The sequence below is a fragment of the Curvibacter sp. GW821-FHT09D12 genome (assembly GCF_059416245.1).
The window spans coordinates 39,722-266,489 of sequence record NZ_JBWKOU010000007.1 but is presented as its reverse complement, the minus strand read 5'-3'; the positions used below and the strand labels follow the sequence as shown (position 1 = coordinate 266,489).

General features: G+C 66.3%; 197 protein-coding genes and 3 tRNA genes (1 of these 200 only partly in view). 103 read left to right on the top strand and 97 right to left on the bottom strand.

Annotated features, from left to right (window positions below; translation table 11 throughout):
- The 9 genes from fdnG to AC07PT_RS14070 form a co-directional block, all read left to right on the top strand.
- A protein-coding gene (gene fdnG, locus AC07PT_RS14110) for a formate dehydrogenase-N subunit alpha (RefSeq protein WP_494657005.1) crosses the window boundary here: on the top strand, positions 1-725 show its 3' end. Its footprint begins 2,344 nt before the window's first position; only the last 725 of its 3,069 coding nucleotides appear in the window; its start codon lies off the left edge, out of view; its stop codon occupies positions 723-725.
- A 10-nt stretch (positions 726-735) separates the two neighbouring features.
- Positions 736-1,680, top strand: a complete 945-nt coding sequence (gene fdxH / locus AC07PT_RS14105; RefSeq protein ID WP_492349856.1) for a formate dehydrogenase subunit beta — start codon at positions 736-738, stop codon at positions 1,678-1,680.
- Positions 1,677-2,303 (top strand): formate dehydrogenase subunit gamma, encoded by a 627-nt coding sequence (locus AC07PT_RS14100; protein ID WP_492349855.1) that lies wholly within the window; start codon positions 1,677-1,679, stop codon positions 2,301-2,303. The genes fdxH and AC07PT_RS14100 overlap by 4 nt, the downstream gene beginning before the upstream one ends.
- Before the next feature lie 93 nt (positions 2,304-2,396).
- Positions 2,397-3,359: a formate dehydrogenase accessory protein FdhE gene (gene fdhE / locus AC07PT_RS14095; RefSeq protein WP_494657004.1), complete on the top strand. Its 963-nt coding sequence runs from the start codon at positions 2,397-2,399 to the stop codon at positions 3,357-3,359.
- A gap of 22 nt (positions 3,360-3,381) precedes the next feature.
- Positions 3,382-4,830, top strand: coding sequence for an L-seryl-tRNA(Sec) selenium transferase (gene selA / locus AC07PT_RS14090; protein WP_494657003.1), 1,449 nt, complete (start codon positions 3,382-3,384; stop codon positions 4,828-4,830).
- A 7-nt stretch (positions 4,831-4,837) separates the two neighbouring features.
- On the top strand, positions 4,838-6,790 hold the full coding sequence (gene selB / locus AC07PT_RS14085; protein ID WP_494657002.1) for a selenocysteine-specific translation elongation factor: 1,953 nt from the start codon (positions 4,838-4,840) through the stop codon (positions 6,788-6,790).
- 106 nt (positions 6,791-6,896) lie between these two features.
- Positions 6,897-6,989, top strand: a tRNA-Sec gene (locus AC07PT_RS14080).
- 182 nt (positions 6,990-7,171) lie between these two features.
- On the top strand, positions 7,172-7,624 hold the full coding sequence (locus AC07PT_RS14075; RefSeq protein WP_494657001.1) for a (2Fe-2S)-binding protein: 453 nt from the start codon (positions 7,172-7,174) through the stop codon (positions 7,622-7,624).
- Positions 7,625-7,634: 10 nt separating this feature from the next.
- Entirely contained in the window at positions 7,635-9,827 is a 2,193-nt protein-coding gene (locus tag AC07PT_RS14070; protein ID WP_494657000.1) for a xanthine dehydrogenase family protein molybdopterin-binding subunit, read from the top strand.
- A gap of 113 nt (positions 9,828-9,940) precedes the next feature.
- Here the strand turns inward: AC07PT_RS14070 and AC07PT_RS14065 are convergent.
- Positions 9,941-10,028: transfer RNA gene (locus AC07PT_RS14065), tRNA-Ser, on the bottom strand.
- Positions 10,029-10,292: 264 nt separating this feature from the next.
- Here AC07PT_RS14065 and AC07PT_RS14060 point away from each other — a divergent pair.
- Both AC07PT_RS14060 and AC07PT_RS14055 read left to right on the top strand, forming a co-directional pair.
- Positions 10,293-11,018 (top strand): response regulator, encoded by a 726-nt coding sequence (locus AC07PT_RS14060; RefSeq protein WP_492349846.1) that lies wholly within the window; start codon positions 10,293-10,295, stop codon positions 11,016-11,018.
- A gap of 24 nt (positions 11,019-11,042) precedes the next feature.
- The gene (locus AC07PT_RS14055) at positions 11,043-12,140 is read left to right on the top strand and encodes an ATP-binding protein (protein WP_494656999.1); all 1,098 of its coding nucleotides are present in this window, start codon (positions 11,043-11,045) and stop codon (positions 12,138-12,140) included.
- A gap of 4 nt (positions 12,141-12,144) precedes the next feature.
- On the opposite strand, the gene AC07PT_RS14050 is transcribed toward AC07PT_RS14055, so the two are convergent.
- From AC07PT_RS14050 to ureA, 7 genes are all read right to left on the bottom strand, one after another.
- Complete coding sequence (locus AC07PT_RS14050; RefSeq protein WP_494656998.1) at positions 12,145-12,567, bottom strand: superinfection immunity protein; 423 nt, start codon at positions 12,565-12,567, stop codon at positions 12,145-12,147.
- Between the two features lie 164 nt (positions 12,568-12,731).
- Positions 12,732-13,379: an urease accessory protein UreG gene (gene ureG, locus AC07PT_RS14045; protein ID WP_019574817.1), complete on the bottom strand. Its 648-nt coding sequence runs from the start codon at positions 13,377-13,379 to the stop codon at positions 12,732-12,734.
- Between the two features lie 41 nt (positions 13,380-13,420).
- Entirely contained in the window at positions 13,421-14,131 is a 711-nt protein-coding gene (locus AC07PT_RS14040; RefSeq protein WP_492349900.1) for an urease accessory protein UreF, read from the bottom strand.
- Positions 14,115-14,834: an urease accessory protein UreE gene (ureE, locus tag AC07PT_RS14035; RefSeq protein WP_494656997.1), complete on the bottom strand. Its 720-nt coding sequence runs from the start codon at positions 14,832-14,834 to the stop codon at positions 14,115-14,117. The genes AC07PT_RS14040 and ureE overlap by 17 nt, the downstream gene beginning before the upstream one ends.
- Before the next feature lie 93 nt (positions 14,835-14,927).
- Positions 14,928-16,646 carry an urease subunit alpha gene (gene ureC, locus AC07PT_RS14030; protein WP_492349842.1) on the bottom strand — a complete coding sequence of 573 codons (1,719 nt, stop codon included), beginning with the start codon at positions 16,644-16,646 and terminating at the stop codon, positions 14,928-14,930.
- 23 nt (positions 16,647-16,669) lie between these two features.
- On the bottom strand, positions 16,670-16,975 hold the full coding sequence (locus tag AC07PT_RS14025; RefSeq protein ID WP_019574813.1) for an urease subunit beta: 306 nt from the start codon (positions 16,973-16,975) through the stop codon (positions 16,670-16,672).
- 25 nt (positions 16,976-17,000) lie between these two features.
- Positions 17,001-17,303 carry an urease subunit gamma gene (gene ureA, locus AC07PT_RS14020; protein WP_019574812.1) on the bottom strand — a complete coding sequence of 101 codons (303 nt, stop codon included), beginning with the start codon at positions 17,301-17,303 and terminating at the stop codon, positions 17,001-17,003.
- 190 nt (positions 17,304-17,493) lie between these two features.
- Here ureA and AC07PT_RS14015 point away from each other — a divergent pair, with 190 nt between their 5' ends.
- Both AC07PT_RS14015 and AC07PT_RS14010 read left to right on the top strand, forming a co-directional pair.
- Positions 17,494-18,969: a metallophosphoesterase gene (locus tag AC07PT_RS14015; protein WP_492349841.1), complete on the top strand. Its 1,476-nt coding sequence runs from the start codon at positions 17,494-17,496 to the stop codon at positions 18,967-18,969.
- Positions 18,966-20,288, top strand: coding sequence for a cytochrome-c peroxidase (locus AC07PT_RS14010; protein ID WP_494656996.1), 1,323 nt, complete (start codon positions 18,966-18,968; stop codon positions 20,286-20,288). The genes AC07PT_RS14015 and AC07PT_RS14010 overlap by 4 nt, the downstream gene beginning before the upstream one ends.
- 61 nt (positions 20,289-20,349) lie before the next feature.
- Here the strand turns inward: AC07PT_RS14010 and AC07PT_RS14005 are convergent, their stop codons facing one another.
- The 5 genes from AC07PT_RS14005 to AC07PT_RS13985 all read right to left on the bottom strand — a co-directional run bounded on the left by AC07PT_RS14005 (position 20,350) and on the right by AC07PT_RS13985 (position 26,905).
- The gene (locus tag AC07PT_RS14005) at positions 20,350-20,676 is read right to left on the bottom strand and encodes a P-II family nitrogen regulator (protein ID WP_019574809.1); all 327 of its coding nucleotides are present in this window, start codon (positions 20,674-20,676) and stop codon (positions 20,350-20,352) included.
- A gap of 11 nt (positions 20,677-20,687) precedes the next feature.
- Positions 20,688-23,777 (bottom strand): efflux RND transporter permease subunit, encoded by a 3,090-nt coding sequence (locus tag AC07PT_RS14000; protein ID WP_492349839.1) that lies wholly within the window; start codon positions 23,775-23,777, stop codon positions 20,688-20,690.
- A 3-nt stretch (positions 23,778-23,780) separates the two neighbouring features.
- Positions 23,781-24,953 (bottom strand): efflux RND transporter periplasmic adaptor subunit, encoded by a 1,173-nt coding sequence (locus tag AC07PT_RS13995; RefSeq protein ID WP_494656995.1) that lies wholly within the window; start codon positions 24,951-24,953, stop codon positions 23,781-23,783.
- A gap of 26 nt (positions 24,954-24,979) precedes the next feature.
- Positions 24,980-26,353 (bottom strand): TolC family protein, encoded by a 1,374-nt coding sequence (locus AC07PT_RS13990; protein ID WP_492349837.1) that lies wholly within the window; start codon positions 26,351-26,353, stop codon positions 24,980-24,982.
- A 195-nt stretch (positions 26,354-26,548) separates the two neighbouring features.
- Complete coding sequence (locus tag AC07PT_RS13985; protein ID WP_494656994.1) at positions 26,549-26,905, bottom strand: hypothetical protein; 357 nt, start codon at positions 26,903-26,905, stop codon at positions 26,549-26,551.
- Between the two features lie 220 nt (positions 26,906-27,125).
- Between AC07PT_RS13985 and AC07PT_RS13980 the strand changes: the two genes are divergently transcribed.
- Together AC07PT_RS13980 and AC07PT_RS13975 are read left to right on the top strand one after the other, a co-directional pair.
- On the top strand, positions 27,126-30,770 hold the full coding sequence (locus AC07PT_RS13980) for a hybrid sensor histidine kinase/response regulator (RefSeq protein WP_494656992.1): 3,645 nt from the start codon (positions 27,126-27,128) through the stop codon (positions 30,768-30,770).
- Positions 30,767-31,762, top strand: a complete 996-nt coding sequence (locus tag AC07PT_RS13975) for a response regulator transcription factor (protein WP_027478163.1) — start codon at positions 30,767-30,769, stop codon at positions 31,760-31,762. The genes AC07PT_RS13980 and AC07PT_RS13975 overlap by 4 nt, the downstream gene beginning before the upstream one ends.
- Before the next feature lie 33 nt (positions 31,763-31,795).
- Here the strand turns inward: AC07PT_RS13975 and AC07PT_RS13970 are convergent, their stop codons facing one another.
- The 4 genes from AC07PT_RS13970 to AC07PT_RS13955 all read right to left on the bottom strand — a co-directional run bounded on the left by AC07PT_RS13970 (position 31,796) and on the right by AC07PT_RS13955 (position 37,454).
- Positions 31,796-33,721 carry an alkyl/aryl-sulfatase gene (locus AC07PT_RS13970; protein ID WP_494656991.1) on the bottom strand — a complete coding sequence of 642 codons (1,926 nt, stop codon included), beginning with the start codon at positions 33,719-33,721 and terminating at the stop codon, positions 31,796-31,798.
- 117 nt (positions 33,722-33,838) lie between these two features.
- The gene (locus tag AC07PT_RS13965; protein ID WP_494656990.1) at positions 33,839-34,900 is read right to left on the bottom strand and encodes a Bug family tripartite tricarboxylate transporter substrate binding protein; all 1,062 of its coding nucleotides are present in this window, start codon (positions 34,898-34,900) and stop codon (positions 33,839-33,841) included.
- A gap of 38 nt (positions 34,901-34,938) precedes the next feature.
- The gene (locus AC07PT_RS13960; protein WP_494656989.1) at positions 34,939-36,297 is read right to left on the bottom strand and encodes a DUF1254 domain-containing protein; all 1,359 of its coding nucleotides are present in this window, start codon (positions 36,295-36,297) and stop codon (positions 34,939-34,941) included.
- A gap of 62 nt (positions 36,298-36,359) precedes the next feature.
- Positions 36,360-37,454 (bottom strand): porin, encoded by a 1,095-nt coding sequence (locus tag AC07PT_RS13955; protein ID WP_494656988.1) that lies wholly within the window; start codon positions 37,452-37,454, stop codon positions 36,360-36,362.
- A gap of 161 nt (positions 37,455-37,615) precedes the next feature.
- Here AC07PT_RS13955 and AC07PT_RS13950 point away from each other — a divergent pair, with 161 nt between their 5' ends.
- A complete protein-coding gene (locus AC07PT_RS13950) occupies positions 37,616-38,365 on the top strand; it encodes a Crp/Fnr family transcriptional regulator (RefSeq protein WP_494656987.1) in 750 nt (249 codons plus the stop codon).
- A gap of 75 nt (positions 38,366-38,440) precedes the next feature.
- Here AC07PT_RS13950 and AC07PT_RS13945 read toward each other — a convergent pair whose 3' ends face one another.
- The gene (locus AC07PT_RS13945) at positions 38,441-39,712 is read right to left on the bottom strand and encodes a Glu/Leu/Phe/Val family dehydrogenase (RefSeq protein ID WP_492349829.1); all 1,272 of its coding nucleotides are present in this window, start codon (positions 39,710-39,712) and stop codon (positions 38,441-38,443) included.
- Between the two features lie 295 nt (positions 39,713-40,007).
- Here AC07PT_RS13945 and AC07PT_RS13940 point away from each other — a divergent pair, with 295 nt between their 5' ends.
- Positions 40,008-40,808, top strand: a complete 801-nt coding sequence (locus AC07PT_RS13940) for an N-acyl amino acid synthase FeeM domain-containing protein (protein WP_492349828.1) — start codon at positions 40,008-40,010, stop codon at positions 40,806-40,808.
- Here AC07PT_RS13940 and AC07PT_RS13935 read toward each other — a convergent pair.
- Positions 40,776-43,376: an EAL domain-containing protein gene (locus AC07PT_RS13935; protein ID WP_494656986.1), complete on the bottom strand. Its 2,601-nt coding sequence runs from the start codon at positions 43,374-43,376 to the stop codon at positions 40,776-40,778. The genes AC07PT_RS13940 and AC07PT_RS13935 overlap by 33 nt on opposite strands.
- 738 nt (positions 43,377-44,114) lie before the next feature.
- Here AC07PT_RS13935 and urtA point away from each other — a divergent pair.
- From urtA to urtE, 5 genes are all read left to right on the top strand, one after another.
- Entirely contained in the window at positions 44,115-45,380 is a 1,266-nt protein-coding gene (gene urtA / locus AC07PT_RS13930) for an urea ABC transporter substrate-binding protein (RefSeq protein WP_492349826.1), read from the top strand.
- Between the two features lie 154 nt (positions 45,381-45,534).
- Entirely contained in the window at positions 45,535-47,121 is a 1,587-nt protein-coding gene (gene urtB, locus AC07PT_RS13925) for an urea ABC transporter permease subunit UrtB (RefSeq protein ID WP_494656985.1), read from the top strand.
- A 28-nt stretch (positions 47,122-47,149) separates the two neighbouring features.
- Positions 47,150-48,277 (top strand): urea ABC transporter permease subunit UrtC, encoded by a 1,128-nt coding sequence (gene urtC, locus AC07PT_RS13920; RefSeq protein WP_492349824.1) that lies wholly within the window; start codon positions 47,150-47,152, stop codon positions 48,275-48,277.
- Positions 48,274-49,155 (top strand): urea ABC transporter ATP-binding protein UrtD, encoded by an 882-nt coding sequence (urtD, locus tag AC07PT_RS13915; RefSeq protein ID WP_494656984.1) that lies wholly within the window; start codon positions 48,274-48,276, stop codon positions 49,153-49,155. The genes urtC and urtD overlap by 4 nt, the downstream gene beginning before the upstream one ends.
- A 783-nt stretch (positions 49,156-49,938) precedes the next feature.
- The gene (gene urtE, locus AC07PT_RS13910) at positions 49,939-50,631 is read left to right on the top strand and encodes an urea ABC transporter ATP-binding subunit UrtE (RefSeq protein ID WP_492347813.1); all 693 of its coding nucleotides are present in this window, start codon (positions 49,939-49,941) and stop codon (positions 50,629-50,631) included.
- A 26-nt stretch (positions 50,632-50,657) separates the two neighbouring features.
- Here urtE and AC07PT_RS13905 read toward each other — a convergent pair whose 3' ends face one another.
- The 5 genes from AC07PT_RS13905 to AC07PT_RS13885 form a co-directional block, all read right to left on the bottom strand.
- A complete protein-coding gene (locus tag AC07PT_RS13905) occupies positions 50,658-51,395 on the bottom strand; it encodes a haloacid dehalogenase type II (protein WP_494656983.1) in 738 nt (245 codons plus the stop codon).
- A gap of 53 nt (positions 51,396-51,448) precedes the next feature.
- A complete protein-coding gene (locus AC07PT_RS13900; RefSeq protein ID WP_494656982.1) occupies positions 51,449-52,315 on the bottom strand; it encodes an urease accessory protein UreD in 867 nt (288 codons plus the stop codon).
- Positions 52,316-52,431: 116 nt separating this feature from the next.
- A complete protein-coding gene (locus AC07PT_RS13895; RefSeq protein WP_494656981.1) occupies positions 52,432-52,866 on the bottom strand; it encodes a VOC family protein in 435 nt (144 codons plus the stop codon).
- A complete protein-coding gene (locus tag AC07PT_RS13890) occupies positions 52,863-53,855 on the bottom strand; it encodes an isopenicillin N synthase family dioxygenase (protein WP_494656979.1) in 993 nt (330 codons plus the stop codon). Before AC07PT_RS13890 ends, AC07PT_RS13895 begins: the two co-directional genes overlap by 4 nt.
- A gap of 34 nt (positions 53,856-53,889) precedes the next feature.
- A complete protein-coding gene (locus AC07PT_RS13885; RefSeq protein WP_494656978.1) occupies positions 53,890-54,927 on the bottom strand; it encodes an ABC transporter substrate-binding protein in 1,038 nt (345 codons plus the stop codon).
- A gap of 595 nt (positions 54,928-55,522) precedes the next feature.
- Between AC07PT_RS13885 and AC07PT_RS13880 the strand changes: the two genes are divergently transcribed.
- Positions 55,523-56,551 carry an isopenicillin N synthase family dioxygenase gene (locus AC07PT_RS13880; protein ID WP_492347819.1) on the top strand — a complete coding sequence of 343 codons (1,029 nt, stop codon included), beginning with the start codon at positions 55,523-55,525 and terminating at the stop codon, positions 56,549-56,551.
- Positions 56,552-56,578: 27 nt separating this feature from the next.
- Here the strand turns inward: AC07PT_RS13880 and AC07PT_RS13875 are convergent, their stop codons facing one another.
- The 15 genes from AC07PT_RS13875 to AC07PT_RS13805 form a co-directional block, all read right to left on the bottom strand.
- Positions 56,579-57,064 (bottom strand): nucleoside deaminase, encoded by a 486-nt coding sequence (locus AC07PT_RS13875; RefSeq protein ID WP_494657040.1) that lies wholly within the window; start codon positions 57,062-57,064, stop codon positions 56,579-56,581.
- A gap of 24 nt (positions 57,065-57,088) precedes the next feature.
- On the bottom strand, positions 57,089-57,862 hold the full coding sequence (locus tag AC07PT_RS13870; protein WP_492347820.1) for an ABC transporter permease: 774 nt from the start codon (positions 57,860-57,862) through the stop codon (positions 57,089-57,091).
- A 12-nt stretch (positions 57,863-57,874) separates the two neighbouring features.
- Positions 57,875-58,753 (bottom strand): ABC transporter ATP-binding protein, encoded by an 879-nt coding sequence (locus tag AC07PT_RS13865; RefSeq protein WP_492347821.1) that lies wholly within the window; start codon positions 58,751-58,753, stop codon positions 57,875-57,877.
- Positions 58,754-58,847: 94 nt separating this feature from the next.
- Entirely contained in the window at positions 58,848-59,876 is a 1,029-nt protein-coding gene (locus tag AC07PT_RS13860; RefSeq protein ID WP_492347822.1) for an ABC transporter substrate-binding protein, read from the bottom strand.
- Between the two features lie 133 nt (positions 59,877-60,009).
- Positions 60,010-62,322: an NADP-dependent malic enzyme gene (locus AC07PT_RS13855; protein ID WP_492347823.1), complete on the bottom strand. Its 2,313-nt coding sequence runs from the start codon at positions 62,320-62,322 to the stop codon at positions 60,010-60,012.
- 84 nt (positions 62,323-62,406) lie between these two features.
- Positions 62,407-63,894 (bottom strand): nucleobase:cation symporter-2 family protein, encoded by a 1,488-nt coding sequence (locus AC07PT_RS13850; RefSeq protein ID WP_492347824.1) that lies wholly within the window; start codon positions 63,892-63,894, stop codon positions 62,407-62,409.
- A 218-nt stretch (positions 63,895-64,112) separates the two neighbouring features.
- Positions 64,113-64,802, bottom strand: coding sequence for a GntR family transcriptional regulator (locus AC07PT_RS13845; protein WP_492347825.1), 690 nt, complete (start codon positions 64,800-64,802; stop codon positions 64,113-64,115).
- 21 nt (positions 64,803-64,823) lie between these two features.
- Positions 64,824-66,683: a methyl-accepting chemotaxis protein gene (locus AC07PT_RS13840; RefSeq protein ID WP_492347826.1), complete on the bottom strand. Its 1,860-nt coding sequence runs from the start codon at positions 66,681-66,683 to the stop codon at positions 64,824-64,826.
- Positions 66,684-66,804: 121 nt separating this feature from the next.
- Positions 66,805-68,085 carry a C4-dicarboxylate transporter DctA gene (locus AC07PT_RS13835; RefSeq protein ID WP_492347827.1) on the bottom strand — a complete coding sequence of 427 codons (1,281 nt, stop codon included), beginning with the start codon at positions 68,083-68,085 and terminating at the stop codon, positions 66,805-66,807.
- 290 nt (positions 68,086-68,375) lie between these two features.
- On the bottom strand, positions 68,376-69,116 hold the full coding sequence (locus AC07PT_RS13830) for a tyrosine-protein phosphatase (RefSeq protein WP_494656977.1): 741 nt from the start codon (positions 69,114-69,116) through the stop codon (positions 68,376-68,378).
- A gap of 67 nt (positions 69,117-69,183) precedes the next feature.
- Positions 69,184-70,044: a pseudouridine synthase gene (locus AC07PT_RS13825; protein ID WP_494656975.1), complete on the bottom strand. Its 861-nt coding sequence runs from the start codon at positions 70,042-70,044 to the stop codon at positions 69,184-69,186.
- On the bottom strand, positions 70,041-71,291 hold the full coding sequence (locus AC07PT_RS13820; protein WP_492347830.1) for a M20 family metallopeptidase: 1,251 nt from the start codon (positions 71,289-71,291) through the stop codon (positions 70,041-70,043). Before AC07PT_RS13820 ends, AC07PT_RS13825 begins: the two co-directional genes overlap by 4 nt.
- Before the next feature lie 10 nt (positions 71,292-71,301).
- A complete protein-coding gene (gene uraD / locus AC07PT_RS13815; RefSeq protein WP_494656974.1) occupies positions 71,302-73,083 on the bottom strand; it encodes a 2-oxo-4-hydroxy-4-carboxy-5-ureidoimidazoline decarboxylase in 1,782 nt (593 codons plus the stop codon).
- A gap of 2 nt (positions 73,084-73,085) precedes the next feature.
- Complete coding sequence (gene puuE, locus AC07PT_RS13810; RefSeq protein ID WP_492347832.1) at positions 73,086-74,048, bottom strand: allantoinase PuuE; 963 nt, start codon at positions 74,046-74,048, stop codon at positions 73,086-73,088.
- 37 nt (positions 74,049-74,085) lie between these two features.
- Positions 74,086-74,760, bottom strand: coding sequence for a GntR family transcriptional regulator (locus AC07PT_RS13805; RefSeq protein WP_494656973.1), 675 nt, complete (start codon positions 74,758-74,760; stop codon positions 74,086-74,088).
- A 131-nt stretch (positions 74,761-74,891) separates the two neighbouring features.
- On the opposite strand from AC07PT_RS13805, the gene uraH reads away from it, so the two are divergent.
- Positions 74,892-75,242 carry a hydroxyisourate hydrolase gene (gene uraH / locus AC07PT_RS13800; protein ID WP_492347834.1) on the top strand — a complete coding sequence of 117 codons (351 nt, stop codon included), beginning with the start codon at positions 74,892-74,894 and terminating at the stop codon, positions 75,240-75,242.
- Positions 75,243-75,255: 13 nt separating this feature from the next.
- On the opposite strand, the gene AC07PT_RS13795 is transcribed toward uraH, so the two are convergent.
- Positions 75,256-75,822: a hypothetical protein gene (locus AC07PT_RS13795; protein WP_492347835.1), complete on the bottom strand. Its 567-nt coding sequence runs from the start codon at positions 75,820-75,822 to the stop codon at positions 75,256-75,258.
- A gap of 105 nt (positions 75,823-75,927) precedes the next feature.
- Here AC07PT_RS13795 and xdhC point away from each other — a divergent pair, with 105 nt between their 5' ends.
- The 3 genes from xdhC to AC07PT_RS13780 all read left to right on the top strand — a co-directional run bounded on the left by xdhC (position 75,928) and on the right by AC07PT_RS13780 (position 79,597).
- Positions 75,928-76,761 carry a xanthine dehydrogenase accessory protein XdhC gene (gene xdhC / locus AC07PT_RS13790; RefSeq protein ID WP_492347836.1) on the top strand — a complete coding sequence of 278 codons (834 nt, stop codon included), beginning with the start codon at positions 75,928-75,930 and terminating at the stop codon, positions 76,759-76,761.
- Between the two features lie 216 nt (positions 76,762-76,977).
- Complete coding sequence (locus tag AC07PT_RS13785; RefSeq protein ID WP_492347837.1) at positions 76,978-78,180, top strand: urate hydroxylase PuuD; 1,203 nt, start codon at positions 76,978-76,980, stop codon at positions 78,178-78,180.
- A 16-nt stretch (positions 78,181-78,196) separates the two neighbouring features.
- Positions 78,197-79,597, top strand: coding sequence for an 8-oxoguanine deaminase (locus AC07PT_RS13780; RefSeq protein WP_494656972.1), 1,401 nt, complete (start codon positions 78,197-78,199; stop codon positions 79,595-79,597).
- 19 nt (positions 79,598-79,616) lie between these two features.
- Here the strand turns inward: AC07PT_RS13780 and AC07PT_RS13775 are convergent, their stop codons facing one another.
- Complete coding sequence (locus AC07PT_RS13775; protein WP_494657039.1) at positions 79,617-81,401, bottom strand: GGDEF domain-containing protein; 1,785 nt, start codon at positions 81,399-81,401, stop codon at positions 79,617-79,619.
- A 223-nt stretch (positions 81,402-81,624) separates the two neighbouring features.
- Here AC07PT_RS13775 and AC07PT_RS13770 point away from each other — a divergent pair, with 223 nt between their 5' ends.
- Positions 81,625-82,995 (top strand): glycerate kinase type-2 family protein, encoded by a 1,371-nt coding sequence (locus tag AC07PT_RS13770; RefSeq protein WP_492347839.1) that lies wholly within the window; start codon positions 81,625-81,627, stop codon positions 82,993-82,995.
- Positions 82,996-83,013: 18 nt separating this feature from the next.
- On the opposite strand, the gene AC07PT_RS13765 is transcribed toward AC07PT_RS13770, so the two are convergent.
- Positions 83,014-83,922 carry a LysR family transcriptional regulator gene (locus AC07PT_RS13765; RefSeq protein ID WP_492347840.1) on the bottom strand — a complete coding sequence of 303 codons (909 nt, stop codon included), beginning with the start codon at positions 83,920-83,922 and terminating at the stop codon, positions 83,014-83,016.
- Between the two features lie 161 nt (positions 83,923-84,083).
- Here AC07PT_RS13765 and gcl point away from each other — a divergent pair, with 161 nt between their 5' ends.
- The 3 genes from gcl to AC07PT_RS13750 are packed head-to-tail and all read left to right on the top strand — an operon-like array spanning position 84,084 to position 87,657.
- Positions 84,084-85,874 carry a glyoxylate carboligase gene (gene gcl, locus AC07PT_RS13760; protein ID WP_492347841.1) on the top strand — a complete coding sequence of 597 codons (1,791 nt, stop codon included), beginning with the start codon at positions 84,084-84,086 and terminating at the stop codon, positions 85,872-85,874.
- 53 nt (positions 85,875-85,927) lie between these two features.
- Positions 85,928-86,704 carry a hydroxypyruvate isomerase gene (hyi, locus tag AC07PT_RS13755; protein WP_494656971.1) on the top strand — a complete coding sequence of 259 codons (777 nt, stop codon included), beginning with the start codon at positions 85,928-85,930 and terminating at the stop codon, positions 86,702-86,704.
- Between the two features lie 41 nt (positions 86,705-86,745).
- Positions 86,746-87,657: a 2-hydroxy-3-oxopropionate reductase gene (locus AC07PT_RS13750; protein ID WP_492347843.1), complete on the top strand. Its 912-nt coding sequence runs from the start codon at positions 86,746-86,748 to the stop codon at positions 87,655-87,657.
- Here AC07PT_RS13750 and AC07PT_RS13745 read toward each other — a convergent pair whose 3' ends face one another.
- From AC07PT_RS13745 to AC07PT_RS13730, 4 genes are all read right to left on the bottom strand, one after another.
- Positions 87,658-89,319 (bottom strand): methyl-accepting chemotaxis protein, encoded by a 1,662-nt coding sequence (locus AC07PT_RS13745; RefSeq protein ID WP_494656970.1) that lies wholly within the window; start codon positions 89,317-89,319, stop codon positions 87,658-87,660.
- Positions 89,320-89,858: 539 nt separating this feature from the next.
- Complete coding sequence (locus AC07PT_RS13740; protein WP_494656969.1) at positions 89,859-90,914, bottom strand: Bug family tripartite tricarboxylate transporter substrate binding protein; 1,056 nt, start codon at positions 90,912-90,914, stop codon at positions 89,859-89,861.
- Between the two features lie 69 nt (positions 90,915-90,983).
- Positions 90,984-92,564, bottom strand: coding sequence for an indolepyruvate oxidoreductase subunit beta family protein (locus AC07PT_RS13735; RefSeq protein ID WP_494656968.1), 1,581 nt, complete (start codon positions 92,562-92,564; stop codon positions 90,984-90,986).
- A gap of 44 nt (positions 92,565-92,608) precedes the next feature.
- Positions 92,609-94,762 carry a thiamine pyrophosphate-dependent enzyme gene (locus tag AC07PT_RS13730; protein ID WP_492347847.1) on the bottom strand — a complete coding sequence of 718 codons (2,154 nt, stop codon included), beginning with the start codon at positions 94,760-94,762 and terminating at the stop codon, positions 92,609-92,611.
- 108 nt (positions 94,763-94,870) lie between these two features.
- On the opposite strand from AC07PT_RS13730, the gene AC07PT_RS13725 reads away from it, so the two are divergent.
- A complete protein-coding gene (locus tag AC07PT_RS13725; protein ID WP_492347848.1) occupies positions 94,871-95,821 on the top strand; it encodes a LysR family transcriptional regulator in 951 nt (316 codons plus the stop codon).
- On the opposite strand, the gene AC07PT_RS13720 is transcribed toward AC07PT_RS13725, so the two are convergent.
- A complete protein-coding gene (locus AC07PT_RS13720; RefSeq protein ID WP_494656967.1) occupies positions 95,755-95,994 on the bottom strand; it encodes an oxidoreductase-like domain-containing protein in 240 nt (79 codons plus the stop codon). The two genes, AC07PT_RS13725 and AC07PT_RS13720, sit on opposite strands and share 67 nt — an antisense overlap.
- A 230-nt stretch (positions 95,995-96,224) precedes the next feature.
- Here AC07PT_RS13720 and AC07PT_RS13715 point away from each other — a divergent pair, with 230 nt between their 5' ends.
- The 4 genes from AC07PT_RS13715 to AC07PT_RS13700 all read left to right on the top strand — a co-directional run bounded on the left by AC07PT_RS13715 (position 96,225) and on the right by AC07PT_RS13700 (position 102,789).
- Positions 96,225-97,166, top strand: coding sequence for a glycosyltransferase family 2 protein (locus AC07PT_RS13715; RefSeq protein WP_492347850.1), 942 nt, complete (start codon positions 96,225-96,227; stop codon positions 97,164-97,166).
- Positions 97,167-97,179: 13 nt separating this feature from the next.
- Positions 97,180-99,669: an aldo/keto reductase gene (locus tag AC07PT_RS13710; RefSeq protein WP_494656966.1), complete on the top strand. Its 2,490-nt coding sequence runs from the start codon at positions 97,180-97,182 to the stop codon at positions 99,667-99,669.
- Positions 99,670-99,855: 186 nt separating this feature from the next.
- Positions 99,856-100,479, top strand: coding sequence for a Crp/Fnr family transcriptional regulator (locus AC07PT_RS13705; protein WP_492347852.1), 624 nt, complete (start codon positions 99,856-99,858; stop codon positions 100,477-100,479).
- A gap of 186 nt (positions 100,480-100,665) precedes the next feature.
- A complete protein-coding gene (locus AC07PT_RS13700; RefSeq protein ID WP_494656965.1) occupies positions 100,666-102,789 on the top strand; it encodes a sensor domain-containing diguanylate cyclase in 2,124 nt (707 codons plus the stop codon).
- Between the two features lie 52 nt (positions 102,790-102,841).
- Here the strand turns inward: AC07PT_RS13700 and xdhB are convergent, their stop codons facing one another.
- Positions 102,842-105,169, bottom strand: a complete 2,328-nt coding sequence (xdhB, locus tag AC07PT_RS13695; protein ID WP_492347854.1) for a xanthine dehydrogenase molybdopterin binding subunit — start codon at positions 105,167-105,169, stop codon at positions 102,842-102,844.
- The gene (gene xdhA / locus AC07PT_RS13690) at positions 105,166-106,776 is read right to left on the bottom strand and encodes a xanthine dehydrogenase small subunit (protein WP_494656964.1); all 1,611 of its coding nucleotides are present in this window, start codon (positions 106,774-106,776) and stop codon (positions 105,166-105,168) included. The genes xdhB and xdhA overlap by 4 nt, the downstream gene beginning before the upstream one ends.
- A 137-nt stretch (positions 106,777-106,913) precedes the next feature.
- Between xdhA and AC07PT_RS13685 the strand changes: the two genes are divergently transcribed.
- The 7 genes from AC07PT_RS13685 (at position 106,914) to AC07PT_RS13655 (ending at position 114,960) form a co-directional block, all read left to right on the top strand.
- Positions 106,914-107,846, top strand: coding sequence for a LysR family transcriptional regulator (locus tag AC07PT_RS13685; protein WP_492347856.1), 933 nt, complete (start codon positions 106,914-106,916; stop codon positions 107,844-107,846).
- Positions 107,847-107,904: 58 nt separating this feature from the next.
- Positions 107,905-109,497 carry an ABC transporter ATP-binding protein gene (locus AC07PT_RS13680; protein WP_494656963.1) on the top strand — a complete coding sequence of 531 codons (1,593 nt, stop codon included), beginning with the start codon at positions 107,905-107,907 and terminating at the stop codon, positions 109,495-109,497.
- Positions 109,484-110,563: an ABC transporter permease gene (locus tag AC07PT_RS13675; RefSeq protein ID WP_494656962.1), complete on the top strand. Its 1,080-nt coding sequence runs from the start codon at positions 109,484-109,486 to the stop codon at positions 110,561-110,563. Before AC07PT_RS13680 ends, AC07PT_RS13675 begins: the two co-directional genes overlap by 14 nt.
- Positions 110,563-111,483, top strand: coding sequence for an ABC transporter permease (locus AC07PT_RS13670; RefSeq protein ID WP_494656961.1), 921 nt, complete (start codon positions 110,563-110,565; stop codon positions 111,481-111,483). Before AC07PT_RS13675 ends, AC07PT_RS13670 begins: the two co-directional genes overlap by 1 nt.
- Before the next feature lie 88 nt (positions 111,484-111,571).
- The gene (locus AC07PT_RS13665; protein WP_494656960.1) at positions 111,572-112,729 is read left to right on the top strand and encodes a BMP family ABC transporter substrate-binding protein; all 1,158 of its coding nucleotides are present in this window, start codon (positions 111,572-111,574) and stop codon (positions 112,727-112,729) included.
- 93 nt (positions 112,730-112,822) lie between these two features.
- A complete protein-coding gene (locus tag AC07PT_RS13660) occupies positions 112,823-113,803 on the top strand; it encodes an aromatic ring-hydroxylating dioxygenase subunit alpha (RefSeq protein WP_494656959.1) in 981 nt (326 codons plus the stop codon).
- Positions 113,804-113,907: 104 nt separating this feature from the next.
- Complete coding sequence (locus AC07PT_RS13655; protein WP_494656958.1) at positions 113,908-114,960, top strand: adenosine deaminase; 1,053 nt, start codon at positions 113,908-113,910, stop codon at positions 114,958-114,960.
- Here AC07PT_RS13655 and AC07PT_RS13650 read toward each other — a convergent pair.
- Positions 114,920-116,242, bottom strand: coding sequence for an MFS transporter (locus AC07PT_RS13650; protein ID WP_492347863.1), 1,323 nt, complete (start codon positions 116,240-116,242; stop codon positions 114,920-114,922). The genes AC07PT_RS13655 and AC07PT_RS13650 overlap by 41 nt on opposite strands.
- A gap of 80 nt (positions 116,243-116,322) precedes the next feature.
- Here AC07PT_RS13650 and AC07PT_RS13645 point away from each other — a divergent pair, with 80 nt between their 5' ends.
- Positions 116,323-117,237 carry a LysR substrate-binding domain-containing protein gene (locus tag AC07PT_RS13645; protein ID WP_494656957.1) on the top strand — a complete coding sequence of 305 codons (915 nt, stop codon included), beginning with the start codon at positions 116,323-116,325 and terminating at the stop codon, positions 117,235-117,237.
- Here the strand turns inward: AC07PT_RS13645 and AC07PT_RS13640 are convergent.
- The gene (locus AC07PT_RS13640) at positions 117,230-118,456 is read right to left on the bottom strand and encodes an MFS transporter (protein WP_492347865.1); all 1,227 of its coding nucleotides are present in this window, start codon (positions 118,454-118,456) and stop codon (positions 117,230-117,232) included. The two genes, AC07PT_RS13645 and AC07PT_RS13640, sit on opposite strands and share 8 nt — an antisense overlap.
- A gap of 160 nt (positions 118,457-118,616) precedes the next feature.
- Here AC07PT_RS13640 and AC07PT_RS13635 point away from each other — a divergent pair, with 160 nt between their 5' ends.
- Positions 118,617-119,726 carry a BMP family ABC transporter substrate-binding protein gene (locus AC07PT_RS13635; RefSeq protein ID WP_492347866.1) on the top strand — a complete coding sequence of 370 codons (1,110 nt, stop codon included), beginning with the start codon at positions 118,617-118,619 and terminating at the stop codon, positions 119,724-119,726.
- A 29-nt stretch (positions 119,727-119,755) separates the two neighbouring features.
- Here AC07PT_RS13635 and AC07PT_RS13630 read toward each other — a convergent pair whose 3' ends face one another.
- Positions 119,756-121,393, bottom strand: coding sequence for a phospholipase D family protein (locus AC07PT_RS13630; RefSeq protein ID WP_494656956.1), 1,638 nt, complete (start codon positions 121,391-121,393; stop codon positions 119,756-119,758).
- Between the two features lie 49 nt (positions 121,394-121,442).
- Positions 121,443-121,928 carry an Lrp/AsnC family transcriptional regulator gene (locus AC07PT_RS13625; protein WP_494656955.1) on the bottom strand — a complete coding sequence of 162 codons (486 nt, stop codon included), beginning with the start codon at positions 121,926-121,928 and terminating at the stop codon, positions 121,443-121,445.
- Positions 121,929-122,041: 113 nt separating this feature from the next.
- Between AC07PT_RS13625 and AC07PT_RS13620 the strand changes: the two genes are divergently transcribed.
- The 7 genes from AC07PT_RS13620 to AC07PT_RS13590 all read left to right on the top strand — a co-directional run bounded on the left by AC07PT_RS13620 (position 122,042) and on the right by AC07PT_RS13590 (position 129,142).
- Complete coding sequence (locus AC07PT_RS13620; protein ID WP_494656954.1) at positions 122,042-123,652, top strand: aminotransferase class V-fold PLP-dependent enzyme; 1,611 nt, start codon at positions 122,042-122,044, stop codon at positions 123,650-123,652.
- Positions 123,653-123,708: 56 nt separating this feature from the next.
- Positions 123,709-125,022, top strand: a complete 1,314-nt coding sequence (guaD, locus tag AC07PT_RS13615) for a guanine deaminase (protein ID WP_492347870.1) — start codon at positions 123,709-123,711, stop codon at positions 125,020-125,022.
- Between the two features lie 72 nt (positions 125,023-125,094).
- The gene (dcd, locus tag AC07PT_RS13610; RefSeq protein WP_027478110.1) at positions 125,095-125,661 is read left to right on the top strand and encodes a dCTP deaminase; all 567 of its coding nucleotides are present in this window, start codon (positions 125,095-125,097) and stop codon (positions 125,659-125,661) included.
- Positions 125,658-126,041 carry a cupin domain-containing protein gene (locus tag AC07PT_RS13605; protein WP_494656953.1) on the top strand — a complete coding sequence of 128 codons (384 nt, stop codon included), beginning with the start codon at positions 125,658-125,660 and terminating at the stop codon, positions 126,039-126,041. Before dcd ends, AC07PT_RS13605 begins: the two co-directional genes overlap by 4 nt.
- A gap of 173 nt (positions 126,042-126,214) precedes the next feature.
- The gene (locus AC07PT_RS13600) at positions 126,215-126,493 is read left to right on the top strand and encodes a hypothetical protein (protein ID WP_492347873.1); all 279 of its coding nucleotides are present in this window, start codon (positions 126,215-126,217) and stop codon (positions 126,491-126,493) included.
- 168 nt (positions 126,494-126,661) lie between these two features.
- Positions 126,662-127,540 (top strand): KPN_02809 family neutral zinc metallopeptidase, encoded by an 879-nt coding sequence (gene ypfJ / locus AC07PT_RS13595; protein ID WP_494656952.1) that lies wholly within the window; start codon positions 126,662-126,664, stop codon positions 127,538-127,540.
- A gap of 141 nt (positions 127,541-127,681) precedes the next feature.
- Positions 127,682-129,142 (top strand): DEAD/DEAH box helicase, encoded by a 1,461-nt coding sequence (locus AC07PT_RS13590; protein WP_492347875.1) that lies wholly within the window; start codon positions 127,682-127,684, stop codon positions 129,140-129,142.
- Positions 129,143-129,196: 54 nt separating this feature from the next.
- Here AC07PT_RS13590 and AC07PT_RS13585 read toward each other — a convergent pair whose 3' ends face one another.
- Complete coding sequence (locus AC07PT_RS13585) at positions 129,197-130,030, bottom strand: symmetrical bis(5'-nucleosyl)-tetraphosphatase (protein WP_492347876.1); 834 nt, start codon at positions 130,028-130,030, stop codon at positions 129,197-129,199.
- A gap of 24 nt (positions 130,031-130,054) precedes the next feature.
- Between AC07PT_RS13585 and AC07PT_RS13580 the strand changes: the two genes are divergently transcribed.
- The 4 genes from AC07PT_RS13580 (at position 130,055) to AC07PT_RS13565 (ending at position 137,467) form a co-directional block, all read left to right on the top strand.
- On the top strand, positions 130,055-131,353 hold the full coding sequence (locus AC07PT_RS13580) for a hemolysin family protein (protein ID WP_492347877.1): 1,299 nt from the start codon (positions 130,055-130,057) through the stop codon (positions 131,351-131,353).
- 163 nt (positions 131,354-131,516) lie between these two features.
- Positions 131,517-131,819 (top strand): H-NS histone family protein, encoded by a 303-nt coding sequence (locus tag AC07PT_RS13575; RefSeq protein WP_019574726.1) that lies wholly within the window; start codon positions 131,517-131,519, stop codon positions 131,817-131,819.
- Between the two features lie 843 nt (positions 131,820-132,662).
- Complete coding sequence (locus AC07PT_RS13570) at positions 132,663-136,256, top strand: bifunctional diguanylate cyclase/phosphodiesterase (RefSeq protein ID WP_492347878.1); 3,594 nt, start codon at positions 132,663-132,665, stop codon at positions 136,254-136,256.
- Positions 136,253-137,467: an FAD-dependent monooxygenase gene (locus AC07PT_RS13565; protein WP_494656951.1), complete on the top strand. Its 1,215-nt coding sequence runs from the start codon at positions 136,253-136,255 to the stop codon at positions 137,465-137,467. The genes AC07PT_RS13570 and AC07PT_RS13565 overlap by 4 nt, the downstream gene beginning before the upstream one ends.
- Positions 137,468-137,478: 11 nt before the next feature.
- On the opposite strand, the gene AC07PT_RS13560 is transcribed toward AC07PT_RS13565, so the two are convergent.
- Positions 137,479-137,934: an NINE protein gene (locus tag AC07PT_RS13560; RefSeq protein WP_492347880.1), complete on the bottom strand. Its 456-nt coding sequence runs from the start codon at positions 137,932-137,934 to the stop codon at positions 137,479-137,481.
- A gap of 9 nt (positions 137,935-137,943) precedes the next feature.
- Positions 137,944-138,465 carry a GNAT family N-acetyltransferase gene (locus AC07PT_RS13555; RefSeq protein WP_492347881.1) on the bottom strand — a complete coding sequence of 174 codons (522 nt, stop codon included), beginning with the start codon at positions 138,463-138,465 and terminating at the stop codon, positions 137,944-137,946.
- A gap of 119 nt (positions 138,466-138,584) precedes the next feature.
- On the opposite strand from AC07PT_RS13555, the gene rpsP reads away from it, so the two are divergent.
- The 7 genes from rpsP (at position 138,585) to hisC (ending at position 143,969) form a co-directional block, all read left to right on the top strand.
- Positions 138,585-138,836 carry a 30S ribosomal protein S16 gene (gene rpsP / locus AC07PT_RS13550; protein ID WP_019574721.1) on the top strand — a complete coding sequence of 84 codons (252 nt, stop codon included), beginning with the start codon at positions 138,585-138,587 and terminating at the stop codon, positions 138,834-138,836.
- Between the two features lie 121 nt (positions 138,837-138,957).
- A complete protein-coding gene (rimM, locus tag AC07PT_RS13545; protein ID WP_492347882.1) occupies positions 138,958-139,530 on the top strand; it encodes a ribosome maturation factor RimM in 573 nt (190 codons plus the stop codon).
- 19 nt (positions 139,531-139,549) lie between these two features.
- Entirely contained in the window at positions 139,550-140,329 is a 780-nt protein-coding gene (gene trmD, locus AC07PT_RS13540; protein ID WP_492347883.1) for a tRNA (guanosine(37)-N1)-methyltransferase TrmD, read from the top strand.
- 211 nt (positions 140,330-140,540) lie between these two features.
- Positions 140,541-140,924 (top strand): 50S ribosomal protein L19, encoded by a 384-nt coding sequence (gene rplS / locus AC07PT_RS13535; RefSeq protein WP_492347884.1) that lies wholly within the window; start codon positions 140,541-140,543, stop codon positions 140,922-140,924.
- Positions 140,925-141,039: 115 nt separating this feature from the next.
- Positions 141,040-141,744, top strand: coding sequence for a CoA pyrophosphatase (locus AC07PT_RS13530; protein ID WP_492347885.1), 705 nt, complete (start codon positions 141,040-141,042; stop codon positions 141,742-141,744).
- A 45-nt stretch (positions 141,745-141,789) separates the two neighbouring features.
- The gene (locus tag AC07PT_RS13525; protein WP_492347886.1) at positions 141,790-142,785 is read left to right on the top strand and encodes a CobD/CbiB family protein; all 996 of its coding nucleotides are present in this window, start codon (positions 141,790-141,792) and stop codon (positions 142,783-142,785) included.
- 104 nt (positions 142,786-142,889) lie between these two features.
- Entirely contained in the window at positions 142,890-143,969 is a 1,080-nt protein-coding gene (hisC, locus tag AC07PT_RS13520) for a histidinol-phosphate transaminase (RefSeq protein WP_494656950.1), read from the top strand.
- Between the two features lie 24 nt (positions 143,970-143,993).
- On the opposite strand, the gene rsgA is transcribed toward hisC, so the two are convergent.
- Genes rsgA through AC07PT_RS13505 form a run of 3 tightly spaced genes read right to left on the bottom strand, consistent with a single transcriptional unit; the run spans position 143,994 to position 146,590 of the window.
- Positions 143,994-144,962 carry a ribosome small subunit-dependent GTPase A gene (gene rsgA / locus AC07PT_RS13515; RefSeq protein WP_494657038.1) on the bottom strand — a complete coding sequence of 323 codons (969 nt, stop codon included), beginning with the start codon at positions 144,960-144,962 and terminating at the stop codon, positions 143,994-143,996.
- Entirely contained in the window at positions 144,919-145,278 is a 360-nt protein-coding gene (locus AC07PT_RS13510) for a 4a-hydroxytetrahydrobiopterin dehydratase (protein ID WP_494656948.1), read from the bottom strand. The genes rsgA and AC07PT_RS13510 overlap by 44 nt, the downstream gene beginning before the upstream one ends.
- Before the next feature lie 34 nt (positions 145,279-145,312).
- Positions 145,313-146,590 (bottom strand): M48 family metallopeptidase, encoded by a 1,278-nt coding sequence (locus AC07PT_RS13505; RefSeq protein ID WP_492347890.1) that lies wholly within the window; start codon positions 146,588-146,590, stop codon positions 145,313-145,315.
- Positions 146,591-146,626: 36 nt separating this feature from the next.
- Between AC07PT_RS13505 and orn the strand changes: the two genes are divergently transcribed.
- Positions 146,627-147,193, top strand: coding sequence for an oligoribonuclease (gene orn, locus AC07PT_RS13500; protein WP_492347891.1), 567 nt, complete (start codon positions 146,627-146,629; stop codon positions 147,191-147,193).
- A 351-nt stretch (positions 147,194-147,544) separates the two neighbouring features.
- Entirely contained in the window at positions 147,545-149,422 is a 1,878-nt protein-coding gene (locus AC07PT_RS13495) for a DEAD/DEAH box helicase (protein WP_492347892.1), read from the top strand.
- A 178-nt stretch (positions 149,423-149,600) separates the two neighbouring features.
- On the opposite strand, the gene AC07PT_RS13490 is transcribed toward AC07PT_RS13495, so the two are convergent.
- On the bottom strand, positions 149,601-151,403 hold the full coding sequence (locus tag AC07PT_RS13490) for a glycoside hydrolase family 15 protein (RefSeq protein WP_494656947.1): 1,803 nt from the start codon (positions 151,401-151,403) through the stop codon (positions 149,601-149,603).
- A gap of 186 nt (positions 151,404-151,589) precedes the next feature.
- Here AC07PT_RS13490 and AC07PT_RS13485 point away from each other — a divergent pair, with 186 nt between their 5' ends.
- Both AC07PT_RS13485 and otsB read left to right on the top strand, forming a co-directional pair.
- Positions 151,590-153,839, top strand: a complete 2,250-nt coding sequence (locus AC07PT_RS13485; RefSeq protein ID WP_494656946.1) for an alpha,alpha-trehalose-phosphate synthase (UDP-forming) — start codon at positions 151,590-151,592, stop codon at positions 153,837-153,839.
- 8 nt (positions 153,840-153,847) lie between these two features.
- The gene (otsB, locus tag AC07PT_RS13480; RefSeq protein ID WP_494656945.1) at positions 153,848-154,600 is read left to right on the top strand and encodes a trehalose-phosphatase; all 753 of its coding nucleotides are present in this window, start codon (positions 153,848-153,850) and stop codon (positions 154,598-154,600) included.
- A gap of 52 nt (positions 154,601-154,652) precedes the next feature.
- On the opposite strand, the gene AC07PT_RS13475 is transcribed toward otsB, so the two are convergent.
- Entirely contained in the window at positions 154,653-155,015 is a 363-nt protein-coding gene (locus AC07PT_RS13475; protein WP_492347896.1) for a hypothetical protein, read from the bottom strand.
- 191 nt (positions 155,016-155,206) lie between these two features.
- Between AC07PT_RS13475 and AC07PT_RS13470 the strand changes: the two genes are divergently transcribed.
- Positions 155,207-155,353, top strand: coding sequence for a hypothetical protein (locus AC07PT_RS13470; RefSeq protein ID WP_494656944.1), 147 nt, complete (start codon positions 155,207-155,209; stop codon positions 155,351-155,353).
- A 60-nt stretch (positions 155,354-155,413) separates the two neighbouring features.
- Here the strand turns inward: AC07PT_RS13470 and AC07PT_RS13465 are convergent, their stop codons facing one another.
- From AC07PT_RS13465 to AC07PT_RS13455, 3 genes are all read right to left on the bottom strand, one after another.
- On the bottom strand, positions 155,414-155,653 hold the full coding sequence (locus tag AC07PT_RS13465; RefSeq protein WP_494656943.1) for a hypothetical protein: 240 nt from the start codon (positions 155,651-155,653) through the stop codon (positions 155,414-155,416).
- 147 nt (positions 155,654-155,800) lie between these two features.
- Positions 155,801-155,877, bottom strand: a tRNA-Met gene (locus tag AC07PT_RS13460).
- Between the two features lie 88 nt (positions 155,878-155,965).
- Positions 155,966-156,745 carry an enoyl-CoA hydratase gene (locus tag AC07PT_RS13455; protein WP_494656942.1) on the bottom strand — a complete coding sequence of 260 codons (780 nt, stop codon included), beginning with the start codon at positions 156,743-156,745 and terminating at the stop codon, positions 155,966-155,968.
- Between the two features lie 143 nt (positions 156,746-156,888).
- Between AC07PT_RS13455 and AC07PT_RS13450 the strand changes: the two genes are divergently transcribed.
- Positions 156,889-157,704, top strand: coding sequence for an enoyl-CoA hydratase-related protein (locus tag AC07PT_RS13450; RefSeq protein WP_494656941.1), 816 nt, complete (start codon positions 156,889-156,891; stop codon positions 157,702-157,704).
- Here AC07PT_RS13450 and AC07PT_RS13445 read toward each other — a convergent pair.
- The 4 genes from AC07PT_RS13445 to AC07PT_RS13430 form a co-directional block, all read right to left on the bottom strand.
- The gene (locus AC07PT_RS13445; RefSeq protein WP_494656940.1) at positions 157,644-159,542 is read right to left on the bottom strand and encodes a M61 family metallopeptidase; all 1,899 of its coding nucleotides are present in this window, start codon (positions 159,540-159,542) and stop codon (positions 157,644-157,646) included. The two genes, AC07PT_RS13450 and AC07PT_RS13445, sit on opposite strands and share 61 nt — an antisense overlap.
- A gap of 32 nt (positions 159,543-159,574) precedes the next feature.
- The gene (locus AC07PT_RS13440; RefSeq protein WP_494656939.1) at positions 159,575-160,036 is read right to left on the bottom strand and encodes a DUF3429 domain-containing protein; all 462 of its coding nucleotides are present in this window, start codon (positions 160,034-160,036) and stop codon (positions 159,575-159,577) included.
- 108 nt (positions 160,037-160,144) lie between these two features.
- A complete protein-coding gene (locus AC07PT_RS13435) occupies positions 160,145-160,873 on the bottom strand; it encodes a DsbC family protein (RefSeq protein WP_492347902.1) in 729 nt (242 codons plus the stop codon).
- Positions 160,874-160,920: 47 nt separating this feature from the next.
- Entirely contained in the window at positions 160,921-162,066 is a 1,146-nt protein-coding gene (locus AC07PT_RS13430) for an FAD-dependent monooxygenase (protein WP_492347903.1), read from the bottom strand.
- 115 nt (positions 162,067-162,181) lie between these two features.
- On the opposite strand from AC07PT_RS13430, the gene AC07PT_RS13425 reads away from it, so the two are divergent.
- From AC07PT_RS13425 to AC07PT_RS13410, 4 genes are all read left to right on the top strand, one after another.
- Positions 162,182-163,057, top strand: coding sequence for an MOSC domain-containing protein (locus AC07PT_RS13425; RefSeq protein WP_494656938.1), 876 nt, complete (start codon positions 162,182-162,184; stop codon positions 163,055-163,057).
- Positions 163,058-163,201: 144 nt separating this feature from the next.
- Positions 163,202-164,296: a redox-regulated ATPase YchF gene (ychF, locus tag AC07PT_RS13420; protein ID WP_494656937.1), complete on the top strand. Its 1,095-nt coding sequence runs from the start codon at positions 163,202-163,204 to the stop codon at positions 164,294-164,296.
- 135 nt (positions 164,297-164,431) lie between these two features.
- Positions 164,432-165,226, top strand: coding sequence for a glycosyltransferase family 2 protein (locus AC07PT_RS13415; RefSeq protein WP_492347906.1), 795 nt, complete (start codon positions 164,432-164,434; stop codon positions 165,224-165,226).
- 119 nt (positions 165,227-165,345) lie between these two features.
- The gene (locus AC07PT_RS13410) at positions 165,346-166,158 is read left to right on the top strand and encodes a flagellin N-terminal helical domain-containing protein (RefSeq protein WP_494656936.1); all 813 of its coding nucleotides are present in this window, start codon (positions 165,346-165,348) and stop codon (positions 166,156-166,158) included.
- A 19-nt stretch (positions 166,159-166,177) separates the two neighbouring features.
- Here AC07PT_RS13410 and AC07PT_RS13405 read toward each other — a convergent pair whose 3' ends face one another.
- The 3 genes from AC07PT_RS13405 to AC07PT_RS13395 all read right to left on the bottom strand — a co-directional run bounded on the left by AC07PT_RS13405 (position 166,178) and on the right by AC07PT_RS13395 (position 167,875).
- On the bottom strand, positions 166,178-166,786 hold the full coding sequence (locus AC07PT_RS13405; RefSeq protein WP_492347908.1) for an exosortase H-associated membrane protein: 609 nt from the start codon (positions 166,784-166,786) through the stop codon (positions 166,178-166,180).
- The gene (xrtH, locus tag AC07PT_RS13400) at positions 166,783-167,319 is read right to left on the bottom strand and encodes an exosortase H (RefSeq protein ID WP_492347909.1); all 537 of its coding nucleotides are present in this window, start codon (positions 167,317-167,319) and stop codon (positions 166,783-166,785) included. Before xrtH ends, AC07PT_RS13405 begins: the two co-directional genes overlap by 4 nt.
- 85 nt (positions 167,320-167,404) lie before the next feature.
- Positions 167,405-167,875, bottom strand: a complete 471-nt coding sequence (locus AC07PT_RS13395) for a YqaA family protein (RefSeq protein ID WP_494656935.1) — start codon at positions 167,873-167,875, stop codon at positions 167,405-167,407.
- Positions 167,876-168,045: 170 nt separating this feature from the next.
- Between AC07PT_RS13395 and dusB the strand changes: the two genes are divergently transcribed.
- From dusB to purH, 3 genes are all read left to right on the top strand, one after another.
- Positions 168,046-169,098: a tRNA dihydrouridine synthase DusB gene (gene dusB / locus AC07PT_RS13390; RefSeq protein ID WP_492347911.1), complete on the top strand. Its 1,053-nt coding sequence runs from the start codon at positions 168,046-168,048 to the stop codon at positions 169,096-169,098.
- The gene (locus AC07PT_RS13385) at positions 169,095-169,331 is read left to right on the top strand and encodes a Fis family transcriptional regulator (RefSeq protein ID WP_492347912.1); all 237 of its coding nucleotides are present in this window, start codon (positions 169,095-169,097) and stop codon (positions 169,329-169,331) included. Before dusB ends, AC07PT_RS13385 begins: the two co-directional genes overlap by 4 nt.
- A gap of 69 nt (positions 169,332-169,400) precedes the next feature.
- On the top strand, positions 169,401-170,990 hold the full coding sequence (purH, locus tag AC07PT_RS13380) for a bifunctional phosphoribosylaminoimidazolecarboxamide formyltransferase/IMP cyclohydrolase (RefSeq protein WP_492347913.1): 1,590 nt from the start codon (positions 169,401-169,403) through the stop codon (positions 170,988-170,990).
- A 97-nt stretch (positions 170,991-171,087) separates the two neighbouring features.
- Here the strand turns inward: purH and AC07PT_RS13375 are convergent, their stop codons facing one another.
- Complete coding sequence (locus AC07PT_RS13375; protein WP_492347914.1) at positions 171,088-171,987, bottom strand: DMT family transporter; 900 nt, start codon at positions 171,985-171,987, stop codon at positions 171,088-171,090.
- A gap of 163 nt (positions 171,988-172,150) precedes the next feature.
- Between AC07PT_RS13375 and AC07PT_RS13370 the strand changes: the two genes are divergently transcribed.
- Together AC07PT_RS13370 and AC07PT_RS13365 are read left to right on the top strand one after the other, a co-directional pair.
- Positions 172,151-173,134 carry a quinone oxidoreductase family protein gene (locus tag AC07PT_RS13370; RefSeq protein WP_492347915.1) on the top strand — a complete coding sequence of 328 codons (984 nt, stop codon included), beginning with the start codon at positions 172,151-172,153 and terminating at the stop codon, positions 173,132-173,134.
- The gene (locus tag AC07PT_RS13365) at positions 173,131-173,952 is read left to right on the top strand and encodes an NUDIX hydrolase (RefSeq protein ID WP_492347916.1); all 822 of its coding nucleotides are present in this window, start codon (positions 173,131-173,133) and stop codon (positions 173,950-173,952) included. Before AC07PT_RS13370 ends, AC07PT_RS13365 begins: the two co-directional genes overlap by 4 nt.
- A 6-nt stretch (positions 173,953-173,958) precedes the next feature.
- Here AC07PT_RS13365 and pip read toward each other — a convergent pair whose 3' ends face one another.
- A complete protein-coding gene (pip, locus tag AC07PT_RS13360) occupies positions 173,959-174,915 on the bottom strand; it encodes a prolyl aminopeptidase (RefSeq protein ID WP_492347917.1) in 957 nt (318 codons plus the stop codon).
- Between the two features lie 949 nt (positions 174,916-175,864).
- Entirely contained in the window at positions 175,865-176,773 is a 909-nt protein-coding gene (locus AC07PT_RS13355; protein ID WP_492347918.1) for a LysR family transcriptional regulator, read from the bottom strand.
- 113 nt (positions 176,774-176,886) lie between these two features.
- Here AC07PT_RS13355 and AC07PT_RS13350 point away from each other — a divergent pair, with 113 nt between their 5' ends.
- Both AC07PT_RS13350 and AC07PT_RS13345 read left to right on the top strand, forming a co-directional pair.
- Positions 176,887-177,870: a bile acid:sodium symporter family protein gene (locus AC07PT_RS13350; RefSeq protein ID WP_492347919.1), complete on the top strand. Its 984-nt coding sequence runs from the start codon at positions 176,887-176,889 to the stop codon at positions 177,868-177,870.
- A gap of 124 nt (positions 177,871-177,994) precedes the next feature.
- Complete coding sequence (locus tag AC07PT_RS13345; RefSeq protein WP_494656934.1) at positions 177,995-178,915, top strand: SMP-30/gluconolactonase/LRE family protein; 921 nt, start codon at positions 177,995-177,997, stop codon at positions 178,913-178,915.
- 8 nt (positions 178,916-178,923) lie between these two features.
- On the opposite strand, the gene AC07PT_RS13340 is transcribed toward AC07PT_RS13345, so the two are convergent.
- The 9 genes from AC07PT_RS13340 to AC07PT_RS13300 all read right to left on the bottom strand — a co-directional run bounded on the left by AC07PT_RS13340 (position 178,924) and on the right by AC07PT_RS13300 (position 189,226).
- Complete coding sequence (locus AC07PT_RS13340; protein ID WP_494656933.1) at positions 178,924-179,748, bottom strand: phosphodiesterase; 825 nt, start codon at positions 179,746-179,748, stop codon at positions 178,924-178,926.
- A gap of 41 nt (positions 179,749-179,789) precedes the next feature.
- Complete coding sequence (locus tag AC07PT_RS13335; RefSeq protein ID WP_492347922.1) at positions 179,790-180,851, bottom strand: ABC transporter ATP-binding protein; 1,062 nt, start codon at positions 180,849-180,851, stop codon at positions 179,790-179,792.
- Positions 180,841-181,638, bottom strand: coding sequence for an ABC transporter permease (locus AC07PT_RS13330; protein ID WP_492347923.1), 798 nt, complete (start codon positions 181,636-181,638; stop codon positions 180,841-180,843). The genes AC07PT_RS13335 and AC07PT_RS13330 overlap by 11 nt, the downstream gene beginning before the upstream one ends.
- A 4-nt stretch (positions 181,639-181,642) precedes the next feature.
- Positions 181,643-182,479 carry an ABC transporter permease gene (locus AC07PT_RS13325; RefSeq protein ID WP_494656932.1) on the bottom strand — a complete coding sequence of 279 codons (837 nt, stop codon included), beginning with the start codon at positions 182,477-182,479 and terminating at the stop codon, positions 181,643-181,645.
- Between the two features lie 21 nt (positions 182,480-182,500).
- On the bottom strand, positions 182,501-183,514 hold the full coding sequence (locus tag AC07PT_RS13320; protein WP_492347925.1) for an ABC transporter substrate-binding protein: 1,014 nt from the start codon (positions 183,512-183,514) through the stop codon (positions 182,501-182,503).
- Positions 183,515-183,559: 45 nt separating this feature from the next.
- Positions 183,560-184,570 carry a LacI family DNA-binding transcriptional regulator gene (locus tag AC07PT_RS13315; protein ID WP_492347926.1) on the bottom strand — a complete coding sequence of 337 codons (1,011 nt, stop codon included), beginning with the start codon at positions 184,568-184,570 and terminating at the stop codon, positions 183,560-183,562.
- 118 nt (positions 184,571-184,688) lie between these two features.
- Entirely contained in the window at positions 184,689-185,207 is a 519-nt protein-coding gene (gene lspA, locus AC07PT_RS13310; RefSeq protein WP_492348123.1) for a signal peptidase II, read from the bottom strand.
- A 44-nt stretch (positions 185,208-185,251) separates the two neighbouring features.
- A complete protein-coding gene (ileS, locus tag AC07PT_RS13305) occupies positions 185,252-188,098 on the bottom strand; it encodes an isoleucine--tRNA ligase (RefSeq protein ID WP_494656931.1) in 2,847 nt (948 codons plus the stop codon).
- 117 nt (positions 188,099-188,215) lie between these two features.
- Positions 188,216-189,226, bottom strand: coding sequence for a bifunctional riboflavin kinase/FAD synthetase (locus tag AC07PT_RS13300; RefSeq protein ID WP_492347928.1), 1,011 nt, complete (start codon positions 189,224-189,226; stop codon positions 188,216-188,218).
- Positions 189,227-189,403: 177 nt separating this feature from the next.
- Between AC07PT_RS13300 and AC07PT_RS13295 the strand changes: the two genes are divergently transcribed.
- Complete coding sequence (locus AC07PT_RS13295) at positions 189,404-189,964, top strand: HNH endonuclease (RefSeq protein WP_494656930.1); 561 nt, start codon at positions 189,404-189,406, stop codon at positions 189,962-189,964.
- A gap of 70 nt (positions 189,965-190,034) precedes the next feature.
- Here the strand turns inward: AC07PT_RS13295 and AC07PT_RS13290 are convergent, their stop codons facing one another.
- The 4 genes from AC07PT_RS13290 to AC07PT_RS13275 form a co-directional block, all read right to left on the bottom strand.
- On the bottom strand, positions 190,035-191,459 hold the full coding sequence (locus tag AC07PT_RS13290; protein ID WP_494656929.1) for an alpha/beta fold hydrolase: 1,425 nt from the start codon (positions 191,457-191,459) through the stop codon (positions 190,035-190,037).
- 96 nt (positions 191,460-191,555) lie between these two features.
- Positions 191,556-192,671: an acyl-CoA dehydrogenase family protein gene (locus tag AC07PT_RS13285; protein ID WP_494656928.1), complete on the bottom strand. Its 1,116-nt coding sequence runs from the start codon at positions 192,669-192,671 to the stop codon at positions 191,556-191,558.
- 12 nt (positions 192,672-192,683) lie between these two features.
- Positions 192,684-193,862: an acyl-CoA dehydrogenase family protein gene (locus AC07PT_RS13280; RefSeq protein ID WP_494656927.1), complete on the bottom strand. Its 1,179-nt coding sequence runs from the start codon at positions 193,860-193,862 to the stop codon at positions 192,684-192,686.
- A gap of 81 nt (positions 193,863-193,943) precedes the next feature.
- A complete protein-coding gene (locus AC07PT_RS13275) occupies positions 193,944-194,612 on the bottom strand; it encodes a YceH family protein (RefSeq protein ID WP_494656926.1) in 669 nt (222 codons plus the stop codon).
- Between the two features lie 184 nt (positions 194,613-194,796).
- On the opposite strand from AC07PT_RS13275, the gene purN reads away from it, so the two are divergent.
- A complete protein-coding gene (purN, locus tag AC07PT_RS13270; RefSeq protein WP_492347934.1) occupies positions 194,797-195,399 on the top strand; it encodes a phosphoribosylglycinamide formyltransferase in 603 nt (200 codons plus the stop codon).
- On the opposite strand, the gene xopAW is transcribed toward purN, so the two are convergent.
- Positions 195,378-196,343 (bottom strand): XopAW family type III secretion system calcium-binding effector, encoded by a 966-nt coding sequence (gene xopAW, locus AC07PT_RS13265; RefSeq protein WP_494656925.1) that lies wholly within the window; start codon positions 196,341-196,343, stop codon positions 195,378-195,380. The genes purN and xopAW overlap by 22 nt on opposite strands.
- A 273-nt stretch (positions 196,344-196,616) precedes the next feature.
- Between xopAW and AC07PT_RS13260 the strand changes: the two genes are divergently transcribed.
- Entirely contained in the window at positions 196,617-197,351 is a 735-nt protein-coding gene (locus AC07PT_RS13260; protein ID WP_492347936.1) for a response regulator, read from the top strand.
- Positions 197,339-198,550, top strand: a complete 1,212-nt coding sequence (locus AC07PT_RS13255; RefSeq protein ID WP_492362982.1) for an ATP-binding protein — start codon at positions 197,339-197,341, stop codon at positions 198,548-198,550. The genes AC07PT_RS13260 and AC07PT_RS13255 overlap by 13 nt, the downstream gene beginning before the upstream one ends.
- 3 nt (positions 198,551-198,553) lie before the next feature.
- Here the strand turns inward: AC07PT_RS13255 and AC07PT_RS13250 are convergent, their stop codons facing one another.
- The gene (locus AC07PT_RS13250; RefSeq protein ID WP_492347938.1) at positions 198,554-198,817 is read right to left on the bottom strand and encodes a DUF1653 domain-containing protein; all 264 of its coding nucleotides are present in this window, start codon (positions 198,815-198,817) and stop codon (positions 198,554-198,556) included.
- 78 nt (positions 198,818-198,895) lie between these two features.
- On the opposite strand from AC07PT_RS13250, the gene AC07PT_RS13245 reads away from it, so the two are divergent.
- From AC07PT_RS13245 to AC07PT_RS13235, 3 genes are all read left to right on the top strand, one after another.
- Complete coding sequence (locus tag AC07PT_RS13245) at positions 198,896-200,164, top strand: RsmB/NOP family class I SAM-dependent RNA methyltransferase (protein ID WP_492347939.1); 1,269 nt, start codon at positions 198,896-198,898, stop codon at positions 200,162-200,164.
- Between the two features lie 172 nt (positions 200,165-200,336).
- Positions 200,337-201,539 (top strand): DesA family fatty acid desaturase, encoded by a 1,203-nt coding sequence (locus AC07PT_RS13240; RefSeq protein ID WP_492347940.1) that lies wholly within the window; start codon positions 200,337-200,339, stop codon positions 201,537-201,539.
- Positions 201,540-202,092: 553 nt separating this feature from the next.
- Complete coding sequence (locus AC07PT_RS13235; protein WP_494656924.1) at positions 202,093-203,598, top strand: aminotransferase-like domain-containing protein; 1,506 nt, start codon at positions 202,093-202,095, stop codon at positions 203,596-203,598.
- Positions 203,599-203,700: 102 nt separating this feature from the next.
- Here the strand turns inward: AC07PT_RS13235 and rpmG are convergent, their stop codons facing one another.
- The 3 genes from rpmG to trxB form a co-directional block, all read right to left on the bottom strand.
- The gene (gene rpmG / locus AC07PT_RS13230) at positions 203,701-203,871 is read right to left on the bottom strand and encodes a 50S ribosomal protein L33 (protein WP_019574658.1); all 171 of its coding nucleotides are present in this window, start codon (positions 203,869-203,871) and stop codon (positions 203,701-203,703) included.
- 11 nt (positions 203,872-203,882) lie between these two features.
- Positions 203,883-204,116, bottom strand: a complete 234-nt coding sequence (rpmB, locus tag AC07PT_RS13225; protein WP_019574657.1) for a 50S ribosomal protein L28 — start codon at positions 204,114-204,116, stop codon at positions 203,883-203,885.
- A 248-nt stretch (positions 204,117-204,364) separates the two neighbouring features.
- Positions 204,365-205,324, bottom strand: coding sequence for a thioredoxin-disulfide reductase (gene trxB / locus AC07PT_RS13220; RefSeq protein WP_027478048.1), 960 nt, complete (start codon positions 205,322-205,324; stop codon positions 204,365-204,367).
- 212 nt (positions 205,325-205,536) lie between these two features.
- On the opposite strand from trxB, the gene AC07PT_RS13215 reads away from it, so the two are divergent.
- From AC07PT_RS13215 to AC07PT_RS13195, 5 genes are all read left to right on the top strand, one after another.
- Positions 205,537-206,214 carry a Crp/Fnr family transcriptional regulator gene (locus tag AC07PT_RS13215; RefSeq protein ID WP_492347942.1) on the top strand — a complete coding sequence of 226 codons (678 nt, stop codon included), beginning with the start codon at positions 205,537-205,539 and terminating at the stop codon, positions 206,212-206,214.
- Positions 206,215-206,278: 64 nt separating this feature from the next.
- Positions 206,279-208,600, top strand: a complete 2,322-nt coding sequence (locus AC07PT_RS13210) for a DNA translocase FtsK (RefSeq protein ID WP_494656923.1) — start codon at positions 206,279-206,281, stop codon at positions 208,598-208,600.
- 10 nt (positions 208,601-208,610) lie between these two features.
- Positions 208,611-209,252: an outer membrane lipoprotein periplasmic chaperone LolA gene (gene lolA / locus AC07PT_RS13205; RefSeq protein ID WP_494656922.1), complete on the top strand. Its 642-nt coding sequence runs from the start codon at positions 208,611-208,613 to the stop codon at positions 209,250-209,252.
- A 148-nt stretch (positions 209,253-209,400) separates the two neighbouring features.
- On the top strand, positions 209,401-210,966 hold the full coding sequence (locus AC07PT_RS13200) for a DUF1800 domain-containing protein (RefSeq protein WP_494656921.1): 1,566 nt from the start codon (positions 209,401-209,403) through the stop codon (positions 210,964-210,966).
- Between the two features lie 18 nt (positions 210,967-210,984).
- On the top strand, positions 210,985-212,184 hold the full coding sequence (locus AC07PT_RS13195) for a DUF1501 domain-containing protein (protein WP_494656920.1): 1,200 nt from the start codon (positions 210,985-210,987) through the stop codon (positions 212,182-212,184).
- On the opposite strand, the gene AC07PT_RS13190 is transcribed toward AC07PT_RS13195, so the two are convergent.
- Complete coding sequence (locus AC07PT_RS13190; protein ID WP_494656919.1) at positions 212,181-213,047, bottom strand: dienelactone hydrolase family protein; 867 nt, start codon at positions 213,045-213,047, stop codon at positions 212,181-212,183. The genes AC07PT_RS13195 and AC07PT_RS13190 overlap by 4 nt on opposite strands.
- 341 nt (positions 213,048-213,388) lie before the next feature.
- On the opposite strand from AC07PT_RS13190, the gene AC07PT_RS13185 reads away from it, so the two are divergent.
- The 8 genes from AC07PT_RS13185 (at position 213,389) to AC07PT_RS13150 (ending at position 221,077) form a co-directional block, all read left to right on the top strand.
- Positions 213,389-214,693: a replication-associated recombination protein A gene (locus AC07PT_RS13185; protein WP_492347947.1), complete on the top strand. Its 1,305-nt coding sequence runs from the start codon at positions 213,389-213,391 to the stop codon at positions 214,691-214,693.
- A 499-nt stretch (positions 214,694-215,192) separates the two neighbouring features.
- Positions 215,193-216,122, top strand: a complete 930-nt coding sequence (locus AC07PT_RS13180; RefSeq protein WP_492347948.1) for a branched-chain amino acid ABC transporter permease — start codon at positions 215,193-215,195, stop codon at positions 216,120-216,122.
- Between the two features lie 14 nt (positions 216,123-216,136).
- Positions 216,137-217,219 (top strand): ABC transporter permease subunit, encoded by a 1,083-nt coding sequence (locus AC07PT_RS13175; protein ID WP_494656918.1) that lies wholly within the window; start codon positions 216,137-216,139, stop codon positions 217,217-217,219.
- A 12-nt stretch (positions 217,220-217,231) separates the two neighbouring features.
- Positions 217,232-218,002, top strand: coding sequence for an ABC transporter ATP-binding protein (locus AC07PT_RS13170; RefSeq protein ID WP_494656917.1), 771 nt, complete (start codon positions 217,232-217,234; stop codon positions 218,000-218,002).
- 17 nt (positions 218,003-218,019) lie between these two features.
- Complete coding sequence (locus AC07PT_RS13165) at positions 218,020-218,739, top strand: ABC transporter ATP-binding protein (RefSeq protein WP_492347951.1); 720 nt, start codon at positions 218,020-218,022, stop codon at positions 218,737-218,739.
- A 167-nt stretch (positions 218,740-218,906) separates the two neighbouring features.
- The gene (locus AC07PT_RS13160; RefSeq protein ID WP_492347952.1) at positions 218,907-219,281 is read left to right on the top strand and encodes a DMT family protein; all 375 of its coding nucleotides are present in this window, start codon (positions 218,907-218,909) and stop codon (positions 219,279-219,281) included.
- Between the two features lie 123 nt (positions 219,282-219,404).
- Entirely contained in the window at positions 219,405-220,052 is a 648-nt protein-coding gene (locus tag AC07PT_RS13155) for a DUF47 domain-containing protein (RefSeq protein WP_492347953.1), read from the top strand.
- Positions 220,053-220,066: 14 nt separating this feature from the next.
- Entirely contained in the window at positions 220,067-221,077 is a 1,011-nt protein-coding gene (locus AC07PT_RS13150; RefSeq protein ID WP_492347954.1) for an inorganic phosphate transporter, read from the top strand.
- Between the two features lie 72 nt (positions 221,078-221,149).
- On the opposite strand, the gene AC07PT_RS13145 is transcribed toward AC07PT_RS13150, so the two are convergent.
- The 3 genes from AC07PT_RS13145 to kynB all read right to left on the bottom strand — a co-directional run bounded on the left by AC07PT_RS13145 (position 221,150) and on the right by kynB (position 223,600).
- A complete protein-coding gene (locus AC07PT_RS13145) occupies positions 221,150-221,917 on the bottom strand; it encodes a ParA family protein (RefSeq protein ID WP_492347955.1) in 768 nt (255 codons plus the stop codon).
- Positions 221,918-222,018: 101 nt separating this feature from the next.
- On the bottom strand, positions 222,019-222,915 hold the full coding sequence (kynA, locus tag AC07PT_RS13140; protein ID WP_494656916.1) for a tryptophan 2,3-dioxygenase: 897 nt from the start codon (positions 222,913-222,915) through the stop codon (positions 222,019-222,021).
- 49 nt (positions 222,916-222,964) lie between these two features.
- Entirely contained in the window at positions 222,965-223,600 is a 636-nt protein-coding gene (gene kynB, locus AC07PT_RS13135) for an arylformamidase (RefSeq protein ID WP_494656915.1), read from the bottom strand.
- Positions 223,601-223,715: 115 nt separating this feature from the next.
- On the opposite strand from kynB, the gene AC07PT_RS13130 reads away from it, so the two are divergent.
- From AC07PT_RS13130 to AC07PT_RS13120, 3 genes are read left to right on the top strand one after another with little or no spacing between them, the layout of a single operon-like run.
- Positions 223,716-224,018: a FeoA family protein gene (locus AC07PT_RS13130; protein ID WP_494656914.1), complete on the top strand. Its 303-nt coding sequence runs from the start codon at positions 223,716-223,718 to the stop codon at positions 224,016-224,018.
- Entirely contained in the window at positions 224,018-225,895 is a 1,878-nt protein-coding gene (gene feoB, locus AC07PT_RS13125; protein WP_494656913.1) for a ferrous iron transporter B, read from the top strand. The genes AC07PT_RS13130 and feoB overlap by 1 nt, the downstream gene beginning before the upstream one ends.
- Positions 225,896-225,897: 2 nt before the next feature.
- Entirely contained in the window at positions 225,898-226,128 is a 231-nt protein-coding gene (locus AC07PT_RS13120) for a hypothetical protein (protein WP_492347960.1), read from the top strand.
- Positions 226,129-226,160: 32 nt separating this feature from the next.
- On the opposite strand, the gene AC07PT_RS13115 is transcribed toward AC07PT_RS13120, so the two are convergent.
- Complete coding sequence (locus AC07PT_RS13115) at positions 226,161-226,493, bottom strand: YkgJ family cysteine cluster protein (protein ID WP_492347961.1); 333 nt, start codon at positions 226,491-226,493, stop codon at positions 226,161-226,163.
- Between the last annotated feature and the right edge of the window lie 275 nt (positions 226,494-226,768).

The window sequence follows — 226,768 nt, the reverse complement described above, 5'->3', positions numbered from 1 at the left end:
ACAACCGCGCCTCGTGCGACGTGGCGGGCAAGCCTTTCAACCCGCACCGCAAGCTGATCGGCTGGAACGGCAGCGCCTGGACGGGGGCGGATGTGCCCGACATCGGACCCACCCTGGGCCCCGACACCGGCACGGGCCCCTTCATCATGAACCCTGAAGGCGTGGCACGTTTCTTCGCGCGCAAGGGCATGAACGAAGGGCCTTTCCCCACGCACTACGAACCCTTCGACACCCCGCTGGGCTACAACCCCATGCACCCGAAGAACCCCAAGGCCACCAGCAGCCCCGCCGCGCGCGTGCTGCCCGGCATCTGGGACACCTTCGGCAAGGCCGACGAGTTCCCGCACGTGGGCACCACCTACCGCCTCACCGAGCACTTCCACTACTGGACCAAGCACTCGCTGCTCAACGCGATCACGCAACCCGAGCAGTTCGTCGAGATCAGCGAGAGCCTGGCCGAGTCGGTGGGGGTGAAGAGCGGCGACATGGTCAAGGTCAGCTCCAAGCGCGGCTACATCAAGGCCGTGGCCCTGGTGACCAAGCGCATCAAGCCGATGCAGATCGAGGGCAAGACCGTGCAGCACGTGGGCATCCCGATCCACTGGGGCTTCAAGGGCGTGACCAAGCCGGGCTTCCTGGCCAACACGCTGACGCCTTTTGTGGGCGACGGCAACAGCAACACGCCTGAGTTCAAGACCTTCCTGGTCAAGGTCGAGAAGGTTTGAGGAGCCCCTGATGTCATCTCTGCAATCTCTCGATATCAAGCGCCGCTCCGCCACCACCACGCCTTCGCCCAGCGCGCGTTCGGCGCACGCGGGCGAGGTGGCCAAGCTGATCGATGTCTCCAAGTGCATCGGCTGCAAGGCCTGCCAGACCGCCTGCATGGAATGGAACGACCTGCGCGACGAGGTGGGCACGGCGGCGGCCGGGGTGTACGACAACCCGACCGACCTGAGCGCCCAATCCTGGACCGTGATGCGTTTCTCCGAGTACGAGAACGAGGCCAGCGGCAACCTGGAGTGGCTGATCCGCAAGGACGGCTGCATGCACTGCGAAGACCCGGGCTGCCTCAAGGCCTGCCCTTCGCCCGGTGCCATCGTCCAGTACGCCAACGGCATCGTCGACTTCCAGGAGGAAAACTGCATCGGCTGCGGCTACTGCGTGACGGGCTGCCCGTTCGATGTGCCGCGCATCTCCAAGAAGGACAACAAGGCCTACAAGTGCACCCTGTGCTCGGACCGCGTGGCGGTGGGCATGGAGCCGGCCTGCGTCAAGACCTGTCCCACCGGCGCCATCATGTTCGGCACCAAGGAGGCCATGAAGGATCAGGCCGAGGAACGCATCCTTGACCTGAAAGAGCGTGGTTTCGACCAGGCCGGTCTGTACGACCCGGCCGGGGTGGGGGGCACCCACGTGATGTATGTGCTGCACCACGCCGACAAGCCTTCGCTCTACCACGGCCTGCCCGACTCGCCCAAGATCAGCCCCTTCGTGGGCTTGTGGAAGGGCGTGGCCAAGCCGCTGGCCATGGCCGCCCTGGGCGCCGCCGCGGTGGGCAGCCTGTTTCACTACATCACCAAGGGCCCGAACGAGGTGTCCAAGGAACTGGAAGATGAAATGGAAGCCAAGGACCAAGCCGCCCAGGCGCAAGCCCAGGCCAACCAGGAGACCGCACCATGAGACGCAACCCTCGTGACCTGCAGCGCTACAACGCGTCCGAGCGTGCCAACCACTGGGTGGTGGGCATCTGCTTCATCCTGCTGGCCCTGTCGGGCCTGGCGTTCTTCCACCCGGCGTTCTTTCCCTTGACCCAGCTCTTCGGCGGCGGGCCCTGGACGCGCATCCTGCACCCCTACATCGGGGTGGTGATGATGGCGTTCTTTGTGATCATGGGCTTGCGCTTCTGGCGCCTGAACGTGGTCGAGCCGCGCGATGTCGAGTGGCTGAAGAACGTCAACAAGATGGTGGACGGCAACGACCACGACATGCCCGAACAAGGCAAGTACAACGGCGGCCAGAAGCTGCTGTTCTGGGGCCTGGTGGGCGGCATGGTGGTGTTGTTTCTGTCGGGCCTGCCGATGTGGCGCGCCTGGTGGAAGCTGCCCGCCGATGTGGTGCGCATCAGCTCGCTGCTGCATGCGGCGGCCGGGGTGTGGATGATCGGCCTGATCCTGATGCACATCTACGCCGCCATCTGGACCCGCGGTACCATCCGGGCCATGCTTTATGGCACCGTGACACGGGCCTGGGCCAAGCAGCACCACCGTGGCTGGTACCGCAAGATGACGGGCGACAACAGCTGATCTTCCTGCCTGTTCAACGCCCCTGATCGGGCTCACTGCCGCCGGGCGCCTGCTGTTGGCGCGCCGGCGGCTGCTTTTTTGGGACACTTTTCCATGCAACGCATTCTTCAACCCGGTGACATTGAAGCCCTGGACCACACCCGCTTCCCTCGGGTGCTGCCGCCCGCAGCGGGCTCGCTGTTTGCCGAACGCGCGGCCCGCCTGCGCCAGTTGGCCGATGGCAACCCGATTGCCGATTACCTGCTGTTCGTGGCCAAGATCATGGATGCCCAGCACCAGGCCGTGGCTCAGGTGCCGGTGCCCACCGTGGCCGAAGACATCAAGACCCGAGCCCAGCAGCACGGCATGCCCTTGATGCCCGCACTCGATCACCTGGATCCGGCCTGGCACGATGTGCTCGACAGCCTGATCGACACCCTGGCCCGCGAAGACGGTCTGCCAGAAGCCCTGCAACCCTTGCTCGGCGCCCTGCGCGAGCTCAGCCATGCCGAACGCGACGACATTGCCCGCAAGTTGCTGCAAGGCGAGGGCTCGGCCCGCGACGTGGGCCTCTCGCCCTTCATCATGGCGGCCCTGCAGGTCAGCTTCACCCGGCTGGCCAGCCAGCTCACCGAGGCCGACGTGCCCTACACCGACACCGCCAGCGTCTGCCCCGTGTGCGCCAGCGCCCCGGTGGCCAGCGTGCTGCGCATCGGGGGCCAGGCGGCGGGGCACCGCTACCTGCACTGCGGCACCTGCGCCACCGAATGGCACATGGTGCGCGTGAAGTGCTCGCACTGCGAATCCACCCAGGGCGTGGCGTACCAGGGCATCGAAAATGACAAAGGCGTGGTCACGGCCGAGACCTGCAGCGAATGCGGCACCTACCGCAAACTGGTCAACCAGGAGAAAGACCCTCTGGCCGAGCCCTTGGCCGACGATCTGGCCAGCCTGACCCTGGACCTGCTGATGGGTGAGACCCGCTTTCAGCGGGCCAGCCCCAATCCCTTGCTGTTCGTGGCCGTGGCCGAGCCGCAGCAGGGCGACGACGCCGCCTTGCCTCCTGATCTGTCCTGAGCTTTTTTTCACCCAGTCCGCCATGACCCAGCCCGAGGCCTCCCGTTCTTCTCCCGTCCCCGCCCTGGCCAGCCTGCCTTCGGTGGATCGGTTGCTGCAGCACCCCGAGCTGCAGCCGCTGCTGGCCCCCTATGGCAAAGAGGCGCTCACCGAGGCGGTGCGGCAGGTGCTGGCCCGGGCGCGCCAGGCCTGGCGCGAGCAGGCGGGCGACGCGCCCCTGCCCGATGAGGTCGCGTTGCGCCAGTCGGTGCAGCAGCACCTGACCCGGCGCTTTGCGCCCCGCTTGCGCTCGGTGTTCAACCTCACGGGCACGGTGCTGCACACCAACCTGGGCCGGGCCCTGCTGCCGCAAGAGGCCGTCGAGTCTGTGGTGCAGGCCCTGACGGCCCCGGCCAACCTCGAGTACGACCTGGCCACCGGCGGCCGGGGTGACCGCGACGACCTGGTCGAAGACCTGCTGTGCGAGCTGACCGGGGCCGAGGCCGCCACGGTGGTCAACAACAATGCGGCCGCCGTGCTGCTGACCCTGAGCGCGCTGGCCGCCGGCCGCGAGGTGATCGTCTCGCGCGGCGAGCTGGTCGAGATCGGCGGCGCCTTCCGCATCCCCGACATCATGGCCCGCGCCGGGGCCCGCCTGGTCGAGGTGGGCACCACCAACCGCACCCATGCGCGCGACTACGAAAACGCCGTGGGCGAGCAGACCGCGCTGCTGATGAAGGTGCATTGCAGCAACTACGAGGTGACCGGCTTCACCAAGAGCGTGCCCGAAACCGAGGTGGCTGCCATTGCCCATGCCCGCCAGCGCCCCCTGGTGGTGGACCTGGGCAGCGGCACCCTGGTCGACCTGCGCCCCTGGGGCCTGCCCCATGAGGTGACGGTGCGCGAAACCATCGCCGCCGGCGCCGACCTGGTCACCTTCAGCGGCGACAAATTGCTGGGCGGCCCGCAGGCCGGCCTGATCGTGGGCCGAAAAGACCTGATCGCCCAGATCAAGAAGAGCCCGCTCAAGCGCGCCCTGCGGGTGGGCAAGCTCACCCTGGCGGCCCTGGAACCGGTGCTGCGCCTGTACCTGTCGCCTGATCTGCTGGCCCAGCGCCTCACCACTTTGCGGCTGTTCACGCGCCCGGTGGCCGACATGCAGGCCCAGGCGCAGGCTTTGCTGCCCCTGGTGCAGGCCGCCGTGGGCCCGGGTTGGGTCGTGGAGGTGGCCGCCATGAGCAGCCAGATCGGCAGCGGCGCCTTGCCGGTGGATCTGCTGCCCAGCCAGGGCCTGCGCCTGAGCCCTGTGCAGGCGCGCCAGGCCGGTCGCCAGTTGCAGCAACTGGAAGCCGCGCTGCGCCAGTTGCCCCGGCCCGTGATCGGCCGCACACAAGACGACGCCCTGTGGTGGGATCTGCGCTGCCTGGAGGCCGCCGACCAGGCCGCCTTCGAGGCGCAGTTGCCGCAGCTCGGCGCCGCATTGAATCACTGAGCCGCCCATGATCATCGGTACCGCAGGCCACATCGACCACGGCAAGACCACCCTGGTGCGCGCCCTCACCGGCGTGGACACCGACCGGCTCAAGGAAGAAAAAGAGCGCGGCATCTCGATCGAACTCGGCTATGCCTACACCCCGCTGCCCAATGGTGAGGTGCTGGGCATCATCGATGTGCCCGGGCACGAGCGCTTTGTGCACACCATGGCCGCCGGTGCGGTGGGCATCGACCACGCCCTGCTGGTGGTGGCCGCCGACGATGGCCTGATGCCGCAGACCCGCGAGCACCTCGACATCGTGCTGCTGCTGGGGGTGCGCCAGGCCACCGTGGCCCTCAGCAAGGCCGACCGCGCCAGCCCCGAGCGCCGTGCCCAGGTGCGGGCCGACATCGCCGCGCTGCTGGCACCCACCCCGCTGGCCGGGGCCCCGGTGTTTGAAACGGCGGCCCAGCAGCCCGACGACCCTGGCGTGGCCGCCTTGCGCCAGCATCTGCACACGCTGGCCCAGGCGGCGCCCGATCGAGCGCGCGATGGCCTGTTCCGGCTGGCGGTGGACCGGGTCTTCACCCTGGCCGGCCAGGGCACCGTGGTCACCGGCACCGTGTTCGGCGGCCAGGTGCAGGTGGGCGACACCCTCCAGCACTCGGCCAGTGGCCTCAGCGTGCGCGTGCGCAGCCTGCATGCCCAGAACCAGAGCCGCCCCGAAGGCCATGCAGGCCAGCGCTGCGCCCTCAACCTGGTGGGCATCGACAAGGCCGAGATCCACCGCGGCGACTGGATCGCCGATGCCCGCGCCCTGCAGGCCAGCAAGCGCATCGACGTGCGCCTGCGCCTGCTGCCCGACGCCCCGGCCCTGGCCCAGTGGGCCCCCGTGCACCTGCACCTGGGCACCGCCCACCTCACGGCCCATGTGGCCCTGCTGCAGGGCGAGCGCATCGAGCCCGGTACCGAGGTGCGCGCCCAGCTGGTGCTCGATGCGCCGGTGTTTGCGCTGCCCGGTGACCGCCTGATCCTGCGCAATGCCCAGGCCAGCCGCACCATCGCGGGCGGCTGCGTGCTCGACCCCGAGGCCCCCGAGCGCAAGCGCCGCAGCCCCGAGCGCGTGGCCACCCTGGACGCCCTCGAAGCCCTGGTCACCACGGGCGATGCCCGCCCCCTGATCGCCAGCGCCCCGCTGGGCCTGGCGCGCTCGCAACTGCAGCGCCTGATGGGCCGAGCACTGACGCCCCCTGAATTGCCGGACATCGCCCTCGCCATCCCCCTGGGGGCCGATGACGCCTTGCTGATCGACCCGGCGCGCTGGCAGCCGCTGCGCGAGCAACTGCTGGCCCGGCTGGCCCAGTTTCACGACAAGAACCCCGACGAGCCGGGCCTGAACGCCGCGCGCCTGCGCCGCATGGCCCTGCCGGGCTTGGCGCAGTCCCAGCACGATGCCCTGTGGCGCGGTCTCATCGACACCTTGCTCGGCGAGCACCAGATCGAGCAGACGGGGGCCTGGCTGCATCGGCCCGGCCACCGGATGCAACTGAGCGCTGCCGAGCACACCTTGTGGCAACAAGTGCAGGGCCGCCTGCAGGCCGGCCGCTACGACCCGCCCTGGGTGCGTGACCTGGCCCGCGACCACCACGGCACCGAAGAGGGCGTGCGCCAGCTGCTGCGCAAACAGGCCCGCCAGGGGCTGGTGTTCCAGGTGGTGAAAGACCTGTTCTATGCCGCCAGCGCCATGGACGAGCTGGCCGCCCTGGTGGCCCGCCTGGCCGCCGAGCAGCCTCAGGGCCTGGTCGAAGCCGCCGGCTTTCGCGATGCCACCGGCCTGGGGCGCAAACGCGCCATCCAGATCCTGGAGTTCTTCGACCGCGTGGGCTACACCCGCCGCGTGCGCGACGCCCACCTGCTGCGCCCCGACGCGCATTGGCAGGGTAGCCCCCTGCCCACAACCTTAGCCCCGGTGGCCTGAAAGCAGGGCAGGGCACCGGTAGAATCCTGCCACCCTGCACCGGCCCCGCGCCGCTGCAGGGGCTTCATTTCTGACCCAGGTCGCCCACCCGGCGGCCTGCGGCACTGGAAGGCATACACACCCGGTGGTGTGCCCGGGCTTCAAACCCGGTCAGGGGCGTCAGCCGCTCCTGGGTAGGTTCGACTCCTGCTGCTTTCCGCCCCCAAGCCCACCCGCTGTTCCGTTCCGCCCATCGGGCCCTGAACCAGAGTGGGCCGCAGGGGGAATCCCCTCTCGCTCCCACACGCAAATCATGGCCTGATCACAATGCCCAGCGCAGGTCTGCCCGGCTGCTCACGCGCCGTGCCTGCCGCGCCCACACCCCCCACAGAAAGGCGTTCCATGCAGCTCAACTTGAATGGCAAAACCGTGTCACTCGACATCGAGACCGACATGCCCTTGTTATGGGCCATCCGCGATGAGGCCGGCCTCACCGGCACCAAGTTTGGCTGTGGCGTGGCCATGTGCGGTGCCTGCACCGTGCTGCTCGATGGTGAGCCGGTGCGCTCGTGCAGCCTGCCGTCCAGCGCGGCCGTGGGCCGCAAGATCACCACCATCGAGGGCCTGCGCGGCACCTCGGCGCTGCAAAAGGCCTGGATTGCCAAGCAGGTGCCGCAGTGCGGCTACTGCCAGTCGGGCATGCTGATGGCCGCCACGGCCTTGCTGGCGCGCAAGCCGCACCCCACCGATGCCGACATCGACGCCGCCATCACCAACCTGTGCCGCTGCGGCACCTACCCCCGCATCAAGGCGGCCATCCACGAGGCCGCCCAACTGGGCAAGGCCCGCGCTTGAGGAGGCCCGCATGAACACCCCCATCCTTCCCCTCATCCCCACGGGCACACGGCCCACCTCGCGCCGCAGCTTCCTGAAGGCCGGTGCCGCGGCTGCCACCGGCTTCACCCTGGGCTTTCACATGCCGGCCATGGCCCAGAAAGCCGGCTCTGCCCCCTCGGACGCTGTCGATATCAATGCCTGGATTCGCATCACGCCTGACAACCAGGTCGTCTGCGAGGTGGCCCGAGCCGAAATGGGCCAGGGCACCAGCACCAGCCTGCCGATGATGCTGGCCGAAGAGCTGGAATGCCAATGGGCCGATGTGCGCATGGAGTTCGCCTCGGTCAGCGAGCACATTGCCCGCAACAAGGTGTACGTGACTTTTGCCACCGGTGGCAGCCGTGGCACCCGCGATTCGCAGGCCGTGATGCGCAAGGCCGGCGCCGTGGCCCGCGAGATGCTCAAGGCCGCCGCCGCCCAGCAGTGGGGCGTGCCGATCGCCGAGGTGGTGGCCAAGGCGGGCCGCGTCAGTCACCCGGCCAGCCAGCGCAGCCTGAGCTACGGCGCACTGGCCGCCCAGGCAGCCCAGCAGCCGGTGCCCGAGTCGGTCAAGCTCAAGGCGCCCTCGGAGTGGAGCCTGATCGGCAAGCCCATCCCGCGCCTCGACATCCCCGCCAAGGTCAATGGCAGCGCGGTGTTCGGCATCGATGTGCGCCTGCCCGGCATGTTGTATGCCGCCATCGTGCAATGCCCGGTGTTTGGCGGCGCGCCCGCCAGCGTGGACGATGGCGCCGTGAAAAGCCGCCGTGGCGTGAAGAAGGTGGTCACCGGCCCCGACTTCGTGGCCGTGGTGGCCGACAACTGGTGGCGGGCCCAGCAGGCCGTCAAGGCCCTTAAGGTGAGCTGGGACTACAAGGGCCAGGACAAACTCGATGACGCCGCCGTGCGCAAGTTGCTGGAGGCCGGTACCCAGGCCGCACGGCCCCTGCGGCAAGAGGGCGACTTTGCCAAGACCCAGACCGAGGTGGGGGCCGGCAAGGTGGTCGAGGCCGAGTACTTCGTGCCCTACCTGAGCCACTTCACCCTGGAGCCGCAGAACTGCACCAGCCTGCTGCAGGGCGACACGCTGGAGGTCTGGGCCCCCACACAGAACGCCGAGGCCACGCTGGCGGTGGCGGCCAAGACCGCCGGCCTGCCGGTGCAGCAGGTGAAGGTGCACCGGCCCTACCTGGGCGGTGGCTTTGGCAGGCGCGGCGGTTTTCAGGACTTTGTGCGCCAGTCGGTGCAAATCGCCCAGGCCCTGCCGGGCGTGCCGGTCAAGCTGCTGTGGAGCCGTGAGGAGGACATGCAGCACGACTTCTACCGCCCCGCCGCCCTGTACCGCCAGCGAGCGGTGATCGACGCCAGCGGCCAGTTGGTGGCCTGGCAGGCGCTGCTGGCTTCGCAATCCATCGTGGCGGCCATCCGCCCCGAGGCCCTGAAAAACGGGCAAGACTTCCAGGCCGGCGAGTCCTTTCACGACATGCCCTACCAGGTGCCGGCCCTGGACGTGCGCCATGGCCTGTGCGACATCAACGTACCGGTGGGCTTTTGGCGCTCGGTCTTCCACTCCCAGAATCCGTTTGCCCGCGAATGCTTTCTCGACGAAGTGCTGGCCGCCGCCGGCAAAGACCCGCTGCAAGGCCGCCTGGACCTGCTGCCTGCCAACAGCCGTGACCGCCAGGTGCTGCAGGCTGTGGCCAGCGCGGCCCATTGGGGCAAGCCCCTGCCCAAGGGCCGGGTGCAGGGCCTGGCCGTGCAGGACGCCTACGGCAGCTACGCCGCAGCGGTGGTCGAGCTGTCGGTGTCGGCACAAAAAGCGGTCACGGTGCACAAGGTGTGGGTGGCGGTCGACCCCGGCCATGTCGCCAACATCGACTCGGCCCGGGCCCAGATCGAAGGCAATGTGATCTACGCGTTGACCACCATGTTCATGAGCGAGATCAACCTGCGCGACGGCCGGGTGCAGCAGAGCAACCTGCCCGACTACCCGCTGCTGCAACTGCGCCAGACCCCGCAGATCACCCCCATTCTCGTGCCCACGGGCGGCGAGGTCTGGGGCGGCATGGGCGAGCCGCCCTATGCGCCCATGACCGCGGCGGTGGCCAACGCCATTGCCAAGGCCACGGGCGAGCGCCTGCGCCAGACACCGTTCTCGCATGCGGGGTATGGCTTGGCCTGAGGGTCGGGACGCGGGTGGGGGGGAGGGCTCGAGCCGGCCTTTGCCTGCCAAAGCCCATTTCTCGAACCCCAAAAGAAAACGCCCAAGTTGTCGAAACAACTTGGGCGGATAACTGGCGGAAGCGGTGAGATTCGAACTCACGGACCCTTTCGGGCCGCCGGTTTTCAAGACCGGTGCAATCGACCACTCTGCCACACTTCCTTCGCCGCGCATTGTAGCCGGCCTTGGAGGCGTCTTTGGGCTTGGGAGCGGGTGAGGTGGGTTCGGTGAAGGGGTTGCAGGCCGGGTAGGTGGAGGTCCTTCAACTGTCGCTACCCCCCGTACTCAGGGTATGTCAGGACTGTAAGAAGATGCTTACAAACCACGTTTCTAAGCCTGGAACAGGCGGGTATTCAGGGTCTATTTGACTGGCTTGAAGGGGTGCGGCGGTGCGTAGACTTCGGCGTCTTTCGCTCTCGATTGCCCATGCAACACATCCTCGTGGTTGACGATGATGCAGACATCACCCAACTGCTAGCCCAATACCTGTCGCGCTTTGGTTTCACGGCTCACACGGCGCGTGATGCCGACACCATGCGCAGGGTGCTGGCAGCGCAGCCGGTCGATCTGGTGGTGCTGGACGTGATGCTGCCCGGCACCGATGGCCTGGCCCTGGCGCGTGAGCTGCGCTCGCGTTCGCGCATCCCGATCATCATGCTGACGGCCCGGGGCGATCCTTACGACCGGGTGATCGGGCTGGAGATGGGGGCCGACGACTACATGAGCAAGCCCTTTGAGCCACGTGAGCTGGTGGCGCGCATCCAGACGGTGTTGCGTCGCATCACGAGCGGGCAGGCGCCGCCGCCCGAGGAGTCCGAGGTGGTGCACTTTGATGGCTGGCAGCTGCACCGCATGGCGCGTCACCTGATCACCCCAGAGGGGGTGGTCACCCCCTTGTCGAATGCCGAATTCAGGCTGCTTTGCACCTTTTTGTCGATGCCGCGGCGCATCTGCAGCCGTGACCAGTTGATGGAGGATGCACGTGGCCGGTCGATGGAAGTGTTCGAGCGCAGCATCGACCTGCTGGTGTCGCGACTGCGCCAGAAGCTGGGGGACGATCCGCGCGAGCCCCGTTTCATCAAGACCGTGCGTGGGGCAGGCTACCTGTTCAATGTGCGCCACGTGCAGGGGCGCATGGGCTGGCAGCCCTGAGCCCGTACAACCGAGTTCAAAGCCATGTTCACCCTGGTGCTCCAGCCGCTGCTGCATCCCTCGCGCTGGCGCGCCTGCCTGGCGCGCGGCCTGGTGCGTTGCCTGCCGGCCTCGCTGTTTGGCCGCCTGGCCTGGGTGATGGTGGGGATGGCGGTGGTGGGCCAGTTGCTGTTGGGGCCCTTGCTGCTGTCTTTGCACGCCTGGGTGTTCGACCTGGAGGGGGCGGCCCAACGGGCCTCGTCGCCGTTGGCCTGGCAGGGTGCGCTGGAGTGGGCGCTGGGCCTGCTGGCTGCGGTGCTGGCGGCCTGGGTGGGTGCCCGCTGCTGTGCCGCACCGGTCGAGCGCCTGGTGCTGGCCGCACGGGCCATGGGTCAGGGCCTGGAGCGCCCCCCTTTGCCAGAGGAAGGCAGCGCCGAGTTCCGTGAAGTCAGCCGGGTCTTCAATCAGCTGCAGAGCACGCTCCAGCAACGCCTGCAGGAGCGCGACCGGGTGGTGGCCTCGGTTTCGCACGACTTGCGCACCCCACTGACCCGGCTGCGCCTGCGGGCCGAGCGCCTGCTCGACCCGGCCGACCGCAGCCTGTTCCGGCGCGACATTGCTGAGATGGATGCGCTGATCACCACCACGCTGGACCACTTGCGCGGTGTGGCCGCTCCCGAGCCACCGGTGTGGCTGGACATCAAGGCCCTGGTTGACAGCCTGGCCGATGACCAGCAGGCCTGCGGGCACTGGGTGCCGGTGCATGGGCGGGCCGGCGCCTTGCTGGTGCAGCCGCTGGCCTTGCGGCGCTGTCTGGGCAACCTGCTGACGAATGCGATCCGCTACGGTGTGCAGGCCGAGATTTTTCTTTGGGACGATGGCCGCGAGGTCGGGATCGAGGTGCGCGACCACGGCCCCGGGCTGCCCGAGGCCGAACTTGAGCGTGTGCTGCAGCCCTTTGTGCGCCTGGAGAGTACCGCCCAGCGGCACCGTGGCGGCATGGGGCTGGGCTTGTCGATTGCGCGAGACATCGCACTGCGCCACCAGGGCCTGCTGCAACTGCGCAACCGGCCGGATGGCGGGGGCTTGTTGGCTGTGGTGCGGCTGCCGCGGCAGGGCGTGCCCCCGGCCCGCGCGGCCTGACCGCTCACACAGCGGGCGTGAGGCTGGTGCCGCAGTGCCTGCACTTGATGGCGTCTTCTTTCACCTTTTCGCCGCATTTCGGGCAATTGAGGAGTGAGAAGCCTCGCACCAGCAATTCACTGTCGAAGTACCCGCTTTCCTCGCCGTCGGGCAAGGTCACCTCGGGTTTCTTGATGGCCATCACCAGGGCAGCCACCCAACCCAGCACGGTCCAGCCGAGAAACAGGTTCAACAGGGCGATGGTCAGGCGCTTGGGTTGCCGGCTTCTGAAGGCCTCGTAACTGGGCAACAGATAAAGCATGGGGCCGAACACGAGCAGCGAATAGGCCACCACGGTGTTGAACCCGTGGTTGCGGGTGTTCGGCGACACACCAGCGTAATAGCTGAACGCCACCAGAACCATCAGCACAAACAAGCGAATGTACATAGCCCCTCACGTCGTATCGGGTAATTAATGACTCGTTACGAACTTAACAGGAGAAGGGGGCAAAAACAAGCATTTGAAACGGATGCCGGCAGGCGCACCCGTGTGTTGTCGACGAACAAACCCGTTCCGGCAGGCCGTGTCAGGCCTGCCGCTGCAGCGGCGATTCAGGCCTTGAGCATGCCCTTGGTCTCGATGAACTCGACCACCTGGGTCAGACCGCTGAGGGTTTTCAGGTTGGTCATCACATAGGGCTTCTTGCCGCGCATGCGCTGGGTGTCGGCCTCCATCACGGCCAGGTCGGCACCCACATGGGGGGCCAGATCAGTCTTGTTGATCACGAAAAGATCGCTTTTGGTGATGCCAGGGCCCCCCTTGCGCGGGATTTTTTCGCCCGCAGCCACGTCGATCACATAGATCGTCAGGTCGCTCAGCTCGGGGCTGAACGTGGCGGCGAGGTTGTCTCCGCCCGACTCGACAAACACCACGTCGGCGTCAGGGAACTGCGCCAGCATGCGGTCGATGGCCTCCAGGTTGATCGAGGCGTCTTCACGAATGGCCGTGTGCGGACAGCCGCCGGTTTCCACCCCCAGGATGCGTTCGGCGGGCAGGGCGCCGCTCACGGTCAGCAGGCGCTGGTCTTCCTTGGTGTAGATGTCGTTGGTGATGGCGATCAGGTCGTACTGTGGGCTCATGGCCTTGCACAGCATTTCCAGCAAGGTGGTCTTGCCCGAGCCGACGGGGCCGCCGATGCCCACGCGCAGGGGCGGAAGTTTCTTGGTGCGGCCGGGGATGTGGTGCAGGGCGGTGCTCATGTGGGGTCTCGGTAAAAGGCAGGGCGTGGGCAGGGTGGGGCTCAACTTCTGAAAAGCCGGGAATACTGGGTTTCGTGGCGTGCCGAGAGCACGGCCAGCCGCGGCGTGAAGGCCTGGCGGTCGGCATCGTCCAGGGCCATGGCACCGGCCACGGCGGCCGGGATCTCGGCCGCCAGCCGGGCCAGGATGCGCTGGCCCGCACTTTGGCCCAGGGGCACGGCCTTGATGGCAGTCTGGCTCATGTTCTCGCACCAGCCAAAGGCAAAGGCGGCACAGATGTCGGCGGCGCTGGCAGGGCTTGCGGCGGCGGCCGCGGCAAAGGCCACCGGGTAGGTCAGGCCCAGGGCCTGCACGCGTTCTGCCTGGGCGGGCTGCAGGTTGCGCAGCCAGTCGATCAGCGAGCGGCCCATCTGCACGCTTTGCAGGCGCAGCTCGCTGGTCTCGCGGGTGTGCAACACCCATTGGTTGAGTTCGGCCAGGCGGTCCAGTCGGTCGGCACGCAAGGCCTCCACGCTGGCCGCCAACACGGCCAGATCGCCGCGGGCCAGGCCCAGGTGCAACTGGTCCAGCAGCCAGCCGGCCGCCTGGGCTTCGTTGTCGACCCCGGCCCATTCGACCGCAGCCTCCAGCCCTTCGGAATAGGAAAAGCCGCCCACCGGCAGGGCCGGCGAGGCCAGCCAGATCAGCGACAGCAGGCCGGCCGTGCCCGGGCTGGGCTGGGCCGGACCAGGGGCTTCAGTGACGGTGCCCATGGTCGTGATCGTGGTCGTGGTTGCAACCCGGGCCGTGTTCATGGCCGTGATCGTGGTCGTGGGTGTGTTGATGCCCGTGCTGATGCCCGTGCTGGTGGTCGTGCCCATGGTCATGGCCGCAATCCTGGGTGTGCTCGTGCGGGGCATCGGGGCCGGGTTCGTGGGCCGCGTGCTTGTGATCGTGGCCGTGGTGCTCATGGTCGTGGCCGTGGTCATGGTCGTGCCCATGGCCGTGGTGGTGCCCGCCGTGGTCGCCATAGGCACCCGACTCGGGTTCGAACGATTCGTCCACCGGGTTCACGATCAGGTGCATGCTGCGCAGCATGTCGGCCAGCACATGGTCGGGCTCGATCTTCAGGTGGTCGGGCTTGAGCTCGATCGGCACATGGCGGTTGCCCAGGTGGTAGGCGGCCCGCACCAGGTCGAAGGGGCTGCCATGGCTGCTGCAGGGCGTGATGCGCAGCACAGGCTGGGGGGCCGCGATCACGCGCACCAGCGAGCCATCCTCAGCCACCAGCACGTCGCCGCCGCGCACCGTGGTGCCGCGCGGCAGGAAAACGCCGAGGTGGCGACCACCCGAGTCGGTGGCATCGAAACGGCTTTTCTGGCGCACGTCCCAGTCCAGTTCGAGGGAGTGGGCGCGCTTGAGCAGCACGGGCGCCAGGCCCTGGCCACCGGGGATGATTTTGGAGATCTGCAGCATGGTCGGCAATCCAGACGGGAAAGTGAGAACGGGGGCCGAAACTTTAACGCTTCGGCCCCGACCCTGGCCGGGTCTCAGGGGATCGACCCGGTCTCAGAACAGGAAATAGCGCTGCGCCATCGGCAGGCTGGTGGCGGGCTCGCAGGTCAGCAACTGGCCGTCGGCCCGCACCTCGTAGGTCTGGGCGTCCACTTCCATGCGCGGCGCATAGTCGTTGAGCAGCATGTCCTTCTTGCCCACAGTGCGGATGTTCTTCACCTCGGCCAGGGTTTTGTGCAGTCCGTAGCGCTGGTCGATGCCTGCTGCCATGCCCGCTTGCGACACAAAGGTGAGCGAGCCCTTGGCAATGGCCCCGCCGAAGGCGCCGAACATGGGCCGGTAGTGCACTGGCTGGGGCGTGGGGATGCTGGCGTTGGGGTCGCCCATGGCGGCCATGGCAATGAAGCCGCCCTTGAGGATCAGCGAGGGCTTCACGCCAAAGAAGGCCGGGTTCCAGATCACCAGGTCGGCCCATTTGCCTTCCTCGATGCTGCCCACGATGTGGCCGATGCCGTGCGCGATGGCCGGGTTGATGGTGTATTTGGCGATGTAGCGCCGGGCCCGGTAGTTGTCGTTGCGTGCCGTGTCGGCGGGCAGCTTGCCGCGCTGCTGCTTCATCTTGTGGGCGGTCTGCCAGCAGCGCAGGATCACCTCGCCCACCCGGCCCATGGCCTGGCTGTCCGAGCTGAACATGCTGATGGCGCCCAGGTCGTGCAGGATGTCTTCGGCTGCGATGGTCTCCTTGCGGATGCGGCTCTCCGCAAAGGCCAGGTCCTCGGCGATGTTGGCGTGCAGGTGGTGGCACACCATCAACATGTCCACGTGCTCGTCCAGCGTGTTGATGGTGTAGGGCCGTGTCGGGTTGGTCGACGAGGGCAGCACATTGGCCTCGCCCACCACGCGCAGGATGTCGGGGGCATGGCCGCCGCCCGCGCCTTCGGTGTGGAAGGTGTGGATGGTGCGGCCCTTGAAGGCGGCCACCGTGTCCTCGACAAAGCCCGATTCATTGAGCGTGTCGGTGTGGATGGCCACCTGGGTGTCGGTCAGCTCGGCCACGTTCAGGCAGTTGTCGATGGCGGCGGGCGTGGTGCCCCAGTCTTCGTGCAGTTTCAGGCCGATGGCACCGGCGTCGATCTGCTCATGCAGCGCTGTGGGCAGGCTGGCGTTGCCTTTGCCCAGAAAACCCAGGTTCATCGGAAAGGCGTCGGCCGCCTGCATCATGCGTTCGATGTTCCAGGGACCGGGGGTGCAGGTGGTGGCAAAGGTGCCCGTGGCCGGGCCGGTACCGCCGCCGATCATGGTGGTGATGCCGCTGCACAAGGCCTCTTCGATCTGCTGCGGTGCGATGAAGTGGATGTGGGTGTCGATGCCCCCGGCGGTGACGATCTTGCCTTCGCAGCTGATCACCTCGGTGCCCGGGCCGATGATGATGTCCACGCCGGGCTGGGTGTCGGGGTTGCCGGCCTTGCCGATCTTCACGATGCGGCCGTTCTTCAGGCCGATGTCGGCCTTCACCACGCCCCAGTGGTCCAGGATGACGGCATTGGTCAGCACGGTGTCGACGGCGCCTTCGGCGCGGGCGCGCTGGCTTTGTGCCATGCCGTCGCGAATGGTCTTGCCACCGCCGAACTTCACCTCTTCGCCGTAACTGCCGGCGGCCAGGGTGTGGTCGTGTTCGATCTCAAGGATCAGGTCGGTGTCGGCCAGGCGGATGCGGTCGCCCGTGGTGGGGCCGAACATTTCCGCGTAGGCGCGGCGTGAAATGGAACTCATGGTGTGTCCTTTGCCTGCAGGCTTCAGAGGGCGCCCTGCACCAGGCCGCGAAAACCGTAGATGTGGCGGCTGCCTGACACGGCCACCAACTCGACCGTGCGCTCCTGCCCGGGCTCGAAGCGCACAGCGGTGCCCGAGGCAATGTTCAGCCGCATGCCGCGCGCCGCGGCGCGGTCAAAGCCGAGCGCCGCATTGGTTTCGGCAAAGTGGTAGTGCGAGCCCACCTGGATCGGGCGGTCGCCCGTGTTGCGCACCAGCAGGGTCACGGTGGGGCGGTCGGTGTTGAGGGCGTGCTCGCCCTCGTCAATGATCAGTTCGCCGGGAATCATGGTCGTTGTTCTCCTGTCGCGGATGTCATGGAATCGGCTGGTGGACGGTCACCAATTTGGTGCCGTCAGGGAAGGTGGCCTCGACCTGGATGTCGGGAATCATTTCGGGGATGCCCTCCATCACCTCGTCGCGGCTGAGCAGGGTGCGCCCTTCGCTCATCAACTGGGCCACGGTCTTGCCGTCCCGCGCGCCTTCCATCACGGCGGCACTGATGTAGGCCACAGCCTCGGGGTAGTTCAGCTTCAGGCCCCGCGCCTTGCGGCGCTCGGCCAGCAGGGCGGCGGTGAAGATGAGCAGCTTGTCTTTTTCCCGGGGGGTCAATTCCATGGGGATGCCTCGATAAGGGTCGGTCTGAATGTCTCCAAATGTTAAAGCAGGAACCTTGCCTGGTGGTGCACCATGCTGGTGCCCGCAACGCCAAAATTCAGTGCATGTCAAGGCCGTGTAGCGGTCTTGTCACGACGCTGAAACAGCCGCTCCGTACGGTGTGGGGTTTACCGAGGACGGAGAACCCACCATGAAAAAAATCCAACAGCACCCCCTGGTCTGGCTGGCCGGCTTGTCCACCCTGGGCGCGGCCCTGGTGCTGCCCGGCTGCAGCGGTGACAGCACCCCCGATGCCGCCAGCGGCGACGCCAACATCCAGGCGGCCTGGGTGGAAATGGGCGACAGCAACCAGGCCATCGCCCGTGTGGTCACCAGCTACACCCCGCCCACTGCGGCTGGCACCAGCGCCAATGCCGCCTGCCCACTGCTGGTGGTGGATGGCAACGCCACCCGCATGAACCTGCGCGTGGGCCCCGGTACGGCCGCACAGCGCACCACGGCCAGCGACCCGGTGGATTCCAAGCCCTCGGCCTTCCCGGTCTCGGTGTGCGAAGCCAACCTGCCGGGTGGGGCGCAGAAGGTGGCCGTGGCCAACCGTGTGCTGCCCGTGCCCAAGGCCAATCCCCAACGCGTGCTGGTGCTGGCCGACACCGGCTGCCGCATGAAGAAGGCCGGCGCCGCCTGGCAGGCCTGCAGCGACCCGGTGGCCTGGCCCTTTGCCAGCCTGTCCAAGGTCGCAGCCTCAATGACGCCTGACCTGGTGCTGCACATCGGCGATTACCACTACCGTGAAAACGCCTGCCCCAGCGACGTGGCCGGCTGCCAGGGCAGCCCCTGGGGTTACGGCTGGGACACCTGGCTGGCCGACCTGTTCCAGCCTGCCGCCCCGCTGCTGTCTGCCGCCCCCTGGGTGGTGGTGCGTGGCAACCACGAAGAATGCGCGCGCGCCGGCCAGGGCTGGTACCGCTTCATGGACGTGCGCAGCTACTCGGCCGCCCGCAACTGCGACGACCCGGTCAACGACGGCACGGCCAACTATGCCGACCCCTACGCGGTGGCTTTGGGCACCGACTCGCAGATCGTGGTGTTCGATTCGGCCAAGACTGGTTCCTCCGCCCTCAAGCCCACCGATGCCCAGTTCGCCATCTATCAGAAGCAGTTCCAGACCGTGGGCAGCCTGGCGGCCAAGACCGGCGTGGTCAACACCATCTTCACCAACCACCACCCGATCCTGGCCTTTGCCCCGGTGGCCGGCAGCACCCCGGCGCCCGGCAACCTGGCCCTGCAGTCGGCCATGAGCAGCCTGAACGCCCAGGCCTACTACCCGCCGGGCGTCAACGTGGCCCTGCATGGTCACGTGCATGACTTCCAGGCCATCAACTTCGCCTCGGGCCACCCGGCCACGCTGGTCACCGGCAACGGCGGCGACTCCCTGGATGTGGCGCTGCCTGACCCGCTGCCCGCGGGCCTGACGCCCGCCGTGGGGGCCACGATCGACCGCATCACGCACAGCGCCAGCTTCGGCTTCATGGTGATGGACCGCAACGCGGCCCCTGCCACGGGCTGGACCTTCAAGGCCTACAGCGCCGCCGGCAAGCTGATGGCTACCTGTGTGCAGTCGGGCAAGGCACTGAGCTGCGACAAGACCGGCTTCCTGACGCCGTGAGGTCGCTGTTGGCGGGCGCCTGGCGCCTTTTGGGCGGACTGCTCGCAGGCAGCCTGTGTGCCGGGGCGCTGGCCGCCCCTGAAAGCGTGGTCCTGGTCTCGGGCGGTGGGGCGCAGAAGGTGCTGGCCCCGATCGGCCGCAGCCCACTGGTGGCCGCCAAGTACGACGCCACCAGCGCCCGCTTTGCACCCGACCCGGCCCTGGTGGCGCTGGGCCGGCGCCTGTTTGTCGAGCCACGCCTGTCCGAGCCGGCGGGTGCCTCGTGCGCCAGCTGCCACGACCCGGCCCGGGCCTTCATGCCGGGGCCGCAGGCCGTGGCCGGCGGGCCCGGCACGCCACGTGGCAGCCGCGCCGGCGAGTTCAGCCTGCGCAACGCGCCCTCGCTGCTGTATGTGCGCTATGTGCCGCGCCGCCACTTCTACCAGGACGACGACGCGCCTTATCCGTCGCCCTTTGGCGGCCTGATGGCCGATGGCCGTGCCGACACCCTGGCCGAGCAGGCGCGGGGGCCCTTGTTCGACCCGCACGAGATGAACAACGGCAGCCCGCGTCAACTGCTGCAGCGCCTGCGCCGCAACGGGCTGGCCCAATCCCTGGCCGACAGCGGGGTGGCCCCCTTCGGCCCGGCCGTGATGCGTGACCCCGAGACCCTGGTGCGGGCCCTGGGTGCGGCCTTCGAGGCCTACCTGCAAAGCGATGAGATGGCGCCCTTCAGCTCGCGTTTCGATGCCTACCTGCGCGCGCGCCACCCCTTGAGCCCCACCGAGATGCGCGGTCTGGCCCTGTTCAAGAACCCAGACAAGGGCAACTGCGCCTCGTGTCACGCCCTGTCGGACACGGCTTCACGGCCCGAGCGTTCGCTGTTCACCGATTTCGGCTATGACGCGATTGCCGTGCCACGCAACCGGGCCCTGGCACCCAACCGCCGGGCCGGGCACTTCGATGAGGGCTTGTGCGCCACGGCGCGGGCCCAGCAGTGGCCCGAACCGCAGCAGTGGTGCGCCTACCTGCGCACCCCCGGGCTGCGCAACGTGGCGCTGCGCCAGAGCTTCATGCACAACGGTGTGCTGCACTCGCTGCGCGACGCGGTGGCCTTCTACAACACACGTTCGATCAAACCCGGTCAGTGGTATGCCTCGGGCAGTGTGTTCGAAGACGTGGCCCCGGCCCACCACGGCAACGTCAACGTCAACTCCCCGCCGCTGAACCGCCGCCCCGACCAGCCGCCCGCCTTGAGCGAGCAGGACATTGATGACCTGGTGGCCTTTTTGCGCACCCTGACCGATGCGCCCTACGTGGCGGCCATGCCGCCACCTTGAGCCTGTCTGGCGGCCATGCCACCCCCTGAGAAACCTCGCAGGTTCACAGGGGGGCAAAGGCTCATACCGCGCTGCCGTCGCGGATGCGGTGGGTCTCGTCGATGTCCACCACCCAGACCAGACCGTCCCCGATCTGGCCGGTCTGGCAGGCCTGGGTGATGGCCTGGCGGATGGTCTCCACCATCTCGGCCTGGGCCAGCACCGACACCATCAGCTTGGGGCTGAAGTCGGTCAGTTCTTCGCGCACGCTGCGTTTGTCCACCGCGGCCGGGGCGGTGAAGCCCTCGGCCCGGAAGATGGTCACCCCCGGAAAGTTGGGGATGGCGCGCAGCGCATCGCGCAGGCGGTTCAAGCGGCTGGGCCGCACGATGGCTCGGATTTCCTTCATGTCGGCCTCCTTCAGGCTTCGGTGGGTTTTTCGTCGAACCAGCGGTACAGCGTGGGCAGCACCACCAGGGTCAGCAGGGTGGAGGAGATCAAGCCCCCGATCACCACGATGGCCAGCGGGCGTTGCACCTCAGAGCCCGGGCCGGTGGCAAACAGAAACGGCACCAGACCCAGCAGGGCCACGGTGGCCGTCATCATCACGGGGCGAAAGCGCTGCACGCAGCCTTCGCGCACCGCGGCGGCCACCTCCAGCCCGTCTTCGCGCAGGCGCCGGATGCAGGTCACCAACACCACGCCATTGAGCACCGCAATGCCCCACAGCGCGATGAAGCCCACCGAGGCCGGCACGCTCAGGTACTCGCCCGTGACGAACAGGGCCACCAGGCCCCCGATCGAGGCAAAGGGCAACACCAGGATGATCAGGCTGGCCAGCCGCACCGAGTTGAACAGCAGGAACAGCAGGAAGAAGATGGCCGCGATGGTCAGCGGCACGATCACCGCCAGCGTGCCCATGGCGCGCTCCATGTTCTCGAACTGCCCGCCGAAGCGGAACTCATAGCCCTCGGGCAGGCGCACCTCCTGGGCCAGGCGTTGCTGCACCTCGGCCACGTAGCCGGCCAGGTCGCGCCCTTCCACGTTGGCGCCCACCACCACGCGGCGCTTGCCGCTTTCACGGCTGATCTGCGCCGGGCCGTCCACCAGTTCGATGCGCGCCACCGAGTACAGCGGCACCTGGGCGCCGTCAGTCGTGGTCAGCAAGGTGTTGCCGATGGCCTCGGCGCTCTGCCGCGCCGCGGCCGGGAAACGCACCACCACGTTGTAGCGGCGCTCGCCTTCGTACAGGGTGGTCACTTCCTTGCCTCCGATGGCGGTCTCGATCAGGCTGTGCACGTCGGCCACATTGATGCCGTGGCGGGCGATGGCCTTGCGGTCGATGTCCACCGTCAGTGCCTGCTGGCCTGACAGCCGCTCGATGCGGATGTCTCGGCTGCCGTCCACGCTTTTCAGCACCCGGGCCACCTGCTCGGACAGGCGTTTGAGTTCGCCCAGTTCATCCCCGAAGACCTTGATGGCCAGTTGCGAGCGCACCCCGGTCACCATCTCGTCGACCCGCTCCGAGATCGGCTGCGAGAGCACGATCTGCACCCCGGGGATGGTGGACAGGCGTTGTCGGATGTCTTCGTCGATCTCGTCCTGGGTGCGGTCCGATTTCGGGTCGAGCAGCACGATGGGGTCGGACTCGTTGGGGCCGGCGGGGTCGGCGGGCGACTCGCCCCGGCCCAGCTTGGACACCACCATGCGCACCCCGGGCACCTCGGCCACGGCCTTCATGGCGTCCATTTCCATGCGGATGGATTCGTCCAGCGAGATGCTGGGCACGCGGTTGATCTGTGGCGTCAGCGCGCCTTCCTTCATGGTGGGCATGAAGGACTTGCCCAGCAGCGGGAACAGCGCCAGCGATCCCAGCAGCAGGCCCACGGCCACCCCCAGCGTCAGGCGGCTGCGCAGCGTGGCACCGTCGAGCAGGCGCAGGTAATGGCGCTTCAGGAAGGCGATCAGCCGGGTGTCGTGGTCAGCCCCGCCCTTGAGGAAGTAGGCGCACAGCACCGGCGACAGGATCAGCGACACCACCAGCGACACGGCCAGGGCCATGGCGATGGTCAGGGCCAGCGGCGCGAACATCTTGCCCTCGATGCCTTGCAGCGTCATCAGCGGCAGGAACACCAGGATGATGATGGCCATGCCGAAGATGGTCGGGGTGGCCACCTCGGTGGTGGCGTCCAGGATGGCGCGCACCCGCGCGCCCATGCTTGCGCCGGCCTGACCCACGCGGTGGTACACGTTCTCGACCACCACCACCGTGGCGTCCACCATCAGGCCGATGGCAATCGCCAGCCCCCCCAGCGACATCAGGTTGGCCGAGATGCCATAGCGGTTCATCAGGATGAAGGTCGTCAGCGGAGCAATCACCAGGGTGGCCACCACGATCAGGCTGGATCGCACGTCGCCCAGGAAGATGAACAGGATCACCACCACCAGGAAGATGCCTTCGACCAGCACCTTGCCCACCGTGAACAGGGCCGAATCGACCAGCTCGGTTCGGTCGTAATAGGGCACGATCTGCAGCCCGTCGGGCAGCAGGCCCTGCCGGTTGATCTCGTCCACCCGATCCTTCACCCGGCCGACCACCTGCTTGGCGTTGCCGCCCCGCATCATCAGCACGATGCCCGACACCCCTTCGGTGTAGCCGCCCTTGATGATGGCGCCCTGGCGCACTTCACTGCCCAATTGGACCGTGGCCACGTCGCGCACGTACACCGGCACGCCGGCCTGTTCCTTCACCACGATGTTGGCTATGTCGTCCAGGGTGCGGATCAGCCCCAGGCCGCGGATCAGGTACTGCTCGGTGAGCTGCGGCAGGATGCCGCCGCTGGCATTGGCATTGTTGCTGGCAATCGCCTGCACCACCTGCTGCACCGACAGCCCGTAGTGGCGCAGCCGACCGGGGTCGACCAGGGCCTGGTACTGCTTGACATAGCCGCCCTGCGAGTTGATCTCGGCCACACCCGGGATCGAGCGCAGCATGGGGCGGAGCACCCAGTCCTGCACGGTGCGGCGTTCGGCCAACTCTTCGGGGGTCAGCGCACGCTGCCCGTCGTCGGGGCGCTCCAGCGTGTATTGATAGACCTCGCCCAGGCCGGTGGAGACCGGGCCCAGCACCGGCACGATGCCGGCGGGCATGCGTGGCGTCACCTCGATCAGGCGCTCAGTCACCAGCTGGCGCGCAAAGTACACGTCGGTGGTGTCTGTGAACACCAGGGTGATGATGGACAGGCCGCTTTTGTTGAGCGAGCGCATCTCGACCAGGCCGGGCAGCCCGGTCATGGCGATTTCCAGCGGCACGGTCACAAAGCGCTCGATCTCTTCGGGCGAGCGGCCGGGCGCTTCGGTGGCCACTTGCACCTGCACATTGGTCACGTCGGGGAACGCGTCCACCGACAGCCTGGTGGCTTCACGCACGCCGAAGGCACACAGCACCAGGGCCAGCACCACCACCACCAGGCGCTGGCTCAGCGCAGCACGGATCAGGGAGGCAACCATGGCTTACTCCAGTTCGGCGCGCTTGCGCTCGTTGTTCAGGTGGAAGGCCCCTTCGACCACCACCTCGCTGCCCTCGGGCAGGCCCTTGAGCAACGGGCGCTGGGCGCCGCTGGCGGCCCCCAGCTCGACCGGCATGAGGCGGTAGCGGCCCTCGGCCTGGCGCACGAACACGTGGTCGCGGTCGTTCTCGCGCACCACCGCGGCGGCGGGCACGGCCAGCACCTGCTGGGGTGCGGCGGCGATGCGCATGGTGGCCAGCATCTGTGGCTTGAGGTCGCGACGGGCGTTGTCGACCTGGGTGCGAATGGTGACGGTGCGGGTCTCCGGCGAGACGGTGTCGCCCACGTAGACGATCTTGCCCTGCAGGCGCTGCGCCCCCAGGGCCGGCACCTCGATCTCCACGGCCTGGCCCGGCTGCACCGAGCGTGCCGCCTGTTCGGGCAGGCCGCCCACCACCCAGACATTGCCCAGGTCGGCCACGGTGAACAGGGGGTCACCCGGCTGGGCCACCTGGCCTCGGCTCACCTGGCGTTCAATCACCACGCCCGACAGCGTGGCCACCACGGCCGTCTTGGCCGCCAGCGTGCCCTGGCTGCGCAATTGCTCGATGGCGCCCGCAGGCAGTCCCATCAATTGAAGTTGGTCGCCGGCGGCGCGCAATTCGGCGCGGGCGATGCTCAGCTCGGATTCGCGGCGCTGCAGTTCGGCCGAGCCGATCACGTCGGCCTGGATCAGCTGACGAGCGCGCTCCACAGCCCGTTCGGCCAATTGGCTGGCGGCGTGGGCGCGCAGATAGGCCAACTGGGCCGTGGTCAGCTCGGGGCTGGCCACGTGAGCCAGGGCCTGGCCGGTCTTGACGCGGTCGCCCACCTCGGCCAGCACATCGGTCACCCGGCCGGTGACCGAAGCCCCGATGCGGGTCACCAGGCGGTCATTGGCCTCGATGCGGCCGGCCACGTCCTGGGTGGGCACCAGGTCGACCGGGGCCAGTTTCTGCACCTTGAACTGGACCGCCATCTCGGGCTTGACGCGCACCTCCATCGGGTCGGTGGCGGGGGCCTCCGCGACAGGTGCGGGCTTGTCGGCCGGGCCGCAGGCGCTCAAGGTGAAGGCGCAGAGCAAGGCCAATGTCAGCGTGCTCAGGGTGGCCAGGGGAGGGAACGTGAATGCGTTCATGATGGGTTTCATGGAAAGAGGGGGCGTCAGGGCTGGTGGGAGGTGGCGGTCGGGCCGGCCGGCGTGGGGGGGGCGGTGGTGGCGGCGGGGAACTCGGGCTCGCCGTGGCGGCCGGCCAGCAGTTCGAGTTCGATGCGCGCCACTTGCTGTTGGTAGCGCGCATCCAGCAGGTCGGCGCGCACGCTGCGCAGCACGCGCTGAGCGTCCAGCACATCGAGGATGCCGCGCTCGCCATAGCGGTAGGCGGCCTGGGCCACGCGCAGCGCAGCCTCGGCTTCTCGCACGGCGCCCTGGCTCAGGGCCTCGGTGCGCCCGCGGGCCAGCTCCAGGGATTTCCAGGCCAGCAGCACCTGCTGGCCCAGTTCGGCGCGGCGCCCGTCCAGGCGGCCCTGCAGGCGCAACAGCTCGGATTCGGCCTCGGCACGGGGGCCGCTGCGCGTGTCCAGCAGCGGGATCTGCACACTCACCCCCAACTGGTTCTGGCGGATCTCGGGGTCACGGGTCTGGCTGTAGCGCAGTTCCAGCCCGGGCCAGCGGCTGGCCCTGGCCTCGGCCAGGCGGGCCTGGGCGCGCTCGATCTCGGCCTGCAGGGCGCGCAGTTCCGGGTTGCGCTCATGGGCCTGGGCGCGCAGCGCGCTCAGGCTGGGCAGCGTCGGTGCATCGTCCAGCGAGGCCTGCAGTCGCCAGCGCTCGGGCAACTGGCCGGCGGCCAGGCGGTTCAGACTCAGCAAGGCCTGTTCGGCCTGCAGGGCCGCGCTTTGCTGGCGCTGGCGGGCGTTGATGATTTCAGCGTCGGCCTTGATGATTTCGTAGCGCGGGGCCTCGCCGCTGTCCACCCGCAGGCGCACGCGTTCTCGCACCTGCTCCAGCAAGGCCAGCGATTCGCTGGCGCTGGCGGCTTCGGCCTGGCGCAGCAGGGCTTCGTAGGCGCGCAAATGCACCTGGGCGATCAGGGCCTGGCGCGTGATTTCGGCCTGTTCGGTGCTGCCCTTCACCCCGGCCCGGGCGGCGTCCTGGCGGGCGCTGCGCAGGGCCGGGTTTTCGATCAACTGCGACACCGCCCAGGTTTGCACTTGGCCCGGTGTGGCCGCGGGCAGGCGGGCACTGTTGTGGCCGCCGCTCACCTCCAGCCGTGGGTTGGGCAGGGCGGCGGCGCTGGTGACGCCGGCGGCGGCGGTCTGGCGCGCCTGCAGGGCGGCTAGCAGTTCGGGGTTGTGCTCCAGCACCCGTCGGGTGAGTTGTTCCAGGCTCATCACCGGCGTGGCGTCTGTGCGGTGGCTGGGCGTGGGCATTGTCTGGGCCTGGACCAGATGGGGGGCGATGCTGCCCAGCGACAGGGCTGCGGTGAGCAGCGCCAGTCTGGGCAGGCGCCGTGGCAGGGAAGAATCAAAAGCGTGCATGGCTTGGGCGGCACAGGGCCGTGAAGAAAAGCGGGTGGGCCGGCCCACAGGCGCCAAGCCTGGGGCCGTGCGTGCGCAACGCGCTCAGGCGTTGCGGGTCCGGCGCTCGCGTCAGCGGCGGCCGGATCGGCAGGCGATGTCAGTCGACAGGGAGGGGGGGGAGGGTGGCGCCGGGCCGTCAGGCGGGCGCGGGCCTCAGGCGGCCAGGCGTGGCGGGCGCAGCAGGGGCCGGGGGCAGACGCTGCTCAGCCGCACCGAGAAGAGCGCGGGGGCGCTGGTGTGGACAGGGGTGTCCAGGTGGGGCTCTTCGGGCGCCCAGAACATTTCGGTGCGGTCGTCGTTGGTGACCGGGGGTTGGTACAGGCGCACGGCCGTGCGCAGCTCTTCGTCCAGCGTGTCTGGCTCGTCGGCCATCACCTCGCAGGGCGAGGTCACCAGCAGCACATCCCCTTGCAGCAGCTCGGGCTCGCCTGCCCAGGCCGTGTTCTCGCTCTGCAGCAGGGTCGAGCCGAGCAGCAGCACTGAGAGCAGGCAAAGCAGAAGCAGACGCATGGTGAACGGGGAAGAGCCGGTTTTCTGGAGTGGGAACACGCTGGATTGTGTTCGCTGCAGCGCACAAGTTCCCGCTCGATGCAAAAAAACCTGGCAGATCGCAGGGATGCGAGCGTTTCGCGGCGCATGGCATGAATGCTGCACCGCTCTGGGGCATGGCAGGGGACCGGGGCGGTACCCGGGCGCCCGCGACAGGATCAGACCAAGGAGTTCAGCACGCATGAGGGCATCCGAAAGACCCATCGGGCAGAGCGGTTCAAGTGGCCCCAGCGGGCCAGGTGGCCCATTGGGCCAGCCCGCCTTGCTCTCGGCCGGGCCGGACGTCGACGCGCCCGTGAGCGCCGATGCCGGCGCGCCGCAGCAGGTGGTCAAGATCCGCCGCGATTACAACAGCTGGGTGGTGCGCGAGACGCTGGAGGACTACGCCTTGCGCTTTGCGCCGCAGCGCTTTCGGCGCTGGTCGATCTTCCGGGTGGCCAACACCGCCTTCGGGGCCGCCTCGTTCCTGATCCTGGAGGCCGTGGGCGCCACCTTGCTGGTTCAGTATGGCTTCGAGAACGCCCTGTGGGCCATTCTGGCCACCGGCCTGGTGATCTTTCTGGCCGGCCTGCCCATCAGCGTGTACGCGGCGCGCTACGGCGTGGACATGGACTTGCTGACCCGTGGCGCGGGATTTGGCTACATCGGGTCGACGCTGACCTCGCTGATCTATGCCTCGTTCACCTTCATCTTTTTTGCCCTGGAGGCGGCCGTCATGGCCTATGCGCTGGAGCTGGCGCTGGGCATCCCGCCGTCCTGGGGCTACCTGGTGTGTGCGCTGGTGGTGATTCCGCTGGTGACGCACGGGGTGTCGGTGATCAGCCGCCTTCAGGTCTGGACCCAACCGCTGTGGATCGTGATGCTGGTGGTGCCCTTTGTGGCGGTGCTGCTGCGCGATCCTGGTGCGCTTGTCGGCATCACGCACTACGGTGGTGAGGGGCGGGATTTTGCGGGCTTTGATTTGCACCTGTTTGGTGCGGCATCGACGGTGGGGATTGCGCTGATCACCCAGATGGGCGAGCAGGCCGACTACCTGCGCTTCATGCCCCGGCCCGACCCGGCGCACCCGGGGCGGTGGTGGGCGGGCGTGCTGGCCGGCGGGCCGGGCTGGGTCTTGGTGGGCGTGGCCAAGATGCTGGGCGGGGCCCTGCTGGCCTACCTGGCCATCACCCACATGGTGCCGCCCGACCGGGCGGTGGACCCCAACCAGATGTACCTGGCCGCCTATGAGTATGTGTTTCCGCGCTATGGCTGGGCGGTGGCGGCGACGGCCATCTTCGTGGTGCTGTCGCAGCTCAAGATCAACGTGACCAACGCCTATGCGGGGTCGCTGGCGTGGTCCAACTTCTTTTCGCGCGTCACCCACAGCCACCCGGGGCGGGTGGTGTGGGTGGTGTTCAACACCCTGATCGCCTTCATGCTGATGGAGATGAATGTGTTCGAGGCCCTGGGCGATGTGCTGGGGCTGTACTCGAACATCGCCATCGCCTGGATGATGACGGTGGTGGCCGATCTGGTGATCAACAAGCCCCTGGGCCTGAGCCCGCCGGGCATCGAGTTCAAGCGGGCGCATCTGTACGACATCAACCCGGTAGGGGTGGGGGCCATGGCCCTGGCCTCGGCCCTGTCGGTGAGCGCCCACCTGGGGCTGTTCGGGCCCTTGGCCCAGGCCTTCTCGGCCCTGATCGCCTTGGGCACGGCCCTGCTGACCTCGCCACTGCTGGCCTGGTTGACCGGGGGGCGCTACTACATCGCCCGCCACAGCGAGGCCCCCCCTGTGGCGGGGGCCGACCCCAGCACCGCCCTGCGCCGCTGCGTGATCTGCGAGAGCGAGTACGAGGCCCCCGACATGGCCCATTGCCCAGCCTACCGCGGGCCGATCTGCTCGCTGTGCTGCACGCTGGACGCGCGCTGTGGTGATCTGTGCAAGCCCCACGCCAGCCTGTCGGCCCAGTGGTCGGGGGCCTTGCGCTGGCTGCTGCCGCGCCGCATCTGGCCCTACCTGGACACCGGGCTGGGCCATTTTCTGTTGCTGATGCTGATCATCGTGCCGCTGCTGGCCACGGTGTTCGGCCTGCTCTACCACCAGGAGTTGCGCACCCTGGGCGACATGCTGCCGGCCGAGCCGCTGGGGCAGCTGTCGCTGCGCACCGGCTTTCTCAAGGCCTACATGGCCATGCTGGTGATTGCGGGCATCGTGGCCTGGTGGTTGGTGCTGGCGCACAAAAGCCGCCAGGTGGCGCAGGAGGAGTCGAACCGCCAGACCCGCCTGCTGATGCGCGAGATCGAGCTGCACCGCCAGACCGACGAGGCCCTGCAGACCGCACGCCAGGTGGCCGAGCGGGCGCGCCAGCAGGCCGACCAGGCCAATCAGGCCAAGAGCCGCTACATCAGCGCCATCAGCCATGAGCTGCGCACGCCACTCAACAGCATCCTGGGCTATGCCCAGCTGATGGGCGAGGACCCCGGCGTGCCGCCGCACCGCAGGCAGGCGGTGAACGTGATCCGGCGTGGCGGCGAACACCTGCTGACCCTGATCGAGGGCACGCTGGATGTGGCGCGCATCGAGTCCGGCAAGATGACGCTGGAGGTCCGCCCCATGCGCTTTGCCGACTTCGTGCACGACGTGGCGGGCCTGTTCGAGTTGCAGGCGGCGGCCAAGGGCCTGCGCTTCCAGTTCGAGGCCCAGGGCGAGTTGCCCGAGGTGGTGCGCGCCGACGAAAAGCGCCTGCGCCAGATCCTCATCAACCTGCTGGGCAATGCGATCAAGTTCACGGCCCGCGGTCAGGTCACGTTCCGGGTGCGCCACGGCCGCGAAATGGCCACGCTGGAGGTGCATGACACTGGACCGGGCATGAGCGCGGCCGAGTTGCAGCGCATCTTCGAGCCTTTTGCACGTGGCACCACGGCCAGTGCCGGCTCGGGCGGGGCCGGCCTGGGCCTGACCATCGCCAAGATGTTGACCGACCTCATGGGCGGCGAGTTGTCGGTGGACAGCACGCCCGGTCAGGGCTCGGTGTTCCGGGTACGGCTGTTTTTGCCCGAGGTGCACGACAGCGCCCTGCAGCACCCGCCGGCCCAGGCGCCAGCCGCAGCGCAGCGCTCCGGATACCTGGGGCCGCGCCGGCGCCTGCTGGTGGTGGACAACGAAGAGCCCGACCGCGAACTGCTGGTGCAACTGCTGCAGCCCCTGGGGTTTGAGTTGCGCACCGCCGCCAGCGGCCACGATGCGCTGGACCTGCTGGCCGCCGGCTACGCGCCCGATGCGGTGTTCATGGACCTGGCCATGCCCGGCATCGATGGTTGGGAGACCGTGCGCCGCCTGCGTGCCGCGGGCCATACCCGGGCCCAGGTGGCCATCGTGTCGGCCAATGCCTTCGACAAGGGCCTGGAGAACGACGTGGCCATTGCGCCTGAGGATTTTCTGGTCAAGCCTGTGCGCCACAGCGAGCTGCTCGACTGGCTGGAGCGGCGCCTGGGCCTGGTTTGGCAGGGGCCGGGCCAGGCCCAGGACGCTTCGGACGAGGCCAAGCCGGCCCGGATGGCCGTGGAGGCCGAGCCCCTCACGGAGCCCCCGCCCGACGCCGGTGCCCGTCCGAGCGAGCCTCGCCTGAAGGTGTTGCTGGAGGCCGTGACGCTGGGCTACTACCGCGGCGTGATGAACGCCCTGGCCGACATCGAACGCCACGAGCCCACCTGTGCGGCCTGGGTCGAGGGTTTGCGCCCGCTGGCGCGGGGCTTCCAGTTTGAAGCGCTGGCCGAGGCCATCACGGCACAATCGACCTCTTCTGCTTCAGAGCCCGCCCGCCCGACCCCGCCACCATGAACGCGCCCTCTTACGATCAGACCCTGGACCGTGCCAACAGCGATGTGGTGCTGGTGGTGGACGACGTGCCCGACAACCTGGCCATGCTGCACGACGCGCTGGACGAGTCGGGCTACACCGTGCTGGTGGCCACTTCGGGCGAGGCCGCGCTGCAACGCGCCAGCCAGGCCCTGCCGGATGTGGTGCTGCTGGACGCCATGATGCCGGGCATGGATGGCTTTGAAGTGGCCCGCCGCCTGAAGGCCGAGCCCCGCACGGCGCACATCCCCATCATTTTCATGACCGGGCTCACCGAGACCGAGCACCTGGTGGCGGCGCTGGAGAGCGGTGGGGTGGACTACGTGACCAAGCCCATCAAGCCCAAGGAGGTGCTGGCCCGCATGAGCGTGCACCTGCAGGGCGCTCGCCAGGCGCGGCAGGCGGCGCGGCAGGCAGGGCAGGCGCGCAATGCCCTCGATGCCTTTGGCTACGCCAGCATCACCGTGCGGGTGAGCGATGGGCGGCTGATGTGGCAGACCCCGTTGGCGCGTGATCTGCTGATGCGTTACTTTGGCACGGCGGCACCGGTCACGCCCGAGCCGGTGGTGAGCTGGCTGAGGCGCCACCTGCCTGACGCCCAGGCCAGCATCGAGCCGCCGCGCCTGAATCACGACCAGGGCCCGCGCCGGCTCACCTTCCGCCTGCACCAGCAGACCGGCGACAGCGAGGGCGGTGGTGACTGGCTGATCGTGATGCAGGAGGTGTCGGACGACGCGGTGATCGAGGCCATGAGCCTGAGCTTCAAGCTCACGGCGCGCGAGGCCGAGGTGCTTTACTGGGTGGTCAAGGGCAAGATCAACCGCGACATCGGCGACATCCTGGGGGCCAGCCCGGCCACCGTGAAAAAGCACCTGGAGCGGGTGTACGCCAAGCTCGGCGTCGAAACCCGCACCGCGGCGGCCGGCATGGCCATGAACCGCATCCGGCAGTTGCACCCCCAGTTTGAGGGGTAAGGGCCCCAGCCCCGCCTGACGAGGCCGGGGCCTTCAGGGCTCGGCCACGGCAAACGCCGGATCGAAGCGGTCCAGGTCGCCGAACAGCGCCCGCACCAGGGCCGCGTCGCCACTGACTTCGATGGATCCGTCGTCGATGGCGTCGGCCAGACCGTCGGCACTGGCCAGGGCCCGCGACAGGGCGGCCCGCCGGCAGCGCAGGGTGGCCGTGGCCGCCGCGCCATGGCGGCCCGGGCGATGGCTCAAGGCCCCGTGGCTGAGGGTCAGTCGGTGCTCGCTGCCTTCGTCCAGCAGCAGCCAGTCGATTCGGGCCTGCAGGTGCGCCACTGCCGGGCCCTTGATGCGGATGGCCAGCTGGTCCAGCACGTGGGTCATGGGCAGCAGCGCCACCACGCCCTGCTGTGCGCCGCTGACCCTGCTTTGGGCTTTCGGTTTGCCCTGGCGCAACTCCCGGGCGGCCAACAGGTAGCTGTTGCGCCAGGTGGCCGATTCGCTCTGGTAGCCCAGTTGTTCGAGCGCGTTGGCGGCCAGGGCCCGCGCCTCGGCGTGGCTGGGGTCGGCAAAGACAGCGTGGTTCATCACCTGCACCACCCATCGGAAGTGGCCTTGCTGGTAGTCGCTGCGGGCCCGCGCCAGCACGGCGTCCATGCCCCCCATGTACTCGATGTAACGGGCCCCGGCTTCGGTCGGGGGCAGTGGGTTCAGGTGGGCCGGGTTGCCGTCGTAGGGCCCCATGTAGTGGGCGTAAATGGCCTGCACGTTGTGCACCACGGCCCCGTAGTAGCCCCGGGTATGCCATTTTTTGTCCAGTCCCTGGGGCACCAGCAGTTGCTCTGCAATCTCGAGTGCGGTCAGGCCGTGTGCCATCAGGCGCAGGGTCTGGTCGTGCAGATAGCGGTACAGGTCGCGCTGCTCGGTCATGAAGGTGTTGACCCGCTCGGCGCCCCACACTGGCCAGTGGTGCTGGGCAAACACCACGTCCACCTGGCCGGCATAGCGGTCGAGGGCCTCGTCAAGGTAGCGCGCCCAGGCCAGGGCGTCGCGGGTCTTGGCGCCGCGCAAGGGGCACAGGTTGTGCAGCGTGTGGCAGGCGTTCTCGGCGGTGTTGAGGGCGCGCAGACCCGGAAAATACAGGTTCATCTCGGCCGGGGCCTCGGTGCCCGGCGTGAGCTGAAACTCGATCTCGATGCCGTCAATGAGCTGTCGCTGGCCCGAGGTGCTGATGCTGAGGGTGGGCGGAATCAGGCCGGTCGTGCCTTGGCCCACGGCCTTGCCCAGGCCACTGTCCACGTGCGACCGCACACCGGGGGGCAGTGTGGTGCCAAATTGGAACTGCGCGCGTCGTCGCATGGGCACGCCTGCCAGGATGTTCTCGGACACCACTTCTTCCATGAACTTGTCGGGGGCAATCACCGGCACCCTGCCGGCCAGCACTTCGGCCTCATCGAGCACGCCGCGCACCCCGCCGTAGTGGTCGATGTGGCTGTGGCTGTAGATCACGGCGCGCACCGGTCGGGCGCCGCGGTGCTGGCGGTACAGGGCCAGTGCGGCCCGTGCGGATTCTTCAAAGGTCAGGGGGTCGATCACGATCAGGCCGGTGTCGCTCTCGATGAAGGTGATGTTGGCCAGGTCGAAACCCCGCACCTGGTAGATGCGGGGGGCGACCTCGAACAAGCCGTGCAGGTGGTTCAGCCGGGCCTGGCGCCACAGACTGGGGTTGACGCTGGGGGGCGCGCTGGCCTGGTCGAGGAAGGCATAGGGGGCGAGGTTCCAGACCGGCGCCCCCTTGGCGCGCGGCACCAGCGCGTGCTCGACCGTGCCGATGAAGCCGCGCCGGGCATCGTCGAAATCGCCTTGGTCACCGAAATCGAGTTGGCTTTGCACCTGACGCTGGCGGGCTTCGGTGTGCGGGTGGGCTGGCTGGGCACCCAGGTCGGGTGCAGGGAGGGCCTGGGGCATCGAAAGCCTTTCAAAACAGGCAGGTTACGAGGAGCCATCCGGCCGCAGTGTGCAGTTGGGCCCTTGGCTCTGACCTCTGGTGCGGCTGCGTGGGCAGGTCGTGCCTTGTGGCCTGATTCACTCGGCCTTCAGACCGAGTTTGAGCACCAGTCGGCGCCACTCGGCCATGTCTTGCGTCAGGGTGGTGCGGAACTCGGCGGGGGTGATGGGGGGCAGCTCGGTCAGTTGCAGTTGGGCCAGGCGCTGGCGCACGGCGGGGTTCTGGAAGGCCTGGTTCAGGCTGCTGTTGAGCTGGTTGATGATGGCCGCCGGCGTGCCGGCCGGTGCAAACAGGCCCAGCCACGAATAGGCCGTGAAGGGGTAGCCCGATTCGGTCAGCGTGGGGACCTGGGGCAGGGTGGGCATGCGGGCTTCGGCGCTCAGGGCCAGGGCCCGCAGGCGGCCCTGGCGCACCAGTTCGAGCGCCAGCGAAGCGTCGGCGAAGGCTGCGCTCACCTGGCCGGCGAGCAGATCGTTGACACAGGCCGCACTGCCTTTGTAGGGCACGTGCACCAGGTCGAGCCCGGTGTCTTGCATCAGGCTGGCCATGGCCAGGTGACCGCCCGAACCCTGGCCCCATGAGCAGTAGCTCAGCTGTTGGGGGTGGGCCCGTGCATAGGCCAGGAACTCGGCCACCGTGTGCACGGGCAGGCGGGCAGACACCACCAGCAAGGTGCCACCCCGGCCGATCTGCATCACGGGCTCGAAGTCGCGCAAGGGGTCGTAGCCGGGCTTTTTGTACAGCAAGGGGTTGACCACCATGGTGGCCGCGTAGGTGAACAGCAGGTGGTAGCCGTCGGGCGCCGCACGGGCCGCCAGGGCGTTGCCCAGCAGGCCGTTGGCCCCGGGGCGGTTGTCGACCACAAAGGCTTGGTGCAGTGCCTGGCCCAGCGCGTCGGCCAGCACCCGGGCCACGGCATCGGTGCCACCGCCCGCGCTGGTGGGCACGATCAGGGTCACGGGCCGTTGCGGGTAGCTCGGGCTGGCATCAGCGGCCACTGCCTGGGTTGCCAGCCCCAGCAGGGTGAGCGCGCCGACGGCACAGCTGCGCAGCCGTGCGGCCCAGGTTGCCGAGGCAGGGGGCTGTGAAAGAGGGGGTGAAAGAGGGGGTGAAAGGCTGCGTTGGATCAGGCGGGTCATGGTGATCTCCGGCACAAGATAGGGGCATCAAGAGGATGTCAGTCGGGCAGGGCCTGCAGCGCCGGAGCGATCCAGTGCCTGGCTTCTGGGCGGGGGTGGTACAGGCGCATGACCAGGTAGAACGGGCCGGCGGGGGTGGGCAACCAGTGGGACGTTCCGGCAGGAGGCTGGTGTGCAAAGTGGATCAGCAGGCTGCCGTCGGGTTCGGGTCGCAGCCAGGGGCTGCGGTCACCGGCAGCATGGCGCCCCAAGGGGTTGTCGTACAGAAAACGGTCAGCGTCGTACAGCGTGACCGACCAGAACGCATCCGCCGGTGGCCAGTGACCGGGCTCGAAACGCAGGGTGTAGCGGCGCTGGCCATGAAGCGGGCGCAGGTCGCTGCTGAAATGGCTCGTGGCATAGACCGCCTCGTCGGGGCTGAGGGCCCCCAGGCCCATGCAGGCGGTGAGGGCGCGAGCCAGGTAATCGCTGCCATAGCGACCGATCACCGTGCTGGTACGCCAGGGCTGGGTGCCGTGGCTTTGAGGCATGCCGTCCAGCAATCGGATGGCTTCGGCAAAGCCCTGGGCCAGGCCTTCGCGGCACCAGGGGGCCAGGGTATTCCAGTCGAACCGGGGGTTGGCGCGCAAACCGGCCTGGGTGATCCAGCGCAGCAGATTCTGGTCTTGTGGCCGGCCCGGGGCCTCGTGCAGGGCTTGGCAGAAATGGGTGAAGAAGCCTGGAGCCAGGTCTTCACCCCGTACCGAAGGCTTGCGCAGGGCGTGCATCACGCCGGTGGTCGGGCCTTGCCAGCGGGCCACCGCCCAGGGCATGTGGGCCAGTGGGCTGTCGGTGTGCAGACGGATGTCCGATTGCAAGGCCTGGGCCGCCGGCAGGTCTTCACTGTCGCGCACCAGCACTCGGGCGATCAGCCACACCAGCCGGGTGGGGCAGGGCACGGTGCGGGCGCCGTCCGGCACCGCCCCGCCGTCGGGCCCCAGCAGCCAGACGGTTTCGCCTTCAGGGGCGCAGTTGAGCGGGCCCAGGTTCATGAAGTTCTCGGTGTAGGCGTCGTACAGCGCCAGCACGAAGTAGCGGCCCGGGTGGGCCGCCGAAGCCGGCACGCTGAGGCCCAGCGGGCCATCGGTCAGCGACAGCCAGGCATTGGTGTAGAGCAGGTCATGGGCCGGCGTCACCACGTCGCGCTGTTGTGCCGTGGCGGGGTGGTTGATGTGGATCAGTGTGTTGATGTCACGCCGGGTGGGCGACGGGACCTGGGTCTGCAGCGTGCAGGTACGGTAGATTTCTACCAGGGGGTAGGCAAACAGGGTGGCTCCCAGGCCGATGGCCCGGGCCAGGCTGACTTGCGGGGTGACGGCTTCGGGGGGCGCCAGGGAGAAGTCGAAGTTCAGGGGCATGGGGGCTTTCGGTGAGGGGCGGGGCGCGGCGCCGAGGGTTGGTGAGGATGCGGGGGGCGGGTTCAAAAGTCTTGCCGCAGGCCCAGCCCCAGCAGCCGCAGGTCGTGGCCGCTGTCGAGCGGGATGCTGACCCCGCCCAGGGTGGTCGAGGCATCGGCGCGGTTGTTCAAAACCATCCAGCGGGCGTACAGGCGGGTGCGCGGTGCCAGGTGGTAGTCCAGGCCCAGGCTCAGGGCCTGCTGGGTGCGCGGGCTGTGCTCGACCCGGCGCCAGACCGCTTCGATCAAGGCGGTGCTGTGGGGCCCCAGGCCCTGCTGCAGCCCCAGCGCGAGCAGGCGCGCCGAGGCCTGCCCGGGCTGGCTGTTGCCCAGGTGCATGAGGTGGGCGTGCAGGCTGCGCCCGGGCTGTCGCCAGGAGGCGCTCAGGGCCTGATGCTGGCTGTGGCCGCCAAGCGGGGCTGGGTTGGCGGCCTGCTGCCGCGCATAGGACAGCGACACCGGGCCTGGCTGCCACGACAGGGCGGCGCCACGCAGGCCGCTGCCGGCACCCGAGCTGGCGCCGGCGCCCGAGGCCCAGGCCAGGTCAAGCGCCCAGGGCTGGCCGGTCACGCTGGGGCTTCGGTAGCGCAGAAGGCCGTTGCCGCGGGCCGCAAAGGCTTGTTGGCCGGCTTGCGCATCGAGGCTGCCCATCAGGTGCAGGGGCGAAAACACGGCATTGAGCCCGAAGGGGTCGTGCCCGAACACGGCCAGGAACATGGGGGTGTATTGGCGGCCCATGTCGATCTGGCCCCAGGGGCCGGTCAGGCCCAGAGATGCCACCCGGTTGAACTGCAGCCCCCCGCCTGGTGCAGCCCCGGCGCCTGAGGTGGGCGACAGGCCTGTCTCGAGTTGAAATCGGCTGCTCAGCCCCCCACCCAGCGGCTCCGCGCCCCGCAGGGCGATCAGCGAGGCGTTGTGTCCGCCCTCCGCCAGGGCGGTGCCGGACATCGGCCCGGCCTGGACCCGCGCCAGGTAGGCGTCCAGCACCACGTTCAGGCTGAGCGCTGCGGCGCTGCTTTCGGTCTGGCCCCAGGCGCAGGCAGAGGCCGCCCAAAGCAGGGGCAGCAGGCCTGCGCACATGGCGGCCCTGGGGCATGGCAAGTCGAGCAGAGGGCGCATCTGTTCTGTCCATAGAGAGCTACCGTCAATGAAGCTGTCTGCGCCGGGGCGATCGAGCGCAGAAGGGGTAGACCTATGATGAAAAGTTCGATGCTGCAAATCTGTCAGTGCGCCGACAGAGACCCTCACATGGCGCCGGGATGGGCGCCGGAAAGCCCCCCATGACTCTCGAACCGATGCCCTTGCTGCCCCTCGCCAGGCAGTCAGCGCCAGGCAGTGAGCTTGAACTGATCGAACGATCTCTGCGCTGGAACGAGCTGTTCAGCCCTTGGCCTGACGAGGCCAGGCGCCGTCTCGCCAAAGAGGCCCGTCTGCGCACCTACCATCGGCGTACCCAGGTGCTGGCGCATGACCGCCACGCCCGGGATCTGCTGGCCGTGGTGTCAGGCTGTCTGGAGGTAGGTTGCGTGGATGCCGAGGGCCGCAAGTATGTGCATGGGCTGCTGGGGCCTGGCCATCTGGCCCCCTTGGTGCGTCTGCTCGAGGACGAACCCCTGCCGTACGACTACCACGCCCATGAGGATTCGTTGATCGTTCACCTGGCTTGCGACGCGGTGCTGTCGGTGCTGGCCGAGCAGCCCCAGTTGTGGCGCGAGGTGGCCCGGCTGGGCCTGCAGCGCCAGCGTTACAGCTTGCAGGCGCTGCACGAACAGGTCTTGAGTGGTATCCCGCAGCGCTTGGTGGTGACCCTGCTGCGCCTGGTGGACTTTTATGGCGTGGCCGAGCCTGAAGGCCTGGCCCTGCGGGTGCGCTTGTCGCAGCATGACCTGGCGGCCATGCTGGGGGTGTCGCGCCAGACTATCAACCGCGAATTGGGCCTCTTGATCGAGCAAGGCATTCTGGACGCCACCTACAACCGCATCATCATCAAAGACCTGGCGCGGCTGAAGGATCGAGTCCAGTTGCCCTGAACCCGCCCCATGGCCCTGAATGCCCCGTGCGCTGGCGCTGCCGCCAGGGCGTGGCAGCGTGGGGGCCGCGTGGGCTCAGGGGTAGAGGCCGCGTTCCTGACGGGCGGTCAAGATGCGTTCGCAGGCCACGGCAAAGGTGGCGGTGCGCAGCGTGATCTTGTGGCGGTCGGCCGTGTCCCAGATCTGCTGCAGGGCATTGCCCATGATGCGGTCCAGGCGCTGGTTGATCTCGTCCTCGTCCCAGAAGAAGCTGGAGAAATCCTGCACCCACTCGAAGTAACTCACGGTGACGCCGCCGGCATTGCAGATCACGTCGGGCACCACCAGCACGCCCCGGCTGGCCAGGATGTCGTCCGCTTCGGGCACGGTGGGCCCGTTGGCGCCTTCGAGCACCAGGCGGGCCTTGAGGCGCTGGGCCCGGGCTGCGGTGATCTGGCCCTCCAGGGCCGCCGGGATCAGGATGTCCACCGGCAGATCCCAGAACTCTTCGTCGGCAATCGCCTCGCCGCCAGCAAAGCCGGCCACGCCGCGGGTACGGGACTGTGGCAGCAACTGACTCAGATCGAAGCCGTTGGGGTTGTAGATGGTGCCGGTGTGATCTTGCACCGCCACGATCTTGGCGCCAGCCTCGGCAAACAGTTCAGCGGCCACCGAGCCCACGTTGCCAAAGCCTTGCACCGCGATGCGTGCCCCCTGCAGGTTCAGTCCCAGGCGGCGGGCGGCTTCGCGACCCGTCACGAACACGCCACGGCCGGTGGCCTTGACCCGGCCCAGCGAGCCACCCAGGTGGATGGGCTTGCCCGTGACCACGCCGGTGGCAGTGGTGCCGGTGTTCATCGAGTAGGTGTCCATCATCCAGGCCATGATCTGGGCGTTGGTGTTGACGTCGGGGGCCGGGATGTCTTGTTGCGGGCCGATGATCACGCCGATCTCGCTGGTGTAGCGGCGGGTGACCTTTTCAAGCTCTTGCTGCGACAGCTGCTTGGGGTCGACGCGGATGCCGCCCTTGGCGCCGCCGTAGGGCAGGTTGACGGCCGCGCACTTCACGGTCATCCAGGCCGACAGGGCCATCACTTCTTCCAGTGTCACATCGGGGTGGAAACGCACGCCCCCTTTGCCCGGGCCACGCGACAGGTTGTGCTGCACGCGATAGCCCTCGAAATGGGCGATGCGGCCGTCATCCATCTCGATGGGCACGTCCACGATCAGAGCGCGCTTGGGGCGCTTCAAGGTTTCCGACCAGCGAGCCAGGGGGCCGAGATAAGGCAGCACGCGGTCGACTTGAGACAGGTAGGTTCCCCAGGGGCTGTTGGCGGTGGGGTGGACATAGGAGAGGGGCTGATTCATGCGGATCTCGCTTGGGTGAACAGAGCCTCTACGGTACGCCCGGTGTTGATCAGTCGCCAAGGGTTATGCACGCCGTGAGGCGGGTTATGCCGTGCCGTTCATGCCGGATATGCAGAGGGTTATGCGCGAGACGCCATGACGCCGGCATTTTGATTTATGTCAATTTTGTTCTTCCAGTGAATAAGCGCGGTTTCCTAGCCGTTTTCGGGGGCTTGCGGATAGAGGTTCCACTCTAGAGTGGATGCGAGCGTTTTAACTCCCAACCCCACCCCACCCGTTACCACAGGAGGCCTACATGGCTGCAGTGATGAGCTCGTTTCCCGTTTCAGACATCATCGTTCCCGACCCCAGGGTTGCCGGCATCGATCCGGTGCCCGAAGGCGCGACTGCGACGACGGTGCAACATCTGCCCTTCACGGTGCGGCTGGTGCGCACGGAAGACGAGCTGGCCAAAGCCGTGGCTGTGCGTCACGCCGCCTATGCACGGCACCTGCCGGTGTTTGCCGAGCAACTGAGGCAGCCTGAGTTGTCCGATTTCAACTCGGACGCCGTGGTCCTGCTGGCCGAGTCACGGCTTGATGGCTCACCTTTGGGCACCATGCGCATCCAGACCAACCGGAACGATGCGCTGCCGCTGGAGCAGTCGGTGCGTTTGCCTGAATGGCTGCACCGGCGTCGCCTGGCTGAGGCCGTGCGCCTGGGCATCAAGGATGGGGTGGCCGGCCACCTGGTCAAGACCGTCCTGTTCAAGGCCTTCTATCTGTATTGTGTGCAGTCTCAGGTGGACTGCATGGTGATTGCCGGACGCCCGCCAATTGATCGCCAGTACAAGCGCCTGCTGTTTTCCGATGTCTTTCCTGAGTTGGGTTGTGTGCCGCTGAAACATGCGGGCAATCTGCCCCACCGGGTGATGTCCCTGAAAGTGGCGGACGTGGAGCCCCTGTGGCGTGCTTCACAGCACCCGCTGTACGATTTCTTCTTTCATACCTGTCACCCGGACATTGAGATTGAACAGGAAGCGGCTGTTGTGAGGCCGGCGCTGCAGCCCATGTCAGTGCGGCGCTCAACTGCCGAGGTTCATCTTGCGGCCCAGTGAGCCGGGTGGGATCAGGTCGGATGGCAGTTTGCGCTGCTCTTCCAGGCCGGCGACCATGGCCTTCAAGCCCTCGTCCTGAATGAAGTCGGCCGAGGCATCTCCTTGCAACATGTCGTTCGGATCGCGCGATTTCGAGATGATGAAGCCTTGCACGTAATCCACCCCGATGTCGGCCAGCGTTTGCACTGTGGCCGGGTCTTCGGCCCACTCGGCGATGGTCTTCATCCCGAGGTTGCGCGCCAGGCTGACGATGGCCTCGACGATGGCCACATTGGCCGGGTGCTGGTTCATGTTGACGATGAAATTGCCGTCGATCTTGAGCAGATCGGCCGGCAGATCTCGCAAGTACGAGAACGAGGTGTAGCCGGCCCCGAAGTCGTCCAGCGCCACCTTGGCGCCCAGGCTGCGCACCCGGTCGACAAAGCGCCGGGTGTTCTCCAGGTCGTGCAGGGCGACGCTTTCGGTGATCTCCAGGCACAGGCTATTGACGATGGTCGCATGGCGCTGGAGCATCTGGAAGACCTCCTGCACAAAGCGCTCGTCATTGAGCGAAGCGCCGCTGAGGTTCATGCAGACGAACAGGGTCTGCTTCAGCCGACTCTGGTTGGCCTCGATCCAGCTCAGCGTCTGCGAGAGCACCCAACGATCGATCACGCCCATGCGGCCGCTGAACTCGGCCGCTGCAATCAAGCGCGAGGTCGGTGTGAGCTGTCCCTTGCTGTCGCGCATCCTGAGCAGAACTTCAAAATTCAGCGATTTGAACGGGGCATCCAGCGACATGATGGGCTGCATTTCCAGGAACAGCCCCTCGGGCGCTTCACCGGTGGCCGAGAGCTGCTCCACCAGGCGCATCTCTGCCTGGTGTTCCTGGAACAGGGGCGAGTTCTTTTCAAAAACCACCAGGTGATTGCCATGGCTTGCCTTGGCGTCACGACAGGCCCGGTCGGCGGTGGAGATCGCGTCCTTTGATTCGGTACCGAGCTGTACCTCGATCAGGCCGATGGAGCCGCGCACGTGAAAACTGCGGTCGCCCACCTTGTAGGGGCGGCTGCTGATGCTGTTGATGATGCCCTGGCACAGCAGAGTGGCGTGTGCAATGCGTGTCTGAGGCATGGTGACCAGGAACTCGTCACCGCCGACCCGGCCGATCGACATCTCGTTGGACAGCAGGTGGGTGACTCGGCTCACGACCTGGCGCAGCACCTCGTCGCCAGCAGCGTGCCCATACAAGTGGTTGATCAGCTTGAATCGGTCCAGATCCAGGTAGGCCAGTGCCAGCGATGCGCCTGGCCGGGTGTTCCAGACGGCTTCTTCCAACACATCCTGGATGGCAGTTCGGTTCAAGGCCTTGGTCAGTGCGTCGTGATGCGCCAGGAACTGAAGGTGGGCGGTGGCCCGCGAGCGCTCGGTGATGTCTTCCAGCGAACCTTCGATGTGCTCGCCCGCCAGGGTCGCCTTGACCAAAAATTTGCTGGCGTTGTCACTGCGCCGGTCGCGGGTGCTCTGGACCTCGATTTCGGCATTCACCCGGGCGTTGAGCATGTGCTGCAGGCGCAGCCAGGAGTCCGGGCCGAAATACTGGTCCCAGCGGTTGCTGCCAGGGGCCAGCACCGCGGGGCCCAGGGCCGAGATCAACGTCGGATTGGCACTCAGAAACGCGCCGTGGCTGTCCAGCGTGAACAGGCCGATGGGTAGTGCCTCATAGGTCTGTTGCAGTTTGGCCTGAGCCTGCAGTCGACGGGTGTGCTCATCACGCATCTGGGCTGCGATGGCCAGAGAGGCCAGCAGGCTGGACGACAGCGCTGCCGTGACGCTGTTGACCGAGCCGATCAGGGACTTGTAGCCCAAGGCTGCGGCGATGACTTCATACAGGCTGGATGCCAGCATCACTGCAATGGAGGCTCCGTACCAGGCGGCTACCGTGGACCTCGTGGACAGCAGGATCCTGAGCAAGTAGAACACCAGCGTCGCACAAGTGATGGTGGCGCAGACCCAGAGCATGGGTAGAAAGGTTGGGAAGCCCAGAAACAACGAGCACGCCAGGACAGGGGGACACGACCATTGCGTAAATCGCATCAGCCACGACCCATCGACCTCCTTCAGATGTTCCTTGAACAGACTCTTGTACAGCGTGACGGTGACCACATAGATCAGGGCCACCGTGATCAGCCTGACACGCTGGATCCATTCCGCCGGGATGGTCATGTCCAGCCATTGGGTGTCCCAGCCCGCTGACAAGGCCGCCATGCGAAGGTTGATGGTCAGCCAGATGGCGAACAGCAGGTAGGTGCTGTTGCGATTGATCAAGGCCGTGATCAGGACGAACACGGACAGCACGATCAGGCCTCCGTCGAGCAGGCCTGAGTTGCGTTCGTAGGATCGGGCCGCGATGGCCAGATCGGCGTTCTTCCACAGCTCCACCGTGAGCCGGGCAGGGCCGATGAACTGGGCCTGGCAGGTCAGTTCGAGATCGGCTCGCCCCTCGGGCACGGGGTAGGCAAAGGCCCTGCGGGAGGCGATCAGATCACCTTGAAGTTGTTCACGTGTGGCCTGTCCGACGGATCGCATGTCAAGGCGGTCCCAACATGCCAGGCTTATCAAATGGCGAGATGGAAACTCAACAGTTTCATTTCTCTCATTTTCTTTTCGATGCAGGCTGAACTGGAACCAGACCGGATTTTCGGACAGTCGGGTATCGAAGAATTCGAAGCTGGGGGCCTTTGCCAGTTGGCGATCTGCCTTCAGAGGGTCTGAAGTCGCGGGCTCTTGAAGTTGGGCCTTGAAGTTCAGCCGGTGGCTCTCCACCTCAGGGTGCGCTGAAGGCCAGACCCACATCGCCCAGAGAGAAAACAGGGCAATCGCGACCGGCAACAGATAGGCCGAGAAGCCAAACAGGCCCCGGTAGATCCACCGATCGAGTCGCTGGAATGCAGTGGTGGTCACGGTTGCTGGCAGCGCATGGATCGCTTGAGAAGTGGTGGGGCGACGGGGTTGGCTCGGGACAAGCTTTACTGATGAATCTGGCAAAAACGGCTTCAAACATTATGAAGTGTTTGGGCCTCATCAGTTCGACAGACGGTTGCTTTGATGTAGCTCACGGAGTGATTTCAGGGTGGAAGCTGTTGGGCTGACGCCACGTTGCATCCAGGTGGCCCGGGCAGATCCGGTTCGACCTTGTAGCGCCGCATACGCCACCCGGCGTATTTCCGCATCGCGCCCCGGTTCCTACGATCACTTCCGTCGTCACTGATTTCCCAGGCACCCGCCGCAGTGACGCAACGATCCAACCTCAACCGGAGTCCCCTCATGCAACGTCGCTTCACCCTCAAGGCCCTCACCGCCGCCGTCGCGCTGGCGGGCATCAGCGCCATCCCGGCCCACGCCGCCGAAGACACCATCAAGGTCGGCGTGCTGCACAGCCTGTCGGGCACCATGGCCATTTCTGAAACCGTGTTGAAAGACACCGTGCTGATGGCGATTGAAGAAATCAACGCCAAGGGTGGTGTGATGGGCAAGAAGCTTGAGCCCGTGGTGGTGGACCCGGCCTCCAACTGGCCGCTGTTTGCCGAGAAGACCAAGCAGCTGCTGACCCAGGACAAGGTGGCTGTGATCTTCGGCTGCTGGACCTCGGTGAGCCGCAAGTCGGTGCTGCCGGTGGTGGAAGAACTCAACGGCCTGCTGTTCTACCCCGTGCAATATGAAGGTGAGGAACTGAGCAAGAACGTGTTCTACACCGGTGCTGCGCCCAACCAGCAAGCCATTCCTGCGGTCGACTACCTGATGAGCAAGGATGGCGGTGCGGCCAAGCGTTGGGTGCTGCTGGGCACCGACTATGTGTACCCCCGTACCACCAACAAGATCCTGCGCGCCTACCTGAAGAGCAAGGGCGTGAAGGAATCCGACATCGACGAGAAGTACACCCCCTTCGGCCACTCTGACTACCAGACCATCGTGGCCGACATCAAGAAGTTCAGCCAGGGCGGCAAGACGGCCGTGGTGTCCACCATCAATGGCGACTCGAACGTGCCTTTCTACAAGGAACTGGGCAACGCCGGCCTGAAGGCCAAGGACGTGCCGGTGGTGGCCTTCTCGGTGGGTGAAGAAGAGCTGCGCGGCGTGGACACCAAGCCGCTGGTGGGCCACCTGGCCGCCTGGAACTACTTCATGTCGATCAAGAACCCGACCAACGACGAGTTCATCAAGAAGTGGAGCGCCTACGCCAAGGCCCACAACGTGGCTGGCCACAAGGACAAGCCGCTGACCAACGACCCGATGGAAGCCACCTACATCGGCATCAACATGTGGAAGCAGGCCGTCGAAAAGGCCAAGAGCACCGATGTTGACAAGGTGATTGCCGCCATGGCCGGCCAGACCTTCAAGGCCCCGAGCGGCATCGTGTCCAAGATGGATGAGAAGAACCACCACCTGCACAAGTCGGTGTTCATCGGCGAAGTGAAGGCTGACGGCCAGTTCAACGTGGTCTGGAAGACCCCGGGCCCGGTCAAGGCCAAGCCCTGGAGCCCCTACATCGAAGGCAACGACAAGAAGGCCGACGAGCCTGAAAAGAAGTAAGGACCTGACGAGGCCTGATGCAGGGTTGACCACCGACCCTGCTCAGCGCGTGTTCAAGGTCTTAGACCGACCTGCAACCCGCCTTGCAGGTCCCCGGGGCGCCGCGCCGGCCATGCGGCCGGGTGCGGCGCCCGAACCTGATTGCCGAGGCGCCATGCTGACCCGATTTCTCCTCTTACTTGCTGCCGTGCTGACCAGCCTGCAGGCCCATGCCCTGGAGCCCGCACTGGCCCAGGCGCTGGCCGCTGGCGACACCGACGCCCGCATCGAAGCCCTGGCCAAGGCCACGGCCAACCCCGACGAAAAAACCGTGGCCCTGATCCAGGCCCTGGCCGACGACGCCGTCAAGATCAAGGCGGGCGACAAGTCCGTGCAGGTCTGGCTGGTCCGCGATGGCAAGGCCATCGACCCCGCCACCGGCGCTGAAAGCGCCGTGCCCGACGATGCCGAAGACGTCATCAACAACAACCGCATGCGCGCTGAGCTCGATGCCGCGCTGGCCGGCCTCAAGCTGCTCTCGCCCGACGAGAAACTGCGCCGCGAGGCCCTCAAGACCCTGGAGGCGGAAACCGACGAAGCCCGCCTGCCCCTGATTGAAAAAGCACTGGCCGCCGAAAGCGTGGCCAGCCTGAAAGAGCAGCTGACCCTGGTGCGCGCCCGCATCCTGCTGGGCAGCGCCGACCGGGCCAGGCGCCTGGAGGCGGCCCGCCTGCTGGGCGACAGCCACAACGCCAGCACCAAGACCGTGCTGGTGGAGCGTCTGAAAGACGAGGCCGACCCCGAGGTCAAGGGCGTGATCCAGGTTTCGCTGCAGAAGATCGAGGCCTCGCTGGTCTGGAGTGACCGCCTGGGCGCGCTGTTTTCGGGCATCAGCCTGGGCTCCATCCTGCTGCTGGTGGCCCTGGGGCTGGCCATCACCTACGGGCTGATGGGCGTCATCAACATGGCGCATGGCGAGCTGATGATGATTGGTGCCTACGCCACCTATGTGGTGCAGGGCCTGTTCCAGAAGTACCTGCCTGGCGCCTTCGATTGGTACCTGCTGGCTGCGGTGCCGGTCTCTTTTGCTGCCTCGGCCCTGATGGGCGCCGCGCTGGAGCGCAGCGTGCTGCGTTTCCTGTACGGTCGCCCGCTCGAAACCCTGCTGGCCACCTGGGGCATCAGCCTGATGCTGATGCAGTTGGTGCGTTCGGTCTTCGGTGCCCAGAACGTGGGCGTGGAAAACCCCAGCTGGATGAGTGGTGGCGTGGTGCTCATGGGCAATCTGCAACTGCCCTGGAACCGCATCATCATCATCGCCTTTGCCGCCGCCGTGCTGCTGGCCATGGCCTTCCTGATCGGCAAGACCCGCCTGGGCCTGTTTGTGCGCGGCGTCACGCAGAACCGCCCGATCGCCTCATGCATGGGCGTCAACACGGCCCGCATCGACACCTATGCCTTCGCACTGGGCTCGGGCATTGCCGGTCTGGCCGGCTGTGCGCTCAGCCAGGTGGGCAATGTGGGGCCTGACCTGGGCCAGGGCTACATCGTGGACTCGTTCATGGTGGTGGTGCTGGGCGGGGTGGGCCAATTGGCCGGCACCGTTTACGCCGCGCTGGGCCTGGGCATCCTGAACAAATTCCTCGAAGGCATCGCCGGGGCCGTGCTGGCCAAGATCGCGGTGCTGGTGTTCATCATCGTCTTCATCCAGAAGCGCCCGCAAGGCATCTTCGCGATGAAGGGCCGCTCCGCCGAAGCCTGAACCAGGAGCGAACTCCATGACCATGAGCATGACCCCCTCTTCACGCACCTCCTCATCCTTCACCCTGCCGGCGCCAGCGCCTTTGCTGACCGGCGCCGGTTGGGGCGCCTTCCTGCTGGCCCTGATCGTGGTCTGCGCCGTGGCGCCCGCTCTGAATCTGCTGGTGCCGGTCGACAGTGCCCTGCACCTCAGCGACTACGCCGTGGCGCTGGTCGGCAAGATCATGTGCTACGCCATCGTGGCCCTGGCCATGGACCTGATCTGGGGCTACACCGGCATCCTGAGCCTGGGTCACGGCCTGTTCTTTGCACTGGGCGGCTATGTGATGGGCATGTACCTGATGCGCCAGATCGGCCGCGACGGCAACTACAAGAGCGACCTGCCCGACTTCATGGTGTTCCTTGACTGGAAGGCCCTGCCCTGGCATTGGGCGCTGTCCGACAGCTTTGTGGCCACCCTGCTGCTGATCGTGCTGGTGCCCGGCCTGGTGGCGTTGGTGTTCGGCTTCTTCGCCTTCCGCTCGCGCATCAAGGGGGTGTACTTCTCGATCATCACCCAGGCCCTGACCTTTGCGGCCATGCTGCTGTTCTTCCGCAACGAAACCGGCTTTGGCGGCAACAACGGCTTCACCGATTTCAAGCGCATCCTCGGCCTGCCGATCGCCACCCCCAGCATGCGCATGACGCTGTTCGTGCTGACCGGGCTCACGCTGCTGGGCTTCTTCCTGATGGCGCGCTGGCTGATTCGCAGCAAGTTCGGCCGTGTGCTGCAGGCCATCCGCGACGCCGAGAGCCGGGTCATGTTCTCGGGCTACAACCCGCTGCCCTACAAGCTGACCATCTGGACGCTGTCGGCCGTGATGTGCGGTGTGGCCGGGGCCCTGTATGTGCCCCAGGTGGGCATCATCAACCCCAGCGAGATGAGCACCGCCGCCTCGATCGAGATGGCCGTGTGGGCTGCGGTGGGAGGGCGTGCCACCCTGATCGGGCCGGTGATCGGGGCCTTCATCGTCAATGGTGCCAAAAGCTGGCTGACCGTGACGGCGCCCGAGTTCTGGCTGTATTTCCTGGGGGCGCTGTTCATTGCGGTGACCCTGTACCTGCCGCATGGGGTGGTGGGCCTGGTGAAGAAGATTCGTGAAGGGGGCGCCAAATGACGCCAGATCTGTTGGAACAGGGCGCTCGCCGCGTCGAAGCCCGCATGGCCGCCCTGGAAAGCGGCAAGAACAACACCGAATCGGGGGGCCGCACGGCCGGCTTTGGCCGCGTCATGGTGCCCGGTGAGGTGGACGTGAGCCACGGCCGCATCCTGTACCTGGAGGATGTGAGTGTGAGCTTTGATGGCTTCAAGGCCATCAACAAGCTGTCGCTGGACATCGCTCCCGGCGAGTTGCGCTGCATCATCGGGCCCAATGGCGCCGGCAAGACCACGATGATGGACATCATCACCGGCAAGACCCGGCCCGATGAGGGCAAGGTGTTTTTCGGCAGCACCATCGACCTGCTGCGCTACCGCGAAGCCGAGATCGCCCAGTTGGGCATCGGGCGCAAGTTCCAGAAGCCCACGGTGTTCGAGCACCTGACGGTGTTCGAGAACCTGGAGCTGGCGCTCAAGACCCACAAGGGCGTGCGGGCCTCGATGTTCTTCAAGCTCGACTCGGCCCAGAAAGACCGCCTGGCCGAAGTGCTTCACACCATCCACCTGGCCGATTCGGTGAGCCGGCTCTCGGGCAACCTGAGCCACGGCCAGAAGCAATGGCTTGAGATTGGCATGTTGCTGATGCAAGACCCCAAGCTGCTGCTGCTCGACGAACCCGTGGCCGGCATGACCGACGAAGAGACCGCCCGCACGGCCGAGCTGTTCCTGACCTTGAAGGGCAAGCATTCGCTGATGGTGGTGGAGCACGACATGAGCTTCATCCGGACCATCTCTGACATCGTCACGGTGCTGTGCGATGGGTCGGTGTTGGCGCAGGGCACGCTGGATCAGGTGCAGGCGGATGAGCGGGTGATTGAGGTTTATCTTGGAAGGTGAGGGTTTGTTGATGTTTGGCATCTGCCCTTCGGTGCGCTTTCTTCCTTCTGCTCTTTGTTTGAGGGCGGAGGCCGGGGGTTCGTCCCGGCGGCCGAGGCACTTTTCTTTGCTTCGCCAAAGCAAAGTACCCCAAAGAAAGGCGACCCGAAGTCAGGGCCACTTCGTGGTTCCCTGCGCTGCTCGCGCCAGGGGGGTCCCCGCTAAACTCGCTGCGCTCAAACAGACGCGGGGCCTGATCCCCCTGTCGCTGCGCTGCTCGGCCCTGCCCCACGGGGCAAGCGGGTACGGGTGCGGGCGAGCTTGCGAGCGCACTGATGAAGTCGGCAGTGCCGGTGCATCCAGCGGCGCTGGTATATCTGCGTTGGTTGTTCTGGGCAGAGCGCTGGCGCCCATCCGCGCTGCGAAGCAGCCGCGCCCTCCGAGTGAAACAAACAGGCGCCGCTGCGCAGCAGCAGCCGTTGGTTCCCGCTCCCACCCTCCCGTCGGGCACGGCGAGCAGCGCAGACTTGGGCGGAAAAAGGGCTCGCGTCTGTTTGAGCGCAGCGAGTTTAGCGAGACCCCGCCCAAGTTGAGCAGCGCAGCGCACCCTGCGCAGCAGGGCGTGCACGTCGGGTCGCCTTTCTTTGCTTACTTTCTTTGGCGAGACAAAGAAAGTGAGGCGCCCGCCGGGGCGCAATCCCGGCCTCCGACCCAAAACAAGGCATGCGCCCAAAAGAGAGCAGCGACGCAGCAGACGCCGCAGACCGCTCGACCCCTTAACCCGGTAACACCGGAGATCCCACCATGCTGACCGTCAAGAACATCAACCAGTACTACGGCGGCTCCCACATCCTGCGTGACGTGAGCCTGCAAACCACCCTCGGCAAAGTCACCGTGCTGCTGGGCCGCAACGGCGTCGGCAAGACCACCCTGCTGAAAAGCCTGATGGGCCTGGTGCCCATCAAGACCGGCAGCATCGAGTTCGACGGCCGGGCCATCGAAAAGGCCACGCCTTACGAGCGGGCCCGGGCCGGCATCGGCTTTGTGCCCCAGGGGCGCGAGATCTTTGCCCGCCTCACGGTCGAAGAGAACCTGCGCATGGGGCTGGCCTACAAGCCGGGCAGCACCCCGGTGCCAGCCGAGCTGTATGAGCTGTTTCCGGTGCTCAAGCAGATGCTGCACCGGCGTGGCGGTGACCTGTCGGGCGGGCAGCAGCAGCAGCTCGCCATCGCCCGGGCCCTGGCCGCCGGGCCGCGCCTGCTGATCCTGGATGAGCCCACCGAAGGCATCCAGCCCAGCATCATCAAGGACATCGGCCGCGTCATCCGCATGCTGGCCGACCGGGGCGACATGGCCATCCTGCTGTGCGAGCAGTATTACGATTTTGCCGAGGAGCTGGCCGACGACTACCTGGTCATGGAGCGCGGTGAGGTGATCGCCCGGGGCCCGGGAAGCGAGATGGCTGACAAGGGCATCCGGCAGCTGGTGGCGATCTGATCAGGTCGGGCCCTGTGGCAGGGCCTTCAGCAACCGAGCTGCTCGGCCAGGTGCAGCAGGCTGGTGCCGTGCAGCTCATTGCCGGGCTGGGGTGAGCTGTCCTTGGGGTGAGCCGCGCCATGCTCCAGCGGGCGCTCGATGTAGGCCGTGCGCAGGCCGCACTGGCGCGCCGCGGCCAGGTCGTCGTGGTGGGTGGCCACCAGCATCACCTGATGGGGCGCCACATCGAACACCTGGGCCACGCCCAGGTAGGTGGCCGGGTCGGGTTTGTAGGCCCGGAACACCTCGGCACTCAGAATGCAGTCCCAGGGCAGGCCGGCGCGTTTGGCCATGTTGGTCAGCAGGCCCAGATTGCCGTTGGACAAGGTGCACAGGGTGTAGCGCTGCTTCAGTCGGTGCAGGCCGGCCACGCTGTCGGGCCAGGGGTTCAGGCGGTGCCAGGCGCGGTTCAGGTGCTGGCGCGCCGCCTCGTCGAGGTGGTCCAGGCCGAAGCGGGGCAGCAGCTCGTACAGGATCATCCGGTGCAGCTCGTCGATGCGCGTCCAGCCCAGTTCGCCGCTCATGACCCGTGCCATGGCGGGTTTGTAGCCGGCACGCCAGGCGTTGGCGAAGGCGTCGCCATCGATGCCGGGGGCCAGGGCTTCGACTTCGGCGCGGATGCTGCCGTGCCAGTCAACCACGGTGCCGAAGATGTCAAAGGCCAGCACCTGAAGCCCGGCGGTGACGGGGTTGGCTGGGCGCTCAGTGGCAGGGTTGGGGGTCATGCGGGGCCTCCGGGTTGGTTGCACACTTTAAGCCCGTCGCGGCTCGGCCACCCCTACATGGCCCAGATGCGCGGCGGGGTGCTGCCCAGTTGCCACAGCTGGCTGCGCCAACTCGCCCAGACGGCGCGCAGCAACTGCATCACCGGTTCGACCTGCGGGCCCAGCACGCGCACCACCACCACCTGCTCGTTGGGGCAGGTGGCGCCGCTCCAGTCGGCCAGGGTGTGGCCGCTGCTGGCTTCGCGGGCCAGGGCCAGGGCCTGTTCGCTGCGTTGGCGGCCCAGGGCGCTGCCGGCCACCAGGAACAGCGAGCCTACGCAGCGCTGGCCGGCCAGGCCCAGCGGGCTTTGCAGCAGCCGGGTGTCGCTGGCCGCGATGCGGCCGCGTTCCAGCCACACGCCGGGCAGCTCGATGTGCTGCGCAAAGCTGCCCTGCGCGAAGGGTTGGTCGGCATGGGGCAGGCCCAGGGCGGTGATGTCCCAGCCCATCAGCTCGGCCCCGGGGGCCAGGTGCATGCGCAGTTCGTTGCGGGCTTCGCAGGCGTTGTAGGCCAGGGCTTCCAGCGGCAACCACTCCAGGCGCGCGCCCTCGGCCAGGTGCAGGCTGCTGCGCTGCAGGGCAGGCTCACCCAGGGATCGGTAGAAACGGGTGGCACCCGGTGTCGTCACCAGACCGTGCGCGCCAGGTTCGACCTGAACGCGGATGTCCAGCGTGTCGCCCCCCACCAGGCCGCCGGGCGGGTGCACCAGCACGTTGTGGCAGATCGGGCCTTCGGGGTAGAGGCTTTTGAGGATGCGCAGCGGCCCATCATGCTGGTGGTGGGCCACGGTGCGGCGGGCAGGGGCTTCGGCGTCGGCCCCGGATCCGGCGGGGCTGGCTTGCAGGCGGTATTGGAGATCGAGTCGGGCGTGCCAGGACATGCGTTGGAGTGTAGGGGAGCCGAAGAGGCCTCAGAGGGTCAGGGACCACATGGCGCACGATTGCGCAGGATTGCGGCGGTTTCCTCAGGGCCACTGGTGAAGGGTGCCAGGGGGCTTCAATCCGACAGCGGAAACGCCGGTCTGGCCACCCCGGGTGGCAGGCCTATGGCGCTGAGCCTGAACACGTTGTGCTGCGGGTCGGCCAGCACCGCCTGCCATTGCCCGTAGTACGTGGCGTAGGGGGGCTTGATCAGACGCCCGCCCAGGTTGGTCACGCACTCGGCGCCGTGGCTGACCGCCTCGGCGGTGTCGAGCATGAAGGTGCAGTAGGCGCTCACTGGCGGCACGCTGCCCGGGGCCGGGGCCCGCTCGGGCAGGCCCAGCAGTTCGTAGGCCGGGTGGGCGTTGAAGCCCAGTTGGAAGTCGGCCGTCTCCAGCGCCCGGTAGATGGGCGAGCGGCTGGCCACGGACTCGGGCAGGCCCAGCAGGGCCTGGTAGAAATCCAGCAGGGCCTGCGGGTCGGGGGTGAACAGGTTGAACCAGAGTTTCATGGGTTGGCCGGGGTGGTGTCCGCGGTGGGCAAGGCCGCGGGCGCGTAGGTCTTGAGGTACATCTGGCGCAGGTGCTCGCCCGCCGTGCAGGGGCTGTAGCGCGGCGTTTCGCCCGGGGCCACGGTGCCCGGCACGGGCTCGATCGGGGCCAGGTAGTCGGGCTCGTAGAAGAAGGGGATCGAGTAGCGCGCCTGGCCGCCCGAGTGGCGGTTGCGCACGCGGTGCGGGTTGGAGTGGTAGAGGCCGTTGGTCCAGCGCGGAATCATGTCGCCCAGGTTGACCACCAGGGTGCCGGGCAGGGGCGTGGCGTCGATCCACTGGCCCGACGGGGTGCACACCTCCAGGCCGCCATGGCTGTCCTGGGCCAGCAGGGTCAGCGCGCCCCAGTCGGTGTGGGCGCCGGCCCCGAAGGTGCGCTCGTCAGCACTGTCGGGGTGGGGCGGATAGCGCACCATGCGCAGGGTCACCATGGGGCTGCCGTTGCTGGGGTCGAAGTAGGTTTCGGCCAGACCCAGTGACAGCGCCATCAGTTGCATCAGCCGCCTGGCCAGGGCCAGCATGGCCTGCTGGTAGGCCTCGCAGCGGGCCGGGGCCTCGGGCAGCTGCGGCGGCCACTGGTTGTGGCCATAGGTCTGGTAGCCCGCGCGCACATAGGGGTGGTCGTCGGGGTAGGCCAGACCGCAGTAGAAGCTTTCCTTGAGGTCGGGGTGGGCCTGGGCGTCCAGGGTCTGGGCGCCCAGGGCCTCGTAGCCCCGAGAGGACGGCGAGTGGCGGATCGACAGGGCGTCGCGCACGCCGGCCGGCAGGGTCAGCAGTTGTTCGGCCAAGGCGAATTGCTGCGCGATCAAGGCTTCGGGCACGCCGTGGTGGCGCACGTAGAAGAAGCCTGAGTCGCGGGCGGCGGCGCCGAACTGGCGTGCCACTTCAGCGCTGCGTGCCGCGCCCGGCAGCAGGGCGTCGGTCAGGTCCAGGATGGGCAGTTGCGGCATGGGGTGGACTCGGTTGGCAGGTGAGCAGGCGGGTTCAGGCCTTCAGCTTGCGATCGGCCGCGGTGGGCAGGAAGCGGTCGGTCCAGAACTCGGCCAGCGTGGGCGAGCCCTTGAGGCCGAAGGCGGTCACGGTCTCGTCTATGGTGGCCTGCAGCCGGGCCGGGGTGGCGGCCCCCCAGCCATTGGCGCGGGTGTCGGCGGTCTTCATGGTGCCGTCCACGATCAACTTGAGGCGTTCGTATTCCAGTTCTTCGTTGGCCAGGGGCTCGCGGGTCTTGATGGCGGCGGCTCCGGCGCGCGGGTCGGCCATCACTTCGATCCAGCCTCGGGTCGTGGCCTTCACGAAGGCTTTCATGGCGTCGGGGCGCTCCTGCAGGCTTTTGGGGTTGGCCACCAGGCCGTTGCCATAAGACTTCATGCCCAGGTCGGAAAACCGGAACACCGTGAGTTGCTCAGGGCCCATGCCGCGCGCCTTGAGGTTGAGCAGGCCGGTGAAGAAGAAGTAGGCCGCGCCGTCGAAGTCGCCCTTCACAAAGCGGGTGTCGCCGATGTCGGGCGAAACGTTTTCCCACTTCACGCCCGACGGGTCGAAGCCCTGGGCCTTGGCAAAGGCCGGGAACAGCTTGCGCGAGGCGTTGAAAGGCTGGCCCAGCAAGGTTTTGCCGGCGAGGTCGGCCGGCTTCTTGATGGGGCCGTCCTTGCGCACGATGATCGAGTTGGGGTTCAGGTCGTACTGGATGGCCACGGCCAGCAACTGCGCCGTGGGGTTGGCCAGGTTGAATTCGATCATCGTCGACAGGTCGGCCGACGCCACGTCGTAGGCGCCGCTGCCCACCAGGCTGATGGCTGCGGCCGAACCGTTGCCGGTGTCGATGCTCACGTCCAACCCGGCGTCCTTGTAGTAGCCGCGTTGCTGGGCCAGCAGAAAGCCGGCACCCGAGGCTTCGATCTTCCAGCCCAGGTTGAACTTGAATTTCTGCAGCGAGCCCTGGGCGCGCACCCAGGGGGTGGCGAGAGCGGTGGTGGCGAGTGTGGCGGCGGCGCTGGCGCGCAGCAGGGAACGGCGTTGCATGGAAAAAGCACTCCTCGGTTGGCGTGTGGGGCACGTTGGGCTGGAGGCGCGGGCCGGCGCTGTCTCGGGATGCCACCCGTGCGGCCAGCCCCTGAAGACAACGCTGCTCCGGGAAGAACCCGGTGGCCTGCGCCTGACTTCAAGAGCAATTTCCGAGCGGCTGGGCCGCTGAACGCTTCTACTCTTGCCGGACACCGGCTGCAGTTTTCATGCCACCCCCAGAGGGTTGCCACAGTGCGGTACTGGCTGGGGGCGGTGCGGCTGAGCTGGACCTGGCAGCACCGGGCTGAGGCGTTTTGCGCCACGATGGTGCGTTTGATGCGAGCCAGGCCTGGCCTGAAACCTGCTTGAACCTTGGCAAGAGTAGAAGCGTTCAGCTGCCCGAGCCGGTCCATGTGCCAGGCCTGGGGCAGACCGGGAATTGCTCTTGAGGCCCGGCGGGGCCAGCCTGACAGCAGGCCGGTGCCCGCATGTGCCTCAGGGGCCAGCCCGGCCGGTTGGATCGAACTGGATTGACGCCAGGCGATTGATCAGGGGCAGTCTCTGGGGTACGGGCTGTGTTGCCACCCCCTGATCCCGCTTGAAGGAGCCCTGAATGAGCACTGCCACCCTCTTGTCCCCCGCCGCCCCCTTGCCACCCACCGCCTCGGCCCAGTCTGAACTGGCCAAGGAATCGCGCATGGGCGCCATGGGGTCTGAAACCGGCCAGCGTGAGATCCGCCGCATCTCGCTGGCCGACTATGAAACCCGCAAGGCCCAGATTGCCGACGAGCTGTGGTCGGCTGCCGTGGATGTGGGCTTCTTCCAGATCATCGACCACGGCATCGACCTGGCGGCGGTGCGCGAGGCCTTTGCCACCTCGGAGCGCTTCTTTGCCCTGCCCGATGCGGTCAAGGCCCAGTGGCCGCACCAGAAGGCCAACAACGTGGGCTGGGAAACCAAGGCCCAGGTGAGGCCCAGCACAGGGACCCCGGACCAGAAGGAGTCCTACCAGATCACGCGCCCCCACATGGCAGGCCTGTGGCCCACCGAGTCGGAGTTGCCGGGTTTCCAGTCCACCATGCTGGCTTTCGAGGCCGACTGCTGGGCCTTGGGCATGAAGGTGCTGTCGTGCTTTGCGGACAAGCTGGGCTTTGCCAGCGATTTCTTCACCGGCGCACACGACCCTGCCAGCCCCGAGTACCAGAGCACGCTGCGACTGCTGCACTACTACGCCATCCCGCCTGAAGCCCAGGCCCATCTGGACCTGTGGCGTGCCGGCGCGCACACCGATTTCGATTGCCTGACGCTGCTGTTCCAGCGCCCGGGCCAGGGCGGGCTGCAGGTGTGCCCGGGCAAAGAGATGGATTCCCAGGCCTGGACTTCGGTGGAGCCCGATGAGGCGGCCATCACTTGCAACATCGGCGACATGCTGATGCGCTGGAGCGATGATCTGCTGCCCTCCAACTTCCATCGTGTGAAGAACCCACAACCCGGCGAATCCATGGGCCCCCGCTACAGCGTGGCCTTTTTCTGCCAGGCCAACCGTGACGCGGTGATCGAAGGCCCCCACAAGAAGTACCCGGCCATCACCGCGGGCGACTACCTGCGCCAGCGTGTGGCGGCGAACTTCAAGCCGTATTGAATCGGGCCGGGCTGGGGCCGGGCGCGATCAGCGCGTGGCCCAGAAGCCCTGGTGCGGAGCCAGCAGCTCCTCGCGCAGGGTGGCGAACGGTCCCAGCACCTGCACGGCACGTTGACCGCACGAGAACACCTCGCGGCAGGGCAGGTCCAAGGTCGGGTTCTCCGGGTGATCGCCGGTCAGGCTCAGCAGGTCGGTCTCTGAGGCCCCATAGACCACACGCCCGATGCCGGCCCAATAGATCGTCCCGGCGCACATGGCGCAGGGTTCGAAGGTGGTGACCAGGCTGCACTGTGCCAGCTCTTCAGCCGACCAGCGCGACGCGGCTTCCCGGGCCAGTGTGGATTCCGCATGGTTGACCGTGTCGATGTTGCCTTGTTCAGCCAGCACCGTCACACCATCCGGGGCCAGCAGCACGGCCCCGAAAGGGTGGCGGCCCAGGGTCATGGCCTGCAGGGCCACCCGGTTGGCATGGTGCAGGGCTTGCAGGCATTGCTCATGGCTCAGGGGTGACATGGGTGACATGGGCATCCCCCTGGCTTACTCGCCGTGCGAGCCCCGGTGGGCCCAGCCGGTGGTGCGCTTCTCGATCAGGCTGAACAGCTCGTACATGGCCATGGCCATGGCGCCGACCACCAGCAGGCCGGCAAAGGCCAGGCCCATCTGCATGGCCGAGCCAGCGCTGATCAGCAGGTAGCCGATGCCTTCATTGGCCGCGGTCATCTCGGACACGGTGGTGCCCACAAAGGCCAGGGTGATGGCCACCTTGAGCGAGCCATAGAAGTAGGGCATGGAGCGCGGCAGCCCGACCTTCATCAGCACATCCCAGCGGCGCGCACCCAGCACGCGCAGCACGTCCTCCAGCTCGGGCTCCAGCGTGGCCAGGCCGGTGGCGATGTTGACCATGATGGGGAAGAAGCTGATCAGGAAGGCGGTCAGGATGGCCGGCCCCACGCCGATGCCGAACCACACCACCAGGATGGGCACGAAGGCCGCCTTGGGCAGGGCATTGAAGGCGGTCATCAGCGGGTAGACCGCGGCATAGGCCAGGCGTGAGCTGCCGATCACAAAGCCCAGCAGCACGCCCACCACGATGGCCAGGCCGAAGCCCGCCATCGTCACCCAGAAAGTGCGCCAGGCGTGGCCCGCGATGATCCACTTGAACTCCATGAACTGGCTGCCGATGCGCGCCGGGCTGGGAAAGATGAACTCGGACACATTGAAGGCCGAGCACAGCACCTGCCAGGTCACCAGCACCGCCACCAGCAGCAGCCAGGGCGACCAGCGTTCGATCATTTTCTTGTTGTTGGCCATGAATTGCCTGCCTTACTGGTGGATGGCCGCGCCGGTCTTGCGCAGGGCGCCGATGTGCCCGCGCAGCTCGTGCACGATGTCGGTGAATTCTTTGGTGTAGGTCAGCTCCAGCTCGCGCGGACGCGGCAGCTCGATCTCGCGCTTGACCACGAAACGGCCCGGGCTCTTGCTCATCACGTACACGGTGTCGGCCAGAAAGACCGATTCGCGCAGGTCGTGGGTGACCAGGATCACGTTGAATTTCTGCTCGGTCCAGAGATCGCGCAGGATGCACCACAACTCTTCGCGGGTGAAGGCGTCCAGGGCCCCGAAGGGCTCGTCGAGCAACAGCATCTTGGGCTCATGGATCAGGGCGCGGCAGATGCTGGCGCGCTGTTGCATGCCGCCCGAGAGCTGCCAGGGAAACTTGTCCTCGTAGCCGGCCAGGCCCACCTTCTGCAGCAGGGCGCGGGCGCGGGCCTCGTACTCCTTGCGCTTTCGCTTGAAGCTGGAGCGGTAGGGCTCGACGATCTCCAGCGGCAGCAGCACGTTGTCGACCGTGGTGCGCCAGGGCAGCAGTGAAGGTGCCTGGAAGGCCATGCCCGAAATCTTCAGCGGCCCGGTCACGGCTTGACCGTCGATCAGGATGCGGCCCATCGAGGGCATCTTGAGCCCGGTGGTGAGCTTCATGAAGGTTGATTTGCCACAGCCCGAGGGCCCGACGATGGCGATGAACTCGCCCTGACGGACCTGCAGGTCGATGCCTTCAACGGCGAAATGGTTCTGGGCCAGCAACTCGTCGTTGTAGGCCAGCCAGACATCCCGGAAATCGACGAAGTAGGGGGCTTCGCTGGCGCCGCTCAGGGCGGCTTGGGCCGCAGCGGAATCGGGGGGGGCGAGGGGGGCGGACATGCGAAACTCTCCGGACGCGGGTTGGCAGCAGTGCACAAGCTCGAAAGGCGCGGCATGGCCGCCCGTCACCGCGGGTCGGCCGGGCGCCTTCCTTTTACTTGCGCGGCAGGATGTTGAGCTCGGCGGCCGACGGCAAGTAGGCGCCGGTCCAGGCGGTGTCGGGGTTGGCCCGGGTCTTGGTGGCATAGGCATCGGAGACCTGTGAGGCCATCAGCGACAGGCGAGCCGCGTTGACCTGGCCAAAGCCCTCGGCGCGGGCATCGGGGCTGTTGATCACGGTGTCGATGGCCAGCTTCAGGCGGCGGGCTTCCAGCTCGGTGTTGATGATGCCGTCGCGTTGCTTCACGTACTCGATCGCGGCCTCAGGCTTGGCAATGACCTCCTTGGCGCCTTTGGTGAAAGCCAGCAGGAAGGCCTTCACGGCGGCGGGGTTCTCCTTGAGCAACTTGGGCGAGGCGATGATGGCGTTGCCGTACAGCTTCACCCCAAGTTCCGAGTAAGGCATCACCACCACGTCGCTGGCCTTGGCGCCGCGCGCCTCCAGGTTGAGCAGCGAAGTGAAGGTGAACCCGGTGATGGCGTCGATGTCGCCACGCACCAGCATGGTCTCGCGCAGTGGGGGGTCCATCGCGGTCCATTGCACCGCGCCCACCTGGTTGGCCTTGGCAAAGATCGGGAAGGCCCGGCGGCCGGCGTCGAACACCGGTGCACCCAGCTTCTTGCCATTCAGGTCCGCCGGTTTGGTGATACCGCTCTTCTTGAGCGCCATGACCGAGGCCGGCGTGTTGTTGTAGACCATCATGATGGCCACCGGCTTGTTGGGGGCGTCGGGGTTGTTGGCCTGGAATTCCATCAGGGCGGCCAGATCGGCAAAGCCCATGTCGTAGCTGCCCGAGGCCACGCGTTGCACAGCGCCGCCCGAGCCATTGCCGGCATCCACCGTCACGTCGAGCTTGGCGTCCTTGAAGTAGCCCTTGGCGGCCGGCAGCAGGAACAGAGCGGCCGGGCCTTCAAAGCGCCAGTCGAGCTGGAACTTGATCGGGGTGTTCTGGGCTTGGGCGCTGCCCAGCGCCAAGGCCAGGCTCAGGGCCAGACCCGCTTGGAAGAAGGCACGTTTTTTCATCAACACAGGCTCCGTTGGTTGGAAGGCATCAAAGCAAAAACGATGCCCAACCCTTGGGCTCTTCTGGCGGCGCATGAAAAAACCCCCGGAACGGCGGGCGCCGTGCCGGGGGCTGTGGCCAGGTTCAGCGCGCTCAGGCCGGGCGTGTCACGCCAGCGTTGGCGGCGGCCAGGGCCGTCATGTTGACCACACGCCGCATGGTGGACGAGGGGGTCATGATGTGGGCCGAGGCGGCCGCACCCAGCAAGATGGGGCCAATGGTCACACCGTGTCCGCCCGTGGTCTTGAGCACGTTGAACAGGATGTTGGCCGCGTCCAGGTTGGGGCAGATCAGCACGTTGGCCTCGCCGCTCAGGCTGCTGTCCATCAGCGAGTGGTTGCGCACATCTTCGGACAGGGCCGCGTCGCCATGCATCTCGCCATCGCACTCCACATCAGGGGCCAGGCGCGCGAAGATCTCGCGCGCTTCGCGCATCTTCAAGGCCGAGGCCCGCTTGGACGAGCCGAAGTTCGAATGCGACAGGAAGGCCACCTTGGGCGGCAGACCGAAGCGCTTCACTTCTTCCACCGCCGCCAGGGCGATCTCGGCCAGTTGCTGGGCGTCGGGGTTCTCGTTGATGTAGGTGTCAGCGATGAACAGGGTGTGCTTGTCGAGCATCAGCGCGTTGAGCGCGGCAAAGCCCGAGGCACCTTCGCGCAGGCCCAGGATGTCGCGCACGTGCTCCAGGTGGCTGTCGTAGCGGCCCACCAGGCCGCACAACATGGCGTCGGCGTCGCCAAGCTTGACCATCAGCGCTGCGATCAGGGTGTTGGAGCGGCGCACCGCGGCCTTGGCGGCCTCGGGCGTGACGCCCTGGCGGCCCATCAGGCGGTGGTAGGTTTCCCAGTACTGGCGGAAGCGCGGGTCGTCTTCGGGGTCGCAGATCTCCACATCCTTGCCAGGGTGCAGGCGCAGGCCGGCCTTGGCGATGCGCGCGGCAATCACGGCCGGGCGGCCGATCAGGATGGGGCGGGCCAGCCCGTCATCAACTGCCAGCTGGGCGGCGCGCAGCACGCGTTCGTCTTCGCCTTCGGCATAGGCCACACGCTTGTTGGCGGCCTTGGCTGCGGCAAACACCGGGCGCATGAACATGCCGGTGGCATACACGAAGCGCGACAGGCTTTCGCGGTAGGCCTCGATGTCTTCGATGGGGCGGGTGGCCACACCGGACTCCTGGGCGGCCTTGGCCACGGCCGGTGCGATGCGCAGGATCAGGCGGGCATCGAAGGGGGTGGGAATCAGGTAGTCGGGGCCGAAGCTCAGTTCCTGGCCCGCGTAGGCGGCCGCCACCTCGTCGCTCATCTCGGCCTTGGCCAGGTCGGCGATCTCGCGCACGCAGGCGCGCTTCATCTCGGCCGTGATCTTGGTGGCCCCGCAGTCCAGGGCGCCCCGGAAGATGTACGGGAAGCACAGCACGTTGTTGACCTGGTTGGGGTAGTCCGAGCGGCCGGTGGCAATGATGCAATCGGGGCGCACGGCCTTGGCCAGTTCGGGGCGGATCTCGGGTTCGGGGTTGGCCAGGGCCAGGATGATGGGCTGACGCGCCATGGTCTTGACCATCTCGGCGCTCAGCACGCCAGGGGCCGAGCAGCCGAGGAACACATCGGCGCCGTTGACCACGTCGGCCAGGGTGCGGGCCGAGGTGGTCTGGCAGTAGCGGCGCTTGGACTCATCGAGGCGGCCACTCTTGGCATCGTCGCGCTCGCTCTGGATCAGGCCCTTGGAGTCGCACACATAGACGTTCTCGCGCTTGACGCCCAGGCCGACCATCACGTCCAGGCAGGCGATGGCGGCGGCGCCGGCGCCCGACACGGCCACCTTGACACTGCCGATGTCCTTGCCCACCAGCTCCAGGCCGTTGAGCAGGGCGGCCGACGAAATGATGGCGGTGCCGTGCTGGTCGTCGTGGAAGACGGGGATGTTGAGGCGGTCGGAGAGCTGCTTCTCGATGTAGAAGCACTCGGGGGCCTTGATGTCTTCGAGGTTGATGCCGCCCAGGGTGGGCTCCAGGGCCGCGATGATCTCGACGAGCTTGTCGGGGTCGCGCTCGGCCAGTTCGATGTCGAACACGTCGACACCGGCGAACTTCTTGAACAGGCAGCCCTTGCCTTCCATCACGGGTTTGCCGGCCAGCGGGCCGATGTCGCCCAGGCCGAGCACGGCCGTGCCGTTGGTGATCACGCCCACCAGGTTGCCACGCGAGGTGTACTCAAAGGCCAGCGAGGGATCGGCCTGGATGTCCAGGCAGGGGTAGGCGACGCCGGGCGAGTAGGCCAGCGACAGGTCGCGCTGGTTGGACAGGGGCTTGGTCGCCGTGACCGAGATCTTGCCCCGCACCGGCTTGCGGTGGTATTCAAGGGCGGCTTCGCGCAAGGCTTGCTCGGCGGCAGACAGGGAAGAAGACATGAATTGGGTTCCTACGGATGCGTACGCGGGCCAAGAGCTTACCCCATCCTGACGGCATGCTGACGGTCAGGCGGGGCGGGAGGCTCAATGGCTGTCGGCTTGGCGAGCAGCGGCTCGGATCGCTTCTTCATCGTGGCGTGCCCCGTTGAAGAAAAGGTTCAACACCACGGCGCTGAGGGTGGCCAGCAGAATGCCGGATTCGATCAGCGGGTGGATGGCATGCGGCATCCACTGGCGGAAATTGGGGGCCAGCAGCGGGATCATGCCCACGCCGATGGAGATGGCGACGATCAGTGCATTGTGGCGGTTGTCCTTGAAGTCGACCCCGCCCAGGATGCGGATGCCGGTGGTGGCCACCATGCCGAACATCACCAGACCGGCCCCCCCCAGCACCACGGTGGGCAGGGACTCGACCAGGGCCGCCATCTTGGGCAGCAGGCCCAGCACGATCAGGATGACGCCGCCGGCCACGCACACAAAGCGGCTGCGCACGCCGGTCACCGCCACCAGACCCACGTTTTGCGAAAAGCTGGTGTAGGGGAAGGTGTTGAACAGGCCCCCGATCAGGGTGCCCAGGCCGTCGGTGCGCAGGCCTGCCGTCAGGGCCTGGTTGTCGATCTTGCGCTCGGTCATCTCGCCCAGGGCCAGGAACATGCCGGTCGACTCGATCATCACCACCAGCATGACCACGCTCATGGTCAGGATCAGCAGCGGGTCGAACACAGGGGTGGCGATCTCGAAAGGCAGGACGATGTCGAACCAGTGGGCCTTGCCAACCTTTTCGAAGGTCATCAGACCCAGGGCGACCGAGACCACGCCGCCGATCACGATGCCCAGCAACACCGAGATGTTGGCGGCAAAGCCGCGCGAAAAGCGGTTGATGGCCAGGATGGAGCTCAGCACCAGGGCGGCCACCCCCACGCCCAACAGGTCGGCGTACTTGGGGTTGGGCACCGTGGGCAGGATGGTCAGGCCCTTGGGGATGGCGGGCAGGGCCGAGCCTGGGGCCGCGGCCAGTTTGCCGGCCTCGGCCAGCCAGCGCAGGTGTTCGGGGTCCGGGACGCTGGGGGCTGTGGGCCCGACGGGGTTGCCGAAGATCCAGTTGATGCCCACCCGCATCAGGCTGACACCGATCACCAGAATCAGCGTACCGGTGACCACGGGCGGGAAGAAGCGCAGCAGGCGGCTGACCACCGGCGCGATCAGGATGGAGATGACGCCCGCGCCGATGATGGCACCGAAGATCAGCTGGGCGCCGGCCACACCGGGGTTGCTGTTGGCGATGGCCACCATCGGGCCGACCGAGGCGAAGGTCACGCCCATCATCACCGGCAGCCGGATGCCGAACCATCGCGTGGCCCCCAGGGCCTGGATCAGGGTGACCAGGCCGCAGCAGAACAGGTCGGCCGAGATCAGCATGGCCACCTGCTCGGGGTCGAGCTTGAGGGCCCGGCCGATGATCAGGGGCACGGCAATGGCACCTGCATACATGACCAGCACGTGCTGCAGGCCCAGGGCGGCCAATCGGTTGATGGGAAGGCGTTCGTCGACGGGATGGACCGCTGGATTCATGCTGATTTCCTTGAGGACTGGAGAAGGCGGAACGTGGGAGAACTGAGGCCGCCGCGCGAGGGATCTGCACACTTGGTGCACATGGGTGTATGTGAAAAGTGTATACAGACCGACCCGTGCGGAGCTCAGTGAAAACCCGAGCGCCTGCAGCCAGCAAGAAGCAGGCCAGTACCTATGGGCCGCCCTCGATCAGATGATGGGCGGCCTGTCTAAGGGGATCAGCCCGACGTGCGTTGCACCGGGCTCAGCGAATCGCGCAATCTGTCGTGGGTGCGCGGTGTGTCTGGGCGCAAGGCTTCTTCCACATGGCCGATGTGGGCCAACAGGCGGTCACGGGCCAGGGGCAGATCACCGGCTTCAAGCGCTTCGACAATGGCTTCATGCTCCTGGCACGACTGGCTGGCTTCATGGCGTGATTGGTACAGCGAGGCGGCCAGCGTGGTGCGGGCGGTCAGGTCGCGCAGCACATCGGTGAGGCTGCGGTGCCCCATGCTTTCAGCCAGGCAGACGTGGAAGTCCGCCAGCAGAAAGGCACGGGCGGCTGCGTCGGCGCCCTCGATGGCACTTTGCTCGTCGGCGATGTGTTGGCGCAGGCGCCGGGTCACGGCCTGCAGGGGCCGGCCCTCGTCGCCCGCGCTGGCCAGGATGCCGGCCTCCACGATGCGCCGGGCCGAGAACGCATCGCGGGCGTCCTCTACCGAGGGCTCCACCACATACCAGCCGCGTCGCGATCGCACCTCGACAAAGCCGCGCGCCTGCAACTGCATCAGCGCCTCGCGCACCAGGGTGCGGCTGACGCCGAAAAGATCGGCCAGATCCTGTTCACCCAGGCGTTCGCCGGGGGCCAGTTTCTGGGCCAGGATGGACTCCACCACCTGTTGTGCGATTTCGGTCTGGGAACTGCTCATGGGGGTCTTGGGGCTCCGGGGTCAGTGCAGGCGGGCTTGGCCCGCCGGGTTGGGCCGTGCAAGGGCCGTGCCTTGGGGGGCTGCGTCGCCCAGCTTGAAGGCGCCAACGGCCTGGGCCAGGTGGTGGGCCTGGTCGTTGAGCACCGATGCCGCTGCGGCCGATTCTTCGACCAAGGCTGCATTTTGCTGGGTGGAGCGGTCCATTTCGGCCACGGCCTGGCTGATCTGGCCAATGCCATTGCTTTGCTCGTGCATGGCGCCGTTGATTTCCCCAATCAATTGGCTGACTCGGCGGATGCTGCCCATGATGGCGTCCATGGTCTGGCCCACGGCCTGCACACGCTGGGTGCCGACGCTGACGCGCTCTTCCGAGGTGCTGATCAAGCCCTTGATCTCCTTGGCTGCGGTGGCACTGCGTTGGGCCAGGCTGCGCACCTCGGCCGCCACCACCGCAAAACCACGGCCGTTTTCGCCCGCGCGTGCGGCTTCGACGGCCGCGTTGAGGGCCAGGATGTTGGTCTGGAAGGCAATGCCGTCGATCACGCCGATGATGTCGCTGATGCGTGCGGAGGACTGGTTGATCTCGTCCATGGTGCTCACGGCGCCTGCCACCACTTCTCCTCCTTTGGCAGCGGCCTGGCTGGCCTCGCCGGCCAGCTGGGTGGCGCGCACCGTGGCTTCCGCCGATTGCTGAACACTGGCCGTCAGTTGCACCAGGGCGGCCGAGGTCTGTTCCAGGCTGCTGGCGGCGCCTTCGGTGCGACTGGACAGGTCATGGTTGCCGTTGCGGATCTCGTCGCTGGCCAGGCGAACCGATTCGGCCCCCTGGCGGATGTCGCGCAGCACGATGGCCATCTTGTCAACGAAGGTGTTGAAAGAACCGGCCACCTGGGCCACCTCGTCCTGCCCCGAGATCGGCAGGCGCTGGGTCAGGTCGCCCCCGCCGGAGCTGATGTCGGCCATGGCGTCGCGCACCTGGGCCAGCCGGCGGAAGGCGCGAGCCGTGAAGACCGAGCTCAGCGCGGCAGCCAGCAGCGCCAGCACCACGGTGGCCAGCAGCACGCCGCGCGACACCTCGCCCAGGGCCTGGGTGGCGTCGGCCTTGTCCAGTGCCACGATCAGGTACCAGTCGGTGCCCTGGATGGCGCGGGCCTGCAGCAGCTTGGGGACACCGCCGAGCTCAAGCTCCTGCGGGGTGGTGGCGCTGAGCAACTGGTTCAGCGAGTCGCCAGCCAGCGCTGGAGACAGCGTGGAGGCCGGCTTGAGGGTCAGCTTGGCGTCGGCGTGGGCCAGCAACTGTCCGCTGCGGGTGACCAGGATCGCCAGGCTGTTGGGGGTCGGGTGCACGCCGTTCACGACCTGGCGAACGCCGTCCAGAGGCACGGCCCCGCTGACCACGCCGGCCAGGCTGCCATCGCGCAGCATGGGGGCGGCAAAGGACACGAAGGCCACCCCGGTCGAGGCGTCGGCATAGGGCGGCGTGACCACCAGCTTGCCGGCCTCGGCGGCGGCCTTGTACCAGGGGCGAACGGTGGGGTCGTAGTTGGCGGGGGTGGTGGAGCTGCTGGAGACGTAGCTCTTGTCGGTCCAGCCCACGGTGGTCACCGGAAAGCCACCTGCCTTGTTCATGTGCAGCACGATGCCCTGGGGGTCGCCATGCTGCACGGCATGGGCCGCGGCCTGCACCGCGGTGGCCTTGGCGGCCACCCACAGGTCGAGGGCCATGCCATTGCCCTCGCGGGCCGCGCTCAGCTGCTGGGCTGCGGTCTCGGTGATGCTGGCGCGCAGCAGGACGTAGGTGATGGCGCCGGTGAGGCTCAGCGCCACGACGACCGAGAGGGTCGTGATCAGCAGCAGTTTGGTACGCAGTGAACTCAGCATGGGTAGGTCTTGGGTGTTGGGAGGGGGCCGACTTTACTGGAGCTGTGTGACGGTCCGCAGCCCTCCGGATCCGGCCGGGGCACCCGCCCCTCGCCGGTCGAAGGCAGGCGCAGCGGCCGCGTCAGTCGATCAACGCTTTCGGGGTACGGCCATCGAGCACCGCATGGGCCCGCTCGCGATCAATGTCGCCTTCCCAGGCGGCAATGGCCACGGTGGCCACACAGTTGCCGATCAGATTGCCCAGGGCCCGGGCGATGCCCATGAACCAGTCCACCGACAGCACCAGCACCAGGCCGATGGCGGGGATGGCCGGAATGGCCTGCAGGGTGGCGGCCAGCACCACGATGGCCGAGCCTGGCACACCGTGTGCGCCCTTGGAGGTGACCAGCGAGATGGCCAGGATGGCCAGCAGATCGGCGGTGGAGACAGGGGTGTTGGTGGCCTGGGCAATGAAGACGGCGGCCAGCGTGATGTAGATCGAGAAGGCGTCCAGGTTGAAGGAGTAGCCGGTGGGGATCACCAGGCCCACGGTCGAGTCACGGATGCCCATGGCCTTGAGCTTGGCCATGATCTGGGGCAGCACGCTGTCCGACGAGGTGGTGGCGAACACCACCATCAGCTCTTCGCGCAGGTAGCGCAGCAGCTTGAACAGGCTGAAGCCCGACACCCGCATGATCAGGCCCAGCACCACCGTCACAAAGAAAATGGTGGCGCCGAAGAACAAAGCCACCAGCATGCCCAGTTGCTTGAGCGAGCCGATGCCGTACTTGCCCACGGTGAAGGCAATCGCGCCCAGCACGCCCAGCGGGGCCAGGCGGATCAGCAGGCCCATGGTCTTGAACAGGGCGTGCGACAGGTCGTCGATCAGCGAGGTGATGCGTTCCCCCTTGGGGCCCAGCAGGGCCAGGGCACAGCCGAACAGGATGGAGATCAGCAGCACCTGCATCACGTCGCCGCTCACAAAGCCGCTGAGGGCGGTGGTCGGGATCAGTCGCAGGGCAAACTCGGTGAAGCCGCCGCCGGTGAGCTTGCCAGCGTTCTCTTTGTAGGCCGCGAGCGCCGAGCCATCAAGGGTGCTGGGGTCGATGTTCATGCCCGCGCCGGGCTGGAACACCCAGGCCAGCACCAGGCCCAGCACCAGAGCGATGGCCGTGACCACCTCGAAATAGATCAGGGCCTTGATGCCCACCCGGCCCACCCGCTTGAGGTCGCCCGTGCCGGCGATGCCGTGCACCACCACGCCGAAGACGATGAAGGGGATGAGCATTTTGATCAGCTTGATGAAGCCGTCGCCCAGGGGTTTGAGTTTGACGGCCTGTTCAGGCCAGACCAGGCCGACGATGACGCCGACCACCAGGGCCAGGACCACCTGGCCGAACAGGGATTTGTAGATGCGTGACATGGCTGCTCCAAGGTTGGAAAGAGATGTGGTTTGCAAGTCTTGTATGCAAGCAATGTAGGCAAAAGTCGTGCCCATGAATACAGGGTTTTCACGTGGGAACGGGCGGCCTTGAGGCACCGGAATGGTGAGCCTTGGGGCGGTGTGCACTGTTTTGAGGCCATCGGCCCGACGGGCTGGGCCGTGATGGTGCAGGCCGGTCGGCCCAGGTGGCGGACAGCCGGAAAGAGCGCAATGCGTGGCGAGGGACTCAGGTGAGGGCGGTGCCACACCGGCCCATCAGCATCGCTGACTTAAATCAGGTAGAGCGATTCGAGTTGGCGCACTTCGGCGGGCCCCACGCCTAGCACGTCCTGCAGGTAGGGTGTCAGGCCGCCGTGGTGCTGCTGCACGGTGTCCAGGGCTGCGTCGAGAAAGCTGGGCTGCACGCGCCAGATGACGCGCATCACCTCTTCGGGGCCCTGCCCGATCAAACCCGTGGGGCGCTGGTACAACTCATTGGTCAGCAGGTAGTCGTGCAGAACGACGGGCTGCTCCACGCCCAGCGCATGCAGGATCAGGGCGGCGGCAAAGCCGGTGCGGTCCTTGCCGGCGGTGCAGTGGAAGACCAGGGGCTGGTCGTTTTCCAGCAGCAGTCGGAACAGTTCTGCAAAGCGGGGTGAGTTGTGCAGCACGAAGTCGCGGTAGGTCTGCTCCATCAGTTCGGCGGCATGTTCCGGTGTGAGGCGCTCCCCCCGGTCCTGCAAAGCCTTGGCGCGTTGTACCACCGTGGGCTCGATCGACAGCGCGTGCTGCTGCACGCCGGGCAGGTCGTAGGCCTGCGCGGCGCGTTCGCCCTGGCCTCTGAAGTCGACCGTGCGCGTGACCCCCAGCGCCTGCAATCGGGCCTGATCCGCGGGCGTGAGGTGGGCCAGGTGATCCGAGCGGTAGATGCGGCCCGGGCGCATGGCCCGGCCACCCCGGGCGGGGTAGCGCCCCAGGTCACGGAAGTTGCTGGCGCCGCTCAGGCGCTGGGACAGGGGGGCGTAGGTCATGAAGCGGTGTGGGCAGGTCAGTGAATGTCAATCGTCCTGCATGTTATCGCCCCGCACGATCCCTTGGTCAGGTCCTTGTCTCACAGGTGTCCAGACCCGGGCGGGCTGGCTCATCGGCCTGCCAGGCCGGGTGTTGCCGCAAGGCTTGCCAGGCCAGAAGGTCGGGGGGCACGGGCTGATCGGTGGGTGAGCCGGTGTCCAGCAGCCCGCTTGAGAAGTGCAGCCACTCGCCGCTGATGGGGTGGGGGATGTCGAGGGTGGCCGCATGCAGCCACAGGCGTTGCAGGCCCAAACGCTCGGCCCACCAGCGGTTGACGGCCCCCTTGCCGTGGGTGGCGTCGCCGATGATGGGGTGGGCCAGGTGCTTGAGGTGACGGCGGATCTGGTGGCGTCGCCCGGTGCTGGGCCAGGCCTGGACCATCGACAGGCGGCTGGCTGGGTAGCGCGGGTCGGCCGGTGCCTGGCCGGGCTCGGGCGGCAAGGCCAGCGTGGCCAGGCGCTCGAAACGGGTGTGGGCCTCTTGCACGGGGGCATCGGGCGGGGCGTCGTCGGGGCGCAGGGCGTGGTCGACCTCGATCGCCCGGGGGGCCCAGCCCCGCACCACGGCCAGGTAGTGCTTGCGGGTGCGGTGCGCCTCGAAAGACTGCGACAGGGCGCGCGCGGCCTCGCTGTGCAGCGCCATCACCAGCACGCCGCAGGTGCCCTTGTCGAGCCGGTGCACCGGAAACACGTGCTGGCCCAGTTGGTCGCGCAGGGCCTGCATCACAAAGCGGGTTTCGCCTGCGTCCAGCCCGGTGCGGTGCACCAGCCAGCCCGCCGGCTTGTAGACGGCCACCAGGTGCTCATCGCGCCACAGCACGGTGAGCGGGGGTGGGGTGTCCACGGGCACGATCAGCCCGGTCGTGGCCGTGGCGGTGGTGCCGCTCAAGCCAGCAGGTCGCTCAGGGCCCGGGCCATCACCTTGGTGGCGGCGCGCAGGTCGTTCAGGTCAAGGCGTTCGTCGGCGCGCTTGGCATGTGATTCGAGCACGGTGCGCGGGCCGGCGCCGTAGATCACGCCGGGGATGCCGCGCTCCACGTACAGGCGCACGTCGGTGTACAGCGGGGTGCCCACGGCGGGCACGTCTTCGCCCAGCACTGCCTTGGCGTGTTGCTGAATGGCGTCCACCAGGGGTTTGTTGCCGGCCAGCGGGGTCATCGAGCGGGCCAGCAGCAGGCGCTTGATCTCGACGCTGATGCCGGGGCGCTGCGCGGCGGCCTGTTCGATCACCTCGCGGATGCGGGCTTCCACCTCGACCGGGTTCTCTTCGGGGATCATGCGGCGGTCCAGCTTGAACATCACCTTGCCCGGCACCACGTTGGTGTTGGTGCCGCCTTCGATGCGGCCCACATTGAGGTAAGGGTGGTTGATGCCGGCCACCTGCGAGCTCACCTGCAGGTACTCGGTGTTCTGGGCGTACAGCGCGTTCAGGATGTGCACGGCGCCTTGCAGGGCATCGACGCCGGTGTGGGGCACGGCCGCATGGGCCATCTTGCCGTGCACGGTCACTTCCATCTGCAGGCAGCCGTTGTGCGCGGTGACCACCTCGTGCGAGAAGCCGGCGGCCACCATCAGGTCGGGCTGGGTCAGCTGGTTCTTCAGCAGCCAGCCCGGGCCCAGTTCGCCGCCAAATTCTTCGTCGTAGGTGAAGTGCAGCTCCACCGCCCCCTGGGTGGGGCGGGCCACGGCCTCCAGGGCGCGCAAGGCAAAGGTGAAGCTGGCGAAGTCGCTCTTGCTGACCGCGGTAGCGCGGCCGTACATCTTGCCGTCCACGATCTCGGCCCCGTAGGGGTCGTGGGTCCAGCCCTCGCCCGGGGGCACCACGTCGCCGTGGGCGTTCAGGGCAATGGTGCGGCCGCTGCCCGCCGGGCCGAAGGGGCGGCGCACGATCAGGTTGGTGATGCTTTGCATGCCGTAGGCCTGCACCTCGGCGGCGGGCACAGGGTGCTTCTCGGCCTCATAGCCGAAGGCCTGCAGCAGTTCGGCGGTGCGTTCTGCGTGCGGGGCGTTGTTGCCGGGCGGTGTGTCGGTGGGCACCTGCACCAGCGCTTGCAGAAAGCGCACTTCATCGTCGAAGTGGGCATCGATCCAGGCGTCGAGGGCGGCGTAGCGGGGGGTGTTTTGAACGTCGGTCATGGTGTCGGGCTCAGGCGGGGGTGGCTTGCGGTGCGAAGTGGTTCAGGACATGGGCAAAGGCGTCGACGGCCAGTTGCATGTCTTCGTTGGTGCTCGATTCGAGCGGGTTGTGGCTGATGCCCGAGTTGAGTCCGCGCACGAACAGCATGGCCTGGGGCATCACCTCGTGCAGCTTCATGGCGTCGTGGCCGGCGCCGCTGGGCATGCGGAACACCGGCAGGCCCAGGGCGCTGACGGCCGCCTCCCAGTGCTGCTGCAGGGCCGGGGCGCTGGGGGCTGCGGCGGCCCGCATGGTCTCTTCCAGGGTGTGGCGCAGGCCGCGGCGTTCGCAGATGGCGGCCAACTCGGCCAGCACATCGTGCGCCAGGGCGTCGCGCTGGGTATCGTTGGGCGCGCGCAGGTCGAGTGAGAACTTGCAGCGCCCCGGCACCACGTTGATCGACCCGTTGGGCACTTGCAACTGGCCGATGGTGCCTACCGAGTCGCCGTCCTGGGCCGCCCGCTTTTCAACGTACAGCGCGAGTTCGGCCACCGCGGTGGCGGCGTCGCGGCGGCGGTCCATGGGGGTGGTGCCCGCGTGGCTGGCCATGCCGATCACCTCACCGAGGTAGCGCACGCTGCCGTTGATGGAGGTGACCACGCCCAGGGGCAGGTCTTTCTCATTCAGGACCGGGCCCTGTTCAATGTGTACCTCGATGAAGCCCAGGTAATCGGCCGGTTGGCGCTTGAGTTTGGCGATGTCATCGATGCACAGGCCGGCGTGCCGCATGGCCTCGCGCATCGTGATGCCGTCGGCGTCCTGCTGGTCCAGCCACTCAGGCTTGAAGTCGCCGATCAGCGCGCCTGAACCCAGGAAGGTGGCCTTGTAGCGCTGGCCTTCCTCTTCGGCGAAGCCGATCACCTCCAGGCCAAAGGGCAGGCGTCGGCCCTGCGCCTTGAGCTGCTGCACGCAGGCCATGGGCACGAAGATGCCCAGCCGCCCGTCGTACTTGCCGCCATTGCGCACGGTGTCGTAATGCGAGCCGGTCATCAGATAGGGGGCGCCGGCCGTGGCGGGGTGGTAACGGCCCACCACGTTGCCCACGGCATCGATCCCGACTTCGTCAAAGCCGGCTTCGCGCATCCAGTGGGCAATGCGCTGGGCGCAGGCGCGGTGGGCGTCGGTGAGGTAGGTGACGGTGAGCTGGCCCAACTCGGCAAAGCCGGGGTCTGAGTGCTGGGCTAGCTTTTCCTGCCAGTCCCACACCAGATTGCCTTGTACCGGCTCGACACCGAACTTGTCGTTGAGGCGGATTTCGGCGATGCGGTGGATGTTGCGCAGGCATTCGGCCAGCTCGAAGTCGGGGTGGTTGTGCAGTCGCCGCTCGAAGGTCTCGATGATCTCGTGCCGGCCCAGGCCCAGGCCGCGGGGGCCCCGCACGGCCAGGATGAAGGGGAAGCCGAAGCGCGCGTTGTAGTCGGCATTGAGCTGCTGGATGCGGGCAAACTCTTCAGGGGTGCAGTCGGTCAGGCCGGCCTTGCCCTGCTCGTGGGTCGATTCGGCGGTCAGGCTCTTGCTGACCATGGCCTTGCCTGCCAGCTCGGGGTGGGCCCGGATCAGGCCCAGTTGGGCCTCGCGTCCGGCCTGGCTGACGACCTGGGTCAGCGCGTGCTTGAGTTGGGCCAGCGATTGGAAGGGGCGCTGCGGCAGCACGCGTTCGACGATCCAGGGCGAGTGCTCGTACAGGCCGTCCAGCCATTGCAGGGCCTGTTCGGGGCTGGCGGTGTTGAATTCGGCAAGGGTGAGGGCCATGGTCAGCCTGCTTTCTGTTCGCTAAAGGGATGCACCTGCTGCCAGTGGCGGGCAATGTCGATGCGGCGGCACACCCAGACCTTGTCGTGGCGCTGGATGTGGTCGAGAAATTTTTGCAGCGCCACCATGCGCCCAGGGCGGCCCAGCAGGCGGCAGTGCATGCCGATGCTCAGCATCTTGGGGCGGTTCTCGCCGGCGGGGTCGCCTTCGGCGTACAGGCAGTCAAAGCTGTCGCGCAGGTAGGTGAAGAAGTCGTCGCCCTGCGAAAAGCCCTGTGGCAGCGAAAAACGCATGTCGTTGGTGTCCAGGGTGTAGGGCACGACCAGGTGCGGCACCACGGCGCCGTCGCTGCGTTCGACCTTCATCCAGAACGGCAGGTCGTCGCCGTAGTAGTCGCTGTCGTAGTCAAGCCGGCCGTCGTCCACCACCAGGCGGCGCGTGCGCGGGCTGTCGCGGCCGGTGTACCAGCCGGTGGGGCGCTGTCCGGTGAGCTTCTCGATGGCGTCCAGCGCCACGCGCATGTGTTCGCGCTCGGTGGCCTCGTCGATGTTCTGGTAGTGGATCCAGCGCCAGCCGTGGCAGGCGATCTCGTGGCCCAGGTCGACAAAGGCCTGGGTCAACTCGGGGTGGCGCTGCAGCGCCATGCCGACACCGAAGATGGTCATGGGCAGGCCGCGCTTCTCGAACTCGCGCAGGATGCGCCACACCCCCGCCCGCGAGCCATACTCGTAGATGCCTTCCATGCTCATGTGGCGGTCGGGGTAGCTGGCCGGGTTGAACATCTCGGACAGGAACTGCTCCGAGCCGGCGTCGCCGTGCAAGGTGGCGTTCTCGCCGCCTTCCTCGTAATTCAGCACGAACTGGACCGCAATGCGGGCCTGGCCCGGCCACTGGGCGTGGGGCACATCGCGGCCGTAGCCGATCAGGTCGCGGGGGTAGGGCTGGGTGGTGTCGTAAGGCTTCATGGGCGGGCTTGGGGAGGGCTGACGGGTGGGGTGAAGTTCAGGACAGGGCCATGGACAGGTCGCTGGTGGGCAGCTTGCGGTCGAAGGTGAGGCTTTCCTCGACATGGGTCAGGTGATCGTTCATGAGTTGCACCGCCAGGGCTTCGTCGCGCGCAGCCAGCGCCTTGACGATCTCGCCGTGCTCCTCGTGGGAGTGTTCGGCCGCACTGGCCGACTGGTACATCAACGTGATCAGGGCGCAGCGCGAAATCAGTTCACCCAGCAATTGGGCCAGTACCTCGTTGCCCATCAGCTCGGCCATGCGCACATGGAAGTCGCCCAGCAGTTCGGTGCGACCGGAGGCGTCGCCCTCTTGCACAGCGGCTTTTTCGCGGGCCACATGCTCGCGCAAGGCCTTGATCTTGCTAGGGGTGACCTCACGCACAAAGGCGCGTGTCATTTCAGCCTCCAGCATGCGCCGTACAGCGAAAACCTGCCGGGCCTCGGTGACTGAGGGCGCTGCGACAAAAGCGCCGCGTGCCGGCTCCAGCCGGATCAGGCGGTTCTGCGACAACTGGAACAGGGCCTGCCGGACCAGCGTGCGAGACACGCCGAAGTGATCCGCCAGCTTCTGTTCCGCCAGCTTGGTGCCCGGCAGCAGCCGGTGTTCGACGATGGCCCGGGTCAGGCTCTCGACGATGACGTGGGTGGTCGATGGGTTGGAGGCGTCCATGACTTCATGATAGCTGCCAATTCAAAAAGTGTATACACTTTTAGTTCACGATTGCTGCCAAGGATTGATGGCATCAACCGTCCGGTCGCCCCGGTGGCCGTCTCTTGTCTTGTCACCCGAAAGGATCACCCATGGGCCTCAGTACCCACGTTCTCGACACCATGCACGGCAGCCCGGCTGCCGGCATGGGGGTTTCGCTGTTCACCACCCAGGGCGACGACGCCACACTGGTGCGCCGCTTTGTGTTGAACGCCGACGGCCGCTCCGACGGCCCGCTGTATGACAACAACAGCCTGCGCCCGGGCACCTACCGCCTGGTGTTCGAGGTGGCCGATTACTTCCGTTCCCGTGGCGTCGACCTGCCCGAACCCCCGTTCCTGAACAAGGTCACGCTCGACTTTGGCATCGCCCATGCCGATCAGCACTACCACGTGCCCTTGTTGGTCAGCCCCTGGAGCCACTCGACCTACCGCGGCTCTTGAAGCGGATCCGGGTTCAACCGCCGCTCTGACCTTCTGTCAGGGTGTCGAGCTGGAACCGGCCGCTCTGGTCCCACAACCAGGTGTCGGTGTAGACCACCTTGCCCAGACGGGCGGGCACCGGGTAGGGGGCGGCCGCGCGCGCCGTGCGCTCGATTTCGGTGACCACCTCGGGGGCATGGCGCGGCGCGCGCATCCAGTGCAGCTGCGTGACCTGCCCCCGGCTGTCGATGCTGACCTGCAGCACCCCCACCGCGTACAACATGGGCGGCAGCTTGCCGGCGTAGATGCGCTCTGCATTGAGTTTGTAGAGGTGCTGGGCAGCGTCCACCCGATAAGCCTTGGGGGTGCTGGCCGCCGAGGCCGGGCTGATCGTGTGGACACTGCCGGTGCCTGAGGGCGTGCTGGCCGGGCCGGGCGTTTCCGCGGCGGGCGTGTTCTCGTTCAGTGGCGGCGTCGGGCCGCTGCCGCAGGCCGCCAGCAAGGCGGCCCAGGCCGTGGCCATCAGCCACAGGGGGCGGCGGATCAGGGCCGTTACGGGGTGGCTGGGCTGGTCGGTTGAGCGTGGGGCGGGTCCGTTCATGCGCGCATTGTGCCTTCGGCACTGCGCCCTGATTGTTGCCAGTCGTATCTGCCGTAAGGCCATTTTTTCTGGATGGAGGGTTTTATGACCGCAGAATCGGGGCCCATGAGCGCTCTGTCCCAACTGCTGCAAGGCCTGACTGATGAACCTGCCTGCCTGGTGCGCGTGGTGCGTACCCAGGGCTCGGTGCCCCGTGAGGTGGGTGCCTGGATGGCGGTGTGGCCCGCGACCGTGCTCGGCACCATTGGCGGTGGTCACCTGGAACTGGTGGCCACATTGGCTGCCCGAGAGGGCCTGCGCGACCCCGCGACCGCCTGGCCGCTGCAGCAGCGCCACGCCCTGGGCCCCAGTCTGGGGCAATGCTGCGGTGGGGTGGTGCACCTGAGCCTGGAGCGGGTTACTGCGGCCGATCGCGAGCGGCTGCGCACCGAACTGGCGCAAGGCGGCCAGCCCTTGGCCCTGTTTGGTGGCGGGCATGTGGGGCACGCATTGGTGCGGGTGCTGGCGCCACTGCCGTTTCGCCTGCGTTGGATCGACAGCCGGGACGGTATCTTTCCGGCCGATCTGCCCGAAAACGCGGAGGCCGAGCACTCCGATCCGGTGCAGGGGGCCGTGGCCGACCTGGTGCCCGGCTCGCAGGTGCTGGTGATGAGTTTCAGCCATGCCGAAGACCTGGACATCGTGGCCGCCTGCCTGCGTCGACAGCGTGAGCATGGTGACCTGCCATTTGTCGGGCTGATTGGCAGCCAGACCAAATGGGCCACCTTTCAGCGACGCCTTCAGGAGCGTGGCTTCACCGCCGATGAGTTGAATCACGTCACCTGTCCTATCGGTGTGCCAGGCATCAGCGGCAAGCAACCGGAGGTCATTGCCGTGGCGGTGGCGGCACAGTTATTGCAAAAGCTTCCGGGCCCTGTGGGGGCCTCGGGAAAGCCCTGACTCGGGGCCAGACGATACGTCGCCATGGTGCTCAAAAACTGTATACACTTTATCGCCTGGGGGCCGTGAAAGCGGTTCTCTTCCTGCATCCGGTCGCAGCGGAGCTGGGGTTCTTCCAACCCATGGCCGCGGCCCCAACTTCTGTTCACAGCGCCCGCAGTGGTGAGCAGACCATCAAAGTGCCGACCTGTTGGTTCAGGGGCACTGGAGTTGAGAATGGAAAGCTATTTTCTCGACTGGGCCAACCTGCTGCTGCGCTGGGTCCATGTCATCACCGCCATCGCCTGGGTGGGGTCCTCGTTCTATTTCGTCTTTCTGGACAGCAGCCTCACGCCGCCCGAAGACCCTGAATTGAAACGCCAGGGTGTCAGTGGTGAGTTGTGGGCTGTGCACGGCGGCGGCTTTTACCACCCCGTCAAGTTCGCTGTGTCGCCACCCAAGCTGCCCGGGCACCTGCACTGGTTCTACTGGGAAAGCTACAGCACCTGGTTGACCGGCTTTTCGCTGTTCACCGTTTCGTACCTCTGGAGCGCCAGCACCTACCTGATCGACAAGTCGCGCATGGATTGGGCACCCGCCGAGGCCATCGCCGTCGCCCTGGGCTTTCTGGTGGTGTTCTGGCTGTTGTACGACGGCATCTGCCGGGTGTTCGGGCAGCGCAAGAATGGCGACGCGATCGTCGGCGCTTTGGTGCTAGTGCTGGTCTGCGTGGCCTCATGGCTGGCCTGCCACTGGTTTGCCGGCCGCGCCGCCTTCTTGTTGATGGGCGCCATGATCGCCACCTCGATGAGTGCCAACGTCTTCTTCTGGATCATCCCGGGCCAGCGCACCGTGGTGCAGCAGATCAAGGATGGCCTGCCGGTCGACCCGATCCACGGCAAGCGCGGCAAGCAGCGCAGTGTTCACAACACTTATTTCACGCTGCCGGTGCTGTTTGCCATGCTGTCCAACCATTACAGCTTCACCTACACCCACCCGCAGAACTGGCTGGTGTTGATCGGCATGATGTTCGCCGGCGCGGCCATCCGCCAGTTCTTCGTGATGCGCCATGGGTACAAGCTGGGCCGCAACGCCCATCCCTGGCCGTATGCCGCCGCCGGTGTGGTGGTCCTGCTGGCGCTGATCGCCTGGCTGCGCCCGGCGCCGATGGCACCGGCCGCCGCAGCGCCGACAGCCGTGAGTTACGCTGAGGTGCAGAAGGTGTTGTCCGCCCGCTGCTACATGTGCCACGGCGAAGCCGTGCAGATGAAGAACGTGCGCCTGGATTCACCTGAGCAGGTCAAGGCCCATGCCCAGGCGGTCTACCAGCAGGCCGTGGTCACCAAGATCATGCCCATGAACAATGCCACCGGCATCACCGACGAAGAGCGCGCCTTGATCGGCGCCTGGTTCCAGGCCGGTGCTCCCACGGCCCCCTGAACCCTGCACGGCCCCCATGAGCAAAACCCTGCTGCTGCGCAACGCCCGTTGCGTGGCCACTTTTGACGAGCAGCGCCGTGAGTTGAGCGATGCTTCGGTGTTCATCCGCGGCCACCGCATCGAGGCCATCGGCCCCGCTGCCGATCTGCCCGACCAGGCCGACGAGGTGCTGGACCTGCGTGGCTGCCTGGTCACGCCCGGTCTGGTCAACACCCACCACCACATGTATCAGTCGCTCACCCGGGCGATTCCTGAGGTGCAGGACGCCGAGCTGTTTTCGTGGCTGCGCGGCCTGTACCCCATCTGGGCCGGGCTCACGCCCGAGATGGTTCAGGTGTCGACCCAGGTGGCCATGGCCGAGCTGCTGCTCAGCGGCTGCACCACCAGCAGTGACCACCTCTACATCTACCCCAATGGCGTGCGCCTGGACGACAGCATCGAGGCCGCGCAGGCCATCGGCATGCGCTTTGTCGCCACCCGCGGCAGCATGAGCGTGGGCCGCTCGCAGGGCGGCCTGCCACCCGATGAGGTGGTGGAGCGCGAGGATGCCATCCTGCGCGACACCCAGCGCCTGATCGAGCGCTGGCACGATGCCCGCCATGGTGCGATGGTGCAGGTGGCGGTGGCCCCGTGTTCGCCCTTCAGCGTCAGCCGCGACCTCATGCGCGAATCGGCCCTGCTGGCCCGGGCGCACGGCGTGCGCCTGCACACCCACCTGGCCGAGAACGACCACGACATTGCCTACAGCCGCGAAAAGTTTGGCTGCACCCCGGCCGAATACGCCGAGCAACTGGGCTGGGTGGGGCATGACGTGTGGCACGCCCACTGTGTCAAGCTGGATTCGGCCGGCCTGTCGCTGTTTGCCCGCACCCGCACCGGGGTGGCGCATTGCCCCTGCAGCAACATGCGCCTCGCCTCGGGCATCGCCCCGATCCGCCGCATGATCGACGCGGGCGTGCCTGTCGGGCTGGGGGTGGACGGCAGCGCCAGCAACGACGGCGCCCACATGCTCGGTGAGGCGCGCCAGGCCATGCTGCTGGCCCGGGTCGGGCGGGCCCTGGAGCCCTTTGGTTGCGATACCGGCCCGGCCGAGATGAAGGCCCGCGACGCGCTGGCGCTGGCCACCCGGGGCGGGGCCGAGGTGCTGGGCCGTGCCGACATCGGTTCGCTGGCGGTGGGCCAATGCGCCGACCTGGCGGTGTTCGACCTGGGCAGTCTCGACTTTGCAGGCGGCGCCGTGCACGACCCCGTGGGCGCGCTACTGCTGTGCGCCCCGGCCAAAGCCCGTCACACCGTGGTCAACGGGCGGGTGGTGGTGCGCGACGGACAGCTCACCACACTGGATCTGCCGCCGTTGATCGAACGCCATAACCGGCTGGCCCTGCAACTGGCCGTGGCGGCCTTGGGCCGGCGCTGAGCCTGCCGGCTGCGGACGCTCAGGCCGCCTGTTGCACGCCCAAGGGCCGCAAGGGTGCCGACAGCAACGGTGGCGGCAACTGGGGGCCGCGCACATGCAGGCCGCTTTGGCTCTGCTTGGCATCGTGCTTGGCCAGCGCCGCTTCGTTGGCCACCTGTTCGGCGGATTCGTACTGACCGCGCAGCACCCGCACCGCCCCGATCGACAGCGTGGTGCACGGAAAGAAGCGCTTCACGCCGTGCCGGTCTTCGGCTTCAATGCCGCCGGCCTGCCGTGCGATGTCGTCAAACAAGGCCAATGCCTCGCGCGCAAACTCCTGGATGATGGCCTCGCAGCGCTGCTGCCAGTTGTTGCTCTGGAACAGGATCATGAAGTCATCGCCGCCCACATGGCCTACAAAATCGCGCCGGGCATCGCAGTGGCTCACGCACAGCCGGGCCACCAGGCGGATCATCTCGTCGCCACGCCAGTAGCCATATTGATCGTTGAAGGGCTTGAAATGGTTCAGGTCGGCATAGCAGGCCACGAACTCGCTGCCGCTGGCCAGCAGCCGGTCGATGTGCATGCTGATGGGGATGTTGCCGGGCAGAAAGGTCAGGGGGTTGGCGTGGCGCGCGGCTTCGATCCGGGCCTCGGTCACGGAGCGGACCAACTGGTCGCCCGTTCCCAGGCCCACATAGCGGCCGTTGTCGGTGACGATGAAGCCGTCGTTCAGGTAACGCTGGTCCTGCGAGGTCAGAATGCCCACCAGTTCGTCCACGTCGTAGTCCAGCTCCACCACCCGCGGTGAATGGTTGGCATAGGCCAGGCAAGGCTTGCGCCCATGCACCTCCCGAAAGTACAGGGTGGCGTAGTGGTTCATGAACTGCTGGCGGTTGATGAGGCCCACCGGCCGTTCGCCGTCCACCACGGCCAGCGCGTGCAGTTCGGGCCGGGCCTTGAACACTTCGGCCAGCTCATTGTTGGTGCAGCTCATGGCCACGGCCGGCGCCTGGATCACGGGCAGGTGGCGCAACACCCCGGGGCGCGCGGTCTGCTGCAATTGCGGCAGCACGGATACGCGGCGGTCGTGCATCACGGTCAGCGCGGCGTCGATCACCTGCTGCGCCACCTCGCGGGCGGGGCGGCCCAGCAGGTAACCCTGGCCGTAAGCAATGCCCAGATCGCGCAGCACGCGCAGGTCATCGGTGGTCTCGATGCCTTCGGCGATCAGCACCGAGCCAAACACTTCTGAAATCCCCTTCAAGGCATTGACCACCTGCAGGCATTCGGTGCGCTGGTCCAGGGCCCGGGTGAAGTATTTGTCGATCTTCACGTAGGCCGGCTTCACCTCTGACCACAGGCGCAGGCTCGAGCGTCCGTCGCCAAAATCGTCCAGCGCCAGGGTGATGCCAGCCGCGTGCAGGTGTTGCACCGCGGCATGCAATTGCGCCATGTCTCCGACCCGCTCGTGTTCGGTGATCTCCATCACCAACATGCGGGGGGATACCCCACAGCGCCTTGCAGCCCCGATCAGCGATTCGGTCTCCTCCAGTTGCATGGCCTCGACCAGCGCGTCGGCACTGATGTTGACGAACAAGCGCCCGGGTTCGCCCGCCTGTCCCCATTGCACCAGGGCCGTGTGGACGCAGAACACCTCGAATTCGAACAGCAGGTCCTCCTGCTGGGCCAGGGCCAGCAGCACGTCCGGGCGCTCCCATTCGGTGCCGGCCGGGCCACGGATCAGGGCCTCATGGCCAAAGATCGAGCCGCTGCGCAGGTCGGCAATCGGTTGAAATACACAGTGCAGTGCCTGCTGTTCCATCAGGGTGGCCAGGCGCCCAGGTGCCAGGGTCAGGCCGTGTTCCGGCGTCGCTGCGCGGGCCACTGCCTGGGCTTCGCATGAGGATCGGTTCAAGAGCACTCCTGGGGATGGACGAAGACGGGGGATTCTGAACCGGGCCTGTGACCGGTGCATGACGCGAGGTAAAGCAGTTTTGACCCGACCAGGGGCCAAGCCGCTGCACGAGGCTTGGCACAATCGGGCCATGACCACACCCCAAGCCCCCCAACATCGCGTCGCCCTCGATCTGCAGGGCGCTGTCTGCCCCAGCCCCAGCGCTGATCCGCAGGCTTTTTTGCAGCACCTGTATGCGCAGGCCGTCTGGCGGGCGCAGCCCCTGCAAGGCTTGGCGCGCCACCTGCCCCAGCCGCCCAAGGGGCGCACCCTGGTGCTGGGGGCGGGCAAGGCCGGGGCCTCGATGGCCCAGGCGGTCGAGGCCTTGTGGCCGGCCGATGCGCCGCTGTCGGGCCTGGTGGTCACGCGCTACCACCACATCCCGCCGCGACCGGCCGGCCTGCCCGAGCGCATCGAAGTGGTCGAGGCCTCGCACCCCGTGCCCGACGCGGCCGGCCTGGCCGCGGCCCAACGCATCCTGCAACTGACCGAAGGCCTGACCGAGGACGACCTGGTGCTGTGCCTGATCTCGGGCGGCGGCTCCGCCCTGCTGACCCTGCCCGCCGAAGGGCTGAGCCTGGAGGACAAGCAGCGCATCAACCGCGAATTGCTCCACAGCGGCGCCAGCATTGGCGAGATGAACTGCGTGCGCAAGCACCTGTCGCGCATCAAGGGGGGGCGCCTGGCGGCGGCCTGCTCGCCGGCGCGGGTGCTCACGCTCACCATCAGCGATGTGCCTGGCGATGACCCTTCGGTGATTGCCAGCGGCCCCACCGTGCCGGATGCCAGCCACTGCGCCGAGGCACTGGCCATTCTGGCCCGCTACGGCATTTCGGTGCCCGCGGCGGTGCACCAGCAGTTGCAGGCCGGTGCACTTGAAACCCCCAAGCCCGGCGATGCCGTGTTCGCAGGGCACGAGGTTCAGTTGATTGCCACCCCGCGCCAGTCGCTGGAGGCCGCCGCCGAGGTGGCCCGTGCCGCCGGCATCGCGGCCTATGTGCTGTCCGACGAAATCGAGGGCGAATCGCGCGAGGTGGGCAAGGTGCACGCCGCGCTGGCACGCTCGGTGGCCCAGCATGGCCAGCCTTTTGCACGCCCCTGCGTCATCCTGTCGGGCGGTGAGACCACGGTGACAATCCGCCCGCAGCCCGCTGGCAGCCCGCGCGGGCGCGGCGGCCGTGCGGGTGAGTTCTGCCTGGGCCTGGCCCAGGCCCTGCAGGGCCAGCCACGGGTCTGGGCCTTGGCGGCGGATACCGATGGCATCGACGGTGTTGAAGACAACGCCGGTGCCTGCGTGGGCCCCGACACGCTGGCACGGGCCCAGGCCCAGGGCCTGAAAGTGGAGCAGTTTCTGGACCGCAACGACGCCTATGGTTACTTCGAGGCCCTGGGCGATCTGGTCATCACCGGCCCCACCCACACCAATGTGAACGATTTCCGGGCGCTTCTGATCCTCGATTGAGGCGCCGGCCCGGCAGGGTCATTTCAACTGCTCCCACCAGCGCGCCTCAAACCGCCCCTGCATGAAGGCCACGAAGGACGACACCTTTTGCGGCAGCAGGCGGGGCGAGGGGAACACGGCGTGGATCTCCTGCTCGGGCAACTGGCAGGTCTTGAGCACCTCCAGCACCCGGCCACTGGCCAGCGATTCGGCGGCCACATAGCGGGGCAGGGCGGCGACGCCCAGGTGGGCCCGTGCAGCGGCCAGCAGGGCCGACAGGTTGTTGGAGCGCATGCGCCCGCTCACCGGCACGTTCACCAACTCGCCCGCTGGCGTGCGCAGACGCCAGAAGTCGTCCCCCTGCACGCTGCTGTAGATCAAGGCGTCATGCCCACGCAGCTCGCTGGGCTTGCGCGGTGTGCCGTGCCGCCGCAGGTAGGTGGGCGAGGCCACCAAGGCCCAGGGGTTCTGCCCCAGGCTGCGTGCACCCAGGCCCGAGTCGGCCAGCTTGCCCAGGCGGATCGCCACGTCGATGCCCTGGGCCACCAGGTCGGTGTAGCGGTCGTCAAAGCTCAGGTCCACCTTCACCTGCGGGTGCCGGGCCATGAATTCCAGCACCAGGGGCACCACCACCCGTCTGCCGAAAGCCACCGAACTGCCCACGCGCAGCAGACCGTTCACCTGGGTCTGGCGCACCTGGACCACCTCTTCGGCCTCGCTCACCTGGCCCAGGATGGCCTTGCAACGTTCGTAGTACAGCGCACCGGGTTCGGTCAGGCTGACCCCGCGGGTGTTGCGGTTGAGCAGGCGCACCTTGAGCTGGGCCTCCAGGGCCGCCACCTGCTTGGTGACGGTGGGCTGGGTGGTGGCGAACTCTTTCGCCACCTTGGTGAAGCTGCCGGATTCCACCACCCGGACAAACAGGTTCATGGCGTCGAAACGGTCCATCGGGTTCTCCTTGCGCTCGTGCGGGGTGCCAGTGTCCGCTGCCGTCGATCCGACAGTCATTCCACCAGCGAATAAATTTTATGGTCTGCCCGGGCGTTCCGGCTCAAGCCTGCGCCGCCTAAATTTCGGCCACCCCCAGTGGGTTCACCCAAGGAGATGACATGGCAAGAATGAAGGCAATCGAGGCGGCAGTCTGCATCCTCGAGAAAGAAGGCGTGAGTGTGGCGTTCGGCGTGCCCGGCGCTGCCATCAACCCGCTGTATGCAGCGCTCAAGGCGCACGGCGGCATCGGCCACATCCTGGCGCGCCACGTCGAGGCGGCCTCGCACATGGCCGAGGGCTACACCCGGGCCGTGGCCGGCAACATCGGCGTGTGCATCGGCACCAGCGGCCCGGCCGGCACCGACATGGTCACCGGCCTGTACTCGGCCAGTGCCGATTCCATCCCCATCCTGTGCATCACCGGGCAGGCTCCGCGCGCACGCCTGCACAAGGAGGATTTTCAGGCTGTCGACATCAGTGCCATCGCCCGCCCCGTGACCAAATGGGCCACCACCGTGATGGAGCCGGCCCAGGTGCCCGGGGTGTTCCAACAGGCATTTCACCTGATGCGCTCGGGCCGACCGGGGCCGGTGCTGATCGACCTGCCCATCGATGTGCAGTTGGCCGAGATCGATTTCGACCCCGCCACCTACGCCCCCTTGCCGGCCTGGAAGCCGCAGGCCACCCGGGCCCAGGTGGAGCATGCCCTGCACCTGCTGAGCCAGGCCGAGCGGCCCTTGCTGGTGGCCGGTGGCGGCATCATCAACGCCGATGCCTGCGGCCTGCTGGTCGAGTTGGCCGAGCTGCTGCAACTGCCCGTGATCCCCACCCTGATGGGCTGGGGCAGCATCCCCGACGACCACCCGCTGATGGTGGGCATGTGTGGTCTGCAGACCAGCCACCGCTACGGCAACGCCAACCTGCTGGCCAGCGACTTCGTGCTGGGCATCGGCAACCGCTGGGCGAACCGCCACACCGGCTCGGTCGAGGTCTACACCCGAGGCCGCAAGTTTGTGCACATCGACATCGAGCCGACCCAGATCGGCCGCGTGTTTGCGCCCGACTATGGCATCGTGTCCGACGCGGGCGCCGCGCTGGCCCTGATGGTCGAGGTGGCCCGCGAATGGCGATCCGAAGGCCGCCTGTCGCCGCGCCTGGCCTGGGTGGCCGAGTGCCAGGGGCGCAAGCAGAGCGTCGACTACCTGCGCAAGACCCACTTCGACCAGGTGCCCATGAAGCCGCAGCGGGTCTACCAATGCATGAACAATGCCTTCGGTCGCGACGCCTGCTATGTGTCCACCATCGGCCTGTCGCAGATCGCGGCGGCGCAGTTCCTGCACATCTACCACCCGCGCCACTGGATCAACTGCGGCCAGGCCGGCCCGCTGGGATGGACCCTGCCGGCCGCGCTGGGGGTGCGCGTGGCCGACCCGGCCCGCCGGATCGTGGCCCTGTCGGGCGACTATGACTTCCAGTTCATGCTCGAAGAGCTGGCGGTGGGCGCGCAGTTCAAGTTGCCCTACATCCATGTGCTGGTCAACAACAGTTACCTCGGACTGATCCGCCAGGCGCAGCGCAGCTTCTCGATGGATTACTGCGTGCAACTGGCCTTCGACAACCTCAACACCGACGCTGACGAGCCCGCGCGCAGCTATGGCGTGGACCACGTCAAGGTGGTCGAGGGCCTGGGCTGCAAAGCCATCCGTGTGCACCGGCCCGAAGAGTTCGCGCCAGCGGTGCAACAGGCCGATGCCTGGATGGCCGAGCACCGCACCCCCGTGGTGATCGAGCTGCTGCTGGAGCGCGTGACCAACATCGCCATGGGCACTGAGATCGACCAGATCAACGAGTTCGAAGACCTGGCGGCCAGCGCGGCCGACGCGCCCACCGCCATCGCCATGCTGGATTGATGCCCGTCCGCCCCGCAGCCCCTCCTGCCCTGACCCAAGAGAGAACCAAACACATGCCTCGCTTTGCTGCCAACCTCACCATGCTGTTCACGGAACGGCCTTTCCTGGACCGCTTTGAAGCCGCTGCGCAAGCGGGCTTCGAGGCCGTCGAATTTCTGTTCCCCTACGCCTACGAGGCCGGCGAGATCCGTTCACGTCTGGACCGGCACCGCCTGCAACTGGTGCTGCACAACCTGCCTGCGGGCGACTGGGAGGCCGGCGAGCGTGGCATCGCCTGCGACCCGACCCGGGTGGCCGAATTCCGCGCCGGGGTCGCTCAGGCCCTGGCCTATGCCCAGGCGCTGGGGGTGCGCCAACTCAACTGCCTGGCTGGCAAGGCACCGGCCGGCGTGGCCGAACCGCTGCTGCGCCAGACCCTGGTGAGCAACCTGCGCTTTGCGGCTGGCGCGCTGCGCCAGGCCGGGCTGCGCCTGTTGATCGAGCCCATCAATCCCTTCGACATCCCGGGCTTCTACCTCACTCGCACCGACCAGGCCTTGGCCCTGCTCGACGAGGTGGGGGCCGACAACGCCTTTGTGCAATACGACATCTACCACGCCCAGCGTGTGGAGGGCGAGTTGGCCGCCACGCTGCAGCGGGCCCTGCCACGCATCGGCCACATCCAGTTGGCCGACAACCCGGGTCGGCATGAGCCTGGCACGGGCGAGATCAACTACCCCTGGTTGCTGCGCCACATCGACCACCTGGGCTATGCCGGCTGGATCGGCTGCGAATACAAGCCCGCCGCCGACACCCTGGCCGGCCTGGGCTGGCGCCGCGCCATGGCCTGAACCGAGCGCTTTCATCCCTGACCTGACAACGGAGACCTCTCATGACTCAAAAACCGCTTCAACTCGGCTTCATCGGCCTGGGCATCATGGGCACGCCCATGTGCCTCAACCTGATCCGTGGTGGCCATCAGCTGTTTGTGCACACCCGCGGCAAGGTGCCGGCGGCGCTGGCCGACACCCCGGCCACCCAATGCCTCAGCGCACGCGGCGTGGCCGAGCGGGCCGACATCGTCTTCACCATGCTGCCCGACACCCCCGATGTCGAGCAGGTGCTGTTTGGCGACGACGGGTTGGCTCTGGGCCTGAGCCCAGGCAAGCTGGTGATCGACATGAGCTCGATTGCCCCTCTGCCCACGCAGGACTTTGCCCGGCGCATCGAGCAGCTCGGCTGCCAGTACCTCGACGCCCCGGTGTCCGGCGGCGAAGTGGGCGCGCAAAAGGGCAGCTTGTCGATCATGGTCGGCGGGCCCGAAGCCGCCTTTGCCAGGGCTCAGCCGCTGTTCGAGCTGCTGGGGCAGAACATCACGCTGGTGGGGCCCAATGGTGCCGGGCAGACCACCAAGGTGGCCAATCAGATCGTGGTGGCGCTCAACATCGAGGCCGTGGCCGAGGCCCTGTTGTTTGCTTCACGTGCTGGCGCCGACCCGGCCAAGGTGCGCCAGGCCTTGATGGGCGGCTTTGCCGCCTCGCGCATTCTGGAGGTTCATGGCGAGCGCATGATCCGCCGCAGCTTCGAACCGGGTTTTCGCATTGCCCTGCACCAGAAGGACCTGCGCCTGGCACTGGACAGCGCCCGCGCCCTCGGGCTGGCCCTGCCCGCCACGGCACAGGCTCAACAATTGTTCAGCGCCTGTGTGGCGCAGGGCGGTGCGGCCTGGGACCACTCGGGCATGGTGAAGGCCCTGGAGCGGCTGTCGAACTTCGAGGTGGGCCAGAAAGCGGCCTCGGCCTGATCAGCCCAGCCGCAGCGGCTGCGGGGCACGCGCCAGGGCCGGGGTGGGGGCCGGCCGGTTTGCTGCGGCCGGTGTTGGCGCGGCGACCGGTGTGTCGCGGCTGAGGCGGAAGGTGTGCACGATGTCCGTGAGTCGGTGGGCCTGATCGCGCAGGCTGTCGGCTGCCGCCGCGCTTTCCTCGACCAGTGCCGCGTTTTGCTGGGTCACCTCATCGAGCTTGCCCACGGTCGAGCTGATGTCGGCGATGCGGCCACTCTGCTCATCGGCTGCGGCCGCCACCTCGGACATGATCGAGGACACGTTTTGTACCGAGCTCACCAGCTCGTTGATCGTCTCGCCGGCACGGCGCACCAGGTCTTCGCCCACGGCCACGCGCTCTACGCTGTCGGTGATCAGGCCCTTGATCTCCTTGGACGAACTGGTGGCGTGGCCGGCCAGGCGCCGCACCTCGCTGGCCACCACGGCAAAGCCGCGCCCCTGTTCGCCGGCGCGTGCGGCTTCCACCGCCGCGTTCAGGGCCAGGATGTTGGTCTGGAAGGCGATGCCGTCAATCACGCCCACAATGTCGGCGATCTTGCGGGAGCTCACGCTGATCCCTTCCATGGTCTGCACCACCTCGGACACCATCTGCCCGCCGCTGATCGCGTGGGTCGAGGCGGTGGCCGCCAGGCGGTTCACCTCGCGGGCCGAGGCCGTGCTGTGGCCCACCATCTGGGTCAGGTCGGTCAGTGTGTGGGCCGCCGTCTGCAGGTTGTGCGACGCCTCTTCGGTGCGCTGGCTCAGGTCCAGGTTGCCGGCGGCCACTTCGGCGCTGGCGTCCTTGATCGATTCGGCAGTGCCGCCGATTTCGCCCACCAGCTCACGCAGGCGCTGCTGCATGGCGGCAATGGCCTCCAACAGGCGGCCGGTTTCGTCGTGGATGCGCACCTCCACTTGAGAGGTCAGGTCGCCCGCGGCAATGCGTTCGGCCACCACCACGGCCCGCCCGATCGGCGCCGTCACGCTCTGGGTGATGCGCCAGGCCACCAGCACGCCGACCGTGATCGAGATCAACACCAGCAAGCCGGCGGTGATCTGGGCCCGGGCCATGCTGTCTTCGGCCCCTTGGGCCTCGGCCTGGTTCAGGCGGTTCTGGTACTCGATCAGATCGCTCAAGCGGGCCCGCCACTTGACCTCGCTGGGTTCCACCCGGTTCATCATGGCGATCGAGGCACCCACGTTGTCGCCCTCCAGCGCCGTCTTCACCGACTGCTGAAGCTCGGGCAGCGTCGCTTCGGCGATGGCCTTGATGTCGTCCAGCAGCTTCAACTCGTCGGCTTGGGCCCCATTGGCCTGGGCCAGGGCGGCCAGTTCGGTCTGCTGCTTGAGGTATTGGTCTTGTGTGGCCTTGAGCTTGTCGGCCTGCTCGGTCGAGCGTTTGGTGTCGCTTTCAGACAGCATCACCGCCGAGCGGCCCCTCAGGCCCAGCGAGTCCACGTCCTGCAGCATGTTGTTCATCAGGCGGGTTTTTTCGGCGTTGGTGCTGGTGATGCGCTGCAGCCTTCCGTGCAGATCCCTGGCTGACCATTGGTCCACCGCCACCACCAGCAGCAGCAAGGCCAGCACACTGCCGAAACCCAGGCTGAGCCGATGGCTGAGGGACAAAGACTTGAGAGCGCTCATGTGAAAAACCTTGAAAAGAAAACAAGTCCCTGATGCCTGGCTTTCAGCATGTGTGGCGCGCGCCGCCCTGCCGTTTGCAATGCCAATGTTCTGCCACCCGCGCCCGCCCCGGACCCAGGAAAACCCCAGCCCAGCGCCCAATCACGCCCGTGACCCCTCAGAGAGCACGTGCGGCTTCTGTGGCGCGGTGGGCGGTATTGTTGTTGTAAGCGTCATGCAAGAGAAATGCCAAGTCCGGCTGAGCCCATGCCGCCAATGCATAACCCTGACCCGACACCCGCATCCCTGTCAGACCTTGAACTCCAACGTGGTCAGAACACCAGATTGAGGCCTGCCAGCGGTCCCCGGGCATGCAGCCGACGCGCTCCAAAGGGAGCTGGGACGCGTGAAGTGCGTCCGCCCCTCGCGGCCACACGTGGGAGTGACACGAAGTGCGCGACCGTGGGGGCTACATCAGCCCGCCGCCGGGCCGCCCCAAGGCGGGCTGGGCCCCCTTGGGGGGCAGCGACCACACGAAGTGAGGGAGCGTGGGGGCCATTTCATTCAGCCTTGATCCCCAGCCCCTTGATCAAGCCCGGAAACACCTTCATCTCCCGCTGCGCCGTGGCCTTGAAATCCGCGGGTGTGCCTGGCGTGGCCTCGCCACCCAGTTCGCGAAAGCGCTCCTGCACCGAGGCTTGGGACAAGGCCTTGTTCAACTCCTGGTTCAGGCGGGCCACCACCTCGGGCGGCGTGCCGGCCGGTGCGTACAGGCCGAACCAGGTGTCGTAGTCCACCCCCTTGATGCCCGACTCTTCCAGCGTGGGCACGTTGGGGAACAGGGGCGAGCGCCGGGCGCTGGCCACGGCCAGCATCTTCAGCTTGCCCGCGCGCACATTGGCAAACGAAATACCGGGGTCCATGAAGAAATCCAGTTGGCTGGCCAGCAGATCCTGCAAAGCCGGTGCCGCGCCACGGTAGGGCACGTGCACCGCCTCGAAGCCCGCACTCTGCTTGAGCAACTCGCCCACCAGATGTGGCGTGCTGCCGGCCCCGGCCGAGCCAAAGGACAGGCGCGGCTGGCTGTTCTTGGCGAGGCTCACGAAGTCTTTCACATTGTCGGGCGCCAGGCTGGCGCGGGTGGTCAGGAACAGCAGCACGCGTCCGGTGGCACCCACGGGCTGCAAGTCTTTCTGCGCATCGAAGGGCACTTTGCCAAACAGCCAGGGGTTGACCGATTCGATGCCCGTGGTCACCAGGGCCAGGGTGCTGCCGTCCGGCGCAGCCTTGGCCGTGGCGTCGGCCGCGATGTTGCCGTTGGCACCGGCCCGGTTGTCCACCAGCACGGGTTGCTTCAGGCCCTCGGCCATGATCGGCGCAATGGCACGCGCCATGATGTCGGCCACGCCACCGGGTGGGTAGCCCACCAGCAGGCGCACCGGTTTGCTCGGAAAGCCCGCGGCATCGCCGCCGGCTGCCGCCAGGGCGGGGCGTGAGGGCAGGGCCATGCCCAGGCCAAGGCTCAGGCTGACCATCCAGGCGAGCAGGCTGGCGCGCCTGAGCGAGGTGGCAGAGCCCCGGACCGGGCTGCGCGTGGGGTGGTTTGTCGAGGTCATTGTTTTGTCTCCGTGGTGTTGTGTTTTTCGTTCAATGAGCGCGGGGGGAGGCTGGTGGCCTGTGTCGGCTCAGGGCCGGGCCGCGGTCGGCGGCCGCCTCATCCAGCGGATGGGCACCTCTTTCAGTGGGCGCGCCGGTGCGCCGTGGGCCTGCAGGGTGGCGTCCAGTGCCTGGCCGGCTTCGTCTTTCAGGGCGGCCTGTCGTGCTGCTGAAAGGGTGGCGGCCGGCGCCGTGATCAAGTGGCGCAGGATGTGCATCAGGTTCTCCTGGCCACGTTCATGGGTGCTGCCGTAGCCTTTGATCAGGCGCCCGCACTGCGCCAGCTCGTGGCCGTTGGCCCAGCTGTGTTGCAGTCCGGCATGGATGCCCTGCAGCCATTGATCGATCAGCGCCTGTTCGGTGGCAAAGCGGCTGCCGTGCGCGCGCAGCGGCTTGAGCTTTGCCATCACGCGCAAGGCCAGCAGCCCGGTGACCGTGTGGGTGCCCAGCTTGAGGGCCAGCGACCAGGGTTGGGCGCGGCGCCGGTCCCAGGCCAGCAGGCGGGCCGCCAGCGGCGCCGGCAGCAGGCCGGCGATTTCGGGTACCCCGGGCTTGAAGTGCTCGTACACCTTGAGCAACTCGTCTTCGCCGGCCTGCACCTCGGCGCGCACGCGCTGCCATCGGCTGGCGCGGCTTTTCAGGTCGGCGACGCGAATCAGATCGTCAAACGCCATCCACAAGGCGAGCCAGCGGGCGGCCTCCCGGGTGACGGCAAAGCTGTGCCGGGCGTGGGGATCGGCGGCGCGTTCTGCGGCCAGCAGCCCCCGCAGGCGCTGCAGGTAGCGCTCGCCATAGGCCGCGCTCTGGTAGTCGCAGACCCGGGCGTGGCCCAGCGTCAGCAGGGGGTGCAGCGCGGTCGGGAAATCCTGCAGCGCAGGCGGCGCGGCGCGGCTGATCGCCTCGGCGTCGGCCTCGGCCTGGGGGTCCGTGGCCGGGGCGTTGGGTAGCCAGGCGTCGAGCAGGCCCTGCTGTTGGCGTTGCCGCTGCACTTCGTCGCAAGCCAGCGCAAAGCCCCGCAGGCTGGCCTCGGCGGGCCCACCGCCGGCCCGCACCGTGGCCTCGTAGTCGGCTCGCTGAAAAGGCAGCAGGCCGCTGCCGGCCAGGGCGCCCAACATCACGGCGCTCACCACCGTGCGCGACTGGCGGGCCAGCCCCGACATGTCCAGCACATGGTGGGCCCGGCTGTGTTCGCGCAGCAGGGCCAGCAGTTCGTCGCTGTCGCGGCGGCCGTCGCCCGGCTGCATGCGCTCCAGCGTGGTCAGGGTGCGGCCGCTGGCGCTGATCACCAGGGTGCGTTCGGCACTGACCAGCCCGTTGGCGATCTGGCGTGAGGTCTCCAGCAGCTCGGACGACACCAGGCCGTCCAGCCGGCCTGGCAGCGGGTTCAGGCTGAAGATGGGGCGTTGGCCGCCCAGTTGGGCCAGGGGTACCGGGAACACCTCCAGGTAATAGGTGGTGGCGCCGGTGCGTTGGGCCACGCCGGGGATGGAGGTGCTTTGCGCGGCGTAGCCGGCGCGGCGGGCGGTGTCGACCAGCCATTCGGTCAGCACGCCGCCACCTTCGCCGCCCAGGGCGCAGATCAGCAGGGTGATGGGTTCTTGTCGTCGCATGTCGGGATCCGGTCGGTGAAAGGAGTGGGGGGCAAGGGGGGCACTCAGGCCCGTTGCAGCCGGCGCGTGAACAGGCCGCGCCACTGGTGCAGCAAGCGTTCGTGCCAGCGCGGGTTGCGCACCAGCTCGGCGCGGTAGAACGAGGGGCACAGCGTGGCCGCATGGGCGTTGGCACCGCACAGGCCGCAGCCCACGCAGCCGTCGATGACCGTGGCCACGGGGTCTACTTTCAGCGGGTCGGGGTTGTTCTTGAGGGTGAGCGTGGGGCAGCCCGACAGGCGGATGCAGGCGTGGTCGCCGGTGCACACGTCTTCGTCCACCCCGTACTTCACGCGCTGCACCCGTTGGCCGCGCTGCAGCAGGCTGGCGATCCAGGGTTTGATGCGGCGTTGGCGTTCCAGCTGGCACTCGCCTTCGGCCACGATCACCTTCAGGCCTTCGAAGGGGCTGGTCAGCGCCTCCACCAAGGTGTCGCGCATGGTCGACACCTCGTAGCTGGGCACGCTGCGCAGCCACTTCACGCCCAGGCCGCGCAAGGTGTTCTCGATGGTCTGGTCGGTGTGCACCAGGCTCTGCTGCTTGTCGCTGGCGGCCTCCTTGGCGGTTTCGCCGGGGGTGGAGATGATGTCCTGCGTGCCGGTGGCCGAGGTGTAGCCGTTCTTGAAGATCAGCAGCACGGCGTCGTCCCCATTGAACAGCGCGCTCTGCACCCCGGTGAGCAGGCCGTTGTGCCAGAAGCCGCCGTCACCCATGATGGCCAGCGAGCGGCGCTGCATCAGGGGCGACACGCCAGCCCGGCTGGCCAGGCTCATGCCATAGCCCAGGATCGAGTGACCCATCGAAAACGGCTCGAAGGTGGCAAATGCGTGGCAACCGATGTCGGCCGCCACATGCACGGCGCCGGTCTGCTGCTGGGCCAGCTTGAGGGCCGAGAACACCGGTCGCTCCGGGCAGCCGATGCAAAAGCCCGGCGGTCGGTTGGGCAGCGGGGCCTGCAGGCGCGCGGCCACGGCCGCTCGCCGCGCCGCGTTGTCGGCCAGCCAGCGTTCGGCCTCGCCGGCATCGTGCTGCGGCAGGTAGCGCGCCACAAAGGGGCGCAGGCCCGTGGCCATGGCCTCGGTGGTGTATTCGCCGGCCATGGGCAGCCAGTCCTTGCCGTGCAGCGGGGTGCTCACGCCGTGGCGGCGCAGCAGGGTGGCCAGTTCCTGCTCGATGTATTCGGGTTGGCCTTCTTCGAACAGCAGCACGGCGCGCTTGTCGCTGCAAAAGGCGATCAACTGCTCGGGCACCAGGGGGCTCACCACATTGAGGACCAGCAGCGGGAGCTCGCTGTGCCCCAGGGCGTCGGCCAGTCCGAACTGCTGCAGGGTGCGGATCAGCGTGTTGTACAGGCCGCCCTGCACGATCAGGCCCAGGTCGGCGTGCAGGCCGTCGTGCCGCTCGTTGAGGCCGTGCTCGACGATGTAGCGGCGGGCCGCCGGCACGCGCTCCTCGTTCTTGAGCTTTTCGTGTCGGAAGGTCACGGGTGGGTGGGCCAGCTTCATGTAGTCGAAGCCGGCCGGGTCGCTCATCAGGGCCCGGGTCGACACCGGTGGCGCCTGGTTGTCGCGTGCCGTGAAGCTGCCCTTGACGTGGCAGGCCCGGATGCGCAGCTCCATCAGGGCCGGCATGTTCGAGGCTTCCGACAGGCAGAAGGCTTGCTCGACCAGGTGCACCATGTGGCCCAGCTCGGGCCGCGGATCGAGCAGCAGCAGGCCCGATTTGAGGGCAAAGGCGTGGCTGCGCTCCTGGATCACGCTGGCACCTTCGCCGTAGTCTTCGCCCACCACCACCAGCACGCCACCGGTCACCCCGGGCGAGGCCAGATTGGACAGCGCGTCGGCGGCGACGTTGGTGCCGACGATTGATTTCCAGGTCACCGCACCGCGCAGCGGGTAGTGAATGGAGGCCCCCAGCATGGCGGCGGCCGACGCCTCGTTGGCGCAGGCCTCGACGTGCACGCCCAGTTCGTCCAGGTAGGGCCGGGCCTGCACCATCACGTCCAGCAGGTGCGACACCGGCGCGCCCTGGTAGCCCCCGATGTAGGCCACCCCCGACTGCAACAGCCCCTTGGTGATGGCCAGGATGCCCTCGCCATGGAACTCGGCCCCGGCGCCCAGGCGCAACTGCTCTACCTCTTTGCTGAATGAAACTTCCACCGTGCTGTCTCCTTGATGGGCGCCATCATCGGCAGGCTGGCAATATCCATCAATAAAATGAGCCAACTAAGTGGTATGCATTGAATGCATGAAAGGCGGGCCCTACCCATGCTCAAGCTGCACGACATCGACCTCAACCTGCTGCGCCTGTTCGACGCCATCTACCGGGCTCGCAGCGTGAGCCGGGCGGCCGAAGCCCTGGGGCTGACCCAGCCCGCCGCCAGCCAGGGCCTGACCCGCCTGCGCCTGCTGCTGAAGGATGCCCTGTTTGTGCGGGCCCCGGGCGGCGTGGCGCCCACGCCGCGTGCCGAGCGCCTGGCGCGCGCGGTGCAGGCGGCCTTGAGCCTGATGGAGGCCGCCCTCAATGAAAGCGAGCGCTTCGACCCCGCCGAGTCACAGCGCAGCTTCCGCATCCACATGAGCGACATCGGTGAGGCGCGCTTTCTGCCCGAGCTGATGGCGGCAGTGCAGGCGCGGGCCCCGGGCATCCGCCTCGAGACCCGGCCGCTGCCCCCCGACACCATTGCCCAGGCCCTGGACGAGGGCCGCATCGACGTGGCATTCGGCTTTCTGCCCAGCGTGAAGGACACGCGCCAGGCCGTCATGCTGAGCGATCGCTACATCGTGCTGCTGCGTGCCGGCCACCCTTTCACGCGGCGCAAGCGCAGCCCGCAGGCCCTGCTGGACGAGTTGCAGCAACTGGAGTTTGTCGCGGTGCGCACGCACACCAATCCCTTGCGCATCCTGCAATTGCTCAAGCTTGAGGCACGGGTGCGCCTGACGACCGAGCATTTCATGGTGCTGCCAGCCATCGTGCGCTCCACCGATCTGGCCGTGTTGATGCCGCGCAGCATCGCGCTGGGCTTTGCCGGGCAGGGGGGCTATGCGGTGGTCGAGCCGGCGTTTGCGCTGCGCGACTTCGATGTGGCACTGCACTGGAGCGCCCGCTTCGAAGCCGATCCGGGTCTGGCCTGGCTGCGCGGCCTGATCCTTCAGCTGTTTTCCGAGCCCGACAGCAAGGCCTCGGCATCCTCGCGCCAGAACGCCAGCGCGGCATAAAAACCTTCCCACACGCAGCCGTTGCAGCCGCGTCCGCAACAGGTCTGTGGTTCGGGCGGCGGTGGGCGCAGGCCCAGGCCGGCCTGGGCCAGGGCGGCCTGCAGCCGGGCGATCTGCTGGCGGCCTTGCAGCAGTGCCGGCAGCGCGGTGGTGGATTCTGGGTTGACGGGCATGGCGGGGGGCAAGGGACAGGATGGATCAGTTTTGTCAGTGCATGGGGCACCGATCCCGGGTTTCGTGATTTGCTTCCTCTCCTGGTCGGTCACTTTGGCGGCCCATATTGTTGCAAACTGTAAAATGCAGGGCCGTCAGCGTGTCGGGTGGCCCCGACCTCGACAAGCCTTCGGGCGCCGATGGACCGCCCGCGTCTGACCTCTGCCTCACTCAACTCAAGCATTCCGAGATGACATCCGATTTCAAGTTGGAGCCCGTGGAGGCACCCCCCGCCCTCAACCCCCGTGTGGTCCCGATGGTGGTCATCTCGCCGGTGCGTGACGAGGCCCAGTACCTGCGCCTGACCATGGATGCCATGGTGGCCCAGACCTGCCGCCCCGTGGAGTGGATCCTGGTCGACGACGGCTCCTCCGACGAAACCCCCGACATCGTGCGCGAGTACGCCGAACGCTATCCCTTCATCCGGCTGGTGCCGCGTCAGAACCGGGGCTTTCGCAAGCTCGGCGGCGGTGTGGTGGCGGCTTTCAACTTTGGCATGGAGCACATCCAGCATCTGGATTACGCCTTCATCGTGAAGCTGGACGGCGACATGTCCTTTGGCCCGCACTACATCGAACACATGCTGCAGCGGCTCGAGGCCAACCCACGCCTGGCGGCGGTGTCGGGCAAGGTGTTTCGTTTCGAGCAGGGCCGCTACATCGAGGAAAGTCACATTGCCGAGCAGGTGGCAGGCCAGTTCAAGCTGTACCGCCGCGAGGCCTTCGAGGCCATCGGGGGGTTTGTGCAGCACCTGTCCTGGGATGGCATCGATGTGCACATGGCCTGGATGAAAGGCTGGGAGACCGAGTCCTTCTACGACCCCCAGGCCTGGCTGTGGCACCACCGCATCATGGGCTCGTCGGACAAACACATCTACGAAGGGCGCCTGCGCTGGGGCCGGGGCAACTGGTACATGGGCTATCACCCGCTGTATGCGATCGCGGCCGGCCTGAACCGCATGCGCGAGAAGCCGGTGGTGATCGGTGGCCTGCTGATGATCTTCAGCTACTTCTGGTCCGCGCTGAAGGGCCTGCCGCGCTACGAGAACCCCGAATTCCGCCGCTACCTGCGGGAGTGGCAGATGCAGCGCCTCAAGCGCTTCGTGCTGCGTCAGCCCGACACCCGTCACTGAGCCCGGGGCGATCATGAGCGTGCTGCAACAGCCCCCGAGTGAGGCCGATGCCTATGACCTGTGTGTGGTGGGGGCCGGGCCTGTGGGGCTGTCGCTGGCCCTGGCTGCCCAGGCGCGCGGCCTGCGTGTGCTGGTGCTTGAGGCCGGCCGTCAGGACCCTGCCCAGTCGGCGCCCGACTGGAGCGGCTCCAGCCTGGTGCGGCCGCAGCACCATGCCCCGCTGGCGCTGGCCACCCACACCGGCCTGGCCGGCACCACCTGGCTTTGGGGCGGCCGCTGCGTGCCCTTCGAGGCCCATGACTTCGAACCGCGTGCCCAGGTACCCGGGGTGGCCTGGCCTTTGAGCTGGGCGGACGTCCAGCCCTGGTACGAGGCGGCGGCGCGTTGTGTGGATTGCGGCTCGTCGGAGTTTCGACGCCCTTTGCCACCCGAGGCCCAGGGCCCGGTGCGTCAGCTGTCCCGCTTCGAGTTGACCCAGTTGGAGCGCTGGTCCCATCAACCGCGCCTGATCGGCAGCCTGGGCCAGCAGGCCCTCGCGGTGCCCGGTCTGGACCTGCTGTTCGACGCCCGGGTGGAGGCGCTGGGCTTCAGCCCCTGCGGTGAGCACCTCGAGAGCATTCGGGCCAGCCACCAGGGGCAGGCCCTCTGCGTGCGCGCCCGCCGTTTTGTGCTGGCGGGCGGGGCGCTGGGGGTGACCCGCCTGCTGCTGCAGGCGCAGCGCCAGCAGCCGGCGCTGTTTGGCGGGCCCGAAGGGCCGCTTGGGCGGTATTACATGGGGCACATCATGGGCAGCATTGCCCGCCTGGTCCTGACGCGGCCGCAAGATGTGCGCTGGCTGGACTTCAGCCGCGATGCCTGCGGCACCTATGTGCGCCGGCGCCTGACCCCCAGCGCCGCCACCCAGCGCGAACAAGGCCTGCTCAACACCTCGTTCTACATCGACAACCCGCCGTTCTACGACGCGAGCCACCGCAACCCCACGCTGTCGGCGGTGTTCATGGGGCTGGCAATCGCGCCCATCGGCCGCCGTCTGGTGGCCGAGGCCATGCGCCTCAAGCACATCGGTCCTCCGCCCTACCGCTGGCTGGCCCACGGCCTGAACATCGCGCGCCGGCCCTGGCGGGCCGCCCTGGACGTGATCGACATCCTGCGCCACCGCTACCTGTCTGCGGTGCGCAAGCCGGGGTTTGTGTTGCGCAACGCCGGCGGTACCTACGCCCTGGATTACCACGCCGAGCAGGTGCCCCATGCCGACAGCCGTGTCACGTTGCAAAACGACCAGGGCGATCTCAAGATCGATTTCCGCTACCAACCGCAAGACATCGACTCCGTGCTGCACGCCCATGCCTTGCTCGACCAGGATTTGCGGGCGGCCGGCCTGGGGCATCTGGCCTACGAACGCCCCGAGGCTGAGCGTGCGGCCCATGTGTTCGAGCAGGCGTCCGATGGCTTCCACCAGATCGGGTCTACCCGCATGAGCGCCGATCCCGCCCAGGGCGTGGTGGACGGCAATGCCCGGGTGCACGGGGTGGACAACCTGTACATCGCCTCCAGCAGCGTGTTCTCCACCTCGGGCGAAGCCAATCCCACCTTGCTGGCGGTGGCCCTGGGCCTGCGCCTGGCCAGCCACCTGGGCGACCTGCAGCAAGCCCCTGCCGCGACCTCACCGACCTTCTCCGCCCAGGCGGTTTCAGACAGGACAGCACCCATGCGCCAGATCACCTTGCCCGGCACCCCTCTGCGGCTCAGCCGCCTGGTGTTCGGAACGGCCAGCCTGCACCATCGGGCCCGTGAAGCCGACCGGCAGGCCTTGCTGCGGGCGGCCATCGAGGCGGGCTTCAGCCATTTCGACACCTCGCCGATGTACGGCAATGGCGTGGCCGAGGCGTCGCTGGGCGCCTTGCCTGGCGAGCTGGCGCGACGCATCACGCTGACCACCAAGGTGGGCCTGTACGCGCCGGCCGGCGCCCGGGCCACCGTTCCCGACCTGTATGCCCGCAAGTTGCTGGGCAAGGTGTTGCCCGTGCTGAACCGCGCCGTGGTCGACGGCTCGGTACAGCGGGCCCGGCGCAGCTTTGAAGCCAGCCTGCGCCGCTTGCGCCGTGAGCGGGTCGAATTGCTGTTGCTGCACGAACCGGTGGCTGGCCAGATCGCCTGCGATGAATGGCTGAAGTTCTTGCAAGGCCTGCAGTCCCAAGGGCAGATCGGCGCCTGGGGCGTGGCGGGTGAGGCGCCGGCCGTCGCCGCCATGTTGGCCACCCATGGGGTCTTGTGCCCGGTGGTTCAGGTGCGCGACAGCCTGTCGCAGCACCAGGCCGATACGGTGCTGGCGGCGGGGCGCCCCCTGCAGCTCACCTATGGCTACCTGGCCGATCCTGGCGCGGCAGGCCTGTCTGTGGCACAGCGCCTGGGGCAGGCGATGTTGCGCAACCCGGAGGGGGCCATCCTGGTCTCCACCCGCCAGGTGGAGCGCGTGGCGGCGCTGGCCCGGTTGGGGGGCTGAGCGCCTGTTCACGATCTCCCAGGGGCCCGTGCGAGATCATGAGCAGGCTCTGCCGCTTCAGCGCGTGCTGAGCCCCTGGCCAGGCACGGAGTCTGATCAAGCCCGTGCGACGGCGGGCTGTGGCGCAGTCAGCCCCTTTGACATGCCTCAATATCGGGCGCAGGCGGCTCGGGCAAAGTCGTCCCCATGTTGCCCTCTGAGTATTTCGGTTTGTCCCTCGAACACGAGGTTGTCCCTCCGGGTCAGGTCTTGCTCGCACGCCAGACCACCTCACCCTGGGTGCACTTTGTTGATTCAGGTCGCGTGGTGCTCGGCCTGTACGACGGCACTGAAATGAGCCATCAACTGGGCGTGGTCGAAGGGCCGTTCTGGCTGGAGGCCGCTTCGGCCGTGCTGGGGCTGCCCGAGGTGGTGGACGCCATGAGCGACACACCGGTCATCGTTCGCCGCATGCCGCTGCCGGCCTTTCAACGCACCTTGGCCACCTTGGCCCCGCCCGCCCGCAAGCTGCTGCAGGATGTGTCGCGCTCCCAGCGCCAGCAGACTGAACTGGCGGTGAGCCGCCTGGCCATGGACGCCGAAGCGCGTTGTGCGCGCTGGTTGCTCAACCATGCCGAGCAGGCCAGCCAGGGCGTGGTGAACGTGCTGTTGAACCAGCGCAAGCGCCTGATCGCGGCCGAACTGGGCATTGCCCCTGAAACCTTGTCGCGGGTGCTGCGCCACCTGCGCGAGCGCAGCCTGATCGCCGGTTCCGGGCGCAACCTGACCTTGCTGGATCCCGGCGGTCTGCAAAGCCTGGCGGGCGGTTGAGTGCTCGCCGGCTGCGGGCCGGTGGATCGCTAGGGGTTGTCCCTAGACTGTCTGGTCGTGTTGCGCACAACTCCGTATAGTTGACGCTTTGTTACAAATGCGGAAGCTCTTCTTGCTGGTGTCTTGTCCCGATCGCTGTTGGATGTGTGTCAAGACAGTCGCTGTGGTGGACCGGAGCGTGCGGTCGTGACCTGGACACGCTGGGCACGGCGCCTGGGCACGGGGCTGCATCGGGCCACCGACACACTCAAGCTGCGCGTGGTGGTGGTGGCCGTGCTGTCGGGCTGGCTGGCCAGCGCGGTGTCCGTTTTCTTCATCCTTCAGGCCAGCGAACACGAGGCCTTGGGCAGCGCCGGCCGCCAGCAGGCGCAGGAAGTGCAATTGCAGGCGGCCCTGCTCGATGCCCGTTTGCAGCACATCGAGGCCTTGCTGCTGCAACTCGGCCAAGACGTTAGCCCTGAGCGCCTGCAGCACCCCGGCAGCCTGCCCACGGCCTGGGCACAACAGCGCCAGGCCTTTTCTGTGTTCGATTTTCTGGACCTCGCCCGTGCCGATGGGGTGCCGCTGCTGCGCCATGCGCAGGCCCCGTCGCTGCCCCGGTTGCTGGACTCTGCGGTCGAGCAGGTCCGCCTGCAAGCCCTGGCAGACGGGCAGGCCCATGTGTGGGCCCCCGTGGGGCGCTGGCCTGAAGAGAAGCCGTTGGTGTTGCTGGCCCAGCCCTTGAAGAATGGCGCGGGCCAGATCCAGTCGGTGCTGGTGGGCGGGGTGTCGCTGTATTCCTCCCAGCTCTTGCCGCCCCAACTCACCCGGGCCTCGCTGGCGGGCATGTCGGTGATGGTCTTCAACGCGCAAGGGGTGCTGCTGTCCCATCCCAGCCCGTCACGCCTGCTGGGCCAGGCCCATGATGAACCGGGTTTGGAGGCGCTGTTGCCGCGCTGGGAAACGCAGGGCAGCGGGATGGCGCCCGAAGCCTTGAGCCAGCGCGATGCCCAGCACCTGAGCAGCCTGGCCGGCCTGTCGGTGGCCCCGTGGGCCGTGGCCCGTGTCACGCCCCTGCAGCAGGCGCTGGCCCCTTACCAGGAGGTGGGGCGCTGGGCCTGGTGGCTGACGGCGGGCGTGGCCCTGGCATGCGCTGCCCTGGGCGGCTGGCTGATCCTGTGGCTGACGCGACCCATCAGTGAGGTGTTGCAGCGCATGCACCAGGTGCTGGACCGCTCGGTGCCGGCCAAGAGCAATTGGCCCCAAGTGGGTGGCGAGTTGGGCGAGCTGGTGTCCATGTTGCGCCAGGTGGCCATGGCGCAAGAGCGTGAACAACAAAGCCTGCGGGTGATGGTGGGGCAGTTGGAGGCCATCCTGGAGCATGCCTCGGTGGGCATCGTGGTGACCCGTCATCGCACGCTGGAGCTGTTGAGTCATCGGGCCAGCGCCATGATGGGCTATGCACCGGGCGAGCTGCATGGCCAGCCGGCCCGGGTGCTGTACCCCACCGAAGCGGCTTACGAGGAACTGGGCCGCCAGGTGCGCGAGCAATTTGGTGGCCAGGGCTTTTTTGATGGTGAGCTGATGTTCCGACGCAAGGACGGGCATGACTTCTGGGTGCACATGCTGGGCCGTGGCGTGGTGCCGGGCGACCCCGAGGGCGGCACGATCTGGATCTTTGACGACATCACCGCCGAACGCGAGGCGCGGCGTGCCCTGTCCTGGAGCGCCAGCCACGACAGCCTGACCGGTCTGGTGAACCGGCGGGAACTGGAGCACCGGCTGCAATTGCAATTGCAATTGCAATTGCAATTGCAGCGCCCGGCGCAGGCCGGGTCGGCGGCCCCCTCGCGAGACGACGCGGGTGAGACCGGTGGCTGCGTGCTGTTTGTCGACCTGGACCATTTCAAGGCCGTCAACGACCAGGCCGGTCACGCGGCTGGCGACCAGGTGCTGCGCCAGGTGGCCCGGACCATGGAAGGCCTGGTGCGCCAGACCGACACGGTGGGGCGCCTGGGCGGAGACGAATTTGCCTTGCTGCTGCCGGGCTGCACACTGGAGCGCGCCAGCCAGATTGCGGAGGCCTTGCGCAGCCACATCGAGGCCTTGCCGATTGAGCTGTCTGTCAACCTGCCTGCTGATCTGCCCATCGACCAGGGCCCCCAGGCCCACGCGATCGGCTGCAGTGTCGGCCTGATCGAATTGGGCCCGCAGTACCCCGATGTGGCCGCCGTGCTGCACGCCGCCGACATGGCCTGTTACCAGGCCAAGCGCGCCGGGCGCAACCAGGTGGTGATCACCCGGGCGAGTCAGTCGGTGGTGAGCGGCTGAGTCTCTGCATGGCCTGACAGGCCCATGCCTGTGTCGATCTCACCTGGCATTTTCAAGGCAGGTTCAGCGCCTGCAACACATGCTCTGCCGTGGCCGGGGCCTCCAGTTGCACCGGGCCCGGGCGCCCCGCCAGGCTGCGCGCCTGGGCCAGGGCGTCCTTCAGCGCCTCGAACACACTGACGGCCAGCATGAACGGGGGCTCGCCCACGGCCTTGCTGCCCAGCACGTTGTCTTCGCGGTTGGGTTCGGGCCACAGGTCCACCTTGAAGTGCGCCGGGATGTCGCCGGTGGCCGGGATCTTGTAGGTGCTGGGGGCGTGGGTGGCCAGGTGGCCCTTGTCGTTCCAGACCAGTTCCTCGGTGGTCAGCCAGCCCATGCCCTGCACAAAGCCGCCCTCGATCTGGCCGATGTCGATGGCCGGGTTGATGCTGTGGCCCACGTCGTGCAGGATGTCCACCTTCAGCACCCGGCTTTCGCCGGTCAGGGTGTCGATGGCCACCTCGGTGCAAGCCGCGCCATAGCTGAAGTAATAGAAGGGCCGCCCGGTGAGCGTGGTCTTGTCGTAGTGGATCTTGGGGGTGCGGTAGAAACCGTCGCTCCACAGCTGGATGCGGTTGGCATAGGCCATCTGCACCACATCCTCGAAACGCCGGGTGGCCACGGGCGAGATCACCTGCCCGTCGATGAAGCGGATGGCCCCGGCGCCACAGCCGTCCAGCCCGCAGACGAAGCTGGCCAGGTTGTCGCGCACGTGGCGGGCCGCGAACTGGGCCGCCCGACCATTCAGGTCAGTCCCGCTGCTGGCCGCGGTGGCGCTGGCGTTGGGCACCTTGGCGGTGTCGCTGGCGCTCACCCGCACCGTCTCGAAGCGCACCCCCAGTTCATCGGCCACGATCTGCGCCACTTTGGTGTGCAGTCCTTGCCCCATTTCGGTGCCGCCGTGGTTCACCAGCACGCTGCCGTCGGTGTACACGTGCACCAGGGCTCCGGCCTGGTTGAACAGGGTGGCGGTGAAGGAGATGCCGAACTTCACCGGCGTGATGGCCAGCCCACGCTTGAGCACCGGCTCGCGGGCGTTCCAGGCGGCGATCGCCTGGCGGCGCTCGCGGTACCGGGCGGTCTGTTCCAGGCGGCTCATCAGCGGGTCAAGGATGTTGTCCTCGACCGTCATCTGGTAGTGGGTGACGTTGCGTTCGTCGATGCCGTAAAGATTGGCGCGCCGCACATCGAGCGGGTCCAGCCCCAGGTGGCGCGCGATGTCGCCCAGGATGCTCTCGATCACGATCACGCCCTGCGGGCCGCCGAAGCCGCGGAACGCGGTGTGGCTTTGGGTGTTGGTCTTGCAACGGTACGAGACGATCTCGACGTCCTCGAGAAAGTAGGCGTTGTCGGCATGGAAGATGGCGCGGTCAGCCACCGGCCCGCTGAGGTCGGCGCTGAAGCCGCAGTTGGCCAGCATCTGCAGCTGGAGGCCGCACAGGCGGCCGCGCTCGTCAAAGCCCACCGTGTAGTCGTAGGCAAAGGGGTGGCGCTTGCCGGTGACCATGAAGTCGTCATCGCGGTCCAGGCGCAGCTTGACCGGGCGCTTGAGCTTGTTGGCGGCCACCGCGGCCCACACCGCCAGATGGCCGGCCTGGGTCTCTTTGCCGCCAAAGCCCCCGCCCATGCGCCGGCATTCGACCCGCACATCGTGGTTGGCCAGGCCCAGGGCGTGGGCCACCCAGTGTTGCACCTCGCCGGGGTGCTGGGTGCTGGAGTAGATCCACCACTGGTGCTGTTCCAGCGGCAGGGCGTAGGCGATCTGGCCTTCCAGGTAGAAGTGCTCTTGCCCGCCCACTTCGAGGCTGCCGCTCAGGGTGTGCAGGGCGCCTTGCAGGGCCGCCTCGGGCTCGCCGCGGCGCACCGTGACCGGGGGCAACACATAGCGCTTGGCCGCGTGCGCGGCGCGCGGCGTCAGCACTGCGGGCAGGGCCTCGATGTCGGCCTTCACCAGGCGGGCGGCGCGGCGGGCCGCCATCACGCTGTCGGCCACCACCAGACCGATCACCTGGCCCACGTGCTGCACGGTGTCGAAGGCGAACACCGGCTCGTCGTGGGCAAAGGCCGCCAGCAGCTTGTCGCCGGGCACATCGGCCGACACGATCACGTCGTGCACGCCGGGCACGGCCAGGGCGGCGCGGGTGTCCAGCCCGCGCAGGCGGCCATGGGCCACGGGCGACAGGATGGGCGCGGCGTGCAGGGTGCCGCGCACCTCGGGCAGGTCGTCGATGTAGGTGGCGGCACCGGCCACTTGGGCGGCAGCGCTTTCGTGTTGCTGGGATCGGCCGGCGGCCAGTGTCTGGGGCGCTGTGTGGGGGGGGACGTGGGGGCGGGCGTTCATGCGGCCTCCTTCGGGGTCACGGAATCAGGCAGGGGGGGCAGGGAGTCTAGGGCGGCCGGGTCCAGGCGCTGCAGCTCCACGGTCTGCAGGCCCTGGCTGTCCAGCCACAGGCGGCGCAGCAGGTTGCCCAGCACCTCGCGGCGGTAGGCACTGCTGGCGCGCATGTCGGAGATGGGCGAGAACTCGCCGCGCAGCACCTCGGTGGCCGCGGCCACGGTGGCTTCGGTCCAGGGCTGGCCGTTCAGCGCGGCCTCGGTGGCGCTTGCCCGCATCGGGGTGGCGGCCACGCCGCCCACGCCGACAGAGGCACTTTGCACCACGCTACCGGCCTCACCATGGGCCAGGTGCAGCCGCAGCACGAGGCAGACGGCCGAGATGTCATCGTCCTGCCGTTTGGAGATCTTGTAGGCGCGCAGCAACTCGCCGGGTCGGGGCCGGGGCACCTTGATCCAGGCCAGCAGTTCGTCGGGGCGCATCACGTTCTGGCGGTAGCCGGTGTAGAGCGATTCGAGCGGCATTTCGCGGTGCACGATGCGGCCCGGGCGCCTGCCCTGGGCCGGCTCCCAGCGCATCAGCACCACGTTGGCGCCCAGGGCGATCAGCAGCGGCATCGAGTCGCCGATGGGCGAGCCGTTGGCCACATTACCGCCCAGGGTGCCCGAGTTGCGCACCGGCAGGCCGGCGAAGCGGGCGGCAAAGCCATGCAGGCCGGGGCGGTCGGCCTCCAGCGCGGCAAAGGCATCGGCCAGCGGCACGGCCGCACCGATGGCGATGTGGTGTGGGTAGGGCTCGACGCGTCGCAGCTCGGCCGCGCGGGTCACGTCCAGCACCTGCTCGAACAGGCGGTGCTGTTTGGTCACCCACAGCCCCACATCGGTGCAGCCGGCCACCACCTGGGCCTGCGGGTGCGCCTGGCGCGCTTGCAACAAGGCCTGCAATGACGTGGGGGCCAGGTAGGTGGGGGCGTCGTCGCCGCGGGTCGGTTCTGCTTGCAGCGCGCGCAACTGGCGTGCCAGCGCCGCCTCATCCACGCGCCGGCGCGGCAGGTCGGCCATGCTCTCGGCGGCATCGAAGATCGGGCGGTAGCCGGTGCAGCGGCACAGATTGCCCGACAGCGCCTCCACGGCCTGGGCCCGGCTGACGGGCTGGCCCTGCTGGCAGACCTGGTTCTGGTACAGGCCGAACAGGCTCATCACGAAGCCTGGGGTGCAGAAGCCGCATTGCGAGCCGTGGCACTGCACCAGGGCCTGCTGCACCGGATGCAAGGCGTTGTCGGTGGGGGGCTCATCGCCGGCCGGGGCCTCGGGCTGGATCAGTGGGTCCTGTGCCAGGTCCTCGGCGGTCCAGAGCGCCATGCCGTCGATCGAGTGGGCCAGGCGGATGCAGCTGTTGATGGCACGGTATTTGATTGCATCAGGGCCTTGCGCTGGGTCCAGCTCGCCCAGCACCACGGTGCAGGCGCCGCAATCGCCTTCGCCGCAGCCTTCCTTGGTGCCCGTGCAGTGCAGGTCTTCCCTGAGCAGTTCCAGCAGGGTGTGAGTGGGTGTTACATTGCCCAGCGAGACAAGCTGGCCACGGCGCAGAAAGCGAATCGGTCTGTGTTGCATGGGTGGTGTGTGATCCCTGGAGTGGTGTTTGGCGGCCTGGGGAAATCCCCTGGGTGACTGCCGTCTGGTTCAGAGGGTAGGGCGAGCCACGGTCGCCAGCATAAGCGTTGACGTATGACAAGAATGCAGCCCCTGCTATGAGAGACCAAGCCCTTTTCGACAAGATAGACCTCCACTTGATAAGGGTCTTGCACACCGTGTTAACCGAACGCAGCGTTTCTCGCGCCGCCATCCGTCTGGGCATGCACCAGCCCGCCGTCTCGGCGGCGCTGAAGCGCCTGCGTGATCTGGCCGATGATCCGCTGCTGGTGCGCTCGGGTTCGGGCATGACACCCACCGACGCCGGCCTGCGCATGGTGGAGCCGGCTGCCAGCATCCTGCGGGCGGCCGAGGTGCTGTTCACCGATGTGCGTGGCTTTGACCCGCGCACGGCGAGCAACACCTTCCGGGTGGCCGCGAGCGATTACCTCGATCCGCTGTTCCTGCCTCAGTTGGTGTCGCAGATCAAGGTGCAGGCGCCGTTCTGCCAGATCGAGATCCATCCGCTGTCGGCCGATACCCACTACCACGCCCACCTGGCCCAGGGCCAGCTCGATGTGGTGATCGGCAACTGGCCCAAACCGCCCGACGACCTGCACATGGGCCGCCTGTTCGGCGACGAGGTGGTGTGCCTGGTGGCGGCCGAGCACCCGGCGGTGCGCCGGGGTTGGGACCAGGCGGCCTGGCTGGCCTCTGAACACATTGCCCCCACGCCCACCCACCCCGGTGCGCGGGGCGTGATCGACGATCACCTCGACACCCTGGGCATCCAGCGCCAGATCACGGCGCGCTGTGCGCATTTCAGCCTGATCCCGGCCATGGTGGCCTCGAGCCTGCTGGTGCTGACCACGGGCCGCCAATTCTGCGAGCGCTTTGTGGACCGCTACCCGCTGCGCATCCTGCCCTGCCCGGTGTCTTTTCCGCGGCTGATGTATTACCAGCTCTGGCACGAACGCACGCACACCTCGGTGGCGGCGGCCTGGCTGCGCGACCGGGTCAAGTCAGTGGCCGCCTCGCTTCGAAAAGAATAGCAACCCATCCCCCACAGGAGCCCCTTGTGACCCGCCAAACTTTGAGAAAATCCGCGGCATGAACACGCACGCTTCCCCCCCGCCCAGCGCCCGTCTGGTGCTGCAGGGCATCACCAAGCGCTACCCCTCGGTGGTGGCCAACAGCGGGGTCTCGTTGACCGTGCTGCCTGGCGAAACCCATGCCGTGCTGGGTGAGAACGGGGCCGGCAAGTCGACCCTGATGAAAATCATCTACGGCTCGGTCAAGCCCGATGAGGGCTCGGTGCTGTTCAATGGGCAGCCCGTGAACGTGCGCAACCCGCAGGAGGCTCGGGCCCTGGGCATCAGCATGGTGTTCCAGCATTTCAGCCTGTTCGACACCCTGACCGTGGCCGAAAACGTGTGGCTGGGCCTGGACAAGCACTTCAAGCTGGCTGAAGTGACGCGCCGCATCACCCAGAAGGCCTCTGAATACGGGCTGGACATCGACCCCAGCCGCCCGGTGCACACCCTGTCGGTGGGCGAGATGCAGCGGGTGGAGATCATCCGCGCCCTGCTGACCGACCCCAAACTGCTGATCCTGGACGAACCCACCTCGGTGCTGACCCCGCAAGCGGTCGAGAAGCTGTTTGTGGTGCTCAAGAAACTGGCGGCCGAAGGCTGCAGCATCCTCTACATCAGCCACAAGCTGCATGAGATCCGTGAACTCTGCACGGCCTGCACCGTGCTGCGTGGCGGCAAGGTGACCGGGGTTTGCAAGCCGGCGGAAGAGTCGAACGCCTCGCTGTCGCGCCTGATGATCGGGGCCGAGCCACCGGCCCTGGAGCACCGTCCCGCCAAGCTGGGGGCCACGGTGCTGGGGGTGTCGGGCCTGTCGCTGCCGCGCCAGGACCAGTTTGGGGTCGACCTGATCGACGTGAACCTCGACGTGCGTGCGGGTGAGGTGGTGGGCATTGCCGGCGTCTCGGGCAATGGCCAACAGGAGTTGCTGTACGCCCTTTCGGGCGAAGACACGCGCGCCGCGCCGGCCTCCATCACCGTCGCCGGCCAGGCGGCCGGCCAGTTGCCGCCCCAGCGCCGTCGCGCGCTGGGCCTGCATTTTGTGCCCGAGGAGCGCCTGGGCCGCGGGGCCGTGCCCACCATGGGCCTGGCGCACAACCTGCTGCTGACCCGCAACGATGCCGTGGGCCGTGGCGGCTGGCTGAAGCTGGGGGCGCTGGAGGCGCAGGCGGCCGACATCATCCGTCGCTTCAACGTCAAGGCCGGTGGGCCCCAGGCGGCGGCCAAGTCGCTGTCGGGCGGCAATCTGCAGAAGTTCATCGTGGGGCGCGAGATCGACGCCAAGCCCCGGCTGCTGATCGTCTCGCAACCCACCTGGGGGGTGGATGTGGGGGCTGCGGCCCAGATCCGTGGCGAGATCCTGGCCCTGCGCGATGCCGGCTGCGCGGTGCTGGTGGTGAGCGAAGAGCTGGACGAGTTGTTTGAGATCAGTGACCGCCTGCATGTGATCGCCAAGGGCCGTCTGTCGCCCTCGGTGGCGCGCACCCAGGCCACAGTGGAAAAGATAGGCGAATGGATGAGCGGACTCTGGAATGAAGACGTGCAGGCCCACCTGGCCGAACTGGACCAGGCCGACGGCGCCGCAGCGGAGGTGAGCCATGTTCAAGCTTGAACCCCGGCCGCAGGCCTCGCGCTGGTGGGGCCTGGGCTCGCCCTTGTTGGCCCTGGCCATCACCGTGCTGATCGGCGTGGCTTTGTTCATGCTGCTGGGCAAAGACCCGCTGCGTGGGCTGCAGGTGTTCTTCTGGGAGCCGCTGAAAAGCGCCTATGCCATCGGCGAGCTGATGGTCAAGGCCACGCCGCTGCTGCTGATCGCCCTGGGCCTGGCGGTGTGCTACCGCTCCAACGTCTGGAACATCGGGGCCGAGGGCCAGTTTGTGATCGGGGCCCTGGCCGCGGGCGGCGTCGCGCTGCTGGCCGACAAGGGCACGGGCAGCTGGATCATCGTCCCCATCCTGCTGGCCGGCGTGGTGGGCGGCATGGTGTGGGCCGGCATCACGGCCCTGCTGCGTGACCGCTTCAATGCCAGCGAGATCCTGGTCAGCCTGATGCTGGTGTACGTGGCGGTGCAACTGCTCAGTTACCTCGTGTTTGGCCCCTGGAAAGACCCGGCAGGCTACAACTTTCCGCAGACCCGCATGTTTGACGCGGCGACCCAGATCCCGCGCCTCATGAAAGGCTCACGCGTCAGCGTGGGGCTGCTGATCGCCTTGGCCGGCTCGGCGGCGCTGTGGGTGTTTCTGTTCCGCACCAAGGCGGGCTTTGCCCAGCAGGTGGGCGGCTTGGCCCCGGCCGCGGCGCGCTACGCGGGTTTTTCGTCCCGCAAGGCCCTGTGGCTGGCGTTGCTGGTGTCGGGTGGCGCGGCCGGCCTAGCCGGAGCCCTGGAAGTGGCGGGCCCGATCGGTCAGCTCACGCCCTATGTGCCGGCGGGCTACGGCTTTGCCGCCATCATCGTGGCCTATGTGGGGCGCCTGCACCCGGTGGGCATGGTGTTCTCGGCCATCTTGATGAGCATGTTCTACATCGGTGGCGAGCTGGCGCAGTCGCGCCTGGGCCTGCCCAAGTCGCTCACCGGCGTGTTCCAGGGTTTGCTGCTGTTCTCTTTGCTGGCTTGTGACACGCTGATTGCGTACCGGGTCCGTTTTGTCACCACGCGTTCCACAGGAGGGGCCCGCTGATGGAGTCCTATGCATTGCTTCTGGGGGCCACGCTGAATGCGGGCACCGTGCTGGCCATTGCGGCCCTGGGCCTGCTGATCAACGAAAAGGCCGGCATCGTCAACCTGGGCGCCGAGGGCCTGATGCTGTGCGCGGCCATCGCCGGTTTTGCCACCGTGTCGCACACCGGCAGCGACTGGCTGGGCTTTGCCGCCGGCATGGGCGCAGGGGCCTTGCTGGCGGCGCTGTTCGGTGTGCTGGTGATCTGGCTCAACACCAATCAATATGCCACCGGCCTGGCCCTGAGCCTGTTCGGCGTGGGCTTTTCGGCTTTTGCCGGCATCAACTACGTGCAGGCCAAGCTGCCCGAGCGGCCGCAGTTCTCGATTCCGCTGCTGGGTGACATCCCGCTGCTGGGCCAGGCCCTGTTCCGTCAGCACCCGCTGGTTTATGGGGCCATCGCAATGATGCTGGCCCTGAGCTGGTTCCTGTACCGCTCGCGCGCCGGCCTGGTGTTGCGCTCGGTGGGCGAGTCGCCCGAGTCAGCCCACGCGCTGGGTTACCCGGTGCGGCGCATCCGGCTGGGCGCGGTGGTGGTGGGCGGGGCGCTGTGCGGTCTGGCCGGCGCCTTCATCTCGATCTCCTACACCCCGCTGTGGGTGGAGGGCATGGTGGCCGGCCGCGGCTGGATCGCCCTGGCCCTGACCACCTTCGCCACCTGGCGCCCGGCACGGGTGTTGCTTGGGGCTTATCTGTTCGGTGGCGTCACCATGCTGCAGTTTCATCTGCAGGGGGTGGGGGTCAACGTGCCCAGCCAGATCCTGAGCATGCTGCCCTATCTCGCCACCGTGGTGGTGCTGGCCCTGATCTCGCGCAACCCGGTCTGGATCCGCGTGAACATGCCGGCATCGCTGGGCAAACCTTTTTATCCCGGTGCTTGAGGCCGGGACAAAGGTCTTGCTGTTTTGTTTTTCCTGACTGGATAATCAATTTTTCAACCCTCGTCACCGACCTCAACAAGGATTAGACATGACTGACCTGAACAAACGCTCCCTGCTCAAGGTAGCCGCCCTGTCTGCGGTTGCCGCAGCGGCCCTGGTGGGTTGCGGCAAGAAGGAAGAACCGGCACCGGCGCCCGCACCGGCTCCGGCCGCAGCACCGGCTCCCAAGCCCGAGCCGCTGAAGATCGCCTTCGCCTACGTCGGCCCGGTGGGTGACGGCGGCTGGTCCTTTGCCCATGACAACGGCCGCAAGGCGCTCGAAAAAGAATTCGGTGACAAGGTCCAGACCTCGTTCGTGGAAAGCGTGCCTGAATCGGCCGACGCCGAGCGCGTGTTGCGCGACATGGCCGGCCAGGGCAACAAGCTGATCTTCGGCACCACCTTTGGCTACATGGAAACCATGCTCAAGGTGGCCGCCGATACCCCGGACGTCAAGTTTGAACATGCCACCGGCTACAAGACCGCGCCCAACATGCGCACCTACGACAGCCGCACCTACGAAGGCGCCTACATGGCTGGCGTGATCGCCGGCGCCATGACCAAGACCAACACGCTGGGCGTGGTGGGCTCGGTGCCGATCCCTGAAGTGATCCGCAACATCAACAGCTTCACCCTGGGTGCCCAGAGCGTGAACCCGAAGATCAAGACCAAGGTGGTGTGGGTCAACGAGTGGTTCAGCCCGCCCAAGGAAACCGAAGCCGCCACCGCCCTGATCAACGGCGGCGCCGACATCCTGTTCCAGAACACCGACTCGCCGGCCGTGCTCAAGACCGCCGAAGAAAAAGGCAAGCGCGCCTTCGGCTGGGATTCCGACATGACCGCCTACGGCCCCAAGGCCCACCTGGCTTCGTCGATCATCAACTGGGGCCCGTACTACATCAAGGCCACCAAGGACGTGCTCGAAGGCAAGTGGGAAACCGGTCAGAGCTGGTGGGGTGTGAAGGAAGGCGCGATCGACCTGGTGTCGATTGCCGAAGACGTGCCCGCTGAAACCAAGGCCAAGATCGAAGAGATCAAGAAGGGCCTGACCGACGGCAGCTTCGCGATCTGGAAGGGCCCGATCAAGGACCAGGCCGGCAAGGAACTGCTGAAGAAGGACGAAGTGGCCGACGACAAGTTCCTCGGTGGCATCAACTTCTACGTCAAGGGCGTGGAAGGCAAGGTGCCCGGCGGCGACAAGAAGTAAGCCCAAGCCTCCCGGGGTGAGCGCCCCGGGGTCTCAAGAGCTGCCCCTGGGCAGCTCTTTTTGATTGGGGCGTTGAAAAGTTCTGGAGTTGCAATGGAAAAGACACTTTGGCACCCGGTGGCACTGACCAGCGTGGTGCAGGCCGGCCCGGTGGCGGTGACGCTGTTGGAGCAATCGCTGGTGTTGTGGCGGGCCGCTGATGGCACGCTGCAGGCCTGGACGGATCGCTGTCCGCATCGGGGGGCCCGCTTGTCGCTCGGGCAGGTGCGCGATGGTCGGCTGGAATGCCCCTACCACGGCTGGCAGTTCGAGTCAGGCGGGCGCTGTGTGCAAGTGCCGGCCCTGCCTGAGTTCACCCCGCCGGCCTCGCACTGCGCCACCATCCATGCCTGCCGCGAAGCCCATGGCCTGGTCTGGGTGCGGCTTGACAGCTCGGGAGACGACCCAGGCCTGCCCCCGTTCGAGGCCGAAGCCGATGCGGGCCTGCGCAAGATGAACTGCGGGCCCTACGACGTGGCGGCCAGCGCCCCACGCATCGTCGAGAACTTCCTGGACATGGCGCATTTCTCATTTGTGCACGAGGGCTGGCTGGGCCTGCGCGCACGGCCCGAGATCGATGCCTACGAGGTGCACGACACCGACCGCGGCCTGCGTGCCACGGGCTGCAAAGCCTGGCAGCCCCAGTCCAACCTGCATTCCACCGCGCCGGCTCAGGTGGAATACAGCTACGAGGTGACCGACCCCTATTGCGCGTTGCTGACCAAGGTGCCCGAGGCCGGGACCACGACAGTGGCCGGGTGGCGTGAGTCGATTGCGCTCTACATCTGCCCCGTCACGCCTGAGTCCAGCCGGGTCTGGTTCCGTCTGGCGGTGGCCGACTTCGATTCGCCCGATGAGAAGCTGGCGGCTTTTCAGCACACCATCTTCACCCAGGATCAGCCGGTGCTCGAATCGCAGACCCCCAAGCGGCTGCCGCTGGACCTGCAGGCTGAGCGCCATGCCGCCACTGACCGCGTGTCGGTGGCCTATCGCCGCATGCTGGCCCGCCGTGGGGTGCGCTTCGGCGTGATCTGACCCAGCGCAAAGCCAGCGCAGGTGCCTGGGTGGCAGGGCGGGAAAACGCTCTGTTGCCGCCTGGGCGCTGTGGTAAAAAACTTCAAACTTCCCGGAAGGCCCCCATGTTCAAGATTCCCCACATCGCGCCGGCTCGCTTACCCGAGCTGCTGCGTCGCATGCCCAAGGCCGAGCTGCACATCCACATCGAGGGCTCGCTCGAGCCTGAGCTGATCTTCGCCCTGGCCCAGCGCAATGGCGTGAGCCTGCCCTATGCCGATGTCGAAAGCCTGCGCCGGGCTTATGCCTTCACCAACCTGCAGAGCTTTCTCGACATCTACTACGCTGGCGCCAGCGTGCTGCTGCAAGAGCAGGATTTCTACGACATGGCCTGGGCTTACCTGCAACGGGCCGCCGCCGACCACGTCGTGCATGCCGAGCTGTTCTTTGACCCGCAGACCCACACGGCCCGCGGCGTGCCCATGGCCACCGTGATCGGCGGTCTGCACCGGGCCTGCGCCGATGCGGCCAGCCAGCTGGGGGTGGATGCCTCGCTGATTCTGTGCTTTCTGCGCCACCTCAGCGAGGACGACGCCCTGGCCACGCTGGAGCAGGCCTTGCCCTGGCGCGACCGTTTCATCGGCGTGGGCCTCGATTCGAGCGAGCTTGGGCACCCGCCCGAAAAGTTTGCCCGCGTGTTTGCGCGCTGCCGCGAACTGGGCCTGCGCCTGGTCGCCCATGCCGGCGAGGAAGGCCCGCCGGCCTACATCTGGAGCGCCCTCGATGTGCTCAAGGTCGAACGCATCGACCATGGTGTACAGGCCTTGCAAGACCCGGCCCTGATGCAGCGCCTGGCCCAGGACCGGATCCCGCTGACCGTGTGCCCCTTCTCCAACGTCAAGCTGTGCGTGTTCCCGGACCTGGCCAGTTCCAACCTGCGCCAACTGCTCGATGCGGGTCTGGTGGCCACCGTCAATTCGGACGACCCGGCCTACTTTGGCGGTTACCTGAACGACAACTTCGTGCAGACCTTCGCCGCCACCGGGCTGGACGCCCACCATGCCTACACGCTGGCACGCAACAGTTTCGAGGCCAGCTTTGTCACCGAAGCCCAGCGCCATGCCTGGGAGCATCAGCTCAAGGACGTGTTTCTGAGCTTCTCGGAAAACGATTACTGAACCTCGCCCCGGGCCGCAACAGCAAGGGGCCGGCCAAGGCCGCGCAGATGCTGGCGGCCAGCCACACTGCAGGCCAGCCCTGCCACTGCAGCAGGCCCGGCAGCACGCTGGGCGTGACAAAGCACACGACAAACACCCAGGTGTTGGCCAGGCCGAGTGCCGTGCCCGACTGGCGGGCCCCGGCCAGGGTGGCCAGTTCGGCATAGGCCACCCCGTGCCAGGCCGACACCACCAGGCCGGCCAACACCAGCCAGGCGGCCAGCAGCGGTTGAAGCGCCAGGGCCGGCAGCCCCCAGCCGGCGCCCGGCGAGGCCGGTTGCAGCGCACTCAGCAGCGCCAGACCCAGGAACACCGCGATCACCGCGCCGACGCAGGCACGCAGGTAGGCCGGGCGGTTGCCCTGTCGATCGGTCCAGCGGCCGCTCCACACCCGCAAGCCCATGGCGCCCACCTGCACCAGGGCCATGGCCCCGGTGCAGGCCGGCAGGCTGAGGCCGCCAAAGTCGTGCAGGAAGACGGTACCGAAAGAGATCACGGCAAACTGCGGTGCGCACAGCAGGCCGATGCCCGTGGCCAGGCGCCACACCCGGTGGTCGTGCAGGGCGCCCGGGGGCGCTGTACAGGGGGTTGCGCCGGCGCTGGCAGGGGCTGGCGCGGAGCCGGCCGACCCAGGGGCGGGCTCGTGCACCCAGGCCGCACACAACAGGGCCGCGGCGCCACACAGGCCGGCCAGCACCCCGAACAGGCAGGCAAATCCGCCATGCCAGGCCAGCCAGGGCAGCAGCAAGGCCCCCACGCCGCCGCCCAGGGGCACAGCGGTCTGGCGGAGGCTCATGGCCAGGCCACGCTCGGTGGCCGGAAACCAGCCCATCACGGCCCGGCCGCTGGCGCCGTTGACGCTGCCCCCCAGCAAACCCACGACCAGCAGACCGCCACCCAGCCCCCATAAAGGGGCACCCGGTGTGGCCCAGCCGGCCAAAGCGAGCAAGGCCAACGCCGTGCTGCCCAGGCCTGCCAGCAGCACCGGGCGGTCGCCCAGCCGGTCGGTCAGCAGGCCCCAGGGCAGTTCGCTGAGCGCAATGCCCAGGCCCATCAAGCCCAGCATCAGCCCCAGCAAGGCGTTGTCGAGCTGGTAGGCCTGGCGCAGCAGCACGGCGGTCATGGGCAAGCCGCTGAAGGCCACTGAAAAGGCCGCATTGGCCGCCACCCCGGCGGCAAGCACCTTCCATCGGTGTTTTGGCGGGCGGTGGGCTTGTTGGGGCAGGGGAAGGAGGTAGGACATGGCCGGCAGTGTGGGCTGGCACAATGATTTTGAAAATCAGAAAATTCAGGATCAATTGTTTTGAAAAATGGGACGATCAAATGCCTCAAGCCTTGTTTGACCTGGACGTGCTGCGCACCTTCGTGACGGGCGTGCGCCTGGGCAGCTATGCCAAGGCCGCCGACCGCCTGGGCCGCTCGACGTCGGCGGTGAGTGCGCAACTCAAGAAGCTGGAGTCGCAGGCCGAGGCCGTGCTGTTTCGCAAGGCCGGTCGCGGCCTGGCCCTGACGGAGGCGGGCGAGACCTTGCTGGCCTATGCACAGCGCCTGATCGACCTGAACGACGAAGCTGGCGCAGCCTTGCGGGGCTTGAACCTGCAGGGCCAGGTGCGTCTGGGCCTGCAGGAGGAGTTTGGTGAGGTGCTGCTGCCCCAGGTGCTGGGGCGCTTTGCGCGGGCGCACCCACAGGTGCGCATCGAGGCCAGCATGATGCGTTGCGCTGGCTTGCGCGAGCGGCTGAGCCAGGGCCTGCTGGACCTGGCCCTGGTCTGGGAGACCGGGGATCAGCCCTGGTTGCCAGGGGCCGAGCGCTGGCTGGAGACGCCGCTGCTCTGGATTGGCCCGGTCGATGCCCATGGGGCCGAGCGCCCCGCCTGGTGGGGCGCCGATGCGGCTGGCTGGGGCAGTGATGAGCCCTTGCCCCTGGTGCTGCTGGACGAACCCTGCCCGGTGCGGCGCATGGCCATGGCGGCCCTGGATGCCCAAGGCACGGCCTGGCGTCATGCCTTTACCAGCGCCAGCCTGTCGGCCCTGTGGGCGGCCAGTTCGGCGGGGCTCGGGTTGACGGTGCGCACAGCCCTGGGTTGCCCGCCCGGTGTGCAAAGACTGGACGCAGCGGCTTGCGGCCTGCCCGCCTTGCCCCACATCAGCCTGGTGCTTTACCGGGGTGAGGCCCCGGTTTCGCCGGTGGTGGAGCAACTGGCGCGCTTGCTGCGCGAGGCCCTGCCGATCACTTGACGGGTGGGCGGACCTGGCCTTGGGTGCGCCAGTTCCACACCGCCCCCCATGCCAACAGCACGCTGGTGCCCAGGAACACCCAGCGCATGCCCAGGTGGCCGCCGATCAAGCCGCCCAACATGGGGCCGGTGACCTGTCCCGTGTACTGGGCCGAGGTGGAGTAACCCAGCATCTGGCCGGCCGTGCCTTCGGGCACGTTGTGCCGGATCACCGCGGCGATGCAGGGCAGCAGGCCGCCCAGTGACAGGCCCATGAGAAAGCGCAGCCCCACCAGTTGCCACGTGGCCGTGACGAAGGCCTGGGGCAGCAGCAGCAGGGCCGCCACCACCAGGCAGGCGATGACCACATTCCAGTGGCCCACCCGGTCGGCCAGGCGCCCCAGGTGCGAGGCGGACAGGATGCTGCCCAGGGCGGCGGCTGACATCACCAGGCCCGCGTGCAGGGTGACTTGGGCCGGGTCGGGCACCAGGGTGGCCACGTAGACGGTGATGATGGGCTCGATCGACATGTTGGCCAGCATCAGCAGCATGCCGGTGAACAGCATGGCCAGCAGCGGGCGCCGATCCGGAATGGCCTGCCAGCGGCTGGGGGCGCCGGCGGCGGGCCGAGCCGCTGGGCGCACGTCTTCGCGGATCAGGGTGCAGGTGGCGATGAAGGCCACGAAGATCACGGCCCCGGCGGCAAAGAAGGTCCAGCGGATGCCGATCCACTGGGGCAGCACGCCGCCCACCAGCGGGCCGACCAGGCTGCCTGCCATCACGGCCGATGACAGCGTGCCCAGGGCCCAGCCCGACTGGGCCTTGGGGGTCTGGGTGGCCACCATGACGGTCGAACCCGAGGCGTAGCCGCCCAGAAAGCCGGCCAGCAGGCGCAGCAGCACCAGTTGCCAGACGTTGCTGGCCAGCCCGATCAGGGCCATGGCCACGGCCATGCCCAGGCTGGCGCGGATCAGCATCAGTTTGCGGCCGTAGCGGTCGGCCAGCCGGCCCCAAAGCGGCGCCACCAGGGCGGCCGATAGAAACGAGGCCGCATAGGCCGCCCCCGACCACTGCACGATGGCGGCCGGGTCATGCACGCCCAGTTGCTCCACATACAGGGGCAGAAAGGGCAGCAGCAAGGTCATGGCCACGATGGTGGTGAAAGAGCCGAACATGCAGACCCAGAGGTTGCGTTTCCAGTGGGCTGAACCGGCCTGGGCCGATGGGGGTGGTGTGTTCATGCGGGCATTGTTCATGGCGGCGGCCCCCTTGTCTCTTGCCGCTTTGCGGGCTCAGCCATCGTGATCAGGGCGGACTTCCGGCGGGCCTTAGAATCACAGCCCCCAGCGGGTGTCCCGGCAGCTGGGGCTTTTGCATTCCGGGGCCATGTCGAGGAACACCATGTACAAAAACCTCGCCGCCAGGGGGCGCAGTGCGCTCCTGGCCGCCTGTTTTTCCATTCCCTTTGTCGTTCACCCGGCTGCTCAGGTGGCCCCCGCAGCGCCCCCTGTCAAGGCCGCCTTCGTCTATGTGACCCCCATCACCGAGGCCGGCTGGGTGCGCCAGCACGAGCAGGGGCGCCTGGCGGTTGAGGCCGCCCTGGGCGATCGTGTGAAGACCACTTTTGTGCAGGATGTGCCCGAGGGTGCGGATGCCGAGCGCGTGATCCGCGATCTGGCCCAGCAGGGAAACCAGATCATCTTCACGCCCAGCTTCGGCTACATGGAGCCCACGCTCAAGGTGGCTGCCGAGTTTCCACAGGTGAAGTTCGAATCCATCACGGGCTACAAGACGGCGGCCAATGTGGCGGTAGCCAATGCCCGCTACTACGAGGGCCGCTACCTGGCCGGCATCGCGGCCGGCCGCATGAGCAAGAGCCATGTGGCGGGCTATGTGGCGGGTTTCCCCATCCCCGAGGTCTTGCAGGGGCTGAACGCGTTCACGCTGGGCATGCGCTCGGTCGATCCGCAGGCCCGTGTCAAGGTGGTCTGGCTCAACGCCTGGTTCGACCCGCCGCGCGAGCGCGATGCGGCCATGACCTTGATGAACCAGGGCGCCGATGTGCTGGCTTTCCACACCGGCTCGACCGCGGTGATGGCGGCGGCTCAGGAGCGCGGCAAGCTGGCGGTGGCCTACCACTCGGACATGCGCAAGGTGGCGCCGCAGGCGCAGATCCTTGCCGTGACCCACGAATGGGGGGCTTACTACACCGCCCGGGTGAAGGCGGTGGCCGATGGCCGCTGGAAGCCCGCGGCCCTGTGGGGCGGGGTGCGCGAAGGCATGATCCGGGTCGGCGACTTTGGGCCCCAGGTGCCCGTGGCGGTGCAAAACGAGGTGCTGGCGCGCCAGAAGGACATGGCGGCTGGCCGGCTGCAGCCCTTCAAGGCCGGTGCCCAGCCGGTGCGCGACAACCAGGGGCACACCGTGATCGAGCCCGGCCAGGCCTTGAGCGATGAACAGATCCTGAATCTGAACTGGCTGGTCGAGGGCGTGCAGGGCAGCCTGCGCTGAGGATCAAGCGGGGGGTATCCACCCGACCTTCAGAGTTCGCCCAGGGGCACCAGCGGCCCGAGCAGCCAGAGCTTGAAGCGCAGCCAGGGGCTGGTTTCGGGCTCTTCGGAGTGCACCGTCTCCTGGCCCTCGCCATTGCGTTCGATCCATTCGATGCTTTGTCCATCGGCCGCCAGACGCAGCTGGTAGACGCTGGCGAGGTCGCTCATGGCCTCCAACTGGGCGGCCATCTCGGGGCTGTCGATGATCAGGCCCAGTTCGGTGTTCAGGCGCACCGAGCGCGGATCCAGGTTCATCGAGCCGAGGAACACCTGGCGGTGGTCGAGGATGGCGCTCTTCATGTGCAGGGCGCTCAGGCTCTTGCCGATCACGCCCAGGCGCCGGCGCTTGGCGCTCAGGCTGGGGCTGATCTCGAAGATCTCGACGCCCATCTTGAGCAAGGCCTGGCGCTGGCGCGAGTAGCCCACATGCACCCAGGGCTCGTCGGTGGCCGCCAGCGCGTTGGTCACCAGTTGCAGTCGCACCCCCTGCTGGCGTGCGTGGGCCAGGGATTGCAGGGCCGTGTCGTCGGGCACGAAGTAGGGCGAGGTCATCCTGAGCAACTGGCGGCTGGTGGTGAACCACTGGTAAGTGCCCTCGAACACCGTGCCGGTGATGGAGTGCTCGTGCTCGTTCACGCCGTCGGTCTTGCTCAGCGGGTCGACCAGCACCCGTGCCTGGGCCTGGAGCAGGGGCCCTAGCCGGCCGTCGGCCAGCTCGTAGGGCAGGTTGAGCATGTGGACCAGGGCCGGTGGCAGGTGGTCAAAAGGCAGGTCCAGGCCCGAGCCCTCGACCTGACCGTTGTCCGGCACCCGTCCCGTATCGGTGGGCGGGTGGGTCTTGGCGGTCAGGCGTTCGAATTGGGCACGGCGTTGCTCAGGGCTCAGTGGGCTGAAGGCGATCTGGTCCACGGGGTAGACGTGCTCGCTGTTCCAGTACAGGTCAAAGGCGCGCGAGAGTTCGCGCACCGCCGGGCCCGCCACAAAGGTGTCCATGTCGATGAAGTTGCTGCCCTCGGCATTGACCATGTACTCGTCGGCGATGTTGCGCCCGCCCGCCACCGCCGCCACGTTGTCGGCCACGAACAGCTTGTTGTGCATGCGCCGGTCCACGCGACCGATGTCCAGCCCCGAACTGATGAAGCGCGTCAGCAGGTGGCCGCGCCCGCTGGGGAAGGGGTTGAACAGCCTCAGCTCCACGTTGGGGTGGGCCGCCAGGCCCAGCAGCAACTCGTCGGAACCTGCCGTGTGCAGGTCGTCCACCAGCACGCGCACGCGCACCCCGCGTGCGGCTGCGTCGCGCAGGGCGCGCATCAGGGTGCGGCCCGTGTGGTCGGATTGCAGCAGGTAATACTGAACATCCAGGCTGCGCGTGGCCAGCCGGCACAGGGCCAGCCGGGTGGCGAAGGAGTTGGGCCCGTAGGGCTGAAGCAGGAAGCCAGAACGTCCGTCATCGGGCAACTGCGCCTGGGTGATGCGGGCCAGCGGTGTGTCCTCGAACCCCTTGATGGCGTGGGTGGGTGGGGCTGGCGGCGGCTTGGGCAGGCTGGAGCAGGCGGACAACGCCGCCAGCACCAGCACAGGGCTCAGGATGCGCAGCAGCCAAAGGGTCAAAGGTCGGGTCGGCATGAAGAATGTTCTTGTTGAGCGTGGACTTTGCAGCAAGGAGGGCGCGCCATCAAGCACTGTCCTGGCGACCCGGCAGGGCCAGCGGCAAGGCGGTACTGCTTTTGATCTGCTCCATCGAAAACGCCGAGGAAACCCCGCTGAGCTCACCCACCCGGATCAGCTTCTTGTAGAAGGCGTCGTAGCCCTCGATGCTGGTGGTCACCACCTTCAGCAGGTAGTCGACGTCGCCACTCATGCGGTGGAACTCCTGCACCTCAGGCAGGGCGGTGATGGCGGCGGCAAACTGCGCCAGCCAGCGTTCATCGTGCCGGGCAATGCGCAGGCTGACGAAGACCGTGATCGGCAGGCCCACCTTTTTGCGGTTGACGATGGCCACGCGGCGCTCCAGGTAGCCCTCGTCCTCCAGCCGCTTGACCCGCTTCCAGCACGGCGTGGAGGACAGGCCCACCTGCTCTCCGAGTTGGGCGATGGACAGGCTGCCGTCGTGTTGCAAGGCGTCCAGCAGTTGAAGGTCGATGCGGTTCAGTGGGTTCATCTTGTTTTTTGGTTTGAAATTAGGAAAATTTTCTATCAAAACCCAATTCTTGGGGGATTTTTGGAATGTTTTTCAAAGAGCGAATCTCTAGACTTTCAGCCTTCAGTCACCTCTTGCAACCCCGCTCCCGCCCCATGAATCTGGACCTGCCCGCCGAGCTCTACCTTGATTTCAACGCCACCAGCGCCGTGCTGCCCGAGGCCGCCGCTGCCGCCCAGGCCACCATGCTGAGCGCCTACGGAAACCCCAGCAGCACCCATGCCCTGGGCTTGAGGGCGCAGACCCTGCTCAGCCAGGCCCGGCAACGGGCGCGCGAGGTGTTGGGAGCGACTACAGGGCACTTGCTGTTCACCAGCGGCGCCACTGAAGGCATCCAGACCGCGGTGCTGTCGGCCCTGTGCGGCCTGCGTGACCGACTTCGCCAGGGCCTGCCGGCGGGTCGGGTGCTGTTGTATGGCGCCACCGAGCACAAGGCCGTGCCCGAGGCCCTGGCGCATTGGAACCAGGTGCTGGGTCTGGGTTTTGAAGTGTGCGCCTTGCCCGTGGATGCGCGTGGGCGGCACGATCTGGCGGCCTTGCGTGTCGCCTTGCCCCAGGTGGGGCTGCTGTGCACCATGGCGGCCAACAACGAGACCGGCGTAGTGAGTGACCTGGCCGGCATCGAGGCGGTATTGGAGGAGGCCGGCAGCCCTGCGCTGTGGCTGGTCGATGGGGTGCAGGCGCTGGGCAAGCTGCAGCTGAACCTGGCCGCCAGCCGCATCGACTACGCCCCGTTTTCTGGCCACAAATTGCATGCGCCCAAGGGGGTGGGCCTGCTGTACGTGCGTGAGGGCAGCCCTTTCACCCCCCTGATCGCCGGGGGTGGCCAGGAGGGCGGCGCCCGGTCGGGTACCGAGAACATGCCCGGCATCGCCGCCCTGGGGGTTGTGCTGGCGGCCTTGCAGCGGGGGAACACCTTTTGCCCGCCCGCGCGCTTGAAGGCCTACCGTGAACGCGTGTGGCAGGCCCTGCAGGCGGCATTCCCGGGCGTGGTCCTGAATGCCGCCCTAGAAGACAGCCTGCCCACCACGCTCAATTTCTCCTGGCCCGGTGTGCCGGCACAGCGCTTGATGAGTGCCCTGGAAGCCGCGGGCCTGATGGTGAGTGCCGGCAGCGCCTGCTCGGCGGCCCAGGCCAAGCCCAGTGCCGTGCTGGCGGCCATGGGCTGGCCGGCATCGCGTAGCACGGCGTCGGTGCGCCTGTCGCTGGGGCTGTTGGTGGACGAGGTCTTTGTGAATCAGGTTTGTGAGCGCCTGCTCGCCTGCGGCGCCGCTCTGCAAGGGGCAGGGCTGCCAGACGACGATCAGACTGCACCTGCTCCTGCAGGTCTTGCCGAGGCCTTGTGCGTGGCACCTGAAGCCCTGGCGGATTGGCTGGCCCGCCATCCACAAGCCCGCCTGGTGGATGTGCGCGACCCCCACGAGCACCAGGCCAGCGGCCTGACCCGCATGGCCGGCCGGCCAGTGCAGTCGGTGCCCTTGAGTCAACTGGCACAGGTGCTGCCGGGGTGGCTGGAGGCGTCGCCGCCGCTGTTGTTTCTGTGCCGCAGCGGGGCTCGCAGTCAGCGGGCCGCCGCACAAGCATTGGCCTGTGGCCATGTCGAGGTCGGCCAACTGGCGGGTGGCCTGGTTGCCCTGGCGGGCCTGGCGCAACAGCGTTCTGCGGGCATGCCGCTGTCGCGATAGCGGTTATGGCGCCTGCCATATGGGCGCCCCGGGGCCTGCGGGTATGCTGCGGCCCCATGAAAGCACACCGCGCCGCCATCCTCCGCTTTGCCGATGACCGTTCTGCCGTCTATGAAGAAGACGGCCTGCTGGTGATCGGCCCCGATGCCCAGGGCCGCCCCGTGGTACGGGCCGTGGGCTCGTACCGCGAGCTGATCGACCGTTACCCGGGCGTGGTGGTGACCCACCACCCGGGCCGCATCCTGGCGCCGGGTTTTGTCGACCTGCACATCCACTGCCCCCAGACCGACGTGATCGGCTCGCCCGCCGAGGGTCTGCTGCCCTGGCTGGAGAACTACACCTTTCCTCACGAATCGCGCTTTCACGACGGCGACTACGCCACCGAGGTGGCGGGCTTCTTCCTCGACGAGTTGCTGCGCCATGGGGTGACGACGGCACTGGCCTTTGCCACCTCGCACCCGACCTCGGTCGATGCCCTGTTCGAGCAGGCCCGCCAGCGGCAGATGCGCTTCATCACCGGCAAGGTGTTGCAAGATCGCTTCTCGCCCGATGGCGTGCGCGATCAGACCGAACAGAGCCTGATCGATACCGAAGACCTGATCCGCCGCTGGCATGGCGTGGACCGGTTGGGCTATGCCATCACGCCGCGCTTTGCCCCGACCAGCACGCCCGCCCAACTGCGGGGCGCCGGCGAGCTGGCCGCCCGCTATCCGGAGGTCTGGGTGCAGTCCCATGTGGCCGAAAACAAGGCCGAGATCGCCTGGGCCCGCGAGCTGTTTCCCGAGTCGCGCAGCTACCTGGGCACCTATGCCGATTTCGGCCTGATGCGGGAGCGTGCCATCTACGCCCATTGCATCCACTTTGATGACGATGACCGTGCCTTGATGCGCGAAACCGGGGCGGCCGCCGCCATCAGCCCGACCAGCAACCTGTTCCTGGGCAGCGGATTCTTCGACTACGAAGGCGCCGATCGGGTCGGTTACCGATATGGCCTGGCCAGTGATGTGGGCGGAGGCACCTCGTTCAGCCCGTTCCACACCATGCTGGCGGCCTATTACGTGGGCCGCGAGGGGCAGACCAAGCCCGGGCTGTCGCTCAGCCCGCAGCAGTTGTGGTGGCAGCACACGGCCGGTGCGGCCCAGGCGCTGGGCCTGGGCGGGGTGGCCGGGGCACCTGCCATCGGCAACCTGCAGCCCGGCAGCGACGCCGATTTCGTGCTGTTGAACCCCCGGGCCACCCCGCTGCTGGCGCGCAAGACGGCCCAGGCGCGCAACCTGGATGAACTGCTGTTTGCCCTGATCGTGCTGGGTGACGACCGCCTCATCGAGCAGACCTTCGTGGCCGGCCAGGCGGCCCTGGCCCAGGCGTGATCCCCCACGGGCTGCCCTACAATGGGCCGCCCAACGCCTGGCTTGCGCCAGGGCGGGCAACGGAGCATTCCCATGAGCATCAAGAGCGATAAATGGATTCGGCGCATGGCCGAGCAGCACGGCATGATCGACCCCTTCGAGCCGGGTCAGATCCGTGAGCAGGAGGGTCGCAAGATCATCAGCTACGGCACCAGCAGTTATGGCTACGACATCCGCTGCGCCCCTGAATTCAAGGTGTTCACCAACATCCACAGCACGGTCGTCGACCCGAAAAACTTCGATGAAAAGAGCTTTGTCGATTTCGAGGGTGACTCGTGCATCATCCCGCCCAACAGTTTTGCCCTGGCCCGCACGGTCGAGTACTTCCGCATCCCGCGCAATGTGCTGACCATCTGCCTGGGCAAAAGCACCTATGCCCGCTGCGGCATCATCGTCAACGTGACCCCCTTCGAGCCCGAATGGGAGGGCTATGTGACGCTGGAGTTCTCCAACACCACACCGCTGCCCGCCCGCATCTACGCCGGTGAGGGTTGCGCCCAGGTGCTGTTCTTCGAGAGCGACGAGGTCTGCGAGGTCAGCTACAAGGACCGTGGCGGCAAGTACCAGGGTCAGCATGGCGTGACCCTGCCACGCGCTTGAGCGGCTTGCTGTCGCCGTTGCAGACCACCGGCTACATGCTGGAGTCGGCCGGGGCGCCCGAACTTTCCCGGCCCCGACCCGAGCGCCTGGAGGAGGGCAACCCTCTGCGCGAAACCTGGACGGCCGTGACCGCCCCGGTGGGCCAGGCCAGTGCCCTGAGCAGCGGGCTCTGGCGTTGCGAGCCGGGCCGTTGGCGCATCGAGTTCGGCGCGCACCAGCAGGAGGTCTTCACCGTGCTGTCGGGGCGCTGCCGTGTGCATGATCGCCTGGGCACCTGGCGCGAGGCCGGTCCCGGGGACAGCCTGCACATTCCGGCGGGTTTTCAGGGGGCTTTCGAAGTCCTGGAGACGGTCACCAAGGCCTGGGTGATCCTCGACTGATTCTGGGCGGGCACCAGGCCAGACGAGCCGGGATTTGGACGGTTTCCATGTTGGTGCCAGCGGCGTTTGTGTCATCTGCTGGACATTTCGCACGGGGGGATGGGCTTCCGTCCTACAGCCCGGAAATATCTGCTTACCTACGATTTCCTGTCACCCAACAGGAGCGCAGTGTCATGAAAAATTCTTCCAGTCCCACGATCCGCTGGACTCAATGGCTGGACCTGCCCATCCTGATTGCCGTTGGGGGCGTGCTGGCTGTCCTGGTCATGATCGAGGTGCTGAGTCGCGGTGGCTTGCTGTACAGCGCCAGCCCGCAAGAGGACGATGCCTTTGCCCCGGCACCGGCCGCCTGGGTGCAGCAGCGAGAACTGTCGGCCATGTGCGGCAGCGTGCCGGGGCGCCCCGTGCACCCGGCCTGCGAGAGCCCGAGCACCCCGCGCCGCAATCCCTGACGCCGGACGCCCTGATACCGGGGCTGTGGCCTTGGCGCCCGCCCGATCGCCGAGTGCTCCGCAGGCGGGCCCCATGCCGTGCCATTTTTCACGCTACCTCATCCCTTTTGAGGACGGCTCCCAGGTAGCATCCGTCCTGACTGCCGTTGATCGGCTTGGGAGTGCCGCATGAAATGGGAAGACCAGAGAAGTTCCAGCAACGTTGAAGACCGCCGTGACGAGCCTGCCTCGGGTGGGGGCGGCTTTTCTTTAGGGGGCGGACGCCTGGGTCTGGGCACCGTGCTGGTGGTGCTGGCCGTGGGCTGGTTCATGGGCATCAACCCGCTCACTCTGCTGGGTCTGCTCGAGGGCGGTGCACCCAGCCAGAGCGCGGCCCCCGCCGCCAGCCATGCCCCACCTGCTGACGACCGCTTGGCCCGTTTCGTCTCCGTGGTGCTGGCCGATACCGAAGACGTGTGGAAAGACATCTTCCAGCACTCTGGCGGCCAGTACCGAGAGCCTCGGCTGGTGCTCTTCCGGGGCAGCACGCCGACATCGTGTGGCCAAGGGCAGGCAGCCATGGGGCCGTTTTATTGCGCGGCAGACCAGAAGGTCTACATCGATCTCGATTTTTATGAGGTTTTGCGTACCCGCCTGGGCTCGCCAGGCGATTTTGCCCAGGCCTATGTGATCGCCCACGAGGTGGGGCATCACGTGCAGCACCTGTTGGGCATCAGCCAGAAGCTCGACGAGGCCCGTGGCCGTGTCAGCCCGGAGCGTTACAACGCGTTGAGCGTGCGGTTGGAGCTGCAGGCGGATTGTCTGGCCGGGGTGTGGGCTCAGCATGCCGATCAAAGCCGACACATTCTGGAGGCTGGCGACATCGAGTCGGCGATGAACGCCGCGGCACACATCGGCGACGATGCCTTGCAAAAGGCGGCAGGCCGTGCGGTGGTGCCGGAAAGCTTCACGCACGGCAGCAGTGCCCAGCGTCAGCGCTGGTTTGCCACAGGGCTGCGCGAGGGCACGGTGCGCGCCTGCGACACCTTCAGTGCCCGTAACCTCTAGACCACAGGCCGATGAGCCTTGACCTGACTCAGCAGGCCGCTATCAATTTCATGGCATTCAAGGTGGCGAAACCACTTTTTGGGCCGCAAAAATACGCCGCATTACCGGGTTTTCCCCGCCGGTGCGACAATACAAGGCTTCATGACGACATCATTCTCACATTTATCGCTCGCTGAGCCCCTGGCTCGCGCCGTGGCCGAGATGGGCTACGAGTCCATGACCCCCATCCAGGCTCAGGCCATTCCGGTGGTGCTCACGGGCAAAGACGTGATGGGGGCCGCACAGACTGGCACCGGCAAGACGGCGGCGTTCTCCCTGCCTTTGCTGCAGCGACTGCTCAAGCACGAAAACAGTTCGACGTCTCCTGCCCGCCACCCCGTGCGTGCCCTGGTGCTTTTGCCCACGCGCGAATTGGCCGATCAGGTGGCCCAGCAGGTCAAGCTCTATGCCAAGTACACCCAGTTGCGCAGCGCGGTGGTGTTTGGCGGCATGGACATGAAACCCCAGACGGCAGAGCTCAAGCGCGGTGTCGAAGTTCTGGTGGCCACGCCAGGGCGTCTGCTTGATCACATCGAGGCCAAGAACGCGGTGCTGAACCAGGTCGAGTACGTGGTGCTGGACGAGGCGGACCGGATGCTGGACATCGGTTTCCTGCCTGACCTGCAGCGCATCCTGAGCTACCTGCCCAAGCAACGCACCACCTTGCTGTTCTCGGCCACCTTCTCGCCTGAGATCAAGCGGTTGGCCAGCAGCTACCTGCAAGACCCGGTCACGATCGAGGTGGCTCGCTCGAACGCCACGGCATCGACCGTGGAGCAGCATTTTTATGGCGTGAACGACGACGACAAGCGCCGTGCCCTGCACCAGGTGCTGCGTCGGCAAGGCATCAAGCAAGCCTTTGTTTTCGTGAACAGCAAGCTGGGTTGTGCCAGGTTGGCCCGTTCGCTGGACCGAGATGGTCTGAAGACGGCCGCGTTGCACGGTGACAAAAGCCAGGACGAGCGCTTGAAGGCCCTTGACGCCTTCAAGAAGGGTGAAGTCGATTTGCTGGTGTGCACGGACGTGGCGGCCCGAGGCCTCGACATCAAGGACGTGCCGGCGGTGTTCAACATGGACATCCCTTTCAACGCCGAAGACTACGTGCACCGCATCGGCCGGACCGGTCGGGCGGGTGCTTCGGGTCTGGCCGTGAGCTTTGTGGGCGGCAACAACGATGCCCGTCTGGTGGCTGACATCGAGAAGCTGATCAAAAAGAAGATCGAAGTCGAGGCCCTGGAATACGACGAAGACCGTCCTCGCGAGCGCATCAACGAAGGGCGCCGCATGTACCAGCAAGGCGAAGGTCGTCCTGCTCCGCGTGAACGTGAACGCGAGCGCACCGAGGCAACGGCCGAAGGCTATGGCCGTGAGCGCCGTTCCTATCGCACCCATTCTGCGCCGCGGGATCCGTTTTTTGACCAGCCTTATCAGGCCCCGGTGGTCGATGCAGCACCTGCCTGGGAGGCCGCTGCCAAGGCGCCTGCCAGGGCGATTTCGTCGAACATCAAGCCCAAGCGCAAGGTGGCTGCGTTGTTCAAGGCGGCTGATCCGGTGGTTTCCTGATCTCAGCGCCGGGCTTCTGGCCTTTGGCGAGGCTCAAGCCCGGTAGGAATGCCCTCAACGCCCGGGTTTCTGAGCGGGCGGGCATTTCACCTGGATCAATTCCCGATCTTCTGGTCGCTTGCCCAGGCGCACAGCGCTCAGGCAGCCACCCCAGACGCAGCCCGTGTCCAGTGACAGCAGATGGGGGCGATTCTGCCAACCCAGGGTGGACCAATGGCCGAAGGCCACCAAGGTGTCTGCAGTAGCCCTTCCCGGCACGTCGAACCAAGGCAGGTAGCCGGGTGGCCCTCCCTCCGCACTTTCGGTGCTGGCGAATTCCATTTCTCCCTGAGGTGTGCAAAAACGCAGTCGAGTGAGCGCGTTGACGATGATGCGCAGGCGGTCGTGACCGCGCAGGCCATCACGCCATCCCAGGGGCAGGTTGCCGTACATGTTCTGCAGAAAATCAAGCCAGTCCGGGCCGCTCAGCATTTGCTGAACCTCAGCGGCCAGGGCCATGACCTGGGTCGGTGTCCAACTGGGCAGCACCCCGGCGTGGAACATCAGCACCCCGTTCTCATGGCGCGCCAGGGGCTGGCGGCGCACCCAGTCGATCAGGGTGGCACGGTCGTCGGCCTGGAGGAGGGTCTGGAGGGTGTCTTTGCGACCGGGCGGGCGAAGACCCTGCGCTGCAGCCAGCAAGTGCAGGTCGTGGTTGCCCAGCAGGCAACGGGCAGCGTCGTCCAGTTTCATCAGGCGCCGCAGCACCCCGGCCGAGTCGGGACCCCGGTTGACCAGGTCGCCCAACAGATAAATCGTGTCACGGCTGGGTGAGAAACCCAGCGTGTCCAGCAGACGTCCCAGGGCATCGTTGCAGCCCTGGACATCACCAATCAAGTACATTGCCATGGTGTTGATTCTCCACTCCCCTGCATGGATTTCCTGCTGATTGCCCTGCTGACCCTGCTCAATGCAGTGTTCGCCATGTCCGAGATGTCCCTGGCATCGAGTCGCAAAGCCCGTTTGACCGCCATGGCCGAGGCGGGCGACAAGGGGGCCGCCACGGCACTCGCCTTGCTTGACAATCCGACCCAGTTTCTGTCGTCGGTCCAGGTCGGCATCACCTCGATCGGGATGCTCAACGGCATTTTGGGCGAGGCCGCTTTCAGCGATCGTCTGGCCCATTGGCTGGTGAGCTGGAACATGCCTGAGGGCGTGGCCGGTGTCACGGCGACCGCGGTGGTGGTGACCGTGATCACCTTCATCACCATCGTGTTTGGTGAACTGGTGCCCAAGCGCATCGGCCAGCTGTATCCGGAGACGGTGGCCCGTTGGATTTCGCGCCCCATGTCCTGGGTGGCGGTCGGGGCCAAGCCCTTTGTGCGTCTTCTGTCGCTCAGTACCCATGCGGTGTTGCGCTTGCTGCGGGTCGATGATTCGGGAGGGCGCTCTGTCACCGAAGAGGAAATCGTGGCCAGCCTCGAAGAAGGGCTGGACGCCGGGGTCATTGAAGAGCACGAGCATCAGATGGTGCAGAACGTGTTTCGCCTGGATGACCGGCCCCTGACGTCGATGATGTTGCCCCGGGCCGAGATCGACTGGTTGGAGGCCCAAGATACGGTGGCACAGTGCCTGCAAAGGATTCGCGGTGCAGGCGCGCTGAGCAGTCACTCCTGGTACCCCGTCTGCCGTGGTTCGCTGGACGACGTGGTGGGGCTGATCAGCGTGGCGTCGTTGCTGGAACTGGGGCCGGACCACGTCGGCCCCATCGAGGCCCATGCCTTGCCGGCGGCCTTTCTGCCCGAAACCCTCAGCGGCATGGAATTGCTTGAGCAGTTCCGGGCCCGCGCGGCCCGCATGGTGCTGGTGGTGGACGAATATGGGGTGGTACAAGGCTTGATGACTCCGCACGATGTGCTCGAAGCCATCACCGGCGAACTGCAACCCTTGGCCCAGGCCGATGCCTGGGCCGTGCGCCGCGAGGGAGGATCGTGGCTGTTGGATGGCCTGATGCCCGTGGATGAATTGCGGGCTCGATTGGATATTCGCGAATTGCCCGATGAAGAGCGCGGCCGCTACAACACTCTGGCAGGCCTGCTGATGTTTGAATCCGGTCATTTGCCTGCGACGGGTGAACGGATCGAGTGTGCTGGCTGGATTTTTGAAGTCGTCGATCTTGATGGCCGAAGAATTGACAAAGTTCTGGCCTGGCCCCTGGGTACCAGCCCCTGAGTGCCTGGGCATTTGGCCGCGTTGTCGGCGCTTCAATAATCAGGTGCCTGTGTCTGCTTCGTGAAGATAATCCTCAAATTGCAGAAGGGCTCAGCCCTGATCTTTGTACGGCTTGAATTTATTTCTATAATGGGGTTTTAAACACGAATGGGTTGATCAAATCATGAGCACCACTTACAAGGATCTACTGAAGCAACGCGAAGCCCTTGAGCAGCAAATTCAAGAAGCCCGCAAGCGTGAAACCGCTGACGCGGTGGCGCAAGTGCGTACTTTGGTGGCTGATTTTGGTCTGACGGCCGAAGATATTTTCCAGGCACCGCGCGCCCGCAGCAGTTCTGCTGCCAAGGGTGGCAAAGTGGCTGCCAAATACCGCAATCCCGCCACAGGCGAAACCTGGACTGGCCGCGGCAAGGCCCCTAAGTGGATTCAAGATCAGGACCGTGCTCAATTTCTGATTGCCGCGTGATCCCCTGATGATTGATTGAATCCCGTTCTGCGCTTCAGGCGCATGACAACAAAAAGCCCGTGCAGAAACACTTCTGCACGGGCTTTTTGTTGTCTCGTTGGTCAAGAACATTGGGGTTCTCGCGCGTGGTAGCCGAACTTGTGTCTAAATGTGTTTGAGACCCTGCCTTCCGGTGGGCTCATGGATCGGCGGGTTTGATGATGTGAATTGATATAGTGAAAATCATGTGTTTTTGATTTTCATTTTGGGTGCGTGAAGGTATTTGAGATTGGCGTGTTGGCTATCTCCTTGAATTGTCAGTGTCGGCAGAGCGCTTTGTCATTCAAGCAAGGTGCGCCGCAAGGCGGACCCCATATCAGGCCGCAGCGTTGCGCGGATGAAATGAACGGCTGAACCCGTCTGTTCGGCTGGTGCTCAGGATTTCGTCATCCGCAGGAAGACCGGTGCTTTTTGGGAGCGCCATGCCCTGCCGCCTCGATTTTTCCATGGCGGTTCTCCGTTCGTTTTCGCATCGTCGCTGACAAGTCCTTCATGCACCGAACCGGGGCAGGCGGTGCGGCCTCGGCCCGGGATGGGCCTGCCGTGTCATCGGTCATGGGGTGAGTCCAATGATCAGACCTTGCTGCGGGCTGACGAAGACCGTTCTCTAGCAGCCGACCGACGGGATTGAGGTATTTAGGCCGCAATGCTCCACATTCTTATTGTCGATCGGTCGTTTTTGCCTGATAAAGGATGTAACGAAATCGATAGGCTGTCAGCATGAAGGACCAAGACGCCAGTCTTCAGGCGCGAAAAATAACGACCCGACTGGGGATGGCTGCCGGGGTGCTTCTTTCATTGTTGATGTTGTCACCCCCGGTGCGGCTGTTTGAGCGGGGTGAGGGTTTGTGGCTGGGTTTGCACCTTCTGCTGGAGTTGTCGGCCGTGGTGGTGGCCTCTTTGGTGGTGGCCGTGTCCTGGTACTCGCTGGACCGGGTGCAGCGGAGGCAGTCCAATGCCCTGATTTTCGGCTTCACGGTGACGGCTGTCTGCGATTTGTTGCACGCGCTGTCCTACGCCGGGATGCCGCCTTTGTTGTCCACATCGAGTACCTCCAAGGCGATTTACTTCTGGTTGGCCGCTCGGATTTTCGAAACCCTGGCGTTGACGCTGCTGGCGATCAACCTTCGCCTGCCGGGTGCGGCCGGACGCTGGTTCGGAGCCGCCGTGGCGGTTTCGCTGGGCTTGTTCGGGCTGTTCACCTGGCCGCCAGCGGGTTTGCCTGCGGTCTATGTGCCGGAATACGGCCTGACGACATTCAAGGTGTTTGTCGAATACCTGCTGTGTCTGGTCAACCTGGCGATTGCGGTCACTTTCTGGGGCTCGGCACAGCGCACCGGCCGATCGCGTGGGTATTGGCTGGCGGGGGCCTGTTTCGTGATGGCCTTGGGCGAGGTCGTGTTTGCCAGCTACCACGCGCCAGAAGATTCACTCAATGTGCTGGGGCATGTCTTCAAGGTGCTGGCGGATTGGCTTATCTTCCGGGCCGTGTTTGGCATCAACATTCGCCAGCCCTATGAACTGGTGAGGCGGACCGAGGCCTCGTTGCGTGATCGGGAGGCCCAACTGGCCGCCCTGGCCAGGAATATTCCCAACGGACTGCTTTTTCAGGCCGAACGTGACCTGCAGGGCCACAACAGATTTGTGTATGTGAGCGATGCGGTGCAGCGTGTGGGCGGCATGAACATGGCCGATGTTGTGCGCGATCCGATGTTGTTGTACGGGCGCCTGCTACCCGAGGACCTGGACTTGCTACGCGCGGCAGAGGCCGAATCAGCGCGTTCGATGTCCGTGTTGGATGTGGTGGTGCGCATGCCTGGCAAAAATGGGGTCATGCGGTGGCTGCGTGTCTGCTCGGCGCCCAGGCCTTTGGACGATGGTCGCGTCATGTGGGACGGGCTGGTGTTGGACATCACCCGTGAAAAGTTGGATGAGCAATTGCAACGCAGCAATGAGGCCGTCTTGCGCACCATGGTCGACAACATGCCATTTGAGGCCTGGGTGCGGGACGAGCAGGAACGCCTGGTGCTCGAGAACCCGGCACGGGTGGCCCATTTCGGCACCCAACTGGGCCTGACACCGGCTCAGTGCACCGACCAGGTGGAAGAGCAGGCACGCTGGGCACGCTACAACGCCCGAGCCTGGCAAGGCGAAGTGATCGAATACGAGATGGACACCCCGGTGCAGGGCCGGATGCGCTCGTTCCTGTGCATCGTGGCGCCTCTTTGGCAGGGCGAATCGGTGCGGGGACTGGTGGGCTTCAACATTGATGTCACCCCCCGCAAAGAGGCTGAGCGACGGGCCCATGAGAAGGATGCGCAACTGGCCAGCATTCTCATGCAGATGCCCGGTGGGGTGTCGCGGCTGGATCGCGACCTCAGGTTTCAGTTTGTCAACCAGGCCCACGCCTCCTGGTTCGGTCATTCGGTCGAGGCCATGCGCGGGCAGCCCTTGTCGGCCATCGTTTCACCGGACCGGCTGCAGCGCATGCTGCCCTTTGTGGAGCGTACCTTGGCCGGGGAGCTGGTCGTTTTCGAGAACCGGGTGGAACTGCCCTCGGGGCAGGTGCGCTACCGCCACACCACATTGGCGCCCGAGCGTGGGGCGGACGGCGCGATCGTCGGCTTCATTGCCTTTGCCATCGACACCACCGAACGCAAGACCATGGAACTGGCCCTGGAGCAGAACCAGACCCGCCTGCGAGCCCTGGTCAATGCACTGCCTGACATGGTGTTCCTGAAGGACATCGAAGGCCGTTACCAATATTGCAATCCGGTTTTCGAGCGATTTGCCGGGCACGGCGAGGCCGCCATCATGGGGTGCACCGACGAGCAACTGTTCTCGGTGGAGGCCGCCCGGCATTACCGTGCCCGGGACCTGGAAATGCTGAAATTGAAGCAGGCGATGATCTACGAAGAGGACATGGTGTTCTCGGATGGTCACCATGGCTTGTTCGAAACCATCAAGACACCCATTCGGGACAATGAAGGCCAAATCACGGGCATTCTGGGGGTGGCGCGTGACATCACGGATCGCAAGCGAGCCGAGCGCGAAATCGAGCGCCTGGCTTTCTACGATGCACTGACCGAACTGCCCAATCGTCGCCTGCTGATCGATCGCCTGCATCAAGCCTGCCTGTCCAGCGAGCGCATGGGGCATCACGGGGCCCTGTTGTTCCTGGACCTGGACAACTTCAAGGATCTGAACGACACCTTGGGCCACGCCAAGGGCGATCAACTGCTGGTGCAGGTCGGGCGCCGGCTCGTCAAGTGCGTGCGGCAGTGCGATACGGTCGCGCGCTTCGGAGGCGACGAGTTTGTGTTGATGCTGGAAGACCTGGCCCATGACCGGGCTGCGGCCGCGGAGCAGACCGAACGTGTGGCTGAAAAGCTGCTGGCCAGCATGAACAAGCCTTTTGACCTCAACGGCCTGGAGTACTACAGCACACCCAGCATCGGCATCACTCTGTTCCAGGGCGACGAAACCCCGATTGATGAGTTGCTCAAGCGTGCCGACCTGGCCATGTATCAGGCCAAGGCGAACGGGCGCAACACGCTGCGCTTCTTTGACCCGCAGATGCAGGCCGCCGTCACCGCACGTTCGGTGCTGGAGGGCGACCTGCGGCAGGGCCTGCTGCGCCATGAACTGCTGCTGTACTACCAACCCGTGGTGGACGACGCGCGTCGCATCACCGGTGCCGAGGCCTTGGTGCGCTGGGCGCATCCGCAGCGCGGCATGGTCTCGCCGGGGGAATTCATCCCCTTGGCCGAGCAGACGGGACTGATCCTGCCCCTGGGTCTGTGGGTGCTCGACCAGGCCTGTGCCCAGCTCGTGAGGTGGTCAGAGCAGGAGGCCACGCGTGACCTGACCATTTCTGTCAATGTGAGCGCCCGGCAATTCAGGCACCCTGATTTCGTGTCCTGGGTACGCCAGAGCCTGTCGCGCTCCGGGGCTCGGGCGCGATGTCTGCAACTGGAGTTGACGGAGAGCCTTCTGCTCACCGATGTGGAGGACATGATTGCCAAGATGACCGAATTGCGCATGGAAGGCGTGCGCTTTTCGTTGGACGACTTTGGCACCGGGTACTCCAGCCTGAGCTATCTGAAGCGTCTGCCGCTGGATCAGTTGAAAATCGATCAGTCCTTTGTGCGTGATGTCCTGGTTGATCCCAACGACGCCGCCATCGTCCGCACCATTCTGGCTTTGGCCGGCAGCCTGGACCTGGCCGTGGTGGCCGAAGGGGTCGAGACGCTGGGACAGCTCGAATTTTTGTTTCAAAGTGGGTGCCGAGCCTTTCAGGGCTACCTCTTCGGGCGGCCGTCGCCAGTCGATGTGCTTGAGCGAGCGCAAGGCTTGGTCGAAAACGAGCGCCAGGAGCGCGGCACAATCCTCGGATGAGTCAGCAGATCGAAGTTTTGGTGGCCGGTGGTGGGATTGGCGGCTTGGCCGCCGCCCTGGCCTGTGCGCAAGCCGGTTGGGTGGTGCGCCTGTTTGAGCGCGCCCCTGTTTTCAGCGAGGTGGGGGCAGGGATCCAGATCAGCCCGAACGTGGTCCGTGTGCTCCATCACTGGGGGCTGGAGGCCGCGCTCAAAGAGGTGGCTGCCTTTCCGGATCGGCTGCAGGTGCGGTCTGCGTTGTCTGGGGCCGTGCTGGGCGGGCTGGCGTTGCGTGGCCGCGCCGAGGCGCGCTACGGCGCACCCTATGCCACCATCCACCGCGCCGACCTGCACCACGTGCTGTTGGAGGCCGTCCGTGCCCATGGGCAGGTGGCGCTGCACCAGGCCTCGTCCGTACTGGGCGTGCATGGGGCGGCCGCTGGGGAGGGGGTGTCACTGGAGCTGGAGGGTCGAAAGCGCATTGAAGGTGATGTATTGGTCGGTGCCGACGGCCTGTGGAGCCAGGTGCGGCGTGAGGTGTGGGGCGACAGCCAGCCGCGTGCCACCGGCCATCTGGCCTTTCGTGCCATGTTGCCGCAATCGTCTTTGCCTGCGGCCTTGAGAACCCAATCTGTCACGGCCTGGCTGGGGCCGCGTCTGCATGTGGTGGCCTACCCGGTGCGGGGGGGCGACTGGCAGAACGTGGTGGCCATCGTGCACGGCGAGGTCGAGGGCGATCTCAGCCATTGGGACCACAGCACCAATGCGCAGCAGTTGCAAATCGCCATGGCCGGGACCTGCTCGGGCTTGCGGGCGCTGATCGGAGCCGTGCCTGAATGGCGCCTCTGGGCCTTGTGCGACCGGCCGCCCGTGGCGGGCGCCGACCAGATGGCTCGCGGGCGTGTGGCCCTGCTGGGCGATGCAGCGCACCCCATGCGCCCCTACCTCGCCCAGGGTGCAGGCATGGCCATCGAGGACGCCCACGCCTTGGCGCAGTCCCTGGCCATGTTCGAGATCGATCTACCCACCCGGCTGCAGCGCTACGCACTGAACCGTTGGCAACGTTGCGCCCGCGTGCAGGCCCGGGCCGAGCGCAACGGGCGCATCTTCCACTCCAGTGGTTTGCTGCGTTGGGGCCGAGACCTGGGCATGCAGCTCCTGGGTGACCGGCTCCTGGACGTCCCCTGGCTCTACGGTGGCGATCCGCTCAACTCTTTGCCGGCGCGCGGCTGAGGCCCTGAGCCTCAGTCGGCAGGCTGGGAGATCTTGCGGGCTTCGTCGATCTGGTATTCAAAGTAGCGCTGAAAACTGTAGACCAGGCTGGCCATCAGCACGCCGGTGCCGATCAACAAGGCGGCTGCCAGCACCGCAACTGTGCCCCAGTGGGTGCGCCCCGGGGGCGCATCACCCGCTGCGCCGGGGTTGTAGCGGCTGTTCCATTTCTCGGGTGTCATCAGTCCGTAGACGATGGCACACAGGGCACAGCCTGCGATGTTGAAACCCATCACGGGCAGCAGCACCCAACTCAAGGTGTCGTCCAGGCCCAGAGCCTGCACCCGCTCAAGACCCCACAGGCCGAGCAGGGTCGGAACCCAAAGCGCCCAGCCCAGCCAGTCACCCCAACCCTTCAGGTAAAAACGATGCAAGCCCAGCGGGCCGCCCAGAAAGGCCAGCCACGCCGCGAGAGTTTTGTTTTTCATGGCCCGACTTTACTCGGGTGAACTGCGGTCGCCCTGACCCAGGCTTTTTTCCATCAGCACGATGTCGAGCCATCGATTGAACTTCCAGCCGCAGGCCTTGAGTACACCGGCCGGAGTGAAGCCGACACTGCGGTGCACGCCGATCGAACCGGCGTTGGCCGAGTCACCGATCACGGCGATCAACTTGCGCACGCCCACGGCCTCGGCCCTGGCGGCCAGTTCGGCCAGCAAGGCGCGCCCCCAGCCCTGGCCCTTGGCCTCCGGGGCCATGTAGATCGAGTCTTCTGCGGAAAAACGATAGGCGGGCCGAGGCTTGAACCAGTTGCAATACGAGAAGCCCACCACCCGGCCCTCGTGCTCCATGACCAGGTAGGGCAGGCCTTTGGCCAGCACGTCAGTGCGCCTTGCGGCCATGTCGGTTTCATTGGGCGGATCGACCTCAAAAGTACCGGTGCCATGCAGCACATGGTGGGCATAGAGGGCGGTGATGGCGGGTACGTCGGCTTCGGTGCTGGGGCGGATGATCGGCATAAAAACGTGAAGGGGTTATAATCGAGAGCTATTCAGCGTGTCGCTGGCCGGGTGGCTATGTCGCGTGTCTCAACGCTGGAAGAAATTTCGGAAGAAATTCCACCACCCAAGGATAAATCATGGTCGTCATTCGACTCTCCCGCGGCGGCTCCAAGGCCCGTCCGTTCTACAACATCGTCGTCGCAGACAAGCGCGAACGTCGCGATGGCCGCTTCATTGAGCGTCTGGGTTTTTACAACCCCAGCGCCAAGGAATCGGAAGAAGGTCTGCGCATTGCGCAAGACCGTCTGACCTACTGGAAGGGCGTTGGCGCCCAGGCTTCCGACACCGTGGAACGCCTGATCAAGCAACTGGCCAAGAAGGCTGCCTGATCGCGCCACGCGTTCAATCCGCACGCTCTTCGCTTGACTGATTGAGCGCATTGACTGAGCGCATCAACAGGCCGGCAGTGTTCGCACCGCCGGCCTGAATTTTTTTGGGGCCTGCATTTTCATGTCACAGAACTTTCCCCCTCTCGAAGCCGCTGAGCTTCCGGTCGATGCCATCGAGGTGGGTCGCATTGCCGATGCCTGGGGCATCAAAGGCTGGTTCCGGGTGTTGCCTTACAGCGCCTCGCCTGAGGCCCTGTTTTCGTCCAAGCGCTGGTACCTGCAACCGGCTGAAAAAGGGGCCAAGACCTTCACAGGGACCGTGCGCCTGGTGATCAAGGAGGCCAAGGACCATTCGGACTCTGTCGTGGCCACCTCTCTTGACGTGCCTGATCGCAATGCGGCCGAAGCCCTGAAAGGTGCGCGGATTTTTGTGCCGCGCTCCAGCTTCCCGACTGCTGGCGCCGATGAGTACTACTGGGTGGACCTGCTCGGTCTGAATGTGGTGAACCGCGAAGGCCTGGCGCTGGGTGTGGTGCGCGACCTGATGCACACCGGGCCTCAGACGGTGCTGGTCATCGCCTATGAGCAAGACGGCAAGACCCTGGAGCGCATGGTGCCCTTTGTGGCGGCTTATGTGGACAAGGTGGACCTGGCGGGCCGATGCATCACCGTCGATTGGCAGCCTGATTACTGAGCCTGGCCGGCATCAACCCATGCGATTTGACGTCATCACCCTGTTCCCTGAGTTGTTCGAGCCGTTTCTGGCGGCGGGCGTGACGCGCCGGGCCTATGCCTCAGGCCAGGTGAGCGTTCGTCTCTGGAATCCGCGCGATTTTGCCCAAGGCAACTACCGGCGCGTGGATGACCGGCCTTTTGGTGGTGGTCCAGGCATGGTCATGATGATCGAACCTCTGGAGCGTTGCCTGCAGGCCCTGCGTGCCGATCGTGCCAGCCTGGCCGAGGATGAGCGGGCGCCGGTGGTGCTGTTTTCGCCCATCGGGCGGGTGCTCAACCATCCTGGCGTTGAGCGGTGGGCGCAAGGTCCAGGTGCGATCTTGCTGTGCGGTCGTTACGAGGGCATCGATCAGCGCTTCATTGATGCCCATGTCGATGCGCAGATCAGCCTGGGTGATTTCGTGCTGTCGGGGGGCGAGATTGCTGCCATGGCCCTGATCGATGCCGTCACACGTCTGCAGCCCGGCGTGCTCAATGACGAGGGCAGCCACCAGTTCGACAGCTTCAATCCGGCCCTCGATGGGCTGCTGGACTGTCCGCACTACACCCGGCCCGAAGTCTGGCAGCCCGGTGAGGGCGCCGCGCCGGTACCTGTGCCTGAGGTGCTGCTGTCGGGGCACCATGCCCACATCGAGCGATGGCGTCGGGACGAGCGCCTTCGCATCACGGCGCAACACCGGCCTGAACTGATCGTGGCGGCGCGTGAATCCGGTCTGCTGAGTGCCAAGGATGAAGCCGCCTTGGCCAGAAATTCCTGATTGGTTATAATCAAAGGCTTTTCGATCCTCTGGCCGGCCGCTTGATCCGTCATTTTGCGGACAAGCCACCTTGCAAATTCTTCTGAATTGTCCCCAGGGTTGAAGCAGTGTGTCGTGCGCCAGCACGGCGTTTTGCTTCAGTCCTGTGCAGCACGGTGCACGTCATTCCGACACTGCCATCCTGGCGCGGGCAAGATCGTATGAGGTCCTCATGAATCTGATCCAAACTCTTGAGCAAGAAGAAATTGCTCGCCTGAACAAGACCATTCCCGAGTTCGCCCCTGGCGACACCGTGATCGTCAGCGTGAACGTGGTTGAAGGCACCCGCAAGCGCGTTCAGGCTTTCGAAGGCGTCGTGATCGCCAAGCGCAACCGTGGCCTCAACAGTGGCTTCATCGTGCGCAAGATCTCCAGCGGCGAAGGCGTGGAACGTACGTTCCAAACCTACAGCCCGCTGATCGCCAGCATCGAAGTCAAGCGTCGTGGTGATGTCCGCCGTGCCAAGCTGTACTACCTGCGTTCGCGCAGCGGCAAGTCGGCTCGCATCAAGGAAAAGCTGCCGTCGCGTGTCAACAAGGTGGCTGCTGCCGCCTGAGCTTGATAGCTTCTTCCGGGAAAGCCGCTGCAGCCCATGCTGTCAGCGGCTTTTTTGTTTTTGCGGCACACCATCCGGTCTGCCAGGCCATTGCTTTCACCCCAGGGGCCTTTCCTTGAGCACTGAACCCTCCGCCCTCACGCCCTTGTCGCGCCTGCCGAACTTTGACCCCCGTGCGGTGCCGGTGCTGCGCACGGATGCTGATTTGCCGGCCGTCAGTGCGGAGCGAATGCGCCCCGAGGCCATGGCCAAGCGGTTTGCCCTGCCGCCGACCTGGCAGCCCGAAGTGACGATGGAGCGCCGCTTCGCCAATCGGCAACCCGCTCAGGCTTCGGTGCTGGTGCCCATCGTGCTGCGTGACGAGCCTACGGTGCTGCTCACCCAGCGCACTGAGCATCTGTCGACGCACTCCGGCCAGGTCGCCTTTCCAGGGGGGCGCATGGACGACACCGATGCCTCGCCTGCGGCCACGGCCTTGCGCGAAGCCCAGGAAGAGGTGGGGCTGGCGCCAGAGCACGTTCAGGTGCTGGGCAGCCTGCCCATTTACACCACCGGCACCGCTTACATCGTCACCCCGGTGGTGGGCTTGGTCAGTCCGGGTTTCAGCCTGCAGCTCAACCCTGACGAGGTGGCCTCGGCCTTTGAGGTGCCGCTGGCCTTTCTGATGAACCCTGCGAACCACCGGCGCCATGCCTATGAGGCCGAAGGGGTGCGGCGCGAATGGTTTTCGATGCCGTGGATGGACGGTGAGCAGGAGCGTTTCATCTGGGGTGCCACGGCCGGCATGTTGCGCAATTTCTACCGATTTCTGGTCGCCTGAGGGCTGCGACGCTGAAGCGGCAAGAGCCCCCGGTATCATCGCGACATGAGTTTTTTCGCCATTCTTTTGGCTTTGTTGATCGAGCAGGCCCGGCCGTTGGGGCGCAGCAATCCGATTCATGCGGGATTGCGGGCCTGGGCGCGCACGGCCAGCCGCAATTTTGATGCCGGCAAACCTCAGCATGGCTGGATCACCTGGGGCCTCGCTGTGCTGTTTCCGGCGCTGATGGCGCTGGCCATCCACTGGTTGCTGTGGGTGTTTGTGGGCTGGCCAGTGGCCATGCTCTGGAACGTGGCTGTGCTGTACGTCACCCTGGGATTCCGGCAGTTCAGCCACCATTTCACCGACATCCGCGATGCCCTGGAAGATGGGGACGAGGCGCGAGCCCGTGAGCTGTTGGCCCAGTGGCAGCAGGTGGATGCCAGCGAGTTGCCGCGCAGTGAGATCGTGCGCCATGTGATCGAGTACTCGGTGCTGGCGGCCCACCGGCACGTGTTTGGCGTGCTGGCCTGGTACTCCGTGCTCGCGGCGGTCGGCCTGGGGCCCGCAGGGGCGGTGATCTACCGCTTGTCCGAGTTTGTGTCGCGTTATTGGCGTTACCGCAATCGCGTGGGGCAGCAGGCAGTGAGCGATGCCCTTCAACGTGCTGCCGCCCAGTCCTGGACTGTGATCGATTGGCTGCCCGCGCGCCTGACGGCGCTGGTCTTCGCGGTGGTTGGTAACTTCGAGGAGGCCATCGATGGCTGGCGCTACCATGCCCAGCGGTTTCCCAATGACAACGACGGTGTGGTGCTGGCCGCGACGGCAGGGGCGATCAATGTGCGTCTGGGTGGCGAGGCCTTGAAAGTCACCGCCTTGCCTTCTCAACTGCCCGAATTTTCGGCAGGCGAGGCCGATGCCGAGTCGGCAGACAGCGACAGCACGCCGGGCCGAGAGCCGGAGGTCGCTCACCTGGCCCAGATCGTGGGCTTGGTGTGGCGCTCTGTCGTGGTGTGGATGGTTTTGTTGGCCCTGCTGACGCTGGCCCGTCTGCTGGGTTGATCACAGCTGTCAGGACGCTGCGCCTGACAGCCCCGGGCCCGTCCAAGGCCCCGTCTTGATTCTGCCCTGCACCCTGGGGCCCTCATGCAAGCGAGAGATCCGACATGAATCCAAGTTTCTGGAGCCCCCTGGTGGGCACGCTCAAGCCCTATGTGCCCGGTGAGCAGCCGCGCATGGCCGGCCTGGTCAAGCTCAACACCAACGAGAACCCTTACCCGCCATCGCCTCGGGTGCTGGCCGCGATCCATGCCGCTACCCTTGCGGGCCTGGAGCGCTACCCTGATCCGGAGTCCCTCGAATTGCGTCGCACCATCGCGGCCCACCATGGTTTGCAGTGGGGTGAGGTGTTCGTGGGCAACGGGTCGGATGAGGTCTTGGCCCACGCCTTCCAGGCCTTTTTCCAGCACGGTGGCGCCCCGCTGCTGATGCCGGACATCACCTACAGCTTCTACAGTGTTTATTGCGATCTGTATGGCATCCCTGCGCTGAAAATCCCTTTGCGTGAAGGGCTTCGGCTGGAGGTTGCTGATCTGGTCGCGCCGGCGGGTTCCGTGACCGCAGGTGTGGTGGTGGCCAATCCCAATGCCCCTACCGGTATCGGCTTGCCCTTGGCTGAGATCCAGCGCCTGCTGCGCCAGCACCCCGACAAGGTGGTGTTGGTGGACGAGGCCTATGTTGACTTTGGCGGCCAGAGCGCGGTGTCCTTGATTGAGCAGCACCCGAACCTGCTGGTGGTGCACACCTTGTCCAAGTCCCGCTCGCTGGCGGGATTGCGGGTGGGGGTGGCGATGGGGCAGCGCCACCTGATCGACGCCCTGGAGCGGGTCAAGAACAGCTTCAACTCCTACCCCCTAGACAAGCTGGCCCAAGCGGGCGCGCAGGCGGCCTACGAGGATCAAGCCTATTTTGACAAGACGCGCCAAGCGGTGATGCACAGCCGCGAAGGCCTGGCCCTGCAGCTTGAGGATCTGGGTTTCGAGGTTCTGCCCTCGCAGACCAATTTTCTGTTCGCTCGCCACCCGGCATGTGATGCGGGCTTGCTGGCTGCGGGGCTGCGTGAGCGCGCGGTGCTGGTGCGGCACTTCCGTTTGCCGCGCATTGACCAGTACCTGCGCATCACGGTGGGTACGCCGGACCAGTGCCATGCCCTGGTCGAGGCCTTGCGGCCCCTCTTGCCCGCTTGAGCGGGTGGCAAGGCCGTCAAGGCTTCAATAGCGGCTTTGACTCAGTTCCGCGAACAGGTCGGCATAGATGCGGTAGCGTTGTTCGCTGATGGCGTCCGGCCGGTCTTCGGCGCTCACTGCGGCCATCACGCCGCAGCCTGGCTCGTGCAAGTGGGTGCAGTTGTAGAACTTGCAGTTCGCCACATGGGGCTTGAGGTCGGGCATGTAAGCCGCCAATTGGGCCGGGTCGATGTGATGCAGTCCGAACTCCTGGAAGCCGGGGGAATCGATCAGGCCGGTCTGGCGCTCTGCGTCCACCCAGTACCACGAAGTGCTGGTGGTCGTGTGCTTGCCTGAGTTCAGGGCCTGCGAAATCTCCTGGGTCTCGGCCAGAGCCCCAGGCACCAGCAGGTTGATCAGCGTGCTTTTGCCGGAGCCCGAGGGCCCCAGCACCAGGGTGTTCTTGTGGCTCAGAAGCCGCAAAAGGTGCTCGCGATCGACTTCTCCCGACTGTTTGAGCGACAAGGGCAGTACACCGTAATGCATGTGCCGGTAGGGGGCCAGTCGGGCCCAGGCGCGGGCAAAGGGCTCGACGAGATCGCTCTTGTTAAGACCGATGATCGGCGTGATGTGTTCGGCTTCGGCCGCGATCAGGGCACGCGAAAGCTGGTGGGCCGAGAACTCGGGCTCGGCCGCCACCAGGATCAGCACCTGATCGAGGTTGGCGGCAAAGGATTTGGTGCGTATTTCGTCTTGCCGGTAGAACAGGTTCTTGCGGGGCAGCACCTTCTCGATGGTGCCTTCCTCGCCTTGGCCCGGCGTGGCCGACAGCCAGCTCACCCGGTCACCCACCACTGCCTGACTCTTCTTGCCGCGAGGGTGGCAGATCCGCCGCACGCCATCTGAACTCTCGACGACGCAGTGGCGCCCGTGGCTGGCGACCACCAGGCCTTCGTGCAAGGTGCGGCGATCACTCACGGGGGCTGCCTGCGGGGTCGGTGTTGAGCAGTCCATCCACCTGGGTGGCGGCATCGAAGTCGCGCTCGGACAGGCCCTTCACATCATGGGTATTGAAGCGCACCACGCAACTGTGCGGCCGCACCGTCATTTCCGGGTGATGATCGCGTCGACGAGCAACGAAGGCCACTGCATTGACGAAGGCCATGGTGTCCGCGTAGCTGTCGAATTCAAAGGCCTTCTCGATGCAGACGTCGGCGCCATCGCCGTTGAGTCGCCAGCCTGGGTGGCGCGCCAGTCGGGTCACGATCTCGGTCGGGCTCAGGGCGCGCATGGTGCGCTCGGGCTTCGCGGGGGATTGCGGGGCGTTCATGGTGGGATGCGTGTGGGCCAAAGACAAAACCGTTTCAAGTGCCCAGGCGAACCAGCCGTTCGGAGGCCGGGGGATGGGAGTAGTAAAAATTGGCAAACACCGGGTCCGGCGTCAGCGTGGAGGCATTGTCCTCGTAAAGCTTGAGCAGGGCGCTGGCCAGGGCCTGCCCATCGGTCTGGGCCACCGCGTAGGCATCGGCCTCGAACTCGTGGCGTCGCGACATGCGTGCCATCAGGGGCGACACAAAAAAGCTGAACACCGGCACCACCAGCATGAACAGCAGCAAAGCCAGGGCGTCATTGGCGCCTGTCAGCGAGGGCTGCACCCCCAGCCCGGCAAAGAACCACACCTGCCCACTGACCCAGCCCAGCAAGGCAAAGCCAGCCAGGCTGAACGCAAACACGCCAAGCAAGCGCTTCAGGATGTGCTTGTGCTTGAAGTGCCCCAGTTCATGGGCCAGCACGGCATCCACTTCGGCGGGTGAGAGCTTGCTGAGCAGGGTGTCGAAAAACACCACCCGCTTGGCTGCGCCAAAGCCCGTGAAATAGGCATTGCCATGGGCGCTGCGCCGGCTGCCATCCATCACGAAAAGACCTTTGGCCGAGAAGCCGCAGCGTTGCATCAGGGCCGTGACCCGCGACTTGAGCGTCTCATCTTCCAGCGGTTGGAACTTGTTGAACAGCGGTGCAATGAAGGTCGGGAAGATCACCATCATCAGCAGGCTGAAGGCCATCCAGGTGCTCCAGGCCCAAAGCCACCAGAAGCGCCCGGTGCTGCCCATCAGCCAAAGGATCAGGCTGGCCAGCGGCAGACCGATCAGCGCACCGAGCAGGCTGGATTTCACAAGATCACCCAGCCACAGGCGCCAGGTGATCTTGTTGAAACCGAAGCGCTCTTCGATCACAAAGGTCTGGTAAAGCGAAAACGGCAGGTCCAGCAGCCCGCCGATGAGCACGAAGCTGCCCAGCAAGGCCATCTGTTGCACCATGCCCGCGCCCAGCCAGCCAAGCAGGGCCTGGTTCAGGGCGTCCAGGCCGCCCAGCAGCGTCCAGGCCATCAGCGTGGCCGTGCTCCAGGCCAGCTCCAGCATGCCCAGCTGACTTTTGGCAATGGTGTAGTCGGCCGCCTTCTGATGCGCGGCCAGGGAGATGCTCTGCGAGAAAGGCGTCGGCACGTTGGCGCGGTGCCGGGCCACATGGCGGATCTGGCGCGACGAAAGCCAAAGGCGCAGCAACACGCTGGCCACCAGGGCCAGTGCAAAAACGCTGGTGAGCAACAGCGCAGGGTTCAGGGTGGAAGAGGCTTCAGGCATGGTGGCGGAGTTTAGGTCATCAGCGACAATCGGCCCATGTCAGAAACCATATCTCCCCTGAGCAAATCCGACCTCAACCTGGTGTGGCTGGATTGCGAAATGACCGGACTGGACCCCGAGGTAGACCGCTTGATCGAGATCGCCGTGGTCGTGACCGGACCGAACCTGGAGCCCCGCGTCGAGGGGCCTGTTTTTGTGATTCACCAGAGCGATGCGCAACTGGACAAGATGGATGCCTGGAACAAGGGCACCCACGGCCGCAGCGGCCTGATCGACAAGGTCAAGGCATCCACCACCACCGAGGCCGAGGCCGAAGCGGGCTTGATCGAGTTCATCCGCCAGTACGTGCCCAAGGGCAAGGCCCCCATGTGTGGCAACTCCATCGGGCAGGACAGGCGCTTTCTGGTCAAGTACATGCCCAAGCTGGAGGCGTTCTTTCACTACCGAAACCTGGACGTCAGCACGCTCAAGGAGCTTTCCAGGCGCTGGAAGCCCGAGGTCTATGCCAGCTTCAAGAAGGCGCAGAAGCACACGGCCTTGGCGGATGTGCATGAATCGATCGACGAGCTGGCGCATTACCGTCAGCACTTCCTCAAGTCATAAATTCGCTGGTTCCGCCATCACCGGCGGCGCCTGACGGTCATTTTTGGTCTTTCTCTTGCGGGAAAACCCTGAACCTGTCACAATCGCAGGCTGCACTCGGAAACGGGTGCTTCTTGTGCATCTCCCTTCACTCCCGGGCTTGCGGCTGTGGACGGTGACCCAGAGCTTTCCAGAAAAGCAGGTCTCGTCCGGATCGATGAATGTCGGTCTTCCAGATTCGCTGAAACGCCCACCCGCACCATCGTCTCCCAGACACCAGATGGTTCAGGCTTCGTTTGATGGTTGATGTTGTTTAACCATTGACGAAGCGTCCGCTGGCTACGCCGGCGGCGCATTTCGTGTGAGAAAACCATGACCGACACTCTTGCAGTGCAGGGCGACATCGCGCCTGCCGAATCCTTTGTTTCCACCGCCGCCGTGGTGGCCCAAGTTGCCGCCCAGGTGCTGGGTACCGAATCTGATGCTGCCAGCCAGCCCGCAGAACCCGCTCTCCCCAATGGCTTCGTGAAGCTGGGCCTGGCGCCCGAACTGGTCCAGGCCGTGGCCGACCTGGGCTACACCGAACCCACCTCCGTGCAGTTGAAGGCCATTCCGCTGGCCTTGCCCGCCGATGTGCAAGCCGGCGAAGCCGCCCGCTACATCGACTTGATGGTCTCCAGCCAGACGGGCAGCGGCAAGACCGCCGCCTTCCTGCTGCCGGTGCTGCACACGCTGATCCAGCAGCAGGCCCAGGCCGAGGCTGATGCCCGTGCCGAGTTCGACCGTGCCGTGGCTGAGGCCGCCGCCCGCGGTGAGCCCGCCCCCAAGCGCCCCAAGCGCAAAGACCCCACCAACGCCCGCAATTTCAAGGCCGCCGTTCCCGGCGCCCTGATCCTGTGCCCGACCCGCGAACTGGCACAGCAGGTGGCCCATGACGCCATCGACCTGGTCAAGCATTGCCGTGGCCTGCGCGTTGCCAACGTGGTGGGCGGCATGCCCTACCAAGTGCAGATCGCCAAGCTGCAAAACGCCAATCTGGTGGTGGCCACGCCGGGTCGACTGCTTGACCTGCAGCGCTCGCAGCAGATCAAGCTGGACCAGGTTCAGTTCCTGGTGGTCGACGAAGCCGACCGCATGCTCGATCTGGGTTTCTCGGACGACCTGGCTGAAATCAACCAGCTCACGATCCAGCGTCAGCAGACCATGATGTTCAGCGCCACCTTCGCGCCGCGCATTCAGCAACTGGCTGCCCGCGTGATGCGCGAGCCGCAACGCATCCAGATCGATTCCCCGCAGGAAAAGCACGCCAACATCAAGCAGGTGCTGTTCTGGGCTGACAACGCTCAGCACAAGCGCAAGATGCTCGACCATTGGCTGCGCGACACCAGCATCGACCAAGCCATTGTGTTCGCCAGCACCCAGGTGGAATGCGACGGCCTGGCCACCGACCTGCAGCAAGAAGGCTTTTCGGCTGTGGCCCTGCACGGGGCCTTGAGCCAAGGCCTGCGCAATCGCCGCCTGATGGCACTGCGCAATGGTCAGGTGCAGATCCTGGTGGCCACCGACGTGGCTGCGCGTGGCATCGACGTTCCCACCATCACCCACGTGTTCAACTTTGGCCTGCCGATGAAGGCTGAAGACTACACCCACCGCATTGGCCGTACTGGCCGTGCAGGTCGCGATGGTCTGGCCATTACCTTTGCCGAGTTCCGCGATCGTCGCAAGATCTTCGACATCGAGGGTTACAGCAAGCAGACTTTCAAGGCCGAAGTCATCCCCGGCATGGAGCCGCAACAGCGCTTCGATGCGCGTCCGCGTGGCGACTTCGGTGGCCGTGGCCGTGGCAGCGAAGGCCGTGACTACGGTCCGCGTGACCGCAAGTTCGGCGGCGGTGGCCGTGGCGGTTTTGCCGGTGGCGATCGCGGCGGTTTTGGTGGCGGTGACCGTGGCGGCTTCGGCGGCGGTGACCGGGGTGGTTTCGGTGGTGGCTTTGGCGGTCAGGGCGACCGTGGCCAGCGCCCGGCCCGCGGCGAAGGTTTCCAAGGGGCTGACAGCTTCGGCGGTGGCCGTCGTGAGCCGCAGCGCGATGGCCAAGGTTACGGCCGCAAGACGGGCTTTGGTGATTTCGGCGGCGCTGCTCCCCGCGGTGATTTTGCTGCCCGCAAGCCGGGTGGCGCGCCGCGCCATGCCGGCCCCGGCCCGGCCCGGCCTTTCGTTCCGCACGATGCGCGCAAGCGTCCCGTTCGTTGAGCTTGCTGTCCAGTCAAGGGCCGGTTCGGCCGCTTGACTGACACGGTTGCCGCTTTGAAAGCGCTGACACCGCAAGGTGCCGGCGCTTTTTTGCGTCTGGCGAGGGGGGCAGCAGCCACAAAACCACGGCATGGCGTGGCATGGCAAGCGACCAGAGCCTGGTGCCGGCTTGATCCTCTTACACCACCTGATCCCAGGGGCGGGACAGGCGCATGGCACCGTGGATGATCCCGACCATTGAGTAGGTCTGAGGGAAGTTGCCCCAGAGTTCGCCTGTCTTGGGTGCCAAATCCTCCGAGAGCAACCCCACATGATTGCGATGGCTGAGCAGGCGCTCGAAGCTGGCGCGTGCTTCGTCCAGGCGTCCCACTCGGGCCAGGGCATCCACCCGCCAGAATGAGCACACATTGAAGGCTGTTTCAGGCAGGCCAAAATCATCAGGCGCCTCATAACGACGCATGAAGGGGCCGTCGCACAGTTCGTTGTCCAGAACCCGGACCGTGCTCACGAAACGGGGGTCGAGTGCATCAATGAAGCCCACTTCGCACATCAGCAGCACGCTGGCGTCCAGGTGCTCGCCTTCAAAGCTTTCAACAAAGGCCTGGCGTTTGTCGCTCCATGCTCGCTCGAGGATCTTTTGCCGGATCAGCGTGGCTCGTTCAGCCCAGAGAGCTTCACGCTCGGGCAAGATCAGCTTGCGGGCGATCTTGGCCAGGCGGTCGCAGGCGGCCCAGCACATCAGGGATGAGGAGGTGTGCACCCTGGCCCGGGTGCGCAACTCCCACATCCCGGCGTCGGGGGCGTCATGCAAGAGCCAGGCTTGTTCGCCCATGCGTTCAAGCAGTCTGAAGTCTTCGGCATCGGCCCGCCTCTGCAGGCGGTGATCGTGGAAGGATTGGGCCGCGCCCAGCACAATGTTGCCGTACACATCGTGCTGGAAATGCTCGTAGGCCTGATTGCCGACCCGCACCGGCCCCATCCCCCGGTATCCGGCGGGGCCGGCTTGCAGGCGTTCGGGTAGTTGTGACTCCAGGCCTACACCGTACAAAGGTTGCACGTGACCGGGGCTGGCGCGCACCACATCGTGCAACCAACGCAGGTAGTCTTCCATGGTGCCCACCTCGGCCAGGCTGTTGAGTGCCCGGACCACAAAAAAGGCATCGCGCAGCCAGCAATAGCGGTAGTCCCAGTTGCGCTGGCTGTGTGGCGCCTCCGGCAGGCTGGTGGTCACGGCGGCGAGGATGGCGCCGGTCTCTTCGAACTGGCACAGCTTGAGGGTGATGGCCGCGCGGATCACGGCGTCCTGCCATTCCAGCGGCAGGGCCAGGCGCGAGGTCCAATGACGCCAATAGGCGTGGGTTTCTTCTTCAAAAAGGCGCGCCGTTTCTTCGATGCCCCCGTTGAGCGATTCGTCAGGGCCCAGCAACAGGCTCACCGGCCCGGACAACGAAAACCAGGTCTCCTCCACCAGGTAGGTGATCGGGACATTGGTGTTGACCCGCCAGGTCCCGTCCGGCATCACATAACGCACATGGTTGCTCCCGCGGGTCAACTCAGGCCGGGTGTTGCCCCAATCTGCACGGGGTCTCAGCACGAAGCGCACCCTGGGATGGCCCGCCAGCGGGCGGACCCGGCGTACCAACTGAGCTGGTCTGAACATGCGATCGCGGCTGCGGTAACGCGGTGCGAAATCAAGCACCTCGATACCCGCACCGGCTGTGTTGAAAAGACGCGTTCGCACAATGGCTGTGCTTTCATCGTAGGCCTGCTCTGTCCGGCACAGACCCTCCAACTCGACGGCCAGTGTTCCATCGAGGCCTATGCCGTCGGCTGAATCGAGCAGCGCATGAAACAAAGGATCGGCATCGGGGCGCGGCATGCAGCACCACACGATGCGGGCCTGGCGATCGATGAGTGCGTTGATGGCGCAATTGCCGATCAGGGCCAACTCGAGGTTGGCGTTGGGCTGTAACTGGGGCACGGCACACCTCCTGGATACGGGTTGTCAAATGCAGTCATGTATATTTGTGCAAATGTATTTTGACGGCCCAGTGGGTTGAAGTCCACCCGACGCATGATCTGGCAAATCGGGTTTTCCATGAAGTCCGGACCCGGATGGCGGCAGGGGGAAGGAGATGGGGAGGGGCAAGAAGGGAAGGGTAGAACCATGATTTTGAATACCTTGCGATTGCAGTTCCGATTTTTGTTGCCATTGGTGTTGACCTTGGTGGCAGCTGCCTACCTGGCGCTGCCTTTGATGGACAAGCTCACGCTGCGCTGGTCGTCACGGGACCTGTCGCTGCGGGGCGAGTTGGTGACCCGTGCGCTGACCGAGCCCATTGCCGAAGCCCTGCCTGAGCCCGCGCGCCTGCGCACTGCGCGACTGCAGGCGCTGTTCAATCGGGCGGTGCAGGACGAACGGCTGTTTGCGGTGGCCTTGTGTGGTTCTGACGACACCATCGTCCACAAGACCGGAACCTACCCGCCCGATCTCGGGTGTGCTCAGGCGCGCAGCCTGGCGGCCCAAACCCTGGCCCAGCTGCCTTTGGCCAGCGGCGCGGTGCATGTGGGCATGCATCCGGTGGTGGTCGATGGCGAGCGGGTGGGCAATCTGGTGCTGCTGCACGACCTCAGCTTTGTGGAGCGGCGCAGCCAGGACACGCAGAAATACCTCATCGCCTTCATGGCAGGTCTGGGGCTGGTCATCTCGGTGATCACGGTGGTGGTCGCGCAGCTGAGCTGGCGCGGATGGGTCTCCGGCGCGCGGGCGCTGTTGCGTGGCGAGGGCTTGTTGAGCCCGCTGATCAGCACGCGTGGTGAATTGGCGCCTCTGGCGGCTGATTTTCGCGAGCGCCTGCGTGACCTGGAGGACAGCTACCGGCGATCGCTCGATCGCGATGACCACTGGGGGCCCGAGCGCCTGCGCGCCTTGCTGCGCTCGCAGTTGCGCGGTGACGAGTTGATGGTGGTGTCCAACCGCGAGCCCTACATCCATGAGCATCGCGGTGACAGCATCGTGTGCAAACGACCGGCCAGTGGCCTGGTCACGGCCGTTGAGCCAGTGATGCGTGCATGCTCAGGCACCTGGATTGCCCACGGTGGGGGCAGTGCCGACCGCAGCGTTGTCGATGCGCACGACCGGGTGATGGTGCCGCCAGGCAGTGCCGACTACACCCTGCGACGCCTTTGGCTCAGTGCCGACGAGGAGCGGGGCTATTACAGCGGTTTCTCCAATGAAGGTCTGTGGCCGCTGTGCCATGTGGCCCATGTGCGCCCTGTGTTCCGCGAGTCCGATTGGGTGGCCTACCGCGCCGTGAACGAGCGCTTTGCAGACGCTGTGGTGGCCGAGGCACGCAGCGCAGATCCGGTGGTGTTGGTACAGGACTATCACCTGGCCTTGCTGCCCGCCTTGATCCGTCAGCGCTTGCCGCGGGCCACCATTCTCACGTTTTGGCACATCCCCTGGCCCAACCCGGAGTCCTTTGGCATCTGCCCCTGGCGCGAGGAGCTGCTGCAAGGCCTGTTGGGCAGCACGATCATCGGCTTTCATACGCGCTTCCACTGCAAGAACTTCATGGAAACCGTTGACCGTCACCTGGAGGCTCGCATCGAGCACGAGCATTCGACCATCACCGTCAACAAGCAGACCACGCTGATCGAGAGCTACCCGATTTCAATCGCCTGGCCCGATGAGCAGGAGCGACAACGTTGGCCAGCCATCGCGGCCTGTCGCGAGGCGGTGCGCCAGCGCCTGGGGCTGCCTGCGGGGCACAAGCTGGCCGTGGGGGTGGATCGCTTCGACTACACCAAGGGCATTCTGGAGCGGCTACATGCGGTCGAGCGCTTGCTCGAAAAGTACCCGCAGTGGGTGGGGCAGTTCAGTCTGGTCCAGGTGGCTGCACCCTCGCGCAGCGCGCTGGATGAGTACCAGGCCTTTCAGCAGCGCATCCATCAGGCCACTGAACGACTCAATGCGCGGTTTGGCCGGCCGGACTGCCTGCCGGTCTACCTGTTGGCCGAGCACCACGAATTCGACGCTGTGAACGAGCTCTATCGTGCCAGCGAGATCTGCCTGGTCACCAGCTTGCACGACGGCATGAACCTGGTTTGCAAAGAGTTCGTGGCTGCGCGCGACGACGAGCAGGGCGTGCTGGTGCTGAGCCGTTTTGCTGGCGCCGCGGCCGAGCTGAACGAGGCCTTGATCATCAACCCCTACCATGTGGAAGAAGGCGCCGATACCTTGCACCGTGCCCTGACCATGCCTGAGGCCGAGCAACGTGAGCGCATGGGCAATCTGCGCACCACGGTGCGTGACGACAATGTGTACCGCTGGGCGGGCCGCATGCTCGCCGATGCCGCGCGTTGGCGCCTGCGGGAGCGCATTGAAGCCCGCATGCAACGCCACAACGGAGCTTGAGAGCTGCCATGCAACATCTTTTGACTGCCCAGGGGCTGCAGGCGCTGTCCCGTTTGATGTGTCGGCGAGTCTTGTTCGCTTTTGACCTCGACGGTACCTTGGCCCCGATCGTCGAACACCCGGCCGATGCCCGTGTGCCGGATGCCTTGGCCAATCGCCTTCGGCAGCTGGCGATGCTGGCGCCGGTGGCGGTGGTCACCGGTCGCAGTGTGGCGGACGCCCGGCCGAGGCTGGGTTTCCGTCCGCACTACCTGATTGGCAACCACGGTGCCGAAGGCTTGGGCCATGTGGCCGAGCCCACTGGATTGGCAAGTCTGCGTGCCCGATGGCTTGAGCGTGGTGGTGTACCGCAGGCGGCCGGCGTTGCGTTCGAGGACAAGCGGTTCTCGCTCGCCCTGCACTACCGCCAGGCACCTGACCCGCAACACGCGTTGCAGGCCATCCAGGACTGGTTGCATCCGCTGCCTGCCGACCTGTCCACGCTGGGGGGGAAAGCCGTCGTCAATGTGTTGCAACGTTCGGCCCCTGACAAGGCCGATGCGGTGCTGCGACTTCTGGCGCTCAGCGCCTGCGACACCCTTTTGTTTGCCGGTGACGACGTGAACGACGAGCCCGTCTTTGAACGCGCACGGCCTGATTGGGTGACGGTGCGCATCGGCTCGCCGGAGGCCGTCAGCCGGGCCCTGTATTGCCTGGAAGATCCTGCGGCCATGGCGCAATTGCTGGACCTGATCCTGCCGCAGCTGATGGCGCGGCCCTAGAGGCCGTGCGCGTGGGGGCACACTTGGGTCCGGTTTTTGGCCGGGTCGACATTCAAGGCAGGTTCAAATCGGCCTTGATCCTGGCCACTTGCTGCTGGATGGCTTCCTTGAGCGCATAGCGGTCGACCATGGTCAGGCCTGGGAAGCCGTTCCTGAGCAACTGTTCCAGGGGTTCGAATGATCGGAGGTACTCCACAGAGCGCCTGTAAAACGCCAGCAGCAGCGTCGATCGCCTCGCATCCAGGGCATGGCGCAAGGGCCGTGGTACTTCCGCCGGGCCCATTTGTTGAAACGCTGAATCCAGAAACTCAAGTGCCAGCAGGTTGTCGTGCTCTTCAATGAGATCGATGGCCTTGTTCAGATCGCTTGCTGGCCCCCCGGCTCGTTTGAGTACGCTGTTGACAAAGACTTCCATGACGCAGGCAGGCTTGACGGAGTCTGGATTGTCAATCGTGCCCGCCCCTGGATGCCTTGATCTGAGTGGTGTGTCCGCCAGATTCCGGACCTATTTCACGCCGCGCATCCATCCTGGCCAGCCTGGGCTGCAAGAATCGATCGAGGCCGGTGTTCTGTTCCAATGAGGGCAGTTTCAAACCGGAGAACAATGTGATTGATCGTGCCCTCAGGATTGCCCAGGTGCTCGCCTTGCTGTGGATCGGCTACGAGCTGCATGCTTTGGCCAACCCTGACGCAGAGAGTCCGGACCTCGAGAGCGCGGTTGATTCTGCGGCCGTGGTGGCACCTCGGTTGTGAGGGCGGTGCCTGCCTGCGCGGGCCTTGGCCTGGGTGCGGGTGTGGCTCGGTACTTGGGCCTCAGTCGTTCCACTGAATCCAAAGCCATGCGCAAAGAATCGTGCCCAGTGCCCAGAGCATCCAGGTTTCTGTGATGGCATAGGGGTAGAGCATCAGAACAAGCCCGCTCCATCTGACGACAGGGCGTTGGGTGTGTTTGCCATGGCGCCAGGCCACCATGCCCACCAGTCCGAACAGCACCGCACCGATGAGGTAGGCCGCGCTGGGCAGCTCAATGCCGAGTTGGGAAAGTGGGTCCATGAGGGCGGTGAGTGAGGGGGGTGGGGCGACGCCGATTTCAGTAATCTACTTGCATCCGCCATGACATCGGATGGAGTGGCCCGGAAACGAAAAAGCCACCCGAAGGTGGCTTTCTTGTCCAAGTGCTTGTCGCACATAGAGAAATTTTGGTGGCGCTTCACGGATTCGAACCGCGGACCTGTGGATTATGATTCCATCGCTCTAACCGACTGAGCTAAAGCGCCAACTTTTCAAAAGCCTTGCGATTGAGGCTTTTGTTTCAGACTCATTTCGTCTGAGCCCTCAATTATAGACACAAAATTTGAGGCGAAATCACTGGTGGGTGAAATTTGGGCTGCGTTTGTTCAAAAATGCGTCCATGCCTTCCTTCTGGTCCTGTGTCGCGAACAGCGAGTGGAACAGGCGGCGTTCGAACGTCACGCCATCCGACAGCGTGCCCTCGAAGGCGCGGTTGACCGACTCCTTGGCAGCCATCACAGCAATCTGCGAGTAGGAGCAGATCACCAGGGCGGCCCCCAAGGCTTCTTCCATCAATTTGTCCAACGGCACCACCCGACTGACCAGTCCCGATCGTTCGGCTTCGGCCACGTCCATCATGCGAGCCGTGAGGGCCATGTCCATGGCCTTGGATTTGCCGACAGCCCTTGGCAGCCGCTGCGTGCCACCAGCACCCGGGATCACGCCGATCTTGATCTCGGGCTGACCAAACTTGGCGTTGTCGGCCGCGATGATGAAGTCGCACATCATGGCCAGCTCGCAGCCGCCTCCGAGGGCAAAGCCTGCCACGGCCGCAATCACGGGTTTGCGGATGCTGCGGATGGTTTCCCAGTTGCGCGTGATGAAGTCGCCCTTGTAGACATCCTGGAAGCTGAACTTGGCCATGGCGGCAATGTCGGCCCCTGCGGCAAAGGCGCGCTCGCTGCCCGTGACGATGATGCAGCCGATCTTGGCGTCTGCATCGAACTCGCGCAGGGCGGCGCCCAGTTCGGTCATCAGCTGGTCGTTCAGGGCGTTGAGCTGTTTGGGGCGGTTCAGGGTGATGATGCCGACCTGATCAGCCTCGACGCGCACTTCGATGGTTTCGTAAGCCATAAACCTATATCTCCGTCAGTAGGGGTTGCCGGGACTATACCCAAGCCATTTGTCGCCAGGCTGTCAAACGGGTTGCAATGCGTGCTGAAGGCTTTGGGCAGAATGATCGATCCAGATTCAAAACACCCAGCAGGAGACTTGGCATGACCGATGAAGCTCAGCCCGCAGTTTTGTATGCCACCGACGACGCCAGTGCTGGCGCAGTGGCCTTGATCACCTTCAACCGGTCCCAGACGCTCAACAGTTTTGACCTGACGATGCACCGCGCCTTGTGGGCGGCCCTGGATGCGGCCGAGGCCGACGAGAACGTGCGGGCCGTGGTGCTGACGGGCGCGGGCCGGGGCTTTTGTGCAGGGGCCGATCTGTCGGCCTTCGACTTTGCCCCGGGGCCCGATCGGGTGCGACGGGCCGACCCGGGGCCGGTGATCGATCAGGCCTTCAACCCCACCGCCCGGCGCCTGCAGGCCTTGCGCATGCCGGTGCTGGCTGCCGTGAATGGGGTGGCCGCGGGGGCCGGCATGTCGTTGGTGATGAGTTGTGACCTGGCGATCGCCTCGCCTCAGGCCAGCTTCATCCAGGCTTTCAGCAAGATCGGGCTGGTGCCAGATGCCGGCAGCACCTGGTTGCTGCCGCGTCGCGTGGGCTTGACCCGCGCGCTGGGCCTGGCGCTGACGGGCGACAAGCTGGGCGCTCAGCAGGCCCGGGAGTGGGGCTTGATCTGGGATGTGGCGGACGACTGCCTGGACACCACCTTGACGCTGGCCCGCCGCCTGGCGGCCATGCCCACGGCGGCCTTGGTGGCCACCCGCCGGCTGTTGCGCGAATCGACCACGCGTGAGCTGGACGCCCAGTTGCTGGCCGAGCGCGACGCCCAGTCAGCCATGGGCCGCACCCACGATTACTTTGAGGGGGTCGAGGCCTTTTTGGCCAAGCGAGCCCCGGTCTTCCGGGGCGATTGAGGCGCTCGGGCCTTGGTTTCAGTGGCGGCGGCCGGTGCACTGGCAGGCACATCGGCTGACGCAGGGGCTGGCATTGGGTCCCCACCCAGCCAGGCCTTGACCCAGGCCGCCTGCTCGATGGCCAGGCGCACCGTGGTGGCCTGGGCGGGCAGCTTCAACGCCAGTCGCAGCAGGCGCCGGTCGCGCGCAACCAAGGCGGTGGCGCGCTTGGCCGGCCCCGCGTACAGCGCCAGGTCGTCCAGCTTGGACAGGCGCCAGCCTTGCGGGCCCACCTCCAGGCCAAGCCATTCATCACCGGCCGCCATGCCGGCTTTCTCGGCCAGGCCACCGCGCAACACCGCCTTGATCTGGACGCTGCCGTTTTCCGTCACGCGCAGGCCCAGGGCTTGCGCGGGTTGGGCTGGGTCATCGTGCCAACGCACACCGGCCTTCGCCAGCAAGGGCTGCACCGGCAGGTCGGCCACGCCGTGCACCCAGGTCTTGAGTTCGGGGCCGAAGTCGCGGCCCGAAACCTCTTTGAGCACCTGGGCAAAGTCGTCTTCGCACATGGGGCCGCCGCTGCAACGCTGCCATACCGCACGCATGGCCTGGTCCAGGCTCTGTCCCTGGGCGCGCAGCGTCAGGTCCAGGCACAGGGCCACCAGCGAGCCCTTGGTGTAGTAGCTGATGGTGGCATTGGCCGTGTTTTCATCCTGCCGGTAGTACTTCACCCAGGCGTCGAAGCTGGCTTCGGCCACGCTCTGCACCAGGCGCCCCGGGGCCTGCAGCACCTGGTTCAGGGCCTTGTTGAGCAGGCGAAGGTAGGCGGCATCGTCGATCAGGCCGGCGCGACGCAGCAGCAGGTCGTCGTAGTAGCTGGTGAAGCCCTCGAAGAACCAGAGCAACGGGGTGTAGTTCTCCTGGGTGTAGTCGTAGCGGGCCAGTTCTGCAGGGCGCAGCCGCTTCACGTTCCAGGTGTGGAAGTACTCGTGGCAGATCAGGCCCAGCAAGGTGGTGTAACCCTCGGGCGTGCGGGCTTCGCCCAGGCGCGGCAGATCGCGGCGGCCGCAGATCAGCGCGGTGCTGGCCCGGTGCTCCAGCCCGCCGTAGTTGTCATCCACCACATTGAGCATGAAGACGTAGCGCGAGTGCGGCACGCCGCTGGCCGCCGGCTGGGCGGCGTCGACCTCGGGGTGCCAGAAACGGATGGCGGTTTCGCAGATCTGCTGGGTGTCGCGCAGCAACCGGGCCGAGTCAAAAGACGCCGTTGCGCCCGCCACCACGATCTGGTGTGCCACGCCGCAGGCGGTGAAGCTGGCCTGCCAGAAGTCGCCCAGTTCGAAGGGGCTGTCCACCAGCTCGTCGTAGTCGGCCGCCTGGTACAGACCAAAACCGCGACGGTCGACCTTCAGCGCCGTCAGCGCCGTGGCTGCGCTCCAGCCTTCAGCCGGGGATTCCACCGTGATCTGGTGGGGCAGGCTTTCCTGGCCGTGCACTCGCAGGCACAGGCTGGTGCCGTTGAAAAAGCCACGCTGGCTGTCCAGCCACGCGGTGCGCACCGAGTTGTCAAAGGCATAGACCTGGTAGCGCAGTTCCAGCGGGCTGCCGGCCTGGCTCGCCACTTGCCAGCGGCATTTGTCCAGTTGCTGCAGCGCCACGCGCCGGCCTTTCTGCCGGGCTTGCAGCTGTTGCAGGTTCTTGGAGAACTCCCGCACCAGGTAACTGCCCGGAATCCACACCGGCAGGGAGACCTCCTGCTGTGCCGTGGGGGCGGGAATGGTCAGGGTCACCTCATACAGGTGGGCGTGCCGTTGACGGGCGTCGATGCGGTAGTGCGGTGCGCTGGGGTGTTGTTTCATACGGGCCTGAGGCGGGGCGGTCGGCAGTGGGGTCAGGTATTGGCAGCGCCCAGCAGGCAGCTCAGGGTGGCCACCACGGTCAGCCTGAAGCGCAGGGTGAGCCAGGGCCTCAGTTGGGGCGAAGTCCAGGTCTTGCGATCCACCAGGTAGCACACCACCAGCAGCAGGCCCAGCAAGGGCAGCCCAGCATAGATCGGCATCACCACGGCGACCCAGGCCACGATGGGCGGGATCACGCCCCACACCAGATGGATGCGCGGCGCTGCTTCACCCTGTTGAAAGGCGATACCCCAATGGATGCCGCCCAGAAACGAGGCCACGGTGGCCGCATAGGCCATCAGCGCCAGGGCCACAAAGGGCATCAGGTCGGGTGTGACCAGCCACATCAGCAGGGCCAGCAACACGAAAGGCGCCAGGCCGGCATAACCCAGGCGTTCGATCACGAGGGACAGGGGAGCCCCAGCCGGATGGGGAGTCGGGACAGAGGTGTTCATGCCCCGGATTGTGGCCGGGTTTGCGTGCCCCAGCCGCAGGCCAGGGCAATCCTGTGGGGCGAGTGTGGCGTGAACGACGCACTCAGGCGGTACCGGTCCGTGGCCCGGTCACTCCTTGCTGGGGCTGGCCGCCTGGGCAATGCGCTGCTCGATCTGCTGCGTGTTCAGCGCGCCGGGCACCCGGCTGCCATCCGAGAAGATGATGGTGGGCGTGCCGGTGATCTTGTACTTGCGCCCGAATTCCACGTTGCGCGCAATGGCGGCCACGTCGCAGCTGCCATTGGGGGCGGCCTTCTCGCGCACCATCCAGTCAAGCCAGGCGCCGCTCTTGTCCTTGGCGCACCAGTGGTTGCGCGCCTTGTCGGCCGAGTCGGGGCCCAGGATGGGGTACAGGAACATGTAGACCGTCACGTTGTCCACCTTGGACAGGTCTTTTTCGAAGCGTTTGCAGTAGCCGCAGTTGGGGTCTTCAAACACCGCGATCTTGCGCTGGCCATTGCCGCGCACGATCGTGAATGCGTCGCCCATGGGGAGGGTGCTGAAGTCGACCGCGGTGATCTTGGCCACGCGCTCTTCCGTCAGGTTTCGTTGCTGGGCGGTGTCGATCAGCTCGCCCTGGATCAGGTAGTTGCCCTTGGCGTCGGTGTAGAACAGGTCATTGCCCACGCGCACCTCGTAGAGGCCGTTCATGGGGGTCTTGCGCACCTCATCAATGTTCTGCAGTTGGGGAAGGCGTGCCGCCAGGGCTTTCTTGATCACCGCCTCCTGGGCCAAGGCGCCCAGGCTGAGCAGGGGCAGGGCTGCCAGCAGCAGGCGGGGGATGAGGGCTGTTTTCATGGTGTGGTGTGGGGCAAAAGGAGTAAAAGACCGGGGGCAGGCCTGGATCAGGCCAGGCCCATGGCCAGGCGGGTCACCCAGTTCTTGAGTGGGCCGCTGCGGTTGAATTGGTTCATGCCCCAGTTGCGGGCGTTCTGTACGCTGGGCAGCGTGTGGTCAAACAGGCGCTGCAGCCCGTCGCTGGCCAAGCCCAGGGCCCAAATCCCAGCCTTGCGTTCGCGTTCGTAGCGGCGCAGCAGCTTGGGGTCGCCCACGCTGCGCCAGTAGTCACGTTCGCGCAGCACCCGGGCCAGGGCTTCAACGTCGCCCAGGCCCAGGTTCAGGCCCTGGCCGGCCAGCGGGTGCACGGCATGGGCGGCGTCGCCTGCCAAGGCAAAGCTGCGCACCGGGCCCTGGGCGGGCTGGCCGGGCAGGGGGCCCACCCAGCGGTCGGCACGCGACTGCTGCAGCGACCAACTGGCCCGCTCGCTGCTGAGGCTCAGCGAGCCCGCAGGCCAGCCGGCCTGAGCGGCCACGCGATCGGCAAAGTCTTGGGGGGGCAGGGACATCAGTTCGGCAACCTCGGCATGAGGCACTGACCAAACCAGAGCGATGGAGTTCCCTTGATCGCCACCCAAAGGCAAAAAAGCCATCACCTGAGCCGGTAAAAACCACTGGCGAGCCAGTTGCCCATGGGGCTCCGCGGCCTCCAGTCGGGCCGCAATGGCGGTGTGCGGGTAGGGCGTGGTCTCGTATTGCACGCCAAACTCTTCGCGGGTGCGGCTGGCGCGCCCCTCGCAGACCACCGTCAGGGCGGCATCGCGCGGGCTGTCAACGCGTTCGATCTGGGGTTGGTAGCGCACGGCCTCGGTCAGCCGGGCCTCCAGGGCAGGCACGTCGACGATCCAGGTCAGTGCCGGGGTGTTCTGCTCGCGGGCCGAGAACACCACCTCGCCGCCCTGGTCGCCCAGCACCTGCATGCCAGTGACGGCGGTGACGGCTTCGCCCTCGGGCCAGCAGCGCAGCGAATCCAGCAACTGCTGCGACGCGTTATTCAACGCGTAGGCGCGCACATCCTGGGCCGGGGGGGCGGGCTGGGTCGGGCGGGGCGGGCTCACCAGGGCCACCCGCAGGCGTTCTCGGGCCAGCAGCAGGGCCAGGGTCTGGCCGACCACGCCGGCACCACGGATACACACATCAAAGGCTTGCGTCATGGGCCGTGATTGTAGGAGGCAGGCACAATCGCGACCTGACCTTGCGCAAGCGGCATTCGCCCTTGCAGGGGTGTTTGGCCGACATGAATGGATGTAAAGCAGGAGTGAGCAGGACATGACATGGGACGCAGAGGCTGATTTCGACGTTCAGGGCACGGTGGCGCGCCTGTTTGTTCACCCCATCAAATCCTGTGCGGCCGTCGAAGTGCAGGAAGCCGTGCTGACCGAAACCGGCCTGGATCTGGACCGGGCCTGGATGGTGGTCGACCCGGACGGCCTGTTCGTGAGCCAGCGCGAGCTGCCGCGCATGGCCCTGATCCGGCCCCAGCTCAAAACGTTCGAGATGGTGCTGCGCGCCCCGGGCATGCTGGCCTTGCACCTCGCCATCGATGGCGTCGAGGCGCCTTGCACCGCGCAGGTCTGGAAAGACCGGGTCAAGGCCTACGACATGGGTGACCTGGCCGCCCAGTGGTTCAGCGACTTTTTGGGGCGTCCCCTGCGTCTGGTGCGTTTCGACCCCGAGCAGCGCCGGCTGTCCAGCCTGCAGTGGACTGGCGGCCTGGAGGCCCCCAACCAGTTCAGTGATGGCTTTCCGGTCCTGGTCTGCAGCGAGGCCTCGGTGGACGACCTCAACCAGCGCCTGGGCCAGGCCGGCCATGCGCCGGTCGGCGTGGAGCGCTTTCGGGCCAACATGGTGCTGGCGGGGGTGGAATCGTTCGACGAAGATCGCCTGGAAGACCTCGTGATCCGGGCCGACGAGGGGCCCGTGGTGCTGCGCCCGGTCAAGCCCTGCACCCGCTGCCCCATCCCCGACATCGATCCCGTCACCGCCACCAGCAGCCCCGAAGTGGGCGACACTTTGCGCACCTTCCGCCGGGATGACCGGGTGGGCGGCGGCATCACCTTCGGCATGAACGCCATTGTGATCGAGGGCGCCGAGCGCCTTTTGCGCGTGGGGCAGGTGGTGCAGGGGCGGTATCGCTTCGATTGATTCGGCGCTGATCAGTACAATCAGCGCCAATTTCCCCAGGCAAGGCAAGAGGTCGATCCATCAGGGCGCCGCTTGCAGGTTTGGCGCGTGGCCCAGTCGCTTGCGCCGCGGAGCCCGGGAACCATCACCAAGAAAGCAACCTCCATGAGCCTCAAATGCGGCATCGTGGGCCTGCCCAACGTCGGCAAGTCCACTCTTTTCAACGCCCTGACCAAGGCCGGCATCGCGGCCGAGAACTACCCCTTCTGCACCATCGAGCCCAATGTGGGCACCGTCGAGGTGCCGGATCCGCGTCTGGACCAGCTGGCCCAAATCATCACCCCCGAGCGCATCGTCCCGGCCATCGTCGAGTTTGTCGACATCGCCGGCCTGGTGGCTGGTGCCAGCCAGGGTGAAGGCCTGGGCAACCAGTTTCTGGCCCACATCCGCGAAACCGACGCCATCGTCAACGTGGTGCGCTGCTTTGAAGACGACAACGTGATCCACGTGGCCGGCCGTGTCGATCCGATCGCTGACATCGAAGTCATCCAGACCGAGCTGTGCCTGGCCGACCTGGGCACGGTTGAAAAGACCTTGCAGCGCTCGATCAAGGCCGCCAAGTCGGGCAACGACAAGGAAGCCGCCAAGCTGGTGCAGGTGTTGACCCGCGTGCAGGCCACCCTCGACGAGGGCAAGCCGGTGCGCACCCTGGACCTGAGCAAAGAAGACCTGCTGGTGATCAAGCCGCTGTGCCTGATCACCGCCAAGCCGGCCATGTTCGTCGGCAACGTCAGCGAAGACGGCTTTGACAACAACCCCCTGCTGGACCGCCTGAAGGAATACGCCGCCGGCCAGAACGCCCCCGTGGTGGCCATCTGCGCCAAGATGGAAGCCGACATGGCCGACATGAGCGACGAAGACCGTGCCATGTTCCTGGCCGAGCTGGGCCAGGACGAACCGGGCCTGAACCGCCTGATCCGCGCCGGCTTCAAGCTGCTGGGCCTGCAGACCTACTTCACCGCGGGCGTCAAGGAAGTGCGCGCCTGGACCATCCATGTGGGTGACACGGCGCCCCAGGCCGCCGGTGTGATCCACGGTGACTTCGAGCGTGGCTTCATCCGGGCCCAGACCATTGCCTTCGAAGACTTCATCGCCTTCAAGGGCGAGCAGGGCGCCAAGGATGCCGGCAAGATGCGCGCCGAAGGCAAGGAATACGTGGTCAAGGATGGCGACGTGATGAACTTCCTGTTCAACGTCTGATCCCGTTCCCCACGGACTGACCACGAAGCCGCACCCTGGTGCGGCTTTGTCGTTTTCAGGGGACGCCCGGGTGAGCGGCTTGGCAAGACCGGTCGCTGACAGGGCATTCTTTGCACCGTCTGATCTGCCCACACCATGAGCCCTTCTTTACCCGACCTCACCCTCATCATCCCCACCTTCCGCCGCGAGGGCTTGCTGCTGGAGGCTTTGCACAGCGCGCTGGCGGTGCCGGGGCTGGCCCTGGAGGTGCTGGTCATCGACGACAGCCCCGAGGGTGGAGCTCGGGCTGTGGTTCAGGCCCTGGGGGATCCCCGGGTGCAGTACCTGCAGCAGGTGCCGCCCAGTGGAGGCCGTCCGGCGGTGTTGCGCAATCGGGGGGCTCAACTTGCCCGGGGACGGCTGTTGTATTTCCTGGACGACGACGATCACGCCATCCCGGAGGCCCTCGCTGAGGCCTGCAGGCGTCTCGATGGCACTGCTTGCGGGGTGGCGATCGGTTTGCCCCGGCCTTTTGGGGCGGTGCCTGCCCGGGTCGAAGAGGAGCGCCGCTATTTCGAAGGGGCCGCTCGTTTCCTGGCTCGTCACCCCTCACGTTGGGCGGTGACCGCGCGACTGCTCTTCGGTCATGCCCTGGTGGTTTGCAGTACCTATGTCGTCCGCCGTGATGCCTTTCTGGCCGTGGGCGGCTTCCTCACCGACATGGCGGTCTACGAAGACATCGACCTGTGCATGCGCGTGGTACGCCAGGCCGGGCATCTGCACCTCGGGCAGGCCATTGTGGAGCGACGGGTGGGCGGCCCCAGCCTGATCAGTCAATCGACCCAGGCCCAGATGCTCGATGCCTATCGCCTGTCGCAGGCGCACTACCGCAGCCAGCGTGGGCCGATTGAAACCCTGGCCCTCAAGCTCTTGAACCGTGGCCTGGCCTGAGGCGTCGGGGCACGGTGATCAGCGAAGGGTGATCGACGCAAAGGCCGCTTGGCTGGTGTTTTGAGGGGCAAAGGCCGATAATTCGGTCAAATTAACCGGCTGTCCGCTGCGAATTCGCCATGAACGCCATCAACTCTTCTACCCCCAACGGCTTGCTTGCGGCCCAATCGGCGTCACTCACGCGGCTGCAGTCGCTGGGGCAGAAGCTGTCGTCGGGCCGGGCGATCAACTCGGCGCTGGACAACGCAGCCGGCCTGGCCCAGTCCAGTTCCTTCAGTGTTCAGCTGTCGAGCGCGGCCGTGGCCATGCAGGGCTTGCAGGATGGCAGCTCTCTGTTGCAGACCGCGTCCGGGGCCTTGGGTGAGGTCAGTTCCAACCTGCAGCAGCTCAATGATCTGGCCGTGCAGGCCGGCAACGGCAGCCTGTCGGCCAGCGACCGGCAGGCCCTGCAGGCGCAAGCCAGCCAGCTCACCCAGAACCTCAACCAGATTTCGGGCAACACCCAGTTCAATGGCCAGAACCTGCTGGACGGCAGTTTCAGCGCCAGCCTGCAGACGGGCCCCAATGCGGGCGACACGCAGAGCCTGAGCCTGGGCAGTGTGTCGGCCAATGCCCTGGGGGTGGGTGGCATCGACCTCACCAGCAGCAGCGGGCAGGCCAGCGCCATGCAGGCCATCGGTCAGGCGCTGCAACAGGTGAATGACCAGCAGGCGGGGGTGGGGGCGTCGCAGTCCGGGCTGCAGGCCAATTTCGATCAGCTCAGTGCGCAGTCCGGGGCCTTGGCGTCGTCAAATGCCAGCCTCAGCGATGCCGACCTGGCCCAGTCCGCCTCCAGTTTTTCTCAGGAGCAGGTGCGCCAGACGGCTGCCACCCGCATGCTGTCGCTGTACCAGTCGATGCAGAAGGACACGCTCAGCCTGCTGCCCAAGTGAGGGGGCTGCCCGGGGGCTTTCAATCCTGGTCGCCCGCGCTCAGGGCGCCTTCCACCAGCACCTGATGGATCAGGCGCCGGTCCAGGGCCAGCCAGATCAGGATCGGGGCCAGCGTGGGCAGCAGCAAGAAACCAATCTGGTAGGCCGCGCCGATCAGGTTGACGTCGAAGGCATCGAACCGAGTCTGGCTGCGCGTGGCTTCACCGGCCTGCACCGCCACCTGCAGCAGCCAGGTGAAGCACACCCCCCAGGCCTGAAAGGGCAGCAGGGCGACCGCACCGGCCGGGATCTTCCACCACCAGCCCTTGGCCCGCACGGCCAGGAACAGCGCGGCCAGCAAGGGGATGCCATAGGCGTAGGTGAGCACGTTGGCCTCGGGGGCCACATCGGCCAGGCGCCCGCCGGGCATCTTCACACTGAGGCCGGTCAGCAGCACCTGCTGGGTGCCATGCAGTTCAGAGCCCTGGGCCCAGAACGGAAACACGGCCTTCATGGCCCATTCGGCCAGCCAGGCCGGGGCCACGGCCACGTAATTGCGCCCCAGGTACCACAGCGCCAGGCAGGGGATCAGCCACAGCAGGGCGCGCAGAAAAAAGCCGCTGATGACGCTGTGCGAAGCCCGCTTCATGAGGCGGCCCCGGTAGCGGTCCCGGCATGGGCCTGCAGGTGTTCACGGCGGAAATCCTGGCGTGCCACCCAGCGCATCCAGACCAGCCAGACCACCACCACGTCAAGCATGATCAGGGCCTGCCACAGGTAAAGGTGGGCAAATTCGAAGGCCTGGGCGTTCCAGCCTGCCAAGTAGAACAGGGTGATGATGCGCACCAGGTTCACCATCTGGATGGCGACAAAACCGATCCCGATGCCCACCAGCTTGTAGCGCCAGCGGGCCGGGTACGCCGTGAGGGCCGCCAGCAGGATCAGGCAGGCTTCGACACCGTTGCAGCCGGCTTCGATGGACACGCCCATGCCCGTCTTGGCGTTTTGCAGCACCTTGCCGTACGAGACCACATTGGCGTCCACCGCCTGCACCAGAAAGGCGCTGGCCGAGGCCAGAAAGGTTGTCCAGGGCACGATCAGCCACTGTTGGATCGGCGGGGTCAACTCACCCACGAACAAGACCACCAGCAACACCAGGAAGATCGAGAAGAAACGCAGCATGGACAGGTCGCTCTTGAAGGGGGGTGTGAGTTCAGTTCAAGCCGGCACTGTAACTCAGACGCCTGCCCCTGGCCGGTGCTTGCGATCAGCCTGGAAACAGTTTCATCAGCACCGTGGTCATGGCCAGATAACGCAGGCCCTTGCCCAGCAGCATCCAGCCCACGCAGGGCCAGAACGGCAGGCGCAGCCAGCCGGCCACGGCACACAGCGGGTCGCCCAGCAAAGGCAGCCAGCTCAGCAGACAGGCCTTGGGCCCCAGGCGCTGCAGCCAGCCCAGCACGCGCAGGTGGTGGGGGGAGCGGTGATAGTGGTCGGCCACCCGATGGGCGCCATAGCCCATCCACCAGTCCAGCGCGCCACCCAGGGTGTTGCCCAGGGTGGCCACCGCGATGGCGGGCCAGAACAGCTCGGGGTTGAGCTTGAGCAGGCCGAACAGGGCCGGCTCCGAGCCCAGGGGCAGCAAGGTGGCCGAGATGAACGACACCACAAACAAGGTGCCCAGGCCGTATTGGGGCAGGGCCAGAAGGGCGAGCAGAGAGTCGAGCCAGGCTTGCATGGGGCCCAGTATAGGCAGGCGCAGCGTGCGCCAGATCGACAGCCGGCAAGCTCACGGAGCGCGCATTTCAATTGCTGAAATTTTGAGCAGCTACAATCGTGCCTCATTTTTCAGCATGCCGTTGCCGACGGCCCCCATTTCCCCTCCACCCATCCCCCCCTGCTTGACCCATGCAGATCGGACACCTGTCGCTTGAAAATACGCTGTTTGTCGCCCCCATGGCGGGGGTGACGGACCGGCCTTTCCGTCAGTTGTGCAAATCGCTGGGGGCCGGCTATGCGGTGAGTGAGATGGTCACCTCGCGCCGTGATTTGTGGAACTCCCTGAAGACGTCCCGCCGCGCCAATCACGAGGGCGAGAAAGAGCCGATCGCGGTGCAGATCGCCGGCACCGAGCCCCAGATGATGGCCGATGCCGCGGTCTACAACATCGAGCGCGGTGCCCAGGTCATCGACATCAACATGGGCTGCCCGGCCAAGAAGGTGTGCAACAAATGGGCCGGTTCGGCCCTGATGCAGGACGAGGCCCTGGCCCTGTCCATCGCCGAGGCCGTGGTGCAGGCCTGCCTGCCCCACGGTGTGCCGGTCACCCTCAAGATGCGCACCGGCTGGTGCCAGACGCACAAGAATGCGGTGGTGCTGGCGCGGGCCTTCGAGTCGGCAGGCATCCAGATGTTGACCGTGCATGGCCGCACCCGTGAGCAGGGCTACAAGGGCCAGGCCGAGTACGACACCATTGCCGCCGTCAAGGCAGCGGTGCAGGTGCCTGTGGTGGCCAACGGTGACATCGACAGCCCGCACAAGGCGGCCGAGGTCCTGGCCTATACCGGTGCCGACGCCTTGATGATCGGGCGGGCGGCCCAGGGCCGCCCCTGGATCTTCCGCGAGATCGGGCACTACCTGAGCACAGGCACCCTGCTGGCCCCACCTTTGGTGGCCGAGGTGCGTCGCCTGCTGCTGGAGCACCTGCAAGACCATTACGCGCTGTACGGTGAATTCACCGGCGTGCGTTCGGCCCGCAAGCACATCGGCTGGTACGTGAAAGGCCTGCCTGACGGCGAAGCCTTCCGCACCCGCATCAATGGCCTGGAAGACAGCGCCGCCCAAACGGCGGCTGTCGCTGATTATTTCGACGCCCTGGGAGACCGCATGGAGCGCTTGCCGGACAGCCCGGCTGCCGCCCTGGCCGGCGAGGACGAAGAACCCCTGGAAACCGCTGCATGAGCAACAAGAACATTGAAGACTGTGTCCGTGACAACCTGCTGGCGTATTTTCGCGATCTGCACGGCGAAGAGCCCCATGGCATGCACGAGATGCTGATCCGCCTGGTCGAGAAACCGCTGCTGGAGGTGGTGATGGCCCAGGCCGAGCACAACCAGTCGCGCGCGGCCGAGTGGCTGGGCCTGAACCGCAACACCCTGCGCAAGAAGTTGATCGAGCACGAACTGCTCAAGTAAAGAACCCGGCCCAGCGCCCCGGCCAGAGCCGCCTCCCCCTTTTTCCTATCCAAAACTGAAGACCCTCGCATGAACGCACTTCTTTCTGTTTCCGACAAGACCGGCATCGTCGAATTGGCCCGGGAACTGCACGCCCTCGGCATCAAGCTGATCTCTACCGGCGGCACTGCCAAGCTGCTGGCCGAACAAGGCTTGCCGGTCACCGAGGTGGCCGAGGTGACGGCCTTCCCTGAAATGCTGGACGGCCGTGTCAAGACCCTGCACCCCAAGGTGCACGGTGGCCTGCTGGCCCGCCGCGACCTGCCCGAGCACATGGCCGCCCTGGCCGCACACGGCATCGACACCATCGACCTGCTGGTGGTCAACCTGTACCCGTTCGAAGCCACCGTGGCCAAGCCGGGCTGCACCCTGGAAGACGCGATCGAAAACATCGACATCGGTGGCCCCGCCATGGTGCGCAGTGCGGCCAAGAACTGGAAGGACGTGGGCGTGTTGACCGACGCTTCGCAGTACGCCGGCGTGGTGGCCGAACTCAAGGCCAACGGCAACAAGCTCAGCGACAAGACCCGCTTCGGCCTGTCGGTGGCTGCCTTCAACCGCATCAGCAACTACGACGGCGCCATCAGCGACTACCTGTCGGCCTTGAACTTCGAGGAAGGCAACAACACCCCCTCCAAGCAACTGTTCCCGGCCCAGAGCAATGGCCGTTTCATCAAGCTGCAAGACCTGCGCTACGGCGAGAACCCTCACCAGCAGGCCGCCTTCTACCGTGACCTGTACCCCGCACCGGGCTCGCTGGTCACCGCCGAGCAGCTGCAGGGCAAAGAGCTGAGCTACAACAACATCGCCGACGCGGATGCGGCCTGGGAGTGCGTCAAGAGTTTTGACGTGCCGGCCTGCGTGATCGTCAAGCACGCCAACCCCTGCGGCGTGGCCGTGGGCAGCGGTCCGCTCGAGGCCTACAGCAAGGCCTTCCAGACCGATCCCACCTCGGCTTTTGGCGGCATCATTGCCTTCAACCGCACCCTCGATGCCGCAGCGGCCCAGCAGGTCAGCAAGCAGTTTGTCGAGGTGCTGATGGCGCCCGACTTCACGCCTGAAGCGCTGGAAGTCTTCAAGACCAAGGTCAATGTGCGCATCCTGAAGATCGCGCTGCCGGCCGGTGGTGCCACTGCCTGGGACAAGGGCCAGAACCTGATGGACGTCAAGCGCATCGGCTCGGGCCTGCTGATCCAGAGCGCCGACAACCACGAGCTGCAACTGACTGACCTCAAGGTCGTCACCACCAAGCAACCCAGCGCCGAAGAGCTGCAAGACCTGCTGTTCGCCTGGAAGGTGGCCAAGTTCGTCAAAAGCAACGCCATCGTCTTCTGCAAGGGTGGCATGACCATGGGCGTGGGCGCCGGCCAGATGAGCCGCCTCGACTCGGCCCGCATCGCCAGCATCAAGGCCGGCCATGCGAACCTGAGCCTGCAAGGCACGGCCGTGGCCAGCGATGCCTTCTTCCCGTTCCGCGATGGCCTCGATGTGGTGGTGGACGCGGGTGCCACCTGCGTCATCCAGCCCGGTGGCTCGATGCGCGACCAGGAAGTGATCGATGCGGCCAACGAGCGTGGCGTGGCCATGGTCTTCAGCGGCGTGCGCCACTTCCGCCATTGATCAGGGATTGATCGCAGCAGGGCTTCGGGGCCTTCAGCCCCCACAACCTGCCCAGCGCCCTGCAGCCTCACGGTTGCAGGGCGTTTTTTCTGGGCGTTCAGCGTCGGGCCGACACCACGATGCCGCCCACGATGAAGGCGAACGCCACTGCGTGGTACAGGTGCGGGTGTTCGCCCAGGAACAGCGTGGACATCAGGGCGGCAAACAAAGGCGTGAGGTTGATGAAAAACCCCGCCACCCCGGGGCCGGCCTGTTGCACCCCACTGCCCCAGCAGCGGTAGGCCAGCAGGGCAGGGCCCACGGCGATGAAGGCCAGCGCGGCCAGCAGCGGCCAGCCCCAGCTGATGTGGGCGGGGGTCAGCAGCCACTCACCGCCCGCGAACAGGCCCGACCAGCCCAGGCCGAACACCATCTGGGCGATCAGAAACCCCGACCAGTCCTGGTGCAGGCCGGGTGGCTCGGCGGTGCGCACCAGCAGCCAGCTGTAAAACGACCAGGCGATCGTGGCCAGCAGCATGAACAGGTCGCCCGCCACCAGCTTGAAAGCCATCAGCTGGGCCCATTCGCCGCGGCTCAGCACCAGCACCACCCCCACGATGGACAGCAGGGCGCCCAACAACTGCTGGCGCACCACCGGCACGCCAAAGAACAGCGCGCCCACACTCAGCATCCACACCGGCATGCTCGATCCCACCAGCGTGGCATTGATCGGGGTGGAGGTCTGCAGCGCCAGGTACTGCAGGGCGTTGTAGCAGCCCACCCCCAACAGGCCCAGCACGCTGTAGCGCCGCCAATGGGCCCACAAGGGGCTGTCGCGGCGCAGGGTGCGGCCCGCCAGCGGCAGCAGCAGGACGAAGGCGATGGCCCAGCGCAGCAGGTTCAGCGTCATGGGCGGCACCAGCTCATGCACCAGCCGGCCCACCACGGCATTGCCCGCCCAAAGCAGGGGGGGCAGGGTGAGCAGGGCGATGGTCGAGGGGCTGAGTCGGTGTTGCATGGGGGCGCACTTTACAGGGCCGGCGCCGGCCTTGCGCCCAGACCTCTGCACACCCCGCCGATTCGTGGCACCATTTCGCCCGGTTTGGCCTGCACCGCAGCTGCTGGATGCAGCGGCCGTCCTCAACTTCGTTCCCTTCGCCCCCCGCAACCGGAGACATCCCATGACCCGCGCCGTACGCATTGACCAGCCTGGTGGTCCTGAACAACTCAAGATCGTGAATGTGGACGTGGGCCAGCCCGGCCCCGGCGAGATCCGCATCCGCCACCATGCGGTGGGCCTGAACTACATCGATGTGTACCAGCGCACTGGCCTGTACCCCTTCCCCATGCCGCTTCAGCTCGGCATGGAAGGCTCAGGCGTGGTCGAATCCGTGGGCGAGGGCGTGACCCACCTGCGCGCTGGCGACCGTGCCGCCTACGCGGCCAACCCGCCGGGCAGCTATTCAGAGGTGCGCGTGATGCCGGCCCGCAACGTGTGCAAGTTGCCCGACGACATCTCGTTCGAGACCGGCGCCGCCATGATGCTCAAGGGCCTCACCGCCCAGTACCTGCTCAAGAAGACCCGCCCGGTGGAAGGCCTGCAGCCCGGCGACTTCGTGCTGTTCCATGCTGCTGCCGGCGGTGTCGGCCTGATCGCCTGCCAATGGGCCAAGGCCCTGGGCCTGCAGCTGATCGGCACCGCAGGCTCGGATGCCAAGTGCGCGCTTGCCAAGGCCAACGGTGCGGCCCACGTGATCAACTACAGCACCGAAGATTTTGCGGCCCGCGTCAAGGAGATCACCGGCGGCCAGGGCGTCAAGGTGGTGTACGACTCGGTGGGCAAGGACACCTGGGACAAATCCCTCGACTGCCTGCGTCCCTTCGGCCTGATGGCCAGCTTCGGCAACGCCTCCGGTCCGGTCGCACCCTTCGCCCCCGGCATGCTGGGCGCCAAGGGCTCGCTGTATGTCACGCGCCAGACCCTGTTCACCCACATCGCCACCCGCGAAAGCAACCAGGCCATGGCCGATGACTTGTTCGAGGTGGTGCGCAGCGGTCAGGTGAAGATCCACATCGAGCAGCGCTACCGCCTTGAAGACGTGCAGCAGGCGCACCGCGACCTCGAAGCCCGCAAGACCACGGGCTGCACCATCCTCACGCTGTGAACCCCGGCAAGCCTTCGAGTCCGCCCTGGCTGCTGGACCTGCGTGCACAGGCCCGCCAGGCGCCACGTCGCCCTCGTCTGCCTTTGGTGGCGGCGGGGCACACCCTCGGCTCGGTCGAAGACGGTGTGCTGGCCAGTCTGCCGGGCGCGGCCGGCCTGGGCTTGTCGCGCCAACTGGATGAGCGTGGCCCGAGCTGGCACCTGCAGGCCGAGGCCTCCGAGGCTGGCCTGAGTGCTGCCCTGCAAACGTTGGCCCTGGCCCTGCGGGCGGCTGGTCGCTGTGGCCCCTGGCGCAACGAACAATTGGCGGTGGTTGGGGCCCAGGGGCAGCGCCTGGGCACCATCGAGCGTGGTGCGGTGCGCGTGCTCGGCCTGGCCACGCAGGCCGTGCACCTGGTGGGGCTGGCCCCCGACGGGCGCCACTGGGTGCAGCAGCGCGCCCACGACAAACCCAACGACCCCGGGATGTGGGACACCTTGATGGGCGGCATGGTCTCGGCTGCCGACACCCTGCACGAGGCCCTGGCCCGCGAAACCTGGGAGGAAGCCGGCCTGCATGTCGAGCAGATGGCCGCCCTGAGCCATGGGGGGCATGTCGAATTTGCGCGCCCCAGCGCCGAGGGGGGCGGCTGCGGCTACATGGTCGAGCGCATCGACTGGTTTGTCGGCCAGGTGCCGGACGGGCGTCCGCCCGAGAACCAGGATGGCGAGGTGGCCCAGTTCGCCCTGCTCACCCGCGATGAACTGGTCCAGCGGGTGGCGGCCGGCGAATTCACCCTGGAAGCCAGCTTGATCATTGCGGCCAGCCTGGGGCTGTAGCCGAATTCAGCGCTGGGCGAAGCGATCGGTGGCAGCCAGCAACTGATCCTGGATGCCGGGTTCGGTCCAGGCATGGCCGGCCCCCTCGATCAGGTGGAACTCCGAGCCGGGCCAGGCCTGGTGCAGGGCGTGCGCGTAACGTGCCGGGCAAGGCATGTCATAGCGGCCATGCACGATCACCCCCGGGATGCCCGCCAGGCGATGGGCCTCGCGCAGCAGTTGGCCATCTTCGAGCCAGGCGCCGTGCATGAAATAGTGGTTCTCCAGCCGGGCGAAGGCCAGGGCAAAGTGGGCATCGGCATGCTGGTCGTGGTTGGTTGGGCTGGGCAGCAGGGTGATGGTCTCGCCCTCCCAAAGGCTCCAGGCCAGGGCCGCTTCCTGCTGGCGGGCCGGGTCCGGGCCGGTCAGCAGGCGGTGGTAGGCCGCCATCATGTGGCCGCGTTCGGCCTCCGGTATCGGGGCCTGGAAGCGCGCCCATTTCTCGGGAAACATCTCCGACACCCCGTACTGGTAGTACCAGTCCAGCTCGGCCCGGGTCACGGTGTAGACCCCGCGCAGCACCAACTCGCTCACGCGCTGCGGGTGCTTCTGCGCATAGGCCAGCGCCAGGGTCGAGCCCCACGAGCCCCCGAACACCAGCCAGCGCTCGGTGCCGGGCCGCAACTGCCGCAGGGCCTCGATGTCGTCCACCAGGTGCCAGGTGGTGTTGGCCTCCAGGCCCGCATGCGGCGTGGAGCGGCCGCAGCCGCGCTGGTCAAACAGCAGCAGGTCGTAACGCGCCGGGTCGAACAGTCGCCGGTGCTCGGGCGAGATGCCCCCGCCCGGGCCGCCATGCAGAAACACCGCCGGCTTGGCGCCCGGGGTGCCCACGCGCTCGTAGTAGACGCGGTGGCCGTCGCCCACGTCGAGCAGGCCGGTTTCGTAGGGTTCGATGGCGGGGTAGAGGGGGCGGGGTGGGGGCATGGCGTGAATTGAGGTAAGAAGGACGGCCTGTTCGGTCGTCGGCCGAGACGCATGTTTGTACCAGCCGAAACCCTTGTTGCGTTTGCTACCTTGTCTTGGACCCAAGCGTTCCTACGATGTGCTGTCGAAAGGAGGCTGCAATGTCTGACAAGACACTGAGTTGTTCCCCACGCGAGTTCACAGGTCCACTCAAGGTATCTGATCATGATGCGGTACGGGGATTGATCAAGAGGCTGGAGACCCTCTATCGAGCAAGCACTGCTGCAGGCGAAGATGCAACCCAATACTGGGCAGACATCGCGATCCGTTCGAAAAGCCCATTCGCACCGCTCGCCCATGTCCCTGGTGTCTTCGCTGCGCTTTGGACGCCCGATGTCGCTCCTCAAACTGCGTTGATCCTTGGGACTGCAGGCTTCAACTTTTTAGGGGTCCCTCGTTCGCTGGTGCACTTTTCCACGGCGGATGGGGCTGCAGGCATCGCCCGCACGGGCGTGATCCATTCGACTCGATGGGGACTCTTTGGTCCAGGGGCTTACCTGGCAAATGTTGGACGGCCCCTGAACCTCTTTGTCAGGGCCTCGGCGCGAACGCCGGTCCTCTTGGAGACGCCCGCTGGCACCGCTCGTATCATTCCGTATCTGGTCTATGTTCGATGGGGCCTGTCGTCTTTGCCCATTGTTTTGAAGTAGGCACCTCTTGAAACTTGCTCGCGCCGCCGCGATCCTCTTTGCCTGGGCCTGTTGGGGCTGGGCCGCCTACAGTCGTCAGTGGCTATGGCTCGTGGTGTCCCTGGTGCCCTATTTCATCGTCAACGCTATGGACCCATGAGCGCCGGTCGATTGCGCTGAGTGCGCCTCCCTGAAGGTCTGGAGGGCCTGCATCCTTTGAGGAACCGGTTGCCTGGGTGTGGGGCGCTGGCTGATGGCGTGGCTTCGGCTGGGTGGGGCCCTCAGACCGCCGGCACGGCTTGGCGCTGCCGGGCCACGTCTCGGATCAGCTCCCACGCGGCCTGGGCCAGGGGCGACAGGGCGCGGTTGCGGCGGTGCACCAGCATGATGTCGCGGTCCACCCGGGGCAGCAGGGGGCGAACGGCCAGGCCATTCAGGCCTTCGGGGGGCAGGGCCAGGTGGGGGACCACCGACAGGCCCAGGCCGGCCTCGACCATGCGGAAGATGGTGGTGGGGTGGCCCACGTCCTGGGCGTTTTCGGCCACCACCCCCTGGGCTTCCAGGGCCCGGTCGATCAGGCGTCGGCTGCCGGAGGCGTGGTCCAGCAACACCAGCGATTCGCCGGCCAGGTCGCGCCAGTGCACCTGGGCCTGCCGGGCCAGGGCGTGGCCGGGCGGGCAGACCAGGCAGAAGGGCTCGGACAGGATGGGCTCGCAGTGCAGGTCCTCGCGTTCACCGGGGTCGATCACCACCCCGAAATCGACCTCGCCCGAGCGCACGCTGTCCAGCACATCGTGCTGGATGCGGTCCAGCAAGGTCAGTTGCAGGCCGGGCCATTGGCGCCGGCACAGCGCGATGCATTCGGGCATCAGGTTGGCTGACAGGGTGGGGCTGCTGGCCACGCGCACCCGCCCCCGGCGTTCAGTGGCCATGCCCTGCACGTCCAGCAAGGTGTTGTCCAGCTCCTCCAGCACGCGCTCCAGGCGGGCCGCCAGCTTGCGGCCGGCCTCGGTCAGTTCGACCTCGCGGGTGGTGCGGTTCAGCAGTTTCAGGCCCAGTTGGGCTTCCAGTTCGGTGATGCAGCGGCTGACGGCGGGCTGGGTCAGGCCGATCAACTGGCCGCTGCGGCTGAAGTTGCGGGTGAGGGCCACGGAGCGGAACACCTCCAGTTGACGCAGGGTGACATTCATGAGTGCACATGATAAATCCATCAGTGAAATGCATTTCACTTTTGAATCGGGCTCAGGCCTAATCGCCCACCTGGGCTCGGCATGGCGCGGGGCCCACCCCCTTTGGAGGCCGCATGGCGCGTTCCCGATTCCTTCCCGACAACTACACCTTCGCCATCCTGGGCACCGTGGTGCTGGCCAGCGTGCTGCCGGCCTCGGGCCAGGTGGCCCAGGGCTTCGAGTGGCTCACCGTGGCCGCGGTCAGTCTGCTGTTCTTTCTGCACGGCGCCAAACTCTCGCGTGACGCGGTGCTGGCCGGCATCAGCCACTGGCGCCTTCACCTGGTGGTGGTGGCCAGCACCTTTGTGCTGTTTCCGCTGCTGGGTTGGGCGCTGCGGCCCGTGCTGCAGCCGCTGGTGACGCCCGATCTGTACCTGGGCGTGCTGTTCCTGTGTGCCCTGCCGGCCACGGTGCAGTCGGCCATTGCTTTCACGGCAGTGGCCCGCGGCAACATGCCGGCGGCGATCTGCAGTGCCTCGGCCTCCACCCTGATGGGCATCTTCATCACCCCGCTGCTGGTGGGCCTGTTGCTGCAGCGCCATGCGGCCGGGGGGGATCCGCTGGCCGCCATCGGCCACATCATGCTGCAGTTGCTGGTGCCTTTTTTGGCGGGCCACCTGCTGCGCCCCTGGATCGGCGACTTCGTCAAGAAGCGTGCCGCCATGCTCAAGTACGTGGACCAGGGCTCCATCCTGCTGGTGGTCTACACGGCTTTCAGCGCCGCCGTGATCCAGGGCCTGTGGAAGGACATGCCGCTCACCTCGCTGCTGGGCTTGCTGGTGGTGTGTGCCGTGATCCTGGCCCTGGCCCTGGCCAGCACGACCTTGCTGGCCCGCAAGCTCGGCTTCTCGAAGGAGGACGAGATCACCATCGTGTTCTGTGGCTCCAAGAAAAGCCTGGCCAGCGGCGTGCCCATGGCCAAGGTGCTGTTCGCTTCGGGCACCGTCGGGGCCATCGTGTTGCCCCTGATGCTGTTCCACCAGATGCAGTTGATGGTGTGTGCGGTGCTGGCCCAGCGCTACGCCAGCCGGGCCCAAATCGCCAACGACGAGCACTGAAGCCGTCCGGGTGTCTTCGGGCTCCCCGTGTCGCCTGACGGACTGACACCTGGTGGGCCTCTCCTTACAACGGTGGCGCTGCGGCTGTTCGCAGCGCGACATCATTTGCAGGGAGACAACACCCATGGCGATCGAACTCGAACTCACATGCCTGGCCTCAGGCCTTCAATTTCCCGAGGGGCCTGTGCTGCTGCCCGACGGGCATCTTTTGCTCACCGAGATCCAGCGCGGCACGCTGAGCCGCATCACGCCGCAGGGTGAGGTGCAGGTGGTGGCCGAGCTGGGGGGGGGCCCGAACGGCGTGGCCATCGGCCCCGATGGGGCGGCCTATGTGACGAACAACGGGGGCTCGTTCCGTTTTCACGCGGTCGATGGGCTGAACATCCCGGGCGCCACGCCGCCCGAGCACCAGGGCGGCAGCATCCAGCGGGTCGACCTGGCCACCGGCGAGGTGCGCACCCTGTACACCCATTGCGAGGGCCAGCGCCTGATCGGCCCCAACGACCTGGTCTTCGACCGCCAGGGGGGCTTCTGGTTCACCGACCATGGCTGCGGCAACGAGCACTCACGCCAGTTCGGCGGTCTGTATTACGCCCTGCCCGATGGCTCGCGCATCGTGCGTGCCGGCCCGCCGCTGCTGGCCCCCAACGGCGTGGGCCTGTCGCCCGACGAAAAAGTGGTCTATGTGGCCGACACCTACCTGGGCCGGCTTTGGGCCTTCGATGTGCTGTCGCCCGGCGTGGTGCAGACCGTGTCGCCGTTCCAGCCGGCGCGGGTGGTGGCCAACCTGCCGGGTTGCCAGTTTCTGGACAGCCTGGCCGTGCAGGGCGACGGCAAGGTGTGCGTGGCCACCATCCTCAACGGCGGCATCACGGTGTTCGACCCGGCCACGGGCCTGACCGAGCATGCCGCGGTGCCCGATCTGATCTGCACCAACCTGTGCTTTGGCGGGCCCGACTTGCGCGATGTCTGGATCACCGCCTCGGGCACGGGCAAGGTGTACCGCGGCCGTTGGCCCAGCTCGGGCTTGAAGCTCAATTTCTGATCCGTCGATCAGTCAATCAGTTGCCCGCCGTCGTGAAACGGGTAGGGGCCCGGGTAGTTGCCGCTGGCCACGGTGTGGCTGATCAGCACGCCGGCCTCGCTCCAGGCGTGCAGGCCGAAGCCCGGGGGCTCGAGTGTCCAGGCCGAGGCTGCGTCGGGCGCCAGGTCCAGGCAAACCTGGTGGGCCGGTGACGGCACGGTCTGCGCGAGCGTGCCGCCAAAACGCACCTGGATGCTGCGGTGCAGGTGGCCGCAGATGACCCGCTGCACCTGGGGGTGGCGCGCCACCAGGGCCTCCAGCTCGGCGGCACCCTGAAGCAGGCCGATCCGGTCCATGTGACCGATCAGGGTCTGGAACGGCGGGTGGTGCAGGGCCAGGATCACCGGGCGCTGGGCTTGCCGCTCCAGCTCGTCGGCCAGCCAGGCCAGCCGTTGTGGGCACAGCGCGCCATGGCTGGCGCCGGGCACCACGGTGTCGAGGGCGATGACTTGCAGCGGGCCCACCGGCACGCTGTACTGCACAAAGCCCTCGGTGCCCAGGTAGGCGTGCTCAGGAAAGCTCGCGCGCAGCTGGTCTCGGTCGTCGTGGTTGCCGGGCAGCAGGTACACCGGCATGGGCAAGGGGGCCAGCAGTTTGGCCAGGTGCTCGTATTCGGCCGCCCGGCCAAAGTCGGTCAGGTCGCCGGTGATCACCACGGCCTGGGGCGCTTGCGGCAGGTGCAGCAGGGTCTGCACGGCCTGGGCCAGGTAGGGGGCGGTGTCGAGGCGGCCATAAGCCAGGCGGCCGGGCTCGCGGATGTGCAGATCGGACAGTTGGGCCAACAAGGTGTTCATGGGGGGCAAGGCATCGGTCGGGTGGGGGAGGGGCAGACCGCTCAGGCGCTGACGGCTTCGGCCGGCATCAGGCTCTGGGGGGCGACACGAACCCCGACGGTATCACCGGCGCGGGCCGGGTGATCGCGGTCCACGTCGACCGAGATCAGCGGCTGGTGCGGCAGGCTGAGGCTGAGCTGCACGCGCTCACCCAGAAAGCGCCGTTGCATCACCTGGGCCTCGGCCACGTCGGGGCGGGCCTCGCACAGCTCAATGTCTTCGGGGCGCAGCAGCAACTGGGGCTGATCACCCCAGACGGGGGGGCAGGGCAGTTCGATCCGGCCCAGCTTCAGCACGTGGCGGCGGCGCGCGTCTTCGTCGCGCTGCAGCCGGTTCACGCGGCCCAGAAAAGTGGCCACAAAGGGGTGCTCCGGGCGGCGGTAAAGGGTTTCACCGTCGCCCACCTGCACGATGCGCCCGGCCTGCATGACGGCCAGGCGATCGGCAATGGCCAGGGCTTCCTGCTGGTCATGGGTGACGTGTACCGCGGTGATGTGCAGGCGACGCAGCAGTTCGGCCAGTTCGTCGCGCAACTGCTCCTTGAGCTTGGCGTCCAGGGCGGTCAGCGGTTCGTCCAGCAGCAGCACGCGCGGGCGCACGGCCACGGCGCGTGCCAGGGCCACGCGCTGGCGCTGGCCGCCCGAGAGTTCGGCCGGGCGCCGGTGCTCCAGCCCGTTCAGGCGCACCAGATCGACCAGTTCGCCCACCACGCGCCGCTGCTCGGCCACCGGGGTGCCGCGCAGGCGCAGGCCGTAGCCGATGTTGGCCGCCACCGTCATGTGTGGAAACAGCGCGTAATGCTGAAACACCATGCCGATGCCGCGCCGTTCGATCGGCAGCCGGGTGACGTCGGTGTCGCCAAACAGCAGGCGACTGCCCTCATCGGGCAATTCCAGCCCGGCGATCAGGCGCAGCAGCGTGGTCTTGCCGCAACCTGAGGGGCCCAGCAGCGCCAGCACTTCGCCGGGTTCGATGGTCAGGGTGGTGGGGTGCAGGCCACGGGTGCCGTCGGGGTAGGTTTTGGCGCATTGGACGATGTCCACGCGCGTGCGTTCAAGTTCCAAGGTGTTTCTCCATCAGGCGACCCAGGCCCTGCAGGCCCCACAGCACCGGCAGGATCACCAGCAGGAAGACCAGGGTGTAGGCCGAGCCCACCTCCAGGCGCATCGAGGCGTAGCTGTCGGCCAGGCCCACGGGCAGGGTTCGGGTCAAAGGGGTGTGCAGCATCCAGGTGAGGTTGAATTCACCCACCGAGAGCGTGAAGACCATCAGGCAGCCCGACACGATGGCCGGCAGCACGGCGGGCACCAGCACGCCCAGAAAGCGTTGGTCGAAGCGCGCGCCCAGCGAGCGGGCCGCTTCTTCGAGCGAGCGCAGCTCGTCACGCTGAAAGGCCGCGGCCACGGTGCGCACCATGAAGGGCAGGGTGAAGACGATGTGGCCGATCAGCACAAAGCCGTAGCTCTGGCGCAGGCCCTGCCAGGCGCCATAGGTGAGGATCAGTGCCAGTGCACTGGCCAGGCCGGGCACGGCCACCGGGAGGGTCAGCAGCTCTTCCAACAAGCGGGCCCAGCGCGAGCGGCTGCGCGCCAGCGCGTAGGCACAGGGCACACCCAGCAGCAGGCAGGCCAGCACACAGGTGCCCGCCAGGCCCAGCGAGGCCAGCACCGTGCTGCCATAGGTGTCCCAGACCTCGCCCAGCCAACGGGTGGTGAGGCCGCTTTTCAGGCCCCGGGGGTAGTTGTTGAGCAGGCCGGCCAGCACTGACAGGGCCATCGGGGCCAGCATGAACAGGGCGACCAGGGCCGTCAGTGCCAGCAGCAGGGGGGAGGTGGATCGCGCGTGGCGCATGGCATCAGGCTCCGGCAAGGGGCGCTTTGTGGGCGTTGCGGGCGTCGGGGCCCAGTTTTCGGGCCAGCCACAGCACGCCCCAGGTCATCGCGCCCAGGCTCAGCGAGAGGCTGGCCGCCAGCGCGAAGTTGGCGTAGTTGGTGAACTCGTTGTAGATCGTGATGGGCAGCACCTCGTACTGGCTGGCCAGCGTGAAGGCGGTGCCGAAGGCCCCCATGGCGGTGGCAAAGACCATGGCGCCACAGGCCACGGTGGTGGGGGCCAGCTCGGGCCACCAGACATCGCACACCACGCGCCAGGGGCCTGCGCCGAGCGAGCGGGCGGCCTCTTCCAGGGCCGGGTCCATGGCGCCTGCGGCGGCGGTGTAGCTGCCGATGGCCCGCGGCAGCGAAAAGTACAGGTAGGCCAGGAACAAGCCACCCAGCCCGTAGGCCAGGGTCACGCGGCCCGCACCCAGGGCTTCGGTCAGGTCGGCCACCAGGCCCTGGCGCCCGCCCAGCAAGATCATGAAGAAGCCGATGATCACGCCCGGAAACGACAGCGGCAGCGTCAGCAGCGACAGCAGCAGCCCCCGCCCCGCAAAGCGCCGCCGCGCCAGGGTCACGCCCACACCAGCGCCCAGCGCCAGGGTGGCTGCGGTCACCACCAGTGACAGGCCCAGGGTCTGCAGCAGGCTCTTCAGGTAGCGGGCCTCGGTCAGCACGGCGAAGTAGGTGGCCCAGCCCTTCTGGGCGGGCAGGGCCACGAGTTGCAGCACGGGCAGCAACCAGAAGGCGGCAAAGAAGGCCAGCGCCGGTGCGGCGCAGGCCAGCCTCAGGGCCTGGGGGGACAGTGTGGGCATGGTGAGGCCGTGGTGGAGGGCTTACTGGGCTTCTTTGAGGTAACGCTCCGAGAAGGCCTTCTGCACGGCCGCCATCTTGGCGTAGTCGATCGTCCGGGCGCGGGCGTACTCGCTGGCGGGCAGGAAGCGGGCCTGCACCTCTTTGCTCATGGCACTGGCCCGCACCGGGCGCAGGTAGGCGTTGGCCCACAGGGCCTGGCCTTCGTCCGACAGCACGAAGTCGAGCACCTTGCGGCCGTTGTCGGCGTGCGGGGCGTTGGCCACCAGGCTCATCACATAGGGCACCACCAGCGTGCCTTCGGCTGGGATCACGAACTGCACATTGGCCTGGTCCTTGTACTTGGCGCGGTAGGCATTGAAGTCGTAGTCAAGCAGGATCGCGATCTCACCCGACAGCACGCGGGCGTACGAGGTCTGCTTGGGCACGATGGGCTCGTTTTTCTGCAGGGCCTTGAAGTAATCGATGGCCGGTCCGAAGTTGTCCAGCGAGCCGCCGCGGGCCTGGTTGATGGCCACGGCACCCACGTAGCCCACAAAGGCCGAGGCCGGATCGAGGTAGCCGATCAGGCCCTTGTAGTCGGGCTTGAGCAGGTCGGCCCACGACCTGGGCACCGGCTTGCCCTTGAGCGCATCCACATTGACCATGAAGCCCAGCGTGCCCGAGTGGATGGTGAACCAGTGGCCTTGCGGGTCTTTCAGGCCCTCGGGGATGTCGGCCCAGGTCGCCGGCTTGTAGCTGGCCACCACGCCTTCTTTCTGGGCCTGGATGGCAAAGGTGACGCCGAGGTAGGTCACATCGGCCACCGGGCTGGCTTTTTCGGCCACCAACTGGGCCAGCGACTGGCCCGAGTTCTTGTTGTCGGGCGGCACGGTGACGCCGGTCTTGGCCTTGATGGCCTTGATCTGGCTGCCCCAGTCGGCCCATTCGGTCGGGCAGTTGTAGCAGATGGCGTTCTGGGCCAGGGCCAGGGTGCTGGCGGCCAGGCCGGCGGCCAGGACGCTGGCACGCAGCAAGGGGGTGATGAGTTGTCGCATCGGTTCACTCCAGGGTTGTGAAAAGAGAGAGGTAAAGAGAAGGTGTCAAGAGGCCAGGGGTTGGTCGGGCGAGGCGCAGGTCTCGCCCACCCGGAAGCCATGGGCCAGGCTGCGGCTGCCGCTGGGCGGCGGTGGCAGGCCTTCCTGCAGGGCCTGCAGCAGCCATTCGACGCTTTGGCGCCCCAGCTCGGCATTGGGTTGGGTGATGGTGCTCAGGCGCAGGCTCAGGTCTTCGCCCAGGGCGATGCCGTCAAAGCCCACCACACTGAGCTGGCCGGGCACCGACAGCCCGGCCAGGCGGGCGGCGCGCAGGCAGCGCAGGGCCAGCAGGTCGTTGGAGCCGATCAGGGCGGTGGGCCGGTGCGGCCCGCGCAGGTGTTCGATCAGGGTGTGCTGGCTGGGCTCCAGAAAGGGCACCTCCAGCACCGGGGCCGGGTTCAGGCCGGCGGCGCGCATGCCGGCAGCGTAACCACGGCAGCGTTGCTGGGCGCGGTCGGAGGCGGTGCGCTGGCCGCTGACCATGGTGATGTGCCGATGTCCTTGCTGCACCAGCCGGCCCACCAGGGCCGCCACCGCCTGTTCACCGTCCACCGACACACAGGGGTGGGCCGGGTGGCGGTTGTAGCAGAGCACATAGGGGTGGCCCAGGGTCTGCAAGCGCCGCAGCGCGGACGACTCGGCCGGGTCGCTGACCACCAGGATCATGCCGTCCACATTGCCCGCCAGCAGGCTGGCCACGGCCTGCTCTTCGTGGGCCAGGCGGTAGTCGGTGGTCAGCGGCACGATGGCATGCCCTGCCGCGCTGGCGGCGCTGGCAATGCCCTGCAGGCATTCGGCAAACACCGGGTTGACCAGGGTGGGCAGCACCACGCCCAGCGTGCGGCTGCGCTGCGTGCGCAGGGTGCGGGCACTGGCGTTGGGCAGGTAGCCCGTGTCTTGGGCGGCTTGCTCGACGAGGGCCCGGGTCTCGGGGGCCACCTTGGCGGGCAGGTTGAACACCCGCGACACCGTGGCCACCGACACCCCGGCCCGGCGAGCTACTTCCTGGATGCTCATGGGGGCTGGAGATTCAATGTAAACGTTTACATTGAACCGTCAGCGTGTGACGAGGTGATGACGGGAAGAGGAAAAAACGAGAAAGCCCGATCCGGTCGCCGGATCGGGGCTGGGGCGTTCAGCGCCCGCGCTTCACGCGCAGCAACTCATCGAGCACCAGGCAGATGGCGCCCAGGGTGATGGCACTGTCGGCAATGTTGAAGGCTGGGAAGTAGCCACCCGGGAACATGGGGGCCAGAAAGTCCCAGTGGAACTGCAGAAAGTCGACCACATAGCCATGCAGCAGCCGGTCCACCACGTTGCCGATGGCGCCGCCCAGGATGCTGGACAGGGCAAACGAGAACAGGCGTTGGCCGCTGTGCTGACGCAGCTGCCACAGGATGAAGCCAGCGGCGGTCAGCCCGATGCCGGTGAACAGCCAGCGCTGCCAGCCCGCCGCGGTGGCCAGGAACGAGAAGGCTGCACCGGTGTTGTGGGCCCGCACGATGTTGAAGAAGCTCAGCACGGTGGTGCTGTCGTGCAGGTGGTAGTAGCCCAGGATCAGCACCTTGGTGAACTGGTCCACGATCAGCACGATCAGCGCCCAGGCCAGCCAGGGCAGCAGGGCCCCCAGGGGGCCGCCCCCTGTCTTCACCATCTGGGCCTTCGGGGCACCGCCGCCCTTGCCGCGTGGCGCAGCCATCAGGCGAAGGCCCGGCTTTCGCCAGCCCCATGCAGGTTGCTGTCACAGCGGCCGCACAGGGTCGGGTGGGCGGGGTTGCTGCCCACATCGTCACGGTAGTGCCAGCAGCGTTCGCACTTGGCGGCGCTGGAGGGCGTGACGCTGGCGCTGGGTTCGCTGTCGGCGGCGGCCTCGGTCAGGCTGGCAGCCGAGGTGATGAAGACGAACTTCAGGTCATCGCCCAGGCTTTGCAGGGCGGCCAGCAAGTCGCTGCCCGCCGGCACGGCCAGGTTCACATTGGCCTGCAGCGAGGCGCCCACCTGGCCGGCCGAGCGCAGGGCTTCGATTTCCTTGTTGACCACTTCACGGGCGGCACGAATGCGGTCCCATTTGTCGAGCAGGGCGGCTTCGGTGGCGCCGAAGTTCCAGTAGGTGTCGATGAAGATCGATTCGGAGTGGCCCACCAGCTTCCAGGCCTCTTCGGCCGTGAAGCTGAGGAACGGTGCCATCCAGCGCAGCATGGCCTGGGTGATCTGGTACAGCGCCGTCTGGGCGCTGCGGCGTGCCAGGCTCTTGGGCGCGGTGGTGTAGAGGCGGTCTTTCAGCACGTCGAGGTAGAAGGCGCCGAGGTCTTCCGAGCAGTAGACCTGCAGCTTGGCCACCACGGGGTGGAACTCGTACTTTTCGTAGTGCGCCAGGATGGTGTCCTGCAGCTGGGCCGCGCGGGCCAGGGCATAGCGGTCGATCTCCAGCAACTGGTCGGCCGGCACGCTGTCGGTGGCAGGGTTGAAGTCGCTGGTGTTGGCCAGCAGGAAACGCAGGGTGTTGCGGATGCGGCGGTAGCTGTCGACCACGCGGGCCAGCACCTTGTCGTCACCGGCGATGTCGCCCGAGTAATCGCTGGCGGCCACCCACAGTCGGATGATCTCGGCGCCCAGCTTCTTGCTGACCTCATCGGGCTCGATGCCGTTGCCCAGCGACTTGCTCATCTTGCGGCCCTGGCTGTCCACCGTGAAGCCGTGGGTCAGCAGCCCGCGGTAGGGCGCGCGACCTTCGACGGCCGAAGCCAGCAGCAGCGAGGAGTGGAACCAGCCGCGGTGCTGGTCATGGCCTTCGAGGTACAGGTCGGCCTCGGGGCCGCTTTCGTGGTGAGCGGCCGGGTGGGTGCCGCGCAGCACATGCGAGAAGGTCGAACCCGAGTCAAACCACACCTCCAGGATGTCGCTGCTCTTGGTGTAGTGCGGCGCGTCTTCGGCGCTCAGGATGTCTTCGACCGTGACGCGGCTCCAGGCCTCGATGCCACCCTGCTCGATCAGCGCGATGGCGCGGTCGATGATGGCCATGGTGTCGGGGTGCAGCTCGCCGCTGTCCTTGTGCAGGAAGAAGGGCAGGGGCACGCCCCAGCTGCGCTGGCGGCTGATGCACCAGTCGGGGCGGCCGGCAATCATGTCGTGCAGGCGGGCCTTGCCGTTCTCGGGGTAGAAGCTGGTCTGTTCGACCGCGGCCAGGGCGATCTGGCGCAGGGTCTGCGGGGCCTTGTCGGTGGTGAAAACGCCCTCGCCTTCGTCCATGCGCACAAACCACTGCGCGGCGGCGCGGTAGATCACCGGCGTCTTGTGGCGCCAGCAGTGCGGGTAGCTGTGGACGATGTCGTGGGTGGCGAACAGGCGGCCGGCGTTGCGCAGGGCCTCGATGATCACCGGCACGGCCTTCCAGATGTACTGGCCGCCGAACAGCGGGAAATCGGCCGCGTAGGTGCCGTTGCCCTGAACCGGGTTCAGGATGTCGTCGTAGGCCATGCCATGGGCGACGCAGCTGTTGAAGTCATCCACGCCATAGGCGGGCGACGAGTGCACCAGACCGGTGCCGTCGTCGGCGGTGGCGTAGTCCGCCAGGTACACCGGGCTGAAGCGGGCGTAGCCGGGGTCGACGTCGTACAGCGGGTGCTTGAAGTTGATCAGGCCCAGGTTCTTGCCCAGGGTGGTGGCCAGCACCTCGCCGTTCAGGGCGTAGCGCTCCATGCACTTCTCGACCAGCGAGGCGGCCAGCACCAGCAGGCCACGCTCGGTCTTGACCAGGGCGTAGTCCAGTTCGGGGTTCAGGTTCAGTGCCTGGTTGGCCGGGATGGTCCAGGCGGTGGTGGTCCAGATCACGGCAAAGGCGGGCTGGTCCAGGGCCGCCAGCCCGAAGGCCGCGGCCAGCTTGGCGGGCTCGGCGCACTCGAAGGCCACGTCCAGGGTGGTGCTCTTCTTGTCGGCGTATTCGATCTCGAACTCGGCCAGCGAGCTGCCGCAGTCAAAGCACCAGTACACGGGCTTGAGGCCGCGGTAGACGAAGCCGCGCTCCATCACACGCTTCAAGACACGCAACTCGCCGGCCTCGTTGGCGTAGTTCATGGTCTTGTAGGGGTTGTCCCATTCGCCCAGCACCCCCAGGCGCTTGAAACCGGCCATCTGGATGCCGATCTGTTCATTGGCGAAGGCGCGGCTCTTGGCCTGCATGTCGTCGCGGCTGAGGTTGCGCCCGAACTTCTTTTCGATCGCGTTTTCGATCGGCAGGCCGTGGCAGTCCCAGCCCGGCACGTACATGGCGTCCATGCCCTTGAGCTGGCGCGCCTTGACGATCATGTCCTTGAGGATCTTGTTGACCGCGTGACCCATGTGGATCTGGCCGTTGGCATAGGGTGGGCCGTCGTGCAGGATGAACTTCGGGGCACCGCAGCGGGCGTCGCGCAGCTTTTTGTAGATGCCTTTGTCCTCCCAGTCCTGCACCCAGCCCGGTTCGCGCTTGGGCAGGTCGCCCCGCATCGGGAAGGGGGTGTCGGGTAGGTTCAGGGTGCTGCGGAAATCAGGGGTTTGTTCAGCCATGGCTTTGTGTTGGATGGGGCATTGACAGGCTCAAACCCGGGCGCGGCCCGGTACGGGGAGAAGTCAGCCGTTTGCCCTGAGCCTGTTCCAAGGGGCGCGCAGCACGGTGTGCCGGCGTTAAATTCGGTCGCGGGTGGTCTGGCGATGGGTCTCTGCGTGCATGGACGCCAGAAACCGGCGAGCGTCATCGCAGTCCTGGTTGATGCCCTTCATCAGGGCGTCCAGACCGTCGTACTTGAGCTCGTCATGCAGTTTGTGCAGCAGTTCCACGCGGACAATTTTACCGTAGCCCCCGTCGGCACCCAGCGAGGCAGGCCAATCGAAGCAATGGGTCTCCAGCAGGACGCGTCCGCCATTGACGTCATTCGGGTCCAGGGACGGGCGCACACCCAGGTTGGCAACGCCCTCGACAGGGCGTTCGACCAGCCCATGCACGCGCACCACGAAGATGCCGCTGGCGGCGGGTTTCCAGTGCGAAAAGCGCAGGTTCAGGGTGCGGAAACCCAGCTCACGCCCCAGTTTGCGGCCATGCACCACATGACCGCTGATGGCATAGGTGCGGCCCAGCAGGCGGCCCACCGCCTCCAGGTCGCCGCGGCCCAGGGCCTCGCGCACGGCGGAGCTGGACACCCGCAGCCCGCGCACCTCGTAGCTGTTCATGCGCGCCACATCAAAGCCGCGCGCCGATCCGCTGGCGTCCAGCAGGGCGTAGTCCCCGGCGCGCTTGGCACCGAAACGGAAGTCGTCGCCCACCAGCACGTAGCGCACGCCCAGCCCTCGGATCAGCACATCGTCGATGAAGCCCTCGGGGGGCTGGCTGGCCAGCCGGGCATCAAAGGGCAGCACCACGGTCTGGTCTATGCCGCAGCGGGCCAGTTCTTCGAGCTTGTCGCGCAGGGTGCCGATGCGCGCCGGTGCCAGCTCGGCCCGGCCGGTGGCAGCTGCAAAGTAGTCGCGCGGGTGGGGCTCGAAGGTCAGCACGCAACTGGGCACGCCGCGGTGCTGGGCCTCGTTGCGCAGCAAGGCCAGCATGGCCTGATGGCCGCGGTGCACGCCGTCGAAGTTGCCGATGGTGAGCGCGCAGGCAGGGGCAATGCCCGGGTGCTGGAAGCCGCGGAATATCTTCATTGGGATGTTATCTTTTTGATAGCAAGGGGTGCCCGTCAGTCAAGCGCCTGAAGCCAAATTGTCATGAAAACAGGTTATATTGTGCGGCAGCAGGCGCGGCTTCGATGCAAATCGCTGCGGCTGCTCCCGAGATCTGCGTTCCAAGTCAGTGGTTTTCAACCCTTGTAGGAGTGTCACTTGAAGGTCTTGAAGCTGTCCGCCCAGGGCTTGCCCCAGTCCTGGATCACCCTCGAGCAGGCCGTGATTCATTACGCGGCCGGCGAAGTCCGATGGGAGTCGGGCGCCCAGATCGCGGTGTTCCGCGGCGGGCACAACGCGATCACGGGCGAGCAGTCGCAGATCGTGGTCAACAGCATCATCGGCACCAAGGGCGTGCCCAACATCAGCCCTTTTCAGTTGCGCCCGGGCCTGACCAACAGCAAGCTCTTTGCACGTGACCGCAATGTATGCGCCTACTGTGGCGAGCATTTCCACGAAACCGAGCTGACCCGCGAGCACATCGTGCCCTTCGCCCAGAACGGTGTCGACACCTGGATGAATGTGGTCACGGCCTGCAAGGCCTGCAACCACCGCAAGAGCCATCGCACCCCTGAGCAGGCCCGCATGCCCCTGCTTTACGCCCCCTACGTGCCCAGCCTGTGGGAAGACTTCATCCTGCGCAACCGGCGCATCCTGTCGGACCAGATGGAGTTCCTGATGGCGCATGTGCCCAAATCCTCTCGTCTGAGTGCGCATTGAGCGGTGTCTTGGCTTGTGCTGAAGCCATCGTGCGCTGGGCAAAAAGCCCGCGCACGTGGCTTTCGAGACCTCAGTAGGTGAGCTCCAGCATGGTCAGGTGCCCCGCTTCTGCGGGCCAGTTGCGCCCGGCCACGGTTTCTCCATTGAACTGACCCACGACCGCCCGCTGTGCCTGCGCGGGCAGGTGCAGCCGTGCCGATGAGGCGCCCGCCGTGCCACTGGAGGGCACGCCGGGCAGGCTGGCTTGTCCATCCAGGCTCAGGCTGTCGCGGCGCGGGTCAAAGTACCCGCGTGGGCGGGTGAACACCACCACGCTGCCGGGCTGTCGGGCTTCTGTTTCAGCCAGCCGCTCAGCCCGCAGGTGCACCCAGTCGCTGGAGCGGGCAAAGGGGCTGCGGTAGAGGTGGGTGGTGGCGTAGCCCGATGCGCTGATCACAAATTCGTAGGCCTGCCCCGCTTCGGCGGTGAAGGGGCCCCACAGGCCGTCGCTGCCCACGGTCTTCTGATGCACCGGGGCGCCCTGGCGCAGCCCTGTTTCAGCGCCCACCGCGTAGATTTCAAGCTTGGCCCCGGGCAGGGGCAGGTTGTTGGTGTAGCTGCCGCTGGCGGGGTCGAGCGGGTTCAGGCCCAGGCCGGTGATCTTGCCCTGCAGCACCGGTCGGGTTTGCATGGCAATGCCCTGGCGGCGCGGGGCCTCCCCGGTGAGAAAGCGCCACATGGCCTCGAAGGCGGGGCGCGAATAGGCGGTTTCGCGGTGGTCCACGCCTGGGATGATCACATTCTCGGCCCCCTTGAGTTCGGGGCCGGCGGCCGTCACGAAGGTGGGCTGGCCGGGGCGGCCGATCCAGACCCCGTCGGGCGAGGCGAATTTGTCGTTGTGGTCGGACCGGATGGTGAGCCAGCGGGTGGGGGCATCCACCTCGTCACCGGCCGCGTTGCGGGGGCGGTTGAGCTCACTCAGGAAGGGGCCTGTGCCCGAGAACTCGTTGCCTTCGCGAAAGCCGGGAATCGCCCACACGCCGTGGTTGGGCGTGCCCCCCAGGATGGCGTGGCTGACGGTGCGCTGGCCCCCACCATGGCGGATGTAGTTGCGGATGGCGTTGCCGCCCCGCGAGTTGCCGATCAGCACCACCTGGGTGCTGCCGGTGGCTTGCAGCACCCGCTCGACCTCGGCCTTCAGGAAGGCCATGTGCTCGGCGCTGGAGCTGCGACCGGGTTGAGGCTTGGCGTCGTCGTCACGGGCCAGGGGGTAGGGCAGATCGATGGCGAACAGGCGGTCGGCAGGCCAACCTTCGGTCTCGAATCGCCAGGCCGTGGTGATCCACAGGGCGGCCGTGTCGCCATTGCCGTGCACGAAGACGATGGGCGGGCGAGGTGTCGCTGGGGGCGTCAGGCTGGCGCAGCCCGACAGGGCGCCCAGAGCCAGCGCGCTGCCGGACAGTCCGAGGAAGCTGCGGCGTGACAGAGGGGCTTGATGCGGGGTGGTGCGGGGCATGACAAGGTTCCTGAAATTAAAAATGGCCCGCTGCGAGGGGCAACGGGCCATGTTGATGCCGTGATTTGACGGCGCTGTGGCAAGAACCGGGCGGGCTCAGGCAAAAACGCCGGCCGTGTCCTGCATGCGGCTGGACACCTCACCCAATTGGTGCAGGCTGTCGCCGAAAGTCATCTCGAGTTGGGTGAGTTTCTTGAAATAGTGGCTCACGATGTACTCGTCGGTCACGCCGATGCCGCCATGCAGCTGCACGGCTTGCTGGCCCACAAAGCGCATCGACTGGCCCAACTGGTACTTGGCCCGTGCCATGGCGGCGCGGCGTTCGGCGGTCGGGGCATTGAGCTTGAGTGCGGCGTAATAGCTCATCGAGCGCGCCAGCTCCAGCTGCATCTTGATGTCGGCCACGCGGTGGCGCAGGGCCTGGAAGCTGGAGATCACCACATTGAACTGCTTGCGCGTGTTCATGTACTCGACCGTCACGGCCAGGGTCTTGTCCATCACGCCCACGGCTTCGGCACAGGCGGCGGCGATGCCGATGTCGACGGCATGCTCCAGGGCGGTCTGGCCGTCGGCGGTGACCAGGGTGGCCGGGGCGTTGCTGAGGCTCAGCTCAGCCGCTCGACCACCGTCCTGGGTGCTGTAGCCCCGGGCATGGACGCCAGTGGCCTGGCGCTCGACCAGGAACAGCGCGGTTTGGCCGTTGAGCTGGGCCGGCACCAGGAAGGCGTCGGCCTGGTCGCCTGCAGGCACCAGGCTCTTGTGGCCGCTGACCGTGTGGCCTGCGCCGGCGGCCACGGCGGTGGCTTCGGTCGCGTCCAGTCGGTAACGGGCCTTGCGCTCCTGATGGGCCAGCACCACCAGGGCTTCGCCCGAGCCAATGCGGGGCAGCCAGGCCGCCTTGAGTTCGGCGCCGGCGTAGTGGGCCAGCACCGCGCCCGAGATCAGGGCGTGGGCGAAGGGCTCGATCACGATGCCGCGGCCCAGTTCCTCGAGCACCACCATGCCCTCGACCGGGCCCATGCCCAGGCCGCCATCGGCCTCGGGGATGTACAGGCCGGTCAGGCCCAGTTCGGCCAGTTCGCCGTAGGCCTCGCGCGAGAATCCACCGCTGTTGGCAATGCCGCGGCGGCGCTCGAAGTCGTAGCCCTTGTCAACCCATTTGCGCACGGCGTCGCGGAGTTGTTCCTGGTCGTCGGTGAAATCGAAATCCATGTGTGTCTCCTCTCAGCCCAGCACCGTCTGCGCGACGATGTTGCGTTGCACTTCGTTCGAGCCGCCGTAGATGGTGGTCTTGCGCATGTTGAAGTAGGTGGATGCCAGGGGCGCGCAGTAGGCGGCGCCCACGTGCTCGCCCTGCCAGCCGGCGTCCATGGCCTCGTGGATGTAGGGCAGGCTGTAGGGGCCGGCGGCCAGCATCATGAGTTCGGAGTAGCGTTGCTGGATCTCGCTGCCGCGGATCTTCAACAGACCGGCGATGTCGAGCGAGTTCTTGCCCGATTTCTCGGCCGACAGCACGCGCAGCACCAGCATTTCGAGGGCCACCACATCGACCTCCAGCTTGGCGATCTCGTCACGGAAGCGCAGGTCGTCGTGCACGCCTTCGGCCTTGGCGATGCGCTTGAGGCGTTCGAGTTCGCGCTTGGCACGGTTCACGTCGGCGATGTTGGTGCGTTCGTGGCTCAGCAGGTGCTTGGCGTAGGTCCAGCCCTTGTTCTCTTCGCCGATCAGGTTCTCGGCCGGCACTTCGACGTTGTCGAACCAGACCTCGTTGACCTCATGGTCGCCATCGAGCAGCTTGATGGGGCGCACGGTCACACCGGGCGACTTCATGTCGATCAGCAGGAAGCTGATGCCGGTCTGCGGCTTGCCTTCGTTGCTGGTGCGCACCAGGCAGAAGATCCATTCGCCATACTGACCCAGCGTGGTCCAGGTCTTCTGGCCGTTGACGATGAACTTGTCGCCACGGCGCTCGGCGCGGGTCTTGACCGAGGCCAGGTCCGAGCCCGAGCCCGGTTCGCTGTAGCCCTGGCTCCACCACACTTCGCCGCTCGCAATGCCGGGCAGGAAGCGCTGTTGCTGTTCGGCGTTGCCAAAGGCCATGATCACGGGGGCCACCATCACCGGGCCGAAGGGCACGACGCGGGGGGCGCCGGCCAGGGCGCATTCTTCTTCGAAAAGGTGCTTTTGCACGGCATTCCAGCCGGGGCCGCCGAATTCCTTGGGCCAGGCATGGCCCAGCCAGCCTTTCTTGCCAAGAATCTTGGCCCAACGTTGCATGTCGTCACGGGTCAGGCGCAGCGCGTTGTGCACCTTGTGTGACAGGTCGGCGGGCAGGTTTTCCTTGACCCAGGCACGAATCTCTTCGCGGAACTTCTGTTCTTCAGGGGTGAATGCCAAATCCATGGGGTTGTCTCCGAATGAAGCTTTTTGTCGTCCGACCGAGGCGTCGGAAGGCAACCCGCGATTTTTAGCACGGTCGTTCGATCAGCCCTGTCCGGGGTGTGACAAGCCCAGTTGTTCGCACAGTTTTTCCAGGGTGGCGCGCAGCGTGGCCACCTCGGCCTCCAGCACCTCGACCCGGGCCTGCAGCGCCGGGCTGGCGGCCGGCGCCGTGCCTGCGGCCGGGGTGCTCAGCAGGGACTCATCCACCGGTCCGCACAGCAGGTGGGCCCAGCGGGCTTCGCGCGAGCCCGGTGCACGGGGCAACTTGAGCACCAGCGGCCCACCTTTTTCGCTGGAGCGCTCCTGCAGTTCCTCCAGAAAGCCTTCGACCGAGGAAATGTCGGCAAACCGGTGCCAGCGCTCGCTGTTGATGCGCAGCTCGCCTGCGGTCTGGGGGCCGCGCAGCATCAGCAGGCCGAGCAGCACGGCGGATTGATCCGGCACTTCAAGCACGCGCTTGAAGTTGTGTTCGTAGCGCGAGGCCCGTCCGCCACTGGTTTCGAACACCAGCGACAGGTGCTTGAGTTCATCCAGCGCCTCCTGGGCTTCGGCATCGCTGAGCTGCATCAGGGGTTCTCGGCTGGTCTTCTGGTTGCAGCCCGAGACCACGGCATTGAGGGTCAGAGGGTAGCTGTCGGGCACGGTGCGCGCCTTTTCCATCAAGGTGCCCAGGACGCGGGCTTCGGTGGGGCTGAGGGGGCGAAGAGGCATGGTGGGGGTCCTGAAACAGAGATCGGTGCAGCGGCCAGGGCGACAGGGCCGGGCCTGCTGGTGGCAAGCCGGATTTTGCCTGCAGCGGGCGGGGCGCGGGTCGAACGGCCGTCGCCTGGTTCGCTCTGGGATAATCGCGGGCTGTTTCCAGAGGGCTCCGGCATGCCGCGGGCCCGTCCCATCCATGAAAAACATCGTGATCCTGATCTCCGGCGGCGGCTCGAACATGAAGGCGCTGGTCCGCGCCGCGCAGCGCGAGAACTGGGCGCAACGCCATGGCGCACGTGTCGTGGCCGTGATCAGCAACAAGGCCGATTCGGCCGGTTTGGCGTGGGCGCAGGCGCAGGGCCTGGCCACCGCTGTCCTGAGCCACCGCGACTTCGCGAGCCGCGAGGCCTTTGATGCGCAGCTGGCGCAAATGATCGACCAGCATGAGCCAGCACTGGTCTTGCTGGCCGGGTTCATGCGCATCCTCACGCCCGGTTTTGTGGCTCACTATGCAGGCCGCCTGATCAACATCCACCCCTCTTTGCTGCCGGCCTTCACGGGGTTGAACACGCATCAGCGCGCCATCGAGGCAGGCTGTTGCTTTGCGGGTGCCACGGTGCACCGCGTGACGGCCGAACTCGATCACGGCGAAATTCTGGGCCAGGCCGTGGTGCCGGTGCTGCCCTCGGACCAGCCTGAGCAGCTGGCCGCCCGGGTCCTGAGCCAAGAGCATCAGCTGTACCCGGCCGTGGTGGCGCGACTGCTGGCGCGTCAGGTTCAGGCCGATGCGCTGAGCTGACTGCCGATTTCGTTCCAGCCGTGCATGTGGGCCTGGTATTCGCGCCGGGCGGCCTGCACCAGTTGCACCAAATCCTGGGTCGAGGCGTTGCTGCTGGCATTGTTGTCGCTGCCTGTGCCGTTGGAGCCGCTGCCGGCGCTGGAGCTCGTCGCTGTCGTGCTGTCGACTTGGCTGGCCAACTGGCTCAGGAAAGTCTGGGCCTCGCTGCTGCTGATGTCGCCGCTCTGATCGCTGTCGATGGTGTCGAACAGGGCTTGCAGTGGATCTTCCGAGCTGCTGGTGCCCGCCGTGCTGCTGCTGTTCAGGCTGTCGGTCGGGGGTGGCGGGGGCGGCATGCCACCGGCTTGAGGAGGGCCATCCCGGCCTTGTGGGCGGGCGGCATCGAACTCGCTGGCGCTCAGGCTGCCGTCGCCATTGGCGTCGAGCTGACTGATCACATCCGAGGCGCTGAGCGCCGAGCTGCTGGTGCCCTGGTCTGAGGCCATCTGATCGAGCAGGCTCTGCAGCTCGTCCTGACTCACGCTGTTGTCGCTGTTGGTGTCGAGCTGGCTGAACAGGTCATCGCCGGCCTGGCCAGTGGCCGTCGAGGCGGACGAACTGCTGGCGGTGTTGCTGCGTGACTGGACAAAGTCCAGCGTCGATGGGGGTGGCGGCAGCACGGATTTCAGGGCATCGCCCAGTTCGCTGGCGCTCAGGCTGCCATCACCATTGCTGTCATTGGCCGTCAGCAGGTCGGTGGCACTGGTGCTGCTGGTGCTGAGACCGGTTTTCTGGGAGACATCGGACAGCAGGTTCTGCAGTTCCGTGCTGTCCACACTGCCGCTGTTGTCGGCGTCGAATTGACTGAACAGGCGCTCGGTCAGACGCCCGCCGCCTGGGGGCCGGGGCGGCATGGCATTGGTCCAGCCACTGCTGGCGCTGGAGACGGTGCTGAGGCTGGTCATGGTGCTTCCTTTCAGATCAGGCTGAAGCGGTTCCCATGCAGACGTCGACCGGTCAATTTGCAGCAGCGTTCATGGGCTGGCCTCGATTTTTCGGGGCCTGGGTAAATCTGGTTTGTCGGTGATGTATCCGGGCTGATACGAAAGGCTTTTCAAAGCTTTGAAAAGCGGGGGTAAAGAAGTTGGACAACCGTTTCCAAGGGCTAACGGGCTGCTTACACTGCCGCCACAAAACGCCTCTTTCATCGCCTCCTCCTTTGCCTCTTTCGACGACCCATGCAACACATTTTGGTGGTGGACGATGACGCAGACATCACCACCTTGCTGGCTCAGTACCTGGGCCGTTTCGGATTCACGGTGCACACGGCTGCCGACGGTGAGTCCATGCGAGCACGCCTCAACAGCCACCCCATCGATCTGGTCGTGCTGGACCTCATGCTGCCCGGTGTGGATGGTTTGGCGCTGACGCGCGAACTGCGCGCCCGCTCCTCGCGCCTGCCCATCATCATGCTCACGGCCCGAGGCAATGCCTATGACCGCGTGCTGGGCCTGGAGATGGGGGCTGACGACTACATGAGCAAGCCCTTCGAGCCGCGAGAGCTGGTGGCGCGCATCCAGACGGTGCTGCGGCGCAGCGCTGCGGGTGCCACTTCGGTGCCCCAGGCCGTCGAGGCCGAGGTGGTGCATTTCGATGGCTGGTCGCTTTACCGCATGGAGCGCCATCTGGTGTCGCCAGAGGGCGTGGTCATCCCTTTGTCGAATGCAGAGTTCCGCTTGCTGTGTACCTTCCTGGGCATGCCCCGGCGCATCTTCAGTCGTGACCAACTCATGGAGCAGGCGCGGGGGCGCGCCATGGACGCCTTTGAGCGCAGCATCGATTTGCTGGTGTCCCGGCTGCGGCAGAAGCTGTCGGACGACCCTCGCGAACCGCGCCTGATCAAGACCGTGCGAGGGGCGGGTTACCTGCTCAACGTGCGTTCCGTGCAGGGTCACGTCGGATGGCAGCGCTGAGGCCGGCAAACCCCAAGCAAGACGCGCGAGGCCAGGGCACTGGCGCGCCGCAGGCGGTGCTGTCAGCGCCAGCCTGGCGGCGATGGTTGTACCGTCGGGTACCGAGCACCTTGTTCGGCCGCCTGGCCTTGTTGTTGTTTGTGGCGGTGCTGGCCAGCCATGTTCTGGCACTCACGCTGATGTTCAACCTGCACGACCTCACCGGGCATGGCCCGCCGCCACCGCCGCAGGTGCTTCAGGAGGCCGCCGGCGAGCCCTCGGCGCAGGCTGGGGAGCGGCGTCCGCCCCGGGCTCCGGGCGAGCCAGGCCGACGTGAGCCGCCTGGCCCGCCCAGCCTCTGGGATGCCGGTTTGCTGCTGGACATCGGTGTGCGGCTGGCGGCCTTGATGGTGGCGGCCTGGGTGGGTGCGCGCTGGCTGTCCAAACCCATCGACCGACTGGCGCTGGCGGCCCGCGAGCTGGGCAAGAACATCGATCGTCCGCCCTTGTCCGAAGATGGCCCGGCCGAATGCAAGGCGGCGATCCAGGTGTTCAACCAGATGCAGGCCCGCATCCGCCAGCAGCTGGAGGAGCGCGATCGTTTCGTGGCCGCGGTGTCGCACGATTTGCGCACGCCCCTGACCCGCTTGCGCCTGCGTGCAGAAACCCTGGAGAGCAGCGAGGACCGCCGGCAGTTCGGCCGCGACATCGTCGAGATGGATGAAATGATCACGGCCACGCTGGATCACCTGCGCGGGGTGGCCGACCCGGAACCCATGGTTCAGCTGGACGTGAAGGCCCTGGTGGACAGCCTGGCGGACGACCAGCAGGCCTGTGGCCACTGGGTGCCCGTGCATGGGCGCGCGGGTTTGCTGCCGGCCCAGGCCGGGGCCTTGCGCCGTTGTGTGGGCAATCTGATCGGCAATGCAATCCGCTATGGCGGTCAGACCGAGGTGTTTCTGTGGGACACGGGGGATGAGGTCGGCATCGAGGTGCGCGACCATGGCCCCGGGCTGCCCGAGGCCGAGCTGGAGCGAGTGATGGCCCCTTTCTACCGTGTGGAGGGGTCGCGCAACCGGCACCATGGCGGGGTGGGTTTGGGGCTGTCGATTGCGCGCGACATCGTGGCCCGCCACCAAGGCAGTCTGCAGTTGCGCAACGCTCAGGGCGGTGGCCTGTTGGCCATCGTGGTGTTGCCGCGCCCGCAGGCGGCCCACTGAGGCTCAGGCCGCTGCGGGGTCGGCTTCGTCGACAGGCGAAAAGCGCGGCACTGACCGGCCTCCGATGTCGACGAGTTCCAGGAACATGGCGGCGGGCCTCACCCACAGCCCCTGTTGCCCGTAGAGGGCCCGGTACAGCGTCAGGGGTTCCAGTGTCTCGCTGTGGCGCACGGTGTCGATGACCCGGTACAGGCCTCCGCGGTAGTGCCGGTAAAGCCCGGGTGGAACGCGCGGGCTGAGTTCGGGTAGATCTGAGTCGTCAGGCATGGGGTTTGTCGGCATGAAGGGGCCGGGCAGTATGCCGCAATGGCCGTGCATCCGGGCAAGCGTGGGAAAATGCAGTCTATGCACCCTAAAGCCCTGTTGGATGCCTGCGCCGAACTGGTCAGGCTCTCCCTTCTTTTCGACCACCCCGCTGACTCGGTGGTGTCCCGTTTTTTCCGTGATCACCGCAACCTCGGTCCCCGCGAACGCGCCACGCTGGCCGAGACCACCTACAACGTGCTGCGCCAGAAGTTGCGCTTCGAATACCTGGCCCGCTCAGGCTCCGGTCCGAAGGAGCGCCGGTTGGCCATTCTGGGCTTTCATGGCCCGCGCGATTTCGTCAAGAGCGCGTTGACCGATCAAGAGCGCAACTGGCTCGATGCCTGCGACGCAGTCACCGACGCTGATCTGATGGAGCCGCATCGGCACAACCTGCCCGAGTGGCTGGCGGCGCCGCTCAAGGCCCAGGTTGGCGAGGGCTTCTGGGCCCTGGCGGCCAGCATGAACCAGGGCGCACCCCTGGATTTGCGGGTGAACGCCCTGGCCGACAAGCGCGAGGCGGTGCAAAAGGAGCTCAAGACCGCCGGCATCAAGGCCGAGCCCACGCCTTATTCGCCCTGGGGCCTGCGTGTCGATGGCAAGCCGGCCCTGACCAAGCTCGATGCCTTCACCCGCGGCGCCATCGAGGTGCAGGATGAGGGCAGCCAACTGCTGGCCCTGCTGCTGGATGCCCACCGTGGCGAGATGGTGGTTGATTTCTGTGCCGGCGCCGGGGGCAAGACCCTGGCCATCGGGGCCAGCATGCGCAACACGGGGCGTCTGTATGCCTTTGACACCTCGGGCCATCGCCTGGATGCGCTCAAGCCCCGCCTGGCCCGTAGCGGGCTGTCGAATGTGCACCCCGCTGCCATTGCCCACGAGCGCGATGACCGCATCAAACGCCTGGCCGGCAAGATCGACCGTGTGCTGGTGGACGCTCCTTGCTCCGGCCTGGGGACCCTGCGCCGCAACCCTGATCTGAAATGGCGTCAAAGCCCCAAGGCGATCGAAGAGCTGGTGGTGAAGCAGACGGCGATCCTGCAAAGCGCGGCGCGCCTGCTGAAGCCGGGCGGCCGTCTGGTCTATGCCACCTGCAGCATCCTGCCCCAGGAGAACGAGGCCATTGCCGAGGCCTTTTCGGCGGCCAACCCCGACTTCCTGCCACTGGATGCCGCGCCCACGCTGACCCAGCTGAAGGTGCCGCAGGCCGAATTGCTGTGCACCGGTGAGGGCGGGCGTTACCTGCGCCTGTGGCCGCACCTGCATGCCACCGACGGCTTCTTTGCCGCCGCCTGGACGAAAAAGCCCTGAGGCGGGGCGGGGCCGGCCGGCCCCGTCAAGGCGGGATAGCAGGGCAATCCATAAGGTTAAAAAAACCGTGTATAGCCTTTGAGCGATTAAAATTCGTGGTAGCTGCGTCCTGCAGCTTTGTTGTTTGGGGAGCAGTCCCCATGAATTCCTTCATCGAGGACAAGGTTCATACATGTTTTTACCGGATTGGGCTGTGCTGAATGCGGCCATCGACTGGCTGGGTCACGGCCTTTGGGATCTGACCTGGTGGCAGGTCGTGCTGTACACATTGGTGACCACCCACCTGACCATCTGCGGCGTGACCATCTTCCTGCACCGTTCGCAAGCCCACCGCGCGCTGGATCTGCACCCCATTCCCCAGCATTTCTTCCGCTTCTGGCTGTGGATCGGCACCGGCATGGTGACCAAGCAGTGGGTTGCCATCCACCGCAAGCACCACGCCAAGTGCGAAACCCCGGAAGACCCGCACAGCCCGCAGACCCGCGGCATTGAGACCGTGTTCTGGCAAGGAGCCGAGCTGTACCGAGCCGAAGCCAAGAACACCGAAACCATCGCCCGTTTTGGCCACGGCACACCGGACGACTGGATCGAGCGCAACCTGTATACGCGTTTCAGCTGGCAGGGCGTGGGGCTGATGCTGATCCTGAACCTGGCCATGTTTGGCGCTTTGGGCGCCACCGTGTGGGCTGTTCAGATGCTTTGGATCCCGATCACTGCGGCAGGCATCATCAATGGCATCGGCCACTACTGGGGTTACCGCAACTTCGAGGCGCCAGACGCCAGCACCAACATCTCGCCGATCGGGATCATCATTGGTGGCGAAGAACTGCACAACAACCACCACACCTACCCGACCTCGGCCAAATTCGCGGTCAAGCCCTATGAGTTCGATATTGGCTGGGTCTACATCAGCCTGATGTCCAAGATTGGATGGGCCAAGGTCAAGAAGACGCCGCCCAAGCTGCAACTCGGCGACATCCGTCCGGTGGCCGACGAAAAGACGCTGGAGGCCTTGATCGCCAACCGCTACGAGGTCATGGCTGGTTACGCTCGCGGCGTTCGCCAGGAGCTGGCGGCGCTCAAGGTCAAGCAAGGTGATGCCCGTCTGCTGGATGCCGCCCGCCGCTGGCTGCACCGTGATGCCGAAAAGGTGCCTGCTGCAGCCCAGCCCGAGCTCGCACAGGCACGTGCTGCCTACCCGGCGCTCGACAAAATGGTGGTGATGCGCGAAGAACTGCGCCAGCTGTGGCTCAACACCTCGCAGTCGCGCGAACAACTGACACGCGATCTGCAGGCCTGGTGCCGCCGTGCCGAAGAGAGCGGCATTGCCGCCCTGCGCGATTTTTCGATCAGGTTGCGCGCCGCCCAGGCCTGATCGCTGTCAGCCAGGCCCCCATCAGCCGCCCCCAGGTCATCAGGCCGGGGCGGCTTTTTTGTGGCCGGATCGGGGTGGCGGCGACTGCTTGGTGCGCCTCATTTTCGGCGGCCATGTGCCACCGGCCGCGGCAGGCGGAGGCCCCGGGGTTGTGCAGGCTGACCCAGCCTGTGCCTGGGCAGCGCCAGCCTTGAGCGGCCTGTAGCTGAAGTGGCTGACCCCGGTCGGGTTGGCCTGGGTACAGCAGGATTTGCAGCGGCCCGTTCAGTCCTCGCAATTCGCTGCCTTCAGTCACCCACATCAGGCGCTGGCCTGAAGGTTCGAGCGACAGGGTGTGCTGAGACGAGGGCGCACGCGTTGGAGGTCGGGCTGCAAGGGAAGGGGGGGTGTCGTTCTTCATGCCTTCAGCGTAGGGCGCCGACGTCTCGCCCAACAGGCACAGCAGGGCGAAGCTGGAGGCGCATCAGATCTGAAAAATCAGGGCTGTTACGGTAGCAACGATGGCTTTCTGTATCTGTTGTGCTCTGGTGCCTTGGGGCATCATGGTCACCTCATGTCCGATTTACAGACCCGCCGGCTCGCCGAGCCCTTTCCGCTTTATCGGCAGGTGGCCGATCACTACCACCAGGCGATCCGGCAAGGGGTTCTGGGCGCCGGCACCCGCATGCCCTCCGTTCGCGAGCTGATGCAGCGCCATGACGTGAGCTTGAGCACCGCTTTGCAGGCCTTGCGCACGCTGGAGTCCCTGGGCTGTGTGCAGGCGCGGCCTCGGGTCGGGTATTTTGTGTGCGAAGGCCCTCAGGCTGTGCTCGGTGAGTGCTCTGAGCCCGACCTGAAAGTGCCGCTGCACCGTCTGGATGGCGCTGAATTTGCGGGCATCAATGAACGCATTTCGCTGTGGCTTGAAAAGAGCCGCCTGGCCCAGGTGCGCATCGATCTGGGCTCGGCGATGCCGGCGCCCGAATTGTTTGATGGCGCGGCCTTGAATCGCATCGGCGCTGCCTTGTTGCGGGAGCAGCCTGAGATCCTCGTGCAGGGGCATTCGCGGCCTGGAACGCATCCGATCTTCCAGGCGGCGATGGCCCGGCGTGCCCTGGAGTCGGGTGTGCATGTGGCGCCCCACGAGGTGATGTCGACGCTGGGTAACTCCGAGGCGGTGAATCTGGCCCTCAGCGCGGTGGCTGAGCGGGGCGATGTGATTGCCGTGGAGTCGCCTACTTTCTATGGCCTGCTGCAGGCGGTGGAGGCGCAGAACCTGCGGGCCATCGAGATTCCCAGCAGTGCCCGCACCGGCTTGTCGCTGGAGGCCCTGGAGTTGGCCGTGCAACAGGAGCCGCGGCTCAAGGCGGTGGTGGCGGTGCCTCATTTGCAGATGCCACACGGGGCGGTGATGCCGGACGATCACAAGGCGCGCCTGGTCGCCTTCTGTGAGCAGCACCGTCTGGCGCTGATCGAGGACGACATTTACCGTGAATTGGTCGATGCCCAGGGCATTTCACGACCGCTCAAGGCCTGGGATCGGACGGGTCAGGTGATCTACTGCGTGTCGTTCAACAAGACCCTGGCGCCGGGCTTGCGTCAGGGCTGGATGAATGGGGGGCGCTGGCACACCCGGGTCCAGATGCTCAAGTTTGCCAAGACCCGCAACATGCAGGTCTGGGCGCAATTGCTGGCGGCGCGCTGTGTGGAGTCAGCGGCCTTTTCGCGGCACCTGAGCCGCTTGCGTGCTCACCTGGGCCGGCAACGTGAGCGCAGCGTTCAGGCCGTGGCACGTCATTTCCCGGTCGGTACGCGCCTCAATGTGCCACCGGGTGGCCTGAGCCTGTGGATCGAGTTGCCTTTGGGGGTTTCTTCATCCCTGTTGTTCGAGCGTGCGCTGGCCTGTGGCATCCGTGTGGCGCCAGGGCCGATGTTCTCCAACACCGGTCGCTATGAGCGATTTGTGCGCCTGAGTTGCGGCCTGCCCTTCACGCCCGAGGTCGAGGCGGCCTATGTCACGCTGGGCCAGTTGGCCAGGGCCATGATCGCGGAGGATCCGCTGGGCCTGTCGGCCGCCTGAGTCCGGACGACTCGGGCTCGGGGGGGGAGCTGAGTCCTGGTGGCGCAGGCAACAAAAAAGCCACCGGGCCGGGGCCGGGTGGCTTCGAGGGAAAGGGCTGAATTACTTCAGCTTGATTTCCTTGTAGTCGACGTGCTTGCGAGCTTTCGGATCAAATTTCTTGATCAGCATCTTCTCGGGCGTGGTCTTCTTGTTCTTGGTGGTGGTGTAGAAGTGGCCGGTACCCGCAGTGGATTCCAGCTTGATCTTTTCGCGTCCGCCTTTGGCTGCCATGGTGATTCTCCTTAAGCTTGGCCACGTGCGCGCAGATCTGCGAGCACAGAGTCGATACCGTTCTTGTCGATCAGACGCAGAGCGGCGCTGGAAACACGCAGGCGAACCCAACGGTTTTCAGTTTCAACCCAGAAACGGCGGTATTGCAGGTTCGGCAGGAACCGGCGCTTGGTTTTGTTGTTGGCGTGGGAAACGTTGTTCCCGACCATCGGGCCCTTGCCCGTGACTTCACATTTGCGTGCCATGTGGACACTCCTAAGACTGTTAACGGCCTGAGCCGCACCTCGCCACCCGGGCCGGTCAAGGCACTTGCCAACGTGTTTCGGGACAGGCCCGAGGCACCCGGCAGGGTGGCGGTGGAGGTAATTTGCAAATTGGGTGCAGCCTGAGACCGCGCCTTTTCAGCAAAGCTAAAGATTATAGCCTGGGGCCGGATCTGCCTACAAGCGGTTTGCAGGCAGCGGTCAGTGGTACTGCGCCAGCCCCGTCGTTTTCAGGCCTGACCGTCCTGCTCCAGGAAGCGCTGGGCGTCCAGCGCGGCCATGCAGCCCGTGCCGGCGCTGGTGATGGCCTGGCGATAGATGTGGTCTTGCACATCGCCGGCGGCGAACACGCCCGGCACGCTGGTCATGGTGGCAAAGCCCTGCAGACCCGAGCGGGTGACGATGTAGCCGTCCTTGGTGTCGATCTGGCCCTGGAAGATCTCGGTGTTGGGCTGGTGGCCGATGGCGATGAAGCAGCCGGTCAGTGCGATGTCTTCGGTGCTGCCGTCTTCGGTGCTTTTCAGCCGCACGCCGGTCACGCCCGAGGCATCGCCCAGCACTTCTTCCAAGGTGCGGAACAGCTTGAGTTCGATCTTGCCCGCCGCCACTTTTTCAGCCACCTTGTCCACCAGGATGGGTTCGGCCTTGAACTTGTCGCGGCGGTGGATCAGGGTCACTTTGCGCGCGATGTTCGACAGATAAAGGGCTTCTTCGACCGCGGTGTTGCCGCCGCCGACCACGCACACATCCTGGTCACGGTAAAAGAAGCCGTCACAGGTGGCGCAGCCTGACACGCCGCGGCCCATGAAGCTTTGCTCCGAGGGCAGGCCCAGGTATTTGGCCGAGGCGCCGGTGGCGATGATCAAGGCGTCGCAGGTGTACTGGCCGCTGTCGCCGCTCAGGGTGAAGGGGCGCTTGGACAGGTCCACCGAGTTGATGTGGTCAAAGACGATTTCGGTCTTGAAACGCTCGGCGTGCTCCAGAAAACGCTGCATCAGCTCGGGGCCTTGCACGCCATTGACATCGGCTGGCCAGTTATCCACCTCGGTGGTGGTCATGAGCTGGCCGCCCTGGGCCATGCCGGTGACCAGCACCGGGTTCAGGTTGGCGCGCGCTGCATAGACTGCAGCGGTGTAGCCGGCAGGGCCGGAGCCGAGGATGAGAACTTTGGCGTGTTTGGTGTTAGACATGGTAAAAGCCTGATGAAATAGCGACCGTGGGGTCCCTGTATATGGGGGCGCTGCAGAAGTATCAACTGGTGCCGCCGGATCGGTGGCCCTGTGTTTTCAATGATCGCGATTGTAAGAATCTAATCCAGATTCAGGCCCCGGGTGGGTTTACAAGCCCCTGTTAACCTCAGCATCCGGTGATGACGCCGGGTGTGCCAAGGAGATTTCACGACATGACGACCATGGTGTCCAACCTTGAACTGCTGCGGCGTGTGCCCTTGTTCGCTTTGCTGACAGCGGCCCAGGCCGAGCTCATTTCGCGGGTGGTGGTCAAGCGGCGCTTCAAGCGCGGCGAGGCCTTGGTGGAGCAGGGCAGCAAATCGGATGCGCTCTACATTTTGCTCAATGGCCGTGTTCGCGTGCTGACCACTGACAAGCGGGGGCGTGAAGTGATTCTGGCCACCTTGCGCACGGGTGATCACCTGGGTGAAATGAGCCTGATCGACAACCAGACCCATTCGGCCACCGTGCGGGCCGAGATCCAGACCGATGTGCTGACTTTGGGGCGGGCCGAGTTCCTGCGTTGCCTGCAGGACAACAGCAGCGTGGCCTATGCCGTGATGAAGCGACTGGTGCAGCGTTTGCGCCAGGCGGATCAGAAGATCGAATCGCTGGCCCTGATGGACGTGTACGGCCGGGTGGCCCGGGCCTTGATGGAGCACGCCAGCGAGGGCCCTGAAGGGGTGCTGGTGATCCGTGACAAGCTGTCGCGCCAAGACATTGCGAAGATGGTGGGCGCCTCGCGTGAGATGGTCAGCCGGGTCATGAAAGACCTGGAGGAGCGTGGCTTTGTGCAGACCGACGAGGCCGGCTGCATGACGGTCAAGGACCGGCTGCTGCAGCTGACCTGAACACCGCCGGCCCCAGCGCCGCGACACGCTTGCGCTGCGCTAAGCTTGGCGCCCTTGACTGCCTATGACCTATTCCCTTCACACCCTGAATTCCTCCGCCCCGGCCCGTGACCGCGACGCTCCGGTGCGCTATGGGGTCAGCCGCTTCACCCACGAGATCGGCTTGATCGTCTGGGCGGCCCTGCTGGTGCTGTGGCTTCTGGCCTTGCTCACCTACCATGCGCAAGACCCGGCCTGGTCGACCACGGGGGGCGGCCTGAAGGTGCTGAACTGGAGTGGGCGCCTGGGGGCCTGGCTGGCCGATGTCAGCTATTTCATGCTGGGCTTTTCCGTCTGGTGGGGTGTCGCTGCGGCCGTGCGGGCCTGGCTGGCCAGCCTGGCGCGCTGGATGCGTGCAGACGAGACCGGGCAGCCCGGGTCGCGCTGGCCTTTCTGGTTGGGCCTGGTGTTGCTGGTGCTGGCCAGCACGGCGCTGGAATGGACCCGGCTGTACCGCTTCGAGGGGCATCTGCCGGGCCACGCCGGGGGCGTGCTGGGCTACCTCACGGGCCCCCTGCTGATGAAGTGGCTGGGCTTCACCGGGTCGGCGCTGCTGACCCTGACCGTGGGCCTGATCGGCAGCGCACTGGTGTTCCGTTTCTCCTGGGGCCATGCGGCCGAGCGCCTGGGTGCGGCGCTGGATTCGCTGGTGCAGTCGCGCCGCAAGAAGAGCGAGATCGCCGAAGACCTGGCGGTGGGCAAGCGTGCTGCGCGCGAACGCGAGGAGGTGGTGCACGAAGAGCGCATCGAAATCCGTGAACACCACCCGAAGCCGGTGCAGATCATCGAGCCGGTGATGCTGGACGTGCCCAAAAGCGAGCGCGTGGTCAAGGAGCGACAAAAGCCCCTGTTCACCGACATGCCCGACAGCAAGTTGCCGCAGGTCGATCTGCTGGACGGTGCACTGTTGCGGCAGGAGACGGTCTCGCCTGAAACCCTGGAGATGACCAGCCGCCTCATCGAGAAAAAGCTGAAGGACTTTGGCGTCGAGGTGCGCGTGGTGCTGGCTTCGCCGGGCCCGGTCATCACCCGCTACGAGATTGAACCCGCCACGGGCGTGAAGGGCTCGCAGGTGGTGAACCTGGCCAAGGACCTGGCCCGTTCGCTGAGTCTGGTGTCGATCCGGGTGATCGAGACCATTCCGGGCAAGAACTACATGGCGCTGGAGTTGCCCAACGCCAAGCGCCAGACCATCAAGCTCAGTGAGATCCTGGGCTCGCAGATCTACCACGAGGCCAAATCGCTGCTCACCATGGGCCTGGGCAAGGACATCATCGGCAACCCGGTGGTGGCCGATCTGGCCAAGATGCCCCACGTGCTGGTGGCCGGTACCACGGGCTCGGGCAAGTCGGTGGGGATCAACGCCATGATCCTGTCGCTGCTGTACAAGGCCGAGGCCCGTGATGTGCGCCTGCTGATGATCGACCCCAAGATGCTGGAAATGTCGGTCTACGAGGGCATTCCCCATCTGCTGGCCCCCGTGGTCACCGACATGAAGCAGGCCGCCAACGGCCTGACCTGGTGCGTGGCCGAGATGGAGCGCCGCTACAAGCTGATGAGCAAGCTGGGGGTGCGCAACCTGGCCGGCTACAACACCAAGATCGACGAGGCCAAGGCGCGGGAAGAGTTCATCTACAACCCCTTCAGCCTGACCCCCGAGAGCCCGGAGCCCCTGCAGCGCCTGCCCCACATCGTGGTCGTGATCGACGAGCTGGCCGACCTGATGATGGTGGTGGGCAAGAAGATCGAAGAGCTGATTGCCCGCCTGGCCCAGAAGGCCCGTGCGGCCGGCATTCACCTGATCCTGGCCACCCAGCGCCCCAGCGTGGATGTGATCACCGGCCTGATCAAGGCCAACATCCCGACCCGAATCGCCTTCCAGGTGAGCAGCAAGATCGACAGCCGTACCATCCTGGACCAGATGGGGGCCGAAGCCCTGCTGGGCATGGGCGACATGCTCTACATGCCCAGTGGCACCGGCTTCCCCGTCCGGGTGCACGGTGCGTTTGTCAGCGATGAAGAGGTGCACCGCGTGGTCAGCTACCTGAAAAGCCAGGGCGAGCCCGACTACATCGACGGCGTGCTCGAAGGCGGCACCGTGGACGGTGACGACGGCCCGGGCGGCGAGGGCGGGGGTGAGGGCGGCGAGAAAGACCCGATGTACGACCAGGCCGTTGAAGTGGTGCTCAAGGATCGCAAGGCCAGTATCTCGTATGTGCAGCGCAAGCTGCGCATCGGCTACAACCGGTCGGCCCGCCTGCTCGAAGACATGGAAAAAGCCGGCCTGGTGAGTGCCCTCACCACCAGCGGCCAGCGCGAGGTGCTGGTGCCCGCACGCAACGAATGAGAGTGAGCCCATGAAGATCCGAAACCCTCTGGCAGCCCTGGGATTGGGCTTGATCCTGGCCGGGCCCGCCCTGGCCGGCGGCCTGGATGCGCTCGAAGCCTTTGTCAAAGGCACCCGCAGTGGCAAGGCCGACTTCACCCAGGTGGTGACGGCGCCGGCGCGTGAGGGGCAGGTGGCGCGCAGCAAGAGCTCCAGCGGCGTGTTCGAGTTCCTGCGCCCGTCGCGCTTCCGGTTCGACTACCGCAAGCCGTTTGAGCAGCAGCTGGTCGCCGATGGCCAGACCGTGTGGCTTTATGACGTGGACCTGAACCAGGTCACTGCGCGCAAACAGTCGCAGGTGTTGGGTTCGACCCCGGCGGCCCTGCTGGCCTCGGCACCCGATCTCAAGTCGCTGGAGGCTGAATTCAAGCTCACGGCCTTGCCCGAGCAGGATGGGCAGCAGTGGGTGCAGGCCCTGCCCAAGTCGCGTGACGGCCAGATCCAGAGCGTGAAGATCGGCTTCAAGGGCGAGCAACTGGCCACCCTGGACATCGTGGACAGCTTTGGCCAGCGATCGGTGCTGAGCTTCACCGGTTTTCAGGCCAACCCCAGCCTGCCGGCCGATGCCTTTCAGTTCAAAGCCCCTAAGGGCGCCGATGTCGTGCAGCAGTAGCCGCGGCTGAAAACAGGTGTTCATCAGGCGGTCTTTACCATCCGTTTGTCAACGCCTGCGTGTCGCTCGTCGTTGCGTGTTCATCGCTTGACGACTGCCTGGCCACCCGGCCGGTGCGGGCGGCAGGCGGTCCACCAGGAAACCAATCATGGATCTGATGCGTCGCCACCTGCTCGGCGGATCTGCCGCCGGCGCCTGCCTGGGCTTGGCGGGCTGCGCTGCCGTTCCGGCGTCCGACAGTGGCCCGCGTGATCCGCAGGCTGACAGCCCGGCGGCCCAGGTGCGCTGGCTCAACCGCCTCAGCTGGGGCGCCACCCCTGAGGCGGCACGGCAGCTGGCGGGTCTGGGCCTGTCGCGCTGGCTGGCCCAGCAGCTCAAGCCGCAGCCCGGTGCGCTGCTGCCGCCCGAAGCCCAGGCCCAGATTGACGCCATGACCATCACCCGCGAGCCCTTGGTGGCCCGCGTGGTGGCCCTGGAGGCGCAGCGGCGCGCGGCCGATGCCCTGAAGGATGACGAGGCCAAGAAGGCCGCCCAGCAGGCCTATCAACAAGAGCTGAACCGCCAGGGGCGCGAATCGGCCCAGCGTTTCGTGCTGCGCGCTCTCTATTCACCCCAGCAGGTGCAGGAGCAGATGGTCTGGTTCTGGATGAACCATTTCAGCCTGCACCTCTACAAAGGCAATCTGCGCGCCCTGATCCCGGACTTCGAGGAGCAGGCCGTGCGCCCGCATGCGCTGGGGCGCTTTCGTGAGCTGCTGGGGGCCACGGTGTACCACCCGGCCATGCTGCGCTACCTGGACAACGAGCACAACGCGGCAGGCCGCCTCAACGAGAACTACGCCCGCGAGCTGATGGAGCTGCACACCCTGGGCGTCGGCGGGGGCTACACCCAGCAGGACGTGCAGGCCCTGGCGCGGGTGCTGAGCGGCCTGGGCGTGGTCAACCCGCCCGATGCACCCCCTCCGCAGTTGCCACCGGCCCTTCAAGGGCAGTACGTGCGACGGGGGCTGTTCGAGTTCAACCCGCGCCGCCACGACGACAGTCCGCAGACCCTGTTGGGCCAAGCCTTGCCGGGGCGGGGGCTGGCCCGCGTGGAGGTGGCACTCGACCGGCTGGCCAGGCACCCGTCCACGGCGCGCTTTGTGGCCCGCAAGTTGATTCTCTTCTGGGTGTCGGATACGCCGGCACCCGGGCTCGTGGACAAAGTGGCGGCGGCCTTTTTGCGCAGCGACGGCAACATGGCGGCGACGCTGAACGCCTTGTTTGCCAGCCCGGAGTTCGCGGCTTCATTGGGCACCTTGTTCCGCGACCCGGTGCACTACGTGCTGGCCGCCGTGCGCCTGGCCTATGACGGGCGCGTCATCCTCAACCCCAACCCGGTGCTGAACTGGATCAACCGCCTGGGCGAGCCCCTGTACGGCCGCAGCACGCCAGACGGCTACCCGCTGGAGGCGGCGGCCTGGTCCAGCGCGGGCCAGATGAGCACCCGCTTCGAGGTGGCCCGGGCCATCGGCTCGGGGCCGGCCGGCCTGTTCAAGACCGAGGCCACGCCCCCGGTTGAGAAGCCCGCCTTCCCCCAGTTGTCAAACGCGCTGTACCACCAGGGCCTGGCGCCCAATCTGAGCCCGCGCACCCGGCAGGCCCTGGACCAGGCCACCTCGCCGCAGGAGTGGAACACCTTCTTGCTGTCGTCCCCTGAATTCATGAACCGCTGACCCGAAAGCGAGGCCCTCATGCAACGCCGACACCTTCTTCAGCATTTGGGCGCCGCCAGCCTGGCACCCCTGGCCCTGCACGGCGGCCACAGCTGGGCCGCGCCGGGGGCGGGGGGCAGCAAGTTTCTGCTGGTGTTTCTGCGCGGGGGCTACGACGCGGCCAATCTGCTGGTGCCCACGGCCAACACCTTTTACGAGGAGTCACGGCCCAACATCGCCATCGCCCGGCCCGGTCGCCCACAAGGGGCCTTGCCGCTGGATGCGCAATGGGGCTTGCACCCGGCCCTGGCCAGCAGTGTGCTGCCGCTGTACCAGCGTGGGCAGGCGGCCTTCATCCCGTTTTGTGGCACCGATGACCTCACGCGCAGCCACTTTGAAACCCAGGACAGCATCGAGCTGGGGCAGGGCGTGGGCGAGCGGCGCGATTTTCGATCCGGTTTCCTGAACCGGCTGTGCGCCGAGTTGGGCGGGGCCGAGGGCCTGGGCATTGCCTTCACCGAGCAGTTGCCCATGGCCTTGCGCGGCCCGGTGCCCGTGGCCAATGTGGCCCTGTCCTCGGTGGGCAAGGCGGGGGTGGACGAACGCCAGGCCCGCATCATCGAGGCCATGTACGGCGGCGGCACCCTGGCCACCCCGGTGCGGGAAGGCTTTCAGGTGCAGGCCGAGGCGCGCCAAAGCCTGCAGGCCGAAATGGAAAGCGCCAACCGGCGGGCCATGTCGGCCCGCGGCTTCGAGCAGGTGGCGCGGCGCTTGGCCTATCTGCTGCAGTCGGGGCACGACATCGGCTTTGTCGATGTGGGCGGCTGGGACACCCATGTCGCACAAGGGGGGGCCACCGGTGCGCTGGCCAGCCGCTTCGACGAACTGGGGCAGGGCCTGGCCGCGCTGGCCGAAGGCCTGGGCGAGGACTGGGGCCGCACCACCGTGGTCGTGATCAGCGAGTTTGGCCGTACCTTCCGCGAAAACGGCAACCGTGGCACCGACCACGGCCATGGCTCGGTGCTGTGGGTGCTGGGCGGTGGCCTGCGTGGCGGGCGGGTGCTGGGCGAGCAGGTGGCCATCAGCCCGTCCACCCTGTTCCAGAACCGGGATTTTCCGGTGCTCAACGATTACCGCAGCGTCCTCGCCGGTTTGCTGGGGCGCCAGTACGGCTTGGGGCCCCAGGCGCTGCAGCGGGTCTTTCCGGGCGCTGCGGTGCGTGACCTCGGGCTGGTTTAGGGGCGATCGGCCAGCACGCGCTGCAAAAAGCCGGCCACGGCGTCGTGTGCGGCCGGCCAGTTCAGCAAGGTGTGCGGTGCGTTGGGGATCAGCAGCACGCTGGCCCGGGGGTTGTCCTTCAGGGCAGCGGAGCAGTGGCCCAGGGCATCGGCGTTGCCCAGCCAGGGGTTGCTGCGCGAGAAATACGGATCGGTGCTGCTGATCAGGTTGAGCACCGGCTGGCCCGGTGCAAAGGCGTTGCGCGGGGCCTGAACAAAGTAGTTGGCCTCGCAACTCCAGGAAAACACCATGCGTGCCGCCACCCCGTCACCGGCGTAGCGGGCCACCGCCACGGCACCTTCGCTGGTGCCGGCCAGCACGATGCGGCGGGTGTCTGCCCAGGGCTGAGTCTGCAAGGCGGCCAGTGCCGGTGCGATTTCAGAGCCTCGCAGCGCATGGATGCGCTCATAGTCCTGGGCTGAAATCGGCGACTGGTAGGTGACCCGCTCGGGCAGGGCGAATGAGTCCGGCGCCATGCTGGCAATGCCCTGGTCCGCCAGCCATTGTTGCCAGGTGCCGATGGCGCTCAAGCCCAGGCCCGACGAGCCGTGCAGGAACAACACCACCGGCACGGCTTGCCCCTGGGTGGCCGGGCGGGCGCTGAAGGCCCCGGTGTAACGGGTGCCACCCGTGGCGCGCTCGGGCAGTACCAGGGCCGCCCGTGCCACGCTGGCGGCCAGCGTGGCAGGAGTGTGTTGCCAGGCCTGGCCCTCGATGCGACCGGCCGGCGGGGTCTGGGCCAGGGTGTGGGCGCCGAGGAGCAGGCTCAGCCCCAGCAGGGCGATGCGCCCTCTGGGGCGGGCCGCGATTCGAGCCATGGGCATGGGAAGCACCTCTTTGTTCAAATTTGTTCAGGTGCTCCAGTGTCGCGTGCAGGCCGCGCTGCGGCCATCCGTGAAAACCGTGCCCGGGTGCATGGACAATCGAGGCATGAACACGCCTCGCCCCGCCTCCATGCCCCACTTTGCCTCGTACCTGCCCCTGGACGGGCGGCTGCGCCTGCAGCCGCGGGCCAGGGGGGCGAAGCAGCCACATCGGCTGGGGGCTTGCACCTTGCTGCGGGTGGGGGAGGTCGGTCGCGCACACCCGCCCCGGTCGTCCAAACAGTGCCCGAGGGTGCGAGGACTCGGCCTGGGGCGTTCTCTGGGTTCAACGGGGGTGATGCATGGCTGATTTGTTCGCTCAAGAGCCTTCGGCCCCCCTGGCTGAAGCACTTCGCCCCAAGACTTTGGACGAGGTGGTCGGGCAGTCGCATTTGCTGGGCGAGGGCAAGCCTCTGAGGCTGGCGTTTCAGTCGGGCAAACCCCACTCCATGATCTTCTGGGGGCCGCCAGGCGTCGGCAAAACCACCCTGGCACGCCTCACGGCCTCCGCCTTCAAGTGCGAGTTCATTGCCCTGTCGGCGGTGTTCTCGGGGGTCAAAGACATCCGGGCTGCGATGGAGCAGGCCCAGCAAAACCTGTCCATGGGCAAGCACACGATCCTGTTCGTGGACGAAATCCACCGATTCAACAAATCTCAGCAAGACGCTCTTTTGCCCTATGCAGAAAGCGGCTTGGTCACCTTCATCGGTGCCACCACGGAGAACCCTTCCTTTGAAGTGAACTCGGCGCTGTTGTCGCGGGCGCAGGTCTATGTTCTCAAATCGCTGACCGATGACGAACTGAAGCTGCTGCTGGCACGTGCCCAAGAACTCGCCCTGGGCCATCTGGTCTTCGACGACCTGGCGCGGGACACGATCATTGGCTATGCAGACGGCGACGCGAGGCGTTTCTTGAACCTGCTCGAACAGACGAGCACTGCCGCCAAGGCTTCTGGCATCACGGCCATCACAGCCGACTTCTTGCAGAACGCCCTGACCTTGAACAGCCGTCGCTTCGACAAGGGCGGTGACAATTTCTACGACCAGATTTCAGCCTTGCACAAGTCGGTGCGGGGCTCCCACCCTGACGCCGCCCTTTACTGGCTGACCCGCATGTTGGATGGGGGGGCGGATGCCCGGTATCTGGCGCGGCGCATTGTCCGCATGGCTTGGGAAGACATCGGCTTGGCCGACCCCAGGGCCATGCAGATTGCCAACGATGCGGCCCTGACCTATGAACGCCTGGGCAGTCCGGAAGGGGAACTGGCCCTGGGCCAAGCGGTCATCTACCTGGCTGTGGCCGCCAAGAGCAACGCGGGCTACAAGGCCTACAACGAGGCCAAGGCCTTCGTGAAGCAGGACAAGAGCCGTGAGGTTCCGGTGCACCTTCGCAATGCGCCCACCAAGCTCATGAAGGAATTGGGCTACGGGCACGAATACCGCTATGCCCATGACGAGCCCAACGCCTATGCAGCGGGTGAAACCTACCTGCCTGAGGGCATCGAGGAACCCGCCTGGTACCAGCCCGTGCCGCGTGGGCTGGAGCTCAAGATTGGCGAGAAACTGGCCCATTTGCGGGCGCTGGACGACGCCGCACGTCGCGGCTGAGTTTTTTTTCATCCCGAATTTCTGAGGTTCGGCGCATTGGCGGTGAGCATTTCTGGTCATGGATGCACTGCTGTGGTGCGTTCTGGATTGAAATCAGCGTTGACGTGGCCCGCACCGCTTCATCGGCTTGGCGAGCCGTCGTTGCTATTGAACTTGTAGCGATGATTTATGATGCCAAGCCATCTTGCGCCACGATGGGTGGGTTCTCGGTTGACGCTGTCAGCCGTTTTCACATCGGGCCTTGTCAGCAGATGCATGAATGAACAGCGTTTTTCATCAGTTTTTGTGATGCCCAAATAGGCCTGCTGATGCAGGTCAAAACACGGGTAAACCCCGGTCAGTCAATAACTTTTTCATTCTGTACCGTTGGCTACAATCCCGCCCACCAACCCGCATCCGATTTTTCTGGCGGGTTTTTTGCTAGGTGGAAGACGGCTTTGTTGTGCCCCGGCGATCCGCCCGGGGATCGGCACGGCATCTGACTCAACGGAGAAACTTTATGGAAATATTGCTGCAGCAGATCATCAACGGTCTGGTACTCGGCAGCATGTATGCCTTGGTGGCCTTGGGCTACACCATGGTGTACGGCATCATCAACCTGATCAACTTCGCCCACGGCGAGGTGCTGATGGTCGGGGCACTCACCAGTTGGACCATCATCGGGTTCATGAAGGACGCAATGCCTTCAGCGCCCGGTTGGCTGATCCTGCTGATCGCGGTGATCATCGCCTGCGTGGTCTCGGCAACGCTGAATTTCGTGATCGAAAAAGTGGCTTACCGGCCGCTGCGCAACAGCCCCAAGCTGGCGCCGCTGATCACGGCCATCGGCATGTCGATCCTGCTGCAGACCCTGGCCATGATCATCTGGAAGCCCAACTACAAGCCCTATCCCTCGCTGCTGCCTTCGGCACCGATCGAAGTGGGTGGCGCGGTGATCACGCCCACCCAGATCCTGATCCTGGGTGTGACGGCGGTGTCTCTGGCGTCGCTGATGTGGCTGGTCAACTACACCAAGCTGGGGCGTGCCATGCGTGCCACGGCTGAGAACCCCCGCGTGGCTGCCCTGATGGGCGTGAAGCCCGACATGGTCATCTCGGCCACCTTCATCATCGGGGCCGTGCTGGCCGCCATTGCCGGCGTGATGTACGCCGCCAACTACGGCACCGTTCAGCACACCATGGGCTTCCTGCCCGGCCTCAAGGCCTTCACGGCCGCTGTGTTCGGCGGCATCGGCAACCTGGCGGGTGCCGTGGTGGGCGCCATCCTGCTGGGCCTGATCGAGTCGATCGGCTCGGGCTACATCGGCGCGCTGACCGGCGGTCTGCTGGGCAGCAACTACACCGACATCTTCGCCTTCGTGGTGCTCATCATCGTGTTGACCCTGCGTCCGTCCGGCTTGCTGGGTGAACGTGTGGCCGACCGCGCCTGATCGGGGGAATCAACATGAACCAAGACAACAAGACCCTCAAGTACGTGGCCGCCGGCGCGGCCCTGCTGTTGCTGCCTTTGCTGCTGCAGTTCTTTGGCAACGCCTGGGTGCGCATTGCCGACCTGGCCCTGCTGTACGTGATGCTGGCCCTGGGCCTGAACATCGTGGTCGGCTATGCCGGCCTGCTGGACCTGGGCTACGTGGCGTTCTATGCCGTGGGCGCCTACATGTTCGGCCTGCTGGCTTCGCCCCAGCTGACCGACAACTTTGCGGCCATCGCCGCCATGTTCCCGGGAGGCTTGCACACACCGTGGTGGGCCATCATCCCGCTGGGTGCAGTGATCGCAGCCTTCTTTGGTGCCTTGCTGGGGGCCCCGACGCTGAAACTGCGCGGTGACTACCTCGCGATCGTGACCCTGGGCTTCGGTGAGATCGTGCGGATCTTCATGAACAACCTGGACCACCCGATCAACATCACCAACGGCCCCAAGGGCCTGGGCCAGATCGATTCGATCAGTTTCTTCGGTCTGGACCTGGCCAAGCGCCTGTCCATCGGCGACTACGACATCAACTCGGTCACGCTGTACTACTACCTGTTCCTGGCGTTGGTGATCTTCACCGTGATCATCTGCTACCGCCTGCAGGACTCGCGCATCGGTCGTGCCTGGATGGCCATCCGTGAAGACGAAATTGCCGCCAAGGCCATGGGCATCAACACCCGCAACATGAAGTTGCTGGCCTTCGGCATGGGCGCCAGCTTCGGCGGTGTCGCCGGTGCCATGTTCGGTGCCTTCCAGGGCTTTGTATCGCCGGAATCCTTCAGCTTGATGGAGTCGGTGATGATTGTGGCCATGGTGGTGCTGGGTGGCATTGGCCACATCCCTGGCGTGATTCTGGGCGCTGTGCTGCTGTCGGCCCTGCCCGAGGTGTTGCGCTACGTGGCCGGCCCCTTGCAGGCCATGACCGACGGCCGTCTGGATTCGGCCATCCTGCGCCAGCTGCTGATTGCGCTGGCCATGATCATCGTGATGCTGTTGCGTCCGCGTGGCCTGTGGCCCGCGCCCGAACACGGCAAGTCGCTGCAGCAAGTTCGTTAAGGAGAGACACCCATGGCAGAAACCGTACTCAAGGTGTCCGGCATTTCCAAACGTTTCGGTGGCCTGCAGGCCCTGAGCGATGTGGGCATCACCATCGAACGTGGCCAGGTCTATGGCCTGATCGGCCCCAACGGCGCCGGCAAGACCACGTTCTTCAACGTCATCACCGGGCTGTACACGCCCGACACCGGCAACTTCGAGCTGGCCGGCAAGCCCTACCAGCCCACGGCCGTGCATGAAGTGGCCAAGGCGGGCATTGCCCGCACCTTCCAGAACATCCGTTTGTTCTCCGAAATGACCGCGCTCGAGAACGTGATGGTGGGTCGCCACATCCGCACCGGCTCGGGGCTGCTGGGGGCGGTGTTCCGCACCTCGGGCTTCAAGGCCGAAGAGGCTGCGATTGCCAAGCGCGCTCAAGAACTGCTCGATTACGTGGGCATCGGCAAGTACGCCGATTTCAAGGCCCGCACGCTGTCCTATGGTGACCAGCGTCGCCTGGAGATCGCCCGTGCCCTGGCCACCGATCCGCAGCTGATCGCTCTGGACGAACCGGCCGCCGGCATGAACGCCACCGAGAAGGTGCAGTTGCGCGAGCTGATCGACCAGATTCGGCGCGACAACCGCACCATTTTGCTGATCGAACACGACGTGAAGCTGGTCATGGGCCTGTGCGACCGCGTCACGGTGCTGGACTACGGCAAGCAGATTGCCGAAGGCCTGCCCGCGGACGTGCAGAAGAACGAAAAGGTGATCGAGGCTTACCTCGGCGCCGGTGGCCATTGAGTGAGAAAGACAAACCCATGACAGCGAAAACGCTTTTGAAAGTGGCTGGCCTGAAGGTGTCCTACGGGGGCATCCAGGCGGTCAAGGGCGTGGACTTCGAGGTTCACGAGGGCGAGCTGGTCTCGCTGATCGGCTCCAACGGTGCGGGCAAGACCACCACCATGAAGGCCATCACAGGCGGTCTGGCGGCCAACGCCGGCGACATCTACTACCTGGGCAAGCCCATCAAGGGGCAGGGCGCCTGGGACCTGGTCAAGCAAGGCCTGGTGATGGTGCCCGAGGGCCGCGGCGTGTTCACCCGCATGACCATCACCGAAAACCTGCAGATGGGCGCCTTCATCCGCAACGACAAGGCCGGCGTGCTGGCGGATATCGACAAGATGTTCGCCCTGTTCCCCCGCCTCAAGGAGCGCCGCGACCAGTTGGCCGGCACCATGTCGGGTGGCGAGCAGCAGATGCTGGCCATGGCCCGGGCCCTGATGTGCCAGCCCAAGGTGCTGTTGCTGGACGAGCCCTCGATGGGCCTGTCGCCCATCATGGTCGACAAGATCTTCGAGGTGGTGCGTGATGTGTCGGCCCAGGGCGTGACCATCGTGCTGGTCGAGCAGAACGCCAGCCGTGCGCTGGCCATCGCCAGCCGTGGCTATGTGATGGAGTCGGGCCTGATCACCATGACCGGCAAGGGCAAGGACCTGCTGAGCGATCCCAAGGTGCGCGCCGCCTATCTGGGCGAGTAAGCCACAGCCCTCCGCGGCGTCTGCGGATGGGGCGCTGTGTCTGTCAAGGCCGGGTTTGAACCCGGCCTTTTTCATGGGCGGTGCTTTGGGGCACCCGGCCGCGATGGACCCAGTGGATTGGTGGACATGCGGTAAATCTGGGGGATCAGGCGGGGTGCCTGCGGATAATGGCGCCCATGCTGACCTTTTTTCAATCGTTTCCGGTGCCGCTGCAGGCTGCTGCCCTGCTGGTGCTGTCCAACCTGTTCATGACCTTTGCCTGGTACGGGCACCTCAAGAGCCTGGCGCAGACGCCCTGGTACACCGCCGCCTTGATCAGCTGGGGCATCGCCTTGTTCGAGTACCTGCTGCAGGTCCCGGCGAACCGCATCGGCTACACCCAACTCAATGTGGGGCAGCTCAAGATCATGCAGGAAGTGATCACCTTGACGGTGTTCGTGCCGTTTTCGGTGCTGTACCTGCAGCAGCCGCTCAAGCTCGATTACCTCTGGGCCGGGCTGTGCATGGTCGGGGCGGTGTACTTCATCTTCCGGGGTGCCTGAGTCTGGCACGGGGGCGGGTTGGGGGGCTCTGCAGCCGCCCATCCAGGCCGGCCGGTTAGAATCAGAGGCTTTGTCATTTTTTCGTCACAATCTGTGACCCCCCTCAGTCCGCTAGGAGTCGCCATGCTGTTTGGCAAGCTGTTGCCCCGAGAAGGCAATTTTTTCGAGATGTTCAACCAGCACGCCCAGCACATCGTGGAGGCTGCGCGTGCGTTCTCCCAGTTGGTGGCCAACTATGCCGACCCCCACCTGCGCGAGAAGTACAACCAGGACGTGGATGCCGCCGAGCATGCAGCTGACCGCGTGACCCAGGACGTCAACCGCCTGATCCACAAGACCTTCATCACCCCGATTGACCGCGAGCAGATCCACTCGCTGATCAACACCATGGACGACGTGGCTGACCTGATTCAGGACTCTGCCGAAACCATGGCCCTGTATGACGTGCGCGTCATGACCGATGAGATCAGCCGCCTCACCGACCTGAGCCTGAAATGCTGTGAACGCCTGCGCGACGCGGTGCAACTGCTCGACAAGATCGCCGATCAACCGGTGGCCGAAGCCGCGCTCAAGACCTGCGAAGAGATTGACCGCCTGGAGTCGGATGCCGACCGCGTGATGCGCTCCGCCATGAGCAAGCTGTTCCGCGAAGAGCCCGATGTGCGCGAGGTGATCAAGCTCAAGGCCATCTACGAGCTGCTGGAAACCATCACCGACAAGTGTGAGGACGTGGCCAACCTGATCGAGGGCATCATCCTCGAGAATTCCTGATCTGGGGCACTCACATGAGCAATGTTCCGGTAGCACTGTGGGCTGTCATGGTGCTGGTCGCCATGGCCCTGGTGTTCGACTTCATGAACGGGTTTCATGATGCTGCCAACTCGATTGCCACGGTGGTGTCCACCGGGGTTCTGAAGCCCGGGCAGGCGGTGGTGTTTGCGGCCTTCTTCAACTTTGTCGCCATTTTCATCTTTCACCTCAGCGTGGCGGCCACGGTGGGCAAGGGCATTGCCGATGCGGGGGTGATCGATATCCACGTGGTGTTCGGTGCTCTGGCAGGGGCCATTTTCTGGAACCTGATCACCTGGTATTACGGGATCCCCAGCAGCTCGTCGCACGCCTTGATCGGTGGCATTGTGGGGGCGGTGATCGCCAAGGCCGGGGCCAGTGCCCTGATCGGTGCCGGCATCCTGCGCACGGTGGCCTTCATCTTCATCTCGCCCCTGCTGGGCTTTCTGTTTGGCTCGCTGATGATGGTGGCCGTGGCCTGGATCTGCCGCCGCACGCGCCCTTCCAAGATCGACCGCTGGTTCCGTCGCCTGCAGCTGATCTCGGCTGGGGCCTACAGCTTGGGCCACGGGGGCAACGACGCCCAAAAGACCATCGGCATCATCTGGATGCTGTTGATTGCCACGGGCTATGCCTCGGCCCAGGAAACAGCCCCACCGACCTGGACCATCATCTGCTGCTACATGGCCATCGGCCTGGGCACCATGTTTGGCGGCTGGCGCATCGTCAAGACCATGGGCCAGAAGATCACCAAGCTCAAGCCCGTGGGCGGCTTCTGCGCCGAGACCGGCGGGGCCATCACGCTGTTCATCGCCACCTTGATGGGGGTTCCGGTGTCCACCACCCACACCATCACCGGTGCCATCGTCGGCGTCGGCTCGGTGCAACGCGCCAGCGCGGTGCGTTGGGGCGTGGCCGGCAACATCGTCTGGGCCTGGGTGCTGACCATTCCGGCGTCGGCCTTTGTGGCTGGTGTGGCCTATTGGGTGAGCCTGCAGCTGTTCTGAACGCGCCTGGGGCGCTTGCCCACTGGCCTGACAACCCCGCCAACCGGTTTTCCGGAGCGGGGTTTTTTGTTGTCAGGCGTTCAGCGATTCGTACAGGGCCACCAACTCCTGGGTGAGCTTGTGGCGTGGGTCCAGATGGATCATGGGGCGGGCCAGCTCGTGCGATTCCTTGATCTTCACGCTGGCGCTGAGGTAGGGCTGGCACACCGGCAGGCCTTCGTCGATCAGCTCTTGCACGGTGCGGCGGGGCAGGGCGGCACGGGGCTGGAACTGGTTCACCACAATGCCGTCCACGCGCAGATCGGGGTTGTGGTCGGCCTGGATCTCCTTGACGCTGTCGAGCAGGCCATAGAGCGCCCGGCGTGAGAAGTCGTCGCAGTCAAACGGAATCAGGCAGGACTCGGCCGCGATCAGGGCCGAGCGGGTGTAGAAATTGAGTGCGGGTGGCGTGTCGATCCAGATGGCGTCGTAGTCATCGGCCAGCTCCTGCAGGGCGTCGCGCAGCTTGTAGATCTTGTAGCGGCTCTCCAGCTTGCCATGCAGTTCTTCCAGCGCCGGGCTGGAGGGCATGACGTGCAGGTTCTCCCAGGGCGAGGCCACAATGAAGTCGCTGGTGGCGGGCGCCCGCAGCGTGAACTTGAGCGTGGTGTCGAAGAAGTCGGCCACCCCACTCAGGCCTTGCTCCACCGCATCACCGAGCAGGTAGCGGCTGGAGTTGCCCTGGGGGTCCAGGTCGACCACCAGGGTGCGTTGGCCCAGGTGGGCGCCGATGGCGGCCAGGTTGCTGGTGATGGTCGATTTGCCGACCCCGCCCTTCTGATTGAAAACAACGCGTCGCATGACCGATTCCGTGCAGTTGCAATGGGGGTATTGTGCATTGCAACATGCCTGCGGTCAGCGCCGGATGGGTCGCTGGGGCGAGCTCGCCCGCTGCGGGGCACTCACAGGTCGGTGCGCAGGCGCCAGATTTCGGGGAACAACACCACGTCGAGCATCTTGCGCAGGTAGCGCACGCCGCCGGTGCCGCCGGTGCCGCGCTTGAATCCGATGACGCGCTCGACCGTGGTCAGGTGGCGGAAGCGCCACAGGCGGAAGGCATCTTCGAGGTCGGTGAGTTCCTCGCCCAGTTGATACAGATCCCAGTGCGCCTTGGGGTCGCGGTACACCGTGAGCCAGGCCTGTTCGACGCCATCGCTGGCCTCGTAGGGCTGGGTCCAGTCGCGCTCGGTGTGGCTGGCGGGCACGGCCAGGCCGCGGCGGGCCAGCAGGCGCAGGGCTTCGTCATAGAGAGAGGCGCTCTGATAGCGCTCCTGCACCATCGCCAGCAGTTCGGGGCGGTGTTCGTGCGGCTTGAGCATGGCGGCGTTCTTGTTGCCCAGCGCGAACTCGATGCAGCGGTACTGGTAGCTCTGGAAGCCGCTGGAGCTCACCAGGTAGGGGCGGATGGCGCTGTATTCGGGGGGGGTCATGGTGGCCAGCACATCCCAGGCATGCACCAGCTGCTCCATGATCTTGCTGACACGGGCCAGCATCTTGAAGGCCGTCTGCAGATCGTCGGCCGCGATGTGGCGGATGGCCGCCCCCAGCTCGTGCAGCATCAGCTTCATCCAGAGTTCGCTGGTCTGGTGCTGCACGATGAACAGCATTTCATTGTGGTCGGGCGAGCGCGGGTGTTGTGCCGTCAGGATGCTGTCCAACTGCAGGTAGTCGCCGTAGCTCATCGACTGGCTGAAGTCGAGCTGGGCGCGCTCTTCTTTCACGATTTGCGCTGTGGCGTGGGCTGGGGCTGCCGTTTCAGGCGGCTCCGGGTTCGCTGAGGTGTTGTGATAGGGGCACATGGTGGGGGTCCTTCTGTCGTTGGAGGGGGGTGTTTGTGGGGTGTTTGTGTCAGGTCAGCCGTCGCAGCACGGCCCGCACTGGCGAGGCGTCGGCGTTGATCAGCTTCAGGGGCAGGGCGATCAGCTCGTAGTCGCCTTCGGGCACCTCATCGAGCACCAGGTTTTCGAGCACACGCAGGCCACGGCGCCGGATCACCTGATGGCTGTCCAGCGTCTTGCTGTCGGCGGGATCGATGCTGGCGCTGTCAATGCCGACCAGGCACACACCCAGATCGGCCAGTTGCTCCAGCGTCTCGGGGGCAAAGGCGGGCAGATCGGGGTCCCATCGTGTGGGGGCTTGGCGGTAACAGCGCACCAGCACGCGGGGGGGCATGGCCTGATGGGCGGGCAGGGCGTGGGCCAGATCCGACCAGTGCAGCAGCGGGCCGCAACCCACGGCATGGATCACCCGGCAAGGGCCCAGAAACGGCTCCAATGGCAGGAGCCCGACCGGGCTGCCGGCGGCGTCGTAGTGCAGCGGGGCATCGGCATGGGCCCCCACATGGGGCGACAGGCTGAGGGTGGCGACGTTCACCGGACAGCCCGGGCCCAGGGTGGCGGCCCAGTGCTGCTGGTAGGGGGCATCACCCGGAAACACCGGGGTGCCCGCGTGGATGGAGGGGGAGATATCCCAGATCTGTTGCATGGGCGCTGACGTTACTGGCGCCAGAATTTCGTGGTGTCGCTTATTTCCGACAGGCGGCGCATTTTCTGGAAGGGCTAGAATAAGAATAGTTTTCATTCAGAAGGCGACTGTGCCGATGTCCAAGCCCTCCGTGGTCAGCTCCCCCGCCCAGGAGATGGGAGTCCATGAATTGCCACTGCGCGTGGATGCGCAGGTGGTGCGCCTGGAGTTGCCCAGCTCGCCCGAAGACCAGGAGTTGCTGTTGCGCCTGCTCGAGATCGGTTTTCTGCCCGGCGAGCCTGTGCGCGTGATTGCGCGCGGCTTTCCGGCCGCCGATCCGATTGCGGTGCGGGTGGGCCACACCACGTTCGCCTTGCGCAGCCATGAAGCGGCGCTGATCCGGGTGTCTCTGGCCGCCCCTGAGGAAAAGAGCATCTGATGACCGAGACCGCTCCCGCCCTTCGTGCCGCCTTGCTGGGCAACCCCAATTGCGGCAAGACCGCGCTGTTCAACCTGCTCACCGGCAGCCGCCAGAAGGTGGCCAACTACGCGGGCGTGACCGTCGAACGCAAGGAAGGGCTGGTCACCACACCGGCCGGCCGGCGGGTGGTGGTGCTTGACCTGCCGGGGGCCTACAGCCTGAACGCCTTGAGTGCCGACGAGGCGGTCACGCGCGACATCGTGACCGGACACCGCGCTGGCGAGCCTGTCCCTGACCTGCTGGTGTGCGTGGCCGATGCCACCAACCTCAAACTCAACCTTCGCCTGGTGCTGGAGGCCCGTGCCCTGGGGCTGCCCATGGTGCTGGCCCTCAACATGAGCGATGCGGCCCGCCGTGAGGGCATCCACATCGACCGCGAGGTGCTGGCGCGTGAGCTGGGCATGCCGGTGCTGGAGTCCGTGGGCATCCGGCACGATGGGGCACAAGAGTTGCTGGCCTTCTTTGAGCAATGGCAGTCCACGCGCCGACCTGGCCAGGCCGCACGGGCCTGGCATGCGCCGCATTTCGACGAGGTGATGGCGACCCAGCTGGAGGTACGGCGCATCCTGGGCCTGGCGGTCCAGACGCCGGCCGACACCCTGCACACCGACGACGCCATCGACCGCGTGGTGCTGCACCCGCTGTGGGGCATGTTGATCCTGGCCTTCACGCTGTTCATGATGTTCCAGGCGGTGTTCAGCTGGGCGACCGTGCCCATGGATGCCATCAAGGGGGCGGTGGATGGCCTGGCTGAGCTGGTGCGCGAGCAGGTGCCCGCCGGCGTGCTGCAAAGTCTGCTGGCCGATGGGGTGCTGGCCGGGGCCGGTGGTGTGCTGGTGTTCCTGCCGCAGATCCTGATCCTGTTCTTCTTCATCCTGGTGCTTGAGGATTCGGGTTACCTGCCCCGGGCGGCCTTTTTGCTGGACCGGGTGATGGGCACGGTGGGCTTGTCGGGCCGCTCCTTCATCCCGCTGCTGTCAAGCTTTGCCTGCGCCATCCCCGGGGTGATGGCGACCCGCACGATCACCCATTGGCGTGACCGGCTGGTCACCATCATGATTGCCCCGCTGATGACCTGTTCGGCCCGGCTGCCGGTGTATGCCCTGCTGATCAGCGCTTTCATCCCTGAGCGCACGGTGGGCGGTGTGTTCAACCTGCAAGGCCTGGTGATGTTCGGCCTGTATGTGATGGGCATCGTGGGCGCCATGGCGGTGGCCGCCGTGTTCAAGCTGTGGCGCGGCCATGCCCGGCACACGCCGCTGGTCATGGAGTTGCCCGCCTACCGCTGGCCCAGCCTGCGCAACCTCGCCCAGGGGCTGTTCGAGCGCGCTTCGATCTTTGTCAAACGCGTGGGCAGCATCATCCTGGCCCTGATGGTCGTGTTGTGGTTTTTGTCCACTTACCCGGGGGCGCCTGAAGGGGCGACCGGCGCTGCCATCCAGTACAGCTTTGCCGGCCAGTTGGGCCGCCTGCTGGAAACCGTGTTTGCACCCATCGGCTTCAATTGGCAGATCGCCATCGCCCTGGTGCCGGGTCTGGCCGCGCGTGAGGTGGCGGTGGGGGCCCTGGGCACCGTGTATGCCCTGTCGGCCAGCGGTGAGGATGTGGCGGCCGAACTGGGGCCGCTGATCGCGCACAGCTGGTCCTTGGCCACGGCGCTGTCCTTGCTGGTCTGGTACGTGTTTGCACCCCAGTGCATCTCGACCCTGGTCACCGTGCGCCGTGAGACCAACAGCTGGCGTTATGTGGCGCTGATGGCCGGGTACCTGTTTGCGCTGGCCTACGGGGCCAGCTGGCTCACCTATCGAATCACCTTGATGCTGGGAGGCGCTTGATCATGTGGCAGCAATGGATTGTGGGCCTGGTGGTGGCCTTGGCCGGGGGCTATGCCCTGTGGTATTGGCTGCCTTCGGCCTGGCGCAAGCCCCTGGGGCGCCTGCAAAAGAAGCTGGGCGAGGCCCCTGGCTGTGGTGCTTGCAGCGACTGCACAGGTTGCGGTCCGGCCAAGAAAGCGCCAACTGGGAGCGCCAGCGGCCATGAGCCGCTGTGGATGAAGCCAGGCCGCTGAGCCGGGCCGCTGAAGCCGGCACAAGGATCGCCTCAAACGATCCGGTCGCCCAGTACCTCGGCATACGGGGGCAGGCCGTGGCGGGCCCGCGCCTTTTCGCAGCCGAGGTCGCCAGCCTGCAGCTCATGACAGGGGGCGGGACGCCATTCGTAAATACCACACGCCACCTTCTCACCCACTTTGCCTGTGAGGGCCGCGCAGCGCATCGGCACATGATCAGTGCCCCGCATGCGGCACGTGCTGCGGTTGACTTCGACCGTCAGCCCGGCGGGCACCGTGCCACCTTCTTCGTCCAACTCATGGATTGAAAAATCGACGCGGTAAGAGGCACAGCAGGCACCGCAGGTCAGGCAGGGATGGCTCATGAGAAACGATTTGAAACAGATTCAGCGGGCGCTGATTCTAAAGCGCCATCTTTGAACAGTTCAAACCGTCACGGCCGCGGATCCCTGGGCGCCCGCCTGCCTGCTGCCTGGGTCAGGAGGGGGGCTTGCTTGTGCGCTGTCCATGGGCACCGATGCGCCTCGCGCCTGAGAAAACGGGCAAGGCGCAGGTTGGGTGGCCCTGCGGGCCGCCGTGCGGTTGACGCCACCCGGCCGAGCAAAAGGAACTCCATGAGTGCCTTTTGCACGTGGGCATG

Bases quoted from the DNA above. Each gene is read 5' to 3' on its own strand.
- AC07PT_RS13660 (WP_494656959.1), top strand. From the start codon at position 112,823: ATGGAAAAGACACTTTGGCACCCGGTGGCACTGACCAGCGTGGTGCAG.
- AC07PT_RS13680 (WP_494656963.1), top strand. From the start codon at position 107,905: ATGAACACGCACGCTTCCCCCCCGCCCAGCGCCCGTCTGGTGCTGCAG.
- rplS (WP_492347884.1), top strand. From the start codon at position 140,541: ATGAATCTGATCCAAACTCTTGAGCAAGAAGAAATTGCTCGCCTGAAC.
- AC07PT_RS13650 (WP_492347863.1), bottom strand. From the start codon at position 116,242: ATGTCCTACCTCCTTCCCCTGCCCCAACAAGCCCACCGCCCGCCAAAA.
- AC07PT_RS13740 (WP_494656969.1), bottom strand. From the start codon at position 90,914: ATGACCTCGACAAACCACCCCACGCGCAGCCCGGTCCGGGGCTCTGCC.
- AC07PT_RS13970 (WP_494656991.1), bottom strand. From the start codon at position 33,721: ATGCCCCAGGCCCTCCCTGCACCCGACCTGGGTGCCCAGCCAGCCCAC.
- AC07PT_RS13940 (WP_492349828.1), top strand. From the start codon at position 40,008: ATGGCTGCAGTGATGAGCTCGTTTCCCGTTTCAGACATCATCGTTCCC.
- uraH (WP_492347834.1), top strand. From the start codon at position 74,892: ATGGGCCTCAGTACCCACGTTCTCGACACCATGCACGGCAGCCCGGCT.
- AC07PT_RS13880 (WP_492347819.1), top strand. From the start codon at position 55,523: ATGAGCACTGCCACCCTCTTGTCCCCCGCCGCCCCCTTGCCACCCACC.
- AC07PT_RS13705 (WP_492347852.1), top strand. From the start codon at position 99,856: ATGTTGCCCTCTGAGTATTTCGGTTTGTCCCTCGAACACGAGGTTGTC.
- AC07PT_RS13150 (WP_492347954.1), top strand. From the start codon at position 220,067: ATGAGCAATGTTCCGGTAGCACTGTGGGCTGTCATGGTGCTGGTCGCC.
- AC07PT_RS13635 (WP_492347866.1), top strand. From the start codon at position 118,617: ATGTACAAAAACCTCGCCGCCAGGGGGCGCAGTGCGCTCCTGGCCGCC.
- lspA (WP_492348123.1), bottom strand. From the start codon at position 185,207: ATGGTGAAGACAGGGGGCGGCCCCCTGGGGGCCCTGCTGCCCTGGCTG.
- AC07PT_RS13685 (WP_492347856.1), top strand. From the start codon at position 106,914: ATGAGAGACCAAGCCCTTTTCGACAAGATAGACCTCCACTTGATAAGG.
- AC07PT_RS13895 (WP_494656981.1), bottom strand. From the start codon at position 52,866: ATGAAACTCTGGTTCAACCTGTTCACCCCCGACCCGCAGGCCCTGCTG.
- AC07PT_RS13425 (WP_494656938.1), top strand. From the start codon at position 162,182: ATGACATGGGACGCAGAGGCTGATTTCGACGTTCAGGGCACGGTGGCG.
- selB (WP_494657002.1), top strand. From the start codon at position 4,838: ATGATCATCGGTACCGCAGGCCACATCGACCACGGCAAGACCACCCTG.
- AC07PT_RS13280 (WP_494656927.1), bottom strand. From the start codon at position 193,862: ATGGATTTGGCATTCACCCCTGAAGAACAGAAGTTCCGCGAAGAGATT.
- AC07PT_RS13160 (WP_492347952.1), top strand. From the start codon at position 218,907: ATGGCGCCCATGCTGACCTTTTTTCAATCGTTTCCGGTGCCGCTGCAG.
- AC07PT_RS13315 (WP_492347926.1), bottom strand. From the start codon at position 184,570: ATGAGCATCCAGGAAGTAGCTCGCCGGGCCGGGGTGTCGGTGGCCACG.
- AC07PT_RS13385 (WP_492347912.1), top strand. From the start codon at position 169,095: ATGAGCAACAAGAACATTGAAGACTGTGTCCGTGACAACCTGCTGGCG.
- AC07PT_RS13250 (WP_492347938.1), bottom strand. From the start codon at position 198,817: ATGCCTGACGACTCAGATCTACCCGAACTCAGCCCGCGCGTTCCACCC.
- AC07PT_RS13275 (WP_494656926.1), bottom strand. From the start codon at position 194,612: ATGCCTCTTCGCCCCCTCAGCCCCACCGAAGCCCGCGTCCTGGGCACC.
- urtB (WP_494656985.1), top strand. From the start codon at position 45,535: ATGCTGACCCGATTTCTCCTCTTACTTGCTGCCGTGCTGACCAGCCTG.
- AC07PT_RS13330 (WP_492347923.1), bottom strand. From the start codon at position 181,638: ATGCGCCACGCGCGATCCACCTCCCCCCTGCTGCTGGCACTGACGGCC.
- AC07PT_RS13630 (WP_494656956.1), bottom strand. From the start codon at position 121,393: ATGCCGACCCGACCTTTGACCCTTTGGCTGCTGCGCATCCTGAGCCCT.
- AC07PT_RS13820 (WP_492347830.1), bottom strand. From the start codon at position 71,291: ATGACCGACGTTCAAAACACCCCCCGCTACGCCGCCCTCGACGCCTGG.
- ileS (WP_494656931.1), bottom strand. From the start codon at position 188,098: ATGGCTGAACAAACCCCTGATTTCCGCAGCACCCTGAACCTACCCGAC.
- AC07PT_RS14015 (WP_492349841.1), top strand. From the start codon at position 17,494: ATGAAAAAAATCCAACAGCACCCCCTGGTCTGGCTGGCCGGCTTGTCC.
- selA (WP_494657003.1), top strand. From the start codon at position 3,382: ATGACCCAGCCCGAGGCCTCCCGTTCTTCTCCCGTCCCCGCCCTGGCC.
- AC07PT_RS13600 (WP_492347873.1), top strand. From the start codon at position 126,215: ATGAAAAATTCTTCCAGTCCCACGATCCGCTGGACTCAATGGCTGGAC.
- AC07PT_RS13130 (WP_494656914.1), top strand. From the start codon at position 223,716: ATGTCCAAGCCCTCCGTGGTCAGCTCCCCCGCCCAGGAGATGGGAGTC.
- ureG (WP_019574817.1), bottom strand. From the start codon at position 13,379: ATGAGCACCGCCCTGCACCACATCCCCGGCCGCACCAAGAAACTTCCG.
- dusB (WP_492347911.1), top strand. From the start codon at position 168,046: ATGCAGATCGGACACCTGTCGCTTGAAAATACGCTGTTTGTCGCCCCC.
- AC07PT_RS13430 (WP_492347903.1), bottom strand. From the start codon at position 162,066: ATGACGCAAGCCTTTGATGTGTGTATCCGTGGTGCCGGCGTGGTCGGC.
- ureE (WP_494656997.1), bottom strand. From the start codon at position 14,834: ATGCTGCAGATCTCCAAAATCATCCCCGGTGGCCAGGGCCTGGCGCCC.
- rpsP (WP_019574721.1), top strand. From the start codon at position 138,585: ATGGTCGTCATTCGACTCTCCCGCGGCGGCTCCAAGGCCCGTCCGTTC.
- orn (WP_492347891.1), top strand. From the start codon at position 146,627: ATGTCAGAAACCATATCTCCCCTGAGCAAATCCGACCTCAACCTGGTG.
- pip (WP_492347917.1), bottom strand. From the start codon at position 174,915: ATGCCCCCACCCCGCCCCCTCTACCCCGCCATCGAACCCTACGAAACC.
- AC07PT_RS13290 (WP_494656929.1), bottom strand. From the start codon at position 191,459: ATGCCCCGCACCACCCCGCATCAAGCCCCTCTGTCACGCCGCAGCTTC.
- rpmB (WP_019574657.1), bottom strand. From the start codon at position 204,116: ATGGCACGCAAATGTGAAGTCACGGGCAAGGGCCCGATGGTCGGGAAC.
- AC07PT_RS13320 (WP_492347925.1), bottom strand. From the start codon at position 183,514: ATGCGACAACTCATCACCCCCTTGCTGCGTGCCAGCGTCCTGGCCGCC.
- AC07PT_RS13345 (WP_494656934.1), top strand. From the start codon at position 177,995: ATGGCGATCGAACTCGAACTCACATGCCTGGCCTCAGGCCTTCAATTT.
- AC07PT_RS13355 (WP_492347918.1), bottom strand. From the start codon at position 176,773: ATGAATGTCACCCTGCGTCAACTGGAGGTGTTCCGCTCCGTGGCCCTC.
- xdhB (WP_492347854.1), bottom strand. From the start codon at position 105,169: ATGAACGCCCGCCCCCACGTCCCCCCCCACACAGCGCCCCAGACACTG.
- AC07PT_RS13180 (WP_492347948.1), top strand. From the start codon at position 215,193: ATGGAAATATTGCTGCAGCAGATCATCAACGGTCTGGTACTCGGCAGC.
- AC07PT_RS13440 (WP_494656939.1), bottom strand. From the start codon at position 160,036: ATGAACACCTCTGTCCCGACTCCCCATCCGGCTGGGGCTCCCCTGTCC.
- AC07PT_RS13495 (WP_492347892.1), top strand. From the start codon at position 147,545: ATGACCGACACTCTTGCAGTGCAGGGCGACATCGCGCCTGCCGAATCC.
- AC07PT_RS13395 (WP_494656935.1), bottom strand. From the start codon at position 167,875: ATGCAAGCCTGGCTCGACTCTCTGCTCGCCCTTCTGGCCCTGCCCCAA.
- fdxH (WP_492349856.1), top strand. From the start codon at position 736: ATGTCATCTCTGCAATCTCTCGATATCAAGCGCCGCTCCGCCACCACC.
- AC07PT_RS13215 (WP_492347942.1), top strand. From the start codon at position 205,537: ATGACGACCATGGTGTCCAACCTTGAACTGCTGCGGCGTGTGCCCTTG.
- AC07PT_RS13455 (WP_494656942.1), bottom strand. From the start codon at position 156,745: ATGGCTTACGAAACCATCGAAGTGCGCGTCGAGGCTGATCAGGTCGGC.
- AC07PT_RS13570 (WP_492347878.1), top strand. From the start codon at position 132,663: ATGTTGTCACCCCCGGTGCGGCTGTTTGAGCGGGGTGAGGGTTTGTGG.
- fdhE (WP_494657004.1), top strand. From the start codon at position 2,397: ATGCAACGCATTCTTCAACCCGGTGACATTGAAGCCCTGGACCACACC.
- AC07PT_RS14075 (WP_494657001.1), top strand. From the start codon at position 7,172: ATGCAGCTCAACTTGAATGGCAAAACCGTGTCACTCGACATCGAGACC.
- AC07PT_RS13945 (WP_492349829.1), bottom strand. From the start codon at position 39,712: ATGAATCAGCCCCTCTCCTATGTCCACCCCACCGCCAACAGCCCCTGG.
- AC07PT_RS13575 (WP_019574726.1), top strand. From the start codon at position 131,517: ATGAGCACCACTTACAAGGATCTACTGAAGCAACGCGAAGCCCTTGAG.
- uraD (WP_494656974.1), bottom strand. From the start codon at position 73,083: ATGGCCCTCACCCTTGCCGAATTCAACACCGCCAGCCCCGAACAGGCC.
- AC07PT_RS13785 (WP_492347837.1), top strand. From the start codon at position 76,978: ATGGAAAGCTATTTTCTCGACTGGGCCAACCTGCTGCTGCGCTGGGTC.
- xdhA (WP_494656964.1), bottom strand. From the start codon at position 106,776: ATGCAACACAGACCGATTCGCTTTCTGCGCCGTGGCCAGCTTGTCTCG.
- AC07PT_RS13375 (WP_492347914.1), bottom strand. From the start codon at position 171,987: ATGCAACACCGACTCAGCCCCTCGACCATCGCCCTGCTCACCCTGCCC.
- AC07PT_RS13845 (WP_492347825.1), bottom strand. From the start codon at position 64,802: ATGAGCAGTTCCCAGACCGAAATCGCACAACAGGTGGTGGAGTCCATC.
- AC07PT_RS13875 (WP_494657040.1), bottom strand. From the start codon at position 57,064: ATGTCACCCCTGAGCCATGAGCAATGCCTGCAAGCCCTGCACCATGCC.
- AC07PT_RS13710 (WP_494656966.1), top strand. From the start codon at position 97,180: ATGAGCGTGCTGCAACAGCCCCCGAGTGAGGCCGATGCCTATGACCTG.
- AC07PT_RS13155 (WP_492347953.1), top strand. From the start codon at position 219,405: ATGCTGTTTGGCAAGCTGTTGCCCCGAGAAGGCAATTTTTTCGAGATG.
- AC07PT_RS13195 (WP_494656920.1), top strand. From the start codon at position 210,985: ATGCAACGCCGACACCTTCTTCAGCATTTGGGCGCCGCCAGCCTGGCA.
- AC07PT_RS14060 (WP_492349846.1), top strand. From the start codon at position 10,293: ATGCAACACATCCTCGTGGTTGACGATGATGCAGACATCACCCAACTG.
- AC07PT_RS13765 (WP_492347840.1), bottom strand. From the start codon at position 83,922: ATGGACCGTTTCGACGCCATGAACCTGTTTGTCCGGGTGGTGGAATCC.
- rsgA (WP_494657038.1), bottom strand. From the start codon at position 144,962: ATGGACTGCTCAACACCGACCCCGCAGGCAGCCCCCGTGAGTGATCGC.
- AC07PT_RS13950 (WP_494656987.1), top strand. From the start codon at position 37,616: ATGACTCTCGAACCGATGCCCTTGCTGCCCCTCGCCAGGCAGTCAGCG.
- purH (WP_492347913.1), top strand. From the start codon at position 169,401: ATGAACGCACTTCTTTCTGTTTCCGACAAGACCGGCATCGTCGAATTG.
- AC07PT_RS13505 (WP_492347890.1), bottom strand. From the start codon at position 146,590: ATGCCTGAAGCCTCTTCCACCCTGAACCCTGCGCTGTTGCTCACCAGC.
- AC07PT_RS13300 (WP_492347928.1), bottom strand. From the start codon at position 189,226: ATGAAGATATTCCGCGGCTTCCAGCACCCGGGCATTGCCCCTGCCTGC.
- AC07PT_RS13285 (WP_494656928.1), bottom strand. From the start codon at position 192,671: ATGGATTTCGATTTCACCGACGACCAGGAACAACTCCGCGACGCCGTG.
- AC07PT_RS13585 (WP_492347876.1), bottom strand. From the start codon at position 130,030: ATGGCAATGTACTTGATTGGTGATGTCCAGGGCTGCAACGATGCCCTG.
- AC07PT_RS13960 (WP_494656989.1), bottom strand. From the start codon at position 36,297: ATGCCCCTGAACTTCGACTTCTCCCTGGCGCCCCCCGAAGCCGTCACC.
- AC07PT_RS13935 (WP_494656986.1), bottom strand. From the start codon at position 43,376: ATGCGATCCGTCGGACAGGCCACACGTGAACAACTTCAAGGTGATCTG.
- AC07PT_RS13560 (WP_492347880.1), bottom strand. From the start codon at position 137,934: ATGAAAAACAAAACTCTCGCGGCGTGGCTGGCCTTTCTGGGCGGCCCG.
- AC07PT_RS13645 (WP_494656957.1), top strand. From the start codon at position 116,323: ATGCCTCAAGCCTTGTTTGACCTGGACGTGCTGCGCACCTTCGTGACG.
- AC07PT_RS13565 (WP_494656951.1), top strand. From the start codon at position 136,253: ATGAGTCAGCAGATCGAAGTTTTGGTGGCCGGTGGTGGGATTGGCGGC.
- AC07PT_RS13185 (WP_492347947.1), top strand. From the start codon at position 213,389: ATGGCTGATTTGTTCGCTCAAGAGCCTTCGGCCCCCCTGGCTGAAGCA.
- AC07PT_RS13745 (WP_494656970.1), bottom strand. From the start codon at position 89,319: ATGAGCGCTCTCAAGTCTTTGTCCCTCAGCCATCGGCTCAGCCTGGGT.
- urtE (WP_492347813.1), top strand. From the start codon at position 49,939: ATGCTGACCGTCAAGAACATCAACCAGTACTACGGCGGCTCCCACATC.
- AC07PT_RS13580 (WP_492347877.1), top strand. From the start codon at position 130,055: ATGGATTTCCTGCTGATTGCCCTGCTGACCCTGCTCAATGCAGTGTTC.
- AC07PT_RS13450 (WP_494656941.1), top strand. From the start codon at position 156,889: ATGACCGATGAAGCTCAGCCCGCAGTTTTGTATGCCACCGACGACGCC.
- AC07PT_RS14040 (WP_492349900.1), bottom strand. From the start codon at position 14,131: ATGGGCACCGTCACTGAAGCCCCTGGTCCGGCCCAGCCCAGCCCGGGC.
- AC07PT_RS13120 (WP_492347960.1), top strand. From the start codon at position 225,898: ATGTGGCAGCAATGGATTGTGGGCCTGGTGGTGGCCTTGGCCGGGGGC.
- hisC (WP_494656950.1), top strand. From the start codon at position 142,890: ATGAATCCAAGTTTCTGGAGCCCCCTGGTGGGCACGCTCAAGCCCTAT.
- AC07PT_RS13145 (WP_492347955.1), bottom strand. From the start codon at position 221,917: ATGCGACGCGTTGTTTTCAATCAGAAGGGCGGGGTCGGCAAATCGACC.
- guaD (WP_492347870.1), top strand. From the start codon at position 123,709: ATGAAAGCACACCGCGCCGCCATCCTCCGCTTTGCCGATGACCGTTCT.
- AC07PT_RS13640 (WP_492347865.1), bottom strand. From the start codon at position 118,456: ATGAACACACCACCCCCATCGGCCCAGGCCGGTTCAGCCCACTGGAAA.
- AC07PT_RS13840 (WP_492347826.1), bottom strand. From the start codon at position 66,683: ATGCTGAGTTCACTGCGTACCAAACTGCTGCTGATCACGACCCTCTCG.
- AC07PT_RS14100 (WP_492349855.1), top strand. From the start codon at position 1,677: ATGAGACGCAACCCTCGTGACCTGCAGCGCTACAACGCGTCCGAGCGT.
- AC07PT_RS13410 (WP_494656936.1), top strand. From the start codon at position 165,346: ATGAACGCCATCAACTCTTCTACCCCCAACGGCTTGCTTGCGGCCCAA.
- xopAW (WP_494656925.1), bottom strand. From the start codon at position 196,343: ATGACCAGCCTCAGCACCGTCTCCAGCGCCAGCAGTGGCTGGACCAAT.
- AC07PT_RS13965 (WP_494656990.1), bottom strand. From the start codon at position 34,900: ATGACCCGCCTGATCCAACGCAGCCTTTCACCCCCTCTTTCACCCCCT.
- kynA (WP_494656916.1), bottom strand. From the start codon at position 222,915: ATGTGCCCCTATCACAACACCTCAGCGAACCCGGAGCCGCCTGAAACG.
- AC07PT_RS13670 (WP_494656961.1), top strand. From the start codon at position 110,563: ATGGAGTCCTATGCATTGCTTCTGGGGGCCACGCTGAATGCGGGCACC.
- AC07PT_RS13115 (WP_492347961.1), bottom strand. From the start codon at position 226,493: ATGAGCCATCCCTGCCTGACCTGCGGTGCCTGCTGTGCCTCTTACCGC.
- urtA (WP_492349826.1), top strand. From the start codon at position 44,115: ATGCAACGTCGCTTCACCCTCAAGGCCCTCACCGCCGCCGTCGCGCTG.
- AC07PT_RS13855 (WP_492347823.1), bottom strand. From the start codon at position 62,322: ATGTCTTCTTCCCTGTCTGCCGCCGAGCAAGCCTTGCGCGAAGCCGCC.
- AC07PT_RS13980 (WP_494656992.1), top strand. From the start codon at position 27,126: ATGAGGGCATCCGAAAGACCCATCGGGCAGAGCGGTTCAAGTGGCCCC.
- AC07PT_RS13200 (WP_494656921.1), top strand. From the start codon at position 209,401: ATGGATCTGATGCGTCGCCACCTGCTCGGCGGATCTGCCGCCGGCGCC.
- urtC (WP_492349824.1), top strand. From the start codon at position 47,150: ATGACCCCCTCTTCACGCACCTCCTCATCCTTCACCCTGCCGGCGCCA.
- AC07PT_RS13890 (WP_494656979.1), bottom strand. From the start codon at position 53,855: ATGCCGCAACTGCCCATCCTGGACCTGACCGACGCCCTGCTGCCGGGC.
- AC07PT_RS13975 (WP_027478163.1), top strand. From the start codon at position 30,767: ATGAACGCGCCCTCTTACGATCAGACCCTGGACCGTGCCAACAGCGAT.
- AC07PT_RS13995 (WP_494656995.1), bottom strand. From the start codon at position 24,953: ATGAACGCATTCACGTTCCCTCCCCTGGCCACCCTGAGCACGCTGACA.
- AC07PT_RS13865 (WP_492347821.1), bottom strand. From the start codon at position 58,753: ATGTCCGCCCCCCTCGCCCCCCCCGATTCCGCTGCGGCCCAAGCCGCC.
- AC07PT_RS13235 (WP_494656924.1), top strand. From the start codon at position 202,093: ATGTCCGATTTACAGACCCGCCGGCTCGCCGAGCCCTTTCCGCTTTAT.
- xdhC (WP_492347836.1), top strand. From the start codon at position 75,928: ATGAGCGCTCTGTCCCAACTGCTGCAAGGCCTGACTGATGAACCTGCC.
- AC07PT_RS13665 (WP_494656960.1), top strand. From the start codon at position 111,572: ATGACTGACCTGAACAAACGCTCCCTGCTCAAGGTAGCCGCCCTGTCT.
- AC07PT_RS13805 (WP_494656973.1), bottom strand. From the start codon at position 74,760: ATGGACGCCTCCAACCCATCGACCACCCACGTCATCGTCGAGAGCCTG.
- AC07PT_RS13885 (WP_494656978.1), bottom strand. From the start codon at position 54,927: ATGCAACGCCGTTCCCTGCTGCGCGCCAGCGCCGCCGCCACACTCGCC.
- AC07PT_RS14070 (WP_494657000.1), top strand. From the start codon at position 7,635: ATGAACACCCCCATCCTTCCCCTCATCCCCACGGGCACACGGCCCACC.
- AC07PT_RS13435 (WP_492347902.1), bottom strand. From the start codon at position 160,873: ATGAAAACAGCCCTCATCCCCCGCCTGCTGCTGGCAGCCCTGCCCCTG.
- AC07PT_RS14000 (WP_492349839.1), bottom strand. From the start codon at position 23,777: ATGGTTGCCTCCCTGATCCGTGCTGCGCTGAGCCAGCGCCTGGTGGTG.
- gcl (WP_492347841.1), top strand. From the start codon at position 84,084: ATGGCAAGAATGAAGGCAATCGAGGCGGCAGTCTGCATCCTCGAGAAA.
- AC07PT_RS13245 (WP_492347939.1), top strand. From the start codon at position 198,896: ATGCACCCTAAAGCCCTGTTGGATGCCTGCGCCGAACTGGTCAGGCTC.
- AC07PT_RS13210 (WP_494656923.1), top strand. From the start codon at position 206,279: ATGACCTATTCCCTTCACACCCTGAATTCCTCCGCCCCGGCCCGTGAC.
- AC07PT_RS13370 (WP_492347915.1), top strand. From the start codon at position 172,151: ATGACCCGCGCCGTACGCATTGACCAGCCTGGTGGTCCTGAACAACTC.
- AC07PT_RS13725 (WP_492347848.1), top strand. From the start codon at position 94,871: ATGCTCAAGCTGCACGACATCGACCTCAACCTGCTGCGCCTGTTCGAC.
- AC07PT_RS13255 (WP_492362982.1), top strand. From the start codon at position 197,339: ATGGCAGCGCTGAGGCCGGCAAACCCCAAGCAAGACGCGCGAGGCCAG.
- ureA (WP_019574812.1), bottom strand. From the start codon at position 17,303: ATGGAATTGACCCCCCGGGAAAAAGACAAGCTGCTCATCTTCACCGCC.
- feoB (WP_494656913.1), top strand. From the start codon at position 224,018: ATGACCGAGACCGCTCCCGCCCTTCGTGCCGCCTTGCTGGGCAACCCC.
- AC07PT_RS13955 (WP_494656988.1), bottom strand. From the start codon at position 37,454: ATGCGCCCTCTGCTCGACTTGCCATGCCCCAGGGCCGCCATGTGCGCA.
- AC07PT_RS13260 (WP_492347936.1), top strand. From the start codon at position 196,617: ATGCAACACATTTTGGTGGTGGACGATGACGCAGACATCACCACCTTG.
- AC07PT_RS13720 (WP_494656967.1), bottom strand. From the start codon at position 95,994: ATGCCCGTCAACCCAGAATCCACCACCGCGCTGCCGGCACTGCTGCAA.
- urtD (WP_494656984.1), top strand. From the start codon at position 48,274: ATGACGCCAGATCTGTTGGAACAGGGCGCTCGCCGCGTCGAAGCCCGC.
- lolA (WP_494656922.1), top strand. From the start codon at position 208,611: ATGAAGATCCGAAACCCTCTGGCAGCCCTGGGATTGGGCTTGATCCTG.
- AC07PT_RS13190 (WP_494656919.1), bottom strand. From the start codon at position 213,047: ATGCCCATGGCTCGAATCGCGGCCCGCCCCAGAGGGCGCATCGCCCTG.
- AC07PT_RS13175 (WP_494656918.1), top strand. From the start codon at position 216,137: ATGAACCAAGACAACAAGACCCTCAAGTACGTGGCCGCCGGCGCGGCC.
- trxB (WP_027478048.1), bottom strand. From the start codon at position 205,324: ATGTCTAACACCAAACACGCCAAAGTTCTCATCCTCGGCTCCGGCCCT.
- rimM (WP_492347882.1), top strand. From the start codon at position 138,958: ATGTCACAGAACTTTCCCCCTCTCGAAGCCGCTGAGCTTCCGGTCGAT.
- AC07PT_RS13340 (WP_494656933.1), bottom strand. From the start codon at position 179,748: ATGAACACCTTGTTGGCCCAACTGTCCGATCTGCACATCCGCGAGCCC.
- AC07PT_RS14055 (WP_494656999.1), top strand. From the start codon at position 11,043: ATGTTCACCCTGGTGCTCCAGCCGCTGCTGCATCCCTCGCGCTGGCGC.
- xrtH (WP_492347909.1), bottom strand. From the start codon at position 167,319: ATGCTGCGTTTCTTCTCGATCTTCCTGGTGTTGCTGGTGGTCTTGTTC.
- AC07PT_RS13905 (WP_494656983.1), bottom strand. From the start codon at position 51,395: ATGACCCCCAACCCTGCCACTGAGCGCCCAGCCAACCCCGTCACCGCC.
- puuE (WP_492347832.1), bottom strand. From the start codon at position 74,048: ATGAAGCCTTACGACACCACCCAGCCCTACCCCCGCGACCTGATCGGC.
- AC07PT_RS13850 (WP_492347824.1), bottom strand. From the start codon at position 63,894: ATGAATCCAGCGGTCCATCCCGTCGACGAACGCCTTCCCATCAACCGA.
- purN (WP_492347934.1), top strand. From the start codon at position 194,797: ATGAAAAACATCGTGATCCTGATCTCCGGCGGCGGCTCGAACATGAAG.
- AC07PT_RS13165 (WP_492347951.1), top strand. From the start codon at position 218,020: ATGACAGCGAAAACGCTTTTGAAAGTGGCTGGCCTGAAGGTGTCCTAC.
- AC07PT_RS13830 (WP_494656977.1), bottom strand. From the start codon at position 69,116: ATGACCTACGCCCCCCTGTCCCAGCGCCTGAGCGGCGCCAGCAACTTC.
- AC07PT_RS13170 (WP_494656917.1), top strand. From the start codon at position 217,232: ATGGCAGAAACCGTACTCAAGGTGTCCGGCATTTCCAAACGTTTCGGT.
- AC07PT_RS13900 (WP_494656982.1), bottom strand. From the start codon at position 52,315: ATGTCCTGGCACGCCCGACTCGATCTCCAATACCGCCTGCAAGCCAGC.
- otsB (WP_494656945.1), top strand. From the start codon at position 153,848: ATGCAACATCTTTTGACTGCCCAGGGGCTGCAGGCGCTGTCCCGTTTG.
- AC07PT_RS13870 (WP_492347820.1), bottom strand. From the start codon at position 57,862: ATGGCCAACAACAAGAAAATGATCGAACGCTGGTCGCCCTGGCTGCTG.
- AC07PT_RS13465 (WP_494656943.1), bottom strand. From the start codon at position 155,653: ATGGACCCACTTTCCCAACTCGGCATTGAGCTGCCCAGCGCGGCCTAC.
- AC07PT_RS13775 (WP_494657039.1), bottom strand. From the start codon at position 81,401: ATGGAACAGCAGGCACTGCACTGTGTATTTCAACCGATTGCCGACCTG.
- AC07PT_RS13655 (WP_494656958.1), top strand. From the start codon at position 113,908: ATGTTCAAGATTCCCCACATCGCGCCGGCTCGCTTACCCGAGCTGCTG.
- ypfJ (WP_494656952.1), top strand. From the start codon at position 126,662: ATGAAATGGGAAGACCAGAGAAGTTCCAGCAACGTTGAAGACCGCCGT.
- trmD (WP_492347883.1), top strand. From the start codon at position 139,550: ATGCGATTTGACGTCATCACCCTGTTCCCTGAGTTGTTCGAGCCGTTT.
- AC07PT_RS13485 (WP_494656946.1), top strand. From the start codon at position 151,590: ATGATTTTGAATACCTTGCGATTGCAGTTCCGATTTTTGTTGCCATTG.
- AC07PT_RS13555 (WP_492347881.1), bottom strand. From the start codon at position 138,465: ATGCCGATCATCCGCCCCAGCACCGAAGCCGACGTACCCGCCATCACC.
- AC07PT_RS13780 (WP_494656972.1), top strand. From the start codon at position 78,197: ATGAGCAAAACCCTGCTGCTGCGCAACGCCCGTTGCGTGGCCACTTTT.
- ychF (WP_494656937.1), top strand. From the start codon at position 163,202: ATGAGCCTCAAATGCGGCATCGTGGGCCTGCCCAACGTCGGCAAGTCC.
- dcd (WP_027478110.1), top strand. From the start codon at position 125,095: ATGAGCATCAAGAGCGATAAATGGATTCGGCGCATGGCCGAGCAGCAC.
- AC07PT_RS14025 (WP_019574813.1), bottom strand. From the start codon at position 16,975: ATGATTCCCGGCGAACTGATCATTGACGAGGGCGAGCACGCCCTCAAC.
- AC07PT_RS13590 (WP_492347875.1), top strand. From the start codon at position 127,682: ATGACGACATCATTCTCACATTTATCGCTCGCTGAGCCCCTGGCTCGC.
- AC07PT_RS14005 (WP_019574809.1), bottom strand. From the start codon at position 20,676: ATGAAGGAAATCCGAGCCATCGTGCGGCCCAGCCGCTTGAACCGCCTG.
- AC07PT_RS13750 (WP_492347843.1), top strand. From the start codon at position 86,746: ATGACTCAAAAACCGCTTCAACTCGGCTTCATCGGCCTGGGCATCATG.
- AC07PT_RS13735 (WP_494656968.1), bottom strand. From the start codon at position 92,564: ATGCGACGACAAGAACCCATCACCCTGCTGATCTGCGCCCTGGGCGGC.
- AC07PT_RS13525 (WP_492347886.1), top strand. From the start codon at position 141,790: ATGAGTTTTTTCGCCATTCTTTTGGCTTTGTTGATCGAGCAGGCCCGG.
- AC07PT_RS13715 (WP_492347850.1), top strand. From the start codon at position 96,225: ATGACATCCGATTTCAAGTTGGAGCCCGTGGAGGCACCCCCCGCCCTC.
- hyi (WP_494656971.1), top strand. From the start codon at position 85,928: ATGCCTCGCTTTGCTGCCAACCTCACCATGCTGTTCACGGAACGGCCT.
- AC07PT_RS13350 (WP_492347919.1), top strand. From the start codon at position 176,887: ATGGCGCGTTCCCGATTCCTTCCCGACAACTACACCTTCGCCATCCTG.
- AC07PT_RS13325 (WP_494656932.1), bottom strand. From the start codon at position 182,479: ATGCCCACACTGTCCCCCCAGGCCCTGAGGCTGGCCTGCGCCGCACCG.
- AC07PT_RS13990 (WP_492349837.1), bottom strand. From the start codon at position 26,353: ATGCACGCTTTTGATTCTTCCCTGCCACGGCGCCTGCCCAGACTGGCG.
- ureC (WP_492349842.1), bottom strand. From the start codon at position 16,646: ATGAGTTCCATTTCACGCCGCGCCTACGCGGAAATGTTCGGCCCCACC.
- kynB (WP_494656915.1), bottom strand. From the start codon at position 223,600: ATGCAACAGATCTGGGATATCTCCCCCTCCATCCACGCGGGCACCCCG.
- AC07PT_RS13795 (WP_492347835.1), bottom strand. From the start codon at position 75,822: ATGAACGGACCCGCCCCACGCTCAACCGACCAGCCCAGCCACCCCGTA.
- AC07PT_RS13415 (WP_492347906.1), top strand. From the start codon at position 164,432: ATGAGCCCTTCTTTACCCGACCTCACCCTCATCATCCCCACCTTCCGC.
- AC07PT_RS13625 (WP_494656955.1), bottom strand. From the start codon at position 121,928: ATGAACCCACTGAACCGCATCGACCTTCAACTGCTGGACGCCTTGCAA.
- AC07PT_RS13675 (WP_494656962.1), top strand. From the start codon at position 109,484: ATGTTCAAGCTTGAACCCCGGCCGCAGGCCTCGCGCTGGTGGGGCCTG.
- AC07PT_RS13510 (WP_494656948.1), bottom strand. From the start codon at position 145,278: ATGAACGCCCCGCAATCCCCCGCGAAGCCCGAGCGCACCATGCGCGCC.
- AC07PT_RS13475 (WP_492347896.1), bottom strand. From the start codon at position 155,015: ATGGAAGTCTTTGTCAACAGCGTACTCAAACGAGCCGGGGGGCCAGCA.
- AC07PT_RS14050 (WP_494656998.1), bottom strand. From the start codon at position 12,567: ATGTACATTCGCTTGTTTGTGCTGATGGTTCTGGTGGCGTTCAGCTAT.
- AC07PT_RS13985 (WP_494656994.1), bottom strand. From the start codon at position 26,905: ATGCGTCTGCTTCTGCTTTGCCTGCTCTCAGTGCTGCTGCTCGGCTCG.
- AC07PT_RS13240 (WP_492347940.1), top strand. From the start codon at position 200,337: ATGTTTTTACCGGATTGGGCTGTGCTGAATGCGGCCATCGACTGGCTG.
- AC07PT_RS13835 (WP_492347827.1), bottom strand. From the start codon at position 68,085: ATGTCACGCATCTACAAATCCCTGTTCGGCCAGGTGGTCCTGGCCCTG.
- rpmG (WP_019574658.1), bottom strand. From the start codon at position 203,871: ATGGCAGCCAAAGGCGGACGCGAAAAGATCAAGCTGGAATCCACTGCG.
- AC07PT_RS13860 (WP_492347822.1), bottom strand. From the start codon at position 59,876: ATGAAAAAACGTGCCTTCTTCCAAGCGGGTCTGGCCCTGAGCCTGGCC.
- AC07PT_RS13405 (WP_492347908.1), bottom strand. From the start codon at position 166,786: ATGAAGCGGGCTTCGCACAGCGTCATCAGCGGCTTTTTTCTGCGCGCC.
- AC07PT_RS13770 (WP_492347839.1), top strand. From the start codon at position 81,625: ATGACCACACCCCAAGCCCCCCAACATCGCGTCGCCCTCGATCTGCAG.
- AC07PT_RS13445 (WP_494656940.1), bottom strand. From the start codon at position 159,542: ATGAAACAACACCCCAGCGCACCGCACTACCGCATCGACGCCCGTCAA.